177 protein-coding genes, 4 tRNA genes and 4 pseudogenes (2 of these 185 cut by a window edge) are annotated in these 230,686 nt (G+C 71.0%); 63 read left to right on the plus strand and 122 right to left on the minus strand.

What is annotated here, in order from left to right; all coding sequences use genetic code 11:
- Positions 1 to 768 carry the 3' portion of an ABC transporter ATP-binding protein gene (locus HUT18_RS07955; protein WP_176099072.1) on the plus strand. It extends 1,167 nt beyond the left edge of the window, so only the last 768 of its 1,935 coding nucleotides appear in the window; its start codon lies beyond the left edge, outside the window; its stop codon occupies positions 766 to 768.
- 134 nt (positions 769 to 902) lie between these two features.
- Here HUT18_RS07955 and HUT18_RS07960 read toward each other — a convergent pair whose 3' ends face one another.
- Positions 903 to 1,772: an alpha/beta fold hydrolase gene (locus tag HUT18_RS07960; RefSeq protein WP_176099074.1), complete on the minus strand. Its 870-nt coding sequence runs from the start codon at positions 1,770 to 1,772 to the stop codon at positions 903 to 905.
- Between the two features lie 188 nt (positions 1,773 to 1,960).
- Between HUT18_RS07960 and HUT18_RS07965 the strand changes: the two are divergent.
- Positions 1,961 to 2,245: pseudogene (locus tag HUT18_RS07965) on the plus strand (dTDP-4-dehydrorhamnose reductase); the annotation flags it as partial.
- A 116-nt stretch (positions 2,246 to 2,361) separates the two neighbouring features.
- Here the strand turns inward: HUT18_RS07965 and HUT18_RS07970 are convergent.
- From HUT18_RS07970 to HUT18_RS08000, 7 genes and pseudogenes are all read right to left on the minus strand, one after another.
- Positions 2,362 to 3,744 carry a lipase family protein gene (locus HUT18_RS07970; protein WP_368661509.1) on the minus strand — a complete coding sequence of 461 codons (1,383 nt, stop codon included), beginning with the start codon at positions 3,742 to 3,744 and terminating at the stop codon, positions 2,362 to 2,364.
- Between the two features lie 172 nt (positions 3,745 to 3,916).
- Complete coding sequence (locus HUT18_RS07975) at positions 3,917 to 4,342, minus strand: hypothetical protein (RefSeq protein ID WP_254878945.1); 426 nt, start codon at positions 4,340 to 4,342, stop codon at positions 3,917 to 3,919.
- Positions 4,343 to 4,639: 297 nt separating this feature from the next.
- Positions 4,640 to 5,922: pseudogene (locus HUT18_RS07980) on the minus strand (RNA polymerase sigma factor).
- Positions 5,923 to 6,070: 148 nt separating this feature from the next.
- Entirely contained in the window at positions 6,071 to 7,975 is a 1,905-nt protein-coding gene (dnaG, locus tag HUT18_RS07985; protein WP_176099076.1) for a DNA primase, read from the minus strand.
- A 69-nt stretch (positions 7,976 to 8,044) separates the two neighbouring features.
- Complete coding sequence (locus HUT18_RS07990; protein ID WP_176099078.1) at positions 8,045 to 9,307, minus strand: NAD(P)/FAD-dependent oxidoreductase; 1,263 nt, start codon at positions 9,305 to 9,307, stop codon at positions 8,045 to 8,047.
- 204 nt (positions 9,308 to 9,511) lie between these two features.
- Complete coding sequence (locus HUT18_RS07995; RefSeq protein WP_176099080.1) at positions 9,512 to 10,873, minus strand: deoxyguanosinetriphosphate triphosphohydrolase; 1,362 nt, start codon at positions 10,871 to 10,873, stop codon at positions 9,512 to 9,514.
- 112 nt (positions 10,874 to 10,985) lie between these two features.
- Positions 10,986 to 11,795, minus strand: coding sequence for a sirohydrochlorin chelatase (locus HUT18_RS08000; RefSeq protein WP_176104360.1), 810 nt, complete (start codon positions 11,793 to 11,795; stop codon positions 10,986 to 10,988).
- Between the two features lie 526 nt (positions 11,796 to 12,321).
- Here HUT18_RS08000 and HUT18_RS08005 point away from each other — a divergent pair.
- Both HUT18_RS08005 and HUT18_RS08010 read left to right on the plus strand, forming a co-directional pair.
- A pseudogene (locus HUT18_RS08005) lies at positions 12,322 to 12,943 on the plus strand (vancomycin high temperature exclusion protein).
- Positions 12,944 to 13,098: 155 nt separating this feature from the next.
- Complete coding sequence (locus HUT18_RS08010) at positions 13,099 to 15,381, plus strand: molybdopterin oxidoreductase family protein (protein WP_176099082.1); 2,283 nt, start codon at positions 13,099 to 13,101, stop codon at positions 15,379 to 15,381.
- A 48-nt stretch (positions 15,382 to 15,429) separates the two neighbouring features.
- On the opposite strand, the gene HUT18_RS08015 is transcribed toward HUT18_RS08010, so the two are convergent.
- From HUT18_RS08015 to HUT18_RS08030, 4 genes are all read right to left on the minus strand, one after another.
- Positions 15,430 to 15,942, minus strand: a complete 513-nt coding sequence (locus HUT18_RS08015) for a hypothetical protein (RefSeq protein WP_176099084.1) — start codon at positions 15,940 to 15,942, stop codon at positions 15,430 to 15,432.
- Between the two features lie 196 nt (positions 15,943 to 16,138).
- The gene (locus HUT18_RS08020) at positions 16,139 to 16,600 is read right to left on the minus strand and encodes a gamma-glutamylcyclotransferase family protein (protein WP_176099086.1); all 462 of its coding nucleotides are present in this window, start codon (positions 16,598 to 16,600) and stop codon (positions 16,139 to 16,141) included.
- A gap of 23 nt (positions 16,601 to 16,623) precedes the next feature.
- Entirely contained in the window at positions 16,624 to 17,034 is a 411-nt protein-coding gene (gene cutA, locus HUT18_RS34150; protein WP_176099088.1) for a divalent-cation tolerance protein CutA, read from the minus strand.
- Positions 17,035 to 17,233: 199 nt separating this feature from the next.
- Positions 17,234 to 17,896: an NADPH-dependent FMN reductase gene (locus HUT18_RS08030; RefSeq protein WP_176099090.1), complete on the minus strand. Its 663-nt coding sequence runs from the start codon at positions 17,894 to 17,896 to the stop codon at positions 17,234 to 17,236.
- Between the two features lie 347 nt (positions 17,897 to 18,243).
- Here HUT18_RS08030 and HUT18_RS08035 point away from each other — a divergent pair, with 347 nt between their 5' ends.
- From HUT18_RS08035 to HUT18_RS08065, 7 genes are all read left to right on the plus strand, one after another.
- The gene (locus HUT18_RS08035; protein WP_176099092.1) at positions 18,244 to 18,759 is read left to right on the plus strand and encodes a hypothetical protein; all 516 of its coding nucleotides are present in this window, start codon (positions 18,244 to 18,246) and stop codon (positions 18,757 to 18,759) included.
- Positions 18,760 to 18,827: 68 nt separating this feature from the next.
- Positions 18,828 to 19,493, plus strand: a complete 666-nt coding sequence (locus HUT18_RS08040; RefSeq protein WP_176099094.1) for a class F sortase — start codon at positions 18,828 to 18,830, stop codon at positions 19,491 to 19,493.
- Positions 19,494 to 19,866: 373 nt separating this feature from the next.
- Positions 19,867 to 21,108: an NAD(P)/FAD-dependent oxidoreductase gene (locus HUT18_RS08045; protein WP_176099096.1), complete on the plus strand. Its 1,242-nt coding sequence runs from the start codon at positions 19,867 to 19,869 to the stop codon at positions 21,106 to 21,108.
- 1 nt (position 21,109) lies between these two features.
- Complete coding sequence (gene nirB, locus HUT18_RS08050) at positions 21,110 to 23,755, plus strand: nitrite reductase large subunit NirB (protein ID WP_176099098.1); 2,646 nt, start codon at positions 21,110 to 21,112, stop codon at positions 23,753 to 23,755.
- Positions 23,756 to 23,784: 29 nt separating this feature from the next.
- On the plus strand, positions 23,785 to 24,123 hold the full coding sequence (gene nirD / locus HUT18_RS08055; protein WP_254878947.1) for a nitrite reductase small subunit NirD: 339 nt from the start codon (positions 23,785 to 23,787) through the stop codon (positions 24,121 to 24,123).
- 300 nt (positions 24,124 to 24,423) lie between these two features.
- Positions 24,424 to 25,581, plus strand: coding sequence for an alkaline phosphatase PhoX (locus HUT18_RS08060; RefSeq protein WP_176104361.1), 1,158 nt, complete (start codon positions 24,424 to 24,426; stop codon positions 25,579 to 25,581).
- A gap of 239 nt (positions 25,582 to 25,820) precedes the next feature.
- A complete protein-coding gene (locus HUT18_RS08065) occupies positions 25,821 to 26,078 on the plus strand; it encodes a hypothetical protein (RefSeq protein WP_176099102.1) in 258 nt (85 codons plus the stop codon).
- A gap of 72 nt (positions 26,079 to 26,150) precedes the next feature.
- Here HUT18_RS08065 and HUT18_RS08070 read toward each other — a convergent pair whose 3' ends face one another.
- The 4 genes from HUT18_RS08070 to HUT18_RS08085 form a co-directional block, all read right to left on the minus strand.
- Positions 26,151 to 26,747 (minus strand): hypothetical protein, encoded by a 597-nt coding sequence (locus tag HUT18_RS08070; RefSeq protein ID WP_176099103.1) that lies wholly within the window; start codon positions 26,745 to 26,747, stop codon positions 26,151 to 26,153.
- A gap of 73 nt (positions 26,748 to 26,820) precedes the next feature.
- Positions 26,821 to 27,753: an oxidoreductase gene (locus HUT18_RS08075; protein WP_176099105.1), complete on the minus strand. Its 933-nt coding sequence runs from the start codon at positions 27,751 to 27,753 to the stop codon at positions 26,821 to 26,823.
- A 419-nt stretch (positions 27,754 to 28,172) separates the two neighbouring features.
- A complete protein-coding gene (gene ppdK, locus HUT18_RS08080) occupies positions 28,173 to 30,881 on the minus strand; it encodes a pyruvate, phosphate dikinase (RefSeq protein WP_176099107.1) in 2,709 nt (902 codons plus the stop codon).
- Positions 30,882 to 31,451: 570 nt separating this feature from the next.
- A complete protein-coding gene (locus HUT18_RS08085; RefSeq protein WP_176099108.1) occupies positions 31,452 to 32,684 on the minus strand; it encodes an ROK family transcriptional regulator in 1,233 nt (410 codons plus the stop codon).
- A gap of 127 nt (positions 32,685 to 32,811) precedes the next feature.
- On the opposite strand from HUT18_RS08085, the gene HUT18_RS08090 reads away from it, so the two are divergent.
- From HUT18_RS08090 to HUT18_RS08105, 4 genes are all read left to right on the plus strand, one after another.
- Positions 32,812 to 34,371, plus strand: coding sequence for a hypothetical protein (locus tag HUT18_RS08090; RefSeq protein ID WP_254878477.1), 1,560 nt, complete (start codon positions 32,812 to 32,814; stop codon positions 34,369 to 34,371).
- The gene (locus HUT18_RS08095; RefSeq protein ID WP_176099110.1) at positions 34,368 to 36,308 is read left to right on the plus strand and encodes a glycogen debranching N-terminal domain-containing protein; all 1,941 of its coding nucleotides are present in this window, start codon (positions 34,368 to 34,370) and stop codon (positions 36,306 to 36,308) included. The genes HUT18_RS08090 and HUT18_RS08095 overlap by 4 nt, the downstream gene beginning before the upstream one ends.
- 329 nt (positions 36,309 to 36,637) lie before the next feature.
- Entirely contained in the window at positions 36,638 to 36,955 is a 318-nt protein-coding gene (locus HUT18_RS08100) for a hypothetical protein (RefSeq protein WP_176099112.1), read from the plus strand.
- A gap of 97 nt (positions 36,956 to 37,052) precedes the next feature.
- Positions 37,053 to 38,030, plus strand: coding sequence for an aldo/keto reductase (locus HUT18_RS08105; RefSeq protein ID WP_176099113.1), 978 nt, complete (start codon positions 37,053 to 37,055; stop codon positions 38,028 to 38,030).
- 73 nt (positions 38,031 to 38,103) lie between these two features.
- On the opposite strand, the gene dusB is transcribed toward HUT18_RS08105, so the two are convergent.
- From dusB to HUT18_RS08130, 5 genes are all read right to left on the minus strand, one after another.
- The gene (gene dusB, locus HUT18_RS08110) at positions 38,104 to 39,318 is read right to left on the minus strand and encodes a tRNA dihydrouridine synthase DusB (protein WP_176104362.1); all 1,215 of its coding nucleotides are present in this window, start codon (positions 39,316 to 39,318) and stop codon (positions 38,104 to 38,106) included.
- A 151-nt stretch (positions 39,319 to 39,469) separates the two neighbouring features.
- Positions 39,470 to 39,679: a DUF397 domain-containing protein gene (locus HUT18_RS08115; RefSeq protein WP_176099115.1), complete on the minus strand. Its 210-nt coding sequence runs from the start codon at positions 39,677 to 39,679 to the stop codon at positions 39,470 to 39,472.
- Positions 39,661 to 40,500 (minus strand): helix-turn-helix transcriptional regulator, encoded by an 840-nt coding sequence (locus tag HUT18_RS08120; RefSeq protein ID WP_176099117.1) that lies wholly within the window; start codon positions 40,498 to 40,500, stop codon positions 39,661 to 39,663. The genes HUT18_RS08115 and HUT18_RS08120 overlap by 19 nt, the downstream gene beginning before the upstream one ends.
- Positions 40,501 to 40,758: 258 nt before the next feature.
- The gene (locus HUT18_RS08125) at positions 40,759 to 41,577 is read right to left on the minus strand and encodes an endonuclease I family protein (protein WP_176099119.1); all 819 of its coding nucleotides are present in this window, start codon (positions 41,575 to 41,577) and stop codon (positions 40,759 to 40,761) included.
- A 326-nt stretch (positions 41,578 to 41,903) separates the two neighbouring features.
- Entirely contained in the window at positions 41,904 to 42,110 is a 207-nt protein-coding gene (locus HUT18_RS08130) for a hypothetical protein (protein WP_176099121.1), read from the minus strand.
- Between the two features lie 274 nt (positions 42,111 to 42,384).
- On the opposite strand from HUT18_RS08130, the gene HUT18_RS08135 reads away from it, so the two are divergent.
- Positions 42,385 to 43,962 (plus strand): YncE family protein, encoded by a 1,578-nt coding sequence (locus HUT18_RS08135; RefSeq protein WP_254878478.1) that lies wholly within the window; start codon positions 42,385 to 42,387, stop codon positions 43,960 to 43,962.
- 208 nt (positions 43,963 to 44,170) lie between these two features.
- On the opposite strand, the gene HUT18_RS08140 is transcribed toward HUT18_RS08135, so the two are convergent.
- A complete protein-coding gene (locus tag HUT18_RS08140; RefSeq protein WP_176099122.1) occupies positions 44,171 to 45,553 on the minus strand; it encodes a glycine--tRNA ligase in 1,383 nt (460 codons plus the stop codon).
- A gap of 298 nt (positions 45,554 to 45,851) precedes the next feature.
- On the opposite strand from HUT18_RS08140, the gene HUT18_RS08145 reads away from it, so the two are divergent.
- The 4 genes from HUT18_RS08145 (at position 45,852) to HUT18_RS08160 (ending at position 49,167) form a co-directional block, all read left to right on the plus strand.
- Positions 45,852 to 46,865, plus strand: a complete 1,014-nt coding sequence (locus HUT18_RS08145; protein WP_176099124.1) for a metal ABC transporter substrate-binding protein — start codon at positions 45,852 to 45,854, stop codon at positions 46,863 to 46,865.
- A 59-nt stretch (positions 46,866 to 46,924) separates the two neighbouring features.
- Positions 46,925 to 47,725, plus strand: coding sequence for a metal ABC transporter ATP-binding protein (locus tag HUT18_RS08150; RefSeq protein WP_176099126.1), 801 nt, complete (start codon positions 46,925 to 46,927; stop codon positions 47,723 to 47,725).
- A gap of 16 nt (positions 47,726 to 47,741) precedes the next feature.
- Positions 47,742 to 48,689, plus strand: coding sequence for a metal ABC transporter permease (locus HUT18_RS08155; protein ID WP_176104364.1), 948 nt, complete (start codon positions 47,742 to 47,744; stop codon positions 48,687 to 48,689).
- 64 nt (positions 48,690 to 48,753) lie between these two features.
- On the plus strand, positions 48,754 to 49,167 hold the full coding sequence (locus tag HUT18_RS08160; protein WP_176104365.1) for a Fur family transcriptional regulator: 414 nt from the start codon (positions 48,754 to 48,756) through the stop codon (positions 49,165 to 49,167).
- Positions 49,168 to 49,331: 164 nt separating this feature from the next.
- On the opposite strand, the gene HUT18_RS08165 is transcribed toward HUT18_RS08160, so the two are convergent.
- From HUT18_RS08165 to HUT18_RS08180, 4 genes are all read right to left on the minus strand, one after another.
- Positions 49,332 to 50,168, minus strand: coding sequence for an isoprenyl transferase (locus tag HUT18_RS08165; protein WP_176099128.1), 837 nt, complete (start codon positions 50,166 to 50,168; stop codon positions 49,332 to 49,334).
- Between the two features lie 176 nt (positions 50,169 to 50,344).
- Complete coding sequence (gene recO, locus HUT18_RS08170; protein ID WP_176099130.1) at positions 50,345 to 51,094, minus strand: DNA repair protein RecO; 750 nt, start codon at positions 51,092 to 51,094, stop codon at positions 50,345 to 50,347.
- 177 nt (positions 51,095 to 51,271) lie between these two features.
- A complete protein-coding gene (locus tag HUT18_RS08175; RefSeq protein WP_254878479.1) occupies positions 51,272 to 51,520 on the minus strand; it encodes a hypothetical protein in 249 nt (82 codons plus the stop codon).
- A 221-nt stretch (positions 51,521 to 51,741) separates the two neighbouring features.
- Positions 51,742 to 52,482, minus strand: coding sequence for a FadR/GntR family transcriptional regulator (locus tag HUT18_RS08180; protein WP_176099132.1), 741 nt, complete (start codon positions 52,480 to 52,482; stop codon positions 51,742 to 51,744).
- A gap of 151 nt (positions 52,483 to 52,633) precedes the next feature.
- Between HUT18_RS08180 and HUT18_RS08185 the strand changes: the two genes are divergently transcribed.
- The 5 genes from HUT18_RS08185 to HUT18_RS08205 all read left to right on the plus strand — a co-directional run bounded on the left by HUT18_RS08185 (position 52,634) and on the right by HUT18_RS08205 (position 59,347).
- On the plus strand, positions 52,634 to 54,259 hold the full coding sequence (locus HUT18_RS08185; RefSeq protein WP_176099134.1) for an ABC transporter substrate-binding protein: 1,626 nt from the start codon (positions 52,634 to 52,636) through the stop codon (positions 54,257 to 54,259).
- 105 nt (positions 54,260 to 54,364) lie between these two features.
- On the plus strand, positions 54,365 to 55,324 hold the full coding sequence (locus HUT18_RS08190) for an ABC transporter permease (RefSeq protein WP_176099136.1): 960 nt from the start codon (positions 54,365 to 54,367) through the stop codon (positions 55,322 to 55,324).
- The gene (locus HUT18_RS08195) at positions 55,324 to 57,405 is read left to right on the plus strand and encodes a dipeptide/oligopeptide/nickel ABC transporter permease/ATP-binding protein (protein ID WP_176099138.1); all 2,082 of its coding nucleotides are present in this window, start codon (positions 55,324 to 55,326) and stop codon (positions 57,403 to 57,405) included. Before HUT18_RS08190 ends, HUT18_RS08195 begins: the two co-directional genes overlap by 1 nt.
- Positions 57,402 to 58,415 carry an ABC transporter ATP-binding protein gene (locus tag HUT18_RS08200; RefSeq protein ID WP_176099140.1) on the plus strand — a complete coding sequence of 338 codons (1,014 nt, stop codon included), beginning with the start codon at positions 57,402 to 57,404 and terminating at the stop codon, positions 58,413 to 58,415. Before HUT18_RS08195 ends, HUT18_RS08200 begins: the two co-directional genes overlap by 4 nt.
- Entirely contained in the window at positions 58,415 to 59,347 is a 933-nt protein-coding gene (locus HUT18_RS08205) for a dihydrodipicolinate synthase family protein (protein ID WP_176099141.1), read from the plus strand. The genes HUT18_RS08200 and HUT18_RS08205 overlap by 1 nt, the downstream gene beginning before the upstream one ends.
- 77 nt (positions 59,348 to 59,424) lie before the next feature.
- Here the strand turns inward: HUT18_RS08205 and HUT18_RS08210 are convergent, their stop codons facing one another.
- The 6 genes from HUT18_RS08210 to leuA all read right to left on the minus strand — a co-directional run bounded on the left by HUT18_RS08210 (position 59,425) and on the right by leuA (position 68,339).
- Positions 59,425 to 60,642 (minus strand): exo-alpha-sialidase, encoded by a 1,218-nt coding sequence (locus tag HUT18_RS08210; RefSeq protein ID WP_176099143.1) that lies wholly within the window; start codon positions 60,640 to 60,642, stop codon positions 59,425 to 59,427.
- 175 nt (positions 60,643 to 60,817) lie between these two features.
- Entirely contained in the window at positions 60,818 to 61,495 is a 678-nt protein-coding gene (locus HUT18_RS08215) for a response regulator transcription factor (RefSeq protein WP_176099144.1), read from the minus strand.
- A gap of 88 nt (positions 61,496 to 61,583) precedes the next feature.
- Entirely contained in the window at positions 61,584 to 62,825 is a 1,242-nt protein-coding gene (locus tag HUT18_RS08220) for a sensor histidine kinase (protein WP_254878480.1), read from the minus strand.
- Positions 62,826 to 63,212: 387 nt separating this feature from the next.
- Entirely contained in the window at positions 63,213 to 65,297 is a 2,085-nt protein-coding gene (locus HUT18_RS08225; protein WP_176099148.1) for an MMPL family transporter, read from the minus strand.
- Positions 65,298 to 65,653: 356 nt separating this feature from the next.
- Positions 65,654 to 66,349, minus strand: coding sequence for a TerB family tellurite resistance protein (locus HUT18_RS08230; RefSeq protein WP_176099150.1), 696 nt, complete (start codon positions 66,347 to 66,349; stop codon positions 65,654 to 65,656).
- Positions 66,350 to 66,560: 211 nt separating this feature from the next.
- Positions 66,561 to 68,339 (minus strand): 2-isopropylmalate synthase, encoded by a 1,779-nt coding sequence (leuA, locus tag HUT18_RS08235; RefSeq protein WP_254878481.1) that lies wholly within the window; start codon positions 68,337 to 68,339, stop codon positions 66,561 to 66,563.
- A 292-nt stretch (positions 68,340 to 68,631) separates the two neighbouring features.
- Between leuA and HUT18_RS08240 the strand changes: the two genes are divergently transcribed.
- Positions 68,632 to 69,708, plus strand: a complete 1,077-nt coding sequence (locus tag HUT18_RS08240) for a M4 family metallopeptidase (RefSeq protein WP_176099154.1) — start codon at positions 68,632 to 68,634, stop codon at positions 69,706 to 69,708.
- A 416-nt stretch (positions 69,709 to 70,124) separates the two neighbouring features.
- A complete protein-coding gene (locus HUT18_RS08245; protein ID WP_176099156.1) occupies positions 70,125 to 70,391 on the plus strand; it encodes a protealysin inhibitor emfourin in 267 nt (88 codons plus the stop codon).
- Positions 70,392 to 70,449: 58 nt separating this feature from the next.
- Here HUT18_RS08245 and HUT18_RS08250 read toward each other — a convergent pair whose 3' ends face one another.
- Positions 70,450 to 71,304 (minus strand): NAD(P)-dependent oxidoreductase, encoded by an 855-nt coding sequence (locus HUT18_RS08250; protein ID WP_176099158.1) that lies wholly within the window; start codon positions 71,302 to 71,304, stop codon positions 70,450 to 70,452.
- Positions 71,305 to 71,538: 234 nt separating this feature from the next.
- Here HUT18_RS08250 and HUT18_RS08255 point away from each other — a divergent pair, with 234 nt between their 5' ends.
- The gene (locus HUT18_RS08255; RefSeq protein WP_176099160.1) at positions 71,539 to 72,441 is read left to right on the plus strand and encodes a helix-turn-helix transcriptional regulator; all 903 of its coding nucleotides are present in this window, start codon (positions 71,539 to 71,541) and stop codon (positions 72,439 to 72,441) included.
- A 324-nt stretch (positions 72,442 to 72,765) separates the two neighbouring features.
- Here HUT18_RS08255 and era read toward each other — a convergent pair whose 3' ends face one another.
- Complete coding sequence (era, locus tag HUT18_RS08260) at positions 72,766 to 73,725, minus strand: GTPase Era (protein ID WP_176099162.1); 960 nt, start codon at positions 73,723 to 73,725, stop codon at positions 72,766 to 72,768.
- 145 nt (positions 73,726 to 73,870) lie between these two features.
- Here era and HUT18_RS08265 point away from each other — a divergent pair, with 145 nt between their 5' ends.
- Together HUT18_RS08265 and HUT18_RS08270 are read left to right on the plus strand one after the other, a co-directional pair.
- Positions 73,871 to 75,181 carry an ammonium transporter gene (locus HUT18_RS08265; RefSeq protein ID WP_176099164.1) on the plus strand — a complete coding sequence of 437 codons (1,311 nt, stop codon included), beginning with the start codon at positions 73,871 to 73,873 and terminating at the stop codon, positions 75,179 to 75,181.
- Positions 75,178 to 75,516, plus strand: a complete 339-nt coding sequence (locus HUT18_RS08270) for a P-II family nitrogen regulator (protein ID WP_176099166.1) — start codon at positions 75,178 to 75,180, stop codon at positions 75,514 to 75,516. Before HUT18_RS08265 ends, HUT18_RS08270 begins: the two co-directional genes overlap by 4 nt.
- Before the next feature lie 165 nt (positions 75,517 to 75,681).
- Here HUT18_RS08270 and HUT18_RS08275 read toward each other — a convergent pair whose 3' ends face one another.
- The 8 genes from HUT18_RS08275 to HUT18_RS08310 form a co-directional block, all read right to left on the minus strand.
- The gene (locus tag HUT18_RS08275; protein ID WP_176099167.1) at positions 75,682 to 76,035 is read right to left on the minus strand and encodes a cytidine deaminase; all 354 of its coding nucleotides are present in this window, start codon (positions 76,033 to 76,035) and stop codon (positions 75,682 to 75,684) included.
- A gap of 465 nt (positions 76,036 to 76,500) precedes the next feature.
- A complete protein-coding gene (locus HUT18_RS08280; protein WP_176099169.1) occupies positions 76,501 to 76,878 on the minus strand; it encodes a nuclear transport factor 2 family protein in 378 nt (125 codons plus the stop codon).
- Between the two features lie 111 nt (positions 76,879 to 76,989).
- Complete coding sequence (locus tag HUT18_RS08285; RefSeq protein ID WP_254878949.1) at positions 76,990 to 77,814, minus strand: helix-turn-helix transcriptional regulator; 825 nt, start codon at positions 77,812 to 77,814, stop codon at positions 76,990 to 76,992.
- A 203-nt stretch (positions 77,815 to 78,017) separates the two neighbouring features.
- On the minus strand, positions 78,018 to 78,371 hold the full coding sequence (locus tag HUT18_RS08290; RefSeq protein WP_176099172.1) for an MmcQ/YjbR family DNA-binding protein: 354 nt from the start codon (positions 78,369 to 78,371) through the stop codon (positions 78,018 to 78,020).
- A 31-nt stretch (positions 78,372 to 78,402) separates the two neighbouring features.
- Complete coding sequence (locus HUT18_RS08295; protein WP_176099174.1) at positions 78,403 to 79,704, minus strand: hemolysin family protein; 1,302 nt, start codon at positions 79,702 to 79,704, stop codon at positions 78,403 to 78,405.
- A gap of 4 nt (positions 79,705 to 79,708) precedes the next feature.
- Positions 79,709 to 80,206 (minus strand): rRNA maturation RNase YbeY, encoded by a 498-nt coding sequence (gene ybeY / locus HUT18_RS08300; protein ID WP_176099176.1) that lies wholly within the window; start codon positions 80,204 to 80,206, stop codon positions 79,709 to 79,711.
- An 11-nt stretch (positions 80,207 to 80,217) separates the two neighbouring features.
- Positions 80,218 to 81,273: a PhoH family protein gene (locus HUT18_RS08305; RefSeq protein ID WP_176099177.1), complete on the minus strand. Its 1,056-nt coding sequence runs from the start codon at positions 81,271 to 81,273 to the stop codon at positions 80,218 to 80,220.
- A 228-nt stretch (positions 81,274 to 81,501) separates the two neighbouring features.
- Positions 81,502 to 82,548 (minus strand): carbohydrate kinase family protein, encoded by a 1,047-nt coding sequence (locus HUT18_RS08310; RefSeq protein WP_176104367.1) that lies wholly within the window; start codon positions 82,546 to 82,548, stop codon positions 81,502 to 81,504.
- Positions 82,549 to 82,704: 156 nt separating this feature from the next.
- Here HUT18_RS08310 and HUT18_RS08315 point away from each other — a divergent pair, with 156 nt between their 5' ends.
- Complete coding sequence (locus tag HUT18_RS08315) at positions 82,705 to 84,015, plus strand: 6-phospho-beta-glucosidase (protein WP_176099179.1); 1,311 nt, start codon at positions 82,705 to 82,707, stop codon at positions 84,013 to 84,015.
- A 739-nt stretch (positions 84,016 to 84,754) separates the two neighbouring features.
- The gene (locus HUT18_RS08320; protein WP_176099181.1) at positions 84,755 to 86,095 is read left to right on the plus strand and encodes an MFS transporter; all 1,341 of its coding nucleotides are present in this window, start codon (positions 84,755 to 84,757) and stop codon (positions 86,093 to 86,095) included.
- Positions 86,096 to 86,213: 118 nt separating this feature from the next.
- Here the strand turns inward: HUT18_RS08320 and HUT18_RS08325 are convergent, their stop codons facing one another.
- The 8 genes from HUT18_RS08325 to hrcA form a co-directional block, all read right to left on the minus strand.
- Positions 86,214 to 87,119 carry a ribonuclease Z gene (locus tag HUT18_RS08325; RefSeq protein ID WP_176099183.1) on the minus strand — a complete coding sequence of 302 codons (906 nt, stop codon included), beginning with the start codon at positions 87,117 to 87,119 and terminating at the stop codon, positions 86,214 to 86,216.
- 47 nt (positions 87,120 to 87,166) lie between these two features.
- Positions 87,167 to 87,526 (minus strand): histidine triad nucleotide-binding protein, encoded by a 360-nt coding sequence (locus HUT18_RS08330; RefSeq protein WP_176099185.1) that lies wholly within the window; start codon positions 87,524 to 87,526, stop codon positions 87,167 to 87,169.
- A 114-nt stretch (positions 87,527 to 87,640) separates the two neighbouring features.
- A complete protein-coding gene (locus HUT18_RS08335) occupies positions 87,641 to 90,865 on the minus strand; it encodes a S41 family peptidase (protein WP_176099187.1) in 3,225 nt (1,074 codons plus the stop codon).
- Positions 90,866 to 90,990: 125 nt separating this feature from the next.
- Complete coding sequence (locus HUT18_RS08340) at positions 90,991 to 91,383, minus strand: VOC family protein (protein ID WP_176099188.1); 393 nt, start codon at positions 91,381 to 91,383, stop codon at positions 90,991 to 90,993.
- 22 nt (positions 91,384 to 91,405) lie between these two features.
- Positions 91,406 to 92,155 (minus strand): 16S rRNA (uracil(1498)-N(3))-methyltransferase, encoded by a 750-nt coding sequence (locus HUT18_RS08345; RefSeq protein ID WP_176099189.1) that lies wholly within the window; start codon positions 92,153 to 92,155, stop codon positions 91,406 to 91,408.
- On the minus strand, positions 92,155 to 93,219 hold the full coding sequence (locus tag HUT18_RS08350) for a nitronate monooxygenase (RefSeq protein WP_176099190.1): 1,065 nt from the start codon (positions 93,217 to 93,219) through the stop codon (positions 92,155 to 92,157). Before HUT18_RS08350 ends, HUT18_RS08345 begins: the two co-directional genes overlap by 1 nt.
- Before the next feature lie 100 nt (positions 93,220 to 93,319).
- A complete protein-coding gene (dnaJ, locus tag HUT18_RS08355; protein WP_176099191.1) occupies positions 93,320 to 94,453 on the minus strand; it encodes a molecular chaperone DnaJ in 1,134 nt (377 codons plus the stop codon).
- A complete protein-coding gene (hrcA, locus tag HUT18_RS08360; protein ID WP_176099192.1) occupies positions 94,454 to 95,470 on the minus strand; it encodes a heat-inducible transcriptional repressor HrcA in 1,017 nt (338 codons plus the stop codon). It abuts the gene before it with no gap.
- Between the two features lie 306 nt (positions 95,471 to 95,776).
- Between hrcA and HUT18_RS08365 the strand changes: the two genes are divergently transcribed.
- From HUT18_RS08365 to HUT18_RS08375, 3 genes are all read left to right on the plus strand, one after another.
- Positions 95,777 to 96,514, plus strand: coding sequence for an SDR family NAD(P)-dependent oxidoreductase (locus HUT18_RS08365; RefSeq protein ID WP_176099193.1), 738 nt, complete (start codon positions 95,777 to 95,779; stop codon positions 96,512 to 96,514).
- Complete coding sequence (locus HUT18_RS08370; protein ID WP_176099194.1) at positions 96,514 to 97,371, plus strand: MBL fold metallo-hydrolase; 858 nt, start codon at positions 96,514 to 96,516, stop codon at positions 97,369 to 97,371. Before HUT18_RS08365 ends, HUT18_RS08370 begins: the two co-directional genes overlap by 1 nt.
- 116 nt (positions 97,372 to 97,487) lie before the next feature.
- Positions 97,488 to 98,297, plus strand: a complete 810-nt coding sequence (locus tag HUT18_RS08375; protein WP_176099195.1) for a DUF3097 domain-containing protein — start codon at positions 97,488 to 97,490, stop codon at positions 98,295 to 98,297.
- Positions 98,298 to 98,339: 42 nt separating this feature from the next.
- On the opposite strand, the gene hemW is transcribed toward HUT18_RS08375, so the two are convergent.
- The 3 genes from hemW to lepA form a co-directional block, all read right to left on the minus strand.
- The gene (gene hemW, locus HUT18_RS08380) at positions 98,340 to 99,572 is read right to left on the minus strand and encodes a radical SAM family heme chaperone HemW (RefSeq protein ID WP_176099196.1); all 1,233 of its coding nucleotides are present in this window, start codon (positions 99,570 to 99,572) and stop codon (positions 98,340 to 98,342) included.
- 147 nt (positions 99,573 to 99,719) lie between these two features.
- Positions 99,720 to 101,609 (minus strand): long-chain fatty acid--CoA ligase, encoded by a 1,890-nt coding sequence (locus tag HUT18_RS08385; protein WP_176099197.1) that lies wholly within the window; start codon positions 101,607 to 101,609, stop codon positions 99,720 to 99,722.
- 277 nt (positions 101,610 to 101,886) lie between these two features.
- Positions 101,887 to 103,761 (minus strand): translation elongation factor 4, encoded by a 1,875-nt coding sequence (lepA, locus tag HUT18_RS08390; protein WP_176099198.1) that lies wholly within the window; start codon positions 103,759 to 103,761, stop codon positions 101,887 to 101,889.
- 307 nt (positions 103,762 to 104,068) lie between these two features.
- Here lepA and rpsT point away from each other — a divergent pair, with 307 nt between their 5' ends.
- Positions 104,069 to 104,335 carry a 30S ribosomal protein S20 gene (rpsT, locus tag HUT18_RS08395; protein WP_176099199.1) on the plus strand — a complete coding sequence of 89 codons (267 nt, stop codon included), beginning with the start codon at positions 104,069 to 104,071 and terminating at the stop codon, positions 104,333 to 104,335.
- Between the two features lie 299 nt (positions 104,336 to 104,634).
- On the opposite strand, the gene HUT18_RS34290 is transcribed toward rpsT, so the two are convergent.
- The 14 genes from HUT18_RS34290 to HUT18_RS08465 form a co-directional block, all read right to left on the minus strand.
- The gene (locus HUT18_RS34290; protein ID WP_176099200.1) at positions 104,635 to 106,155 is read right to left on the minus strand and encodes a hypothetical protein; all 1,521 of its coding nucleotides are present in this window, start codon (positions 106,153 to 106,155) and stop codon (positions 104,635 to 104,637) included.
- A 416-nt stretch (positions 106,156 to 106,571) separates the two neighbouring features.
- Positions 106,572 to 107,561, minus strand: coding sequence for a DNA polymerase III subunit delta (gene holA / locus HUT18_RS08405; protein ID WP_176099201.1), 990 nt, complete (start codon positions 107,559 to 107,561; stop codon positions 106,572 to 106,574).
- A gap of 209 nt (positions 107,562 to 107,770) precedes the next feature.
- Positions 107,771 to 108,016, minus strand: a complete 246-nt coding sequence (locus HUT18_RS08410; RefSeq protein WP_176099202.1) for a hypothetical protein — start codon at positions 108,014 to 108,016, stop codon at positions 107,771 to 107,773.
- Positions 108,017 to 108,190: 174 nt separating this feature from the next.
- Positions 108,191 to 109,087 carry a YceI family protein gene (locus HUT18_RS08415; RefSeq protein ID WP_176099203.1) on the minus strand — a complete coding sequence of 299 codons (897 nt, stop codon included), beginning with the start codon at positions 109,085 to 109,087 and terminating at the stop codon, positions 108,191 to 108,193.
- A gap of 461 nt (positions 109,088 to 109,548) precedes the next feature.
- Positions 109,549 to 112,110: a ComEC/Rec2 family competence protein gene (locus HUT18_RS08420; RefSeq protein ID WP_368661510.1), complete on the minus strand. Its 2,562-nt coding sequence runs from the start codon at positions 112,108 to 112,110 to the stop codon at positions 109,549 to 109,551.
- Positions 112,111 to 112,301: 191 nt separating this feature from the next.
- Positions 112,302 to 113,066, minus strand: a complete 765-nt coding sequence (locus HUT18_RS08425) for a helix-hairpin-helix domain-containing protein (protein ID WP_254878483.1) — start codon at positions 113,064 to 113,066, stop codon at positions 112,302 to 112,304.
- Positions 113,067 to 114,078: 1,012 nt separating this feature from the next.
- Complete coding sequence (locus tag HUT18_RS08430; RefSeq protein WP_176099206.1) at positions 114,079 to 114,744, minus strand: hypothetical protein; 666 nt, start codon at positions 114,742 to 114,744, stop codon at positions 114,079 to 114,081.
- Between the two features lie 169 nt (positions 114,745 to 114,913).
- Positions 114,914 to 115,759, minus strand: a complete 846-nt coding sequence (locus HUT18_RS08435; protein WP_176099207.1) for a DegV family protein — start codon at positions 115,757 to 115,759, stop codon at positions 114,914 to 114,916.
- 63 nt (positions 115,760 to 115,822) lie between these two features.
- Complete coding sequence (locus HUT18_RS08440) at positions 115,823 to 116,578, minus strand: hypothetical protein (protein WP_176099208.1); 756 nt, start codon at positions 116,576 to 116,578, stop codon at positions 115,823 to 115,825.
- Between the two features lie 187 nt (positions 116,579 to 116,765).
- Complete coding sequence (leuS, locus tag HUT18_RS08445; RefSeq protein WP_176099210.1) at positions 116,766 to 119,699, minus strand: leucine--tRNA ligase; 2,934 nt, start codon at positions 119,697 to 119,699, stop codon at positions 116,766 to 116,768.
- Between the two features lie 460 nt (positions 119,700 to 120,159).
- Positions 120,160 to 120,232: transfer RNA gene (locus HUT18_RS08450), tRNA-Ala, on the minus strand.
- 203 nt (positions 120,233 to 120,435) lie between these two features.
- Positions 120,436 to 120,669: a hypothetical protein gene (locus HUT18_RS08455; RefSeq protein WP_003958744.1), complete on the minus strand. Its 234-nt coding sequence runs from the start codon at positions 120,667 to 120,669 to the stop codon at positions 120,436 to 120,438.
- A 3-nt stretch (positions 120,670 to 120,672) separates the two neighbouring features.
- Positions 120,673 to 120,852 (minus strand): hypothetical protein, encoded by a 180-nt coding sequence (locus HUT18_RS08460; protein WP_176099211.1) that lies wholly within the window; start codon positions 120,850 to 120,852, stop codon positions 120,673 to 120,675.
- Between the two features lie 68 nt (positions 120,853 to 120,920).
- Positions 120,921 to 122,366, minus strand: coding sequence for an MFS transporter (locus HUT18_RS08465; protein WP_176099212.1), 1,446 nt, complete (start codon positions 122,364 to 122,366; stop codon positions 120,921 to 120,923).
- Between the two features lie 111 nt (positions 122,367 to 122,477).
- On the opposite strand from HUT18_RS08465, the gene HUT18_RS08470 reads away from it, so the two are divergent.
- Positions 122,478 to 123,371 (plus strand): helix-turn-helix transcriptional regulator, encoded by an 894-nt coding sequence (locus HUT18_RS08470; protein WP_176104368.1) that lies wholly within the window; start codon positions 122,478 to 122,480, stop codon positions 123,369 to 123,371.
- A gap of 214 nt (positions 123,372 to 123,585) precedes the next feature.
- On the opposite strand, the gene HUT18_RS08475 is transcribed toward HUT18_RS08470, so the two are convergent.
- From HUT18_RS08475 to HUT18_RS08500, 6 genes are all read right to left on the minus strand, one after another.
- Positions 123,586 to 123,658: transfer RNA gene (locus HUT18_RS08475), tRNA-Ala, on the minus strand.
- A gap of 160 nt (positions 123,659 to 123,818) precedes the next feature.
- On the minus strand, positions 123,819 to 124,493 hold the full coding sequence (locus tag HUT18_RS08480) for a histidine phosphatase family protein (protein ID WP_176104369.1): 675 nt from the start codon (positions 124,491 to 124,493) through the stop codon (positions 123,819 to 123,821).
- 53 nt (positions 124,494 to 124,546) lie between these two features.
- Complete coding sequence (rsfS, locus tag HUT18_RS08485) at positions 124,547 to 125,005, minus strand: ribosome silencing factor (protein ID WP_176099218.1); 459 nt, start codon at positions 125,003 to 125,005, stop codon at positions 124,547 to 124,549.
- Between the two features lie 167 nt (positions 125,006 to 125,172).
- Positions 125,173 to 127,053, minus strand: a complete 1,881-nt coding sequence (locus tag HUT18_RS08490) for a LytR C-terminal domain-containing protein (RefSeq protein ID WP_176099220.1) — start codon at positions 127,051 to 127,053, stop codon at positions 125,173 to 125,175.
- Positions 127,054 to 127,075: 22 nt separating this feature from the next.
- Complete coding sequence (gene nadD, locus HUT18_RS08495; RefSeq protein ID WP_176099222.1) at positions 127,076 to 127,711, minus strand: nicotinate-nucleotide adenylyltransferase; 636 nt, start codon at positions 127,709 to 127,711, stop codon at positions 127,076 to 127,078.
- 61 nt (positions 127,712 to 127,772) lie between these two features.
- Positions 127,773 to 127,937 (minus strand): hypothetical protein, encoded by a 165-nt coding sequence (locus tag HUT18_RS08500; protein ID WP_176099223.1) that lies wholly within the window; start codon positions 127,935 to 127,937, stop codon positions 127,773 to 127,775.
- A 355-nt stretch (positions 127,938 to 128,292) separates the two neighbouring features.
- Between HUT18_RS08500 and HUT18_RS08505 the strand changes: the two genes are divergently transcribed.
- Positions 128,293 to 129,414, plus strand: coding sequence for a M48 family metallopeptidase (locus tag HUT18_RS08505; RefSeq protein WP_176099225.1), 1,122 nt, complete (start codon positions 128,293 to 128,295; stop codon positions 129,412 to 129,414).
- Here the strand turns inward: HUT18_RS08505 and HUT18_RS08510 are convergent.
- The 5 genes from HUT18_RS08510 to proB form a co-directional block, all read right to left on the minus strand.
- Positions 129,411 to 130,556, minus strand: a complete 1,146-nt coding sequence (locus tag HUT18_RS08510; RefSeq protein WP_254878484.1) for a hypothetical protein — start codon at positions 130,554 to 130,556, stop codon at positions 129,411 to 129,413. The genes HUT18_RS08505 and HUT18_RS08510 overlap by 4 nt on opposite strands.
- Before the next feature lie 124 nt (positions 130,557 to 130,680).
- Positions 130,681 to 131,244 (minus strand): hypothetical protein, encoded by a 564-nt coding sequence (locus tag HUT18_RS08515; RefSeq protein WP_176099227.1) that lies wholly within the window; start codon positions 131,242 to 131,244, stop codon positions 130,681 to 130,683.
- Positions 131,245 to 131,287: 43 nt separating this feature from the next.
- Positions 131,288 to 132,574, minus strand: coding sequence for a glutamate-5-semialdehyde dehydrogenase (locus HUT18_RS08520; RefSeq protein WP_176104370.1), 1,287 nt, complete (start codon positions 132,572 to 132,574; stop codon positions 131,288 to 131,290).
- Positions 132,575 to 132,734: 160 nt separating this feature from the next.
- Positions 132,735 to 133,190, minus strand: a complete 456-nt coding sequence (locus HUT18_RS08525; protein ID WP_176104371.1) for a hypothetical protein — start codon at positions 133,188 to 133,190, stop codon at positions 132,735 to 132,737.
- A gap of 181 nt (positions 133,191 to 133,371) precedes the next feature.
- Complete coding sequence (proB, locus tag HUT18_RS08530) at positions 133,372 to 134,499, minus strand: glutamate 5-kinase (protein ID WP_176099228.1); 1,128 nt, start codon at positions 134,497 to 134,499, stop codon at positions 133,372 to 133,374.
- Between the two features lie 314 nt (positions 134,500 to 134,813).
- Between proB and HUT18_RS08535 the strand changes: the two genes are divergently transcribed.
- On the plus strand, positions 134,814 to 136,907 hold the full coding sequence (locus tag HUT18_RS08535; protein WP_254878485.1) for a hypothetical protein: 2,094 nt from the start codon (positions 134,814 to 134,816) through the stop codon (positions 136,905 to 136,907).
- Between the two features lie 258 nt (positions 136,908 to 137,165).
- Here HUT18_RS08535 and HUT18_RS08540 read toward each other — a convergent pair whose 3' ends face one another.
- On the minus strand, positions 137,166 to 139,058 hold the full coding sequence (locus HUT18_RS08540; protein ID WP_176099230.1) for an alpha-L-fucosidase: 1,893 nt from the start codon (positions 139,056 to 139,058) through the stop codon (positions 137,166 to 137,168).
- A 271-nt stretch (positions 139,059 to 139,329) separates the two neighbouring features.
- Between HUT18_RS08540 and HUT18_RS08545 the strand changes: the two genes are divergently transcribed.
- Entirely contained in the window at positions 139,330 to 139,818 is a 489-nt protein-coding gene (locus HUT18_RS08545; RefSeq protein WP_176099231.1) for a GNAT family N-acetyltransferase, read from the plus strand.
- Positions 139,819 to 140,052: 234 nt separating this feature from the next.
- Here the strand turns inward: HUT18_RS08545 and obgE are convergent, their stop codons facing one another.
- The 20 genes from obgE to HUT18_RS08645 form a co-directional block, all read right to left on the minus strand.
- Positions 140,053 to 141,489 (minus strand): GTPase ObgE, encoded by a 1,437-nt coding sequence (gene obgE / locus HUT18_RS08550; protein WP_176099233.1) that lies wholly within the window; start codon positions 141,487 to 141,489, stop codon positions 140,053 to 140,055.
- Positions 141,490 to 141,722: 233 nt separating this feature from the next.
- Positions 141,723 to 141,977, minus strand: coding sequence for a 50S ribosomal protein L27 (gene rpmA / locus HUT18_RS08555; protein WP_040253648.1), 255 nt, complete (start codon positions 141,975 to 141,977; stop codon positions 141,723 to 141,725).
- Positions 141,978 to 141,998: 21 nt separating this feature from the next.
- The gene (gene rplU, locus HUT18_RS08560) at positions 141,999 to 142,319 is read right to left on the minus strand and encodes a 50S ribosomal protein L21 (RefSeq protein WP_176099235.1); all 321 of its coding nucleotides are present in this window, start codon (positions 142,317 to 142,319) and stop codon (positions 141,999 to 142,001) included.
- A 506-nt stretch (positions 142,320 to 142,825) separates the two neighbouring features.
- The gene (locus HUT18_RS08565; protein ID WP_176099237.1) at positions 142,826 to 146,776 is read right to left on the minus strand and encodes an Rne/Rng family ribonuclease; all 3,951 of its coding nucleotides are present in this window, start codon (positions 146,774 to 146,776) and stop codon (positions 142,826 to 142,828) included.
- A 236-nt stretch (positions 146,777 to 147,012) separates the two neighbouring features.
- Positions 147,013 to 147,846 (minus strand): TIGR03936 family radical SAM-associated protein, encoded by an 834-nt coding sequence (locus HUT18_RS08570; protein ID WP_176099238.1) that lies wholly within the window; start codon positions 147,844 to 147,846, stop codon positions 147,013 to 147,015.
- A gap of 336 nt (positions 147,847 to 148,182) precedes the next feature.
- Positions 148,183 to 149,682 (minus strand): hypothetical protein, encoded by a 1,500-nt coding sequence (locus HUT18_RS08575; RefSeq protein ID WP_176099239.1) that lies wholly within the window; start codon positions 149,680 to 149,682, stop codon positions 148,183 to 148,185.
- A complete protein-coding gene (locus HUT18_RS08580) occupies positions 149,679 to 150,269 on the minus strand; it encodes a GNAT family N-acetyltransferase (protein ID WP_176099241.1) in 591 nt (196 codons plus the stop codon). Before HUT18_RS08580 ends, HUT18_RS08575 begins: the two co-directional genes overlap by 4 nt.
- Positions 150,270 to 150,409: 140 nt before the next feature.
- Positions 150,410 to 150,892 carry a hypothetical protein gene (locus HUT18_RS08585; RefSeq protein WP_176099242.1) on the minus strand — a complete coding sequence of 161 codons (483 nt, stop codon included), beginning with the start codon at positions 150,890 to 150,892 and terminating at the stop codon, positions 150,410 to 150,412.
- A gap of 113 nt (positions 150,893 to 151,005) precedes the next feature.
- Positions 151,006 to 152,889: an alpha/beta hydrolase gene (locus HUT18_RS08590; protein ID WP_176099244.1), complete on the minus strand. Its 1,884-nt coding sequence runs from the start codon at positions 152,887 to 152,889 to the stop codon at positions 151,006 to 151,008.
- A gap of 697 nt (positions 152,890 to 153,586) precedes the next feature.
- Complete coding sequence (locus HUT18_RS08595) at positions 153,587 to 155,572, minus strand: TIGR03960 family B12-binding radical SAM protein (RefSeq protein WP_176099246.1); 1,986 nt, start codon at positions 155,570 to 155,572, stop codon at positions 153,587 to 153,589.
- 147 nt (positions 155,573 to 155,719) lie between these two features.
- Positions 155,720 to 157,273: a CYTH and CHAD domain-containing protein gene (locus HUT18_RS08600; RefSeq protein WP_176099247.1), complete on the minus strand. Its 1,554-nt coding sequence runs from the start codon at positions 157,271 to 157,273 to the stop codon at positions 155,720 to 155,722.
- Between the two features lie 372 nt (positions 157,274 to 157,645).
- Entirely contained in the window at positions 157,646 to 158,845 is a 1,200-nt protein-coding gene (gene rodA / locus HUT18_RS08605) for a rod shape-determining protein RodA (RefSeq protein ID WP_176099249.1), read from the minus strand.
- Complete coding sequence (gene mrdA, locus HUT18_RS08610; RefSeq protein ID WP_176099251.1) at positions 158,845 to 161,013, minus strand: penicillin-binding protein 2; 2,169 nt, start codon at positions 161,011 to 161,013, stop codon at positions 158,845 to 158,847. The genes rodA and mrdA overlap by 1 nt, the downstream gene beginning before the upstream one ends.
- A 124-nt stretch (positions 161,014 to 161,137) precedes the next feature.
- The gene (gene mreD / locus HUT18_RS08615; RefSeq protein ID WP_176099253.1) at positions 161,138 to 161,815 is read right to left on the minus strand and encodes a rod shape-determining protein MreD; all 678 of its coding nucleotides are present in this window, start codon (positions 161,813 to 161,815) and stop codon (positions 161,138 to 161,140) included.
- Between the two features lie 11 nt (positions 161,816 to 161,826).
- A complete protein-coding gene (gene mreC, locus HUT18_RS08620; protein ID WP_176099255.1) occupies positions 161,827 to 162,861 on the minus strand; it encodes a rod shape-determining protein MreC in 1,035 nt (344 codons plus the stop codon).
- Between the two features lie 146 nt (positions 162,862 to 163,007).
- Entirely contained in the window at positions 163,008 to 164,027 is a 1,020-nt protein-coding gene (locus HUT18_RS08625) for a rod shape-determining protein (RefSeq protein WP_176104372.1), read from the minus strand.
- 436 nt (positions 164,028 to 164,463) lie between these two features.
- A complete protein-coding gene (gene ndk / locus HUT18_RS08630) occupies positions 164,464 to 164,877 on the minus strand; it encodes a nucleoside-diphosphate kinase (RefSeq protein ID WP_176099257.1) in 414 nt (137 codons plus the stop codon).
- Between the two features lie 83 nt (positions 164,878 to 164,960).
- Complete coding sequence (locus HUT18_RS08635; protein WP_176099258.1) at positions 164,961 to 165,329, minus strand: DUF4233 domain-containing protein; 369 nt, start codon at positions 165,327 to 165,329, stop codon at positions 164,961 to 164,963.
- A 2-nt stretch (positions 165,330 to 165,331) separates the two neighbouring features.
- The gene (locus HUT18_RS08640; RefSeq protein WP_254878951.1) at positions 165,332 to 166,792 is read right to left on the minus strand and encodes a folylpolyglutamate synthase/dihydrofolate synthase family protein; all 1,461 of its coding nucleotides are present in this window, start codon (positions 166,790 to 166,792) and stop codon (positions 165,332 to 165,334) included.
- A 244-nt stretch (positions 166,793 to 167,036) separates the two neighbouring features.
- Entirely contained in the window at positions 167,037 to 169,661 is a 2,625-nt protein-coding gene (locus HUT18_RS08645; RefSeq protein WP_176099267.1) for a valine--tRNA ligase, read from the minus strand.
- Positions 169,662 to 169,799: 138 nt separating this feature from the next.
- Here HUT18_RS08645 and HUT18_RS08650 point away from each other — a divergent pair, with 138 nt between their 5' ends.
- Together HUT18_RS08650 and HUT18_RS08655 are read left to right on the plus strand one after the other, a co-directional pair.
- Positions 169,800 to 170,804, plus strand: coding sequence for a hypothetical protein (locus tag HUT18_RS08650; RefSeq protein ID WP_176099268.1), 1,005 nt, complete (start codon positions 169,800 to 169,802; stop codon positions 170,802 to 170,804).
- Between the two features lie 174 nt (positions 170,805 to 170,978).
- On the plus strand, positions 170,979 to 171,587 hold the full coding sequence (locus tag HUT18_RS08655; protein ID WP_176099270.1) for a Uma2 family endonuclease: 609 nt from the start codon (positions 170,979 to 170,981) through the stop codon (positions 171,585 to 171,587).
- An 87-nt stretch (positions 171,588 to 171,674) separates the two neighbouring features.
- Here the strand turns inward: HUT18_RS08655 and clpX are convergent, their stop codons facing one another.
- The 5 genes from clpX to HUT18_RS08680 form a co-directional block, all read right to left on the minus strand.
- Positions 171,675 to 172,964 (minus strand): ATP-dependent Clp protease ATP-binding subunit ClpX, encoded by a 1,290-nt coding sequence (gene clpX / locus HUT18_RS08660; RefSeq protein WP_176099272.1) that lies wholly within the window; start codon positions 172,962 to 172,964, stop codon positions 171,675 to 171,677.
- A 157-nt stretch (positions 172,965 to 173,121) separates the two neighbouring features.
- Positions 173,122 to 173,802, minus strand: coding sequence for an ATP-dependent Clp protease proteolytic subunit (locus HUT18_RS08665; RefSeq protein ID WP_303246534.1), 681 nt, complete (start codon positions 173,800 to 173,802; stop codon positions 173,122 to 173,124).
- Between the two features lie 47 nt (positions 173,803 to 173,849).
- Positions 173,850 to 174,455: an ATP-dependent Clp protease proteolytic subunit gene (locus HUT18_RS08670; protein ID WP_176104374.1), complete on the minus strand. Its 606-nt coding sequence runs from the start codon at positions 174,453 to 174,455 to the stop codon at positions 173,850 to 173,852.
- A 390-nt stretch (positions 174,456 to 174,845) separates the two neighbouring features.
- The gene (tig, locus tag HUT18_RS08675; protein ID WP_176099274.1) at positions 174,846 to 176,282 is read right to left on the minus strand and encodes a trigger factor; all 1,437 of its coding nucleotides are present in this window, start codon (positions 176,280 to 176,282) and stop codon (positions 174,846 to 174,848) included.
- Positions 176,283 to 176,663: 381 nt separating this feature from the next.
- Positions 176,664 to 176,740: transfer RNA gene (locus HUT18_RS08680), tRNA-Pro, on the minus strand.
- Between the two features lie 368 nt (positions 176,741 to 177,108).
- Between HUT18_RS08680 and HUT18_RS08685 the strand changes: the two genes are divergently transcribed.
- Positions 177,109 to 177,179 (plus strand) — tRNA-Gly (locus HUT18_RS08685).
- Positions 177,180 to 177,303: 124 nt separating this feature from the next.
- Here HUT18_RS08685 and HUT18_RS08690 read toward each other — a convergent pair.
- Positions 177,304 to 177,498: a hypothetical protein gene (locus HUT18_RS08690; protein WP_176099276.1), complete on the minus strand. Its 195-nt coding sequence runs from the start codon at positions 177,496 to 177,498 to the stop codon at positions 177,304 to 177,306.
- 711 nt (positions 177,499 to 178,209) lie between these two features.
- Here HUT18_RS08690 and HUT18_RS08695 point away from each other — a divergent pair.
- Complete coding sequence (locus tag HUT18_RS08695; RefSeq protein ID WP_176099278.1) at positions 178,210 to 179,442, plus strand: acyltransferase family protein; 1,233 nt, start codon at positions 178,210 to 178,212, stop codon at positions 179,440 to 179,442.
- Between the two features lie 10 nt (positions 179,443 to 179,452).
- Here the strand turns inward: HUT18_RS08695 and HUT18_RS08700 are convergent, their stop codons facing one another.
- The 4 genes and pseudogenes from HUT18_RS08700 to HUT18_RS08715 all read right to left on the minus strand — a co-directional run bounded on the left by HUT18_RS08700 (position 179,453) and on the right by HUT18_RS08715 (position 185,541).
- Entirely contained in the window at positions 179,453 to 182,152 is a 2,700-nt protein-coding gene (locus HUT18_RS08700; RefSeq protein WP_176099280.1) for an FtsX-like permease family protein, read from the minus strand.
- Positions 182,153 to 182,511: 359 nt separating this feature from the next.
- A pseudogene (locus HUT18_RS08705) lies at positions 182,512 to 183,213 on the minus strand (ABC transporter ATP-binding protein); the annotation flags it as partial.
- A gap of 604 nt (positions 183,214 to 183,817) precedes the next feature.
- Entirely contained in the window at positions 183,818 to 184,252 is a 435-nt protein-coding gene (locus tag HUT18_RS08710; protein WP_254878952.1) for an HD domain-containing protein, read from the minus strand.
- 125 nt (positions 184,253 to 184,377) lie between these two features.
- The gene (locus HUT18_RS08715; RefSeq protein ID WP_176099284.1) at positions 184,378 to 185,541 is read right to left on the minus strand and encodes a PP2C family protein-serine/threonine phosphatase; all 1,164 of its coding nucleotides are present in this window, start codon (positions 185,539 to 185,541) and stop codon (positions 184,378 to 184,380) included.
- Between the two features lie 139 nt (positions 185,542 to 185,680).
- Between HUT18_RS08715 and HUT18_RS08720 the strand changes: the two genes are divergently transcribed.
- Entirely contained in the window at positions 185,681 to 186,910 is a 1,230-nt protein-coding gene (locus tag HUT18_RS08720) for a GNAT family N-acetyltransferase (RefSeq protein WP_176099286.1), read from the plus strand.
- Here the strand turns inward: HUT18_RS08720 and HUT18_RS08725 are convergent.
- Positions 186,798 to 187,727, minus strand: coding sequence for an Fpg/Nei family DNA glycosylase (locus HUT18_RS08725; RefSeq protein ID WP_176099288.1), 930 nt, complete (start codon positions 187,725 to 187,727; stop codon positions 186,798 to 186,800). The two genes, HUT18_RS08720 and HUT18_RS08725, sit on opposite strands and share 113 nt — an antisense overlap.
- Before the next feature lie 161 nt (positions 187,728 to 187,888).
- Positions 187,889 to 188,374 carry a ribose-5-phosphate isomerase gene (locus HUT18_RS08730; protein WP_176099290.1) on the minus strand — a complete coding sequence of 162 codons (486 nt, stop codon included), beginning with the start codon at positions 188,372 to 188,374 and terminating at the stop codon, positions 187,889 to 187,891.
- A 389-nt stretch (positions 188,375 to 188,763) separates the two neighbouring features.
- On the opposite strand from HUT18_RS08730, the gene HUT18_RS08735 reads away from it, so the two are divergent.
- Entirely contained in the window at positions 188,764 to 190,074 is a 1,311-nt protein-coding gene (locus HUT18_RS08735; protein ID WP_176104375.1) for an FAD-binding oxidoreductase, read from the plus strand.
- Positions 190,075 to 190,154: 80 nt separating this feature from the next.
- Here HUT18_RS08735 and HUT18_RS08740 read toward each other — a convergent pair whose 3' ends face one another.
- Positions 190,155 to 190,754, minus strand: coding sequence for a biotin transporter BioY (locus HUT18_RS08740; RefSeq protein ID WP_176099292.1), 600 nt, complete (start codon positions 190,752 to 190,754; stop codon positions 190,155 to 190,157).
- A 628-nt stretch (positions 190,755 to 191,382) separates the two neighbouring features.
- Between HUT18_RS08740 and HUT18_RS08745 the strand changes: the two genes are divergently transcribed.
- From HUT18_RS08745 to HUT18_RS08765, 5 genes are all read left to right on the plus strand, one after another.
- Positions 191,383 to 192,876, plus strand: coding sequence for an amino acid permease (locus HUT18_RS08745; RefSeq protein WP_254878486.1), 1,494 nt, complete (start codon positions 191,383 to 191,385; stop codon positions 192,874 to 192,876).
- A gap of 183 nt (positions 192,877 to 193,059) precedes the next feature.
- Positions 193,060 to 193,737: a response regulator transcription factor gene (locus HUT18_RS08750; protein WP_176099294.1), complete on the plus strand. Its 678-nt coding sequence runs from the start codon at positions 193,060 to 193,062 to the stop codon at positions 193,735 to 193,737.
- Complete coding sequence (locus tag HUT18_RS08755; protein ID WP_176099296.1) at positions 193,727 to 195,082, plus strand: HAMP domain-containing sensor histidine kinase; 1,356 nt, start codon at positions 193,727 to 193,729, stop codon at positions 195,080 to 195,082. The genes HUT18_RS08750 and HUT18_RS08755 overlap by 11 nt, the downstream gene beginning before the upstream one ends.
- A gap of 231 nt (positions 195,083 to 195,313) precedes the next feature.
- Positions 195,314 to 196,741 carry a hypothetical protein gene (locus HUT18_RS08760; protein WP_176099298.1) on the plus strand — a complete coding sequence of 476 codons (1,428 nt, stop codon included), beginning with the start codon at positions 195,314 to 195,316 and terminating at the stop codon, positions 196,739 to 196,741.
- Between the two features lie 161 nt (positions 196,742 to 196,902).
- Positions 196,903 to 197,550, plus strand: a complete 648-nt coding sequence (locus tag HUT18_RS08765; protein WP_176099300.1) for a superoxide dismutase — start codon at positions 196,903 to 196,905, stop codon at positions 197,548 to 197,550.
- 174 nt (positions 197,551 to 197,724) lie between these two features.
- On the opposite strand, the gene HUT18_RS08770 is transcribed toward HUT18_RS08765, so the two are convergent.
- On the minus strand, positions 197,725 to 198,381 hold the full coding sequence (locus HUT18_RS08770; protein ID WP_176099302.1) for a DsbA family protein: 657 nt from the start codon (positions 198,379 to 198,381) through the stop codon (positions 197,725 to 197,727).
- Between the two features lie 254 nt (positions 198,382 to 198,635).
- Between HUT18_RS08770 and pepN (HUT18_RS08775) the strand changes: the two genes are divergently transcribed.
- Positions 198,636 to 201,257: an aminopeptidase N gene (gene pepN, locus HUT18_RS08775; RefSeq protein ID WP_176099304.1), complete on the plus strand. Its 2,622-nt coding sequence runs from the start codon at positions 198,636 to 198,638 to the stop codon at positions 201,255 to 201,257.
- Between the two features lie 329 nt (positions 201,258 to 201,586).
- Entirely contained in the window at positions 201,587 to 202,660 is a 1,074-nt protein-coding gene (locus HUT18_RS08780) for a hypothetical protein (RefSeq protein ID WP_254878487.1), read from the plus strand.
- Between the two features lie 124 nt (positions 202,661 to 202,784).
- Here the strand turns inward: HUT18_RS08780 and HUT18_RS08785 are convergent, their stop codons facing one another.
- Positions 202,785 to 203,972, minus strand: coding sequence for a serine hydrolase (locus HUT18_RS08785; protein WP_176099307.1), 1,188 nt, complete (start codon positions 203,970 to 203,972; stop codon positions 202,785 to 202,787).
- Positions 203,973 to 204,124: 152 nt separating this feature from the next.
- Complete coding sequence (locus tag HUT18_RS08790) at positions 204,125 to 205,840, minus strand: TIGR03767 family metallophosphoesterase (RefSeq protein ID WP_176099309.1); 1,716 nt, start codon at positions 205,838 to 205,840, stop codon at positions 204,125 to 204,127.
- A 568-nt stretch (positions 205,841 to 206,408) separates the two neighbouring features.
- Here HUT18_RS08790 and HUT18_RS08795 point away from each other — a divergent pair.
- Complete coding sequence (locus HUT18_RS08795; protein ID WP_176099311.1) at positions 206,409 to 209,717, plus strand: S8 family serine peptidase; 3,309 nt, start codon at positions 206,409 to 206,411, stop codon at positions 209,715 to 209,717.
- A gap of 221 nt (positions 209,718 to 209,938) precedes the next feature.
- Here the strand turns inward: HUT18_RS08795 and HUT18_RS34155 are convergent, their stop codons facing one another.
- Together HUT18_RS34155 and HUT18_RS08805 are read right to left on the minus strand one after the other, a co-directional pair.
- Positions 209,939 to 210,946 (minus strand): hypothetical protein, encoded by a 1,008-nt coding sequence (locus tag HUT18_RS34155; RefSeq protein ID WP_176099313.1) that lies wholly within the window; start codon positions 210,944 to 210,946, stop codon positions 209,939 to 209,941.
- A 1-nt stretch (position 210,947) separates the two neighbouring features.
- Positions 210,948 to 211,466, minus strand: coding sequence for an RNA polymerase sigma factor (locus HUT18_RS08805; RefSeq protein ID WP_176099315.1), 519 nt, complete (start codon positions 211,464 to 211,466; stop codon positions 210,948 to 210,950).
- A gap of 380 nt (positions 211,467 to 211,846) precedes the next feature.
- Between HUT18_RS08805 and HUT18_RS08810 the strand changes: the two genes are divergently transcribed.
- The 3 genes from HUT18_RS08810 to pepN (HUT18_RS08820) all read left to right on the plus strand — a co-directional run bounded on the left by HUT18_RS08810 (position 211,847) and on the right by pepN (HUT18_RS08820) (position 216,562).
- Positions 211,847 to 212,875 carry an aspartate-semialdehyde dehydrogenase gene (locus tag HUT18_RS08810; RefSeq protein WP_176099322.1) on the plus strand — a complete coding sequence of 343 codons (1,029 nt, stop codon included), beginning with the start codon at positions 211,847 to 211,849 and terminating at the stop codon, positions 212,873 to 212,875.
- 348 nt (positions 212,876 to 213,223) lie between these two features.
- On the plus strand, positions 213,224 to 213,610 hold the full coding sequence (locus tag HUT18_RS33615; protein WP_254878488.1) for a hypothetical protein: 387 nt from the start codon (positions 213,224 to 213,226) through the stop codon (positions 213,608 to 213,610).
- Between the two features lie 336 nt (positions 213,611 to 213,946).
- A complete protein-coding gene (gene pepN, locus HUT18_RS08820) occupies positions 213,947 to 216,562 on the plus strand; it encodes an aminopeptidase N (protein WP_176099324.1) in 2,616 nt (871 codons plus the stop codon).
- Between the two features lie 65 nt (positions 216,563 to 216,627).
- On the opposite strand, the gene HUT18_RS08825 is transcribed toward pepN (HUT18_RS08820), so the two are convergent.
- Positions 216,628 to 218,139, minus strand: a complete 1,512-nt coding sequence (locus tag HUT18_RS08825; protein WP_176099326.1) for an FAD-dependent monooxygenase — start codon at positions 218,137 to 218,139, stop codon at positions 216,628 to 216,630.
- 128 nt (positions 218,140 to 218,267) lie between these two features.
- On the opposite strand from HUT18_RS08825, the gene HUT18_RS08830 reads away from it, so the two are divergent.
- Positions 218,268 to 218,909, plus strand: a complete 642-nt coding sequence (locus tag HUT18_RS08830) for a TetR family transcriptional regulator (protein ID WP_176099327.1) — start codon at positions 218,268 to 218,270, stop codon at positions 218,907 to 218,909.
- A gap of 207 nt (positions 218,910 to 219,116) precedes the next feature.
- Here the strand turns inward: HUT18_RS08830 and HUT18_RS08835 are convergent, their stop codons facing one another.
- Genes HUT18_RS08835 through HUT18_RS08845 form a run of 3 tightly spaced genes read right to left on the minus strand, consistent with a single transcriptional unit; the run spans position 219,117 to position 221,801 of the window.
- A complete protein-coding gene (locus HUT18_RS08835) occupies positions 219,117 to 219,353 on the minus strand; it encodes a hypothetical protein (RefSeq protein WP_176099329.1) in 237 nt (78 codons plus the stop codon).
- 21 nt (positions 219,354 to 219,374) lie between these two features.
- Positions 219,375 to 221,528 carry a 4-alpha-glucanotransferase gene (gene malQ, locus HUT18_RS08840; protein ID WP_176099331.1) on the minus strand — a complete coding sequence of 718 codons (2,154 nt, stop codon included), beginning with the start codon at positions 221,526 to 221,528 and terminating at the stop codon, positions 219,375 to 219,377.
- Complete coding sequence (locus HUT18_RS08845; RefSeq protein ID WP_176099333.1) at positions 221,529 to 221,801, minus strand: hypothetical protein; 273 nt, start codon at positions 221,799 to 221,801, stop codon at positions 221,529 to 221,531.
- A gap of 472 nt (positions 221,802 to 222,273) precedes the next feature.
- On the opposite strand from HUT18_RS08845, the gene HUT18_RS08850 reads away from it, so the two are divergent.
- Positions 222,274 to 225,483, plus strand: coding sequence for a beta-N-acetylglucosaminidase domain-containing protein (locus tag HUT18_RS08850; protein ID WP_176099335.1), 3,210 nt, complete (start codon positions 222,274 to 222,276; stop codon positions 225,481 to 225,483).
- A 140-nt stretch (positions 225,484 to 225,623) separates the two neighbouring features.
- Here the strand turns inward: HUT18_RS08850 and HUT18_RS08855 are convergent, their stop codons facing one another.
- Positions 225,624 to 226,160, minus strand: a complete 537-nt coding sequence (locus HUT18_RS08855) for an HNH endonuclease (RefSeq protein ID WP_176099337.1) — start codon at positions 226,158 to 226,160, stop codon at positions 225,624 to 225,626.
- A gap of 308 nt (positions 226,161 to 226,468) precedes the next feature.
- Here HUT18_RS08855 and HUT18_RS08860 point away from each other — a divergent pair, with 308 nt between their 5' ends.
- The 4 genes from HUT18_RS08860 to HUT18_RS08875 form a co-directional block, all read left to right on the plus strand.
- Positions 226,469 to 227,533: a mechanosensitive ion channel family protein gene (locus HUT18_RS08860; protein ID WP_176099339.1), complete on the plus strand. Its 1,065-nt coding sequence runs from the start codon at positions 226,469 to 226,471 to the stop codon at positions 227,531 to 227,533.
- Between the two features lie 474 nt (positions 227,534 to 228,007).
- Positions 228,008 to 229,462, plus strand: a complete 1,455-nt coding sequence (locus HUT18_RS08865) for a hypothetical protein (protein WP_176099341.1) — start codon at positions 228,008 to 228,010, stop codon at positions 229,460 to 229,462.
- 80 nt (positions 229,463 to 229,542) lie between these two features.
- On the plus strand, positions 229,543 to 230,538 hold the full coding sequence (locus tag HUT18_RS08870) for a glutamate ABC transporter substrate-binding protein (protein WP_254878489.1): 996 nt from the start codon (positions 229,543 to 229,545) through the stop codon (positions 230,536 to 230,538).
- Positions 230,539 to 230,665: 127 nt separating this feature from the next.
- Positions 230,666 to 230,686 carry the beginning of a hypothetical protein gene (locus HUT18_RS08875; RefSeq protein WP_176099343.1) on the plus strand. It continues 1,296 nt past the right edge of the window, so only the first 21 of its 1,317 coding nucleotides appear in the window; it begins with the start codon at positions 230,666 to 230,668; its stop codon lies off the right edge, out of view.

Below are 230,686 nucleotides of genomic sequence, written 5' to 3' on the forward strand. Positions count from 1 at the left end.
GTGCGCCCCGAAGTACCGCTCGGCAAGGTGGAGTTCGCGAGTGTCCGGTTCCGTTACGAGCCGGACAGGCCGCTGATCGAGGACCTGTCGCTGACCGTGGAGCCGGGCCACACCGTGGCCATCGTCGGCCCCACGGGCGCGGGCAAGACCACCCTGGTCAACCTGCTCATGCGCTTCTACGAGGTGACCGGCGGCCGGATAACCCTGGACGGCGCCGACATCGCCCGGATGAGCCGCGACGAGCTGCGCTCCGGCATCGGCATGGTGCTCCAGGACACCTGGCTGTTCGGCGGCACCATCGCCGAGAACATCGCCTACGGTGCCCAGCGCGAGGTGAGCCGCGAGGAGATCGAGGCGGCCGCGCGGGCGGCACACGCGGACCGCTTCATCCGCACCCTACCCGAGGGCTACGACACCGTCATCGACGACGAGGGCACCGGAGTCAGCGCGGGCGAGAAGCAACTCCTCACCATCGCACGGGCGTTCCTGTCGGATCCGGTGATCCTCGTCCTGGACGAGGCCACCAGCTCCGTGGACACCCGTACCGAGGTGCTGATCCAGAAGGCGATGGCCCGCCTCTCGGACGGGCGCACCTCCTTCGTGATCGCCCACCGGCTCTCCACGATCCGCGACGCCGACACCATCCTGGTGATGGAGGACGGCGACATCGTGGAACAGGGCACCCACACCGAACTCCTCGCCGCCGACGGCGCCTACGCGCGCCTGTACGCGGCACAGTTCGCGCAGGCGGTGGCCGAGGTGGACTAGCAAATCGAGTCCGGCGAGGGCCCGTTGTGGGCCTGCCGGTCAACGGGGCCGCTGCGGACGGGAGTTCGCGGCGGCCCCGTCGTATGCGCACGTATCGATGTCTGCGGACGTATCGATGTATACGTGCGTATCGATTACGAACCCGCGAGCGGCCCCTGGAGCGTGGCGAGTTCGGCCAGGACCCGGGCCGCCGGTGCCGGGTGGACGAGCCACTTCAGGTGGCTGCCCTCCAGCGTGCGGACGTCGTACGGGTTGTCCGGGGTCAGTGCGTCGCCCTCGCGGATCAGCCGGTCCTGGAGGGCGAGCGGCAGGCTGGTGTCGTCGGCCAGGCGTACGTAGGTCCTGGGGACGCGGCCCCAGGTCGCGGCCTGCGCGCGGTCGGCGGAGGTGCCGACGTCCAGGTTCTCGTCGGGCTGGAAGGTGTTCAGGAAGGTCAGGAACTCCTCGTCGGTGCCGTCGGCCAGGAAGGCCGCCTTGAACGCGGCGAGGGCGGCCGGGTCGGCGGTACGGAAGTTGACGCGCAGCAGGCCGAGTTCGGCCGGGTTTCCGGCCAGCGCGAGGGCGAGGGAGGCGGCGTCGACCGTGGCCATCTCCGGCTCGGCGTAGTAGTCGTTGACGTCGAGGTCGACCGGGCACCAGGCCGAGACGTAGACGAGGCGGTCGATCAGGTCCGGCCGGGCGTTGGCGGCCGCGGTGGCCGTGACGCCGCCCCGGCTGTGCGAGACGAGGATCACCGGCCCGTTCGCCTTGGCCCGCTCCAGAACCCCGATCAGGTGCGCGGCGTTGTCGGCGAGCGTGACGCCCTTGATGGAGCCGGGCACCGCGGCCAGCTCCTCGGGGTTCTGCGGCGCCTGGTAGCCGTACGCGTAGGTCGCGGCGAACCCGTGCCCCGGCAGGTCGACGGCGACCGAACGGTGCCCGAGAAGCCCGAGTTCGGCCTGGAGCGGCGCGAACGAGAAGGAGTTCGCGAAGGCTCCGTGAACCAGTACGAAGGTCGGCTGCATCTGTTCCTCTTCACTTTCCCGCGCCGGAGTTCCGGGCGCGGTGCACGAGCACGGCGGCAAGTTCCGTGCGCGTACGGGGAGTTCCACGGGCGGCACAGGGCCGTTGTCCGCTATCGAACGTTCACCCTACTCAACGAAGATCATCCGAACTGGGCGGGCGGGCTCTCGCCCGGTTGGCCCCCGCGCAGCGCCCGGTGCATGTGGCCGACTTGGCCGCGGCTCTCCTGGAACTTGCCTCGGGTGAGGCGAGCGGAATCCGTCATCTCGGGGGAACCGACGCCTTGAGCCGTCACGAACTCGGCATCCTCATCGCCCGGCGCGACGGGCTCGACAGCTCCCGTCTGCCCGCGGGCCTGCGGGCGGACAGCGCACTGCCGGGAGCACTCGACGTACGCCTCGACAGCCGCGCGACCCAGCGCACCCTGCGCACCGCACTGCGCGGCGGCCGCCAGTTCCTCGCCCCTGCGGCCTGAACGCCACGCCCGGACCCAGGCGGCTTACGGCCTGCCCCGCCCCTCCCGCCCGTCACACGGGCGGGAAAGCGGGGCGGAGCAGGAACAGGTGTCGGTCGCCGATCGCCGGTCGCCCGTCAGGCCCCCGGAGTCGTCGGCTTCTCCGGTTCCAGGGAGTTGCCCGCCGGGATGCGGCCGCAGTCGGAGGGGGCGGGCTTGCCCGCGAAGCGGTCGTTGAGCCAGTTGAGGGTGGTGGGCAGCCAGGGCAGCGTGGCGCCGAAGTGGCTCAGCAGATTGTGCTGGTCGTAGGAGATCGCGTTGTTGCCGGTGGCGCAGTACTGGCGGGCCAGCGCACGGACGTCGCCCGCGACCATGACGCCGTCGCCGGTGCCGACGCCGGGCGGGTTGTTGAAGGTGCCCTCCAGGACTCCGGCGTTGCCCTGGGCGATGTAGCCGGGGATCGTCGGGGTGCCCGCCGAGCCGAGGTTGACCTTGTTGACCGCGGTGAGGAACTCCGGGATCGAGTTGGGGTCGGCGTACTCGGGCTTGGTCATCTTCTTCCAGGTCAGCCCGGGGTACTGACCGAGGACGTTGATGATCGAGGCGCGCTCCAGCTTCTTGTACACCTCCAGGCCGTACGCGTTCAGGTAGGGCTTGAGGTCGATCTCGTAGGAGCGGGCGACGCCGATGACGGCCATCGGGATGATGCCGGCCCAGACCTTGCTGCCGTCCACGTACTTGAGGTTGTGCGCCGGGGCGACGAGCACACCGCCCTCGGCGAAGCCGACCAGCTTCTTGTTGACGTCGGGGGCGTACTCGGGGGCCATCGCCGCCGCCCAGTTGGTGGCGATGGCGCCACCGGAGTAGCCCGCGAGACCGAAGCGCGTGTCGGAGTTCATGCCGGTCGCCGAGGACCGGGTGACGGCGCGGATCGAGTCGAGGGTGTTGGTCCCGTACTCGGGTCCGGCCGCGAAGTGGGCGTCCTGCCCTTCGGTGTCCGGGATGACGAGGTTGTAGCCCTGGAGCAGGGCGGGCGTCAGGAGCAGGGACTCGACGTCGGCGATCAGGCCGCCGAGGCTGACGTCTCCGGCGATCGAGCGGGAGGGCCCGTGCTCGGGGTCCAGGGAGTCGTAGAAGGACTGGTACGACAGGGCCTTGCTGCTGTCGCCCTTGATACTGCGCACGACCGAGGTCACGTTGGCGGCCGGGCGGCCCTTGGCGTCCGTGGTCCGGTACAGCAGCTGGACCGCCTTCACCGGCGTGGGGATGCCGATGACGTGGTAGGTCAGCGTCCGCGTCTTCAGTACGTCGCCGGGCGCGTACGAGGACAGCGGCTTGGCGCCGTCGTAGGTGTAGAACGGGTCCTTCGCCGCGACCGCGGAGGGCGCGGAGCCCGGTGCCGCCGCGGTGGGCGCGGCCAGGGCGGCCGGGGCGGCGGCCAGGGTCAGCGAGGCGACGACCGCCGTCGCCAGCAGGCGCACGGACCCCTTGGGCAGGGCTTTGGGCATGGGTGTGGACACAACTCCCCCTGGGCTCGTGAAATCAATCACAGAAGCAAGCGCCAGCGAAGTTACCCCTAGGTAACACCCCCGTACAGAGGCTTGACAGAAGTTCACGGCATGCGTGCACACGACTGCACTCGGTCACGGCAGGGCTGTAACCAGGTACAACGAGGCGCCGGGAAGTTGTGGGTCAGGCACGATGAGGCGCCGGAACGCCTTCGCTCTCGCCCTCGCCCCTGTCGCGGCCATCGCCGCCGTCGGTGTCGCTGACGCCGTCGCTGTCACCGTCGCCGTCGCCGTCGCCGTCGCCGTCGCCGAGGAGGCCGAGCAGAACCGCGGCCTCGGCGCGCAGCCGCTCCGCGCGATCGGCGTGTGCGGGCGCGGTCAACTGCGCGGCGGCGTCCAGCCGTTCGGCCGCCTCGGCGCGCACGATGCCGACGACGTCCCGCTCGCTCAACTCCCGCCGCACCGCCTCGGTGGCACCGGCCCCGACCGGCGACGCCTCCAGCGCCGAGGCTCCAGGCCCGGCCTCACCCACGGGCACCGCCTCCGCGTTGTCCAGGGCGCCGAGCGTCGCCCGCAGGGCACTCACCGCGGCCTTGTCGCGGGCACGCATCGCTTCGGGCAGGGCTTGACGGAGACGCTCACGCAGGGACATGCGGGGACTTTATCGGCACATCGAAAAGCTCCCAACTCGGCCCGGATCATGGCAACTTCACCGACGGGCTCGGCGGTGAAGACGGTCTGTCGTACTGCGGATCTTCTACGGCGAACTGCCCCAATGAGGCGTATATGGGTTCGAGTGGCGGTTGGTGCGGGAGCGCTTTCGCTGCTGTCGAGTGCGGCATGTACGAGCAGAAGGGCGAGGCGGACGAGAGCTGGTTCGCCTCCGAGTGCCCTCGGCCGACCGCGCTCAGTCCAGATAGCCGCGCAGTTGCTCCGCGAAGGCATGGTCCCGCAGCCTGCTCAAGGTCTTCGACTCGATCTGGCGGATGCGTTCGCGGGTCACCCCGAAGAGACGGCCGATCTCCTCCAGGGTGCGGGGTCTTCCGTCGTCGAGTCCGTAGCGGAGCTGGACGACCTTGCGTTCGCGTTCGCCGAGGGTGGACAGGACCGCGTCGAGGTGTTCGCGCAGCAGCAGGAAGGCGGCCGACTCGACCGGGGAGGCGGCGTCGCCGTCCTCGATGAGATCGCCGAGGGCGACGTCGTCCTCCTCGCCGACCGGGGCGTGCAGCGAGACCGGTTCCTGGGCGAGGCGCAGCACCTCGCTCACCCGCTCGGGCGGGAGGCCGAGCTGGTCGCCGACCTCCTGCGGGGTGGGCTCGTAGCCACGCTCCTGGAGCAGGCGGCGCTGGGCGCGGATGACACGGTTGATGAGTTCGACGACGTGCACCGGGACCCGGATGGTGCGGGCCTGGTCGGCGAGGGCGCGGGACATCGCCTGGCGGATCCACCAGGTCGCGTACGTGGAGAACTTGTAGCCGCGCGCGTAGTCGAACTTCTCCACCGCCCTGATCAGGCCGAGGTTGCCCTCCTGGACCAGGTCGAGCATGGTCAGGCCGCGTCCTACGTAGCGCTTTGCCACCGAGACGACCAGCCGCAGATTCGCCTCGATCAGCCTCCGCTTGGCCATCCGGCCCATCACGACGAGGCGGTCCAGGTCATGCGCGAGCGAGGAGTCGAGGTCCTTGGCGCCCAGGAGTTTCTCCTCGGCGAACAGGCCCGCCTCGACCCGGCGGGCGAGTTCCACTTCCTCGGCCGCCGTGAGCAGCGGTATCCGCCCTATCTCGCGCAGGTACTGGCGGAACAGGTCCGAGGAGGGCCCGGCGCTCTCGGTGCGGGAGCGTGCGGGTGGTTCCGGTTCGGGTGCCTCCGGCTGCTCCTCCTCCACGGACGTCTCGGGGGCCGGCGGGTTCTCGGGGTGGCCCACCGCGTGCCGCTGCACCGGTACCGAGGGCAGCGCCCCGGTCTCCGGATCGACGAGCGCGGCAGGCGCGATGGGTTCCGACTGGCTCAGCATCCGGGTCTGCACGAGGGCGACCTCCAGGAAAATCGCGGCAGGGGCGGGCGGTGGGCCACGCCGGTCTCGGAACGCCCTGCGGCCTCGCCGCTGGTCGTTCCGGACGCGATGAGCGGATTCGCGGGTGTTACCGGCCCCTTGGGACCGGCCCGGCCGCGCTCCGAGGACTCAGGCACCGCCCCCCAGTGTGGGGTACGACACATATCCGCCACGAGGGGCGTGCGGTGACTTTTTGAATCCGTCCCGTGACAGCGCGCTCATACGTGCGAAGTTTTCGGCCCCAGGAGTGGGGGAAACCGGCCGCCGAGCGTCGCGTGGCGCGCCTCAGAGCGCGTCGGCGCCGCGTTCCCTGAGCGCCTGGGCGTACTGCTGCATGACCCACAACTCGTTCTGTACGGCGGCGAGTTGGGCGGGGTCACCGCCGCTGCTGAGCCGGGCGAGGGTGCTCTGGATGTCGCCGATACGGCGGTCCACGGCGCGCAGCCGGACATGGACGAGCTGTATCCCGGCGTAGAGCTCGTCGACGGTCTTGCGCAGGATCTGTTCCACCGCGAGCTCGGTGACCATGGCGCGGATCGTGTCGTCCGGGGCGGCCTCGCGCACCCGCGCCAGGTAGTCCGGGCCGTCCTGCGTACCGGCCTCCGCTCCCCCGGCCTCCTCGATGGCGATCCGCACGGCGGCGTACGGGGGCGCGGTGAACTCGTCCGCCCCGTAGGCGTCGAACGCGGGTGAGACCAACTCGGGCCGCTGGAGGGCGAGTTTGAGCAGCTCGCGTTCGGTGCGGTGGGCGGGGCTGCGAAGGTTGAGCGCGGGCCCCGAGGGGACCGCGGGCGCGGCGTACTGCGGACCGCCCGGCCGCCCGGCCGCGGGGCCGTTCGGCGGGCGGCCGCCCTTGTCCCGTGCCCAGCGGGCGAGTTGGGCGATCCGCTTGACCACGAACTGGGTGTCCAGGATGCCGAGCATGCCCGCGAGCTGGACGGCCACCTCGTGCTGGGCGCCGGTGTTCTTGATACGGGCGACGACCGGGCCCGCCTCGTCGAGGGCGGCGGCGCGGCCCCCGGGGGTGTCCAGGTCGTAGCGCCGCACGATCTGCCGCAACGCGAACTCGAAGAGCGGGGTACGCGGCTGGACCAGGTCGCGCACCGCGTCCTCGCCCTTGGCCAGGCGCAGTTCGCAGGGGTCCATGCCGTCGGGCGCGATGGCGATGTAGGTCTCGGCGGCGAACTTCTGGTCGTCCTCGAAGGCGCGCAGTGCGGCCTTCTGTCCGGCCGCGTCGCCGTCGAAGGTGAAGATGACCCGGGCCGAGCCGTTGTCCATCAGCAGGCGGCGCAGGATCTTGATGTGGTCGCCGCCGAAGGCGGTGCCGCAGGTGGCGATCGCGGTGGGCACCCCGGCGAGGTGGCAGGCCATCACGTCGGTGTAGCCCTCGACCACGACCGCGCGGCTGGCCTTCGCGATCTCCTTCTTGGCGAGGTCGATCCCGTACAGGACCTGCGATTTCCGATAGATCGCCGTATCGGGGGTGTTGAGGTATTTGGGACCGTTGTCGCTCTCGTACAGCTTGCGTGCGCCGAAGCCCACGACGTCCCCGCCGATGTCGCGGATGGGCCACATCAGGCGGCCCCGGAAGCGGTCCATGGGGCCGCGGCGGCCCTCCTGCGCGAGGCCGGACAGGAGCATTTCCTTGTCGCTGAACCCCTTGCCGCGCAGGAAACGGACCAGGTTCTCGAAGCCCTGCGGGCTGTAGCCGACGCCGAAGTGGGCGGCGGCGGCCTGGTCGAAGCCGCGTTCGGCGAGGAAGAGGCGGCCGGTCTCGGCCTCCGCGGAGGTGTCGAGCTGCTCGGTGTAGAACTGCGCGGCCAGCTTGTGCGCCTCGACCAGGCGGATGCGCTCGCCGCGCTGGTGGCCCGGGTTGTAGCCGCCCTCCTCGTAGCGCAGGGTGATCCCGGCGCCGGCGGCGAGGCGTTCGACGGACTCGGAGAAGGAGAGGTGGTCCACCTTCATCACGAAGGTGAGGACGTCGCCGCCCTCCTGGCAGCCGAAGCAGTGGAACAGGCCCTTGCTAGGGGAGACCTGGAAGGAGGGCGACTTCTCGTCGTGGAAGGGGCACAGCCCCTTGAGGTTGCCGCCGCCCGCGTTGCGGAGCTGAAGGTACTCGGACACCACGGCGTCGATCGGGACAGCGTCCCGGACCGCCTTCACGTCCTCGTCGTTGATCCTCCCAGCCACCCCTGGATTCTACGGTCCCCCGCCGACAGCTCCGGCCGTCAGGGGACCGTACGCCCCAAGGTCCCAAGGTCAGGGCAGCAGCGACTCCAGCGAGGTACCGGGGTCGGCCAAGGCCTGGACGTCCACCTGGTGCCGCGAGCGGATGAGCTGCTGGACGGTGTCCGTGACGTCCCACACGTTGACGTTCATCCCGGCCAGGACCCGCCCCTCGGACAGCCAGAACGCGATGAACTCCCGGCGGGCCGCGTCACCGCGCAGCACCACCTGGTCGTAACTGCCGGGCGGCGCCCAGCCCGAGTACTCCATGCCCAGGTCGTACTGGTCGGAGAAGAAGTACGGGACCCGGTCGTAGCTGACCTCCTGGCCGAGCATGGCGCGGGCGGCGGCCGGTCCGCCGTTGAGGGCGTTGGCCCAGTGCTCCACCCGCAGCCGGGTGCCGTACAGCGGGTGCGCGAGCGAGGCGACGTCGCCCGCGGCGTGGATGTCGGGGTCCGAGGTGCGCAGCGAGGCGTCGACCGCGATGCCGCCGCCGTGCGCGCGGTCGGCGAGGTCGAGCCCGGCCGCCTCGGCGAGCGAGACGCGCGGGGCGGCGCCGATCGCGGCGAGGACGTCGTGCGCGGGGTGCTCCTCGCCGTCGTCGGTCCGGGCGGCGAGCACCATCCCGTCCTTGCCGACGATCTCGGTCAGCCGGGCGCCGAAGTGGAACCGGACGCCGTGCTCGGCGTGCAGGTCGGCGAAGACCTGGCCGAGTTCGGGGCCGAGCACCGAGTGCAGCGGGGTGGGCTCGGGTTCGACGACGGTGACCTCGGCGCCGTAGTGGCGGGCGGCGGCGGCCACTTCGAGTCCGATCCAGCCCGCGCCCGCGATCACCAGATGGCCGTTGTCCCGGCCGAGGGCGGCGAGCACGCCGCGCAGCCGCTCCGCGTGCGCGAGCCTGCGCAGGTGGTGCACGCCCGCCAGACCGGTACCGGGGATGTCGAGGCGGCGCGGCTCGGCACCGGTGGCGAGCAGCAGCTTGTCGTAGCGGATCAGCGTGCCGTCGCCGAAGCGGACGGTGTGCGCGGCGCGGTCGATCGCCACGACGGTCTGGCCGAGGTGCAGTTCGATGTCGTGCTGCGCGTACCAGTGCAGGTCGTGCACGAAGGTGCTGTCGCGGTCGTCCTTGCCGAGCAGATAGCCCTTGGACAGCGGCGGGCGCTCGTAGGGGTGGTCGCGTTCGTCGCCGACCAGGATGACGCGGCCCTTGAATCCCTCCGTCCGCAGGGTCTCGGCGGCCTTGGCTCCCGCCAGACCCCCTCCGACGACGAGATACGTCTGATCCGCGTCCACCACTTGAAGCCTCCTCATCACCGAACGGCCATCTCCGAGCCTGACTCACCGGGACCCGGGCGGGAAGAGGGAGTGGCCCGATCAGGCCATTTGCCTTACCGGTACGCACCCGCACGGGGCGGCCACTTCGGGCGTAGGCGCGGATGCCGGGGCGGGTGTCGGACGGCTGTCAGGGCTGGTGCCGGATGTGGGGCGGGCCGTCGGTTGTCACGGGCGCTCGGTGAGGCGTGCGTGCAGGGAGCGTGCGCTGGCGTCGGTGAGGGAGGCGATCTGGTCGATGACGACGCGCTTGCGGGCCCGGTCGTCGGGGGCGGTGTCGAACAGGGCGCGGAACTGCGGGTCCAGGCCGTGGGGTGCGCGGGCGGTGAGGGCCTCGGCCAGTTCCGCGACCACGATCCGCTGGTCGGCGCGGAGTCGCTCCTGGTCGGCGCGCTGCATCACATAGCGGTCGGCGACGGCCTTGAGGACCGCGCACTCCATCCGGGTCTCGCGCGGGACCACGAGTTCGGCGCCGTAGCGGGCGAGCGGCCGGGCGGCGGAGCCGGGGCCGAAGCGGGCCCGGGTGGCGGACTCGGCGGCCAGGCAGAAGCGGCCGATGAGCTGGCTGGTGGCGTCCTTGAGACGGCCCTGGGCGAGCGCGGTGCCGTCATAGCCGTGCGGCCACCACTCCTGTTCGAGCAGCCGGTCGAGGGCCGCGTCGAGTTCGGCGGGGTCGGTGTCGGCGGGTACGTAGCGGCCGATCGCCACCCCGCACAGGTCCCGCCGCTCGGGTTCGGCGTACAGGACCCGGGGGTCGATGTGCCCGGCGTGCAGGCCGTCCTCGACATCGTGCACGGAGTAGGCGACATCGTCCGACCAGTCCATGACCTGCGCTTCGAAGCAGGTGCGGTGGTGCGGGGCGCCCTGACGGATCCAGTCGAAGACGGGGCGGTCGTCCTCGTACACGCCGAACTTCGGCGAGGCCGCGTCGGTGGGGTGACCGCCGCGCGGCCAGGGGTACTTGGTGGCGGCGTCCAGGGCGGCACGGGTGAGGTTGAGGCCGACGCTGAACAGGCCCGGCGGCTCGTCCTCGTGCGCCCCGGCGCCGGGCGGGAGGCGGGCCGCCTCGGTGAAGTGCTTCGGCTCGATACGGGTGAGCAGGCGCAGCGACTGCGCGTTGCCCTCGAACCCGCCGCAGTCGGCGGCCACTTCGTTGAGCGCCTGCTCGCCGTTGTGACCGAACGGCGGGTGACCGAGGTCGTGCGAGAGGCAGGCGGTCTCCACCAGGTCCGGGTCGCAGCCCAGCGCGGCACCGAGTTCACGGCCGACCTGGGCGCACTCCAGGGAGTGGGTGAGCCGGGTGCGCGGGCTCGGGTCCCAGGCGGGCGAGACCGTTCCGGGCGTGACGACCTGGGTCTTCCCGGCGAGCCTGCGCAGCGCCGAGGAGTGCAGGACACGGGCCCGGTCGCGCTGGAAGGCGGTACGCCCCGGCCGTTTGTCGGGCTCGGCCGCCCAGCGCTCCACGTCGGCGGGGCCGTAGTGCGCCGCTGGGTAGGGGTGGTCGTCCGGGTCCGGCGTGGTGCCTGTCATGCACCGACAGTACGGGCAGTGGGTGACGAACGGGGTGTGTGGGGGAAGCCTGGGCCGGACCGGTGGAGGGCGGGCGGGTGCGGGGTCCGGCCCGGCGGCCGGTGTACGCGGTTCAGGCGGTGGCGAGTTGGCGCGGGGCGGCGAGGTGGTTCAGCGCCAGCGCGTGCTCGTAGCGGCGCAGTACGAGTTCGGCCAGGGCCGGGTGGGCGCCCAGCGGTTCGGCGGCGATCCAGGGCGAGGCCTCGGCGCACTGGCCCGAGAAGCGGCCGGGCGCGGTGAAGTACGAGGCCACCGCGATCCGGTGGCGGCCGCGCTCCTGGAGGGCCCGGACGGCGGCGGGCACCGAGGGCTCGCTGGTGGCGTAGCCGGGCAGTACGGGGACTCCGAGCCGGTCGGCGAGCCGGGCCGCGGTCTGCTGGGTGTCACGTGCGGAGTCGGGGTCGCGGGATCCGGCCGCGGCCAGCACGATCCCGGCCGAGCGGCGGTCGGCCGCGGTCATCCGGGTCGGCCAGCCCGCCTCCACCAGCCGGGCGTGCAGCGCGTCGACGAGCAGACGGTGCGGGCCGAGCGGCGGGGCGACCCGGGTGTCCAGGGGGCCCGCGCCCGCGGTGACCGACGGGATGTCCTGCTTGATGTGGTAGCCGCGGCCGAGCAGCAGCGGTACCAGGACGGCGGGGCCGTGCTCCAGTTCGGCGAGGGTGTCGGTCAGCAGCGGGGCGTTGAGTTCTATGTGACCGAGCCGTACGTCGAGGCCCGGGCGGTGCTCGCGGACCCGTTCCCGCAGCGCGTGGACGGTGGCCAGGGCGCGCGGGTCCCGGCTGCCGTGGGCGACCAGGATGAGGGCGGGCCGCGAGTTCCGGCGGCGCCCGTCGCGCAGGACACCACTGAGCTGACTGCCGAGCTGACTGCCGATACGGGTCATGAGCTGCGCCGTACTGTCGAGGTCCGCGCCACCGAACGGCGGCGGGTCGACGGCTTCCGGACAGGCCCTGGGGGCCTCGCCCTCGCGGGCGGCCCGATTGTCACCGAATGGATTCGACGCCGTCATGAACCGATCCTCACCGGGTCGGATTGCCGCCCCGTTGCCTGATGATGACGACTGCTTTCCCGCCTGCTCACCGTCGGCGGGACGGCGTTGTCAGTGGCCCCGTCTACGGTGGGCAACAAGCTTGGACCGGGTCGGGGCGGCGGGTCCAGAGGGCCTGTGCACACGGGGGTGTCGGGTGGGACGGAGCAGGTGGGGCGGTGGCCCGGGCAGCGGATTCCGGTTCGCTCGCGGGCGGGCCGGAGCGGGTACGGACGGTGGTCGTGGCACTCCGGTGCACAAGGACGCACCTGAGCATACGGCCGCTCCGGCGCGGTGGTGTACGCCGAGGTGGCGGGGTGGATCGTGGCGGCCGGGGCTGCCGCGTACACGGACCGGGCAGCGGCGGCTGCTGCAGAGCGTGATGGGGCTGTGTGTCCTGCTGCTGCTTCCGCCTGCGTGGCTGTGTCACCACCGGGGACCGGCTGCGTTCAACTGCGGACGTGCCGCGCACCGATGTCGCGGTCGTCTTCGGCGCCGGACTGTGGGACGGCAAGCCCTCCCCGTATCTGGCCCGCCGCCTCGACACCGCCGCCCGGCTCTACCACGCGGGCCGGGTCAAAGTGGTCCTGGTCACCGGCGACAACAGCCGTACCTCCTACGACGAACCGAGCGCCATGCGCGCCCATCTGGTCCGCGGCGGGGTCCCGGACGGGCGGATCGTGAGCGACTACGCCGGGTTCGACACCTGGGACTCCTGTGTCCGCGCGCACCGGATCTTCGGAGTGGACCGGGCCGTGCTGATCAGTCAGGCCTTCCACATACGCAGGGCCGTCGCCCTGTGCGAGTCGGCGGGGATGACGGCCTACGGCGTGGGCGTGCCGGACCGGCACGACGCGACCTGGTACTACGGCGCGGGCCGCGAGGTCCTCGCCGCGAGCAAGGCGGCCCTGGAGGCGGTGTTCCGGCCCGAGCCCCGCTTCCTCGGGCCCCGGGAGGACGGGGTGGCCCTGGCGCTGGAGCCCGGCGGCGAGCCGGGACGGTGAGCGAGCTGTGGCGGACGTCGTATACCGGCGTTTGCCGTGGTGAGGGCGGTGCGAGCGGCACCTCACGGTCACCCGGTGTCCGCCGAGAGGCTGGATTACCTGGCGCGTAACAGGGCGGGCCGGGGGGTGTAACACCGGCGACGCATGCTGGCCGCATGCACTCCACGACTGCCCCGGCCCCTGACTCCGGCACCGCCCAGGCCACGCCGACCCACTGCCCGTACTGCGCGCTGCAATGCGGCATGGGGCTGAGCGCGGGTCCGGGCGGGGTGCGGGTGGTGGAGCGGACCGAGTTCCCGGTGAACAAGGGCGCGCTGTGCGGCAAGGGGCAGACGGCGCCCGAGCTGCTGTCCTCCGGGCTGCGGCTGACCGAGCCGCTGGTCCGGGACGCCCAGTCGGGTGCGCTGGTCCCGGCGAGCTGGGAGGTCGCCCTGGACCGGATCGCGGAGGGGCTCTCGCGCACCCGCGCCTCGCACGGCGCCGACGCCTGCGGAGTGTTCGGCGGCGGCGGTCTCACCAACGAGAAGGCGTACACGCTCGGCAAGTTCGCGCGGGTCGTCCTCGGCACCTCGCAGATCGACTACAACGGCCGGTTCTGCATGTCCTCGGCCGCGGCCGCGCATCAGAAGGCCTTCGGCCTGGACCGCGGGCTGCCCTTCCCGCTCGCGGACGTGTCCCGAACCGGCTGTGTGATCCTCGTCGGCTCCAACCTCGCCGAGACCATGCCGCCCGCGCTGCGGTACCTCACCGAGCTCAAGGAGAACGGCGGAAAACTGATCGTCGTGGACCCGCGGCGCACCCGCACCGCACAGCAGGCCGACCTGCACCTGGCCCCGAGGCCCGGCACCGATCTGGCGCTCGCGCTCGGACTGCTGCACCTGGTGGTGACCGAGGGCCGCACCGACGAGGACTTCATCGCGGAGCGCACCGACGGCTGGTCCGAGGCGCGGGCCGGGGCGATGGCGCACTGGCCGGAGTACGTGGAGCGGATCACCGGCGTTCCGGTGCCGACGCTGCGCGAGGCGGTGGCGATGTTCTGCGACGCGGAGAACGCGATGGTGCTCACCGCCCGCGGCCCCGAGCAGCAGTCCAAGGGCACCGACACCGTCGGCGCGTGGATCAACCTGTGTCTGGCCACCGGCAACGCGGGGCGGCCGCTGGCCGGGTACGGCTGTCTGACCGGTCAGGGCAACGGCCAGGGCGGACGCGAACACGGCCAGAAGGCCGACCAGTTGCCGGGCTACCGCAAGCTCACCGATCCCGACGCGCGCCGCCATGTGGCACAGGTCTGGGACGTCGACCCGGACAGCCTGCCGGGCCCCGGACGCAGCGCCTACGAACTCCTCGAAGCCCTCGGCGACGACATCCGCTCGCTGCTGCTCATGGGCTCGAACCCGGTGGTCTCGGCACCGCGCGCCGGGCACATCGAGGAACGCCTGCGCGCGCTCGACTTCCTCGCCGTCGCCGATGTGGTGCTCTCCGAGACCGCCGAACTCGCCGATGTGGTGCTGCCGGTGACCCAGTGGGCCGAGGAGACCGGCACGATCACCAACCTGGAGGGCAGGGTGCTCCTGCGGCGGCAGGCCGTCGAGCCGCCGCCCGGGGTGCACAGCGATCTGTACGTACTCGCCGAACTCGCCGCCCGGCTCGGCGTGGACAAGGGCTTCTCGACCGACGCCGAGGAGGTCTTCGAGGAACTCCGCCGCGCCAGCGCGGGCGGCCCCGCCGACTACTCCGGCATCTCCTACCGCCGCCTGATCGAGGAGCAGGGCGTGTACTGGCCCTGCCCGGCGGGCGAGGAGGACGGCCCGGGGGCAGAGGCCGCAGAAGGTGCAGAGGGTACGGAGCAGGCCGGGACGGACGGCAGGGGCGCGCCCACCGCCGATGTGCCCGCCACCGAAGTGCCCGTCACCGATGCGCCCACCGCCACCGACGTGCGCGCCCCGGCGCGGGGGGCCGGGGCGGGTGCGCACCACCCGGGCACGCCGCGACTCTTCCTGGACCGGTTCGCCACCGAGGACGGGCGGGCCCGCTTCGTGGCCGTCTCGCACCGGCCGGTCGCCGAGGAGCCCGACGAGGAGTACCCGCTGTACCTGACCACGGGGCGGGTGCTCGCGCAGTACCAGTCGGGCGCGCAGACCCGGCGGATCGGCGAACTGAACGCGGCGGCGCCGGGAGCCTTCGTACAGCTGCATCCCCGGCTCGCCGAACGGCTCGGCGTGCGCGAGGGCGACGAGGTCGCCGTGGTCTCCCGGCGCGGCCGGGCCCAGGCGCCCGCCCGGGTCACCACCGACATCCGGCAGGACACGGTCTTCATGCCCTTCCACTGGCCGGGCGCGGGCCGCGCCAACACGGTCACCAACCCGGCGCTGGACCCGACCTCGCGGATGCCCGAGTTCAAGGTGTGCGCGGTCCGGCTGGAACGGGGCGGTTCCTAGGGCGAGTTGGGCAGGAGGCGGGGTGGGCGAGCAGCGTCGTAGCTCACGTCACGGCTTGCCGAAGACCACTCCGCGCCAGGTCCAGCCCGACGCGAGCGCGGCCTCGCGGAGCAGGTGACGCAGTTCCCCGCTGTCGAAACGGAAGGTCTCCGTCACTCCGAGGCCGCCGCTGTCCTCGCGCTGGATCGTCCACTGGACGGTGACCGTCCTGCCCGGCCCGCGTTCGTACTTCGAGGAGATCGCGAGTCTCGGCGGGTTCCCGACGTGGTTGACCTCCCAGTGCTCCTCAAGGGCGCGTACCTCATGGCCCTCCGCGGCCAGACGCATCCGGATCCGGAGGGCGTGCGAGAGCCGGGACTCGAGGAACAGGGTCTGCCAGGCGGGCTCCGCCGTCCGCCATTCCGCCACCAAGTCGACGTTCTCCGCGGCACCGTCACGGATGACGTACGGGACGTCGGGCCCGTTGAGGGCGAGCAGGGCGGTCCGCACGTCCTCGGCCGGGGCCGGGGCGACTCCGTCCTCGGGGCGCCGGGTTCCGGTCAACTTGTCGAAGAGTCCCATACGGCCAACCTAGAGGGACCGGGTTTCCCGGTACAGCGCCCGTCACAGCGGGACGGGCGGGAGTACCGCGTCGCCGCGCCGGTGGTCGGGCAGACCGTACGTACGCGATCCCGGAAGTCACCGGGGTCCCCGAAGTCGTGCGGGACTGCGGAGTGTTGACACATCGGACCAGAGCGCGGGCCCGCCCGTCAGCCCGTCACGGAGTGTCCGAAGTCCTCCCCCGGCCCCGCCAGTCCCCCTCCGCGACGAGGGTGCCCCCGCTGCGCAGTGGCCCGGCGAGCCGCTCGGCGATGACGTACACCCAGGCGCGGACCCGGCTGCCGTCGGGGCGCAGGGTCTCGCGCGGGACGCGGTCGTAGAGGTTGCCCGGGTCGCCGGGTACGCAGTGCTCCAGTACGTCGAGGTCGCGCAGTACCGCGGCGTAGTGGGCGGGCAGCGGGGTGAGGAGTTCGCCGTGGACCCGCCGGTCGTCGCCGGTCTCCACGAGGCAGGGGTAGCCCGGGCCCTCGTAGAGCACCGCGCCGCCGAGCAGGGCCGGTTCCGCGGCGGCCAGTCTGCCGCGGAAGTGGGCGTCGTGGTTGCGCTCGCCGGGGCGCAGGGTTCCGTAGACGAAGAAGGGCAGGGGCGGTTCGGGCTCGGGCGGCGTCGGTTTCGGCACGGGCGGCGGTGGTCCGGACACGGTCAGGGCCTGGTCTCGCGGGTGACCCAGTCCAGGTAGGCGGCGCTGCCGTGGACCACCGGGGTGGCGATGATCTCCGGGTTGTCGTAGTCGTGTGCCTCGGTCAGCCAGGATTCCAGGGCGGGGTACCGGTCCCGGCTGGTCTTGAAGAGCACCTGCCACTCGGCACTGCGCTCCAGGACACCATCCCAGTGGTAGACCGAGGTGACGGGGCCGTTGATCTGGGCGCAGGCGGCGAGCCGGTGCTCCACCGCGCCGTCGGCGAGCAGCCCGGCCTTCTCCGCGGCGTCGGTGGTGGTGAGCACGGTCAGCCAGGCGCCCGGTCCCGCCGGTGCGTGCGGCCGGGCGTTCCCGGTGGCCTCGTCGGCGCTCGCCCGCACGGGCGTGGGCGTGGGCTCGTCGGCCGTGGTCATGGGCGGTTCCCTTCGGGAGGTCGGCTGTACACGATCCGCCGTACGGGATCCCGTACGAGATCGGCTGTACGAGATCCGTACGAGATCGGCTGTACAAGGTCGTCCGCACAGGAGCATGGCACGGCGTACCCCTGACGGGGCCGCAGCCGGGCGGGTATCGGCCCACCCGGCCCCTCGGCCCGCCCGACCCTCCCTGTGCTCAACTCCCGTACGGCCGCACCTTCTTGGCCTCCCGCAGGGCCAGGGCCCACCACACGAGCTGGTCGAGCATCCGGTTCAGCGCGGCCTCGGGGGCCTGTGGGTCGAGGTGGTTGCCGTCCTGGTCGAACTGGCCGTGGACGTGGTGGAAGGAGACGGTGTCCCGGACGGTCACGGCGTGCAGTTCCGCGAAGACCTGCCGCAGATGCTCGACGGCGCGCAGCCCGCCGCTGATCCCGCCGTAGGAGACGAAGCCGACCGGCTTGGCCTGCCATTCCTGGAAGTGCCGGTCGATCAGGCCCTTCAGGCCGGCCGGGTAGGAGTGGTTGTACTCGGGCGTGAGGACGAGGAAGGCGTCCGCGCCGGACAGCCTGGGCGTGACGCGGGACAGCGACCGGCTCACCTCGGGCGTGGGGGAACCGAGCACGGTGGGCAGCTTGGCATCGGCGACATCGATCAACTCGACCTGGACATCGGTCCGTTCGTCCATCCGGTCCAGCAGCCAGGCGGCGAGAGTCGGGCCGAACCGGCCCTCCCGGTCGCTGCCGAGCACGAGCGCCACGCGTACGGGCGCCGGGGTGGCGGAATCGGGGGCCGCGGCGGCAGCCGGGTCGGTGGTGACGTCGGTGGACAGAGTGGCCTCTGGGGCAACGGTGTTGTTCATGGCCCTCACCTTGGCACCTCAATCTAACTTGAGGTCAAGCGCCAATTTTCGGGAGTCCGGAAGGTGCTGATTCATCACCCTTCGCCCTTCCGGACGGAGTACTGGATCACCCGTTCACAGGCCCGGCCCCGCCCGGGTCCCCGCTCGCGGGACACTCGCGACCGCAACCTGATGACCAGCCAGAACGAATCCTTCACCGTGTCAGAAGGCCAGTGGCGCGGGGGCTGGTGACGGCGGCTCAGGAGGCGTGGCCGGGGTGGCGCCGGTTTCCTCGTAGCGCGGGGCGCGACCGACGCAGTGGCACAGCACCGTGCCGCCGGTCGGGCCCGCTCGGAGGAGCACACACCATGCGCACAGTCCGCATGCTGGCACCCGTCGCCCTTGCGCTCGCCGCGGTCGGCCCGGCGGCCGCCGATGCCCTCGCCGCCGACGGTCCCGCGCTGCGGGTCTACCCGGCGAGCGCCGAGCCGGGGGCCACCGTCACCGTGAACACCGCCGCCTGCGCCGCCGACGGCACCGCGCACGGGGACGCGAGCACCGTCGGGGCCGAGGCCTTCACCCTCGCCCCGAGCGCGCACGAGAGCGAGGTGATCGGCCAGTTCCGGGTGCCGGTCTCCGCGCAGCCGGGTACGTACGAGATCCGCGCGAACTGCCCCGGCGGCGGCGTGGCGAGCGGGGATCTGGTGCTCACACTGGCCGGTGCGGGGCGGCAGGTGTCCCCGCGCGGGCCGGTCCACACCGGGGTCGGCGGCGCGCTCGGCCCCGATCCGCTGCGGACCGGGGCCGGGGTGGCGGCGCTGGCCGTCGCGGCGGCGGGCGGCACCTGGCTCCTGCACCGCAAGGCGAGGGGCGACGGGTTCTGACCGGGCCCACCCCTCCCTCCCACTCCCTTCACCTCCAGGAAACCGACTCCCCACCTTCCGAGGACCCCGTGCGCAGAATCAGCGACACCTGCATAGCCCTGGTCAGTGCGCTCGCCCTGGGGTGCGGCGGCTGGCTCGTGTACAGCGGTACGCAGCGGCCGGGCCCGCCGCAGCCGGGCGCCGCGCAGGCGGCCGTGGCCACCGGGGACGGCGGCAGCGACACCGGCACTCGCGACGGTGCGCGGGCTGCCGCGGCCCCGCTCGCACCCTCGGCCCCGCGACGGATCCGGGTGCCCGCGATCCGGGTGGACGCCCCGCTCACCGGCCTCGGCCTGAACGCGCGGGGCGGACTCGACGTACCGCCGCCCGGCCGCGCCAATCTGGCGGGCTGGTACCGGGGCGGCGTCAGCCCCGGCGAGCGGGGCACGGCCCTGGTGGCCGGGCATGTGGACACCGCGCATGGACCCGCCGCCTTCTACCGGCTCGGCGCGCTGCGGCGCGGTGACCGGGTCGAGGTGGACCGGGCGGACGGCGGTGCGGCCCTGTTCGCCGTGGACGCCGTCGAGTTGTACACGGGCCGCGACTTCCCCGACGAGAAGGTGTACGGGCCCGCCCGCAGGCCGGAGCTCCGGCTGATCACCTGCGGCGGCGGCTGGTCGAAACACACGGGCTACCGCGGGAACGTCGTGGTCTTCGCGCACCTCACCGGGAGCAGGAGCACCGGCTCGCACTGAGGCCGCCGGGGACTGACGACGGTGCGCTGACGACGGCCGCGTGCCCGCGCACCCGGGGGAAGTACGGCCCGCCCCCTCCTTCTTCCTCCGGCCCTCGCCGTCCCCTCGTATCCGGGACGCTCGCCCCGATGTTTCCGTGACACGTGGCCGAATGTTTCGGGGACGTTCCGCCGTCGCGCGTCACCAAGACCGCCTCCGGGCTCCGATTCGGGCCGTCCGCGTGTGGCCCGTGTCACCTCCGGGGGCGGGGAAAGCCCAGTTCACCGGGGTCGTGGGGCCTCACAGCGGGTGGGTCGCCGTGCTGAGCGCAGCGTTCCGCACGGGAAACAGGAGAGATGTCACCGGGTAACACCGGCGGCGCAATCTTCTCGGCATGACCTCGAAAATGCGTGTGGTGGTGATCGGCGCCGGGCTCGCGGGTGCCCGGTTCGCCCACCGGCTCGGCGAACTCGGCGGCCCGTCCGTCGAGGTGACGCTGATCGGCGAGGAGGAGCACCCGCCGTACAACAGGGTGCTGCTCGCCGAGGTGCTCGCCGGGCGGCTCGCGCCCGAGGTGGTGGCGCTTCCCACGCCCACCGGACGGTACCTGCGAGCCCGTGTCGAACGTATCGACCGGGCGGCGCGGACGGTGCACTGCGCGGACGGCACCGCCGTCGCGTACGACACCCTCGTTCTCGCCACCGGTGCCAACCCCGTACTTCCGCCACTGCGCGGTCTGCTCACCCCCGGAGCGTTCGCGCTCCCGGCGGGTGTGCACGCCTTCCGCACCATGGACGACTGTCTGGCCCTGTCCTCAGCGGTCCGTCCCGGGCTGCGGACGGTGATCGTCGGTGGCGGATTGCTCGGCGTCTCGGCGGCTCGTGCCCTGGCCCGCCGGGACGCTTCGGTCGTCCTCGTCCAGCAGTCCGAGCGGCTGATGGAACGCCAGCTCGACCCGGTCGCCTCCGGCCTGGTGCACCGGCATCTGACCGACCTGGGCGTCGAGGTGCACACCGAGTGCCGGGTACGCGGCATCGGCACCGACCAGGGCGCGGTCACCCGGATCGAGCTGGCCGACGGCTACCGCCTGGACACCGATCTGCTGGTCCTGGCCTGCGGGGCGCGGCCCCGTATCGGCCTGGCGGCGGGCGCCGGACTCGACGTCCGTGTGGGCATCGTGGTCGATGCCGCGCTGCGCACCAGCGACCCGCACATCCGGGCGATCGGCGACTGCGCGGAACACGAGGGCCGGGTGTACGGACTCGCCGCGCCCGCGCTGGAACAGGCCGAGGCCCTCGCCGGGTCGCTGGCCGAGGGGGACGCTCCGGTGCGCTATCGCGGCACCCGGGCGCTGACCCGCCTCACCCTGGCCTCGGACGGCCCGGGCCCGCTGGACCTCGCGGTCTTCGGCGAGACCGAACCGCTGCCCGGCGACGACGTCGTGCAGCTGCGCGACGCCACCCGCGGCACCTACCGCAAGGTCGTCGTCCGTGGCGACCAGCTCGTCGGGGGCGTACTGCTCGGCGAACTCACCACCGTCGGCGCACTGGCGCGCCTGTGGGAGGGCCAAGAGCCGCTCCCGGACGAGACGGACGCTCCACTGCTCCACCTGCTCACCCATGACGGAGGTTCCTGACATGCCGGCGAACACTGCGAAGACGACGCAGCCCACACTGGTGCTCGTGGGCCACGGAATGGTCGGCCAGCGGTTCCTGGAGGCGCTCGCCGAGCGCGGCCTGACCGAGAGCCACCGGGTGGTGGTCCTCTGCGAGGAGCCGCGGGCCGCCTACGACCGGGTGCAGCTCACCTCCTACTTCAGCGGCCGCACGCCCGAGGACCTGTCCATGGTCGAGGACGGGTTCATGGCCAAGTACGGCATCGAACTCCACCTCGGCGACCCGGCCGTGAGCATCGACCGCGAGGCCCGCACCGTGGTCGCGCGGTCCGGTCTCAGCCTCGACTACGACGTGCTCGTGCTCGCCACCGGCTCGTACCCGTTCGTCCCGCCGGTGCCCGGCAAGGACGCCACCGGCTGCTTCGTGTACCGGACCATCGAGGACCTCCTGGAGATCGAGGAGTACGCGAAGTCGCACGCCACCACCGGCGCCGTGGTCGGCGGCGGGCTGCTCGGCCTGGAGGCCGCGGGCGCGCTCAAGGGGCTCGGACTGACCTCGCACATCGTGGAGTTCGCGCCCCGCCTGATGCCGGTACAGGTCGACGACGGCGGCGGCGCGGCGCTGCTGCGCACCATCGAGGAGATGGGCCTGTCCGTCCACACCGGCGTCGGCACCCAGGAGATCCTCACCCACGAGGACGGCCGGGTGCGCGGCATGAAGCTGTCCGACGGCGGCGAACTCGACGCCGATCTCGTGGTGTTCTCCGCCGGTGTGCGCCCCCGCGACCAGCTCGCCCGCGAGTGCGGTCTGCCGGTCGGCGAGCGCGGCGGCATCGCGGTGGACGAGCAGTGCCGCACCAAGGACCCGCACGTCTTCGCCATCGGCGAGTGCGCGCTCGCCGTCGACGGCCGGGTCTACGGCCTGGTCGCACCCGGCTACGAGATGGCCGAGACGGTCGCCGCCGCCATCGCCGCGGACGACGCGGCGGCCGGGTTCACCGGCGCCGACACCTCCACCAAGCTCAAGCTGCTCGGCGTGGACGTGGCCTCCTTCGGCGACGCGCACGGCTCCGCCGAGGGCTGCCTGGAGGTCGTCTACGCCAACTCCCGTGCGGGCGTGTACAAGAAGCTCGTCCTCGCCTCGGACGGCACCCTCCTCGGCGGCATCCTGGTCGGCGACGCCGAGCAGTACGGGACGCTGCGCCCCCTGACCGGATCGGTACCGCCCATCGACCCCGAGCAGCTCGTGCTGCCCGCGGGCTCGGGCGCGCCGGTCCAGCTCGGACCGACCGCGCTGCCGGATTCCGCGGTGATCTGTTCCTGCCACAACGTCACCAAGGGCACGATCCGCGGCGCGGTCACCGAGCACTCCTGCACCACGGTGCCGGAGGTCAAGAAGTGCACCAAGGCCGGTACCGGCTGCGGCAGTTGTGTGAAGGTGCTCGGCCAGCTGGTCACCGCCGAACTGGAGGCGGGCGGCATCGAGGTCGACAAGGGCCTGTGCCGCGACTTCGCCCAGACCCGCCAGGAGCTGTACGAGATCGTGCTCGCGCTGCACATCACCTCGTACCGCGAACTGCTCGACAACCACGGCCGCGAGGAGGCCCGGGGCGGCGAGGGCTGCGAGATCTGCAAGCCCGCCGTCGCCTCGATCATCGCCTCGCTCGCCCCGGCCCTCGGCGCCAGCGGCTACGTCCTGGACGGTGAGCAGGCCGCCCTCCAGGACACCAACGACCACTTCCTGGCGAACCTGCAGAAGAACGGCTCGTACTCGATCGTGCCCCGGATCCCCGGCGGCGAGATCACCCCCGAGAAGCTGATCGTGATCGGCGAGGTCGCCCGCGACTACGGCCTCTACACCAAGATCACCGGCGGCCAGCGGATCGACCTGTTCGGCGCCCGGGTGGAACAACTCCCGCAGATCTGGGGCCGGTTGGTCGACGCCGGTTTCGAGTCCGGGCACGCGTACGGCAAGTCGCTGCGCACCGTGAAGTCCTGCGTCGGCTCGACCTGGTGCCGCTACGGCGTCCAGGACTCGGTACGGATGGCCATCGACCTGGAGCTGCGCTACCGGGGTCTGCGCTCCCCGCACAAGCTGAAGTCGGCGGTCTCCGGCTGCCAGCGCGAGTGCGCCGAGGCCCAGTCCAAGGACTTCGGCGTCATCGCCACCGCCAACGGCTGGAACCTGTACGTGGGCGGCAACGGCGGCGCCACCCCGCGCCACGCCGACCTGCTCGGACAGGACCTCTCGGATGCCGAACTGGTGCGCCTGATCGACCGGTTCCTGATGTTCTACATCCGCACCGCCGAACCGCTGGAGCGCACCGCCGCGTGGCTGGAGCGCATCGAGGGCGGCCTGGACCACGTCAAGGACGTGGTGGTGCACGACTCCCTCGGGATCTGTGACCAGCTGGAGTCCCTGATGGCCGAGCACGTCGCGCACTACCGCGACGAGTGGGCCGAAACCCTGAACGACCCGGAGCGCCTGGCCCGGTTCGTCTCCTTCGTCAACGCGCCCGACACCCCGGACCCGCTGGTGCAGTTCGTGGCCGAGCGCGACCAGATCAAGCCCGACCTGCCGCTGCTCACGCTCGGCACCCGCCCCGAGAACTTCGATCTCGCCGCGGCGGGAGGGGCCCCGACCCTGGAAGGAAGTGCGTCCGCATGACCCTCGCCCCCGTCGCTCCCGCGACCACCATGGTCCAGCTCAAGACCGAGGAGGCCGGAGCGGAATCCGCTCAGTGGATCACCGTCTGCGGCCTCGACCGGCTGCTGCCCGGCCGCGGCGTCGCCGCCCTGCTGCCGGACGGCAGGCAGGTGGCCCTGTTCCTGGACAGCGGCGGCCGTGTGCACGCCATCGACAACCGCGACCCGTTCACCGGCGCCGCCGTGCTCTCCCGGGGCCTGCTCGGCTCCGCCGACGGCCGCCCGTACGTGGCCTCGCCCCTGCTCAAGCAGCGCTTCGACCTGATCGACGGCCGCTGCCTGGACGAGGAGACGGTCCGGGTTCCGGTGCACCGGGTGCGGATGCTCTGACCCGAGAAGCCGTACGGCGGTACGCGGACCGCCACGAGGGCCGGGGAGGCACCACGCCTCCCCGGCCCTTCGGCCGTTCCGGCCCCACCCCCTCGGCAGCGCGTCTCCGCGATGCCTCTCCGGCCCCCTGACCTGTGCAACTGCGCCTGCACACGACACGCACCCCAGGCGCCCCGGATCAACTCCCTCCGCTTCACCGGATGTTGGGAGCGCGTCAAGCCAGCCCTCCTACTGTGCGGCGCGCACCACCTCGCGTCCGACCGGGTGCGAGGCGTGACGACCCATGGAGAGACCGTGACCGTGGACCGTAGAGCCCTCCTTCGTGGCACCGTGATCGGCGCCGGCGCAGCCGTATTCGGCGGCTCCCTGATGCGCGGCGCCGCCTACGCCGCCCCCGCGCAGAAGGGCCCCGGCCCCTACGGGGCGCTGCAGGCCGCCGACGCCAACGGCATCATGCTGCCCAGCGGCTTCACCAGCCGTATCGTCGCCCGCTCCGGCCAGCAGGTCGGCAGCACCGGCTACACCTGGCACCCGGCCCCGGACGGCGGCGCCTGTTTCGCCGACGGCTCCGGCTGGATCTACGTCTCCAACTCGGAGACCACGCCGGGAGGCGCGGGTTCGATCACCTTCAACTCCTCCGGCCAGATCACCGGAGCCCGCCGCATCCTGTCCAACACCCGGAACAACTGCGCGGGCGGCAGCACCCCGTGGAACACCTGGCTGTCCTGTGAGGAGGTCAGCGGCGGCTACGTCTTCGAGACCGACCCGAAGGGCGTCAACGCCGCCGTCCGCCGCGACGCCATGGGCCGCTTCAAGCACGAGGCCGCCGCGGCCGACCCGGTCCGCAAGGTCGTCTACCTCACCGAGGACGAGAGCGACGGCTGCCTGTACCGCTTCATCCCGAACACCTGGGGCAACCTGTCCGCGGGCACCCTCCAGGTCCTCAAGGCCGGTACGGCCACCTCCGGTTCCTTCACCTGGGCCAACGTCCCGGACCCGGACGGCTCCCCGACCACGACCCGCAGCCAGGTCTCCGGTGCCAAGCGCTTCAGCGGCGGCGAGGGCTGCCACTACGCCAACGACACCGTCTGGTTCACCACCAAGGGCGACAACCGCCTGTGGCAGCTCAACCTCTCCAACAACACCTACGAACTCGCCTACGACGACTCGCTGGTGAGCGGCGGCGGCGCCCCGCTGACCGGCGTGGACAACGTCACCGGCGCCTCCTCCGGTGACCTGTTCGTCGCCGAGGACGGCGGCAACATGGAGATCTGCATCATCACGCCCGACGACGTGGTGGCGCCGTTCCTGCGCATCACCGGCCAGTCCTCCTCCGAGGTCACCGGCCCGGCCTTCTCCCCCGACGGCAAGCGCCTGTACTTCTCCAGCCAGCGCGGCACCACCGGCAGCTCCTCCGGTGGCATCACCTACGAGGTGACCGGGCCGTTCCGCGCCTGAGTCCGCCCGCCGGGCCCGGTTCGCCGGGCCCGGTGCCCCCCACCGCGCCGCGCTTCGCGCACCTGCACGAAAGCGTCACAGTGCGGATCGCAACCGGCCACCACAACGCGGCGTCCCGACTTCAGGATGCGGACAGCAAGTCCGCCCGATGTCCTCAACCGGCGTGCGGGACACAAGGGTTGATACTCCGTTGAAACCCCTTGCCGCTGCGCCGACCGCCCCTCGTGACCCTCGTGATCATGGAGTCCCCAGTGAAGACCCGCCTGCGCACCGCCGCCGTGACGCTGTGCCTGTCCCTCGCCGCGCTCGGCACCACCACCGCCTGCGGCAACGAAGACGACGAATGCGACGAGGCGGCGGGGACCACCTCGGTGGCCGTGGCCCAGAACCACCTCACCGACGCCAAGGCCGCCAAGGGCAAGGGCGGCAAGCACCGGCACAGCTCGGACGATGACGACGACTGCGACGACGACGATGAGGACGGGGACGACGACTGAGCCCTTGAGGTCCCAGCCGACCGAGCCCTACGGGGCCTCGGACCCGCCGTAGTGCCCGACGGGGCTGAACGGTCACTGCTCCAGCAGTGCCTTCAGCCCCGTCAGCCGTTCCCGCCAGAACTCCTTGTACGTGGCCACCGCCGCGGCGTCCGGCAGCTTGGTGTGGCCGACGCCCAGGCGGGTCTTGTCGGCGTTGACCACGGTGAGGCGTACGTCGATCCGGCTCACGCCGCCGAAAACGTCCGCGAAGTCGGCGGTCACCGACGTCGCGGGGCGGTGGGTGCGTACGGTGAAGCCGTCCTCGGGCAGCCAGGCGCGGCGGATGCCCGCGTCGGCGAAGGCCTCGATGACCCGGGCCGCCGAGGCCTCGATCGTCTTGCTGACACTGGCCGACCACGAGCCGTCCCGGCCCTGGCCCACCGCCCGCAGGCCGCGCTCCTGCTCGTATCCCACGGTGACGGTCTGCGCGTACCAGCCGCCGACCCCGTGCCGCTCGCGGAGGTGGCGGGCGATCTCGACATGACTGCGCTCGGTGGCGTCCCAGTCGTCGAGGACGGCGAACCAGTCCGTCCAGCCGCGCCCGGTGCCGGTGCGCAGGGCGTCGTCCGACACGGCGGCGGTGAGGGGCCTGGGCCCCGCGGGCTTCGACTTCGGCTCCTGCTCACTCATGGCGCCGACGCTAGAAGCCCGCCCGGCGTGACGCAATGCGGAACATCACGCCCCCCCGGGGCAGCGGCCGCGCTCAGACCTTGAGCGAGGTGTAGCGCACCCCGGTCAGCTGCTCCGAGGCCTCCCACAGGCGTTCGCCCGCCGCGTCGTTGAGGGTCCACGGGGCGCGCCAGGAGCGGGCCGGGGCGCCGCGCCACATCAGGAAACGCGGGCCGGTGAACGAGTCGGGGGTGACGCCCGGCGCGGTCGCGGCGAACAGGAGCGGCAGGGCGCCGTCCTCGGCGGACTGCGCGACGAGCCGGTTGGCGAACTCGCTCGCCCGCTCCATGCCCTTGCGGCCCTCCATCCGGGGCCCGGCGCTCTGCAGGTTGGTGGCGGCGTAGCCCGGGTGGGCGGCGGCCGCGATCACGTCGGTGCCCGCGGCGGACAGACGGCGGGCCAGCTCGTGGATGAAGAGCAGGTTGGCGGTCTTGGAGCGGCCGTAGGCGATCCAGCGCCGGTAGCCGCGTTCGCTGTTGAGGTCGGCGATGTCGATGTTGGACAGCGCGTGGAGTCCGCTGGAGACGCTGATCACGCGGGCGCCGGGGGTGTCGAGGAGCAGCGGCATCAGCTCGCCCGTCAGGGCGAAGTGGCCGAGGTGGTTGACCCCGAACTGGGTCTCGAAGCCGTCCTTGGTCAGCGTGTGCGGCAGCGCCATCACACCCGCGTTGTTGACCAGCAGGTCGAGCCGCTGGTGGTCGCGGGCGAAGCCGGTGACGAAATCGCGGACGGATTCCAGCGAGCCGAGATCCAGCGGCCGGAACTCGACTTCGGCCGCGGGCGCCACGGCGCGGATCTCGTCGCGCGCGGCGAGCCCGCGCTCCTCGCTGCGGCAGGCCAGGACCACACGGGCGCCTCTGCGGGCCAGCTCCCTGGCCGTGGTCAGTCCGAGGCCGCCGTTGGCTCCGGTGACGACGGCGGTGCGGCCGCTCTGGTCGGGGATGTCGTGCACGGTCCAGCCGGTCATGGAGGTGCTCCTCGGGGAATGTCCGCGTACCTGGCAGGTGCGTTTTTCAGCCTACCGGCGGCCGATCCTCGACTGTCAGAGGGGCACTCGGTGCCACAGGAACGCGGAGAAACCGCGAACGCCCAGTTCAGGGGCGGTAATTGAGGTCGTACGGGGCGTCCGCGCCGGGCCGGAGCGAGGGGCGCCGGGGAGTGCGCGCCCGGCGTGCGGGCGCGCGGGCGCCGCGGCAGACGGCCGGAGCGCGGTGCGATCGCGAAGGAGAGCGAACGTGCAAAGTGGCCGGGGGAAGCCATCGAGGGAACGCGGACATGAGCGAAGGGCGGCACCCCCGCACAGGGTGCCGCCCTTCAGTCACCGAGGCCGCCGCCGCGCCGGTGAGGGTGGTGTACGACCGGCGGCGGCTCCGGTGGCGAATGTGCTCAGCGGCTGTCGCTGCCCTGCGAGGCGGCGGCGGCGCGACCGGCCTCCAGGCGGGCGACCGGGATACGGAACGGCGAGCAGGAGACGTAGTCCAGGCCCACCTCGTGGAAGAAGTGCACCGACTCCGGGTCACCGCCGTGCTCGCCGCAGACGCCGAGCTTCAGGTCGGGACGCGTCTCGCGGCCGGCCTTGGCGGCGTCGCGGACCAGCTTGCCCACGCCGTCCTTGTCGATGGTCTCGAAGGGCGAGACCCCGAAGATGCCCTTCTCCAGGTACGCGGTGAAGAAGCTCGCCTCCACGTCGTCCCGGGAGAAGCCCCAGACCGTCTGGGTGAGGTCGTTGGTGCCGAAGGAGAAGAACTCGGCGGCCTCGGCGATCTGGCCCGCGGTCAGGGCGGCACGCGGCAGCTCGATCATGGTGCCGAGCGCCAGCTTCAGGTCCTGGCCGGTGGCCTGCTCGATCTCGGCGATGACCTGCTCGGCCTCGTCGCGGACCAGCTCCAGCTCCTGGACGGTGCCCACCAGCGGGATCATGATCTCGGCGCGCGGGTCGCCCTTGGCGTCGCGGCGCTCGGCCGCGGCCTCGGCGATGGCCCGTACCTGCATGGTGAACAGGCCCGGGATGACCAGACCGAGGCGGACACCGCGCAGACCCAGCATCGGGTTCTGCTCGTGCAGCCGGTGCACGGCCTGGAGCAGGCGCAGGTCGTTCTCGTTGGCGTCCTTGCGGGACTCGGCGAGCGCGACGCGGACCGACAGCTCGGTGATGTCGGGCAGGAACTCGTGCAGCGGCGGGTCGAGCAGACGCACCGTGACGGGCAGTCCGTCCATCGCCTCGAAGAGCTCGACGAAGTCCTTCTTCTGCAGCGGCAGGAGTTCGGCGAGCGCCCGCTCGCGCTCCTCGTCGGTGTCGGCCAGGATCAGCGACTCGACCAGCTCACGGCGCTCACCGAGGAACATGTGCTCGGTGCGGCACAGGCCGATGCCCTGGGCGCCGAAGCGGCGGGCGCGCGAGGCGTCCTCGGCGTTGTCGGCGTTGGCGCGCACCCGCAGGCGGCGCACCCGGTCCGCGTAGGCCATGATCCGGTGCACGGCGCCGACGAGCTCGTCCGCGTCGTCGGCGCCGGCGTGCATGCGGCCCTCGAAGTACTCGACGACCGGGGAGGGTACGACCGGTACCTCACCGAGGTAGACCTTGCCGGTGGAGCCGTCGATCGAGACGATGTCGCCCTCCTCGACGACCACGTCGCCCACCGTCAGACGGCGGCGCTTGGTGTCGACCTCGATCTCCTCGGCGCCGCAGACACAGGTCTTGCCCATGCCGCGGGCGACGACGGCGGCGTGCGAGGTCTTGCCGCCGCGCGAGGTCAGGATGCCCTCGGCGGCGATCATGCCGTTGAGGTCGTCGGGGTTGGTCTCACGGCGGATGAGGATGACCTTCTCGCCGGAGCGCGACCACTTGACGGCCGTGTAGGAGTCGAAGACGGCCTTGCCGACCGCGGCACCCGGCGAGGCGGCGATGCCGCGGCCGAGCAGCTCCGTCTTCGCCTGGTCGTCGAAGCGCGGGAACATCAGCTGCGCGAGCTGGGCGCCGTTCACCCGCTGGAGGGCCTCGGCCTCGTCGATCAGGCCCTGGTCCACCAGCTGGGTGGCGATCCGGAAGGCGGCACCGGCGGTGCGCTTGCCGACGCGGGTCTGGAGCATCCACAGGGTGCCGCGCTCGATGGTGAACTCGATGTCGCACAGGTCCTTGTAGTGCGTCTCGAGCGTCTCCATGATCCGCATCAGCTCGTCGTACGACTTCTTGTCGATCTGCTCGAGATCGGCGAGCGGCACGGTGTTGCGGATACCGGCGACGACGTCCTCGCCCTGCGCGTTCTGCAGGTAGTCGCCGTACACGCCCTGGTGGCCCGAGGCGGGGTCACGGGTGAAGGCGACGCCGGTGCCGGAGTCGGGGCCGAGGTTGCCGAAGACCATGGAGCAGACGTTGACGGCGGTGCCGAGGTCGCCGGGGATGCGCTCCTGGCGGCGGTAGAGGATGGCCCGCTCGGTGTTCCACGAGTCGAAGACCGCCTTTATGGCGAGGTCCATCTGCTCGCGCGGGTCCTGCGGGAACTCGCGTCCGGCCCGGTCCGCGACGATCTGCTTGAACTGGCCGACCAGCTTCTTGAGGTCGTCCGCGTCCAGCTCGATGTCGGTCTTGACCTGCTTGGCTTCCTTCGCCGCGTCGATGGCCTCCTCGAAGAGTTCGCCGTCGACGTCGAGCACGGTCTTGCCGAACATCTGGATGAGGCGGCGGTAGGAGTCCCACGCGAAGCGCTCGTCACCGGCCTGCTGGACAAGCCCGGTCACCGAGGCGTCCGAGAGGCCGATGTTGAGGACGGTGTCCATCATGCCGGGCATGGAGAACTTGGCGCCCGAACGGACCGACACGAGGAGGGGGTTGTCCGCCTGGCCGAGCTTCTTGCCCATCTTCTTCTCGAGGGCGTCGAGGTGCGCACTCACCTCGTCGCGGAGCTCGACGGGCTCGGAGCCGCTCTCCAGGTAGACCTTGCAGGCCTCGGTGGTGATGGTGAACCCGGGTGGCACCGGGAGACCAAGATTGGTCATCTCGGCGAGGTTCGCACCCTTCCCGCCGAGCAGGTCCTTGAGGTCGCGATTGCCCTCGGTGAAGTCGTAAACGAACTTCTGCTCTTTGTTTTCCGACACGGGTCTCGACTCCTCGAGGACTCGGTGGCTGCCCTGACGGCGAGGAACATACCCAGATCGAAGGCCCATGGGTACGTCCACTCCAACGTCATACCGCTGTAACCAGGCGTCCGCCAGTGGATCCAAACCGGCGCAGGACGTCCTACGTGGCCGGAACCACTCTTCACATGCCGAACGCATCTATTCGCGTAGACCAGGTTTAGAAGCTCAGATGAGCTTAGTGGATCACAAGTGTGTTCACTTCTTAAATGATCGAGCGGTGGCACTCCGTGCCATGGTCTTTGAGTCTTGCAGGCAGCCTCAAAGCGCTCATCTGAGCGGACCCCCGATCAAGGTGGCGAGAATCACGCCACACAAGCCGCCCCGGAGTTCATCATGCGGACCTCGGTGTTCCCGTTTCGGACGGTCGGTCGGCGAGTGCGGTCATGGAGCGGATGGAGGGGCGAGGCGCATACGGGAGCGGATGCGGAGCGAATGGGAGGGCGGACCCGGGAGGGGCCGGGCACGTTCGTGCCGAGAGCTCATGTGAGGGCGGGCGAGTGGGCGTTCACCGTGCGGCGTGCCGACGCCTCAGAAGCCCAGCGCCGCCAACCGCTCCTCCACCCGGGCCGGAGCGTAGAGGTGCTCCACCACCAGCGCGGCCCCGCCCACCAGCCCCGCCTCCTCGCCGAGCGCGGGCGGGACGATCTGCAGCCGCGCCGTGGACCGCGGCAGGGCCCGTTCGTACAGCAGCTCGCGCACCCCGGTCAGGAACGGCGTCCCCGCGAGGTCGCCGCCGACCATCAGGACGCCTGGGTTCAGGAGTGTGACCACGGTGGCGAGGACCTCGCCCACCCGGCGGCCCGCCTCCCGGGCCAGCCGTATCGCCGCCGGGTTGCCCGCGGCGAGCAGTGCCCGTACGTCCGCGCCGCCCGCCGCCGGGACGCCCGCTCGGGTGAGCCGCCGGGCCAGCGCGCGTCCGCTGGCCACCGCGGCCAGGCAACCGTGGGCGCCGCAGGTGCAGGGCTCGTCGGCGCCCTCGGGTACCCGGACGTGGCCGATGTCCCCGGCGCCGCCGTCCACCCCCCGGTAGAGCTCGCCGCCGACCACCACGCCCGCGCCTATCCCGGTGGAGACCTTGATCAGGGCGAAGGCCGCGCAGTCGGGATAGGCGGTGCGCTGTTCGCCGTACGCCATCAGATTGGCGTCGTTGTCGACCAGGACCGGGGTGCCGAGGGCGTCCCCGCGGTCCGGGTCGGGGCCGCCCGCCTGTGCGGCGAAGGCCCGGCGCATCAGGGCGGGTACGTCGACGCCGTCCCAGCCGGGCATGATCGGCGGCTGTACGACGATCCCGCTCGCCGGGTCGACCGGCCCCGGCACCGCGAGACCGATCCCGCACACCGCCCCGGCCGGATGCCCGGTCTCCTTCAGCAGCACGGCGAACCAGCGGGCGAGGGTGGTCAGTACGGCGTCCGGGCCCGCGTCGACGGCGAGTTCGCCCTCGTACCGGGCGAGGATCGAGCCGCGCAGATCGAGCAGTGCGGCGCGGGCGCGGTGGGTGTCGAGGTCGGCGGCGAGCACGACCGCGTGGGAGTCGTCGAACTCCAGGTGCACCGAGGGCCGTCCGCCGAGCGGCGACTCGACCCGGCCCACCGCGCCCTCGCGCAGCCAGCCCGCCCGGAACAGCCGGTCAAGGCGCTGCCCGACAGTCGCCCGGGAGAGTCCGGTGACCTCCTGGAGCGCGCCGCGGGTGGTGGCCCGGCCGCTGCGTACGAGATGGAGCAGGTCGCCCGCGCTCGTCGCACCGCTGTGAATCCTCGGCATCCTCACCCCTTGCCCCCACCGAACACGCATTACATAGTGAGTTCTGCGTGTTAAATGAGCGTAACTCTACGGTAGTTGCTGCCGAACCGGTTCGGCAGACAGCAGACGTCCTGGGGAGCGAACCCGCGTGGACCCTTCGACCCGGCTGGCCGCCAGGCCCAGCGCCTCGCCCACCGCTCATCCTCCCCCGTCCGCCGAGCGATGCCGCGAACAGCCGGGCCCGGCACGGCACTTCGCATACGACCGGACCGGCGACGCCGGGTCGCTGCACGTCACGGCGGCCCGCGTGCTGGAAGGAAACTGGACCGGAACATCGACGGTGCCCTCCCGGAGCCTGTATCCCCACCAGTGGTCCTGGGACTCGGCGTTCATCGCGGTGGGGCTGCGCCACCTCTCGCCCGCCCGGGCGCAGACGGAACTGCGCACCCTCCTCGACGCCCAGTGGGGCGACGGACGCCTGCCGCACATCGTGTTCAATCCGGCCGTCCCACTGGACTCCTACTTCCCGAGCCCCGACTTCTGGCGCTCCTCGCGCGCGGGCCGTGCACGGGGAGCGCCGATCGCGGTGGAGACCTCCGGCCTGGTGCAGCCGCCGGTGCACGCGCTCGCCGCCTGGCTGGTGCACTGCGCCGACCCGGAGCTCTCCCGGGCCCGCGGCTTCCTGCCCGCCCTGCGGCCCCGGCTCACCGCCTGGCACCGCTACCTGCGCGGGGCGCGCGACGCGGGCGGCCACGGCCTCGCCGCCGTGCTGCACCCCTGGGAACAGGGCATGGACAACAGCCCCTGCTGGGACGCGGCGCTGGCCCGGGTCGAGCCGGTCGACGCCGCCGCCTTCCGCCGCGCGGACCTCGACCACGGCGCCGCCCGGTCCCGGCCCACGGACCTGGACTACGGCCGCTACGTCCGGCTCGCCGCCGACTACCGCGACGGCCAATACGCCGACACCGCACGGGACTTCGGGGCCTTCGCCCTGGAGGACCCGGCCTTCAACGCCCTGCTGCTCGCCTCCGAACACGCCCTCGCGCGGATCGCCCACGCACTGGGCGACCTCGACGAGGCACGGGCCTGCGAAGAACGCGCGCGGCAGGGCACCCGGGCCCTGGTGGCGCGGTTGTGGTCCCCTCGGGCGGGCATCTTCCTCTGCCGCGACCTCGTCTCCGGCACCCTGGTCGGACAGCGCTCCGTCGCCGGTCTGGTCCCGCTGATCCTCCCCGGACTGCCGGAGCAGGTGACCGACGCGCTCGTAGGCACCCTCGGCGGACCGCACTTCGCACTCGGCGGGGCCGCCCGCCTGGTCCCCAGCTACGACCTGACCGGGCCCGCCTTCGACGCCCGCCGCTACTGGCGCGGACCGGCCTGGTTCAACACCGCCTGGCTGCTGGAGCGCGGACTGCGGGTCCAGGCCGCCCGCCGCCCAAGTGACGGCGGCTTCACGGCACTCGCGGACACCCTCGGCCACGCGGTGCGCACCCTCGCGCCCGCGACCGGCTTCGCGGAGTACGTGGACCCGTACACCGGCGAGGGGCTCGGGGCACGCGGCTTCGGCTGGACGGCGGCCCTGGCACTGGATCTTCTGCACGACGCCTCGGGCGACCGGGGCGGGGGCTTGTGCGGCGTCCCCCCGCACGGGGACGCCGCCGACGACGACAAAGACAAGAAGGACAAGGACGGGGACGAGGACACATGAGCAGAGGACTACGGCAGCAACTCCTGGTGCACAGCGGGACGTTCGCGGCGCTCGACGACAGCGGCGACATCGGCGGGAGCCACCCGCACGGCAGCCCGCCGGACGGGCTCTTCGTACGCGACGCGCGGCATCTGAGCCGCTGGCAGCTGACCGTGGACGGCGCCGTGCCGGAGGTGCTGAGCCCGCTGACCGGGGCCGCCCCGGCGCGGGCCGTCCTGGTGCCGCGCGGCGGCCGCCAGGAGCCGCCCGCGTACACCCTCTTCCGTGAACAGGCGGTCTGCGAGGGCGGGTTCACCGAACGACTGCGGGTCGTCTCCAACCGTCCCGTGCCGCTCGGCCTGCGCATCGAGCTGACCGTGGACGCCGACTTCACCGACCAGTTCGAGCTGCGCGCCGATCTGCGGACGTACGCCAAGCCGGGCGCGGTACGCAGCCGCGAAGTCCTCGACGACGGCGTGGAGTTCGGCTACCGGCGCGGCGACTGGCACTCCGCCACCGTGGTCCACTGCGCCCCCGCCCCCGACGCCGTGACCCACACCGGCACCGGCGCCCGCCGCCTGCTCTGGCAGCTCGACCTCGCACCGCACGGCGAGCAGGAACTGCTGCTGCGCGTACTGGCCCGGCCACACGGCGGCCAGACCCCCGCCGTCCCCGCCACACCCGACCTCGCCGCAGCCCAACTCGCCGACGTCGAAGGCGAGTTCACCGAGGGCGTCGAACTGCCCGCCTGGCCGGACCTGGCCGCCGCCTGCACCCGGGGCCTCGCCGACCTGGCGGTGCTCCGGGTCCCGGCGCTCGGCCCCGACGGCGAGACCTTACGCGTACCCGCCGCCGGAGTTCCCTGGTTCTTCGCCCTGCTCGGCCGCGACGCCCTGCTGACCTCGCTGTTCGCACTGCCCTACCGGCCCGCCCTGGCCGCCGCCACGCTGCCCGCCCTCGCCGCGGCCCAGGCCACCCGCAGCGAGAGGGCCGCCGTGGCACAGCCCGGCAAGATCGTGCACGAGGTACGGCACGGCGAACTCGCCCACTTCGGCCAGGTCCCGTACGGCCGTTACTACGGCAGCGTCGACGCCACCCCGCTCTTCCTGGTCCTGCTCGGCACCTACACCGAACTGACCGGCGACACCGCGCTCGCCCGCCGCCTGGAGCCGCACGCCCGCGCCGCCGTGACCTGGATGCTCGACCACGGCGGCCTCACCTCCCGCGGCTATCTCGTCTACCGCGCCGACGAGGGCGGCCTGGCCAACCAGAACTGGAAGGACTCCCCCGGCGCTATCTGTTCCGCCGACGGCGAGCGCCCCACCGGCCCGGTCACCGCGGCCGCCGCACAGGGCTACGCGTACGACGCCCTCTGCCGCACCGCGGGACTCGCCCGCACCGTGTGGCAGGACCCCGTCTACAGTGCCCAACTCGCCCGCAGTGCAACCGACTTGCGCGAGCGCTTCCAGCGCGACTTCTGGATGGAGGAGAGCGGCTTCCCGGCGCTGGCACTGGACGCCGACGGCCGCCAGTACGACGCGCTCGCCTCGGACGCGGGCCATCTGCTGTGGTCGGGGCTGCTCGACAAGGAATACGGCGAGACCGTGGGCCGCCGACTCCTGGAAGAGGACTTCTTCTCCGGCTGGGGCGTGCGCACACTCGCCGCGGGCCAGGGCGCCTACCACCCGCTCTCCTACCACCGCGGCTCCGTCTGGCCGCACGACAACGCCGTGATCGCGCTCGGCCTGGCCCGCTACGGGCTGCACGACGAGGCCACGGCCGTCGCCACGGCCCTCGTCGAGGCGGCGGCGACCAACGACCGCCGCCTGCCCGAGGTCATCGCCGGCTACTCCCGGGCGAGTCACTCGGTACCCGTGCCCTATCCGCACGCCTGCGTACGCGAGTCCTGCTCGGCGGCCGCTCCGCTGGCGCTGCTCAGCGCCGTGGGAGGTGTGTGACTTCCCTGCCCGCTCAGGGAGTTGGCGGGGATACGGGCGTGCCGGGTGCACGGGGCGAGAGTTCGCCTGCCGCGCCCGGACGGCAGGCGAACCGGGGACCTGAGTAGGTACCCGGCCGCCCGCTGAGTATCCGCACCGATGCCGGTGGCGCGGCGCCCTCGGAGACTGGCAGCACCGCCCCGGACGGGGGCCGAAGCCGGAGGGCGTACGCGATGTTCGGACCACCGCAACACCCGTACAACGGGCCGCAGTTCGTCACCGGGCCGGTACCGCCGCACTCGCCCGGGCCGGGCCCGGGGCCCGCGCCGCACCGGCCCTGGACGCCGCCCGTGGCACGGCCCCACAGCACGGCATCCGCACTCGCCGTCGCGTTCTGGCTCCTGACCGCGCTCTCGCTCGGCTGGCTGATCTTCTGCGCCCTGAACATCGCCTTCTGGGCGGTCATCGCGGGCGGCAACCCGCTGCCGCTCTTCCTGCTGCCGGGCGGTGCGCTGGCCGCCGTGGTGGCGGTCGTCGCCGCACTCAACGCCTTTCTCGTGGCCACGGACCTGCCGAAGCCGATCCGGCTCGCGGTCCTCGGCGCGGTGGCCTTCCCGGCGCCGATGGCCGGTGCGCTCTACACGCTGTACTGGATCGGCGGCATCTGAGGCGGCGGACAGCTCACCCGCGCACGGCCGCGCGTAGCCTGCCAGCCTGAGGAACGCGCGAAGCCGGACGAGGTACGCACAGGAGGAACCGTCCACCATGGTCGAACGACAGTTGTCCGGAGCCAGGGTGCCGAAGGGGATCGGGTTCGGGCTGGCCGCGGTGGGGCGGCCCGGGTACATCAACCTCGGCCGGGAGCGGGATCTGCCCGCCGACCGCGGGGTGGACGCGATGCGCGCACGGGCGCACGAACTGCTCGACCACGCCTACGACCACGGCGTGCGCTATTTCGACGCGGCACGCTCCTACGGCCGGGCCGAGGAGTTCCTGGCGCAGTGGCTGCACGCGGGCCCGCGGCGGCCGGACGTCGTGGTCGGCAGCAAGTGGGGCTACACCTACACCGCCGACTGGCAGGTCCGAGCCGAGGTCCATGAGGTCAAGGACCATGGTGTGGCCGCCTTCGACCGTCAGCTCCCGCAGACCCGGCAACTGCTCGGCGACCACCTGGACCTCTACCAGGTGCACTCGGTCACCCCGGACAGTCCCGCCCTCCTCGACACGACCTTGCACCGGCGCCTCGCCGCACTGGCCGCCGAAGGCGTCGTGATCGGGCTGTCCACCAGCGGTCCACGGCAGCACGAGGCGATCCGCGCGGCCCTTGCCATCACCGTCGACGGCGAGCCCCTCTTCCGGACGGTTCAGGCCACCTGGAACCTCCTGGAGCCGTCCGCCGGACCGGCCCTCGCCGAGGCCCACGCCGCCGGCCGCGACGTCATCGTGAAGGAAGCCCTGGCCAACGGCCGCCTCGCGCACCCCGCTCCGGCCGTCGAGGCCCGACTCGCGCCCCTCGCCGAGCGAACGGGCTCCTCGTACGACGCCCTCGCCCTCGCCGCCGCCCTCCACCAGCCCTGGGCCCGGTCCGTGCTCTCCGGTGCGGCCACCACCGCCCAGCTCGCCGCCAACCTCCGTGCCGCCGAGGTCCGTCTCTCGTCCGACGAACTCGCCGATCTCGTCGCGGAGTTGGCTGTGCTCCCGGAGACGTACTGGTCCGAGCGCTCCGGGCTGGCCTGGAGTTAGGCCGTGTCCGCAAAGTCCCGCCTGGCACGCACTCTCGCCGCACCGGCCGAACTCCCGGCCCCCGCAGAGCGGTTCAGCCGCCGGAGGTGTCCAGCTCCGCGTCCTCGCCCACCCCGGCGCAGTCGTACGGGTCCTTCAGCCAGCCCTCGGGCAGGACCACCCGGTTGTTGCCGGAGGTGCGGCCGCGCGGGCCGTCCGCGCCGACGGGCCAGGGCTGGTCGAGGTTCAACTCGTCCAGTCCGGCCCGGAGTTCGTCCAGCGAGGAGGTGACGGCGAGACGGCGCCGCAGCTCGGAGCCGACCGCGAAGCCCTTGAGGTACCAGGCGACGTGCTTGCGGAAGTCGATCACGCCACGCGCCTCGTCACCGATCCACTCGCCGAGCAGCGCGGCGTGCCGCAGCATCACGCCGCGCACCTGCCGCAGCGTCGGCGCCGCCGGACGGCCGCCCCCGTCGAGTACCGCGACCAGGTCGGCGAAGAGCCACGGCCTGCCGAGGCAGCCGCGGCCCACCACCACACCGTCGCAGCCGGTCTCGCGCATCATGCGCACGGCGTCCTCGGCGGACCAGATGTCGCCGTTGCCGAGCACCGGAACCTCCGGCACATGCTCCTTGAGCCGGGCGATCGCCTCCCAGTCGGCGGTGCCGCCGTAGTGCTGGGCGGCGGTGCGGCCGTGCAGGGCGATCGCGGTCACCCCCTCCTCGACGGCGATACGGCCCGCGTCCAGATAGGTCAGGTGGTCGTCGTCGATGCCCTTGCGCATCTTCATCGTGACCGGCAGCTCCCCCGCGCCCGAGACGGCCTCGCGCAGGATCGAGCGCAGCAGATTGCGCTTGTACGGCAGCGCGGAGCCACCGCCCTTGCGGGTCACCTTGGGCACCGGGCACCCGAAGTTGAGGTCGATGTGGTCGGCGAGACCCTCTTCCGCGATCATGCGGACGGCCTTGCCGACGGTGACCGGGTCCACTCCGTACAGCTGAATGGAGCGGGGCTGCTCCTCGGCGTCGAAGTGGATGAGCTGCATCGTCTTCTCGTTGCGCTCCACCAGCGCCCGCGTCGTGATCATCTCGCTCACGAAAAGACCCTTGTGCGCCGTGCCCGCCGGGACGGGCGTGGCCGGGACCGGCGCGGCCTCGGTGGCCTCGTCCGGCCATCCGCGCCCCTGCGCGAAGGAACGGCACAGCGTCCTGAAGGGTGCGTTGGTGATGCCCGCCATGGGGGCGAGCACGACCGGCGGCGTGACCAGGTGCGGACCGATCGTGAGCGGCTTCAGGGCGGTGGAGGACATGGGCATTGCCCTATTTTCACGCATGAGGGCGCGTGGGCCAAAGTCGTCGGGGGCCTCCCGCTATCGCTGCGCTGCGTAGCGGCCCGGACACACCGAGGCCCCGCCGTTCTCCGCTGCGGCGGCGGACGGCGGGGCTCCTGGGTGTGCGGAGTCAGGCGGAGAATTCGCCGGACCGGACGGCGCCTACGAACGTCGACCACGGAGCGGAACCGAAGATCAGCGCAGGACCGTCGGCCGCCTTCGAGTCACGTACGGGAACGGCACCGGGGAAGTCGGCGGCGACCTCAACACACTGCCCGCCGTCCGCGTTGCTATAGGAGCTCTTGCGCCATGCGGCGACGCTCAGGTCGATGGTTCGCACCGTGCTTCCTCCAACGTCTGCAAGATGACCTTCTTCGACTCCGCCGGGGACAGAGTCATGTCGCGCACCGCATCATACGCGCGCTGCAATCGCTCAACTCGGCTGGTTTCCTCGATGAGTTCGTTGTGAGCGTAGTCCTCCACGTACGCCACCGTACGGCCGTCTACGAGCCGCAGGAACATCACATCGGTGTTCATCAGGCGGTGCAACCCCGCCCCCTGCGGGAGCACTTGGAGCGCGACATTCGGGCGCTCCGCCGAATCGGCCAGAAATTCAAGCTGCGCCTGCCACGCCTCGGCGTCACGCAACGGAGTTCGTAGCACCGCCTCGGACAGGATCGCGCGGAAGTGAGCGGCATCCGTCCCACTCAAGATCGCTTGTCGGCTGAGGCGCGCTTCCACCTGCTGCTGTAGCTCCTCGCCGGCCAGGCCGCCCGCCGCTAGATACTCCTCGGCGTACCCACCCGTCTGGAGCAAACCCGATGGAGCACTCACCGCGTAATGCCACAGGGTCAGCGCGTTGGCTTCCATCGACATGTACCGCTGGTAGCGCTCCCGGAACTGGCTGGGGTCGCGCTTGGCCAGATCCCAGAGGATCAAGAGGTGTGTGGCGCCGTAGTAGTTGTCGAGCGCTCGGGCGAGTTCGGGGCCTCCCACCGTCTTACCGTGTTCCATATGGCCGAGGTGGCTGTGATCGGTGTGCACGATCTCGCCCAGCGCCCGGAGGGTAATACCTTTTCGCTCTCTGAGCGTCCTCAACTCCTCGGCGTAGCGCTCCCTCGGAGTCTGGCTCTCGCCGGACAGCGGCTTCCGTGGTGGCATGTCGCCTCCCTCTGGGCTTCGCTGGGCAGACGCGCCCCGCCCGTGGCGCTCGGGCAGCCCACGGCACGGAACAGCCGCCGGGGACTGCGTTTCCGTAACCATAACCACACGGAAAGTAGTCACGTGGGTGAACTCCGTTACTGGGGAGGAGAGATGACGGATCACAGCCCGGCACTGCCGGAGAGACACGGAGAGGTCCGGCACCGACGCTGATCGGTACCGGACCCCATCCGTCTCACGCATCCCGCACAGCGGGTCCTACCAGATCGACTCGACCCACTCCGGGTGGTCGATGAACGGGTTCCGGTTGTGCTGGAACTGGTCGAAGATGACCTCGTTGCGGTTCTTCTCGAAGTCGCTCGGCGGGTCCTCCTGGCTCCACTGCTTCAGCACCGAGAGCTTGCCGATGTACGGGGCGGAGCCGTTGTCGACCTGCTCGTTGGGCTCCAGGTCGGCGAAGCCGTCGTCGCCGTCGTAGCGGACGGCCATGTAGAGGATCATGCGGGCGACGTCGCCCTTGTCCTCGTCACGCGGCTCGAAGGAGTCGCCGTCCGTGAGGCTGCCGGGCGCCTGGTCGACCGGGCTGCCGCCGTTGTCGAAGTCCTTGTTGCCGCGGGTGCTGTTGACCGTGACATCGGTCGGGCGCAGGTGGTGGATGTCGGTGCCGGGACCGGTGGAGGTGCCGAAGTCGCCGTGGCTCTTGGCCCAGACGTGCTCGCGGTTCCAGTCGTCGGCGTCTCCGCCGTTGGAGTCCTTGCTCTGCGAGGCGCCGCTGTAGAGAAGGATCACGTTGGAGGAGTTCTGCGGGTCCTCGTCGGTGGCCTTGAGCGCGTCCCAGACCTGGTCGTAGGAGAGCTTGCTCTGCTCGCTGATGATGCCGTGCAGGGCGCTCTTGAGCTCCTGGCCCGTCTTGCCGATCGCGCCCTCGTAGTACGTGTCGTCGTAGGCGGTGACGGCGGTGTGGGGGACGGCGCGGTCGGCGGGCGTGACCGCGACGGAGGGCAGCGAACCGGCGGCCGCCGCGGCGAGGGCGACGGCGGAGACCAGCGCGGCGCGCGATATTCGGGACTTGTCCACGGAAGATTCCTCTCCCCGGAAGAGATGACACCTGCCGCTGGGAAGTGGGGGGCGGCATGTGTGGACCGGCCGACTGCCGGGCCTCAACGAGCGTGACACCACCCGCCGTTGGACTCAAGGGCAAAGTCGCAGGTGGCCGCGCGTAGACCCGTTATTTCCCACTGAAGCCGGGCAACCGTCGGCACCCGTCCGGCTGTTGTACACCTGGCGGCCCGACTCCGGCCGGAGCAAGGCCAGTCGGTGAAGTAAGGGCCGGACGCTCGTCAACGGACAGTGGTTCGGGGTCAGTTGTCCGGAGTCAGTCGTCCGGAGTCACTTGTCCGGGGTCAGCTGTCCGTGGGGTCGACGGTCGCCTGGTGCTCCTCGGCGAGATGTTCCTCGGCCTTCAGCCAGGGCAGGAACTGGGCCTTCTTCTGCCAGCCGCAGGTCGCGCAGCGCAGCGTCCGCTGCACCCCCGACTTACTGACGTGCACGGTGTGTTCACGTCCGTGCTGGTCCCATCTGCTGACCTTGCTGGTGGTCATGGACGGCATCTGCTGCCTCCTGGTTCGGGATGGGCCCAGTGTGCAACGCGGCACCCGGTTCCGGATACGGGACGCGGATGGCCAATGCGGGTCGAGGGTGTGGCGCCGGGCGCCGGACCGCTTCGACGGACCGGTTCGGACAAGAATTCACGGATCATTCGAAAACGCGGCTTCACAGGAATTCCCGATTTGAAATCTCCGTGACCCGCGGTGAAGGATCTGATCCTCAACTCGCCCGCCATGTATGGGATTTGGCGGGCGTACCGCATTGAGGAGACGTTTCGTGTCGCAACCTCCGTACGAGCAGCAGCCCCCGCAGCAGCCTCCCTACCCCCAGCACTCCCAGCAGCCCCAGCACTCCCAGTACCCCCAGCAGCACCAGGCACCGCAGCAGCCTCCGCTGCCGCCGCAGCCCCAGCCGCCGGGGGACTACGGCGGAGGCGGGGGCCATGGACGGCGGGGCGGGCCCAAGTCCCGTATGCCGATGGTGATCGGCGGGGTCGTCGTGGTGGCGCTCCTTGCCACGGGTGGATTAGTGCTGGCCATGAGCGGGGACGACGACGGCGGTGACGGCAAGGGCGGCGGGCCGGGGGCCTCCGGCGAGCAGGCGAAGGTGCTCGCCAAGATTCCCACGCCGAAGGTCGGGACGGAGACCGTCACCATGGGCATGTGGGTCACGGAGAAGAACTTCGTGAAGGGCGACGTCAACAAGCTCGTCGGGTACACGCCGAACGGCGGCAGCAAGCAGTGGGAGATACCCTTCGGCGGCCAGATCTGCTGGTCGTCACCGCACATGACCGAGGACGGCAAGACCGCGGTGCTGTTCAAGGAGGGCGCCTCCGAGGACTCCGACTGCAACCAGGTCGGCCTGGTCGACCTGAACAAGGGCGAGCTCGTCTGGAAGAAGACGGCCGCGGACCCCGACGGCGAGACGATCGAGTTCGACGAGGTCACCATCGGCGGCGGCACCGTCGCGGCCGGGGGCACCTACGGTGACGCGGCCTGGTCCCTGGACGGCAAGCCGCTGTGGAAGCCGAAGGCGTACGACGCCGAGTGCACCGACGCGGGCTACGGGGGCGGCGGCAAGAAGCTCGTCGCGCTGAAGACGTGCGAGAGCGGCGACTCCAGTTCCGACAGCACGTGGACGGTGGAGACGGTCGATCCCACGACGCGGCAGGTGACGTCGTCCTACGCGGTGCCGGGTACCCCCGAACACGTCCATGTGCTCGCCACCGACCCCCTGGTCCTCGGCGTGGACACCGGTGACGCGGCGGCGGGCACCAATGTGACCGACATCGTGACCGTCGACGACAGCGCCGCGCGGGGCAAGGTGCTCAGCGAGATCGACGTGGTCGCCGCGGGCTACGAACCCGAGTGCCCCGGCGTCAACGTGGAGGGCTGCCGGGAACTGGCCATCGACAAGGACAAGGGCCTCATCTACCTCGCCTCCGGCGTCTCGGGCTCGTACTCGGGCCAGATCGTCACCGCTCTCGACCTGAAGACCGGCAAGAAGGTCGGCGCGACCCAGGGAACGGAGGAGGAGGCCAAGAAGATGGAGCTGACCGACCTCGCCCCGGTGCACGTCGACAAGGACGGCAGCGTGATCGTCTACCAGGAGAGCAAGGCCAGCGAGGGCGGCGCGGTGCTGCGGCTGGACCCCAAGTCGTTCGCCACCGAGGAGCTCATGCGCAGCCCCGACGCGGTGAAGGAGATCGAGGGCGACATGTTCGTCTACGCGGACCGGCGGATCATCTTCACCGGCGACCGGCTCTACCTCGGCGACGACCAGGCGGACCGGCCCTCCGCCGACACCGACGCGAAGGAGGGGCGCCAGCTCGCCCTCGTACTCGGCACCGGCTGAGCCCACTCCCCCGGCGCGGCCGACGCGGCCGCGGGCGCTACGCGCGTGGCACCGTAGTTGGGCGCCCAGCGGGCTCGCCCCCACACATGACACGACGTCGGCCGCCAGGACCAGGTGATGGTCCTGACGGCCGACGTCGTTACCGCGTCAGGCGGACGAGCGACGCGCGCCGCCCGTCAACTCCCTTTGGTTCATGTGGTCATGTGGTTCAGCAGCCGATGAGGCGTCCCGCGAGGTAACCCTCGATCTGGTCGAGGGAGACCCGCTCCTGCTTCATCGAGTCACGCTCGCGGACGGTCACGGCGTTGTCGTCGAGGGTGTCGAAGTCGACGGTGACGCAGTACGGCGTACCGATCTCGTCCTGGCGGCGGTAGCGGCGGCCGATGGCGCCCGCGTCGTCGAACTCGATGTTGCAGTGCTGGCGCAGCGCGGAGGCCAGACCCTTGGCCTTCGGGGAGAGCTCGGGGTTGCGCGACAGCGGGAGGACGGCGACCTTCACCGGCGCCAGGCGCGCGTCGAGGCGCAGCACGGTGCGCTTCTCCATCTTGCCCTTGGCGTTGGGGGCCTCGTCCTCGACGAAGGAGTCGAGCAGGAAGGCGAGCATGGTGCGGCCGACACCGGCGGCGGGCTCGATGACGTACGGCGTCCAGCGCTCCTGGGCCTCCTGGTCGAAGTAGGAGAGGTCCTGGCCGGAGGCCTTGGAGTGGGCCGACAGGTCGTAGTCGGTGCGGTTGGCCACGCCCTCCAGCTCACCCCACTCGTTGCCGCCGAAGCGGAAGCGGTACTCGATGTCCGCGGTGCGCTTGGAGTAGTGGGAGAGCTTCTCCGCCGGGTGCTCGTACCACCGCATGTTCTCCTCGGACAGACCGAGGCCGGTGTACCAGTTCCAGCGCTGCTCCATCCAGTACTCCTGCCACGTCTCGTCCTCGCCCGGCTTGACGAAGAACTCCATCTCCATCTGCTCGAACTCGCGGGTGCGGAAGATGAAGTTGCCGGGCGTGATCTCGTTGCGGAAGGACTTGCCCATCTGGGCGATGCCGAACGGGGGCTTGCGGCGCGAAGTCTGCTGCACCTGGGCGAAGTTGGTGAAGATGCCCTGGGCGGTCTCGGGGCGCAGGTACGCGACCGAGCCGCTGTCCTGGGTCGGGCCGAGGTGGGTGGAGAGCAGGCCGGAGAACTGCTTGGGCTCGGTGAAGGTGCCCTTGTTGCCGCAGTTGGGGCAGTTGAGGTCGGCCAGGCCGTTCGCGGGCGCCTTGCCGTGCTTCGCCTCGTAGGCCTCTTCGAGGTGGTCGGCGCGGAAGCGCTTGTGGCAGGAGGTGCACTCGGTCAGCGGGTCGGTGAAGGTCGCGACGTGACCGGAAGCCTGCCAGACCTCGGTGGCCAGGATCACCGAGGAGTCGATACCGACGACGTCCTCACGGGAGGTGACCATGTAGCGCCACCACTGACGCTTGATGTTCTCCTTGAGTTCGACGCCGAGCGGTCCGTAGTCCCAGGCGGCCCTCTGACCGCCGTAGATCTCACTGCACGGATAGACGAAGCCACGGCGCTTGCTCAGGCTGACGATGGTGTCGATCTTGTCGGCGGCCACGGTGCTCTCTTCATTACGGCTTGACGGGACGGGTGGGAAATTCGCGGCGGGCGCGCGGGGCGACCGGCGGCGCGGGCGTCGGCGGCGCGAGGCGCCCCGACGAAGTGGTGGGTCGGGTGACGGGCGTAACGGCAATGGTTCAGGTTACCGGCGCCCGGGGTGCCCGGATCAAATCGGATCGGCCTCGGATCGGACGCCGCCGGGCACGGAAAACCCGTGCGGGTGCGGGGCCGGAGGGGGCGGGGGCGGACGGCCGCCGTATTTGACAACCGTTTCCATTTAATTGAAAATGACTGTCATGAACGTACGACGCCACCGGCAGGGTGCCCGGTCCTCCTCCATATCCCGCTCCCGCGGCTCCCGCCGCACGACCGCGCTCGCCGTCGCCACCGTCACCGCGCTGGGCGCCGGGGCGCTCACCTCGTGCTCCGACGACAACGGCGTGGCCGACGGGAAGCTCGACGTGGTGGCGTCGTTCTATCCGATGCAGTACCTGGCCGAGCAGATCGGCGGCCCGCACGTGGAGGTCAGCACCCTGACCGAACCCGGCACCGAGCCGCACGACCTGACCCTGAGCGCCCGGCAGACCGCGCACCTCCAGGAGGCCGACGCGGTCCTCTACGTCAAGGGAATCCAGCCCGCCGTCGACGAGTCCGTCGATCAGTCCGCCGCCAAGACCAAGATCGAGGCGGGCGCGCTGACCACCAAGGAGAAGCTCGCCTCCGAACCGGCCGAGCACGAGGAAGAGGGCGGCCACGAGGGCCACGGTCACGACGACCACGACCACGGCGGCAAGGACCCGCACGTCTGGCTGGACCCGGTGAAGTACGCCGAGGTCGCCAAGGGCGTCGGCAAGGCGCTGGAGAAGGCCGACCCCCAGCACGCCGCGGACTACCGCAAGAACACCGACGCCCTGGTCGGCAGGCTCGACGCGCTCTCCGGGCGCTTCGAGAAGGGCCTCGCCGACACCCGTACGAAGGTCTTCATCAGCTCGCACTCCGCCTTCGGCTACCTCGCCGAGCGCTACGGGCTGACCCAGGAGTCCATCTCCGGCCTCGACCCGGACAGCGAGCCGAGCGCCGGGCGGATCAAGGACCTTCAGCACATCGCCGAGGAGGACGGGGTCACCACCGTCTTCTACGAGACGCTCGTCTCCGACAAGACGGCGAAGACCCTGGCCGACGACGCGGGCCTCAAGACCGATGTGCTCGACCCCGTCGAGGGAATCACGGACAAGTCCCGCGGCAAGGACTACATCCAGGTGATGGACGCGAACCTGACGGCGCTGAAGAAGGCACTCGGCGCCAAGTGACCGCAGCCCGGCGGCGGGACGCCGCACGCCGGGCAGGAGCAGGACGGAAGGCGCGAGCCATGGACACCAGCAAGGACAGCGGCAGCAAAAGCGACAGCGGTGAGAGCCCCGTACTCGAACTGCGGCGCGTGACGGCCGAGCTCGGCGCGCGCCCCGTGCTGCGCGGAATCGATCTGCGGGTGGGACGCCGCGAGGTCGTGGCGCTGCTCGGCGCCAACGGCTCCGGCAAGTCCACCGCGATCCGCGCGATCGTCGGCCAAGTGCCGCTGACCGGCGGGGAGATCGAGCTGTTCGGCACCCCGCGCCGCCGGTTCCGTGACTGGGCCAGGGTCGGCTACGTCCCGCAGCGCACCACCGCGGCCTCGGGCGTGCCCGCCACCGTCCGCGAGGTCGTCGCCTCCGGGCGCCTCTCGCGCACCCGTTTCGGGCTCACCCGCCACACCGACCGCGAGGCGGTGCACCGGGCGCTGGCACAGGTCGGCATGAGCGACCGGGCCAAGGACCCGGTGGAGGCGCTCTCCGGCGGCCAGCACCAGCGGGTCCTGATCGCCCGCGCGCTGGCGAGCGAGCCGGAGCTGCTGATCATGGACGAGCCGATGGCCGGGGTGGACCTCGCCAGCCAGGAGATCCTGGCCAAGACGCTGCGGGCGCAGGTCGGCGCGGGCTCCTCGGTCCTGCTCGTCCTGCACGAACTCGGCCCCCTGGAGCCCCTGATCGACCGTGCCGTGGTGCTCCGCGACGGCTGTGTGCTGCACGACGGGCCGCCCCCTCAGGCCGTCGGCCAGCACGCTCTGCCCGGTCACGACCACGTCCACCCGCACTCCCACGCCGAGCCGCTGCGCTCCGGACTGCTGAGCTGAGGAGCCGAAACCCATGCTGGAACTCCTCGACTACCCGTTCATGCAGCGGGCGCTGCTCGCGGCCGTCCTGGTCGGCGTCACCGCACCGGCGATCGGCATCTATCTCGTACAGCGCCGCCAGGCCCTGATGGGCGACGGCATCGGGCACGTGGCGATGACCGGCGTCGGCCTCGGCTTTCTGCTGTCGACCTCGCCGGTGTGGATGGCCACCGCCGTCGCCGTGCTCGGCGCGGTCGCGATGGAACTCATCCGCTGGTACGGCCGCACCCGCGGCGACCTCGCCCTCGCGATGCTCTTCTACGGCGGTATGTCGGGCGGTGTGCTGTTCATCAACCTGGCGCCGGGCGGCTCCAACGCGAACCTCGGCTCCTATCTGTTCGGCTCGCTGACCACGGTCTCCGAGGACGACATCGTCACCATCTGCCTGCTCGCCGCGTTCGCGCTGCTCGTCACGCTCGGCCTGCGCAAGCAGCTGTTCGCGGTGAGCCAGGACGAGGAGTTCGCGCGGGTGACCGGTCTTCCGGTGCGGCTGCTCAACCTGCTGATGGCGATCACCGCGGCGGTCACCGTGACGGTCGCGATGCGGGTGGTGGGCCTGCTCCTGGTGAGCGCCCTGATGGTGGTGCCGGTCGCCGCCGCGCAGCAGATCACCCGCAGCTTCTGGGCCACGTATCTGCTCGCGATGGGGATCGGGGTGGCCGTCTCGCTGGGCGGCACCGTCACCTCGTACTACGAGGACGTGCCGCCCGGGGCGACGATCGTGCTGCTGACCATCGGCGTCTTCATCGTGCTCAGCGTGGCGGCGACGCCGCTCGCCCGGCGGCGGGCCCGCGCCTTCCGGCTGGCGCAGGCGGACGAGCCGTCCGGCGCGGGGCGGCCGGAGCCCTCCGAGTGCGCGGTGCCCGCCCCGGTGGGCGCGACCGCGCTCGGCGCGCCCAGGGCGGGAGCCCACGACGAGTTCTGAAGGCACCCGTCGGAGGGCGGGCCCGGACCTGACACAATGGCCGTACAGCAGACGTCAGGAGGCAATCGTGGCAGCCCCGGTACGAGGCAGGTCGACCCGCCAGCGCGCGGCAGTAGCGGCAGCTCTCGACGAGGTGGACGAGTTCCGCAGTGCGCAGGAGCTGCACGACATGCTCAAGCACAAGGGCGACTCGGTCGGCCTGACCACGGTGTACCGCACCCTCCAGTCCCTCGCCGACGCGGGCGAGGTCGATGTCCTGCGCACCCATGACGGCGAGTCCGTCTACCGCCGCTGCTCCACCGGGGAGCACCACCACCATCTGGTCTGCCGCTCCTGCGGGCGCGCGGTCGAGGTCGAGGGCCCCGCCGTGGAGAAGTGGGCGGACGCGATCGCGGCCGAGCACGGCTTCGTGAACGTGGCCCACACCGTGGAGATCTTCGGCACCTGCGCGGACTGCGCGAAGAAGACCGAGGACTGAGCGAGGACCGACTACCCGGCCGACCACCGACCGGCCGACGACCCGGCCGCCGACGGCGCCGGGAACGGACGACTAGCGACGAACGACGAGGACGGCCGCCGGGGCTCCGGACGGCCGTCCCTACCGTTTCGACGACCGCCCGCTCCCTTCGCGGGCGGCGCCGCTCACTTTTCGATGCGGCCCTCCATCGCGAGCAGTTCCTCGTTGGGGATGGCCCCGCCGAAGCGCCGGTCGCGGGAGGCGTACTCCAGGCAGGCGCGCCACAGGTCACGCCGGTCGAAGTCCGGCCAGAGCACGTCCTGGAACACCATCTCGGCGTAACTCGACTGCCAGATCAGGTAGTTGGACGTACGCTGCTCGCCGCTCGGCCGCAGGAACAGATCCACGTCCGGCATGTCCGGGTAGTAGAGGTACTTCTGGATCGTCTTCTCGTTGACCTTGTTCGCGTCCAGGCGCCCGGCGGCCACGTCCTGGGCCATCCGGCGCGCGGCGTCGGCGAGTTCGGCACGGCCGCCGTAGTTGACGCAGAAGTAGAGCGTCATGGCGTCGTTCTTGGTGGTCTGCTCCTGGGCGACCTGGAGCTCCTGGACCACCGACTTCCACAGCTTGGGCATCCGGCCCACCCAGCGGATACGGATGCCCAGTTCGTCCATCTCGTCCCGGCGGCGGCGGATCACGTCCCGGTTGAAGTTCATCAGGAAGCGCACCTCCTCGGGCGAGCGCTTCCAGTTCTCGGTGGAGAAGGCGTACAGGGAGAGGTTCTTGACGCCGATCTCCAGGCAGCCCTTGAGCACGTCCATCACGACGCCCTCGCCGACCCGGTGCCCCTCGGTGCGCGGCAGCCCGTGCTCCTTGGCCCAGCGTCCGTTGCCGTCCATGACGACCGCCACATGGCCCGGGACCAGTTCGCCGGGGAGCTTCGGCGGACGGGCGCCGGACGGGTGCGGCTCGGGCACCTTGTACTCCCTGCGCGAGCGCCCCAGAATCCCGCGTACTGCCATGACGGTCTCACTCCGATCGTTGCTCCGCGCACCCTCCGTACGCGGTCTTCCTCGCGGCCCCTCGGTCCGGTTCGTGCCGTACCGCCGGGCCCTTTACTTCCCGTACTCGACGGCCGCCCGGCCGCCGTCCTTCGCGGGCCGCCCGGACCACCGGTGGCGTACGGCCCGTACGTATCTCACGTCTTCTCGACGTACCGCAGCGATCTGAGGCCGCGCTCCATGTGCCAGTGCAGATAGGCGGACACCAGGCCGCTGCCCTCGCGGACGTGGCGCGGCTCGCAGGAGTCGGCGGTGTCCCAGTCGCCGGTGAGCAGCGCGGCGAGCAGGAGCAGGGCCTGCGGCGAGGGTACGACGCTGCCCGGGACCCGGCAGTCGGCGCATATCGAGCCGCCCGCGGCCACCGAGAAGAACCGGTTGGGGCCCGGCAGGCCGCACTTCGCGCAGTCGCTGAAGCTGGGCGCGTAGCCGCCGACGGCGAGCGAGCGCAGCAGGAAGGCGTCCAGGACCAGGTGCGGGGCGTGCTCGCCGCGGGCGAGGGTGCGCAGCCCGCCGACGAGCAGCAGGTACTGCTGCACCGCGGGCTCGCCCTCGTTGTCGGTGAAGCGCTCGGCGGTCTCCAGCATCGCGGTGCCCGCGGTGTAGCGGGCGTAGTCGGTGACGATGGCCCCGCCGTAGGGGGCGATGGTCTCGCTCTGGGTGCACAGCGGCAGCCCGCGGCCGACCAGTTCGCTGCCCCGCGCGAAGAACTGCACGTCGACGTGCGAGAAGGGCTCCAGGCGCGCCCCGAACTTCGACTTGGTGCGGCGCACGCCCCGCGCCACCGCCCGGACCCGCCCGTGCCCGCGGGTGAGCAGCGTGATGATGCGGTCGGCCTCGCCCAGCTTCTGGGTGCGCAGCACGATCCCGTCGTCGCGGAACAGGCTCATCGGGCACCGCCCGCCCGGTACACGTCCACACCGGGACCGACGGCGGCCGCGGGGGCCTCGGTTCCATGGACGCGGCAGGGGTTCATGAGCCCATTCTCGCGTACGTCCGCACCGCTCCCGGGCCGGGTGTCCGAAGCCGACCGGGACCGATCACGGCGATCACGGTGCGGGCCGCCGTCAGGCCTCGGACCTGGCCGCCCTCCCCGCCGCCCGTTCCCGTTCGTCGCTGGTCGCCCTGCGCACGGCCTCCGGCCGGCAGTCCCACTCCCGGCCGCCGCCCACCGGCCGCAGTTGCACATACGGTCCCTCGTGGCCCATGACCTTGCCGAGCTGTCCGGTCCTGGTGTCCACCGCGTACGAACCGACCGGCAGGGGCCCGCGTCCCTCGTACTCGCCGTCGTGCTCCCGCGATACGCCCCGTTTCACGCTGTGTGCCCCTCCGCATGCGTCTCGCAGTCGTTACGGGACAACGGTGCCCCATTTCGCGTCCCGGCTACCCCCGCACCGTCGGTTTGTGGACGGATCCTGACGGGGGTGTGACGCGCGGGGCGGTACGGAGACAAGGGGGACAAGGTGTCCGCACGCGGGGTGCGGGGCGGTGGTGCGCGTTGGGGCGTGCGAGGCCGCGCACGGGGTCGCGCCGGGCGTCAGCCCACGCCCCGGGTCTCCGTCACGGCGCGGGCCTCGATGCCGCGGAAGTGGTCGGTCATGGCGCGCTGTGCGGCCTCGACGTCGCGGGCCCTGAGCGCGGTGACGATGTCGCGGTGGCGGCGCACGGTGAGGGCGGGCGAGGGGTCGTCGGTCCAGCCCTGGGCCTCGGCGACCCGGTGGAAGACGTTCCAGAAGGCGCCGAGGAGCTGGGCGACCAGGGTGTTGCCGAGCGGCCGGTAGAGGAGTTCGTGGAACTCGCGGTCGAGTTCCGGGAAGGGCTCGCCCGCCTTGCCCGCCTCCTCCATCCGGGCCACCAGGTCCTCCAGAGCGCGTAGTTCCCGCTCCCCGATCGCATCGGCGACGCGGCGTACGAGGCCCTCCTCCAGCACCTCTCTGATCTGCAGGATCTCGCCGAGCGGGGGCGCGCCCGGCTGGTGGCGGGCCAGCGAGCGGAAGGTCAGCCCGTCCACCAGAGGTGTGAGCGAGGCCTGACCGACGTAGGTTCCGTAACCGTGACGGATCTCCACGATGTCCAGTGCCTGGAGCGCCTTCAACGCCTCGCGCACCGAGTTGCGGCTGACGCCGAGCCGGTCCATCAGCTCGGCCTCGGTGGGCAGGGGTTCGCCCGGGCCGAGTCTTCGATCGAGGATCAGCTGCATGATCTCGCCCTGGATCTGGCCGCTCACCCGACGGTCTCGGGCTGGCCGGCCCGCGGGAAACCTCGGCTCCTCGGACATGCCGGAAAGGGTACGCCCGGTGGACGTCCTACGTCCCACGTCTGGCCCAACCGGGATTCCTGCGCGTGCTCTTGACCGCTACTGCGGGCGCTCTTATGGTCACGCTACCCACGACGTAGGACGTGGTATCTCCTATTTTCATGGAGGCACAGTGCGCGACGTGACCGACGGACCGGGCCTCAACCGCCGGTCCTTTCTGCAGTACTCGGGCGCGCTCGGCGCGGCCGCCGCGATCACCACAAGCCTCTCGGCCTGTTCCTCCGGCCCGGAGTCCACGAACGAGACGGGCGGCGGTGGCAGCAGCGGCACCCTGACCGTCGTCATCGGCTACGGAAACGACCAGAGCTGGGACCCGACGCAGACCGCCTCGGCCTTCTGCATGGCCGCCAACCACCACATCTACGAGGGCCTCCTCGACACCGACCCGATCACCCGGGAGCCGTACGCCGCGCTGGCGACCGAGATCCCCGCCGACTTGCAGGCCACGACCTGGCGCTTCACACTGCGCGAGGGCGCCACCTGGCACGACGGCAAGCCGGTCACCACCGACGACGTGGTCTTCACCTTCGAGCGGATCCTCGATCCCAAGGTGACCTCGCTCGCCAAGGGCTTCTTCGTGTCGTGGCTGAAGGAAGTCCGCAAGGTCGACGCGAAGACCGTCGAGCTGGTATTGAAGTTCCCCTTCCCCGAGGGGGCACCCCGGCTCACGCTGGCGAAGATCATGCCCAAGCACGTCTTCTCCAAGCCGGGCGCCTGGGACGAGGCGATGCGCGGCAAGGCGATCGGCTCCGGCCCGTACCGCCAGACCGCGCACCACCCGAAGTCGAACACCACCTTCGCCGCCTTCGCGAAGTACAACGGTCCGCGCAAGGCGACGTTCAAGAAGATGAACTGGCTGTCCATCGTGGACGCCGCGCCCCGGGTCGCGAAGATCTCCGGCGGCAGCGCGGGCGCGCAGATCTCCGACAACATCCCGTACGCCAACATCAAGCAGCTCCAGGGCGACGGCCTCACCGTGCAGGGCGGCGCGGGCATGAACCATCTGTTCCTGCTCTTCAACACCGGGCACGAGCCCTTCGGGGACGTCCGGGTACGCCAGGCGCTGCACTACGCCATCGACACCGACAAGATGATCGAGGCGGCGCTGCGCGGCCACGGCAAGGCGGCCAGCTCCTTCCTCAACGAGGACAACCCGACCTACCGCCAGGCCAGGACGGTCTACGGATACGACCCGGACAAGGCGAAGAAGCTGCTCGCCGAGGCGGGCGTGAAGAAGCTGAAGATCGATCTCACCGCGGTCAACGTCAGCTGGCTGGTCGACTGTCTGCCGACCATCAAGGCCTCCTGGGACGCGATCGGCGTGGAGACCACGCTGCAACCGCAGGAGACCGCGGCCGTGTTCGGCAAGCTCGACCAGAACAAGGACTTCCAGGTCGTCGCGGCGGCCTCGAACCCCAACCAGTTCGGTGTCGACGCCGACCTGATCATGCACTACAACTACGGCCCCGAGAACCTCTGGATGCGCTACGCGCGCTGGAAGGACAGCCCGGAGGCCAAACGCCTGTTCACGATGATGGACAAGGCGACCCGCGAGCCGGATCCGGCGAAGAAGAAAGAGATGACGCAGGATTACATCGACGTCGTCGCGGAGAACGCCGTCATCTATCCGGTCGTCCACAACGAACTCATGACGGCCTGGGACCCCGACCGCCTCAGCGGAATCCGGCCCCAGCCCTATCCCGGCATAAACCTGCTCCAGGCCAAACCGGTCCTCTGAGCCCCGGGGAAGCCGTCGGCGCACGCAGGCATCGGCAAACACCGGAAGACACCGGCCAACACCGGCAGACACAGCACACCAGCACCACCGCACTAAGGAGCGTTCGTGGCCGCGGTCGCCAGAATCCTGGCTCGTCGCATTGTCCTGCTCGTCCCGCTGATGCTCGGCATCGTGCTGTTCGTGTTCCTCGTGATGCGGTTCTCGGACAACGATCCCGCCTCGGCGTACTACCAGGGGGCCAACCCCACCCAGGAACAGCTGCACGAGTTCCGGGAGAAGAACGGCCTCCTCGACCCGCTGCCGGTGCGCTACGTCGACTTCGTCGGTGACCTGCTCCGCGGCGACATGGGCTTCAGCGTGCTGAACCGGCAGCCCGTGGTGGACCAGGTCTCCACGGCGCTGCCGCTCACCGTGCAGCTGACCTTCCTCGGCCTCGCGATCGCGGTCGTGCTCGCTCTCACCCTGGGCGTCACGGCCGCGATCTACCGGGACCGCTTCCCCGACCAGCTGATCCGGGTGATCTCGCTGGTCGGGGTGGCGGCACCGGGCTTCTGGCTGGCGCTGCTGATGATCCAGTACCTCGCCGTCGACCTGGGCTGGTTCCCGACCGGCGGCTATGTGAACCCCGGCGACTCGTTCACCGGCTGGCTCAAGACGATGACCCTGCCCGCGCTCGCGCTGTCGCTGCCGGTGGCCGCGCAGCTCATCCGTATCGTGCGCACCGCGGTGGTGGAGGAACTCGACAAGGACTACGTGCGCACCGCGATCGGCAGTGGACTGCCGCCGGTCGTCGTGGTCGGCCGCAACGTCCTGCGCAACGCACTGATCAACCCGCTGACCGTGCTCGGCCTGAGGGTCGGCTATCTGCTCGGCGGCGCCGTGGTCATCGAGACGATCTTCAACCTGCCCGGCATGGGCAAGCTGATGATCGACGCGGTCAAGAACGGCGACCCGGCGGTGGTGCAGGGCGTCGTCCTGACCACGGCCTTCGGCTTCGTGATCGTCAACCTCGTCATCGACATCCTCTATCTGCTCGTCAATCCGCGACTGCGGGGTGCCGCCTGATGACCACCGACAAGCGCTCCCCCCTCACCAAGAGCCCCCGGCGCCTGGCACACGAGCTCGCCCGCCCCGGCATCAAGCTGCGCGGCCTCTCCCGGCTGCCGCTGCTGTCCAAGATCTCCCTGGTCGTGCTCACCGTGGTGGTCGGGATGGCGGTGTTCGCACCGTTCCTCGCCCCGCACGACCCGCTCGACCAGGCCACGATGATCGGCGACGGCGCCCCCTCCGGCGACCACTGGCTCGGCCAGGACTCGCTCGGCCGCGACATCCTCTCCCGGCTGATGTACGGCGCCCGCTGGTCGCTGGCCATCGGCCTGGGCGCCACCTCGCTCGCCCTGGTCGCGGGCGCGATCCTCGGCGCGATCGCCGCCACCAGCGGCAAGGTCGTCGACGAGACCCTGATGCGCTGCCTCGACGTGGTGATGGCCTTCCCCGGTATCGCGCTCGCCGCGGTGCTCGTGACGGTCTTCGGCGGCGGCATCCCGGTACTGATCTGCGCCATCGCCTTCCTGTTCACCCCGCCGATCGCGCGCGTGGTGCGGGCCAACGTGATGGCGCAGTACGGCGAGGACTATGTGGTCGCCGAGCGGCTGATCGGCGCGCGGACCTGGCACATCGTGGTCCGGCACGTGGCCGTCAACTGTGCCGCCCCGGTGCTCGTCTTCTGCACCGTGCAGGTCGCCGAGGCCATCGTCTTCGAGGCTTCGCTGTCCTTCATCGGCGCGGGTGTGCGCCCGCCCGACCCGTCCTGGGGCAGCGTCATCGCCGACGGCAAGAACCTGGTCCAGATCGGCGGCTGGTGGGCGACGGTCTTCCCGGGTCTGCTGATCCTGATCACCGTGCTGGCCCTGAACATCCTGTCCGAGGGGGTCTCCGACGCCTGGGCGGCGCCCGCCGGACGCGGGGTGCCCAGCTCCCGGGCGCGCCACGAGGACGCCCTGGAGGCGCCCGAGCCGGGCAGCGGAAAGATCCTGGAACTGCCGGGACTCACCGCGGCCGCGGCCCGGCTCCGAAGCCGCGCCCGGCCGCTGCCCGAGGGCAAACCCGTGCTGCGGGTGAAGGACCTCGCGATCGGCTTCGAGGGCAGGCACGAGGGCGTCGACATCGTCGACGGCATCAGTTTCGAGGTACGTCCCGGTGAAGTGCTCGGCCTGGTGGGCGAGTCGGGCTGCGGCAAGTCGCTGACCGCGCTGACCGTGATGGGCCTCGCCCCGAAGGGCGCCCGGATCCGCGGCGAGGTCGTCTTCGACGGCCAGGAGCTGACCGGGATGCGGATAAGCGCGCGGCGCCGTCTGCTCGGCCACGACATGGCGATGATCTACCAGGACGCGCTGTCCTCGCTGAACCCCGCGATGAGCATCCGCGCCCAGCTCAAGCAGGTGGTACGGCGCGGTGGCACCCACACCTCGCGCGAACTCCTGGAGATGGTCGGCCTCGACCCCGAACGCACCCTGCGCAGCTACCCGCACGAGCTGTCCGGCGGCCAGCGCCAGCGCGTCCTCATCGCGATCGCGCTGTCGCGCAGCCCGAAGCTGATCGTCGCCGACGAACCGACCACGGCGCTCGACGTCACCGTCCAGGCCCAGATCATCGAGCTGCTGCTGAGGCTCCGCGCCGAACTCGGCTTCTCGCTGATCCTGGTCTCGCACGACCTGGCCCTGGTCGCCGACGTCACCGACCGGGTGGTGGTCATGTACGGCGGTCAGATCGTGGAGACCGGCGTGACCGCCGACCTCGTCGAGGCGCCCACCCACCACTACACCCGCGGACTGCTCGGTTCGGTGCTCTCGCTGGAGTCCGCGGCCGAGCGCATGACGCAGATCAAGGGCGTGGTGCCCTCGCCCGCCGACTTCCCCGCGGGCTGCCGCTTCGCGGACCGCTGCCCGCTGGCCAGCGAGCTGTGCCGGACCACCGCGCCCGAACTGCTCGGCCGCGGACGGCTGCACTCGGCGGCCTGCCACCACCCGGCGCTCGACCTGCTCGGCGCGGGTGCGCCGGGCGGCCGCCGGTTGGTGGACGGCACCGACCCGGAGGACCCCGACGGCCGCGAGAGCGACGGCCGGGAAAGCGAGCCCGTGACATGAGCCTGATCTCCGTCGCCGATGCCCACGTCGTCCACAAGGCGCGTACCGGCGGGCTGCTGTCCCGCGACCGTGTGTACGCGCTGACCGGCGCCGACCTCGACATCACCGCGGGCGAGACGGTCGGCGTGGTCGGCGAGTCGGGCTGCGGGAAGTCCACCCTGGCCCGGGTGCTCGTGGGCGCGCAGCGGCCGACCTCGGGCACCGTCTCCTTCCGCGGCAAGGACCTGTGGGCGATGAGCGCGCGGGAGCGGCGCCTGGCCATCGGCCGCCACACCGGGATGATCTTCCAGGACCCCTCCACCGCCCTGAACCGCCGGCTGACCATCCGGCAGATCCTGCGCGACCCGCTGGACGTGCACCGGCGCGGCACCCCGGCTCAGCGGGAGGAGCGGGTAAGGGAGTTGATGGAGCTGGTGGGCCTGCCGAAGGTGCTCGCCCAGGGGCTGCCCGGACAGCTCTCGGGCGGTCAGCGCCAGCGTGTCGCCATCGCCCGCGCGCTCGCCCTGCAGCCCGAGCTCATCATCGCCGACGAGCCCACCAGCGCCCTCGACGTCTCGGTACGCGCCCAGATCCTCAATCTGCTGCTCGACCTCAAGGACCGGCTCGGCATCGCCCTCGTCTTCGTCTCGCACGACATCCAGACCGTGCGGCGGATGAGCGACCGTGTGATCACCATGTACCTCGGCCGGATCGTGGAGGAGTCACCCGCCACCGAGGTGACCGCGCACGCCCGCCACCCCTACACCCGCGCCCTCTTCTCGGCGACCCCCGGCCTGCTCGCCCCGATCGACCCGATCCCGCTGGCCGGTCCGGTGCCCTCGGCGACCCGTCCGCCGAGCGGCTGCCCCTTCCGCACCCGCTGCTGGAAGGCCGACGACGAGTGCGCGACGATCATGCCGGAGTTCTCCGGCACCGGGCAGGCCCACCGCTTCCGCTGCCACCACCCGGTAGGCGGCGGGGAATCCATTCACGACCTCGTCCTCCAGGCGACGGCACCGAAGGAGCCCTGATGTCACTGCCCACCCCGTTGACCGGTGTCGTACCACCCGTCTGCACGCCCCTGACCCCGGACAACGAGGTGGACACAGCCTCCCTCGCACGTCTCGTGGACCATCTCGTCGAAGGCGGTGTGGACGGCCTGTTCGTGCTCGGCTCCTCCTCCGAGGCCGCCTATCTGCCCGACCGGCACCGAAGGACCGTCGTGGACACGGTCGTACGGCATGTGGCGGGCCAACTGCCCGTACTCGCCGGAGCCATCGACATGACCGCGCTGCGGGTACTGGACCACGCGACGGCGGCCCGTGCCGCCGGCGCCGATGGCATCGTTGTCACCGCCCCGTTCTACACCCGCACGCACCCCGCCGAGATCGCCCGCCACTACCAAGTGGTCGCCGAGCGGGCCGGGTTGCCCCTCTTCGCCTACGACCTGCCGGTCTCCGTGCACTCCAAACTGGGCGCCGACCTCGTCCTGGAGCTGGCCGAACGCTCCGTCCTCGCGGGCCTGAAGGACTCCAGCGGCGACGAGGGCGGCCTGCGCAAGGTGCTGCTCGGCCGGACCCGCGAGGGGCTCGACTCCTTCACCGTCCTCACCGGCTCGGAGCTCACCGTCGACTCGGCGTTCGCCATGGGCGCCGACGGCGTGGTGCCCGGCCTCGGCAACGTGGACCCGCACGGCTACGTACGGCTCGCCCGCCTGTGCCGGGCGGGCGACTGGCAGGGCGCCCGCGCCGAACAGGACCGTCTCACCGCCCTGTTCGGCATCGTGGACGTCGGCGACCCGACCCGCATCGGCCCCAGCTCGTCCGGCCTCGGCGCGTTCAAGGCGGCCCTGCACCTGCGCGGCGTGATCGACTGCCCGGTCACCGCGGATCCTCAACTCCCGCTCACCGAGGACGAGGTACTGCGGATCGGCAAGCACCTGGCGGCGGCCGGGCTGCTGTGAATCGGCTGAACGGGACGCTGTGACCGGGCAGTTGTGAGGGGGCGGCAGGTGCCGCCCCCTCCGTCACCCGGTCCGGTTCAGCCCAGGTCCCGCAGCGGGATGCGGCGGAACTCCACGGTCTCGTACGTGCCGCGTACGCCGGTCTCGTAGAGGATGCCGACGGTCGCCCGGTCGGTCTGCACCAAGTCCGAGTAGGCGGCGGGCTGTTCGGAGAGCAGCAGCTTGCGGCGGAAGGTCGCGCCCTGGTCCGTGGAGGCCCAGATCGCCATCGAGCGGCGGGCGGTGGGCACCGAGGGGCCGGAGAACAACAACGGCGCCCGGTGGCCCGCCGCCTGGAGCACACTGGCCTGGACGATCGGCACGTCGTTCAGCGTCGGCTGGACCCGGTAGGGCCGCTCCAGCGTGCGCCCGCCGTCGCCGGAGTACGCGTCGAGCCGGTTGCCGGTGGAGGTGCCGTGCTGGTCGCGTGAGCTGAAGTACAGCCTTCCGCCCGGGAGTTGGGCCGCCGTCGACTCGTTGGCGTTGTCGACGCCCTCGTAGGAATCCTCGACGAAGCCGAGCCGCCAGGTGCGCCCACCGTTGTCGCTGAGCAGCGCGTGGGCCCCGTAGTACTTGGGCTCCTGGCCGGTGTCGGCGGAACCGGCGGGCGGGGCGACGGAGTGGTTGGCGGGCACCACCAGCCGGCCCCGGTGCGGCCCCTCGGTCAGCGCCACGGCGTGCCCCGGGCCGGTGGCGTACCAGCGCCAGCCCGGCCGTTTGACGTCGGCGGTGATCTCGCGCGGCGACGAGAAGTGCCGTCCGTCGTCCCGGCTGCTCTGCACGAACACCCGGCGGCTCTGCTCCGCGGTGACCTCGCCGCGCATTATCTGCGCCTCCGTCACCTTGCCGCTGTTGTACGAGGTCAGCAGCACCACCCGGCCACTGCGCGGGTCGACGACCGGCGCCGGGTTCCCCCGGGTGTCGCCGCCGCCCGCGGCCACCACGCTCATCGGGCCCCAGGTGCAGCCGCCGTCCCGCGAACGCCGCAGCACTACATCGATGTTGCCGGTGTCCCCCGCCCCGCCGACCCGGCCCTCGGCGAAGGCGAGCACGGTACCGGCCCGGGTCCGTACGGCGGCCGGGATGCGATAGGTGTCGTAGCCGCCCTGCCCCGACACGAAGGGGACGGACGAGGTGCAACGGGCCTGCCCGGAGGCCGAGTTGGCATGCGCGGCGGGAGTGGCGAGGGTTGCCGCGGCCAGTGCGGTGAGTCCGGCGGCAAGGCAGGTGAGGGTGCGGCGTCTCGTGGCAGGCATCGCTCTCCTAGCGGGGCGGGACATGCGGGACATGGGACGTGGGATGTTCCCCGCGCGGAAAGTATCGACGGCCGGTGGGGACGGCAAGAGGCGCGGGGCCGGAGGAGTGAGAAGTGGGGCGCGCCCGGCCGTTCGGCCCAGGGCACGCCCCACCTTGCTCACCGCATCGCGCGCCTCACCGCTGCCCGGGCGTCACCAGCCCCGACTCGTAGGCCACGATGACCAGTTGGGCGCGGTCGCGGGCGCCGAGTTTGCCCATGATGCGGCTGACGTGGGTCTTGGCGGTGAGCGGGCTGAGGCCCAGCGCGTTGGCGATCTCGGCGTTGTTGAGTCCGCGGGCGACCAGGGTGAGCACCTGCCGCTCCCGCTCGGAGAGCCCCTCCGGACCGCCGACCAGGTCGACCTTGGTGACCGGCGTCGACAGGAAACGGGCGATCAGCCGGGAGGTCGGCCCGGGCGAGAGCAGCGCGTCACCGGCGGCCACCGTGCGGATGGCGTCCAGGAGTTCGGCGGGACGGGTGTCCTTGACCAGGAACCCGGAGGCCCCGGCGCGCAGGGCGTCGACGATGTGCTCGTCGGTGGCGTACGTGGTCAGGACGAGCACCTTGACGTCCGCGAGGCTCGCGTCGTCCGCGATGATCCGGGTCGCCTCGATCCCGTCGAGCCCGGGCATCCGGATGTCCATGACGACGAGGTCGGCACGCGCGCTGTGCAACAGCTCCACCGCCTCGTTGCCGGTCCCGGCCTGCCCCACGACCTCCATGTCGGGGGCGGACTCGACGAGCATGGCGAAGGCGGCACGCACCAGGTGCTGGTCGTCGGCGAGCAGCACACGGATAGGAGTGGTGGTCACGGGGTCCTCCGCATCACAGGGCCTCGGCAGGATACGGCCTCGGCGAAACAGGACGGCCGCCGCGCGGGCGGGCCGGGCAGTGCGGGTATCACAAGGCCTCGGCGGGCAGCGGAAGTTGGGCCCGTACGGCGAAACCGCCCTCGCGGCGGGGGCCGACGGTGAGCGCGCCGCCGACGCTGCGCGCACGCTCGCGCATACCGGTGAGGCCAAAGCCCGGACCGTGCGCGGGGATCTCCCCGCCGCGCCCGTCGTCGGTGATCTCCACGTGCAGCGCCGCGTCTTCGGCGCGCAGCCCGACGCACACGGCGGGGTTCGGGCCGGCGTGCCGTACCGCGTTGGTGAGCGCCTCCTGCACGATCCGGTACGCGGCGGCGCCGACGGCGGGCGGCACTTCGGGGGTCTCGATCGACAAGTCGACCTTGGCGCCCGCCGTGCGGGCCGCGCGCACCAGGTCGGGCACCCCGTCGAGTCCGGGCACCGGTCCGCGGCCACCGCCGGGCTCGGCTCCGGCGTCGGAGCCGCGCAGCACTTCGAGTGTGGTGCGCAGCTCGCCGCGCGCGGTACGGCAGGTCTCGGCGATGTCCTCCAGGGCGGCGCCGACCGCGGCACGGTCCAGGCGCCCCGGGTCGGTCTGCAGCACATGGGCGGCGACCGAGGTGCGCACCCCGATCAGCGTGATGCTGTGCGCGAGCAGGTCGTGCAGGTCCCGCGCGATGCGCAGCCGCTCCTCGGCGACCCTGCGGCGCGCCTCCTCCTCCCGGGTCCGTTCGGCCCGTTCGGCGCGTTGCACGATGGAGTCCACGTACTGCCGATAGATGCGCACATTCGTGCCGAGGAACAGCATCACCAGGATCCAGCCCGAGATCTGCAGAAGCTCGATGCCGTTCTGGGAGTCGTTCACCATCACGATCGTGATGGTGATGGTCAGCACGACGGCGGCCACGAAGATCATCCGCAGCGGGCGCCCGGTGGCCGCGACCGTGTACAGGACCAGGAAGGTCTGTACGAGAGGTGCCCACAGCGCGTGGTCGAGCGCGTGGTACGGGGTGATCAGCGCGATGAACGCGAGCAGCGCGAGGACCGGCCGGATCCGCCGCCCGGCGACGACCAGGGAGCTCGCCATGAGCAGCACCCAGCCGACGGCGTCGGGCCTGTTCGAGGGGTCGCCGTACAGGCCGATGGCCACCGAGACGACGCAGGCGACCACGGCCAGTATGGCGTCGTTGCGCACCTTGTTCGGGGCCGTCAGAGGATCCCGGTTGGCCACCGCGAGGATCCGCTCGGCAACGCCCGGCACAGCCGCGGGGGTTCGGGGGGAAACGTCGTCCACGGGGCCCATCCTCTTCCAGGCGTGCGCCCCCGGCCCAGCCGGGGGCACTGTGCAGCGGCGGCCGGGGCCGCCGGAAGTGCGCTTCCCTCTCCCGGCCGCGGAGGAGGCCGGGAGAGGGAGATGAGTCCCCCTCCCGGCCACGGGGGAGAGACCGGGAGGGGGAGGTCTTTCCCTCTCTCGGCCACGGGGGAGAGACCGAGAGAGGGAAGCTGTCCCCCCTCTTGGCCACGGGGGAGAGACCAAGAGGGGGAAGTCGTCCCCTCTCTCGGCCACGGGGGAGAGACCGAGAGAGGGAGGTGGTTCCTCCTCCCGACGACGGGGGAGGCCGGGGAGGAGGAATGGGGTCCCCTCCCCCGACGACGGGGGAAGGCCGGGGGAGGGGAGCTTTCAGGAGGAGGCCGCGCCCACCGGTTCGGGCTTGGGGGCTTCCTCGGGGGAGGGCGCCTTCGACAGCGCGCCCGGCCACCAGACCCTGCGGCCGAGCAGCACGCTCGCCGAGGTGACCAGGTAGGTGCGCACCAGGAAGGTGTCGAGCAGGACACCGACCGCGATGATGAAGCCCATCTCGACCAGGAGCACCAGCGGCATGCTGGTGAGCACCGCGAAGGTCGCGGCCAGGACGAGTCCGGCCGAGGCGATCACCGTTCCCGTGGTGCGCAGCGAGGTCAGTGCGGCGGCCGCGGGTTCGGCTCCCGCGAGTGCCTCCTCGCGCATCCGGTGCATCAGGAAGATGCCGTAGTCGACGCCGAGGGCCACCAGGAAGACGAAGGTCAGCAGTCCGATTCCGGGGTCGGTGCCGTCGAAGCCGAACACCGGGCCGAAGACGAGGCCTGCGATGCCGAGCGAGGCTCCCCAGACCGCCACCACGACGACGGTCAGCAGCAGCGAGGCCACCACCGAGCGCAGTAGCGCCATCAGGATGAGCATCACGCAGACCAGCACCAGCGGGACGATGATCTTCGTGTCCCTCGCGTTGGTGTCCTTCAGGTCGATCTGCTCGGCGCTGGGCCCGCCGACGTACGAGCCGTCGAGCGAGTCACGCAGCGTCTTGATGGTCCTGGTCTCCCCCGCGGACTGCGGCCGGTCCTCGGCGACGACCGAGATCTCCGTCCAGCCGGTACCGACCCGGCCGGTGTCCGCGCTGGACACGCCCTCGGTGGCACGGATCCGCTCCAGGGACTGCGCGGAGCCCTGGGTCGGCGTCAGCACGGTGATGGGCTGGGTGCTGTGCTCGGGGTAGGCGTCGGCCAGCGTCTGCATCGCGGTGACCGCGTCGGGCTTCTCGGTGAAGGAGTCCTCCTGCTTGAGGGCTCCCGGCAGGTTGAAGGCACCGAGCGCGAGCGCACCGAGCAGCACGCCACCACCGACCAGTACGGCGAGCGGCCTGCGTTCGGCCGAACCGCCCATGGCGGCGAAGATGCTGCGGCGGCCTTCCTTGGGCTGGCTGCCGAAGGTCGGCACGATCGGCCAGAACACACGCCGTCCGAGCAGTACGAGGATCGCGGGCAGCAGGGTGAGCATCGCGGCCAGCGCGCACAGCACACCGACGGTGCCCAGCGGGCCCATACCGCGGCTGCTGTTGAGGTCGGCCGCCAGGAGGCACAGGAGTCCGGCCGCCACGGTTCCGGAGGAGGCCAGTACGGCCGGTCCGCAGCCGCGCAGCGCGGTCGTCATCGCCTCGTACGGGCTCTCGATGCGCCGCAGTTCCTCGCGGTACCGGGCGACGAGCAGCAGTGCGTAGTCGGTGCCCGCTCCGAACACGAGGATCGTCATGACCGCCGTGCCCTGACCGCTGACCGGGGTGTCGAAGCCCTTGTTGAGACCGTAGGCGACGGCCATCGACAGGAAGTCCGCGATACCGGCGACGACCAGCGGCACCAGCCACAGGAACGGGCTGCGGTAGATGAGGATCAGCAGGATCGCGACGACGGCGACCGTGGTGTAGAGCAGGGGGCCGTCGACCGAGGTGTAGACCTCGGCGGCGTCGGTGGCCAGTGCGCCCGGACCGCCGACGTCGACGTTCAGACCGCCCTCGCTCTTGACGACGTCCCGGACATCGTTGACGAATTCGTCGCGCGCCTTCTCGTCCGTGCCGGGCTCGGTGCTGCCCACCGGGAACATCAGCGTCGTGCCGTCCTTGGACGGAGCTCCCTGCGGCTCCTTGACCAGCTTGACGGAGTCCGCGAGGCGCTCCACCTGCTCGGTGGCCTTCGCCTTGTCCGCGGTGGTCAGTCCGCCGTCACGGTGGTAGACGAGCACCAGCCGGGTCGTCTCGCCACCCGGCAACTCGTCCTGCATCTCCGCGACCTGCGTGGAGTCCGCGCTGGCGGGCAGGTAGTCGACCGCGCGGTCGCGCTGCACATCGGCCAGCTTGTTGCCGAAGGGGCCGAGCACGGCGAGCGCCGCCACCCACAGTCCGAGCACAATCCAGGGAACTGTTCTGAGCTTCCCTGAAATCTTTCCTGCCCCCATGAGTTCCAGCCTCCTACGGCGCGGGGTTCTCCAGCGCTTCCAGCCTCTCGCCCCCAGAACAGCGATTCGTCAAGCCTGAGAGCGAACCCGTCGGTACTGCGAGGGTCGGCTGCACTGGTGTGTTACTCCCGGGGGAGTAATCGCCTGGAGTACGCGGAGGGGCCGGCGGGCTTCCGGAGAGGCTGCCGGGCGGGGCCGTGTGGGGCGGTGTGGGGCAGTGTTGGGTGGTGTGAGTGTGCCGGGGCGTCAGGTGTGGCTGGAGGTGGGGAGTTGCCCACATCGGGCTTCAACTGCGGTCATCGGTACAGGACTTCGGGTGGAAGCTTCGGACCGGGACTCCTGGGCGGGCGGGGGCCTCAGGACGGCGTACGTGCCGCCGTGAGGAGTCGCTCCACGTCCTCGACATCGATGGTGAGCGCCTGTCCGACGGCGCACAGCACCGCGCGCTCCGCCGGGGTGTACGGGCCGTCGGCGAGTGCGACGCGCGCTCCGTGCAGGAGGATCGCCTCCCGGCCCGCTCCCGCGAGATAGGGCGCCAGCGGCGCGAGGGCCTCGTGCAGCTCCACGGCGAGGCCCGCCTCGCAGGAGTCGCTGCCGCCCCGTACCGAGGTGACCTCGTCGTTGAGGGCCTCGGCCAGTTCGCGCAGCCGGGCGCCCGGACAGTCGTTGACCCCGGCGCCCCGCAGCACACGCACCGCGGTGTCCAGAGCCGGGGCCGTGGTCCCACCGGCGACGAGCGAGGCGAGCGTCACGGCCTGTACGGCGTCCCGCAGCATCGCGGTCAGCCGGTGCGTGGTCGGGTGGTCGAGCACATCGGTGCTGAACCGCTCCTGGCAGGCGACACATTCGATGACCGGCGCGGCCGTACCGCGCGGCAGCATCGGAATACCGAACAGCGCGAGAAAGCGACGGCCGTTGCGACGCTGGTAGTTGCGGTCCCCGCCGCAACCCGGACAGAAGAACTCGCCGTCGCCCACCGTGCTCCAGACGGTGTGGGTGCCGACGAGACGCGAGAGCAGCACAGCGGGGGCTCGTCCTCGTCCTGGCAGCACCGTTCACCTCCGTAACGACACGGATACGCTCCATCGCGCTCCGTTGGCCCCGCCGCGATCCCCAAGAGGGAGATCCCGGTTCCGGGCCGACGCATGGGCGTGATGTTAGCCACATCCCCCGGGTGCCGTCAGCAGTACGGACAAGAGGTGGCCGGGAGACGACCCGGCCCCCGCGGACCGGAAAACTCCGCGGGGGCCGGGAAGGTGCGGGTCAGACCTCGTTTCGCGAGGCCCGGTTCACCGCCGAGACAACCGCCTTCAGCGAGGCGCGTGTCGTATTCGCGTCGATGCCGATGCCCCACAGAACCTTGCCGTCGATCGCGCACTCGATATACGAGGCCGCGACGGCGGAGGCGCCCTCGCTCATCGTGTGCTCCTGGTAGTCGAGCAGCCGCACATCGATACCCACCGACTGCAGCGCGTCGAAGAACGCCGAGATCGGACCGTTGCCGGTACCCGTCAGCTCGGTCGCCCCGCCGTCCACCGTGGCCTCGACGGTGAGGGTGTCGATGCCGTCCTTGTCCGTGGTCGTCTGACCGGTACGCACCTGGATCCGGCCCCAGGGGTTGTCCGGGTTGGGCAGGTACTCGTCCTGGAACACGTCCCAGATCGCCTTCGGCGTGACCTCGCCGCCCTCGGCGTCGGTCTTGGCCTGGATGATCTTCGAGAACTCGATCTGCATACGGCGCGGCAGGTCCAGCTTGTGCTCGTTCTTCAGCACATAGGCCACACCGCCCTTGCCGGACTGCGAGTTGACCCGGATCACGGCCTCGTAGCTCCGGCCCACGTCCTTGGGGTCGATGGGCAGATAGGGCACCGCCCACTCAATGTCGTCGACCGTGACACCCGCGCCCTTCGCCCGGGTCTCCATCGACTCGAAGCCCTTCTTGATGGCGTCCTGGTGGGAGCCGGAGAAGGCCGTGTAGACCAGGTCCCCCGCGTAGGGGTGCCGCGCGTGGACGTCCATCTGCGTGCAGTACTCGGCCGTACGACGGAGCTCGTCGATGTCCGAGAAGTCGATCTGCGGGTCGACACCCTGCGAGAACAGGTTCATGCCGAGGGTGACCAGGTCGACGTTGCCGGTCCGCTCCCCCTGACCGAACAGGCAGCCCTCGATCCGGTCGGCGCCCGCCATCAGCGCCAGCTCGGCGGCGGCGACCGCGGTGCCCCGGTCGTTGTGCGGGTGCACGGACAGACACACGAACTCGCGACGGCTCAGGTTCCGCGACATCCACTCGAACCGGTCCGCGTGCGTGGAGGGCGTCGAACGCTCCACCGTGGCAGGCAGGTTGAGGATGATCTCGCGCCCGTCCTCCGGCTGCCAGACATCCATCACCGACTCACAGACCTCCAGCGCGAAGTCCAGCTCGGTGTCGGTGAAGATCTCCGGGCTGTACTGGTACCCGAAGGTCGTACGGTCGTCGAGCAGCTTGTCCGCGTACTCCATCACCAGCCGCGTACCGTCGACCGCGATCTGCCGGACCTGCTCCCGCGACCCCCGGAAGACGACGTCGCGCCAGACCGGAGCGGTCGCGTTGTACAGGTGGACGGTCGCCCGGTGCGCACCCTTGAGGGACTCCACCGTGCGCTCGATGAGTTCCTCACGGGCCTGCGTCAGCACCGAGATGGTCACGTCCTCGGGGATCGCGCCGTCCTCGATGATCGACCGTACGAAGTCGAAGTCGGTCTGCCCGGAGGAGGGGAACCCGACCTCGATCTCCTTGTATCCCATACGTACGAGCAGGTCGAACATCTCCCGCTTGCGCGCGGGGGACATCGGGTCGATCAGCGCCTGGTTGCCGTCACGCAGATCGGTGGACAGCCAGCGCGGGGCCTTGGTGATGCGCCGCTCCGGCCAGGTGCGGTCCGCGATGTCCACCGCGTCGTAGCCGCGGTACTTGTGGATCGGCATCGACGTGGGCTGCTGGAGGTGGGTCGCGTTCGTCAGCGGGGTACGGCGACCGACGGGCCGTTCAGCGGGGTTCGACATGATGCGTGGGCTCCTCATAGGTCCGCAGGGGGACGGCCGACGGTCGTAGCGCAACACCGAACTCCGCGGGGAGGGGGTCGGCCTCGACTACAGGCCCTCACCGCGGCAGCTAAGGAGAAGCAGCCCGAAACGCATGATGCGTGCACCTTACCGAGCCGCACCGCCGCGCGCGGATCCGTATCAGTATGCGGGACCGGCGCCCTGTAAAGACCATTCGGTGATCTATCACCCAATTTCGCCAACCTCCATCGCGTGTAGTGACTGTCCGGGCACCCGCTGTCACAGTGCCTTTATGAGCACTGACACCCACATCACCCCCGTCACCCCTGTCTTCTGCACCATCGTCCCGCCGCACCTCCTCGACGCCCTGTCCCGCCACGGCAACCCCACCGTCTCGGACTGCGCCCGCCGCACCCTCGAACGCGACACCCTCGAACGCACCCGGCGCAGCCTCACCGCCGCTGCCGGTCCGCGCCCGGCCGCCGCTCCCGCCGGTGAACCCGACGAACCCAACCGCTCCATCCACGACGCGGGCCACGCCACCGCCCTCCCGGGCCGCAGGGTGCGCGCCGAGGGCGACCAGCCCGGCAAGGACGCCACCGTCAACCGGGCGTACTCCGGTCTCGGTGCGACGTTCGAGCTGTTCTTCAAGGCCTACCGCCGCTCCTCCATCGACGGCCGGGGCATGCCCCTCATCGCCACGGTCCACTACGACCGCGAGTACAACAACGCCTTCTGGAACGGCGACCAGATGGTCTTCGGCGACGGTGACGGCGAGATCTTCCTGGACTTCACCCTCCCTCTCGACGTCATCGGGCACGAACTCACCCACGGCGTCACCCAGCACACCGCGAACCTCAACTACGCCGACCAGTCCGGCGCCCTCAACGAGTCCGTCTCCGACGTCTTCGGCTCCCTGATCAAGCAGTACGCGCTCGGCCAGACCGCGGCCGAGGCCGACTGGCTCATCGGCGCCGGCCTGCTCGCCCCCGAGGTGACGGGCAAGGCTCTGCGCTCCATGAAGGCCCCCGGCACCGCCTACGACGACGATGTCCTCGGCAAGGACCCCCAGCCCGCCAACATGAAGGACTACGTCCGCACCGACAGCGACAACGGCGGCGTCCACATCAACTCCGGCATCCCCAACCGCGCCTTCTACCTCTTCGCCGACGCCCTCGGCGGTCACGCCTGGGAGCGTGCCGGACAGATCTGGTACGACGTCCTCACCGGCGGCCACCTCGGCTCCGACGCGGACTTCGCCACCTTCGCCCGCCTGACGCTGAAGGCCGCCAAGGACCGCTACGGCGACGGAGCGGAACAGGAAGCGGTCACCAAGGCGTGGACTCAGGTCGGCGTGACGACGGAGTGAGAGTGAGGGGAGAGGGGGGAGGGTGAGACAGGCCGGGAGTTGGCGCTTGGAGGGCGCGCTGGGAGTGGATGGTGAACGGCGGGGCTTCGCCTGATCGACCCTCCCGGCCTCGCTCCCTCTCCTTCAGTCGCCTTCTCCCCTCCTGCCTCCTGCAATCGCCATCTCTGTCCGGTCTCAATCGCCCTCTCCGTCTCTGGGTCTAGCCCGTCTCCTCCGGGTTCGTTGCACTTCTCCTCTCTGTTGGCGGCTGGCGACTGGCGGCTGGTGTGAGGTCTTCGGGTTCGGCCGATGGATTCGGCCGAACCCGGCCGCCCGGCTACGGCTTTACGGGAGGGAGGATTGGGTCGAGCAGTCGGGCCACGGTCGGATCCTCCGGTCCGGGCCTGCACATCCCTCACTACACGGGTCGGGAGTCCATGCTTATCCGGGTGAAACGCACAGGAGGCTTCGCCGCCATCGAGCGCGAGGCCGAGATCGACACCGCCGACCGTGCCGACGCTCGGGACTGGCAGGCCCTGGCCGAGGAGGCACTGACAGCGGCCGACGCCTCCCCGCCCACCGGAGTGCCCGACGGTTTCAGCTATCTGCTCACCGTGGACGGCCACACCGCGTACTGCGCGGACCCCGGCCTGACCGAGCCCCAACGCAAGCTCATCTCACGGGTGTTGAAGGAAGGGGCTTGAGTCCCTCCTGCTCCCCGTACCTCCCGACCTGGCCTCCTCCTCCCGGCCCTCCGCATGGTCACAGTGCGCCCGCGTCCTGGGCCCGGAAGACCGTGGGGAACACCGGACGGAATCCCAGTTCCCTGCGGAGGCGATGCGTGGACATCAGCCCGAACCAGGGGTCCGGGTCGGTGCGTTCGTAGAGCTGGGACGGCAGCGGGGAGCCGTTGAGTTGATGCAGTTCCACGGCTGTCACCGGTGCGTCGTCGGCGATGTTGTAGACGCGTCCGGCGATTCCGGGGGCCTGCAGCAGACGCAGGAGCGCCTGCGCCACATCCACGTGATGCACCATGTGCAGCCGCTTCGTCGCCGACCACTCCCCCGCCCAGCGCAGGGACTGGGCGAGGTGCGGATCGCCCTCGCCGTACACAAAGGCGAGACGCCCCACGCGGACGTCGAGTCCCGGCATCGAGAGCAACTCCCGTTCCGCAGCGATCTTCGACTCGGGATAGTCGCCCCACATCGGTCCGCCGGGCAGTGATTCGTCGGTCTCGGTAAGAGGGCGGTCCCTGCCCGATCCGTACACCAGGCCGGTGCTCACCTGGACGAAGCGCCGCACGCCCACGGCGGCCGCGGCCCGGCCAAGGGCCACTGCCGCATCGCAGTTGACCTCCCACACCTCCTCTCCCCCGACGCCGCGGAAAGCGGCGGCCACATTGACCACGGCATCAACACCCTCGACCGCTTCTTTGAGGGCGTGGCTGTCGCGCAGATCCCCTCGCACGACCTCCGCGCCCATCCGCGCGAAGGGCTCGGCCTGCGCTTCGTCGCGCACGAGCACGCGGACCCCTTCACCGTCCTCAAGCTGTCGCATCAGCCGGGGGACAAAGCGCTTTCCCACCTGGCCCGTGGCACCAGTTACCAACGTGAGCATGAGGTGTTCCTCTCCGTGAGTCTTCTTCTCCGGCGGCGCACAGCGGCGGGTCTCCTTGCCTGCTGCGCCGGGAAGTTCAGGGTTCGTCTCAGGCCGTGGCATCGGGCTCTTCGAGCGGTCTGCCGCGGTCGCAATTGCAAGACTCAGGGGTCCGAGTGCGAAGTGGGAGAGGACTGCCGATCCAGGGATCAGCAGTCCCTGGATAACGGCCGAGGCACGGGTAATGCTGAATCCGTGAATCGACTCGACCGACCTCAGCTCGCCGATTTCCTACGTCGCGGACGTGCCCGCCTCGCCCCCTCCGACGTGGGTCTGGAGGCAGGCGGACGCCGCCGGACGCCAGGGCTGCGCCGCGAAGAAGTGGCACAGCTCGCCGGAATGTCCGTCGACTACTACACACGCTTGGAACAGCGGCGCGGACCGCGGCCGTCGCGGCAACTGCTCGCCTCGCTGGCCCGCGCATTACGGCTGACCGACGACGAGCGCGATCACCTGTTCCATCTGGCGGGCGAGGAGCCGCCTCGTTCCGGGCCCGCGGGGCGACACGTGCGGCCCGGGCTGCTCCTCATACTCGACCGACTGCACGACACCCCGGCCCAAATCGTCACCGACTACGGCGAGTTGCTGGCGCAGAACTGCATGGCCGCAGCGCTCACCGGCGAGGCCCCTCCCGGCCAGAACAATCTGATCCGCCGATTCTTCACCGACCCCGATGCCCGCACTCTGTTTCCCGAGGAGGACCATGCGGCACTAGCCCGTTCACACGTAGCCAATCTGCGCGCCGTGACAGCGGCCAGGCCCGACGACCCCGAGCCGGCGCAGCTCGTCGCCGAACTCCGTAAGAAGAGCGAAGAGTTCCGCGGACTGTGGAAGTCGCACGACGTCGCCATACGGCGCGCTGAGACCAAGCGCTTCCAGCACCCGCTCGTAGGACTGCTGGAACTGGACTGCGAGGTCCTGCTCAGTCAGGGCGGGGACCAGCTCCTCATCGTCCATACCGCGCGCCCCGGAACGGAGTCCTACGAAAAGCTCGAACTGCTCCGGGTCGTGGGCTTCCAGGACATGGACACGGAAACCCTCGAATCCTTGGCCCCGTCCGATGAGGAGTGGGAGTGGGCCGACGAGAACGAATTCTAGAAACGGGGCGGCTCAAGGCAGCGAAAAGGGCTCGGCGCCGACGATCTGTGCAACGTCCCGTGCTCGGACATCGCCGCAAATCAGCCGACGATCAGAATCAGAAGGGAGCCGGAGCAGCCGAATTTCGTAGAGCGCGCCCCAAGAAAGCCAGCCGGAGCGCAGAAGGGACAAGGCCCGGAAAGACCCAGTCAACTGACGGAACCAGGAGGCTCCTTACGAGAATGAGCTGGACGAAGCTCCGGGGCATGGCTGCCGAGTCATGTGGGCGAGACAGGGAAAGGGACCAGCCCGCCGTTCCCGACAACCGGCCCTTCGCCCGCTGTCTCAGAAGCCGAGGCGGCGCAACTGCTTGGGGTCGCGCTGCCAGTCCTTCGCGACCTTCACATGAAGGTCGAGGAAGACAGGGGTGCCGAGGAGTGCCTCGATCTGCTTGCGGGACTTCACACCGACGTCCTTGAGGCGCTTGCCCTTGGGGCCGATCACGATGCCCTTCTGGCTGGGGCGCTCGATGAACAGGTTGGCGTGAATGTCCAACAGGGGCTTGTCCGCGGGCCGGTCCTCACGAGGGAGCATCTCCTCGACCACCACGGCGATCGAGTGGGGAAGTTCGTCCCGCACACCTTCGAGTGCCGCCTCGCGAATGAGCTCGGCGACCATGATCTGCTCGGGCTCGTCGGTGAGGTCGCCCTCGGGGTAGAGGGTCGGGCCTTCGGGCAGCAGCGGCACCAGGAGGTCCGCGAGGAGCGAGACCTGCTTGCCGCCCACCGCCGAGACGGGAACGATCTCCGCCCACTCGAAGCCCAGCTCCTTGCCGAGCTGGTCGACGGCGATCAACTGCTCGGCGAGGGCCTTCGGGTCGGCGAGGTCGGTCTTGGTGACGATGGCGACCTTGGGGGTTCGCTTGATCGTCGCGAGTTCCTTGGCGATGAAGCGGTCGCCGGGACCGATCTTCTGGTCGGCGGGCAGACAGAAACCGATGACGTCGACCTCGGCCCAGGTGGTGCGCACCACGTCGTTCAGGCGCTCACCGAGCAGAGTGCGCGGCTTGTGCAGGCCCGGGGTGTCGACAAGGACGAGCTGGGCGTCGGGACGGTGCACGATCCCGCGCACCGTGTGACGGGTGGTCTGAGGACGATTGGAGGTAATCGCGACTTTCTGACCCACGAGAGCGTTCGTCAGGGTGGACTTGCCCGCATTGGGGCGGCCCACAAAGCAGGCAAAGCCGGACCGGTGAGGAGATTCGGAAGGCTTGGTGGGATCGCTGTGAACGCTCATGGCGACCATTGTCCCTGATCGCGGGAGCGCGGCCGCACTGTGAGATTTCCGAAACGCTCGGGCAACGCGAAACACAGAGGAAACACCGACGTGCACGGGCCGAAACGAACCACCGTGACGCTCTCAGTCTCCCCCGACCCTCAGGAGACTGACCGTGCAGACCGTGACCCTGGCGGCCGGCATCGACAGCGGCGACACCGCCTGGCTGCTCGCTGCCACCGCACTAGTCCTGCTCATGACCCCGGGCCTCGCGCTCTTCTACGGCGGCATGGTGCGCACGAAGAGCGTGCTCAACATGCTCATGATGAGCTTCGTCTCGATCGCGCTCGTCACCGTGGTCTGGCTGATCGCGGGCTACTCGCTGGCCTTCGGTGACGACGCCTTCGGCGGGCTGATCGGCAATCTCGACCATGTCGGGATGGCGGACATCGGACCGGACGACGTGTCCGGGAGCGTGCCGACTCTGCTGTTCAGCACCTTCCAGCTGACCTTCGCCGTCATCACGGCGGCGCTGATCAGCGGTGCGGTGGCCGACCGTACGAAGTTCGCGGCCTGGCTGGTGTTCGTGCCGGTGTGGACGCTGCTCGTATACGTTCCGGTGGCGCACTGGGTCTGGGGGCCGGACGGCTGGATCTCCCAGAGCCTGGGAGCCATGGACTTCGCGGGCGGCCTGGTGGTGGAAATCGCCTCCGGCGCCTCGGGGCTGGCGCTCGCGCTGGTGATCGGTCCGCGTCTCGGGTTCAAGAAGGACGCGATGCGTCCGCACAACCTGCCGCTGGTGATGCTCGGTGCGGGTCTGCTGTGGTTCGGCTGGCTCGGCTTCAACGGCGGTTCCGCCCTCGGCGCCAACGGACTTGCCGCCGCATCGCTGCTGAACACTCTGGTCGCCGGATGTACGGGACTGCTCGGCTGGCTGGTCGTGGAGCAGGTCCGCGACGGTCACCCGACGACCTTCGGTGCTGCCTCGGGTGCGGTGGCCGGGCTGGTGGCGATCACCCCGGCCTGCGGGACCGTGGGAGTCGTGGGCGGTGCGGCGGTCGGGCTGACCGCAGGAGTGGTCTGCTCGTACGCCGTGGCGTGGAAGTTCCGGCTGGGCTATGACGATTCGCTGGACGTGGTGGGGGTGCACTTCGTCGGCGGTGTCGTGGGCACCTTGCTGATTGGCCTGTTCGCCACCGAGGCGATGACGGGAGGAAAGGAGGGCCTGTTCTACGGAGGTGGGCTGGGCCAGCTCGGCAAGCAGGCCGTCGCCGTGGCAGTGGTGGCCGCGTACACCTTCGCGGTGACCTGGGTGATCGGCAAGGCGATCGACCGTGCCATGGGCTTCAGGGCCTCCGCCGAGGAGGAGATGACGGGGCTCGACCAGACCGTGCACGCGGAAACCGCCTACGATCACGGCGTGCTGGGGCATGGCGCTCCGCACAACTCCCCCGCGGTCACGAAGGACAGGAGCCCGTCCGCATGAAGCTCATCACGGCGATCGTCAAGCCGTTCCGCCTCGACGAGGTGAAGAGCGCCCTGCAGGAACTCGGGGTGAACGGTCTGACCGTCACCGAGGCCAGCGGTTACGGGCGCCAGGGCGGGCACACCGAGGTGTATCGGGGTGCGGAGTACAAGGTCGACCTCGTGCCGAAGGTGCGCATCGAGATCGTCGTCGAGGACGCCGACGCGGACGATGCCGTGGACGCGATCGTGCGTGCGGCGCAGACCGGGCGCATCGGTGACGGCAAGGTCTGGGTGGTCCCGGTCGACTCGGTGGTACGCGTGCGTACCGGCGAGCGGGGACCTGACGCGTTGTGACGTGCGGCTGCGGGCTGCGGGGCGGCGGGCTGTGACCGGCACGGCGCGACGTGCGGGCTGCGGCCTGCGGGGCTGTGACCTGCGCACCTCGGCTCTGAAGCCACGGCGAGTGGGGCACAGCCCGTAGCGCGTAGGAACCCGGTCCGTAACCCGGTCCGTAGGAACTCAGTCCGTGGAGAGCACGGTGTGGACTTCGCCGTCGGGTCCGGCGACGAGTACCGGAGTGCCGCTGCCGCCGAGGTCGCGTACCGCCGCGCGGTCGGGCTCGGCGGCGTTCTCGGCCTCGGTGACCACGGCCGCCGCTTCCAGGGACTTGGCGCCCGAGGCGACCGCCATCGCGACGGCGGTCTGCAGCGCGCTCAGCTTGAGGGAGTCGAGGGCGACCGTCCCGGCGACGTAGGTGCGGCCGGTCTCGTCACGCACTGCGGCGCCCTCGGGCACACCGTTGCGGGCACGAGCCGCACGGGCCAGGGTGACGATCTTGCGGTCCTCGGGGCTGATCGCGTTGCTCTCGGTCATGTTCCGAGCATACGGAGCCTTGTCGGGGCGTCTGCAGTGGGCTTGCCCAGCAGAGAGACTCGTTCACGCCGCCCACTGACGTCGGCTGTTCTTTGAGCGACCGCGCTGCACGCGAAGCCATCTCGCAGCGGCCCGACCGGCAACCGGCTCCCCCTGCGCCAATGCCAGCACCCAGCACCCAGCACCCAGCACCCAGCACCCAGCACCCAGCACCCAGCACCCAGCACCCAGCACCCAGCCTCAACTGCCAACCCGCGCCACACGGTTCCGGCGCTGAACCACCAACTCCTGACCACCTTCACGTCGCATGACGGCGAATGTGCCTCGTTTGGCGGTAGTTGACGGTCTCCAGCGGCCGAGTGCTCACGACTCGGGCACTCACCCGCTGAAGGGAGGGAAGACGAAGGATGACGGCACGTGGCCCGCTGCTGGCCCGCATCGGCATCCTGCCGTGCCCGGCAATGCTCAGATGCGCTCGACGTACGGGGCCCGCCATGCCGGGCAAGGGTCTGCTCCCAACTCCGTCCAGTACTCGCGACCGCTGATGACCAGGCCGTTGTGGACGGTCCAGAAGGACGCCACCCGGTGGACGCCCATCGTGACGTGCGGGACCTCGACCTCGGAAACGACATCGTTTCCGGACGCCAGGATGCGGAGGACCTTGATCGACCAGCCCTCCGGGTACTCCGCGTTGACGCGTACGTAGTTCTCCCGGCCGCGGATGCGTTCGCCGCTGACGGGCCATTCCACTACTACGTCGTCCGCCAGCAGCTCGCCGACGCCTGCCCAGTCCCGGGCCTGCATTCGGGTCCACAGCAGCTCAATGGCCTGGGAAGGTTCCATGACCGACATCATGCACGTCACCACTGACAGTGGCTTCGGGGAGTCGCGACGCATTGCCTCGCGATCAGGCCATCGGCGGCACCCCGCTCAGCGCACCAGCGCCGGCACCCGCTACCCCACCGCCACCGGATACCTCGCCCCGCGACGTCCCTCCGGTGAGGCGAGCCACTCCAGTTTCCGGGCGGTGTCGGTGTGCGGTTGGGGGTTGTGCAGGACGATGCTCAGGTCCGGGCGGGCGGGGACCTTGAGCTGGGTTGATTCGACGTGCAGGGCGCCGACCACGGGATGGGCGAGTTCCTTGGCCATCATCCCTCCGGTGACGACGTCGCGACGGTTCCACAACTCCACGAACTCCTCGCTCAGTTCGCCGAGTTCGGCGACCAGTTCGGCGAAGCCCTCGTCCTCGGGGTGGTCCGAGTAGGCGGCCCGGAAGTGGGCGACGACCTGTGGGGCGTTGGTCTCCCAGCTCTTGGCACGCTCTCGGTAGAGCGGGTCGGTGAAGTAGGCGACGAGGCAGTTCTGCGGGGACTCGGCACGCATGCCCAGTACGGTCGCGGCGGCGTCGTTGAAGGTGACGCAGTTCCAGTGGATGTCCATGATGTGCGCCGGGTAGGGCATCCAGGTGTCGATCAGGCGGTGGAGGCCCTCGCTCACGTCGAGGGCGGCCCGGTCGACCTCGGGGCGGGGCGGGTTCAGTCCGGCGAGCGCGTAGAGGTGGCGGCGTTCGGCGCCGGTGAGCCTCAGTACCCGGGCAACGGCGTCCAGGACTTGCGGCGACACCGTGATGGCGCGGCCCTGTTCCAGCCACTGGTACCAGGAGGCGCCGACCCCGGCCAGTACCGCGACCTCCTCGCGCCGCAGACCCGGCGTACGGCGCCGGGCGCCTCCGCCGGGAAGCCCGGCCTCGGCGGGCGAGATGCGGGCGCGGCGGCTCATGAGGAATTCACGCAGTTCGTTCCGGCGGCTTCGCTGCCCGTCCGCCTTGGTGCTCGCGTCGGCCACCGCTTCCCCTGTCATCCGTTCCCCCGCTGCCTCTACCCGCCGCCTGCTGCCCGGCGCTTGTTCTCCCCGCGTCCCACTGTCACCCCGCTGGTCACCGAGCCCCGACCCTCCGGGTCCCGATCCGCGGCCCTTGCCTCTCAAGCCCGGTCGAGCCGGAGCCGCTCGGCCTTCGGCAGCCCGGCCACCACCAAGTCGTAGGAGTCCTCGATCAGTTCACGGACCTGGCGGACGGGCAGCGGCCCGACGGTCACGGTGTTCCAGTGGCGCTTGTTGAGGTGGTAGCCGGGGACGATTTCGGGGTGATCGGCGCGCAGCCGCACCGCCTCGTCCGGGTCGCACTTGAGGGAGACGGTCAGCGGTTCGGCGTCGAGACGAGTGATCGCGAAGACCTTGCCGAGGACCTTGAAGACAGAGGTGTCCGGATTGAACGGGAACTCCTCGACGGAGGCGTTGAACGAGAGGCAGAACGCGCGCAGTTGCTCGGGAGTCATCCGCTGACCCTCCTCCAGTCTCTCCTCGGCCCTACTCTTCCTCGGCCGCGGTTTCCGTGTCGGCGCCGACGGGCTCCACCACGACCGTCGCGATCTTGTTGCGGCGTCCGGCCGCGGCCTCGGCGGTCAGGCGCAGTGCGCGTCCGTCGGGCAGGTCGACGACCGCGCTCGCGCCCGCGATCGGCACCCGGCCGAGCGCCTTGGCGAGCAGGCCGCCGACGGTTTCCACGTCCTCGTCGTCGTAGGCCTCCAGGCCGTACAGCTCGCCGAGGTCGCCGATGTCGAGGCGGGCGGTGACACGGTGCCGCTGCTCGCCGAGGTCCTCCACGGGCGGGAGTTCACGGTCGTACTCGTCGGTGATCTCGCCGACGATCTCCTCGAGGATGTCCTCGATGGTGACGATGCCCGCGGTGCCGCCGTACTCGTCGATGACGACGGCGACGTGGTTGCGTTCCTGCTGCATCTCGCGCAGCAGGTCACCGGCGTTCTTGGTGTCGGGGACGAAGGAGGCCGGGCGCATGGCGGTGGAGACCAGCTCGGACTCCGCGTCGCGGCTGATGTGGGTCTTGCGGGCCAGGTCCTTGAGGTAGACGACGCCGACGATGTCGTCCTCGTTCTCCCCGGTCACCGGCATCCGGGAGAAGCCGGAGCGCAGCGCCAGGGTGAGTGCCTGCCGGATCGTCCGGTACCGCTCGACCACGACGAGGTCGGTGCGCGGCACCATCACCTCGCGTACCAGGGTGTCGCCGAGTTCGAAGACGGAGTGCACCATGCGGCGCTCCTCGTCCTCGATGAGCGACTCCTTCTCGGCGAGGTCGACCATGGCGCGCAGTTCGGCCTCGGAGGCGAACGGGCCGCGCCTGAAGCCCTTTCCGGGGGTCAGGGCGTTGCCGATGAGGATGAGCAGCGGCGGGATCGGGCCCATGACGCGGGCCAGCGGCAGCAGTACGTAGGACGCCGCGGTGGCCGTGTTCAGCGGGTGCTGGCGGCCGATGGTGCGCGGTGAGACGCCGACGGCGACATAGCTGACGAGCACCATCACGCCGATGGCGACCAGCAGGGCCTCCCAGGTCCGGTCGAACTCCTCCAGGCAGGCGTAGGTGACCAGAGCGGCGGCGGCCATCTCGCAGGCCACCCGGACGAGCAGGGCGACGTTGAGATAGCGGGTGGGGTCGGCGGCGACCTGGGCGAGTTTGGCGCTGCCGCGGCGGCCGCTGCGCAGGGCCTCCTCGGCGCGGAAGCTGGAGGTCCTGGCGAGACCGGCCTCCGCACAGGCGGCGAGCCAGGCCACGACCACCAGCGCGACCGCGCCGAGGATCAGCTGGGTGTTCACGGGGTCAGGAGACCGTGGGCGCCGGAGAGGGGCCGGTCAGCCCCTTCTCGGCACGCCAGCCGTCGACGATGGCCGCCTGCAGCGAGAACATCTCCGCCTTCTCGTCGGGTGCTTCGTGGTCGTAGCCGAGCAGGTGCAGCACTCCGTGGACGGTCAGGAGCTGGAGCTCCTCGTCCATGGAGTGCTGCGTCGGCGCTTCCTTGCCCTGCCGTTCGGCGACCTCGGGACACAGGACGATGTCGCCGAGGAGACCCTGCGGCGGCTCGTCCTCGTCCTTGGCGGGCGGCCTGAGTTCGTCCATCGGGAAGGACATGACGTCGGTCGGACCCGGCAGGTCCATCCACTGCATGTGCAGTTGCTCCATGGCCTCGGTGTCGACCACGATCACCGAGAGCTCGGAGAGCGGGTGGATACGCATCCGGGCCAGGGCGTAACGGGCGATGTCGAGCACCGCCTGTTCGTCCAGTTCGGTACCGGATTCGTTGTTGACGTCGATCGACATGTCCGCCTGGTCTACTTCCCGTTGCGCCGGGACTGGGTGCCGCCCGGCGTGCCGTTCTCGTTGTCGTACCTCTCGTAGGCGTCGACGATACGGCCCACCAGACGGTGGCGTACGACGTCGTGGGAGGTGAGACGTGAGAAGTGGACGTCGTCCACGCCTTCGAGGATGTCCTGGACCTGGCGCAGACCGCTCTTGGTGCCGCTCGGCAGGTCGATCTGCGTCACGTCACCGGTGATCACGATCTTGGACTCGAAACCGAGCCGGGTCAGGAACATCTTCATCTGCTCGGGATTGGTGTTCTGCGCCTCGTCGAGAATGATGAAGGCGTCGTTGAGCGTGCGTCCGCGCATGTACGCCAGCGGTGCCACCTCGATGGTGCCCGCCGCCATGAGCCGGGGGATGGAGTCCGGGTCGAGCATGTCGTGCAGCGCGTCGTAGAGCGGGCGCAGGTAGGGGTCGATCTTCTCGTAGAGCGTGCCGGGCAGGAAGCCGAGGCGCTCACCGGCCTCCACCGCGGGGCGGGTCAGGATGATCCGGTTGACCTGCTTGGACTGCAGGGCCTGGACCGCCTTGGCCATGGCGAGATAGGTCTTGCCGGTGCCCGCGGGGCCGATGCCGAAGACGACGGTGTGCTTGTCGATGGCGTCGACATAGCGCTTCTGGTTGAGGGTCTTGGGGCGGATGGTGCGCCCGCGCGAGGAGAGGATGTTCTGCGTGAGCACCTCGGCGGGGGTCTCCTCCGGAGCGCCCTGTTCGCCGTTCTCGCTCGCCCTGAGCATGGCGATGGAGCGTTCCACCGCGTCCTCCGTCATCGGCTGCCCGGTGCGGAGCACCAGCATCATCTCGTCGAACAGGCGCTGCACCAAGGCGACTTCGTGGGCATCGCCGACGGCGCTGATCTCGTTCCCGCGGACGTGGATGTCCGTGCCGGGAAAGGACTTCTCGATCACGCGCAGAAGGGAGTCGCCGGATCCGAGCACCGTGACCATCGGGTGCTTGGCCGGAACGGTGAACTGGGCTCGCGCCGGTCCCTGCGCGGGGTCGTGAGCTGTGGGTGATTGGGTCATGGGCCGGCTCTGTAGGCCTGCTCATCCTCCTCATTGCGGGGCTCTCGCCGCCTGGCCGTGCCCCTCGTCGGGGCGCCTTGCTGCAGTTCCCAGACTACGACGGGCAGGTGACAACGCAGAGGGCTTTTCGTTCGCGCGCACAGAGGTCGCACTGGTGTGCGATCCGGCAGCCATCCCGGGTACGGATTGCCCGCATGAGCAGCGCCCCGGGACACGTTCCGCGCCCGCTCAGTCGCCCCCGCCGAAGCCGATGGTCGGCACCGCGCGGCGCAGCGGCCAGGGGCGGCCGCACCGGGTCGGCAGCAGGTCGTCCAGGAAGGCGTAGCGGTCCAGGGCGGCCGGGTGCTGACCGGAGACCGAGCGGACGCGCCGCCACCAGGCGGCCACCTCCTCCCAGCCGGGCGCGGACAGCGAGCCGCCGAATTCCTGCACGGACAGCGCGGCCGTGAGCCCGGCGAAGGCGAGCCGGTCGGCGAGCGGCCAGTCGGCGAGGGTGCCGGTGAGGAATCCGGCCACGAACACGTCGCCCGCGCCGGTCGGGTCCAGGGCCTCCACGGCGATCGCGGGGACCCTGGCGGTCTCGCCGGTGCCCGCGTCGACGGCGTACGCGCCTTCGGAGCCGAGAGTCACGACGGCCAGCCGGACGCGTTCGGCGAGGCGGTGCGCGGCCTGTTCGGGGCTGTCCGCGCGGGTGTAGCGCATGGCCTCCTCGGCGTTGGGGAGGAAGGCCTCGCAGTGTTCGAGTCCGGTGAGCGCGGCCAGATCCCAGCGGCCGGTGTCGTCCCAGCCGACGTCCCCGAAGACGCGGGTGCCGTGGCGGGCGGCCTCGGCGATCCATGGTGCCGGTTCGCCGCCGGGCAGTGAGGCGACGGCGGCGCGGGCGCGCGGCGGGCAGTGCGGGGCGGGTTCCTCCGGCGGCGGTTCGTGGCCGTGGGACACCATGGTGCGTTCGCCCTCGTAGGCCATGGAGACGGTGACCGGGGAGTGCCAGCCGCGCACCCGCCGTGAGGGGGCGAGGTCGATGCCCTCGCCGTCGGCGAGCGCGTCCCAGCAGTAGTCGCCGTAGTGGTCGTCGCCGAAGGCGGCGGCCAGGGTGGTGTGCAGGCCGAGGCGGGCCAGGGCGGTGGCCATGTTGGCCACGCCGCCGGGGCTCGAGCCCATGCCGCGCGCCCAGGACTCGGTGCCGCGTACGGGGGCGCTGTCCAGGCCGGTGAAGATGATGTCGAGAAAGACCGTGCCGGTCAGGTACACGTCGCAGGACGGGTCCTCGGGCATACGCAGACCGGCCAGCGGATCCAGCCGGCCCGGCTCGGCCGACGGGCCCTTGTCCTGCGTGCTCACGGTGCGCTCCCCTGGTGGTCCGGGTCAGGTCAGTGTGCCTGATGGGCCGCGGCGCGGGGGTGTGCCGCCGCCGGGGGTATGTTCCGCGGCATGAGGCTGACGATTCTCGGCGGTGGCGGATTCCGTGTGCCCCTGGTCTACCGGGCGCTGGCGGGCAGCGAGGTGTCCCGGGTGACGCTGTACGACACCGATCCGCGCCGGATCGGTGTGATCCGCTCGGTGCTCGGCGGGCTGCCGCCGGGGCCGGAGGTACGGGTGGCGAACGACCTCGACGAGGCCGTGCGGGACGCCGACTTCGTGTTCTCCGCGATCCGGGTGGGCGGCACCGCGGGGCGGGTGCGCGACGAGTCGGTTCCGCTCGCGGAGGGGGTGCTCGGCCAGGAGACGGTCGGGGCGGGCGGGGTGCTGTACGGGCTGCGCACGATTCCGGTGGCGCTGCGGATCGCCGAGCGGGTGGCCGCGCTCGCGCCCCGGGCCTGGGTCATCAACTTCACCAATCCGGCGGGGATGGTGACGCAGGCGATGGCCTCGGTGCTCGGCGACCGTGTGATCGGCATCTGCGATTCGCCGGTGGGCCTGGTGCGCAGGGCGGCGCGCGCCGCGGGGGCGGATCCGGCCACGGTCTCGTACGACTATGTCGGGCTCAACCACCTCGGCTGGCTGCGGTCGTTGCGCGACGAACGGGGGCGGGAGCTGCTGCCCGGGCTGCTGGCCGACGAGGGCGCGCTCGGCTCCTTCGAGGAGGGCAGGCTGTTCGGCGCCCCGTGGCTACGCGCGCTCGGTTCGCTGCCCAACGAGTACCTGCACTACTACTACTTCCGCCGCGAGACGCTGGCCGCGGTGCGCACGGTCGAGGAGACGCGCGGAGCCTTCCTCGACCATCAGCAGGGGGACTTCTTCGCGCGCGCCGAGCGTGAGCCGGAGCGTGCGTACGAGCTGTGGGAGGCCACCCGGCTCGGCCGGGAGGAGACGTACATGGCCGAGAGCCGGGCGGCCACCGGCGGCTGGCAGCGCGACAGTTGCGACCTCGACGGGGGCGGCTACGACCAGGTCGCGCTCGCCCTGATGCGGGCCATCGCCGAGGACCGACGGACGCGGCTGATCCTCAATGTGCGCAACGGCGCGACGGACCCGGTGCTGCCCGCGCTCGACGCGGAGGCGATCGTCGAGACCGTGTGCGAGGTGGGGGCGGACGGCGTGCGGACGCTGCCCGCAGCGCCGTTGGGGCCCGCCGAGCTGGGTCTCGTGCTCCAGCTGAAGGCGGTCGAGACGGCGACCGTGGAGGCCGCCCTGTTCAAGGAGCGCGAGGCGGCGCTGCGCGCGCTGGCCCTGCATCCGCTGGTGGACTCACCCGCCGTGGCCGCGCGGATCCTGGAGCGGGCGGCAGCCGCGCACGCCTGAGACCCACGCGCTCACGCCCGCGCCGCGCACAGGCGTGAGCGCCGGGGCGGGGCGCGTGTCCGAACGCCCGGCGCACGCCCCGCGTAGGGGCGTGCGCCCAGGCGCAGAGCGAGCGCGCCCCGCCGGGCATCGGGCGGCCACGTGCACGGATTTACGGTGGATGCGGCCCGGACTGCTGCCGCGCCGCGCTCCCGGGGGCGGGTCGGGCAGCTCCGTCGGCCCGCAGCCGACTGGCCGAATATCAACGATCAAGGTGCGGCACGACGGCGCCGGGGAGCCGGGGAGTTTCGTAGCGAACCAGCCCGCACAGACACATCCTGACCTGCGCATACTCCCGGTTTACGAGCGAACCGAGAAGTCGAGTTACCCGGCAAACGCGACACCAAACCAAGTGTGACCCAGATCACATAACCCTGGCTTCTTTCCGGCAGTGCGTGCTTGATACAAATTGCCGCGCGGCCCCGTCGAACGGCGTCCGGCCGCAGTCCCGGCAACACCCCTTCCCCGGCCACCGGTCCCCGGTTTCCGGCCCCTCGGGTTCGTCCTGATCCCTGGCCCCGCCCGGCTCCTCCGGCCTGCTCGCCCTGCGTTCCTCGCCCTGCCCTTCCTCGCTCCGCCCCGCCCTTCCTCGCCCCGCCCTGCCCTGGTTCCGTGCGCCCGAACGCGCGCGGCTCCTCCCCCTCGTACCGCCCCCGCCCCACCCTCCCCTGCCCCTTTTCCGCACGCCTTGGGAACGCCCGTGTCCTCCCGCCGCACCTCCTGGTCGCTCGTAGCCCTGTTCACGGCCGGCTATCTCGCCACCTATCTCCTGCCCACGGTCGTCAGCCGCCTCGACGCAGGGCTGCATCTGCGGCCCGCCGCGGCCGGGTTGATCGGCAGCGCGCTGCTCCTGGGCTCGGCCTCCGCCGGGTTCCTGCTGGCCGGACGCGTCGACCGGCTGGGCCCGGCGGCGGTCGCCCGGGCCGGACTCCTGCTCGCCGCCGTCGGCTACGGGACCGCCGCGCTCTGGCCTCATCTCGCGACGGTCGTGGCGGGCGTGATGGTCGGCGGGTTCGGTTCGGGGACGGCGACGACCGTGGCGGCGGCGAGGATCGCGGGCGAGGACGACCCGCACCGTACGTCGACGGCGGGCCTGTTCGGTGTCTCCGCGCTCGCGGGGCTCCTGTATCTGACGATCCCTCGGTTCGGGGGCGGGCACGCGCTGCCGTTCGCCGCCCTGGCCGTCACCGCGCTGCTCACACTGCCCGCCGCAGGCCGTCTGCGCGCGGCGGACGGCGCCGCCGCCGAGGCGCGCGCGTCGGAGCCCGGTCCGCTCCCGTTCCGGCGTGCGGGCCTGGTCCTCGCCGGGGGAATGCTCCTCTGGTCGATGGCGCAGAACTCGCTGTGGGGTGTGAGCGGCCGGATCGGCCTGGACCAGGCGGGCATGAGCGAGGTCGCCGTCGGCGCGGTCTTCGCCGCGGCTCTCGGCGCCGGACTGCTCGGTGTCGTGGGCGCCGGAGCCCTCGGTTCCCGGCTCGGACGGGCGGTGCCGACCGCGGCGGGCACGGCACTGATCGGCTGCTGCATAGTGGTCACCGCCTGCGCCACCACGCCCGTCGTCTTCGCCTCCGGGCAGATCACGTGGAACACCCTGTACCCGGTGGTGCTGTCCTATCTGATCGGTCTCGCCGCCTCCCTCGACCCGCGCGGGCGCTGGGCCGCTCTGGTCGGCTCGGCCTCGGCGCTGGGCACCGCGTGCGGCCCCGTCGTGGGCAGCGTCCTGTCCTCGCTCGCCGGTTACCGGGGCATGGGGCTGCTGCTGTGCGCCGGGCTCATGCTGCTCGTGGTGCCGCTGACCGGTGTCACCCTGCACACCGCGGGACGGCCCCTGCTGCCGGGCGCGATCCGCCGCCGCGGCGGTCTGGCCGGCGCCTTCGTGGCCGGAGCCACCGGCGCGCCCGCCCCCTCGGTCCCGCAAGTGGGCGCCCCCGAACAGGAGGTCGTGGAGATCGCGGTACCGGTCCCTCGCCTGGGCCAGCGGGCCTACGGCCCCGCCGGACCGCACGGAGCGCGCGGCGGCACCTCGTCCGCCGGAGGCTGAGGCCCGCACGCCCCGCCGCTCCCGCCCCGGCGCACACACCCCCGCACCCTTCGCGCCGGGGCTCCCGCGCCCGAGCCCGCGCGCACCCCTGCGCGCACCCAGGAGTACGCGCCCGCGCTCAGCGCCGCTTCGGCAACGGCACCCGCATCAGGTCGGCCGCCACCGTGAGTTCACCCTCGAACCCGGCCTCCCGCGCCTGCCGGGCGAACAACGCGGGGTCGGTGTACCGCTGGCTGAAGTGGGTCAGCACCAGATGCCGTACGCCCGCCTCGTGTGCCGTGCGCCCCGCCTGACCTGCGGTCAAGTGGCCGTACTCCTCGGCGAGTTCGGTGTCCTCGTCGAGGAAGGTCGACTCGATGACGAGCATGTCGCAGCCCTCGGCCAGGACCTGCACGGCAGGGCACATCCGGGTGTCCATCACAAAGGCGAAGCGCTGCCCGCGCCGCGGCTCGCTCACCTCGTCCAGGCGTACGCCCCGCAGTTCGCCCTCGCGCTGGAGCAGCCCCACATCGGGGCCCCGGATCCCGCGCTCGGCCAGCGCCTCCGGCAGCATGCGGCGCCCGTCGGGCTCCACCAGGAGGTAGCCGTAGGACTCGACCGGGTGCGAAAGCCGGTACGCGTGGAGGGAGTACGAGTCGGTGGCGGCGAGTTGGCCGTCGGCGGCGACCGGGGCCTCGGTGAGGGCGACGGTCTCGCGGTAGGCGGTCGCGTACCGGAGCCGGTCGAAGAAGCGCTGACCGCTCTTCGGGTAGTGCGCGGTGACCGGGTGCGGGACCCGGTCCAGGTTGATGCGCTGGATCACCCCGGCGAGCCCGAGCGAGTGGTCGCCGTGGAAGTGCGTCACGCACAGCCGGTGCAGGTCGTGCGCGGCCAGCGAGGCCCGCACCATCTGGCGCTGGGTGCCCTCCCCCGGGTCGAAGAGGATGCCCTCACCGTCCCAGAGGAGGACGTAGCCGTTGTGGTTGCGGTGCCGCGTCGGGACCTGGGACGCGGTGCCGAGGACCACCAATTCACGTACGGACAACGGAGAACGGTCCCCTCAGCAGGTCAGCGGGACAACAGGTCGGCGGGTCAGCCGGGCGGCCACTGCAGACCGCGGCCGCCGAGTACGTGCGCGTGGGTGTGGAAGACGGTCTGGCCCGCGCCCGCGCCGGTGTTGAAGACGATGCGGTAGCCGGTGGCGTCGACCTGGTCGTGCTCGGCCACCTTCGCCGCCTCGGCCAGTATGTCGGCGGCGACCTGCGGCTCGGCGGCGGCCAGCGAGGCGGCGTCGGGGTAGTGGACCTTGGGGATGACGAGGACGTGGGTCGGCGCCTGCGGGTTGATGTCGCGGAAGGCGACCGTGGTCCCGGTCTCCCGTACGACCGTCGCCGGGACCTCGCCCGCGACGATCTTGCAGAACAGGCAGTCGGCCTGCGGTTCGCCCGGCATGCGGGTTCTCCCTCACCTCAGCTGATCGTTTGCCCGCATCGTAGCGGCCGGGCCGCCGACCGCCGCGGTGGGTACCGCGGCGGTCAACTGGGAAGAAACCCCAACCGGTTCGGTTCAGTCCAGCGGCGGCAGCGCGGGCGGGGTCTTGGCCGGGGTCTCTTCCAGGGCGGCCAGGGCGACACGGATCGCCTCGTCGAGCTGCGGGTCGCGGCCGGTCACATGGTCCTGCGGGGTCATGACGACCTCGATGTCCGGGTCGACGCCGTAGTTCTCCACCTGCCAGCCCGAACCCTCCACCCAGAAGGCGTACTTGGGCTGGGTGACCAGGGTGCCGTCGACGAGCCGGTAGCGGCTGTCGATGCCGATCACGCCGCCCCAGGTGCGGGTGCCGACGACCGGGCCGATACCGAGCGCCTTGATCGCGGCGTTGACGATGTCGCCGTCCGAACCCGAGTGCTGGTCGGCGACGGCGACCACCGGCCCGCGCGGCGCGTCGGCCGGGTAGCTGTGCGCGCGCTGCCCGCGCGGCAGGTCCCAGCCGACCACGCGGCGGGCGATCTTCTCCACCACCAGCTGCGAGGTGTGCCCGCCGCGGTTCTCGCGCACGTCGAGCACCAGGCCCTCGCGCGCCACCTCGACCCGCAGGTCACGGTGGATCTGCGCCCAGCCCGGCGCCTGCATGTCGGGGACGTGCAGATAGCCGAGCCTGCCGCCGGAGTGTTCGTGGACATACGCGCGCCGGTTCGCGACCCAGTCGTGGTAGCGCAGCGGCTCCTCGTCGTCGAGCGGGACGACCACGGCGTGCCGCGGATCGCCGCCGCCCGCGGGCGAGATGGTCAGTTCGACGGGCTTGCCCGCCGTACCGACGAGCAGCGGTCCGGGGCCGGTGACCGGGTCGACCGGGCGGCCCGCCACGGCGAGGAGGGTGTCGCCGGGCCGCACGGCCACCCCGGGCGCGGCCAGCGGCGCGCGGGCGCGCGGATCGGAGCTCTCCGAGGGCAGGATCCGGTCGACCCGCCAACTGCCGTCCTCGTGACGGGAGATGTCCGCGCCGAGCAGGCCCAGCTTGCGGTCGCCGCCACCGCCGCCCGAGGTGGGGACGATGTAGGCGTGCGAGGTACCGAACTCGCCGTGCACCTCGTACAGCAGGTCCACCAGGTCGTCGTGGGTGGCCACCCGGTCGAGCAGCGGCAGGTAGCGCTCGCGCACCGCCGCGAAATCGACGCCGCCGAGGTCCGCGCGCCAGAAGTGGTCCCGCATCAGCCGCAGGGTCTCCTCGTACATCTGCCGCCATTCGGCGGCCGGTTCGACCTGCTGCCGGACGCGGGAGAGGTCGACGGTGATGTTGGAGTCGCTGTCGTCGTCGTGGGAGGCGCGGCGGTCGCTGGGCACCACCTTGAGCTTGCCGTCCGTCCACAGCAGGATCCGCTTGCCGTCGCCGGTGACCGCGAAGTGGTCGACGTCCAGGGCGAGATGCTCCGAGCGCAGCTGCTGGAGGTCGTAGCGCTCCAGCTCGTTCTTGGGCTCGGGGTCGTCGGGGGTGGCGCGGGAGGCGCCGAGCACGCCCTCGACGGGGTGGCGCAGCCACAGGAGTCCGTCCTTGGCCGCCCGCAGGGTGGAGTAGCGGGCCGCCTCGACCGGGAAGGGCACGATGCGGTCGGCGAGGCCGTCGAGGTCGATACGGGTCGCCGGGGCGCCCTCGCTCTCGGGGGTCTCGTCCTTGTCGGGCGACTCGAAGGGCCTGCCGTGCCGCTGCGGTCCGAACGGGGAGGGCGTGGTCGCCGACAGCGTGATCAGGTGCGGGCGGCTGCCGCCGACGAAGGCCAGGTCGAAGACGTGCTCGTCGTAGACCGGGTCGAAGGAGCGCGCGGACAGGAAGGCCAGGTGCTTACCGTCGGTGGTGAAGGCGGGCGAGTAGTCGCGGAACCGCAGCGGGGTCGCCTCGGTGACCGACAGGTCGCCGGTGTTGGCCAGTTTGAGCTGGCGCAGCGGCTCGGGTCCGGGGTGGGACCAGGCCAGCCAGGCCGAGTCCGGCGAGAAGACGAGCCCGCTCGGCTCGCCGTCCTCGCTGCGGTCCACCTCGCGCACCTCACCGCTCTCCCGCTCGACGAGCAGCACCCGTCCGTCGTGCGAGGCGACGGCGGCGCGGCTGCCGTCGGGCGCCATCGCGAGCTGGAGTACGCGGCCGAGACGGCCGGTGGCCAGGCGGCGCGGGGTGGCGCCGGGGGCGAGTCCGGTGGCGGGCGCGAACTCCAGGGCGTCCTCGCCCTCGGCGTCGGTGACCCAGACGACGTGCTCCTCGCCGTCGGCCCTGAAGGCCCGCGGCAGCCGGGCGCGGACGCCGGGCGTGGCGGCCAGGACGCGGGTGGGGCCCGCGCGGTGGGTGACCCAGTGGACCGTGCCGCGTACCGCGAGGGCGCTGCCGCGGCCGGTGTGGTCGGGGGCACCCGCGCCGAACCAGCGGGCGGCGCTCACCGGGTACGGCTGCATGTCGACCCGCTGTCCGCCGAGCCGCAGGTCCAGCCGCCGGGGTTCGGCGCCGTCGAGGTCGTCGAGCAGCCACAGTTCGCCCGCGCTCGCGTACACGACGCGGCTGCCGTCGGTGGCGGCGTGCCGGGCGTAGAACCCGATCCCGGACTCGGCGTCCACGGGGGTGTGCCGCCGCAGGTCGGTGCCGTCGGGCAGCGAGGAGTACAGCGCGCCGACGCCCTCGTGGTCACAGAGGAAGGCGATCCGCTCCCCCACCCACAGCGGGTACTCGATGTTGCCGTCGAGGTCGGCGTGCAGGCGCGCGAAGTCGCCGGGTGCGTCCTCACCGGCGATCCACAGCTTGCCCGCGGTGCCGCCGCGGTACCGCTTCCACCAGGCCGCCTCGCGGCTCATCGTCACCGAGAGCAGCAGCGCACGGCCGCCCGGGCCGTGGGCGAGGTCGCCGACCGGTCCGTACGGAAGCGTTTCGGCGGGGCCGCCGTCCAGCGGCACGGCATGCGCCCAGGAGCGGCGCAGCGACGCCTGCCCCTTCGTGGAGAGGGCGAGCACCCGCCCGTCGGCCGCCCAGCCGCGCACGCTCGTACGCGCACTGCCCCAGTGCGTGAGCCGCCGCGAGGGACCGCCTTCGAGGGGCGCCACGAACACCTCTGGTACCCCGTCGCGCGTGGAGGTCCAGGCGACCTGGGTGCCGTCCGGGGATATCCGCGGATGGTTCACGGGCATGTTGTCGGCGCTGACCCGCCAGGCACGGCCGCCGTCGAGGGGCGCGGCCCAGACGTCGTCCTCGGCCGTGAAGACGAGGAACTCTCCGTGCAGATGCGGGAACCGAAGGTAGGCAGGCTGAGTCACAACAGCACCCTAAGCAGCATCAGCCGCAATTGGTGACCGTTTTCGATCACTTGACCTGCCGGGCCGGTGCACGTCAGGGCGCATGGAGCAGAGGGGTCGCTCGGGCACGCGGGCACGCACCGGGCTCAGCCCTGGAGCAGCAGCCACTCCTGGAGTTCCACCAAGTTGCCTTCGGGGTCCTTGAGATGGGCCACCCGCATCCGGTCGGTCATCGGTGCGGGGCCCTGGAAGACCGCGGCGCCGCGGGCGGTGATCTGCTCGCAGTAGACGTCGAGGTCGTCCACGCGCAGCACGACCAGCGACCGGTGCCCGTTGACCGCGTCCCCGAGTTCCCCGATGATCTCGCTCATCACGCCGCGGTCCTGGAGGGCGATGCCCGCCGATCCGGTGGCCGGACTGAACTTCTCGTACGGGCCCTGCGGCGAGCCCGACTGCGGCTTGAGGCCGAGGACTTCGGCGTAGAAGCGGTAGCAGGCGGGGAAGTCGTCGACGAGCAGCCTGACCTGGGCGAGTTCCAAGGTTCCTCCTGGTGGCGGCGGTTCAGGACCAGCGGCCGGTGCGGCCGAGCACCACTGCCGCGGCGGCGGTGCCCGCGGTGGATGTACGCAGCACGCTACGCCCGAGCCGGTAGGGGTGGCCGCCCGCCTCGGCGAAGACGGCCAGTTCCTCCGGGGAGACTCCTCCCTCCGGCCCCACGACCAGCACGATGTCCCCGTCGGTGGGGAGTTCGGCGGTGGCCAGCGGCGTACTCGCCAGGTCGCGGTCCTCGTGCAGTACGGCCGCCAGGCGCGCCCCGGCGAGCAGCGCGGCGACCTGTTTGGTGGTCATCGGCTCGGTGACCTCCGGGAAGCGCACCCGCCGGGACTGCTTGCCCGCCTCGCGGGCCGTCGCCCGCCATTTGGCAAGGGACTTGAGGGCGCGCTCGCCCTTCCACTGGGTCACGCAGCGCGCGGCGGACCAGGGGACGATGACGTCGACGCCGGTCTCCGTCATGGTCTCCACGGCCAGTTCGCCGCGGTCGCCCTTGGGCAGGGCCTGGACCACGGTCAGCCGGGGCGACTCGGGCGGCTCCTCGTGCACCGCCTCGGCGCGTACGGTCAGCCGGTCCTTGCCCTCGGCGGCGAGCACCTCGCAGTCGGCCCAGCGGCCGGCGCCGTCGGTGAGGACGATCCGCTCGCCGGGGCGCAGCCGCTTCACCGAGACGGCGTGCCGCCCCTCGGTCCCGGTGAGGACGAGCCGCCCCTGGGCATCGGCCTGAAGCGTGTCCGTGACGAATACCGCCGCCGTCATCAGGCCCGGCCTCCCTTTGCTGTGGCCACGGCCAGTTCGGCCGCGAGTACCTCGACGAGTTGTCCGGCGGGCAGTGCGCGTGCGAGCCGGTGGCCCTGGCCCGCCCACAGGCTCATGCCCTGCGGGTCGCCCGCCTCGGCCGCGGCGCCGCGCAGCGGGGCGGTCAGGCTGTGCACCTGCGGATAGGCGGCCGGGGCGTACGGGCCGTGCTCGCGCAGGAAGCGGTTGACCAGGCCGCGGGCCGGGCGGCCGGAGAACGCCCGGGTGAGTTCGGTGCGCGGGAACCGCGGGTCGGTCAGGGCGTGTTTGTGCAGCGGGTGGGCCCCGGACTCGTGGGTGGCCAGGAAGGCGGTGCCGAGTTGGGCGCTGTGCGCTCCGGCGGCGAGGACGGCGGCGATCTGGGAGCCGCGCATGATGCCTCCGGCGGCGACCAGGGGCAGCCCCACGCTCTCGCGGACCTGGGCGAGGAGGGTGAGCAACCCGGTCCCGGTGCCGTCGAGTTCGGGGTCGTCGCGGTGGGTGCCCTGGTGTCCGCCGGCCTCGATGCCCTGGACGCAGACCCCGTCGGCGCCCGCGTCCTGGGCGGCCCTGGCCTCCTCGGGGCTGGTGACGGTGACCAGGGTGCGGGTGCCGACCCGGGCGAACGCCTCCACCACCTGCGCGCTGGGACAGCCGAAGGTGAAGGACACCAGCGGCACCGGATCGTCGAGGAGTACGGCGAGTTTGGTCTCGTAGCCGTCGTCGGTGGGGACGTCGGTGTCGCCGAGCGGGGTCCGGTACCAGGCGGACTCGCCGCCGAGCTGGCTGCGGTAGACGTCGACGGCCGCGCCGTCGGTGCGGCCGGGCTGCGGCAGGAAGAGGTTGACGCCGAAGAACCGGCCGGTCAGCCCGCGCAGTTGCTTGATCTCCTGGTACATGCCGTCGGCGGTCTTGTAGCCGGCGGCCAGGCAGCCGAGTCCTCCGGCCTCACTGACGGCGGCGGCGAGGCGGGGCGTTGAGCCGCCCCCGGCCATCGGGGCCTGCACGATCGGGTACGCCGAAAGATCGCTCAGTGCCAAGGACATGCACGCATCGTGCCACGTTCCCGCTACCGGTCAGAAACCCGCGCCCGAGTGGGTACGGCCCACCGGCACGCCCGTTTCGGCGTGCCGGTGGACCGGTGGCTCAGCGGCCGTTGAAGGCGTCCTTCAGCCGGGAGAACAGGCCCTGCTGACCGGGCTGGAACTGTCCCGTGGGGCGCTCCTCGCCGCGCAGCTTGGCCAGCTCGCGCAACAGTCGCTCCTGCTCCACGTCGAGCTTGCCCGGGGTGGTCACCTCGACGTGGACGACGAGGTCACCACGGCCGCCGCCCCGCAGATGCGTGACACCGCGGCCGTGCAGCGGGATGGACTGGCCGGACTGGGTGCCGGGCCGGATGTCGATCTCCTCGAGACCGTCGAGGGTCTCCAGGGGCACCTTGGTGCCGAGCGCCGCGGCCGTCATCGGGATGGTGACCGTGCAGTGCAGGTCGTCGCCGCGGCGCTGGAAGACCGGGTGCGGCAGTTCGTGGATCTCCACGTAGAGGTCACCGGCCGGGCCGCCGCCGGGGCCGACCTCGCCCTCACCGGCGAGCTGGATCCGGGTGCCGTTGTCCACACCGGCCGGAATCTTCACGGTGAGCGTGCGCCGTGAACGGATGCGGCCGTCGCCGGCGCACTCGGGGCAGGGGGTGGGGACCACGGTGCCGAAGCCCTGGCACTGCGGGCAGGGGCGCGAGGTCATGACCTGGCCCAGGAAGGAGCGGGTCACCTGGGAGACCTCGCCCCGGCCGCGGCACATGTCGCAGGTCTGCGCGCTGGTGCCGGGGGCCGCGCCCTCGCCGCTGCAGGTGGTGCACACCACGGCGGTGTCGACCTGGAGGTCCTTGGTGGTACCGAACGCCGCCTCGTCCAGCTCGATCTCGAGCCGGATCATGGCGTCCTGGCCGCGCCGGGTGCGCGAGCGCGGGCCGCGCTGGGACGCCGTTCCGAAGAAGGCGTCCATGATGTCCGAGAAGTTGCCGAAGCCGCCGCCCGCGCCGAAGCCACCGGCGCCCGCCTGCTGCGACAGCGGGTCGCCGCCGAGGTCGTAGACCTGCTTCTTCTGCGGGTCCGAGAGCACCTCGTAGGCGGCGTTGATCTCCTTGAACCGCTCTTGGGTCTTCGGATCGGGGTTGACGTCCGGGTGCAGCTCGCGGGCGAGCCGCCGGAAGGCCTTTTTGATCTCGTCCTGGGAGGCGTCTCGGCGCACGCCGAGCACGGCGTAGTAGTCCGTGGCCACTTACGACTCCGCCAGGATCTGTCCGACGTAACGTGCCACTGCGCGTACTGCTCCCATCGTTCCCGGATAGTCCATGCGTGTCGGTCCGACCACGCCGAGTTTGGCGACAGCTTCGCCGCCCGAACCGTAGCCGACCGAGACCACGGAGGTGGAGTTGAGTCCCTCGTGGGCGTTCTCGTGCCCGATGCGTACGGTCATGCCCGAATCGGTCGCCTCACCGAGGAGTTTGAGGAGGACGACCTGTTCCTCGAGGGCTTCGAGGACCGGGCGGATGGTGAGAGGAAAGTCATGCCCGAAGCGGGTGAGATTGGCGGTGCCGCCGATCATCAGACGTTCCTCGGTCTCCTCGACGAGGGTTTCGAGGAGGGTGGACAGGACGGTCGAGACGGTGCCGCGGTCCTCGTTCTCGAACGCTTCCGGCAGATCCTGCACGAGCTGCGGCACATCGGCGAAACGGCGGCCCGCGACACGGCTGTTGAGGCGCGCCCGCAGATCGGCCAGTGAGCTCTCGCCGAACGGCGCGGGGCAGTCGATCATGCGCTGTTCGACCCGGCCGGTGTCCGTGATGAGGACGAGCATCAGCCGGGCCGGTGCCAGTGCGAGCAGTTCCACGTGCCGCACCGTGGAGCGGGTCAGCGAGGGGTACTGCACGACCGCGACCTGCCGGGTGAGCTGGGCGAGCAGGCGCACGGTGCGCCCGACCACGTCGTCGAGGTCGACGGCGCCGTCGAGGAAGTTCTGGATGGCGCGCCGCTCGGGCGCGGTCATCGGCTTCACCCCGGCGAGCTTGTCGACGAAGAGCCGGTAGCCCTTGTCGGTGGGGATGCGGCCCGCGCTGGTGTGCGGCTGGGCGATGTAGCCCTCGTCCTCCAGGGCGGCCATGTCGTTGCGGACGGTGGCCGGGGAGACACCGAGGCTGTGCCGCTCGGTGAGCGCCTTGGAGCCGACCGGCTCCTCGGTGCCCACATAGTCCTGGACGATGGCGCGCAGCACTTCGAGCCTGCGTTCGTTCAGCACCCGCGCTCACCTCCAGCTTCCCTCGCACGGCCCGGCCCAGCCGTCGCCCCCTTGGCACTCACGACAGTCGAGTGCCAGCGTTCCGGCCCAGTGTACGGCCGGTGGGTACGGCGGCGGCAAGAGCACCTACGACCGTCCCGCCGCGGTTTTCCCCAGTTGTTCGGGGCCGCGGCATCCGGTGTCCGCTTCCGGTGTCCTCATTCCGGCGACCGCCGGGTGCGGACGGCCCGGACCCCTGTACTTTCGCATGCGGGCGGCGCCCGTTGGGCGCCTGTGGAAAACCGTCACCGAGCTGTGGGAGGGACCGTGCCGGAGGGCAGGACAGCGGTGGTCACCGGAGGTTCGCGGGGTATCGGCCGGGCCGTAGTGCAGCGGCTGGCCCGCGACGGTGTCGAGGTGGTCTTCAACTACGCGCGCAGCGAACAGGCCGCCGCCGAGGTGCTCGCCGCGGTGCGTGCCGAGGGCGGCACCGCCCACGCGCTACCGCTCGATCTGGCCACGGCCGGGGCGGCCGAGGAGCTCATGCAGCGCGCCACGGAGCTGACCGGCGGCCTGGACGTCCTGGTCAACAACGCCGCGCAGGCCTTCCGGACCGCACCGCTGGCCGAGACCGACGAAGCGGTCTTCGATGAGATCATGACGGTCAACGCACGCACGGTCTTCCTCACCCTGCGCCATGCCGCCCGGCACATGCGCGACGACGGACGCATCGTGAACATCTCCAGCCTCAACACCCGGCGGCCCGCGAAGAACAGCGCCCCGTACGCGGCCAGCAAGGGCGCGATGGAGCAGCTCACCCTGGTCGCCGCCCAGGAGCTCGGGGCGCGCGGCATCACCGTCAACACGGTCTCCCCCGGGGCGACCGACACCGAGTTGCTGCGTGGCGCGAATCCGCCCGAGAGCCTGGAGAAGGTCGCGGGCATGACACCGCTCGGACGGCTCGGCCAGCCCTCCGACGTCGCCGATGTGGTGGCCTTCCTCTGCGGCCCCGACGCCCGCTGGATCACCGGGCAGAACATCCTCGCCACGGGCGGCCTCAGCTGATGACGGCGCCTGCCGAGGGACCGGACAGGCCGGGCGGATCTGCCCGGCTGGGCGGATCTCCTCGGCCGGGCGCATCGATCAGGCCAGGCGGACCGCAGGCATCGGCCGCACCGCAGGCATCGGGCGGACCGGCGCCCGCGCCCGACTGGGCGGCCGGCGGCTGGGAGCGGCTCGCCCGCCGTACCGGCCGGATCCGGCTGCCCGGCTGGGACTGCACCACGGGTCTGGTGGCCGGGGACGACGCCGCCCTGCTCATCGACGCGGGGTCCTGCCTGTCCGAGGGTGCCGCCCTGCGCCGGGACGCGCAGCGGTTGCTCGGCGGGCGCCGGGTGACCCATCTCGCCCTGACCCACCCGCACTTCGACCATGTGCTCGGCGCCCCCGCCTTCGCCGGGGCCGAGGTGTTCACCGCCGTGGGCGCGGGCGCGGCCCTGGTCTCGGGGCACGAGCAGCTCGCCGCGGACGCGGTACGGCACGGCCTGGGCCGGGAGGCGGCGGAGCGGGCGAGCGAGTTGCTGCGCCCGCCCCATCACGAGGTCTGCGGCGAGTGGACGCTGGAACTCGGCGGCGTACAGGTGCTCCTCGCCGCGCTGGGCCCGGCGCACAGTCCGTACGATCTCGTGGTCCTGGTGCCCGGTGAGGTCGAGGTCGTGTTCTGCGGGGATCTGGTGGAGGAGTCCGGGCCGCCGCAGGCCGGGCCGGACGCGGTGCCGGGGCGCTGGCCCGCGGCCCTGGACCGGCTGCTTCAACTCGGCGGCGAGGACGCCGTGTACGTACCCGGGCACGGGGCCGTGGTGGACGCGGCCTTCGTTCGCCGTCAGCGTGATCGACTGGCCGGAGAATTCGGCGTGCCGTGACCGCAGGTCGGGCTGTTCTTCCTCGCGTCGGGCGACCATCATCCTTCTCGGCGAGACCCTCGGGCCCGCCTCCGCCCTCACCCCCCGTCCCACCCCGATTTCCGAAGGACCCGCAGTTGCGCAGCTACTCACCGGATCTGACTCCGCCCTGGAAGAAGCAGCAGCCCGCGCCCGAGGTGGCCGCCGAGCCGGGCCTCGTGGTGGAGGAGGCCGCGACCGGTTTCTGTGGTGCGGTGATCCGCTGCGAGGCGGGCACGGTCACCCTGGAGGACCGCTTCGGCAAGCACCGGGTGTTTCCGCTCGAACCGCGTGGCTTCCTCCTGGAGGGCCAGGTGGTGACCCTGGTCCGGGCCACCGCGGCACCGGCGCGGCCCAGCCGTACGGCCTCCGGCTCCCTCGCCGTGCCGGGCGCGCGGGCGCGGGTCGCACGCGCCGGGCGCATCTATGTGGAGGGGCGCCACGACGCGGAACTCGTGGAGCGGGTCTGGGGTGACGACCTGCGCATCGAGGGCGTGGTGGTGGAGTACCTGGAGGGCGTCGACGATCTGCCGTCCATCGTGGCCGAATTCGCCCCCGGCCCGGACGCCCGCCTCGGCGTCCTCGTCGACCATCTGGTGCCGGGCTCCAAGGAGTCCCGTATCGCCCAGGCGGTCACCAGCGAGCACGCGCTCGTGGTCGGGCACCCCTATATCGATGTCTGGGAAGCGGTGAAGCCCTCTTCGGTGGGCATCGCCGCCTGGCCGAAGGTGCCGCGCGGCCAGGACTGGAAGACCGGCGTGTGCCGGGCGCTCGGCTGGCCCGAGAACACCGGGGCGGCCTGGCAGCGGATCCTCGGCTCGGTACACAGCTACAAGGATCTGGAGCCCCAACTCCTCGGCAGGGTCGAGGAGTTGATCGACTTTGTCACGGTGGGCAGCGCTGCCTGAGCCCTGCCGTCCCGCCTCAGCGGGCGGCCGGGCCCGCCCCGGTCAGTCCACCAGGTCCCGGACCACGGCGTCGGCCAGCAGCCGCCCCCGCAGGGTGAGTACGGCCCGGCCGCCCGCGTAGGGCTCCGCTTCGAGCAGGCCGTCCGCCAGTGCCCGCGCGGCCGCCTCGGCGCCGGCCGGCCGCAGCAGGTCGAGGGGGCAGCCCTCGCGCAGCCGCAGTTCCAGCAGGATGCGCTCGACCCGGCGGTCCTCGGCCGTGAGCAGTTCGCGGCCCGCGCCGGGTGAGCGGCCCGCGGCCAGGGCGGCAGCGTAGGCGCCGGGGTGTTTGACGTTCCACCAGCGCACCCCGCCGACGTGGCTGTGCGCGCCGGGGCCCGCGCCCCACCAGTCGGCGCCGCGCCAGTACAGCTCGTTGTGCAGGCAGCGCGCGGCCTCGCCGGTGGCCCAGTTGGAGACCTCGTACCACTGGTGGCCCGCGGCCGAGAGCGCCTCCTCGGCGATCAGATAGCGGTCGGCGTGCACGTCGTCGTCGGTCGGCGGGACCTCGCCGCGGCGGATCCGGCGGGCGAGCTGGGTGCCCTCCTCGACGATCAGCGCGTAGGCGGAGACGTGGTCGGGGCCCGCGCCGAGCGCCGCGTCCAGGGAGGCGCGCCAGTCGTCGTCGCTCTCGCCGGGGGTGCCGTAGATCAGGTCCAGGTTGACGTGGCCGAAGCCCGCCGCGCGTGCCTCGGCGACACAGGCCTCGGGGCGGCCGGGGGTGTGCGTACGGTCCAGGACGTCCAGGACGTGGCGGCGGGCGCTCTGCATTCCGAAGGAGATCCGGTTGAAGCCGCCCGCGCGCAGGGTCTCCAGGTAGCCGGGGTCCACCGACTCCGGGTTCGCCTCGGTGGTCACCTCGGCGTCCGGTGCCAGGCCGAACTCCTGCCGGATCACCGTGAGCATCCGCACCAGGTCGTCGGCGGCGAGCAGGGTGGGGGTGCCGCCGCCCACGAAGACCGTACGGACCTCACGGGGGTCGTCGCCGAGGACCTTGCGGGCGAGGCGGACCTCGTCGGCGAGGGTCTCGGCGTAGTTGTCGCGGGAGGCGAGCACGCCGCCGGTGCCGCGCAGCTCGGTGGCGGTGTAGGTGTTGAAGTCGCAGTAGCCGCACCGCGTGGCGCAGTACGGCACGTGCAGATAGAACCCGAGGGGCCGCTCGGCCGCGCCGCGCAGGGCACTGTCGGGCAGCGAGCCGTCCTCGGGGACGGGCTCACCGTCGGGAAGTGCGGAAGGCATGTCCCCCATTGTCCCGTACCGCGGCGGCTGCCCCGCCAGCCTGTGGATAACCCCTCAGAAGAGCGGCCCACGACGGGACACCGCGGGAACGCCGCAGGGGCGGACCGTTCCCGGCCCGCCCCTGTGATCAGGTACTCCGCCGAGGCCTCAGGCCTCGCGCGCGCCCGCGTACATCTCGTCGATGAGGCCCTTGTAGGCACGCTCGACCACCGGGCGCTTCAGCTTGAGGCTCGGGGTCAGCTCGCCGTGCTCCACGTCGAGGTCGCGCGGCAGCAGCTTGAACTTCTTGATCGTCTGCCAGCGCTGGAGGCCCTCGTTGAGCTCCTTGACGTAGCCCTCGATCATCTCGACGGTGGCGGGTGCGGCCACCACCTCGGCGTAGGACTTGCCGCCCAGGCCGTTCTCCGCGGCCCATTCGAGGATCGCGGGCTCCTCCAGGGCGATCAGGGCGGTGCAGTAGTTCCGGTCGGCGCCGTGCACCAGGATGTTGGAGACGTACGGACAGACCGCCTTGAACTGGCCCTCCACCTCGGCCGGGGCCACGTACTTGCCGCCCGAGGTCTTGATGAGGTCCTTCTTGCGGTCGGTGATCCGCAGGTAGCCGTCGGCCGAGAGCTCGCCGATGTCACCGGTGTGGAACCAGCCGTCGGACTCCAGGACCTCGGCGGTCTTTTCCTGGAGGCCGTGGTAGCCCTGCATGTTGTTCGGGCCGCGCAGCAGGATCTCGCCGTCGTCGGCGATACGGACCTCGACCCCGGCCAGGGGCTTGCCGACCGTGCCGGTCCGCAGTGCCTCGCCCGGGTTGAGGAAGGCGGGCCCCGAGGTCTCGGTCAGGCCGTAGCCCTCCAGGATCTGCACACCGGCACCCGCGAAGAAGTAGCCGATCTCGGGCGCGAGCGCCGCACCGCCGGAGACACAGGCACGCAGCCTGCCGCCGAACGCCGCGCGGAGCTTCTTGAAGACGAGCGCGTCGGCGACCTTGTACTTGAGGCGCAGACCGAGCGGCGCGCTCGCCTTGCCGGTGCGGCGGAAGTTGTCCTGGGTGACCTTGGCCCACTCGCGGGCCACGTCGGCCGACCAGAGGAAGATCTTGTACTTGGTGTCACCACCGGCCCGCGCCTTGGCCGCGACACCGTTGTAGACCTTCTCGAAGATGCGCGGCACGGAGCACATGTACGTGGGCTGCACGACCGGCAGGTTCTCGATGATCTTGTCCACCCGGCCGTCGACGGCGGTGACATGGCCGACCTCGATCTGGCCGGACAGCAGCGCCTTGCCGAAGACGTGGGCGAGCGGCAGCCACAGGTACTGCACGTCCTCCTGACCGACCAGGCCGGTGGCGGCGATCGCCTTGGCCATGTAGGACCAGCAGTCCTGCGGCAGCCGGACGCCCTTGGGGCGGCCGGTGGTGCCGGAGGTGTAGATCAGGGTGGCGAGCTGGTCGCTGGTGATCGCGGAGACGCGCTCCTTGATCAGCTCGGGCTCCTTCTCCAGGAGCGCCGTACCGCGCGCCTCCAGGTCCGCGAGGCTGAGCACCCAGCCCTCGGGGTCGCCCGGCTCGGCACTCACGCCCTCGGGGTCGATCACCACGACGTGCGCCAGGGCGGGCAGTTCCGCGCGGCGCTCCCGAGCCTTGGCCAGCTGCTCCGCGTCCTCCGCGATCAGCACCCGGCTGCCGGAGTCGGACAGGATGTAGGCGGCCTCGTCCGCGTTGGTCTGCGGGTACAGCGTCGTGGTGGCGGCGCCCGCGCAGAGGATGCCGAAGTCCGCGAGGACCCAGTCCAGGCGGGTGGCGGAGCCGAGGGCGACCCGCTCCTCGGGCTGCACGCCGAGGTCGACCAGGCCGGCGGCGATCCGGAAGATCCGCTCGGCGGACTGTGCCCAGCTCAGCGACTTCCAGTCGTCCGGGCCCTGCCCCGAGGCGGCCGGCACCGGATATCGGAACGCCTCGATGTCGGGCGTCGCCGCCACGCGCTCCAGGAGAAGGTGCGCCACGGAGGGCGGCCGGTTTTCGATCTGGGTCTGTGTGTCGCTCACGACATCCTCCGAGGCCCGCGCCAAGTGCGCACGAAGACAGTGCGGCTGACGGGTTCACTGGCTGGTTGCGGCTGCTTGCTTAACTCGCGAGTAACTATCGAGCAGTGATCAGGGTATTCCGCGTTCGGCCGCCATGTAAGAGGCCACGAGGTGTCACTTCCTACAGACGGAGGCATCTGAGCGTGGCACGGCTCACACCGCTACGGGCCCGCCGCACTCGTGTGCGGCGGGCCCGTACGGGTGTGCCGGAAGATGTCACGTCTGATCGATTTCCGGCCTATTTCTTGCTCTTGGCCTGGCCTCCGCTGTCATCGCTGGAGAGGACCGCGATGAACGCTTCCTGGGGCACCTCGACGGATCCGACCATCTTCATCCGCTTCTTGCCCTCCTTCTGCTTCTCGAGCAGCTTGCGCTTACGGGAGATGTCACCGCCGTAGCACTTGGCGAGCACGTCCTTGCGGATGGCACGGATGGTCTCGCGCGCGATCACCCGCGAACCGATGGCCGCCTGCACGGGCACCTCGAAGCTCTGCCGCGGGATGAGCTCCCTCAGCTTGGCGACGAGCCGCACCCCGTAGGCGTACGCCGCGTCCTTGTGCGTGATCGCGGAGAACGCGTCGACCTTGTCGCCGTGCAGCAGGATGTCGACCTTGACCAGGCTGGAGGACTGCTCGCCGGTGGGCTCGTAGTCGAGCGAGGCGTAGCCGCGGGTCTTGGACTTCAGCTGGTCGAAGAAGTCGAAGACGATCTCCGCGAGCGGCAGCGTGTAGCGGATCTCGACCCGGTCCTCGGAGAGGTAGTCCATGCCGAGCAGCACACCGCGGCGGGTCTGGCACAGCTCCATGATCGCGCCGATGAACTCGCTCGGCGCGAGGATCGTGGCCCGCACCACCGGCTCGTACACCTCGGAGAGCTTGCCCTCGGGGAACTCGCTCGGGTTGGTGACCGTGTGCTCGGCGCCGTCCTCCATCACCACGCGGTAGACCACGTTGGGCGCGGTGGCGATCAGGTCGAGGCCGAACTCGCGCTCCAGGCGCTCGCGCACCACGTCCAGGTGCAGCAGACCGAGGAAGCCGACCCGGAACCCGAAGCCGAGAGCGGCCGAGGTCTCCGGCTCGTAGACCAGCGCGGCGTCGTTGAGCTGGAGCTTGTCCAGGGCCTCGCGCAGCTCGGGGTAGTCGGAGCCGTCCAGCGGATACAGGCCCGAGAAGACCATCGGCTTGGGGTCCTTGTAGCCGCCGAGCGCTTCCTCGGCCCCCTTGCTCAGGGAGGTGATCGTGTCACCGACCTTGGACTGGCGGACGTCCTTCACACCGGTGATCAGATAGCCGACCTCGCCGACGCCGAGCCCGTCCGCCGGAAGCATCTCCGGCGAGTTGGTCCCGATCTCAAGGAGCTCGTGGGTCGCGTTGGTGGACATCATCCGGATCCGCTCACGCTTGTTGAGCTGACCGTCCACCACACGTACATAGGTCACGACGCCCCGGTAGGAGTCGTACACCGAGTCGAAGATCATCGCGCGGGCGGGCGCGTCGGCGACACCGACCGGATGCGGGATCTCCGCCACCACCCTGTCGAGCAGGTCCTCCACACCGAGGCCGGTCTTCGCGGAGACCTTCAGGACCTCGTCGGGGTCGCAGCCCACCAGGTTCGCGAGCTCCTCGGAGAACTTCTCCGGCTGCGCGGCAGGCAGGTCGATCTTGTTCAGGACAGGAATGATCCTGAGGTCGTTCTCCATCGCGAGATAGAGGTTGGCCAGGGTCTGCGCCTCGATGCCCTGCGCCGCGTCCACCAGCAGGACAGTGCCCTCGCAGGCGGCGAGCGAGCGGGAGACCTCGTAGGTGAAGTCGACGTGGCCCGGGGTGTCGATCATGTTCAGGATGTGGGTACGGCCCTGCCCCTCGCCCGCGGTGGGCGCCCAGGGCAGGCGTACGGCCTGCGACTTGATCGTGATGCCGCGCTCGCGCTCGATGTCCATCCGGTCGAGGTACTGGGCGCGCATCTGCCGCTGGTCGACCACGCCGGTGAGCTGGAGCATGCGGTCGGCCAGCGTGGACTTGCCGTGGTCGATGTGCGCGATGATGCAGAAATTGCGGATCAGAGCCGGGTCGGTACGGCTCGGCTCGGGCACATTAATAGGTGTCGCGGGCACGCAGGGTCCTGATTCTCGAGGCGCCGGGCGTCTGGCTCGGTACAGCCGCGCACCGCCCGTGCCACCCTTGCGGGCCGGTCCGGATCCGGTACGAAGCGCTGATACGTAGGGTCCATGCTCCCACGGGTCGGGGACTGCGCACGGTTTGGGCCACTCGGAGCCCGACTGCTAGCCTGGGCAGCTGTGTCTCGTGTCCTGTCCGTACTGGTGACAGCACCGGACACAGCGAGCAGTACCAGCAGTACCCGCAAGCGGTTCCGCGGCTTCTCCGCGGTACCAGACATTCTGAACCTGAAAAGGCTCTTTCGTGGCGAACATCAAGTCCCAGATCAAGCGGATCAAGACCAACGAGAAGGCCCGCCAGCGCAACAAGGCGGTCAAGTCCTCTCTGAAGACCTCGATCCGCAAGACCCGTGAGGCAGTTGCCGCGGGTGACGTCGAGAAGGCCAACGAGAACCAGCGCGCCGCTGCGCGTCTGCTCGACAAGGCCGTCTCGAAGGGCGTCATCCACAAGAACCAGGCCGCCAACAAGAAGTCGGCCCTGGCTTCCCAGGTCGCTGCCCTCAAGGGCTGAATTTCTCGGTCCGGGTCCACGCGACCCGGTTCGGACGACTTGACCGTCGACCGGGGCTGAAAGCGGGCCCTCTCATCCGCTTCCCGGCCGACACCAAGGATTCGCACGCGGCCTGCGTTCGCCACGCGGGTGCGAATCCAACGGATTCACCAGTTTCGTCGAAGGACCCCGTCTCCACCCTTTCCCCAGGGCGGTGACGGGGTCCTTCGGTTTTCTGTGCCTGTGCCTGTGCCTGGCTCCGGGTGCCGATCCGCGCCTGGCTCCGGGTTTCCGACCTACGCCGGACTCCGGGCTCCCGGCTACGGCCGCGGGGGCTCGGGGTGCTGCGGAGGCAGGGGCTGTGACTGGGGCTGGGACTCTTGCCGCGACTCAGGGTACGGCTGCTGGCCCTCCTGCGGAGGCTCGGCGTGCGGGTGCTCGGCGTGCGGCGGGTTCGTGCCGGGCTGCGGGCCGAGGCCGCCGGAGATGTTCAGCATCATGGTCTCGCCGGGCGAGGCGGGAGCTGCGGGGGATTCGGGGGCAGGGGGCGCGCGGAAGGCCATGGTCTGCGCGGGCGGGGCGGGCTGCGCAGGTGCCTCAGGGGCGGGGTGCGCGCGGAACGCCATGGTCTGCGCGGGCGGGGCGGGCTGCGCCGGGGTCTCAGGGGACTCGGGAGCAGGTTGTACGCGGAAGGCCATCGTCTGCGCGGGCGGGGCGGGCGTCTCCGACTGAGGCTGGGACGGAGTCTGGGCCGGGGGCTGGGGTTGCGGCTGAGCCGGGGACTGCGGGTTGGCCAGGGGCTGCGGCTGGGACTGAGGCGCGGGCTGAGCCTGGGGCTGGGCGCGGAACGCCATGGTCGGGGCGCTGCCCGTCGGGGCGGCGCCCGGCTGCGCGGGCCCGCCCGTCGGTCCCGGGTCGGGCACCGCGCCGAAGGCCATGGTCCGCTCGGCGGGCGGGATCCCCTGCCCCTGCGAGACGCCCGGGGCCGCGGGCTGGGCGTACGGCTGCGCGGGGGCGCCCGGCTGGGCGGCGCCGGGCGCGGGAGCCTGCTGGGCGTAGGGGCCGGTGCCGGGCGGGGGCGTGTGTCCGCCGTGACCGTACTGCTGCTGTGCCTGAGCCGCGAACGGATTGCCCGACGCCTGGCCGCCCCCGGCGAAGGGGTTGCCGGTCGCCTGCTGCGGCGCTGCGGCGGCGAAGGGATTGCCGTCGGGCTCTCCCATGCCGGGCCCGAAAGGATTGCCGTGGCCGGGGAGTTGGCCGCCCGGCGGAAGGTAGCGCGTACGCCCCGACTCGTCGGTCACCGCGGTGTACCCCGCCTGCTGAAGGCGCGCCGCGAACTTCGCGTTGCGCTTCCTGGTGACGAAGAAGCCTACGCCGAGGATGGCCATGAGGAGCGCCCACAGGCCCGCCGAGTACGGCGCCAGGTCCGACCCGGCCTGCACCGCGGCGATACCGCAGCCCAAGGTGACACCCACGCCGCCCATCACCATGCGCTTCTCGGCGCTCTTGCCGGTCAGGTCGAAGTTGATGCGGGCCTTGAGGAGTTCGAGCGCGGCGGGCTCGAAGGGCGGCAGTTCGCCGCCCGCGGCCGCCTGCGGGTACTGCGCCCAGGACCGGCCCGCCCGTTCCCGCGCCTGCGGTGTGAGGTCGGGCACGATCAGCATCTTGAGCGCGGAGTTCTGCGATCCGGCCTGCCGGACATCCGCGTACTGGTAGCCGAACTGTTCGGCGAGAAAGGCGAGTCGGGCGAGCTTCTTCACCGAGGCCATCCTGCTGGTGAGTTCGACGATCTCCCCGCTCGCCATCAGCTCGAACATCTTGCTTATCTGGCGCTTGCTCACGTGCTGTCTCCCGCCGGCCTGTCTCTCGTAGGGCGTTGGTCGGCCGCCCCCAAAGCCCTCAGCAAACGCGCAAGCGCTGCGTCGCGTCAACACCGGGCATCGGATCACCCCGTCCCGCGCGGTCGAGGGGTAGGTCCGGTTGCCCTCATTTCCACTGTTCAGCAGGGGAGTTGCCGAACTCGGTGGCGGATGACGGACGTTTCGAACCAGCTCGGTTGCCGTACCGGATCCGGGTGGCCGGGAGAAGAACGAGCTGTGTGTGGCTGTGTGCGTACGGGAAGAACTCGCATTGCTCACACGCAGGCGTCTCCTGCGCTTGGGTGCGGTGCATGGGCGTGTGCGGTGCGGTGCGGTGCAGTGCAGTGCAGTGCAGTGCAGTGCAGTGCAGTGCGAGAACGGGCCCGGCCGGGCAGAGGTTACGGGCGGCCGCTGCGGGCGGCTCGCGCGATCGTGACGACGGCCTTCTCCAAGGCGTACTCGGGATCGTCGCCACCGCCCTTGACGCCCGCGTCGGCCTCGGCGACCGCACGCAGGGCCACGGCCACGGCGTCCGGGGTCCAGCCGCGCATCTGCTGCCGGACCCGGTCGATCTTCCAGGGCGGCATGCCCAGTTCACGGGCCAGGTCGGCGGGCCGGCCACCGCGGGCGGAGGACAGCTTGCCGATGGCGCGTACGCCCTGGGCGAGCGCACTGGTGATGAGGACGGGAGCCACTCCCGTCGACAGGGACCAGCGCAGCGCTTCGAGCGCCTCGGCCGCGCGGCCCTCCACGGCACGGTCCGCCACGGTGAAGCTGGACGCCTCCGCCCGCCCCGTGTAGTACCGGCCCACCACCGCCTCGTCGATGGCCCCCTCCACGTCCGCCGCCAACTGTGCGACGGCGGAGGCCAGTTCACGCAGATCGCTGCCGATCGCGTCCACCAGCGCCTGGCACGCCTCCGGACTGGCGGACCGCGCGAGCGCACGGAACTCCGCACGGACAAAGGCCAACCTGTCCGCGGGCTTGGTCATCTTCGGACAGGCGACCTCACGCGCACCCGCCTTGCGTGCCGCGTCGAGCAGACCCTTGCCCTTGGCTCCGCCCGCGTGCAGCAGTACCAGGGTGATCTCCTCGACCGGAGCGCCGAGATACGCCTTGACGTCCTTGACCGTGTCCGCCGAGAGATCCTGCGCGTTGCGCACGACCACGACCTTGCGCTCGGCGAACAGCGAAGGGCTGGTCAGCTCCGCCAGCGTCCCCGGCTGCACCTGGTCGGGCGTGAGGTCCCGGACATCGGTGTCCGCATCCGCGGCACGCGCGGCCGCCACCACCTGCTGCACCGCACGGTCGAGCAGCAGGTCCTCCTGCCCCACCGCGAGTGTGACGGGAGCCAGCGGATCATCGTCGTTCTGATTCTTCCTGGCCATCGCGCCAAGCATCGCACGGGGCACTGACAGCCGGGGACCGGCCGAGGGGCGAGGGGGCTCGTCCGGCAGGGAGAGGCCTGGCGGGTGGGGGAGATCCGGAGGGAAGTCCGGTGGGGCGGCCCGTGAGGCAGCTCGGTGGGGCGGAGGAGTTTGGGGGCGATGGCCGGGAGCGGCTTGTGCGCCGGACCGGGCGCGCGTATGCAGGGCTGCTACGGCTCTTCGCGCCAGCCGTCCCACTCGGCGGCGAAAGCGTTCAGCTGCTCCACCTCGAGTCGCTCCTCCGCGTCTTCGACGGGGACGAGCCACTGGGCGTCCTCGGCGTCGTCCTCACCGGCGAGCGCGTCCCGCACCGGCCGCGGCGACTCATGGAGCCCGAACCTCTCGACCAACTCCGCGGCCGCTTCCTCCGCGGACTCACGGTCGGGCAGTACCAGCACATGTCGTACGTCGTTCACCGGCCCATACTCCTGCACCGCAGGGCCGGGGTTCCATCCGGGCGAGCTCTACTGGGCGAGGGGAGGAGACCAGAGAAGTTGGGCGGCGGCACCTTCGGGCCTGAAGCGCGCCACCGGGCCTGAGCGGCGGCCATCAAGGCCAAGGTTCCGCGCGCTCTGCCGTGCCGCGCGCCGTCAGGCTTGCGAGATGAGCGCCTTCGGCACCATCTGCACGTCCAGGTTCACGGTGATGCTCCGGCCCACCGCAGCGATGCCACGGGCCAGCATGGTCTGCCAGTTGACGGTGAAATCGTCCCGGTGCAGTTCCGTGGTGGCGCGACAGGCGGCGCGCGGCTCACCCTCCATGCCGGTGCCCAGACCGAGGTACTCCGTCTCGAGCGTGACCGTACGCGTCACTCCGTGCAGCGACAGTGCTCCCGTCACCGCCCATCGGTCGCCACCGCGGTGCGCGACCCGGTCGCTGTAGAACTCAAGCGTCGGAAAGGCCTCCACATCCAGGAAGTCGGGGCTGCGCAGGTGGTCGTCACGCATCGGCATATTCGTATCGATCGACGCCGCGTCGATCACGACATGCATCGCCGATTCCTCAATTCTTTCGGCTATCCGTATCGCTCCGGCGAACCTGTTGAACCTGCCGTGAATGCGCGCCAGCCCGATGTGCCGCACCGTGAAGGAGATGGCCGAGTGCGCGGGATCGACCTCCCAGTCGCCCGCCTCGGGCAGCCGGGGAAGCTGCCCGATCTGCAGCGTGACGTCGCCGAGTGCGGCGTGCCCGTTCTCCACCACGGAGGTCGTCGCACGGTACGGCGCGAAGCCCTCCGCCGCGACCGAGACCCGGTACTCACCCGGCGGCAACGTCACCACGAACGAGCCGTACGGGTCCACCGCACCACGCACCACGACCTCGCCCGCCGCATCGCTGACCCCGAACTCCGCCGCCGACACCGCCCGTTGCCCGGGGTCGACCACGCGGCAGCTGAGCATCCCTGCCCGCGCGGGCAACGGAATCGTGGCGAGCGCACCCGAGCCCTCCGTGCGATCCCTGCGCTTTCTCGACCAGCGGGCAGCCATTGGCGAGCACCTCAGCCCATTCGACTCGACTCGACTTCAACTCGAACGCGAACCAGACCCTCGACACCGATCGGAGGCATTCGACCACTGTTGCCGTATTCGAGGCAACAGAGCGGCATGACACAGATAAATCACTTACTTCGATCTCGTGAAGAGAGACGGGAATTAACCATTGCGGATTCAACTATCAGTGGTGGCCGGAAATGGGGGCTTCGGGCCGTTCGCACTTCCTGGGGCCCTCCCCCCTCCCCCTCCCCTCCCGCCCACCTCCACCACCTCCACCCGCCCGGCCTCTGCCCGACCCCTCCGCCACCCCCACCCGCTACCTCTGCCCGGGCTCTCCCCTCCCGTCTCCTCGCCCTCCTCCCGCCCTACCCGCCCCTCCGCATGGCCGCCTCTCCGCACGGCCATCTCTCCACTCGCCCCCTCCCTCAGTGCCGCCGCCCCTCACCCGCCCCCGCTCACCACCCGCCGTCAGCCACCCGCAGCCCCGCACCTCCGCTCCCCGCCACCGCCAAGGCCCCGCTCTCGTCGGTGCGCCTCACCTCGGCGCCGCCCGCCCGCAGGGCCTGAACCGTGCGCGGGGACGGGTGACCGTACGGGTTGTCCTCGCCCACGGAGATCAGTGCCAGCCGCGGCCTGGCCCGCCGCAAGAGCAACGGGTCCTGGTACGCGGATCCGTGATGGGCCACCTTCAACACGTCAACCCCGGCGAGCGCGCCGCCGTACCGGCTCGCCAACAGGGCCCGCTGGCCGGGTGGTTCGAGGTCGCCGAGGAGGAGCATCCGGATCCCGTGGGTCCGGACCAGCAGGGCAACGCTCGCGTCGTTGGGCCCTTCCGGCAGGAACTCCGGTGGCGGCCACAGCACTTGCCATTCCAGGTCCCCGGTACGGCGGCGCTCCCCGGCCACGGCCTGTCGTACGGGGATCCGCCGCGCTGCCGCCTCACGGTGTACGAACTCCGCCTGCTCCAGCGGCTCCGGAAGGCGCGTCGTCTCGATCACGCCAACCGAGCGGCCGCGCAGGAGCCCCGGGAGACCGGCCACGTGGTCGGCGTGGAAGTGGGTCAGCAGCACCAGACGGATCCGGCTGATGCCGAGCCTGCGCAGGCACCGGTCCGCGAGGACGGGGTCCGGGCCCGCGTCGATGACCACGCCCGAGCCGTCGCCCACCGCGAGCACGGTCGCGTCCCCTTGGCCCACGTCGCACATCGCGAAGCGCCATCCGGGCGGGGGCCAGCCGGTGATCACGCGGGTCAGAGGTGCGGGCTGGATCACGACGAGCGCCAGGCCGAACGCGCACAGGACGCATATCCACGGGTGCCGGACGAGTCTGCGGCCCAGGACGACCAAGGCCACGGTGAGCAGCGTGAGCAGCAGTGCCCCGCTCCAGCCGCCGGGCCAGTGCAGGCCGCTGCCGGGCAGTCCGGCCCCGCTACGCGCGACCCGTACGATCCACAGCACCGGCCAACTCCCGCACCACGCGAAGAACTCGGCGAGTGGCATCGCGACCGGCGCCGTCAGGAGCGCGCCGAATCCCAGGATCGTCGCCGGTGCCACCGCCGCCTCAACGAGCAGGTTGCAGGGCACCGCCACGAGGCTGACCCGTGCCGCCATCACCACAACGACCGGGGCACACACCGCCTGCGCCGCCAGGGCGGCGGCCAGGGCCTCGGCCGGACGCGGAGGCATGCCTCTGTCGCGCAGTGCCTGGCTCCATCGTGGTGCGAGGACCAGGAGTGCACCGGTCGCCAGGACCGAGAGGACGAATCCGTAACTGCGTGCCAGCCACGGGTCGTACAGGACCAGCAGGATCACGGCGGCGGCCAGCGCGGGCAGCAGTGATCTGCGGCGGCCCGTGGCCAGCGCCAGCAGGGCGATGGACCCGCAGGCGGCTGCCCGCAGCACGCTCGGTTCGGGTCTGCACACCAGGACGAATCCGAGTGTCAGTGCCTCTCCGAGGAGGGCTGTCGTGCGCAGGCCGAGGCCGATTTGTGGCGCGAGGCCGCGCCGTTCGGCGCGGTGGGCGGTTCCCGGCGGCCCGGTCAACAGGGCAAGCAGAATGGTGAAGTTGGCACCGCTGACCGCCAGTACATGGGTGAGGTCGGTGGCCCGGAAGGAGTCCTGCAGTTCCGGAGTCATCCTGGAGGTGTCACCGACCACGAGCCCCGGCAATACGGCCGCCGCGTCCGTCGGCAGCGACCGCGTCGCCTCCCGCAGCCCCACCCGCATCCGCCCCGCGAACCTCTGCGGCGCAGACGGCCCCCGGATCACCTCGGGCCCCTCCCCCGCAGGCACCCTGACGACAGCGGCGACCCGGTCGCCCGTCTTGAACGACGGCGCAAGCCGCGCCCTCACCCGCACCTCGGTGGAGGGGAGCAGCTCCAACCAGGGCGACTGCTGCCTGGCATCGGATCCGGTCGCCTCTGGTTCCGATCCGAGCGCCCTCGATTCCGCTGCCGAACCCAGCCCCGCTCCGGGTCCCAGCGCTGGCACTGGCACTGGCACTGGCACTGGCACTGGCACTGGCACCGAGTGCGATGCCGCCGATGCCGAGTCGGATGCCGATCCGGGCCCTGTCCCGGACTCGGACTTGGACTTGGACTTGGACTTGGACTTGGACTTGGACACCGCGTCGGCGAGGACCAGAACCGGCGCTCGGGTACGGGTTGCCGATCCGTCCGGTGCCACGATCCGTCGCACTTCGGCGTCCAGCACGATTGCCGCCGGGAGGGAACGGTCGCCTTCGATACGTGGCCGACTGCGCCGAGGGTCGGTGGTGATTCTCAGGTCGAGTGTCGTCTCGGCGTAGCGACGGGCGAGTTCGGGGACGGGTCCGCGTCGTACCTCGGCACTGTGCAGCGTGGCCGAAGCCGCCGAGGCGGCCACGCTCAGGAACACGGCTCCGGCCGTGTACCTGCCCCACAGCGCGCCCGCCGTTCCCGTCGCCGCTTCTCGCCCGGAGGCCCACAGCTTCGTCGACGCGAGTACGAGCGCTCCCAGCGCACCGGCGACCACCGCCATCGTCGAACCCGTGCGAAGGGACGCCGCGGTCGTCAGGGCCGCGGTTGCCCAGACCGCGAGAGCCGGGAGCAGGAGCCGCAGATCCGTCGGCCCCTCTTGGCGTGGGTGGGAAGCACCGAGCGGGCTGGCTGCCTCCGCGTGAACGTCGGGACGTGACCCGCGACGCTGTACGTTCCGCTCCTCCGGTGGGGTCATGGGCTGACCAGAGTTCGCAAGTCGGCGAAGCGACGGTCGCCGATGCCGTTCACCTGACGCAGCTCGTCCACGGAGCGGAAGCCGCCGTGCTGGGTGCGGTAGTCGACGATGTGCTGGGCCAGTACAGGCCCCACGCCGGGCAGGGCGTCCAGTTGTTCCACCGTGGCGGTACTGAGGGCCACAGGCGTACCGGCCGCCCCACCGGCTCCTGGTACACCGCCCGTTGCCGTCGGCGTCCGCGCGGACGCGGCCCCCGGGCCGGTCACCGCTACGCCACCGCCTCCGGTACCACCCGACGGCACTGGGCCCCCGACCACCACCTGTTCCCCGTCGATCAACACCCGAGCCCGGTTGAGGCCGACGGTGTCCGTGCCGGGGCGCACACCTCCCGCGGCTCGCAGGGCGTCCTCGACGCGTGCCCCGGCCGGGAGGCGCCGCAGCCCGGGCCGGCGTACCTTTCCGCTGATGTCCACGTAGATCTGGCCACCGGGCACACCGGCCGAAGGTCCCGCCGGGCTGCCCGAGGGTCCGGTACTCGCCCTCTCGGCCCCGTCGACCGGCGCCTCCGACACGGCTCGTACGACATCCGGGGGTCCGACCGCCTCCGTACGGCCCGACCAGAAGTAGTGCGCCGCGAACGCCGCTGCCAACGCCAGCACCGCTACGAGCGCGATGACGCTCCGCCGCTCCAGCCCGCACCGCGGTTGCATCCAGAGCGGCAGCCGGTCCCGAACCGCCGGAAGAATGCGCTCACGCCACAATCCGGCGCGTGTGGCGGGGAGTTCGTCGGCGGGTAGTGCCCTGCCGGATCGCCCCTCACGGGAAGGTTCCTCGGCAGCAGGTGCACCGGTAATGAACTCTTCGTTGGATTGGTGGCGCTGCTTTTGCCCTACCGCCGAACATTCGCGCGTCGAATCAGCCGAGAGGCCGGGGACCAACGCGTCTCCGACTTCGCACGCCGTACTCGCACCGGCACTGGCACTGGCACTGGCACCGACACCGGCACGGATCGGAGCGCCTTCGACCTGCCACCCCTTGCGGCTCCTCGCCACCTCCCCGGGCGGCTCCCCACTCAGGACCGCTGAACTACTTTTCTCTTTCTGTCCGTTCGGCTCTGAGTGCAGGCCCCTCGGTGTCCGCACCCATGCGGACACCGGCCACTCGACGCGCTCGTCTTCCCTGGCACTCGCATGCACCCCACCGCCGCCCTCGCCCTCCCTGCTGTTCTCCCCACCGCCCTCCCCACTCCCTTCCGCGAACAACGCGCGTGCTCGCAGGTGGAGTTCTTCCTGGGACTGGCGTCCGCGACGGCCCCGTGCGCGGTGGCGGGCTCGTGACCGTACGTCGGAGGAAGGACCTCGCCCCGGCCCGCTGCCCGCCCTGCCAGTGGCAGTTGAGACAACTCGCGGGACAGAGACCGATGTCAGGGTGAGAACGGAAGAGGAAGAGGAAGAGAAAGAGGGAGAGGACGTGGAAGTGGGAGATTGCGCGGTGAGCGCTTCGCCTGGGGGCTCGGGATACGTGTGGAATGCCATGCCCGGGACGCTAAAGCAGCGAGCCCAGAAATGATGATCTTGGTCAAATGCGGTGGGTAACCCCGCGGTTGTGGATAACTCCGTCACTCACAAAGGTGAATTCACCCTCGCCGACTCCACCTTCACCAAGCAAACACCACGCGCCGCACAGCACCACGAACCACGCACCGCGAACCACGCACCATGCAGCACCACACACCGCCCACCCCAGAGAGTCCCCACAACCGCAAGCCCCTCCCTACTCCCCCCGCACAGTCCCATCCCACCGCCAGTCCTCCAACCGCTCCCGCCCCGCCAACTCCCCACGCCCCGTGGCCCACAGCAGCGTGGCCCAGGGGTCGCCGTCCGCAGGTGCCTGCGGGAACAGTCGGTCAAGGACGCGTCGGCACAGGTCCGGCGGCGCCGTCCACGTGAGCGACAGGGCCTCGGCCAGGTCGTGCAGGTGGACCAGGGTTTCCACCACGCCCATGGCGGCGAACCCTTCCGGGTCCGAGAGGCCGTAGGCGTGGTGGCCGCGGGCCGTCGAAGGCGTGGTGCGGACGACGGCGCTCAGCATGACGGCGCTGGCCTCAAGTACGCGCAGCAGGCCCGTCGTTCCGGCGGCGCGGTCGGCTCGGACCAGGTTCGCGGGATCGCCTGGGCGGTCGTTCTCCCAGCGGAAGGGCACATGGCCGTCCTGGCTCCCGGTGCCGATCTGTGCGGCGTAGAAGAACAGGTCGTCGCAGATGTGTTCCACCGTCTCCCAGCAGGTCCACTCCAGGGTCCCCGCCATGGCCTCCCAGACCTCGGGCGCGGCCGGGGCGGTGCGCAGCGTGGTCACGGCGAGTCCGACGGCCAGGTCCACGTCGTCGGCGGTGACGGGAGAGCGGCGGGATGATGCTTCGTGTTCCGGGTTGGCAAGCATCCGTGGACCCTAACTCGCGCCCCACCGACGGGTCCCCGCAATTTCCGGGTGGCGAAACTCCCCTGGTCAACGACCCCTCCGCTGCCTCTCCACAGCCTTGGCCCCGCCGCCCCCTCTCCACGGCCTCGGCCTTGGCCCGGCCGCACCCGCTCCACGACCCTGGCCGTCCTCACCGGGACGAGACCACGACCCCCAACAACCCGGGTCCGGTGTGTGCCCCGATCACCGCGCCGATCTCGCTGACGTGCAACTCGCCGAGCCCGGGGACGCGTTCGCGCAGGCGTTCCGCGAGGGCGGCGGCGCGTTCGGGGGCGGCGAGGTGGTGCACCGCGATGTCGACGGGGGCGCTACCGGTGCGTTCCGCGACGATCTCTTCGAGACGGGCGATGGCGCGTGAGGCGGTGCGTACCTTTTCGAGGCTTTCGATGCGGCCTTCGTGCAGTTGCAGAAGGGGTTTGACGGCGAGTGCCGAGCCGAAGAGGGCCTGTGCGGCGCCGATGCGGCCGCCGCGGCGCAGATAGTCGAGGGTGTCGACATAGAAATACGCGGAGGTGGCCTCGGCGCGCTTCTGGGCGGCGAGGACCGCGTCCTCCATGCTTCCGCCGCTCTCCGCGGTCTCGGCGGCGGCCAGGGCGCAGAAGCCGAGGGCCATGGCGACCATGCCGGTGTCGACGACGCGTACCGGGACCGGGGCCTCGCGGGCGGCCAGTACGGCGGCGTCGTAGGTGCCGGAGAACTCCGAGGACAGGTGCAGGGAGACGATCGCTTCGGCGCCGGTGGCGGCGAGTTCGCGGTAGGTGGCCGCGAACTGTTCGGGGCTGGGCCGGGAGGTGGTGACCGAGGTCCGCTTCTGCAGGGCCTGGGCCAGGGAGCGGGCCGAGATCTCGGTTCCCTCTTCGTAGGCCTGGTCACCGAGGACGACGGTCAGGGGTACCGCCGTGATGCCATGGCGCCGCATCGCCGGTTGCGGCAGGTAGGCCGTGGAATCCGTAACGATCGCGACATGGCGGGACATGGCCTGGACATTACCTGGGGTATGAGGGTGGTGGCAGCCGGGGCTCGGAGCTGCCGCCGGGGGTCACGTGGTGTTCTCGGGGCGGGTGTTCTTCTGCCACGGGTACGGGGCCTGCGGCAATGTGGGTTCGGTGAGGGCGGGGCGCGGCGGGGGCGTGGGGTCCGCCTCGCGCGGGCCGGGTGCCGACGGGGGATTCGGCGGTGCGGCGGGCGCCTCGGCCGGGGCCGGATCCGGCCACTGCACGGGCTGCTCCGCCGGCTGTTCGGCATGCGGGGAGGTCTTCCAGTGCCGCAGTGCGCCGGTCTCGACGTCGATCTGGGCGCTCAGCATGTCGAGGTCGTCGTCGGCGAAGTGGCGGGCGCGGTCGCGGGCCGCCCACCGCAGGGAGTCGGCGGAGGCGGTGATCCGTTCGGTGCGCTCACGCAGTTCGGGCATGCGCCGGGCGAGCAGGGCACGGTCGGGTTCCGACTCCAGGTGCCGCAGTTCGGTGTCGAGTTCGCGGCCGTGGACGCTCAGCCGTTCGAAGAGCGCCAGGGACTCGCCGAGGGTGGTGTCCTCGCCGACCATGCCGTGCAGGGCGTCCTGTGTGGCGCGCATCGAGGCGCGCAGCCGCAGTCGGAGCTGCGCGAGTTCGGCGACGGGGCCGATCTGCGTGTACGACTTGGCGCGCAGCGTGGTGTCCTCGACGGTGCGGCGGGCCTGCTCGATGGTGCGGTCGACGCCCCGCTTGGCGGCGCGTACGGCCTTGACCGTCGCATACGCGCCGAGCGTCACGAAGAGCAGGAACAGCAGCGCCACGACGGCGACCACGACCTCCATGACACTCCTTCCGACGCCCGGCACTCGTTGGTGTGCACGCGCTCCCGTGCTTTGGCCCCCGTACTTCTACCACCGTAAACGCAACGGGCGGCCCGGAGGTTCCTGTCGGATTTCCTCCGGGCCGCCCGGCGGTGATCGCTTCACTGCCGGGCCGGCGCCGTCACGCACCGGGCGGCCCGGCGGCCGGTCAGGCGGGCACGATGTTGACCAGCTTCGGCGCCCTGACGATGACCTTGCGGATACCGGCGCCGTCCAGTGCCGCGACGACCTTCTCGTCGTTCAGCGCCGTCCGCTCCAGTTCCTCGTCGGAGATCGCCGGGGAGACCTCCAGGCGGGCCTTGACCTTGCCCTTGATCTGGACGACACAGGTGACCGTCTCGTCGACGACGTACGCGGGGTCGGCGACGGGGAAGTCCCGGTGCACCACCGAGTCGGTGTGGCCCAGCTTGCGCCACAGTTCCTCGGCGATGTGCGGGGCCAGCGGCGCGATCAGCAGCACCAGGTGCTCGGCGACGGTGCGGGGCACGGCGCCGGAGTTCTTGGTCACATGGTTGTTCAGCTCGGTGATCTTGGCGATGGCGGTGTTGAAGCGCATGCCCTCCAGGTCCTGGCGGACCCCGTCGACGGCCTTGTGCAGCGCCCGCAGCGTGTCGCCGTCGGCCTGCGGGTCCAGCTCGCTCTCGACGACCGTGACCTCACCGGTGACCTCGTCGACGATGTTGCGCCACAGCCGCTGCAGCAGCCGGTACTGCCCGATCACCGCGCGGGTGTCCCAGGGCCGGGACACGTCCAGCGGGCCCATCGCCATCTCGTACAGGCGCAGGGTGTCGGCGCCGTACTCGGCGCAGATCTCGTCGGGAGTGACCGCGTTCTTCAGGGACTTGCCCATCTTGCCCAGCAGCCGGGAGACCTTTTCGCCCTGGTAGTAGTAGGCGCCGTCCCGCTCCTCGACCTCGGCCGCGGGCACCGCGATGCCACGGCTGTCGCGGTAGACGTAGGCCTGGATCATGCCCTGGTTGAACAGCTTGTGGAACGGCTCGGCCGAGGAGATGTGGCCCAGGTCGAACAGGACCTTGGACCAGAACCTCGCGTACAGCAGGTGCAGTACGGCGTGCTCGGCGCCGCCCACGTACAGGTCGACGCCGCCGGTCGGCATGCCCTCGCGCGGGCCCATCCAGTACTGCTCGATGGCCGGGTCGACCAGCTTGTCGGCGTTGTGCGGGTCCAGGTAGCGCAGCTCGTACCAGCAGGAACCGGCCCAGTTGGGCATGGTGTTGGTCTCGCGGCGGAAGCGGCGCGGGCCTTGGCCGTCGCCCAGGTCCAGGGTGACGTTGACCCAGTCCTCGTTGCGGGACAGCGGGGTCTCGGGCTGGGTGTCGGCGTCGTCGGGGTCGAAGGTGCGCGGGGAGTAGTCCTCGACCTCGGGCAGTTCCAGCGGCAGCATCGACTCGGGCAGCGCGTGTGCGACGCCGTCCTCGTCGTAGACGATCGGGAAGGGCTCGCCCCAGTACCGCTGGCGGCTGAACAGCCAGTCGCGCAGCCGGAAGTTGACGGTGCCGCTGCCGATGCCGCGGCGCTCCAGCCATTCGGTGGTGCGGGCCTTGCCCTCGGTGACGCCCAGGCCGTTCAGGTCGATGTCGTCGTTGACGGAGTTGACCAGCTTCGCCTCGTAGGAGGAGAAGGCGTCGTCCCAGGCGGCCGGGTCGGTGCCGCGGCTGTCGGTGGGCTCGACCACGCAGCGCATGGGCAGTTCGAAGGCGCGCGCGAAGGCGAAGTCACGGGTGTCGTGCGCCGGGACCGCCATGATCGCGCCGGTGCCGTAGCCCATCAGGACGTAGTCGGCGATGAAGACGGGCACCTTGTCGCCGCTGACCGGGTTGACGGCGAAGGCGCCGGTGAACACACCGGTCTTTTCCTTGGCGTCGGCCTGCCGCTCCACGTCCGACTTGGCGGCCGCCTGCTTGCGGTAGGCGGTGACCGCCTCGCCGGGGGTGGCGTGGCCGCCGGTCCACACTTCGTGGGTGCCCTCGGGCCAGGCGCCCGGGACGATCGTGTCCACCAGCTCGTGCTCGGGCGCCAGCACCATGTACGTGGCGCCGAACAGGGTGTCCTGACGGGTCGTGAACACGGTGACGACGTCGTCGCCGACCGGGAAGTCGACCCGGGCGCCCTCGGAACGGCCGATCCAGTTGCGCTGCTGCAGCTTGATCGCCTCGGGCCAGTCCAGGCCGTCCAGATCGTTCAGCAGCCGGTCCGCGTAGGCGGTGATGCGCATGTTCCACTGGCGCAGCTTGGCCTTGAACACGGGGTAGTTGCCGCGCTCGGACCGGCCCTCGGAGGTGACTTCCTCGTTGGCCAGGACGGTGCCCAGGCCCGGACACCAGTTGACGGGGGCGTCGGAGGCGTAGGCCAGGCGGTACTCGCCCAGGACGCCCGCGCGCTCGGCGGCGCTCAGCTCACTCCAGGAGCGCCCGGAAGGCACCGCGCGCTCCCCGCTCGCGAACTGGGCGACCAGTTCGTCGATGGGCCGGGCCCGCTTCGCCTCGTCGTCGTACCAGGAGTTGAAGATCCGCAGGAAGATCCACTGGGTCCACTTGTAGTACTCGGGGTCGATCGTCGCGAACGACCGCCGCTTGTCGTGGCCCAGGCCCAGCCCGCGCAGCTGGGCCTTCATGTTCTCCATGTTGGCCTCGGTGGAGACCCGCGGGTGCGTGCCGGTCTGCACCGCGTACTGCTCGGCGGGCAGGCCGAACGCGTCGAAGCCCAGCGTGTGCAGGACGTTGTGGCCGGTCATCCGCTGGAAGCGGGCGAAGACGTCGGTGGCGATGTAGCCCAGCGGGTGGCCGACGTGCAGACCCGCGCCCGAGGGGTACGGGAACATGTCCATGATGAACCTCTTGGGACGCGCGGCCACCGCGGCGTCCCCGGACAGGTCGCCCGACGGATTCGGCGCCTCGTACGTGCCGTGCTCGTCCCAGAAGTCCTGCCAGCGCGCTTCGATACCGGCTGCCATGGCGGCCGTGTAGCGGTACGGTGCCGTGTTCGCCGCGTCGTCGGCGGTTGCCGTGTTCTCAGCGGCCTCCGCCGTTGCCTCGGCGGCGGAGGGATTCGTCTCGCTCATGATCCTCAAAGCTCCAGGGGTCGTCTCTGCCTGCGGTCCGGAAACGAAAAATCCCCTCGCACAGGAGGGGACGCCGCGCCGATTCCGACCGCTGTTCCCAGCCGGTCGGGACTGATCAGCGCGGCCCGCTAAGCAGAAGGCGTACGGCACGCATGGCGTCAGGGTACCGCAGCGCCTCAGCCGTGGGCGACGGAGTTCACCCCTCGGCCCACAGCGCACACAAGCGACCTGTCACCCCACCCACCGATCGCACAGCGGAGCCCGGCAACCACTCCCGCAGACGAGCCCGGCGACCAATCGGACACACAGGCCCGGCAACCCGACTCCCACAGCCCGCCGTCCGACCTCATGGGGGGTGTGGGTGGCGCAGCCCCCACAACGCGAGGGCGAAGCCCGAGCAAAAACAACGAAAGCGACCCGGCTCGCGCTTACCGCGAGCACAGATCGCCTATCGCTTTCGTGGAGCTAAGGAGAATTGAACTCCTGACCTCCTGCATGCCATGCAGGCGCTCTACCAACTGAGCTATAGCCCCGGGAGGTCTCCGCCCGGTTTCCCCGGCGGCGACGCCAACATTACACGGTCCTGGCGGGTGACCACCAAATCGGTTTCCGCGTCCCGGGCTCGCACGGAGCACGAAGGCGCACGTCATCGGCGCGCGCGGGGCAGGGGCGCCCGGAAATGACCGGGGCCCGGCTCCAAGTCCCGTTTGGTGAACGGTGGTTGGGCCGGGCCGGTTCAGGCGGTGGCGAAGGAGTAGAACCGCTTGAGCGTGCAGTGCTCGTCGAGGAGGCGTCCGTAGATCGGTTCGCCCTCGAGTTCGCGGTAGGTCTCTATGGGGTCGCCCTTGATGATCAGGGCGCGGGCGCATTCCTCGCACCAGTACTGGTACTCGGGGTTCAGCGGCTCCATGTCGCGGACGATGGGCGTACCGCTGCCGCACCAGTCGCACTTCCTCCTGTGTGCACCCATCGCTCAGCTCCAGCTGTGGCCGCAGGCCGTACACACGTAGGAGACGCCGCCGTTGTCGCCGAGAACCTGGGCGACATGGGCGGAGCCGCAGGTGGGGCAGTTCAGCAGGGTCCTCGCGGAGGCTGACTCGGGTGATACCGCTGCGCCGAGGAGTGAGGTCTCCCCGGGGTTGCGCGCAGGCATCGCTCTCCCTCCCGTCGGACCACTTCCCCACCGGCCGTCCCGATTCTGCCACGAGGGGCCCGTCACGGTCAGCGGCGGATCCGTACCAGACCGCTCACAGCCCCCATGACCGCCAGTGCGGCCAGCGCGAAGGCGCACCACAGGAGCGCGTCCGCACTGTGGTGCGCTCCCGGGCCGCCCGGGGTGTCCAGACGGTTCAGGTACAGGGCCCCGAAGGCGGCGACACCTATGAGCTGGCCGAGCTGGGTGACCGTGGCGAGCAGTCCGCTGGCGTCGGCCGCGTCCTCGGGCCGCACAGTTGACAGTGCCCCGGTCATGGCGGGGCCGAAACCCAGGGCGAGGCCCGCGCCGACCAAGGCGAAGGCCGGGTACAGCGCCAAGCCGCCATCGCCTCCTTCGCGCAGGATGAGCGCGGTCGCCAAAATCGCGGCCGCGGTGAGGGCGAACCCGGCCGGGATCAGGGCGGGTTGGCATCGCCGTGGCCAGTTGCGCCAGGTCAGTCCGACCAGGCCGAAGACGACCGCGGTCGGCGCGAAGGTGAGCCCGGCCCGCAGCGGGCTGTGGCCGAGGCCGCCCTGGACGTGCAGGGTCAGCGCGAACAGCAGTCCGGCGTTGACGGCCATGACCGCAGCGATCCTGAACACCGCGAGCCCCATCCCCGGGCCGCGCAGGACGCGAGGGGTGATCAGGGGCTGCCCGCCGCGCCGGGCGAGACGGGCCTCGTGGCCGCCGAAGGCGAGGAAGAGGACGGCCGAGGCGGCCAGGGAGAGCCAGGACCACAGTGGCCAGCCCTGTTCCTGGCCCAGGACCAGCGGCAGGGTCAGGGCACAGACACCGGCGGCGAGCAGGACCAGGCCCGGCAGATCGAGGGGCCTGCGGGCCCGCCCCGTCACGTCGTCGCGGGGCAGCACCCGGCGGCCTACGAGGAGCAGGGCGAGGCCGACGGGCACATTGACCAGGAACACCGGCCGCCAGCTCGTGCCGAAGAGGTCGGCGCTGACCAGGACTCCGCCGAGCACCTGGCCCGCGGCGGCTCCGACGGCGAGCACCGCGGCGTAGGCGCCGAGCGCCCGTACCCGTGCCTCACCGGTGAAAGTGCGCTGGATGAGGCTGAGGACCTGCGGGATCATCACGGCGGAGCCCGCGCCCTGGGCGAGCCGGAAGGCGATCAACTGCTCGGCGCCCTGGCCGAGTCCGCAGGCCAGCGAGGCGAGTGTGAAGACGGCGAGACCGGCCAGGTGCACCCTGCGGTGCCCGTAGCGGTCGCCGAGGCGTGCGCCGGTGATCAGCAGGACCGCGTACGTGATCGTGTATCCGGCGATCACCAGTTGCAGCTGGGAGCCGGAGGCGTGCAGTTCGGTGCCGATGGTGGGTGCGGCGACGTTGACGATGAACGTGTCGAGCAGTGCCATGAACTGGGCGGCGAGTACGACGAGAAGCAGCCGCCCGGGGCGGCCCGCGCCCTCGCCCCGGGCGGAGGCGGCCGGGGCCGGTCCCGCGGATGTGGTGGTCATGCCACCGAGCCTTCGCCAGTACGGGTACGGGTACCGAGAGCCCGGCGATGCTGGTACTGGCAGTACCTGGCACGGGCCGCACACGGCGGGGACGATGGGGGCGTGACGACGATGACCACCGCACAGCGGCGCCGTCCGGAGCTGGCGGCATTCCTGCGCAGCAGACGGGCCCGGGTGAGCCCGGCCGACGTCGGCATGCCGCCGGGGCTGCGGCGCCGGACGCCGGGGCTGCGCCGCGAGGAGGTCGCGCAGCTCTCCGGGGTGGGGGTCACCTGGTACACGTGGCTGGAGCAGGGCCGTCCGATCAACGCCTCCCCGCAGGTCCTCAACGCGATCGCGCGCACCCTGCGCCTGGGCCATCCCGAGCGGGAGCACCTCTACCACCTGGCCGAGGTGCCCTTCGAGGCCGCGCCGCAGGCACCGGTCCGGCAGGTGGACAGGGAACTCCAGGGCATCCTCGACGCCCTGGACCCGCACCCTGCGGTGATCTACAACTCGCGCTACGACATCCTCGCCACCAACACCGGATACCGCGACCTGTTCGTCGTGGACGAGCAACACCCCGCACTACGCGGCGAGATGACACCGAACGCCCTGTGGGAACTGTTCACGGCGCGCGAGGCCGACTGCCCGGTGGTGTTCCGGGAGTCCGAGCTGCCGGTGATGGTGGCGACCCTGCGCTCGGCGTACGGCAGACATGTCGGCGAGCCGGACTGGGAGTGCTTCCTGGCGAGGATGGCGGCGGTGAGCCCGTACTTCTCGCAGCTGTGGGAGAAGGCCGACGTCGTCCCCTCGGGCCGCCGGGTGAAGACCTTCCGGCATCGTGCGGTGGGCGAGCTGCGGATGACGTCGGTGTCGCTGTCGATCGACGGGATGCCGGAGTGCCGGATCGTGACGTACACGCCCGCCGACGCCGAAAGCGCCGCACGGGCCGCCCAACTCCGCGCGCTGCAGGGCGAGGAGAGCCACAGCCACAGGGACGTCAGCCCGGCCGAGGTGAGGTGACGGGCAGCCCCGGGCACTCGGGACCGCGACCACCCCCGCCCCGACCGCCTCAACGCTCCGGGCAACCAGCAACAGGAATCCCACAGCCAGCCGTCCGACCTGATGGGGGGCGTGGGTGGCGCAGCCCCCACAACGCGAGGGCGAAGCCCGAGCAAAAACAACGAAAGCGACCCGGCCCACGCATTCCGTGAGCACAGATCGCTTATCGCTTTCGTGGAGCTAAGGAGAATTGAACTCCTGACCTCCTGCATGCCATGCAGGCGCTCTACCAACTGAGCTATAGCCCCGTGTTCTTCCCGCTCTGCGGGCGAACAAGAAGAACTTTAGCCTGCGACCGGCCGGAAAGTGAAATCCGCTCTTCGGGCACCCGTCCGGCCCGCGCGGGCGGCGCATGCGCCCTCGGCCGCCCGGTGGCGGAGCCGTCGGTGCGGCTCCCGCCGGGCGGGGTCAGTCGTCGTCGCCGAGCACCGGTTCGGGCAGGGTGCCCGCGTTGTGTTCCAGCAGCCGCCAGCCCCGGGCGCCCTCGCCGAGCACCGACCAGCAGCAGTTGGACAGGCCGCCGAGGCTCTCCCAGGAACCGGAGTCCAGGCCGAGGAGACGGCCGATGGTGGTGCGGATGGTGCCGCCGTGGCTGACGACCACGAGAGTGCCGTCCTCGGGCAGCTTCTGCGCATGGCCGAGGACGACCGGCGCGGCGCGGTCGGCGACCTCGGTCTCCAGCTCGCCGCCGCCGCGGCGCACCGGCTCACCGCGCTTCCAGGCGGCGTACTGCTCGCCGTACCGCTCGATGATCTCGTCGTGCGTCAGGCCCTGCCAGACACCGGCGTAGGTCTCGCGCAGCGCCTCGTCGTGCGTGATGTGCAGACCGGTGAGCGAGGCGAGCTCGGCGGCGGTGGTCGCCGCGCGGCTGAGGTCGGAGGCGATGATCGCGTCCGGCTTCAAGGAGGCGAGCAGACGGGCGGCGCGGCGGGCCTGGGCGATCCCGGTCTCGGTGAGCGCGATGTCGGTGGAGCCCTGGAAGCGCCGCTCCAGGTTCCACGCCGTCTGGCCGTGCCGCCACAGGATGATGCGGCGGCCGCTCTTGCGGGCGCGCTCGCGGGCGCCCGCGTACTGCGCCGCGATGGTGGCCTCGTGGCCGGCGGAGACGGTGTGCTCCGCCGGCTCGCGTGGGCCGGTCACCTGATCTCACCGCCGAGCTCGCGCAGGCCCTCGGCGGCGTCGGCGGCCTGCTGGCGCTCCGCGTACTCGGCGCCCTTGCCCCGGGTCGCCGCGGCGTCCTCGGGCAGGTCCAGTTCGGGGCAGTCCTTCCACAGCCGCTCCAGGGCGTAGAAGACCCGCTCCTCGCTGTGCTGGACGTGCACCACGATGTCGACGTAGTCGAGCAGGATCCAGCGGGCGTCGCGGTCGCCCTCGCGGCGGACCGGCTTGGCGCCGAGGTCCTTGTTCAGGCGCTCCTCGATCTCGTCCACGATCGACTTGACCTGCCGGTCGTTCGGGGCGGAGGCGAGCAGGAAGGCGTCCGTGATCGACAGCACATCGCTCACGTCGTAGGCGATGACGTCGTGCGCGAGCTTGTCGGCCGCGGCCTGGGCGGCGGTGTTGATGAGCTGGATGGCGCGGTCCGTGGCGGTCATTCCTGGCTTTCGTTCGGCGTTGCTGGGCGCGACGCCGGGTCCGGGAGGGCCCGATTCTCGGCGACGTCCCAAGGATCTCATGTACCGCCGACAACGCCCGGGCCGCGCCGCTGCCGGTACCCGCCCGTGATGGTCCCGTGCCCGCCGGGCGGCGGGCACGGGGGTGGTCAGTCGCTCTTCGGCGGTGTGTAGTCGCCGCCGAGGACCACCAGGACGTCCGCGTTCGCCGGGACCTCGCCCTTGCGTACGGACCTGCCGGGCAGGCCGAGCGTCTTGGCGACCTCGGCCGCCTCCTGCTTGTGGGCCTCGTTGGCGTACAGGACCTGCGAGGTGCTGCCCGCGTCGGGACCGCGTCCGCCGCCGACGAAGGTGTAGCCGCCGTTGACCAGGCTGACCCGGGCGCTGTCGATGTCGCCGCGGCCGTCGCCGTCGCTGTCCTCGTCCCCGCCGCGGACGCCGACCCGCAGCGCCTCGCCCTTCTCGGGGGCGCTGACCTTGCCGCCGAGGACCTGTTTGACCACCGAGTCGGTGGTCTGCCGGGAGAGGGTGCCGTCGCGTTCGACGGGCAGCAGCTGGGTGCGGTAGTCGCCGCTCTTGGCGCGCTCGGCGAGCTTGGCGAGGAAGGCGCCGAGTTCGCGTTCGGGCAGCGAGGGGTCGAGGATCTGCGCCAGGGACTGCACGGTGACGGTGGCGCCCTGGGTGTCCGAGGACAGCTTGCGCAGTACGGCCTGCATGACCTGGCCGAAGCGGGTGAGCTGGGCGGTCTCCTTCTCGCCGGGCGCGCTGTAGGTGGCGTAGGCGACGGCCATCGGGCCGCTCAGGGTCTGGGCCTCGCCCTTGTGCACCAGCGGGTCGTCGCCCTTCTTGGCCTTCTCGGCGGGCACGTCGACGTCGGTGTCGACCTCGATGTCGCCGACCAGTTCCACGAGGTTGTTCAGGTACGGGGTGTCCAGCCGCCAGGTGCCCTCGATGCGGGTGCCGAGCAGGCTGTCCACGGCCTCGCTGGTTCCGCTCGAACCGTCCTCGTCCACCGACTTGGCCAGCGTGGTGGCGCTGCCGTCCTCACCGGAGACGGACAGCGAGTTGGGCAGCAGTACGGTGCTGCCGCGGCCGGTGGTGGTGTTGTTGACCAGGAGCGCCGTCGAGGTGCCGCGCTTCTTGGTGTTGTGCAGGTGGACCACGATCATGTCGCGGTTCTGCGGGCCCGCCGCGGCGGTCTCCTCACTGTCCTTGTCGGCGGACAGCCCCGGGATCTTCCCCGCGTACCAGAGGTAGCCGCTGCCGCCGAGGAGGGCGAGGACGAGGACGCATATCAGGGCGACCCTGCGGTTGCGGCCCCGGCGCTTGGCCTCCTCGCGCCGCTCGGTGCGGCTCTCGGTGAACTTCAGCCAGTCGATGACGTCTTCGGACTCCTCGTCAGGGTCCTCGACGAAGGCGAACTGTTCCGTGCGGTACTCCCCCGCACCCTCCTCGGGGCCGCGCCGCGACTGCCCCGGCACCTTCGGCTCCCGCTCGTCCGCCCTGACGCCGGGCCCCGCCGGGTCCACGGGCTCCTGCCGCCCGGTGTCCGCGAGTTCGGCGTACGGGTCGTGGGCGGGCACCGCCGCCTGGGTTCCCGTGTCGTGGCCGTACGGGTCGTGCGCGGGCACCGTCGGCTGGGTGCCGGTGCTCTGGGCGTACGGGTCGTAGCCGTAGCCCTGGGCGGACTGGTCGTAGGACTGCTGGTCGTAGGACCGCTGGTCGTAGGACTGCTGACCGCTGCCGTAGGGCTGCCGGCCGTACGGCTGGTCGCCCGCGTAGGACTGGGGCTCCTGGTGCGGCGGCTGGGCGCCGTAGGGCTGCTGCTGTCCGTACTGCTGTTGCCCGTACTGCTGTTGTTGTCCGTAGTGCTGCGGGGGCTGCTGCTGGTACGGGGGCTGTGGGGAGTGGCCCTGGGCGGGCGGGGACGGGGGCAGGCGGCGGTAGACCGGGCCGCCCGACTCGTCGTAGCCGACGAGTTCGTAGCGGTCGTCCGCCTGGCCGTCGTATCCGTCGTATCCGTCGTTCACGGTGCCCCTCCGGTCGCCTCGGCTACCTCGGCCGGTCGCCGCGGTACAGCGCCCGCTTGTCGATGTAACGCACCACGCCGTCCGGCACCAGATACCAGACCGGGTCCCCGGCCGCGACCCTCGCACGGCAGTCCGTCGAGGAGATGGCCAGCGCGGGAACCTCCACCAGGGAGACGCCGCCGTCGGGGAAACCGGGGTCGGCGAGGGCGTGGCCGGGTCGGGTGACCCCGATGAAGTGGGCCAGGGAGAAGAGTTCCTCGGCGTTCTTCCAGGTCAGGATCTGCGCGAGCGCGTCCGCCCCGGTGATGAAGAACAGGTCGGTGTCGGGGTTGAGTTGCCTCAGTTCCCGCAGGGTGTCGGTGGTGTAGGTGGTGCCGCCGCGGTCGATGTCGATACGGCTCACCGAGAACTGCGGGTTCTCGGCGGTGGCGATGACCGTCATCAGATAGCGGTCCTCGGCCGGGGAGACCTCTTTGTGGGTCTTCTGCCAGGGCTCCCCGGTCGGTACGAACACCACCTCGTCGAGGTGGAACTGGGAGGCGACCTCGCTGGCCGCCACCAGGTGCCCGTGGTGGATCGGGTCGAAGGTGCCGCCCATGACGCCGAGACGGCGCTTGGCCGTACTCGCCGGGCCGGTCGGCCTGTCCTGTGCTCCCATGCGTTCAGACACTACCGGCCCGGCCGCGGCGAGCTGTGGCCAAGGGTGGCCCGGGCCCGGATCAGCGGTCCCGGTTGAAGAGGGTGGTGATCCACAGGAGCAGGAGGAGGGCGCCGAGAGCGCCGAAGCCGGTGAGGTAGGGGTTGAGGCTGTCGTGGTTGCCGCCGTGCTTGCCGCCCTCGGAGGCGAGGGTGGCCAACTGGGCGGCGGTGCTGTGGAGGCTCATCTTCGGCAGGACCTATCCGGATGCGGGGGCGGGCGGGAATACGAACTGGCCACATCGTAAGCGGGGCTGTGCCCGGGGGACACGCCGACTCGGTTCTTCGGCACCCCGCGGGCGGCCGTCGCCGGTTACGCCCCGGTTCGGCACCCCTCGCGGGCGGCCACCCGCACGGTCGGCGCCGACTTCCCGAAGTTGTCCACAGGAACCCTGGCACCCGGCTCGTGCGTCTTAAGGTGGGGCGGCATCGAGGTCCCGGCACCCGTCGCACCGGTCGGCCGGGGCGGGACGACCGCTCGACCGGCGGCGTCGCACACCGCTTTGTTCACGTTGTTTCACTTCCGGACACCCTGGGGGATTCATGGCCGACGGCTTCGAGAAGGTACCGAGCAGGCAGCGCAGGCGCTTCCCCGACATCTCCTCACGGGCGTACGAGCACCCGGCCGACCGCTCCGCGCTGGTCGCCCTGCGCAAACTGAGCGGTTTCGACACGGCGTTCAAGGCACTGAGCGGACTGCTGCCCGAGCGAAGCCTGCGGCTGCTGTTCCTCTCCGACTCGGTGCGGGTGTCCGACGCCCAGTTCGCCCACCTCAACGACATGCTGCGGGACGCCTGTTACATCCTGGACGTCAAAAAGGTCCCGCCGATGTACGTCACGCAGAACCCGGTGCCCAACGCGATGTGCATCGGGCTCGACGAGCCGATCATCGTCCTCAACACGGGCCTGGTGGAACTCCTCGACGAGGAGGAGATGCGCACCGTCATCGGCCACGAGGTCGGGCACGCCCTGTCGGGCCACTCCGTGTACCGCACGGTGCTGCTGTTCCTGACCAACCTCGCCGTCAAGGTGTCCTGGATCCCGCTGGGCAGCGTCGCGATCTACGCCATCGTCACCGCGCTGCGCGAGTGGTTCCGCAAGTCGGAGCTGTCGGCCGACCGGGCGGGGCTGCTGGTCGGACAGGACCTGAGGGCGTCGATGCGTGCCCTGATGAAACTCGCGGGCGGCAACCACCTGCACGAGATGAACGTCGACGCCTTCCTGGCCCAGGCCGAGGAGTACGAACAGGGCGGCGACCTGCGCGACTCCGTACTGAAGATTCTCAATGTGCTGCCGCGTTCGCACCCGTTCACCACGGTGCGGGCCGCCGAGCTGAAGCGGTGGGCCGAGTCCCGCGACTACCAGCGGATCATGGACGGGCACTACCCGAAGCGGCACGAGGACAAGGACACCTCGGTCTCCGACTCCTTCCGGGAGTCCGCCGCGCACTACGCCCAGGACATAAAGGGCTCCAAGGACCCGCTGATGAAGCTGGTCGCCGATCTCGCGGGTGGCGCGAGCGACCTGGGCGGCAAGGTGCGCGACAGGTTCACCGGGGGCGGCCGCGGGGGCACCGACGACCGTACGGGGTCCGGTTCGGAGGACCCCGAAAACCCCGAGAACCCCGAGAACCCCGAAAATCCTGACAACCGCCAGAACCCTTAAGAACCCTGGGAACTGCGACTCGTAGGCCCGTTCGCGGGTCCCGCGCTCGATCCGCCGCCGGAGGGCTCGCCCTTCGGCGCGGCGGGCGGCGAGGCCAGCGAGCCGCACAGGCCGGACGGTGAGGCGGTGGCGAAGGGATCGGTGCCCACGGCCGGTCCCGAGCCGCTCACCCGCCCGCCCGCGAGCACCGGGCTGAAGCCGCCCGCCCACTCCCGCGCGCAGTCCAGCGGGCCCGCCTGCAGCGCGGAGGACAGGACCTCGGCACGGCGGGCGCTCAGGTCCTGGCGGTCGAAGCGGAAGTGCAGTTCACGGTGGACGGTGAACAGCGAGAGCCGGGTACCGCCGGAGTTGCCCGCGGGCCGCACCGCGTAGGCGAAGGTGTGCTCCGAGGTGACCTCGACGGTGTCGGTGTCGATCTCGGCGGCGTGCAGGGTGCCGCGGACCCGGATCTCGGGGTCGGCCAGGCGGACGGTGCCGGAGTTGAGCCGTACCACCCAGCCGGTGGCGGCCTGCCACCCGTTGGGCAGCGGACGGAAGAAGCTCTCGTCGAACTGGCTGTACTGGCCCGGGTCGACCAGGTCGCGCACCGGCTGCACGGTGCCGCCGCCGACCACGTCGGGGTCCAGCGAGGACTCGACGAGGTAGTCCTTGGCTGTGGTGAGGGCGGCCATGATCTGTGCCGCGGAGAAGTGCGGGGTGCGTTTGGCGACGGGCAGCGGGATGCCGTCGGCGCCGATCCGGTAGTCCGCGGCGGGGCTCTTGGCGAACAGTTCGCGCACCGTGGCCGCGCCCTCCACCTTGCCCCGGGGGGCGAGCGGAACGACGGTCATCCGCATCCGGTCGGTGGGCCGCGACTCGGGCGGGGACTCGTAGGGGTGACGCACCCCCAGATAGACGGCCGTGGCGAAGGCGACCGCCAACAGCAGTACGAGCACCATCAGTTGACGTGTCAGCCCGCGCTGCAGTTTCGGGGTCCGCCGCACGGCCGGGGTGTGGTCGGCGATGCGTTCCTCGGCCGAGAACTCCTGCAGCCGGGCAGCACGGACGAACGACTCGTCGAAGACGACGGATCGGTACTCGTCCTCACCCCCGCCGGAGGCACCCGTGGGTGTTCCCTCCGGAGGGTCTCCAGGCCCGCGCATACCTTCAGGTTAGGTCCTGGCGCACTCGCCTAAACGCGGGGTTACGCGACAACTTGCGGCTGCTTTCGGTCTGGACGTCCCGGCCCGCACCGGCCGAGGTCCCGCCGGGCCCCCGCGGACGCTCTCACGGCCTGCCGGGCACGCCGCTCAGCTGGGCCTCGGGACGGCCGATTCCGGCGCCCGGCGCGGCGGGCATGCCCTTGTCGACCTCGCTGGACGTGGTGGGGCGCCCGGGTTCCTGACGGCTCGGTGAGGAGGCGCCCCGGGTCACGGCGGTGAAGGCGAGCGCGACCATGCCGACGCCCATCACCAGGGCCAGCATCCAGGCCACCGGGCGGTGCCAGCGGGCGTATCCGTGGCCGTAGTCCTCGTCCGGCTCGCCGTCGTAGAACTCGTCCAGGTCGGAGTGGTACCCGAACTCGCCGTCCGCGCCTTCGTGGTGGGGCCCGAAGTCCTCACCGGGGCCCGGGCGTCCGAAGAGGTGGCCCTCCGCTTCGGAGGCCTGGGCGCGCGCTTCCGCGGCGGCGAGCAGGCGCTCGACGGCGCTGGGTTCATGGACGGCGGCCGACCGGACGAAGTCCTCGTCGAAGACCACGGTCGCGAACTCCTCGTCCGCGCCCCCGTGGTCGTGACTGTCGTCGGGGTCCGGGCCGTCGTACGGCGGCGTGCCCCCCACGTCCTCCGGCACGCTGTCCAGAGTAGACCCGGGGGGCCGCTTTGTGCAGGGCGCCTCAGCCGCGGGTGTGACCGTCGCCGGTGACGATGTACTTGGTGCTCGTCAGCTCGGGCAGGCCCATGGGGCCGCGGGCGTGCAGCTTCTGGGTGGAGATGCCGATCTCGGCGCCGAAGCCGAACTGGCCGCCGTCGGTGAAGCGGGTGGAGGCGTTCACGGCCACCGTGGTGGAGTCGACCAGTTGGGTGAACCTGCGGGCCGCGCGCTGCGAAGTGGTGACGATGGCCTCGGTGTGCCCGGAGGACCACAGCCGGATGTGCTCGACGGCCTGCTCGAGCGAGTCGACGACGCCCGCGGCGATGTCGTACGAGAGGTACTCGGTCTCCCAGTCCTCCATGGTCGCCTCGACCACGGTGGCCTTGGTGTCCGCGGCGTGCGCGAGGACGCGCGGGTCGGCGTGGACGGTGACCCCGGCCTCGGCGAGGGCGTCCAGGGCACGCGGCAGGAAGGCGGCGGCGATGTCCTGGTGGACCAGGAGGGTCTCGGCGGCGTTGCAGACGCTGGGCCGCTGGGCCTTGGAGTTGACGAGGATCTCGACGGCCATGTCGAGGTCGGCCTCGGCGTCCACGTACACATGGCAGTTGCCGGTGCCGGTCTCGATGACGGGCACCGTCGACTCCTCGACCACGGTGCGGATCAGCGAGGCGCCGCCGCGCGGAATCAGGACGTCCACCAGGCCGCGGGCGCGCATGAGTTCGCGTACCGACTCACGGCTCTCGCCGGGCACGAGCTGCACGGAGTCGGCGGGCAGACCCGCGCCGCCGACGGCGTCGCGCAGGACGCGGACGAGGGCGGTGTTGGACTGGTAGGCGGAGGAAGAGCCGCGTAGCAGAACGGCGTTGCCCGACTTCAGGCAGAGCGCGGCGGCGTCGACGGTGACGTTGGGCCGGGCCTCGTAGATGATGCCGACGACTCCGAGCGGCACGCGCACCTGGCGCAGGTCGATGCCGTTGGGCAGGGTCGAGCCGCGCACCACCTCGCCGACCGGGTCGGGCAGCGCCACCACGTCGCGTACGTCGGAGGCGATCGCGCGTACGCGCTCGGGGGTGAGCGTGAGGCGGTCGACGATGGACTCGCTGGTGCCCGCCTCGCGGGCGGCGGCGATGTCCTTGGCGTTGGCCTCGACGATCTCACGGGTGCGGACCTCCAGGGCGTCCGCGACGGCAAGCAGCGCGTCGTCCTTGGCCGCCCGTGGCAGCGGCGCGATGTCGGCCGCGGCGGAGCGGGCGCGGTAGGCGGCCTCGACGACCGGCGTCATGTTGTCGTACGGCGAAACCGGGGGCAGCGAGCTCATGCACCGAGGGTAGGCGAAGCGGCCCGGTGACCGGCGGGCTTCCACGGGCTGAGACGGACCGGAGCAGGGGGCGCGCGGCGAGGCGTCCGCGCCATGACGCGCGCCGGACCAATCGGCCCGGACCGGTTCACAACGACCGCTGCGGGCCGGTTCAGAAGGGGTGGACGCCCACCGGTGAGGCGGGCAGCGGGCCGTGCCCCTCGGCCACCCGATGGTGATAGGTGTCACGGTCGATGACTTCGAGGCCCACGATCTCCCAGGGCGGGAGCTGCGCGGTCTGCCGGTGCTCGCCCCACAGGCGCAGGGCGACCGCGGCGGCGTCGTGCAGGTCCCTGGCCTCTTCCCAGTACCGGATCTCGGCATGGTCCCCGGCGTAGCGGCTGGTGAGCAGGAAGGGGTGGTCGTGGGCGAGCTGTTCCAGGGCGCGGCGGATCTCGTCGACGGGTCTGCTGGCGCCCGAGACGCTCAGCGTGACGTGCCACAGCCGGGGGCCGGGATCCTCCTCGCCGGTGCGCCGGTCACCCGTGGCGACGCTGGCGAGCTTGCGCTCTCTGACCGGTCCGCGGCCGCGTGCGGGGCCGGAACCGGACGGGGGGTGCGGGCGCACTCCTCTCACGGCGACCTCCCTCACGCAATGACCGTGCCGCGCGTTCCTGCAACAAAGTGGAGCAGGCGGGGCGCCTTCGCGGGAGCGTTTTCGCCAAGCTCCCTCAGCAAGGGGCAGGACGTTCCATCATGAGCGGTGCAAAAGCACCAGCCCCGCCGGAGGGCAGGGGCGGGGCAGGCGGTCAGTCGTGCAGCAGCACCAGGTCGTCGCGGTGTACGACCTCGCGTTCGTAGGCGGGGCCGAGCTCGCGGGCGAGATCGCGGGTCGAGCGGCCGATGAGCTGCGGGATCTCCCGGGCGTCGAAGCTGACCAGACCGCGGGCGACGGCCCGGCCCGCGGGATCGCGCAGTTCGACAGGGTCGCCCGCGGCGAAGTCGCCCTCCACCGCGGCGATGCCCGCCGGGAGCAGGGACTTGCGGCCCTCCACCACGGCGCGTACGGCGCCCTCGTCGAGCAGCAGCGCGCCCCGCGGGGTGGAGGCGTGCTGGAGCCAGAGCAGCCGGTCGGCGCTGCGGCGCCCGGTGGCGTGGAAGTACGTACCGGTGTCGCGCCCGGCGAGCGCGTCGGCGGCGTGCACCGCCGAGGTGAGCACGACGGGGATGCCCGCGGCGGCGGCGATCCGGGCGGCCTCGACCTTGGTGACCATGCCGCCGGTGCCCACACCCGCCTTGCCCGCACTGCCGATCTCGACACCGTCCAGGTCGGCGGGCGACTTCACCTCCGCGATCCGCGCGGAGGCGGGCAGCGCCGGGTCGCCGTCGTAGACCCCGTCGATGTCGGACAGGAGGACCAGCAGATCGGCACGGACCAGATGGGCGACCAGGGCGGCGAGGCGGTCGTTGTCGCCGAAGCGGATCTCGTCGGTGGCGACCGTGTCGTTCTCGTTGACGACCGGCAGCGCGCCCATCGCGAGCAGCTTGTCCAGGGTCCGCGAGGCGTTGCGGTGATGGGCCCGGCGGCTGGTGTCGTCCGTGGTGAGCAGCACCTGCCCGACGCGGACGCCGTAGCGCGCGAAGGAGGCGGTGTAGCGGGCGACCAGCAGGCCCTGTCCGACGCTGGCGGCGGCCTGCTGCCGGGCCAGGTCGCGGGGGCGGCGGCGCAGCCCGAGCGGGGCGAGGCCCGCGGCGATGGCACCGGAGGAGACCAGGACCATCTCCCGCTCGCCGCCGCTGCGCGTCTTGGCCAGGACGTCGACCAGCGCGTCCACCCGGTCGGCGTCGAGCCCGCCGGAGGCGGTCGTCAGCGACGACGAACCGACCTTGACGACCACCCGGTGGGCCCGGGCCACCAGCTCTCTCGCCCCTGACACGCGCCACTCCGTCTGCTCGGCCGGCGCACGCGCGCCAGGTCGTTCCCACTGCCACCGGCAATCTACGTGAGCGCGCGCGGCACGCGCCCGCCCGTTTCGAGGGGCGGACTCGGGAGCCGTCAGAGTTATCCACAGGCCCGTCGAGCCCTTTCCGCACCTTTGCGATGATTGGGATCTCGCAAGATTGCTAGCAGGCCAACAGAAGTCATACGGTCGGTTGTCCGTCTGCGACATCCGGGGACCCGCCGTCCCCGGGTGCGACGGGCACCCCCACATCTCCCCGCCCCCTCCGAACCCCCGCAGGAGCCCAGCCCGTGTCCCTTGCCGGACTCGCCCCCCGCCGCATCGTGCAGCTGTGCGCACTGCTGTCGATGTCCGTGCTCTTCCTCGTACAGCTCGCCGGTGCGCTGCTGCCGAACGCCGCGCTGCTCGCTGTCGGCACGGCGGGCGGCCTCGCGCTCGACACCTATCTCCGGTACAAGCAGCCCGGTCTCGTCTCGGTCCTCGCGAAGGTCCGGTTCGACATCACGGTGCGCCAGTTGCTGCGCGACAGCCTGGTGCTCCTCGGACTGCTGCGGCTCGACGAGGTGGGTACGGGCACGCAGGCGGTGCTCACGCTGCTGCTCCTGGGTGTGTACCTGCTGCACTTCGCCTGCCAGGCGGCCGCCGTTCTGGTCCGCCGCAGCCGGAGCCTGCCGATCGTCACCCGCAACATCGACGCCTCCGCACTGCGCCTGACCCAGGCCCCGCCGCGCATCCTGTCCCGCCGCCCCGGCCACCGGCTGCTCGCCTACTCCGCTCCGGCCACGGCGGGCCTCGTCCTGTCGGCGCTGTCCGGCAGGGCCCTCTGGGCCGCCGTCGGCATCGGCGTCTCGCTGGCCCTGATGGCGGGCGGTGTGGTGTTCCTCGCCACCTGGCTGCTGCCGAAGAAGCGTGCCGCGCGGGCGCAGGAGGTCACCAACTGGCTGGACAAGTGGCTCGCCGCCTACCAGCCGAACGTCGCCATGTACTTCTCCGGCGGTGCCTCCTCCGCCTACCAGGCGAACATGTGGCTCTCCACGCTCTCCCAGCTCGACCGGCCGCTGATCGTGCTGCGCGAGCGGTTCATGGTGCAGAAGATCGACGCCACCGATGTGCCCGTCATCTGCTTCCCCCGGGTGTCCACCCTGTTCTCCCTGGAGAGCTCCACGCTGCGGATGATGCTGCACCCCGCGAACTCCGGGAAGACCTCGCAGGTGCTGCGGATCCCCACCATCAAGCACGCCTTCATCAACCACGGCGAGAGCGACAAGCTCTCCTCCTGCAACCCGTACGCCAAGGCCTACGACGAGGTCTGGGTCGCCGGACCCGCCGCCCGTGACCGGTACGCGCTGGCCGACGTCGGTGTGGAGGACAAGGACGTCGTCGAGGTGGGCCGCCCGCAGCTGGCGCCCATCCGCCCGTACACGGGTCCGCCCACCGGGCCGTTCACCACGGTGCTGTACGCCCCCACCTGGGAGGGCTGGGACGGAAACCCGGGCAACACCTCGGTGGTGCTCGCGGGCGAGAGCATCGTGCGCGAGCTGCTCGCCGACGACTCGGTGCGCCTGCTCTACAAGCCGCACCCGATGACCGGCTCCGTCGACCCGCGCGCGGGCGCCGCCGACGAGCGCATCAAGGCGATGATCCGCGAGGCCAACACCCGGCGCACCGGCGAGCGCCCCGGCGCCGAAGCCGCGGCCGAACTGGCCCGCCGCACCGCCGAACTCGACGAACTCACCAGCTCCTCCTTCCGCAAGAGCGCCGACGAGATGGAGCGGATGCTGCTCCAGGGCGCCCCGGACGGCTCCCGCGAGGCGGCGATCCGCGAGGCGACCGCGGCCTGGGAGCGGGCCTACTGGGCGTCCTTCCCGGAGTGGGAGCACCAGATCGTCACCGGCCCCCGCCCGGCGATCTTCGCCTGCTTCAATGTCGCGGACCTGCTGATCAGCGATGTCTCCAGCGTGATCTCCGACTGGCTGAGCAGCGAGAAGCCGTACGCCGTCGCCAACACCTCGGGCCTGTCCGAGCGCGAGTTCCGCAGCACCTTCCCGACCGTCGGGGCGGCGGCGGTGCTCAGCGAGGACGCGCACGAACTCCCGGCCGTACTGCACTCGGTGCGGGTGCCCGCCGAGGATGTGCACGCCCAGGACCGCGCGGCACTCAAGGAGCGGCTGCTCGGCCCCTCGGACCCGCCGTCCATGGTGCGGTTCGCCGACGCGGTACGGGCCCTGTCCACCAAGGCCGACGAGCGCCGGGAACGTATGGCCGCCCGTACGGACGACGGCGGGGCGCGACCGCAGGGCGACCCCGAACTCGTCGACGAACCGGCCGAGTCGGACTCCGCCGCCCCCGACCAGGGCGACGCGGAGGACGCGGTCAACGCCTGAGCTACAGCCGTCGGGCGTCGACACCCGGGAGCAACTGTTGTCCCGCGAGATCGGCACATGAGTCCGCCCCGGTCGACTGACCGGGGCGGACGCATGTGCTGATGCGGGTTCGTTCCTGACGCGGGTTCGTTCCTGACGCGGACTCATCCTTGGTGCGGACCCACGCCTGGTCCGGGCCCACGCCTGCTACGGATTCATGCCTGGTACGGATTCACCCTGCCGCGGACTCACGCCTGTTGACGGTGCGGTGCCATGCCCTCAGGGCGTGTAGAGGCGGGTGGCCGGTACGACCTGCTGTGACTGGTGCGGGCTGGACCAGATCAGCTTCATGTGGGCCTCGCCGCCGCCCTCGGTGTGCTCGACCTTGATGGTGTGCTTCTGGCCCGCCTTGAGGGTGACCTTGCCCTGGTCGACGCGGGGTCCGTGCGGGGTGCCCGCGTCGATGACCAGCTTGCCGTCGATCCAGACCCGGGCCGTGTCGTCGGAGACCGTGGTCAGCGTGTACTCCTCGCTGTAGCGGGGCTCCAGACGGCCGGTCCAGCGGGTGCTGAAGTGGTCCGCGGGAATGGACGCGGCGGGTGAACCGTCAAAGCGGTAGGACTCGTTGACGGTGGCGTCGGTCGAGGTGACGGCGGGCGGACCGGAGAAGGTCTCGTTGGCGAAGCTCTCCGCCCTCAGGCCCGTGCCCTTGTCCTCACCGGCGGCGGGCGTGGGCTTCAGGCTCAGCTCGATGACGGAGGACGAGGCGTCCGGGGCGGACCCGCTCGGGGTGAGGTCGATGCCGTCACCGGAGGCCGTCACGCGGACCGCGTCTTCGCTGCCGAGCACCCGCGCCTTGGTGACCTCCAGCGGCGTACGGCCCGTCAGGTGCAGGGACTTGCCCGCCGCGGGCCACTCGTGGACGGCGGCGTACAGCTTGTCGCCCTTGCGGCTGACCGAACCCCAGGAGGGTTCGACGACCTGGTCCGCGGCCTCGCTCCCGTACACCGACTCGCCCTGGCCTGCCGAACGCAGCCAGTCCCCCATCGCCGCCAGCCGGTCGACCGAGGGCTGGGGGATCCGGCCGAGCCGGTCCGGGCCGATGTTCAGCAGGAAGTTGCCGCCGCGGCCCGCGATGTCGTTCAGGTGCCGGATCAGCGTGGTGGGCGACTTCCAGTTCTCGTCGTGCTTGGCATAGCCCCAGCTGTTGTTGATGGTCATGCAGGACTCCCAGAGCTGACCGGGCACGGTCTCGCCGGGGATCTCCTGCTCCGGGGTGCCGAAGTCGCCCTCGACGACGCCGCGTTTGCCGACCCGGTTGTTGATGACGAGATCCGGGTCGAGTCCGCGCAGATAGGTCTCCAGCTCCGCGCCGTCCCGGCGGGACCAGCGGTTGCGCGGGTTGTCGGCGTCCCACTCGCCGTCGAACCAGAACAGCGCCGGGTCGTAGCCCTCGACCAGTTCCTTGAGCTGGGCGTACATCCGCTTCTTGTACTGCGGGAAGGTCGCCGGGTCGGCGAAGTCGGGGTCGTGCCAGTCCCAGATCGAGTAGTAGAAGCCGAGCTTGATCCCGGCCGCGTCCGACTCGCGCTTCAGCTCGGCGAGGATGTCACGGTTCTTGTCGAAGGCGGAGTGGTCGCGCAGGTTCCACGTGTTCTGTTTGGTCGGCCACATCGCATAGCCGTCGTGGTGCTTGGTGGTGATGACGATGTAGCGCTGCCCCGCGGCCTTGGCCGCCTTGACGACCGCCTTGGCGTCGAACTGCGCCGGATTGAACCCGGCGGCCTGCTTCTCGTACGCGTCCTTCGGGATCGCGCACTGCCGCATGATCCACTCCGCGTTCCGGCAGACGCTGCCGTCGGGCCGGGTGTACTCGCCCTCCAGGTTCGAGTAGGCGCCGAAGTGGATGAACATCCCGAACTTGTCCTGGCGGTACCAGCTCGTCCGGGAGGAGGTGAACGGGTCGTCGGTGGCGTAATTGGTGCCGGGTCCGGTCGCAGGCGCCTCGGCCCGCGCGGCTGCCGAGGGTGCCGACACCGATGCCGGTGCGGCCTGGACTGCGGGGGCGACGGTCGCGAGCAGAGCGGCACCCAGGAGGGGCACAACCGCCTTGCGGAATCGGGGGGTTCTGCGTGTGCGGGGCTCGCGCACGTGCGGATCTCCGAGGGACATGGACGCTCCTGTCGGGGAGTTGGGGGCTCGTCGAACAGCGGGCCGGCCGGCGCCATGTACCGGGAACCTACGGACAACAAACATCGGACGTCAATGGAGCGGTCGGACTGATTTTCCCCGTGAGAGCCGGAGTTGATCCCCAAATAGCACTTGAGACATCCAATCTGTCGCCGAAAGGGCAGGCACAACCACCCCCCACCGGGCGCCCGGCAGACGCCCCGCCGAGAAAGCCACTTGGCCCGGCGGCGGACAACAGGCAGGCTCTGTGTCCATGCACATCAGAGTTGCCACCGCCGAGGACTGGCCCGCCATCTGGCCCTTCTTCCACCGGATCGTCGCCGCGGGCGAGACCTTCACCTTCCCCACCGACCTGAACGAGGAGGACGGCGCTGGCTGGTGGATGCTGGCCCCGCCGAACCGCACCGTCGTCGCGGTCGACGAGCAGGGCACGGTGCTCGGCTCCGCCAAGATGAACCGCAACCAGGCGGGCAACGGCTCCCATGTGGCCAGCGCGAGCTACATGGTCGACCCCGAGCACGGCGGCCGCGGCGTGGGCCGTGCGCTGTGCCAGTACTCGATCGACTGGGCGCGCGAACAGGGCTACGCCGCCGTGCAGTTCAACGCGGTCGTCGAGACCAACGTCCACGCCGTACGCCTGTACCGCCGGCTCGGCTTCGAGATCGTCGGCACGGTACCGGGCGCCTTCCGGCACCCCTCCGAGGGCGACGTGGGCCTGCACGTAATGCACCTGGCCCTCTGAACGACCGCGCGACGCAACGGAAGCCGGGAACCGCAAGGGCTCCCGGCTTCCGGCGTACCGGAGGCGGGGAGCCCGTAAGCGAGGAGCCTGAAGACCGGGAGCCCGGATCCAAGGATCGCGAAGCCCGGGATCGCGAAACCCAGGACCACGAAGCCCAGGATCACCAAACCCGGGACCGCGAAACCCAGGACAGCGAATCCCAGGACCCCAAAGCCCTGGAACGAACCCCGAGGTCTAGAAGGGATCGAAGTCGTCGAACTCCCGCTCGGCCTCGTCCCGTTCGGCCTGGCGGTCCTTGCGGCGCTGGGCGGCGGGGCGGGGCGCCTCCATGCGGTGGTCCTCGCCGCGGCGGCCGAGCATCTCGGCGCCGGACATCATGGTGGGCTCCCAGTCAAAGACGACCGCGTTCTCCTCGGGGCCGATGGCGACGCCGTCCCCGGCGCGGGCACCGGCCTTGAGCAGTTCGTCCTCGACACCGAGGCGGTTCAGCCGGTCGGCGAGGTAGCCGACGGCCTCGTCGTTGTTGAAGTCGGTCTGGCGCACCCAGCGTTCGGGCTTCTCGCCGCGCACCCGGTACATCTCGTCCGCCTCGCGGGTCACCGTGAAGCCCGCGTCGTCGACCGCCTTGGGCCGGATGACGATCCGGGTCGACTCCTCCTGCGGCCTGGCCGCACGGGCCTGGGCCACCAGCTCGGCGAGCGCGAACGACAGCTCCTTGAGGCCGGTACGGGCGACCGCGGAGACCTCGAAGACCCGGTAGCCACGCGACTCCAGGTCGGGCCGCACCATCTCGGCGAGGTCCTTGCCGTCCGGTACGTCGATCTTGTTGAGGACGACCACCCGGGGCCGGTTGCCGAGGCCGCCGTACTGGGCGAGCTCCTCCTCGATGATGTCGAGGTCGGAGACCGGGTCGCGGTCGGACTCCAGGGTCGCCGTGTCGAGTACGTGGACCAGTACGCTGCACCGCTCCACGTGCCGCAGGAACTCCAGGCCGAGGCCGCGGCCCTGGCTCGCGCCGGGGATGAGGCCCGGCACGTCGGCGACGGTGTAGACGGTCGAACCGGCCGTCACGACACCGAGGTTGGGCACCAGCGTGGTGAACGGGTAGTCGGCGATCTTCGGCTTCGCCGCGGACAGCACCGAGATCAGCGAGGACTTGCCCGCGCTCGGGTATCCGACGAGCGCGACATCGGCGACCGTCTTCAGTTCGAGTACCAGGTCACGCATGTCCCCCGGCTCGCCGAGCAGCGCGAAGCCGGGCGCCTTGCGGCGGGCGGAGGCGAGCGCGGCGTTGCCCAGACCGCCCCGGCCGCCCTGGGCCGCGACGAACGTGGTGCCGTGGCCGACCAGGTCGGCGAGGACGTTGCCCTGCTTGTCGAGGACGACGGTGCCGTCCGGGACCACGAGGACCAGGTCCTGACCGTCCTTGCCGGAGCGGTTGCCGCCCTCCCCCGGCTTACCGTTGGTGGCCTTGCGGTGCGGGCCGTGGTGGTACTCGAGCAGGGTGGTCACGGACTGGTCGACGACGAGGGTGACGTCGCCGCCGCGCCCGCCGTTGCCGCCGTCGGGCCCGCCGAGCGGCTTGAACTTCTCCCGGTGCACGGAGGCACAGCCGTGGCCTCCGTTACCCGCGGCGACATGCAGCTCGACGCGGTCCACGAAGGTGGTCATGGGTGGGTGCCTCCAAAGGGGAGCGGCGTGACGCGGGAGGTGCGTCTGCCGTCAGGTTGTCTACGGTGTCACGATCACGGGGTACCGGTGGCCTGGCCGCCACCCGTGGTCATAACGCGCGAAAGGCGGACCTTCTTCCCGTACGGGATCCGTACGGGAATCAGGTCCGCCTCGCGAAAACGTGCTCCGGCCGGGGCCCGGGTGTCACCCGGGCCACTCGGTGTGCGCCTGGATCAGGCGACCGGAACGATGTTCACGACCTTGCGGCCGCGGAAGGTGCCGAACTCCACCGCACCGGGCTGCAGCGCGAACAGGGTGTCGTCGCCGCCGCGGCCGACGCCGCTGCCGGGGTGGAAGTGCGTGCCGCGCTGGCGGACCAGGATCTCACCGGCGTTCACGACCTGACCGCCGAAGCGCTTCACGCCGAGCCGCTGGGCATTCGAGTCGCGACCGTTCCGGGTGGACGATGCGCCCTTCTTGTGTGCCATGTCGGAGTCTCCCTCTGTCCCTTACTTCGCAGCCGCGGGGATCTCAGTGACCTTGATCGCCGTGTACTGCTGGCGGTGGCCCTGACGACGGCGGTAGCCGGTCTTGTTCTTGTAGCGAAGGATGTCGATCTTCGCGCCCTTGTGGTGGTCCACGACCTCGGCCTGGACCTTCACACCGGCCAGCACCCACGGGTCGCTGGTCACGGTCTCGCCGTCCACGACAAGCAGGGTCGAGAGCTCGACCGTGTCGCCGACCTGGGCGGTGGAAATCTTGTCAACCTCGACGACGTCGCCGACAGCAACCTTGTGCTGGCGACCGCCGCTGCGCACGATGGCGTACACGCGAACTCTCATTTCGCTCGGAACGGAAACCCCTGATGCCAGCCGCTCACACGGGCCGGGGCCCGATGATCCGAGAGGACGAGCGGCCTCCCCCGTCCCCTGCCGGGCTACGGCGGAGGCGGGAGGTACGTGCTCAAAGGTGCGGCGCGTAAACACGCCGAGGGTCAAGATTACGGGGCGCGCGGCGAAAGGGCAAAACGGCTCCCTGCCGACGGAACCCCGCCCACGCCCGGCACGCCCTACGGCACCCCGACGCCCCCGGTGCGACGGTGCTGCACCAGGGGCGTCGGAAGGTCACGGGCCGGACGTACGGCCTTAGGGCCTCTCGTTTGGATCTCGTCGGGGGTCGCAGGGTCTGGCACGCACATCTGCGGCGTTGTCGTCAATCACCATGGCTCCGCCATGCCTCAATCCTCCGCCTTGCAGCTGCACGCACCAGACCCCGCTCGGGTCGAACGCAAAGAACCGTCGACCACACCGACCAGATCCAAACGAAAGACCCTGGTTCAGTCCTCCGTGGAGGCGTTGACCGAACCGGTGGACTGCTCGGCGGCGACGGTCTTCTTCGTCGCCTTCTTGGCAGTCTTGGCCGCCGTCGCCTTCTTGGCGGTGGCCTTCTTCGCCGCGGTCTTCTTGGCCGCCGTCTTCTTGGTGGCGGCCTTCTTCGCGGTGGCCTTCTTGGCGGTCTTGCGCGCCGCCTTCTTGACCGGTGCCTCGGCGCCGTCCTCGGCGGACGGCTCGCCCTCGCCGGTGTCCGGCCCGGCGCCGTTCGCGGTCGGGGCGACCACGGTGACGGCTGCTTCCTCGGACCCGGCGGGCGCACTGGCGGTGCGCACCGCACGACGGCGCGTACGGGCCGGTGCGGGCTCGGCCACCGGCTCGGCGGCGACCGGCTCGGCCTCGGGGGCCGGCTCGGCAGCCTTGGGCTCGACGACGGTGACGGCCGCAGCCGCTCCCTCGTCGGCGCCCTGCGGCGAACCGGCGGGAGCGGTCACCTTGCGGGTGGCCCGGCGACGACCGCGGCCCTTGGGCGCGGCCTCGTCGGCGACCGGTGCGGCGGCCTCCGCGGACGGTGCGTGCACCGTTTGGGCCGGGGCGGCCTCGGCGACGGTCTCCGGCTGCGCGGGGGCAGCCTGCTCCGGTGCCTGTGCGGCGGGGGCCGGCTCGGCGGGCTGCTCGGCCGGGGCGCCGCGCTCCTGCTTGGCCTTCGGGGCTCCGGCGGGTGCGGAGGCCCGGCGGGTCGCGCGACGGCGGCCACGGCCACGGCCCGCCGCGGCCTCCGCCTCGGCGACGCTGCTGTAGAGCTCCTCGTCGGGACGGAACTCCGGCTCGGGCAGGGCCGCGGGCTCGGCACCCTCCGAGGTCACAGCCGCCACCTCGGCAGCGGTCTCCGCCGCCGCCGGGGTCTCGGCGGGCTGCTCGGGCTCGTGGTGGGTGTGCTCCTGCGCGTGGTCGGCGCCGCCGCGGCCGCGCCGCTTGCGCTTGCCGCCGCCACCGCCGGAGGTCGCGGGCTGTTCCATGTGGACGATGACGCCGCGGCCGTTGCAGTGGACGCAGGTCTCGGAGAAGGACTCCAGCAGGCCCTGACCGACCCGCTTACGGGTCATCTGGACCAGGCCGAGCGAGGTCACCTCGGCGACCTGGTGCTTCGTACGGTCCCGTCCGAGGCATTCGAGCAGGCGGCGCAGGACCAGGTCCCGGTTCGACTCCAGGACCATGTCGATGAAGTCGATGACCACGATGCCGCCGAGGTCGCGCAGCCTGAGCTGGCGCACGATCTCCTCGGCCGCCTCCAGGTTGTTCCGGGTGACGGTCTCCTCGAGGTTGCCGCCCTGGCCGGTGAACTTGCCGGTGTTGACGTCGACCACGACCATGGCCTCGGTCTTGTCGATCACCAGCGAACCGCCCGAGGGCAGCCAGACCTTGCGGTCCAGGGCCTTCATGAGCTGCTCGTCGATCCGGTGCGTGGCGAAGACGTCGGTCTCCGAGGTCCACTTGCTCAGCCGGTCCACGAGGTCGGGGGCGACGTGCGAGACGTAGCCGTGGATCGTCTCCCAGGCCTCCTCGCCGCTGACGACGACCTTGGTGAAGTCCTCGTTGAAGATGTCGCGCACCACGCGGACGGTCATGTCCGGCTCGCCGTACAGCAGCGTCGGGGCGCTGGAGGAGCCGCCCTTGGCCTTCTTCTGGATGTCGGCCCACTGCGACTGGAGGCGCTCCACGTCGCGGCGCAGCTCGTCCTCGCTGGCTCCCTCGGCGGCGGTGCGCACGATGACGCCCGCGTCCTCGGGGACGATCTTCTTGAGGATGGTCTTCAGCCGGGCCCGCTCGGTGTCGGGCAGCTTGCGGCTGATACCCGTCATCGAGCCCTCGGGCACGTAGACGAGGTAGCGGCCGGGCAGCGAGACCTGGCTGGTCAGGCGGGCGCCCTTGTGACCGATCGGGTCCTTGGTGACCTGCACGAGCACGGACTGGCCGGACTTCAGGGCGGACTCGATACGGCGCGGTCCGCCGGACAGGCCGAGCGCCTCGAAGTTGACCTCGCCCGCGTACAGGACGGCGTTGCGGCCCTTGCCGATGTCGATGAAGGCGGCCTCCATCGAGGGCAGGACGTTCTGCACCTTGCCGAGGTAGACGTTGCCGACGTACGAGGTCGACTGCTCCTTGTTGACGTAGTGCTCGACGAGCACGTCGTCCTCGAGGATGCCGATCTGGGTGCGCTCGCCGCTCTGGCGTACGACCATCACGCGCTCGACGGCCTCGCGGCGGGCGAGGAACTCCGCCTCGGTGATGATCGGCACCCGGCGGCGGCCCTGCTCGCGTCCCTCGCGGCGGCGCTGCTTCTTGGCCTCCAGACGGGTCGAGCCCTTGATGGACTGAACCTCGTCGGGCCCGGTGCCCGGTTCGTCCTTGGCGCGCCGCTCGCGCGGCTCGCGGACCTTGACCACGGTGCGCTCGGGGTCGCCGTCGCCCGGTGCGGCGGCGTCGGAACCGTCCCCGGCGCGGCGGCGACGACGCCGACGGCGCCGACTGCTGCTGCTTCCGGAGGAGGCGTAGTCGTCGTCGTGCTCGTCCTGCTCGTCCTCGGCGCTCTCGTCCGACTCCGCGCCGGACTCCTCACCGTCGGCGCCGGACTCCTCGCCCTCGCCGTGCTCGCCGTTCTCGGCGGCCTCACCACGACGGCGACGACGTCCACCACGGCGACGGCGACGGCGCGAACCGGCCTCGCCGCCGTCCTCGCCCTCGTCGGCGGACTCGGCGTCCTGTGCTTCCTCGGTCCGCTCCTCGGTCGCCGCCTGTTCGGCAGCGGCCTCGGGCTCGCGGGCGCTCTCGCCCTCCGCGGCCGGGCTCAGACCCGCGGAGACGGCACGGCGACGTCGGCGGCGGCGCGAGGAGGTGCTGTCGGCCTCCAAGGACTCCGGCTCGTGCTCGGCCTCCGGCTCCTGCTCCGGTTCTTCGTCCCCGGCGGCCTCGGCAGCGGCCTGGGCGGCCGCGCGCTCGGGCGTCTGGAACATCGGTTCGGTGAAGACCGGGGCCTGGAAGACGGCGACGGCGGGCCGGGCCGGGCGGCCCTCGGCCTCGTCCGCGCCATCGGCCTCGCGCGCGGCGATCTTACGGGTGGGCTCGGAGAACCCGGCGGCGGCCTTGCGCGTGGCACGACGACGGCGACGCGGCGCGGCCTCCTCGGCCGGGGCCTGCGACTCGTCCGCCTGCGCGGCGGCGGGTGCGGCGGCTTCCTGGGCGACGGTCGCCGAGGCGGCGACAACATCCGGGACCTGGGTGGTCTCGGCGCCGGGCACCTCGCTCGCGGCGGCCAGAGCCTCGGTGTCGAGGGCCGCGACCGGGGCCTCGCCCTCCACCGGGGCCGGGGCGCTGACCTTGCGGGTCGCACGGCGACGGCGGCGCGGCGCGGCCTCCTGGACCGGCTCGGCCTCGGCCGCAGCGGCGGGCTCGGGTTCGGGTTCGGCGGCCGCGGGGGCGACTGCCGCTTCGGCGACGGGCTCGACGGTGACGGCCTCGTCGCTCTTGGCCGATCCGCTCTTCGGCGCTCCGGCCGGGGCGGAAGCGCGGCGCGTGGCACGGCGGCGGCGGGCCGGGGGCGCGGCCTCGGCGGCGGGCTCCTCGGCGGGAGCGGCCTGCTCGTCGGTGGTGGGTGCGGTGGTGGCGGAGGTCACGGCGGCTTCGCCGGTGCCTTCCGTCACGTCGGTCTCTTCGGCCGTCACATCGGTCTCTTCGACCTCGTCGGCCTCGACGTCCGCTGCGGGCGCGGCACCGCCGCGTACGGCGGCGGTACCGGCCGCGGTGTCCGCCGACGCGGTGGCGTCAGCGGTCTCGGCGGCGGGCGGACCCGCGGGCCGGGAGGCCGCGCGGCGCCTACGGCGCGGCGGCAGGGTGTCGCTGGGTGAGTTGTTCTCTGGTCCCTCGGAGGATTCCGTGGGCTCGGTCGGCTCAAGCATCCGGGCAGTTCTCCCGTCAGGCTCCCGGGCGCCGCGCCTGGTCCGGTGACGTCCGCGGCTCGCGCCTCATGCGCGGTGCCGCCGTCCGGGGCGCGTGCGCCGCACGGGAGCTCATCCGTGTCGTTCTCGCCGGTTCCGGTACGCCATGTACGTACGGCCTGGCGAAAGTCTCCTGGTCAGAGCGCTGCCCGACCCAGGTGGCTCCCGAGTACGAGGGCTGCGCCACGACGACTCCCTTACGCGGTACCTTCCGTCGCGGCCGCGGCGGCAGCGTCCCCACGCATAACGGCTGGGGTCGTGTCTGCCTCGCGGTCAGGCGCGAGCGGGTCGGTCACCGTGCCGTTCTCCTCATCGAACAGCCCCTGCGCCAGCCTGGTCACCGCTGCGGGGACCGGCGGCGCCAGGTCGGCCACAGCTCGGAGACCGGACAGGACGTCGTCGGGTCGTACGGCAGGCGTCACGTGCCGAACAACCAGCCGCAGTATCGCACAGGGCTGCTCGGCGGGCCCATCAGCCATGAGGTTTGTGCTGCTGGTGGGGCTCGTGGCGGCCCCGGCCGCCTCCGCACCCTCGAACGGTGCGCTCACCGCGAGGTCCGCCACGGCGGCCCGGGTGTCGAAGGTCCGCATACCGTTCTTCGTCCGGCGCTGCACCTCTACACTCCCGGCCGCGAGGAACGCCTCCACGGCGGTTCGCGCCGCCGACGGCTCGACACCGGCCAGGCGCAGCTCCCATACGGAGGCGGTCAGCCGGTCCGCGAAGGAGGAGGTGTGCGCCTCGACCGCGTCGACGATGTCGAGGCCCGGGGGCAGCGACTCGTCGAGCAGAGTGCGCAAAGTGCCCGGGTCGCGCGGCTTGGTGAGCGCGATCTCCAGGTACTCGGCCTCGCTGCCGGTGCCGGTGGGTGCGGCATTGGCGTACGAGACCTTGGGGTGCGGAGTGAAGCCCGCCGAGTACGCCATGGGCACCTCGGCGCGGCGCAGGGCCCGCTCGAAGGCACGCTGGAAGTCACGGTGGCTGGTGAACCGGAGGCGGCCGCGCTTGGTGTAGCGCAGACGGATGCGCTGCACCGCGGGAGCGGGCGGCGGGCCTACGGGCTGTCGCTTGCCCAGTGGTTCTTCTCCTTGTTCCACAGGCGTACGCCGACGCCTGACCCGCCGGGGCGGGGCTTCCTGCGGACGGCACCCGAAGGGGCACCGCCGTCCGGTTCGGCTCCCTCGCTCCCCCACGGCTCCGCGTGGGCGAGGCGTGCTCCGTTCCGGACAGTGTCTTGAGTCTTCAAGGGTACGCGCCCGATCGGCTCGGGGTCCGGGGGTGTGGACAGTGGCAGTGGGCCAGGGGGCGGGCCCGGCCACTGTTCCCGTCCGGTCCGCTGCGCTGTCCCTATTCCCTGTCCCCTGGCGAACTCAGCGCTTGTGCAGCCGTACCGCTTCGGGCTCCGGCCCCGGCCCCGGCCCTGGCCGCGGATCGCCGTACCCGTTCTCGGCGCCGGACAGGAAGGGCGACGTGACGCGCTGCTCGTGCAGGGGGATGGAGGCGGGCTGCTCCATGGGCGGTGGGCTCGGCTCCGCGCGGTCGCCGAAGAGCATGCGGCGCACCTCGGCCCGGGCCTGGCGCGCGCTCTGCCGGGCGGTGGCCCACGCCTCGCGTACGCCTCCGGCGACCTGGCGGGCCGCACGTGCCGTGGGCCGCCAGACGGCATCGCGTACGACATGGCCCACCGGAGTGAGCACGGAGCGGTACACCCAGCGCACCGGCTCCACGAACACCAGCCGCAGCACCCGCCACAGGAAGCGTCCGACGGCGCGCGAGATATGGCCGGCCACCCGCCAGGCGTGCCCGAAGGCCGCGCCGATCTCCCGGGCGACCACGAGCAGGGCCCGGCCCACGGGACGCAGTACCCAGCGCCACAACGCGACGAACGGCAGCACGAAGATCCAGCGCAGCAGGGTGCCGATGCCGCGCACCAGTCCGGTCACCGCCCAGCCGATGGCACGCCCCACCGGCGCGAGCACGCGCTGCCACAACCAGGCGCCCGCGACGGCCAGTGCCGCACCGACCGGGACCAGGAGGTAGCGCCACAGTCCCACCCACGGCCAGACGAACACGGCCTTCGCCAGCCACACCACGGCGGCGGCAAGTCCGAGGCCGAGCAAGCGGATCGCGTGGCCGAGTGGGGTCAGGACGCGGGCGTACAGCCAGCCGAGCGGGATGACGACGAGGGTGCGGCCGAGCCACGACAGCCCCTGTCCGAGGGCGCGCAGCAGACGGACGGTGCCGTGTCCGAGCGGGGTGAGCAGGCTCCGGTACAGCCAGGTCAGCGGGACCACGATCAGGGTCCGGCCGAGCCATCCGAGCCCCCGGCCGAGCGGAACGACGACGTAGCGCCACAGCCCCACCCAAGGCCACACGAACACCGCCTTCGCCAGCCACACCACGGCGACGGCAACACCGGACGCGGCCTTGCCGAGCAGCATGCCGATCCCCCGTCCGAGCCATCCGAGACCGTGCCCGAACGGGGTGAGCACCCGCGCATACAGCCAGGTCAGCGGAATCACGACGAGCGTACGGCCGAGCCAGCGCAGCGGAACGACGACAAGGGTCCGACCGACCCAGGACAGCGCCCGGCCCGCCGGACGCAGCACATGGTCGCGCACCAGCCGCCCGCCCGCGACGAACAGATCCCAGACCATCCGTACGGGGACGACCAGGACGAGCACCACGATCCGCACGGGAATCCGGATCGCGACCGTGAGACAGCCTTCGCCGCCCGTCGAGGCGGCGTGGGCTCCGCCGTGCCGGGTGTCGGGCAACTGCCCTGCCCCGGTGGGCGGGAAGCGCTCGTCCGCAGCGGTCGACGGCTTCTCGTACGGCCCGGCCGGGTCGTCGGCTCCATGGGTGCTCATGACTGTGAGGACGCCTCAACTCCCGGTGCGGATCCCGTACCTCCGGTCTTTGTGGCATTCGCGGTGCCGATCCAGTACCGCAGGCTGTTGCCCCGCCGGTCCTCCAGAACGCCGCCACACTTCTCTATGACCTTGCGCGAGGCCGTGTTGGACCGGTCGCATGTGAGCAGTGCGGGGTCGACGCCGAGTCGACCGGCGAACGGCAGCGCGGCGCGCAACATGGCCGTCGCGTGCCCGCGCCCACGGGCACCGGCGTTGACCGCTGCGCCGATGTGGCCGCCGAAGTCGAGGAGTTGAGGGGTCAGCCGGTGACGGATGAACAGGGTGCCAAGGTGGGTGTCGCCCTCGGTCCACCACAGCACCGTCGCGGGTACTGGCATCTCCGGCGGCAGTTGGTCGCCGCGCGCCCATGCGCGCATCTCGGCCACGAACCGGGCAAACCCCTCGGACTCCTGCCAGCCGCCCGCGTGCCGGTCCAGCACTCCGGCCATCAGGGGGCCGACGGGCCGGGGGCCGGCGGTCTGTTCGGCCACCGCCGCCAAGTAGGAGCGGTGGAACCGTAGGTGAGGGGGTTCGAGTCGAGGCATGGCTTCATCCTGGCCGGACATGGCGGGGCCCGGCCAGGATGAGCAGCCGACGGGCTCAAGTCGATGGCGGACGAAGGGTGTTCAGGGTTTTCGACCAGCGGCCGGATACACCGGCGACTCGTACGGCTCCGCGCGCTGCCTCAGCCCCCGCTCGGCGGCGATGCGAGGATCGGTTTCTCGGAGGACCAGAAGTCGGAGTGCACGTTGGGCTCCGGGACCGGGTGATCGTAATCGGGCCCCTTCGGAGGGGTGGTCGGGTCGGCCACCGTCGACTTCCTGGCACACGGCGAGTCGACGGAGAGCACCACCTGCCCGGCCTTCACCACGAGGAGGGTGATACCGAATCCGTCCGCCGACTGAGCGAACACGGCAGGAAACTTCTGGCTTTTGTTGACCGATTTGATCCGGTAACCGCTCTTCTCCCAGAACCTCTGCACCACACCGATGAAGCTACCTCGCCTTTCTTGCGAAACGATAGTCATCACCGTGCGCTCCCTGGATATGTCGCATTCACCTTCGGAGGCACCGCTGTGAGTCCAGTTGACTTCCGGCTTGATGGCATTCAGCGTGGCGTCGAGCATAGCGTCCGCTCGTTCTGCCGCCTCTTGCATGGTCAAATTCACGGTGGGCCCTCCGTGCTTACCCGCTGGGGATTCGCGTTGCCCGCCAGAGAATCCGCAACCAGCGAGAAGGCAACCCAGCAGGACAACAGTTCCGGCAAATCGAGAGTGCACGTTCATCGGGGACGATCCGTAGTTATTTCCTCAGGAATTCCGGCAACGATACGTGCGATGTTATCGGCGGACTCCTTGTCTTTTTCCGGATTGAAGTAGTTCGAGTGGGCGGGCGTGGGATCATCTGCGTCCCTGAGCGCTGGCGGGCCATCGTCCACAAGAAACCGGTGAGCTCCGAAATCCTTGCTGGCGGGGTCCGTGCCGAACCATCGTAGGTCAGGGTCACCATTCTGAATGAAGCCGAATGTTCCACCGGTGACACCTCCTATAACGCTCCCCACGAAGCCGCCGACGCTGCCAGGGCCGCCAGAGGCATTTCCGCGACCAATACCCGCATGGAGCGCACCATCCAGCATTCCGGATGCCTGTTCATGACTGGGCAGCTTCGTGACGGGATCATTCTCGGCTGCCCCAACGAAGACATGGTCTTTGCCCACGTTCAAGTCCGCGGCCTTGTCCGCTCCTGTCCCGGGACTACCGACTAGAACAATGTCGTCGACTCCAGGGATACCACCGTCCAGCTGAGCCGCTTGCCCGACAGTGAACGATCCATAGGAGTGCCCGACTGCAGTGATGTGAGGATCGGCGTGTTCATTCGTGGCGGAAATACCGGCCATAAAATCGTTGTAGGAGGCCGCTCCGGCTTTCGCATCGTCCGCAAACATCACGTCAAAGCCCTGCGGTGCATCATAACCGAGCCATACGATGGAGGCACTTGACGCATCGTACTGCTGCGCCCCCTTCGCCGTGTCAGCGGCCCTACGTAAATCCCCCGTGGCAAACGATTCGTCAAGGGCTGTTCCCAGGCCGGGGACATACGCAGACACGTTGGCGGCAGCGTCGGGGTTTCCGTAGCTGACGATAGCCCGGCCGTTACCCTGGTCGCCGATACCCAGAAGATAGGGCTGAGGATACTTCGGATCCGGGTGCTCCAAGCTGCTTTGTATCTTTTCCAGCCCAGCCAACATTGTCTTCGACTTCTCGTCGTCGCGCCCGTCCAACTTCCCGATAAGCACTTGAATGTTTTCTCGGTTCGCCTCATCACGAGCCACAGCAGGGATCCCATCCATATTTCCGATCACTTCAGGAAACGTCGCGATATACTCCTCCTGCTGCTCGCTGCTGAGTTGATCCCACCACTCCTTGCGCTCTGCGGGCGTCTTATCCATCGGAAGCTTCTTGCCTGCCGTATCGCTCACAGCATCGATGTCTGACGCCACGTTCGCCCAGGTTTCGGAGTCGACCCTCAGCCCCGGGGCAGCCTTGAGCTTTTGGAAAGTTTCACTGTAGCGATCATCAATCTCCTGGGCTTCGCGCACAGCGTGGGCGAGGCGGTCTGCGATGCCCTGCGCCTTTGCACGATGCGGGTTTGGGCTCTTCAGGGCTGGAGCACCCGAACTCAGGCTGGGGTCGTACTTGCCATCGGCATCGAGATTCGGCTGATCGAGCATGCCGTTGTTTCCCACTACGGAGCCGCCAGGGATCTCGTCGCCAGTCAGCTCATTCTTACCGCCAGCCGGGTAGTCGATACTGCCGTTGTCACGCACGCTATATCCGAGAGAGGCGGCATCAGCGAGAGCATCGCGTAAGCGACGCTGCGGCGCGCCGAGCTCCGTGGCGAAGGCGTCCAAGGTGCCTCGGATGAGCCCGGTCTCAGTGTGGATGTAGTGGTAGTTCTCGCTTAGTCGCTTCAGTCTCTTGACCGCTGCTCTGGCAGACTCACTGTGCTGGGTCTTGGAGAGCTTGCCGCTCATGTCACCGTCGACGCGCTGACGCGCGTGATCGGCGAACTTGGAGGCGGCGCCCCAACCATCGGCAGCATCGGTCAATTCCAACAGCCTGAGATCACGAAGCTGCTGCCATGTCAGCGCGGACGCTGTGGCCATCGCCTACTCGCCCCTCCTCGTCCCCGGCACCGTAACCGTCTTGGCCTTGTCCCCGACCTGGATATCCACTTCGCCGAGGTCAACAGCCACCTTCCGTAGCTTGGGCTCCAAGGAACTGCATTCCTCACGTACACGTCCGAGTCGGTCATCCCAAGAGGTGAGTACGGACTTGAGTACGCCAAGGCTGGAAAGGCCCCCCAGACCGCCACCAGTGCCTTCGTGAGCGCTGCGCAGCTCAACCTTCGCGGTAATCGTGCTGGTCTGAAGTTCGTCGGCCGTGGTAGCCGCCCTTGTCCACGGGCCACTCTCGTGTTTGAGGGTTCCCACGCCACCCCCGGCAGCCGACGGACTGGCCTCGCTTCCGCCTCCCTGACGGCTGTTGATCTGCGTATGGGTTGTGCGCCGCTCGACAGCCTGTGCCTTGAGCTGTTCCCACTCGTCCCACGCCACGTGTGTCCCCCTGCCCCCGGGGCGTCGCCCGGATAAGCGCACCGGCACGTCCGTTGTACTCGCTGAGGATACCGATGCAGACGCTACAGAACGGAGGCGCTGCCTCACATCCGCGTAATCACTCGGGCAATACGAGTATCCGACCTGGGAACCCGCCGTCCTGCCGGGCACCGGCTGCCCCGGCACATGACGTGCTCCACACTGCGGGAGTCCGCGGTCAGCCACCGCATCTCCCCCGCGCCACCCGCTACTTGACCACCGTCAACGGCAACAACTTCTTCCCCGTAGGCCCGACCTGGATCTCCGTCTGCATCGCCGGGCAGACGCCGCAGTCGAAGCAGGGCGTCCAGCGGCAGTCGTCGACCTCGGTTTCGTCGAGGGAGTCCTGCCAGTCCTCCCAGAGCCAGTCCTTGTCGAGGCCGGAGTCCAGGTGGTCCCAGGGCAGGACCTCTTCGTAGGAGCGCTCGCGGGTGGTGTACCAGTCGACGTCCACGCCGTACTCGGGGAGGGTCTCCTCGGCGCAGCGCATCCAGCGGGCGTACGAGAAGTGTTCGCGCCAGCCGTCGAAGCGGCCGCCGTCCTCGTAGACGGCGCGGATGACGGAGCCGATGCGGCGGTCGCCGCGGGAGAGCAGGCCCTCGACGATGCCGGGCTTGCCGTCGTGGTAGCGGAAGCCGATGGAGCGGCCGTACTTCTTGTCGCCGCGGATCTTGTCGCGGAGCTTCTCCAGGCGGGCGTCGGTCTCCTCGGCGGAGAGCTGGGGCGCCCACTGGAAGGGGGTGTGCGGCTTGGGGACGAAGCCGCCGATGGAGACGGTGCAGCGGATGTCGTTGGAGTTCGAGACCTCGCGGCCCTTGGCGATGACGTTGGCCGCCATGTCGGCGATCTGGAGCACGTCGTCGTCGGTCTCGGTGGGCAGGCCGCACATGAAGTACAGCTTCACCTGGCGCCAGCCGTTGCCGTAGGCGGTGGCGACGGTGCGGATCAGGTCCTCCTCCGAGACCATCTTGTTGATGACCTTGCGCATCCGCTCGGAGCCGCCCTCGGGCGCGAAGGTGAGACCGGAGCGACGGCCGTTGCGGGTCAGCTCGTTGGCCAGGTCGACGTTGAAGGCGTCGACGCGGGTGGAGGGCAGCGAGAGGCCGATCTTGTCCTCGGTGTAGCGGTCCGCGAGGCCCTTGGCGATCTCGCCGATCTCGGTGTGGTCGGCGGAGGACAGCGAGAGCAGGCCGACCTCCTCGAAGCCGGTCGCCTTGAGGCCCTTGTCGACCATCTCGCCGATGCCGGTGATGGAGCGCTCGCGCACCGGGCGGGTGATCATTCCGGCCTGGCAGAACCGGCAGCCGCGGGTGCAGCCGCGGAAGATCTCCACGGACATCCGCTCGTGCACGGTCTCGGCCAGCGGCACCAGCGGCTGCTTCGGGTAGGGCCACTCGTCGAGGTCCATCACGGTGTGCTTGGAAACCCGCCACGGCACACCGGACTTGTTCGGTACGACGCGTCCGATACGGCCGTCCGGCAGGTACTCGACGTCGTAGAAGCCGGGCACGTACACGCCGCCGGTCTTCGCGAGCCGGAACAGGAGTTCCTCGCGGCCGCCGGGGCGGCCCTCGGCCTTCCACGCGCGGACGATGTCGGTGATCTCCAGGACGGCCTGTTCGCCGTCGCCGATGACCGCGCAGTCGATGAAGTCCGCGATCGGCTCCGGGTTGAACGCGGCGTGGCCGCCCGCGACCACCACCGGGTCGTCGATGCCGCGGTCCTTGGCCGCGAGCGGAATGCCCGCGAGGTCGAGCGCGGCGAGCATGTTGGTGTAGCCGAGCTCGGTGGAGAAGGAGAGCCCGAAGACGTCGAAGGCGCGTACCGGGCGGTGGGAGTCCACGGTGAACTGCGGCACGTCGTGCTTGCGCATCAGTTCTTCGAGGTCCGGCCAGACGCTGTAGGTGCGCTCGGCGAGCACGCCCTCGCGCTCGTTGAGGACCTCGTAGAGGATCATGACGCCCTGGTTGGGCAGGCCGACCTCGTAGGCGTCCGGGTACATCAACGCCCAGCGGACGTCGCAGGACTCCCACGGCTTGACCGTGGAGTTGAGTTCGCCGCCGACGTACTGGATCGGCTTCTGCACATGCGGCAGCAGGGCTTCGAGCTGCGGGAACACGGAGGCAGCCGGGACCGCTTCCACCCCGTCTGCTGCCTCGACTGCTGCGACTGCTTCCACTGCTTCGGCGGACATACCGGGAAACCTTCGTGAGCTGGCATGGGACTCCCCGGCGCCTGGCACGGGGACGGGACAACCCGTGGAACCGCCACGGGTGACCCTCAAGACTAGCGCGGCCGCGCGGGCCCCGAGGACGGCCGCCTGTCCGTCACCGGGGCGCCGTCACTTCGCGTGCCTGAACCGTTTCCCACTGTGCGCGACCCGGGAACGGGCTCCCGGGACGGCCGCCTCGCATGCGGCGGCGGCACATTCCTCTCGACCGTAGAGCAGCCCGTATGTGAAGTCGCTCTCGCCCGAGGTGAAGGCCTCCGCGGAGAGTTCCCGCAGGGCTTCGCGGGCGACCACGCCGTCCTGGTGCTCACCGAGGAGCTTCTGGAGCCGCTTGAGATCCTTGACGAGCCGTTTCGCCCGGGAGCCGAGCAGGGGCGCGGAGACCTCCGCCGCGTACCGTGCGCGCTTGGCCTTCTTCCGGGCCTCGTGCAGGGCGGTGTCCCGCTCGGGTCCCGCCTCGGCGACGTCTGCCGCCGCGTCGAGGCGTTTGCTCAGCCGGTCGAGCTCGCCGCGGACCGCCCTGTGGACGGGTTTACGGGCCTTGGCACGGGCGGCGGAGCGCAGCGGGGGTGCGGCGAGAAGCGCGTCGAGCCGGTCGAGGAGTGCCAGGTAGCGGTCGCTGTCCAGGGTTTCGGCGACGATGCCGCGCGAGCCGCCGCGACGCCCGGCCAGCCATCCCTCGATCCGCTGCGACACCGGGCCCTCGACCAGTGCGGGATCCACCTCGCCCAGGTGCGAGCCGAGCCGTTCGCCCAGGACCTCCAGGTCCCGGTCCACACCCAGCTCACCGGCCAGCCACTTCAGCTCGGCGCCCAGCGGATCGGTCACCTCACGGTCAAGGACGTTCGCGTACGAGCGCAGGGCGCTGCGCAGCCGCCGGGTGGCCACCCGCATCCGGTGGACGGAGTCGGGCAGTTCACGGCGGACGGCGGGGTCGAGTCCGAGCAGGGTGTCGCGCTGGGAGCGGAGGTAGTCCAGGACGTACGCGCCTGCCGAACCGGGCGGCACCGCCTCATCCGCAGGCGGCGTCGCCGTCGTCGCGACGGGCCCGGTGCGCTCCAGGGCGGCGGCGAGTTTCGAGGGGGCCGCCGAGCGGCGCAGCCCCGACTTGCGGAGCCGTTTGTCGACCTTGTCGAGGAGGGCGACCGGGGCGCCGTCGGCGAGTTCGACCTCGGCCTCGGTCCAGTCGGCGCCGCGTCCATCGAAGCGTTCGGCATGCACCCGGTCGACGACGGCCTCGGCGAGCAGGGTGCCCTTCTTGTCCAGGAGGTGGTGCACCTCGCGCCGGGACGCCAGCAGAACCCGTGGCTCGAGTACCGACCCGCGCGTGAACGCCCGTACCAGCGCGCTCAGTTCGTCGGGGATCTCGGGCCCGAGCGGGACCCGGATCTCCTCGCGCACGTCCGCGGCCACCGGGATCTTCAGATGCCAGCCCTCGTCCTCGCCCCCGGTTCGGCGGCGCAGGGTGATGCCCGCCGCGTGCAGCCGCTGGTCGACGGTGTCGTAGTAGACGGCGTCGAGTTCCCTCACGCCCCGCTCCAGGACGCTGGCCACCGCGCCGACACCGGTCAGCGCGGGCAGTACGACCTCGTCCGTCCCGGGCGCCGCCTCGTACTTCCGCTCGATCTCCTGCTTCCGCTCGATCTCCTGCTTGGAGTGCGCCATATACCGAATCTAGTCGGAAGGGGCGTATCTCGGCAGACCTCGGCAGACTTCGCCAGGCCTCCGTACACCCCCGGTGAGAACCGAGGGATCTCGCGGCGGTGGCGGTCGCGACCGTCGTGGCGGCGGGCGGGGGCACGGCGGACGGTCAGGGCTCGACGGCATACGGGACCGTGGCACTGGTCCAGGAGGGTCTGTGCCGCACCGAGCGCGGGCGCGCGGCCTTCGGGGGGCTGGGCCCCGGCGGAGGGCGGGCAGAACGCGTCCGGGGCACAGCAGGGTGAGGGGCAGGGCTCTTCGTGGACCAAACGACCGAGGCCCTGCGCGGCACTTGAGAGAAAGCGCCGGGCAGGGCCCACCGAGAGCGGCCGCGATCTAGGCCGACAGAGGCTTCTGCACCCTGATCGACTGCAACAGCCCTATGGCGATCCACACCGCGAACATCGAGGAACCGCCGTAGGAGACGAACGGCAGCGGAAGTCCGGCGACCGGCATGATGCCGAGCGTCATGCCGATGTTCTCGAAGGACTGGAAGGCAAACCAGGCGATGATCCCGGCGGCCACGATGGTCCCGTACAGCTCGGTGGTCTCCCGGGCGATACGGCAGGCCCGCCACAGCACCACACCGAGCAGCAGCAGGATCGCGCCCGCGCCCACGAAGCCGAGTTCCTCACCGGCCACCGTGAACACGAAGTCGGTCTGCTGCTCGGGCACGAACTGCCCGGTGGTCTGCGAACCGTGGAACAGGCCGGTGCCGGTGAGTCCGCCGGAGCCGATCGCGATCCGCGCCTGGTTGGTGTTGTAGCCGACGCCCGCCGGGTCCAGCTCCGGGTTGGCGAAGGCCGCGAAGCGGTTGATCTGGTACTCGTCGAGCACACCGAGCTGCCAGACGAGCAGCGCCCCCGCCGCACCGGCACTGATCAGCCCGAGCACCCACCGGTTGGAAGCGCCGGAGGCGAGCAGCACGCCGAGCACGATCAGGACCATCACCATGACCGAACCGAGGTCCGGCATCAGCATCACGATCAGGATCGGCACCGCGGCGAGCCCCAGCGCCTGGAGCACCGTGCGGTGGTCCGGATGCTCACGGTCGCCCGCGTCGACCCGGGCCGCGAGCAGCATCGCCATGCCGAGGATGATCGTGATCTTGCAGAACTCCGAGGGCTGCAGGGAGAACCCGGCCGGGAACACCAGCCAGGCGTGCGCGCCGTTGATGGTGGCGCCGAGCGGTGTCAGCACCAGCAGGATCAGGAAGAGCGAGATGCCGTACAGGATCGGCACCACCGTGCGCAGCCCCCGGTGGCCGAGCCACACCGTGCCGACCATCAGCGCGAGACCGATCCCGGTGTTCAGCAGGTGCCGGAACAGGAAGTAGTACGGGTCGCCCTGGTTCAGCTCGGTGCGGTTGCGGGTGGCCGAGTAGACCAGCGCCGTGCCGATCATCGAGAGCGCGAGCGCCGCGAGCAGCATTGGCCAGTCCAGCCTGCGCAGCGGCGAGTCACGGGCGAGCAGCCGCGCGACGGTCGAGCGCTCCGGACCGTAGCCGGGTACCGAGAATCCGTTCGCGCCCGCCATCAGTCCCGCCTCCCGAAGCCGGGCCCGCCGAGCACCGCGGCCAGTTCCTGCTGCTCGGCCGGGTCCTTGGGCTTCTTCTTGCCCGGATACGGCGTGATCTTCGGGGCGTCGATGGTGCCGTCGGGCTGGACCTTGGGCAGTCCGGTCTGCGGCTTGGGCAGCAGGGCCTTCTCGCCGCCGAGCCCGTAGAGCGCGTCGTAGATCTTGCGCACCGCGGGGCCGGAGGCGCCGGAGCCGGTACCACCCTGGGAGATGGTCATGACCACCGAGTAGTCCTTGGTGTAGGTCGCGAACCACGAGGTGGTCTGCTTGCCGTAGACCTCGGCGGTACCGGTCTTGGCGTGCATCGGAATCTTGTCCTGCGGCCAGCCGCCGAAGCGCCAGGCGGCCGTACCCCGGGTCGCCACACCCGCCAGTGCTTCGTCTATCTCGTCGCGGGTCTTCTTGGTGAACGGCAGCTTCCCGTGCGCCTTGGGCTCGATCTCCCGCACGGTCTTGCCGTCCGGGCTGACCACGGCCTTGCCGACGCTCGGGTCGTAGAGGGTGCCGCCGTTGGCGATCCCGGCGTAGATGGTCGCCATCTGGATCGGGGTGACGAGGGTGTCGCCCTGGCCGATGGAGTAGTTGACGGAGTCACCGGCGCGCATCTTCATACCTTCGAGGCAGTTCTCGTAGGCGATCTTCTGCGCGTAGCTGCCGTCCTTCTTGCCGGTACGGCACCAGGCGTCCTTGTTGACCTCGTAGTAGTCCTTCTTCCACTGGCGGTCGGGGACCCGGCCGGTGACCTCGTTGGGCAGGTCGATACCGGTCTCCTTGCCGAGGCCGAACTGGTGCGCCGTCTTGTAGAACCAGTCCTTGGCGTTCTTCTTGGGCTTGTTGCCGCCGTCCTTCTTCCACTGGTCGTGGGCCAGCGCGTAGAAGACGGTGTCGCAGGAGACCTCCAGGGCGCGCCCGAGGTCGATGGAGCCGTGGTTCTGCTGCTCGAAGTTCTTGAAGACCTGGCCGCCGATCGAGTACGAACTGGAGCAGTTGTAGCGGTCCTTGAAGCCGTAGCCCGCGTTGACCGCGGCGGCCGTGGGGATCACCTTGAAGATCGAGCCGGGGGCCGCCTGCCCCTGGATGGCGCGGTTGAGCAGCGGGTAGTTGGACTTCTTGCCGGTGAGCTTCGCGTAGTCCTTGGCGTCGATGCCGCCCACCCAGGCGTTGGGGTCGTAGTCCGGGTTGGAGGCCATGGCCACCACGCGGCCGGTCTTGGACTCCATGACGACGACGGCGCCCGCGTCGGCCTTGTAGTTGGTGCCGGTGTTGCGGTCGTGCTGCTTGCGGGCTTCCTTCATCGCCTCGTTGAGCTCGTACTCGGCGACCCGCTGCACCCGGGCGTCGATGCTGGTGACCAGGTTGGCGCCGGGCTCCGCCTTGTCGTTCTGCGCCTCGCCGATGACCCGGCCGAGGTTGTCCACCTCGTAGCGGGTGACGCCGGCCTTGCCGCGCAGCTCCTTGTCGTACTGCCGCTCCAGACCGCTGCGTCCGACCATGTCCGAGCGCAGGAACGGGGAGTCGCTGTCCTCGGCCTTCTTGATCTCCTCGTCGGTGACCGGCGAGAGGTAGCCGAGCACCTGGGACGTGCTGGACTTGCCGGGCGCCGGGTAGCGCCGTACCGCGGTCGGCTCCGCGGTGATGCCGGGGAAGTCCTCGGCGCGCTCACGGATCTGCAGCGCCTGCTTGCTGGTGGCCTCGTCGGTGATCGGGATCGGCTGGTACGGGGAGCCGTTCCAGCACGGCTTGGGCGTCTTCGCGTCGCACAGCCGGACCTTCTCCATGACCGACTTGGTGGGCATGCCGAGGATCTGGGCGAGCTTGGTCAGTACGGCCTCGCCGTCGTCGGGCATCTTCATCAGCTTGGTGCGCGAGGCCGAGACCACGAGCCGGGTCTCGTTGTCGGCGAGCGGCACGCCGCGCGCGTCCAGGATCTCCCCGCGTACGGCGGGCTGCACGACCTGCTGTACGTGGTTGCCGGAGGCCTCGGCGGCGTACTCGTCGCCGTTGCGGACCTGGAGGTACCACAGGCGTCCGCCGAGGGTCAACAGCAGCGAGACGACCAGGATCTGGATGATGACGAGCCGGATCTGCACGCGCGGCGTGCGTCCGGTCTCCGGGATGTTGGTCATGAGCGGGGTCCACTCCCCGGCAGGTTCGTGGACGACGGGCGGTGCGTCACGGCTGCCTCCCCTCAGTCGGTGCGGCGGTTGGTCAGATCACGAGTCCTCGCAGCCTTGTGACCCGGACAGGTCCTCACAGCCTCTTGACCCCCTTGATGCGACCGGCGCGGGCGGCCCTGGAGCGGGCGGCGCGGGCCTTCAGGGCGCCCCGCTGGCTGCCGATGCGCAGCCCGGTGCCCGAGGAGATCCAGCCCGCGGCGACGTCCTTGGTACGGCCGGAGCCGGTGCCGCTGTTCTCGGCGACGGGGTCGTGCTCGGTGCGCCGGGCGAGGGCGATGATCCCGGGCACCGTGAACGGCGCGAGGAGCAGGTCGTACAGCGCGGCCGTGAACAGCAGGCTGCCGAGGTTGACATGGCGGGCGGCGTCGTCGCCGACCAGCGCGCCCACCATCGCGTACAGCAGGGTCGAGCCGATCGCGGCGGCGACGACCACGGCCATCGGGCCGAGGGCGGAGCGCAGTTGGCCCTTGTCGGGCTTGAACAGGCCCGCCACATAGCCGATCACGCACAGCACCAGCGCGTAGCGGCCGGCGGCGTGGTCGGCGGGCGGGGCGATGTCGGAGAGCAGCCCGGCGCCGAAGCCGATCAGGGCACCGGCCGTGTGGCCGTACACCAGGGCGAGGCCGAGGACGGTGAGCAGCACCAGATCGGGTACGGCGCCCGGCAGTTGGAGCCGGGCGAGCACGCTGACCTGGATCATCAGGGCGAGCACGACAAGGACGGTGGACAGGAGCACTCGGTTGACACGCACGGTTGACGCTCCTACTCGTCTTGCTCGGCCGGGTCTGCGGTCTGACCGGCCTGTTGCTCCGGATCCACGGGCAGTCCCTCTTCCTGGCCGGGCTGCGCCTCCTGCCCGTCCTCGCCGCCGGGCCCGTCCGGGTCCTCGGCTCCGGGGGTGGCCGTGACGGTCACCGTCGGCGTGGGCTCGGCCTTGGGCTTGGGCGGCAGCACGGTGTCCCGCGGATCGGTGCGGGGCGCGGTGACGACGACGCCCACGACATCGAGACGGGAGAAACCGGCGAAGGGTTCCACGTACACGGTCCGGGTGAGGTCACCGCCCGAGGGGTCGATACGGGTGATCCTGCCGACCGGCACACCCGGCACGAACGGCTTGTCGCCCTGCGAGCCGAAGGTGACCATCCGGTCGCCCTTCTTCACCTTGGCCTTGGAGTTGAGCAGCTGTACCCGCATCGGGCCGTTGCCGCCGCCGGAGGCGAAGCCGAGCTCGTCGGTCTTCTCCAGGCGGGTGCCGACGGTGAAGTCCGGGTCGGTGGCGAGCAGTACGGTCGCGGTGCCCGGGCCGACGGTGGTGACCCGGCCGACCAGACCGTCCGCGTTGAGTACGGTCATGTCGCGCTTGATGCCGTCGCGTGAACCGGCGTCGATGGTGACGGTCCAGGAGAAGCCCTGGGCCGCGCCGATCGCGATGACCTCGGCGCCCTTGATGCCGTACTGGCCCGCGCCCGCCTTCTTCAGCATGCCGTCGAGCTGGCGCACCCGGCTGCGGTTGCGGTCGTCGCTGCCGAGCCGGGCCTTCAGCGCGGCGTTCTCCCGCTCCAGTTCGGCGATGCGGTCCTCGTGGCCGCTGGAGTCCTTCACGGCGTCCACGGCGCCCGCGACCGGATCGACCGCGGAGGAGACACCGTTCTCGACCGGGCCGAAGACGGCGGCGGCGCCCCGTCGGGCTCCGTCGACCGGTGAGTCCTCGCCACCGCGGATGTCCACCGTGATCAGTGCGAACGCGATGGCGATCAGCAGCACCAGGAGCAGCCGGCTCTCTCGTGTGTCCCTCACGTGCGGCGGCCGTGCCTTCCTCGTCGGAACTTGTTGTGGCTTATGCCTCTATATCAACGATTGGCCGCCGCGTGGGACAGGGCCCCTCCCCCGTGCCCCCGCCCGGATCTCCCCGGACGGGGACGAACCCCCAGCTCGGCCGGTGCTCAGCGACGCGGCTGCGCGTCCAGCACCTGCTGCAGTGCCTCGAACTCCTCGACACACTTGCCGCTGCCGAGCGCCACGCTGTCCAGCGGCTCCTCGGCGATGTGGATCGGCATACCGGTCTCGACGCGCAGCCGCTCGTCGAGGCCGCGCAGCAGGGCGCCGCCACCGGTGAGCACGATGCCACGGTCCATCACGTCGCCGGACAGTTCCGGCGGGCACTTGTCGAGCGTCGTCTTGACCGCGTCCACAATGGCGTTGACCGGTTCCTCCATGGCCTTGCGCACCTCGGCGGCGGAGACCACGACGGTCTTCGGCAGTCCGGAGACGAGGTCACGACCGCGGATCTCGGTGTGCTCCTCTTCCTCCATCTCGTACGCCGAGCCGATCGTGATCTTGATCTGCTCGGCGGTGCGCTCACCGAGGAGGAGGGAGTACTCCTTCTTGATGTGCTGGATGATCGCGTTGTCCAACTCGTCGCCCGCGACCCGGATCGACTGGGCCGTGACGATCCCGCCGAGCGAGATGACCGCGACCTCGGTGGTGCCACCACCGATGTCCACGACCATGTTGCCGGTGGCCTCGTGCACGGGCAGGCCCGAGCCGATCGCCGCCGCCATCGGCTCTTCGATGATGTGCACCTGGCGCGCGCCGGCCTGCGAGGAGGCCTCGATGACGGCACGGCGCTCAACTCCGGTGATACCGGAGGGAACACAGACCACGACGCGCGGGCGGGCGAGATAGCGGCGTTTGTGGATCTTGAGGATGAAGTAGCGCAGCATGCGCTCGGTGATTTCGAAGTCGGCGATGACGCCGTCCTTCAGCGGACGCACGGCGACGATGTTGCCCGGAGTGCGGCCGATCATCTTCTTCGCCTCGGCGCCGACCGCGAGGATGCCACCGGTGTTGGTGTTGATCGCGACGACGGAGGGTTCGTTGAGGACGATCCCGCGGCCCCTGACGTACACCAGCGTGTTGGCGGTCCCGAGGTCGACAGCCATGTCACGGCCGATGAACGACATGTTGTTCCCCATGAGGATGCGACTGGCCTTCCCAAGTGAGCTTGCGGCTTGTCAGGACAGGCGAGGTGGGTGCTGTGAGAGTGAAGGCTTAAGGCTTACATCGTAGGCCCGCCCGCACAATCACAGCGCAAGGGTCTTCGCCATTGTCAGCAGATGCGCGGCCGCTCCGCCCAGGGGAACGAGCCATCAGGGGGACGCGTTCCCCCGATCGGGACGCCTATGCCGTACGGCGAGTGAATTTCTTCTTTGACGCAGGTCACGACCATTACACACCTGACGCGTCGTCAGAAGAAGAGTGGGGTCGCGACACGTTTTCCGGCGCGTCGCACCGCGCCCGTGCGGAAACGGACGCATTCCGGCGGGCGCCGCATTTCGCACGGCGCGCCGCCGGACAATCCGGCCGGAAAAAAACCGGACGGGGGAAATGCGGGGTACCTCAGACGAACGACGGGAAGAAAATCTTCAGCTCGCGCTCGGCCGACTCCTCCGAGTCCGAGGCGTGGATGAGGTTTTCCCGGGTGATGGTGCCGAAGTCACCGCGGATCGAACCCGGAGCGGCGGAAATCGGATCGGTGGGACCGGCCAGTTGACGCACACCCTCGATGACGCGCTCACCCTCCACGACGAGGGCGACCACGGGACCGGAGGACATGAAGTCGACCAGCGGCTCGTAGAAGGGCTTGCCGACGTGCTCCGCGTAGTGCTGCTCCAGCGTCGCCCGCTCCAGGGTGCGCAGCTCCAGTGCGCTGATCGTCCAGCCCGCCTTGCGCTCGATCCGGCCGACGATCTCGCCGACCAGGCCACGACGGACCGCATCGGGCTTGAGCAGGACGAGGGTGCGCTGGCTCACGGTGGTGCTCCTTCACTACAACGGGTGCGGAGGTCAGAGGCTACAGGGCCCCGCGGAACGGCTCGCGCGCGGCTGACCACCCGTCACGCGGACTCGGCCGCGGACTCCGCCGCGAGTTGTGCCTCGTAGGCGGCGCGCTGCTGCTTGGCCTCGTCGACCTTGCGGCCGAAGTGGATTCCGCACCACCACAGGCCACCGAAGAGGGCGCCCAGGAAGAACATCACGGGCACCACGAAGCCGCTCAGGAACAGGCCGATCTGCAGCGCCCAGCCGAGCGCGAGCCCGCCGGGTCTGGTGATCATGCCGCACAGCAGGATGCTCATCGCCATCGCGATCCCGCTGACGATCCAGACCGTCGTCTGGCTGATATCGGGTTCCTTTATCGCCACCAGAGCGGCGAAACCGATGACGAAGAACTCGCCGATCAGCGTGGAAGCACAGAGCGTACGCATTGTCAGCTCCTCCCCAGGAGCAGTCGGGCCTCGCCGACAGTGATCACGGAACCGGTCACGAGCACTCCGCCACCCGCGAACTCGCCCTCTTCCTCGGCGAGCGTGATCGCGGCCTCCAGCGCGTCGTCGAGCCGCGGCTCGACCTGCACCCGGTCCTCGCCGAAGACCTCGACGGCGAGGGCGGCCAGCGCGTCCGCGTCCAGTGCGCGGTGGGTGGAGTTCTGGGTGACGACGACCTCGGTGAGCACGGGCTCGAAGGCCTCCAGGACCCCGCGCACGTCCTTGTCACCGCTGACGCCGATCACCCCGATGAGTCTGCTGAAGTCGAAGACCTCGCCGATGCCCTCGACGGTGGCGCGGGCGCCCGCGGGGTTGTGCGCGGCGTCGAGTACGACGGTCGGCGAGCGGCGCACCACCTCGAGCCGGCCCGGCGCGGTCACCGCGGCGAAGGCGGTGCGCACGGTGTCGATGTCGAGCGGGCGCGCGTGCTGCGAGCCGATGCCGAAGAAGGCCTCCACCGCCGCGAGCGCGACCGCCGCGTTGTGTGCCTGGTACGCGCCGTGCAGCGGCAGGAAGACGTCCTCGTACTCGCCGCCGAGCCCGCGCAGCGTCAGGAGCTGGCCGCCGACCGCGGCGCTCCTGCTCGTCACGCCGAACTCCAGGCCCTCGCGGGCGACCGTGGCGTCCACCTCGACGGCCTTCTTGAGGACGACCTGGGCTGCGTCCACGGGCTGCTGGGCGAGGATGACCGTCGCGTCCTGCTTGATGATCCCGGCCTTCTCCTTGGCGATCTCGCCGGGAGTGCTGCCGAGCCGGTCGGTGTGGTCCAGGTCGATCGGGGTGAGCACCGCGACCGAGCCGTCGATGACGTTGGTGGCGTCCCAGCTGCCGCCCATGCCGACCTCGACGACGGCGACGTCCACCGGGGCGTCCGCGAAGGCCGCGTACGCCATGCCGGTCAGCACCTCGAAGAAGGACAGCCGGAAGTCCTGCTGGGTGTCGACCATTTCGACGTACGGCTGGATGTCGCGGTACGTCTCCACGAAGCGCTCCGCGTCGATGGGCGCACCGTCGAGGCTGATGCGCTCGGTGATCGACTGGACGTGCGGCGAGGTGTAGCGGCCGGTGCGCAGTTCGAAGGCGCCGAGCAGCGACTCGATCATGCGGGCGGTGGAGGTCTTGCCGTTGGTCCCGGTGATGTGGATCGAGGGGTAGCCGCGCTGCGGCTCGCCGAGTACGTCCATCAGCGCCGAGATCCTGCTGACCGAGGGCTCCAGCTTGGTCTCGCCCCAGCGGCTCGCGAGCTCCGTCTCGACCTCGCGCAGCGCCCGGTCCACCTCGGGGTCGGCCGGTCTGGTCGGCAGCCGGTCGCCCTGCGGCGGTCCGGACTGGGTGCGCAGCGTACGGCTCCCGGCCTCGATCACCGCGAGGTCGGGGTCCCTGTCGGTCTCTGCGCCGATGATCTCCTCGAACCTGGCCGAGGAGTCCTCACCGTCGTCGTCGCGGGCGCTGTCGTGCGGGGGGAGGTCACTCACGCGGACAGTCTACGGAGCGCGGATGACACTCCAGGACAGGGCGGTCCGCTACGGGGCCTCGGAGGGGCGGCGACGGGGCCGGCGGCGGAACGGCGACGGGTCCGGTGGTGCGTACGCGCGTACGCACCACCGGACCCGGCCGGACGGATGTGCGGGCCGGGGCCCGCTCCCCTCACGCCTTCGGCAGCCGCTCCAGCTGGGCCGTCAGGCGGGCGATGTCCTCCTCCGCCTTGGCCAGGCGGGTGCGGATCTTGTCCACGACGTGGTCGGGCGCCTTGGCGAGGAAGGCCTCGTTGCCCAGCTTGCCGGTGGCCTGGGCCTTCTCCTTCTCGGCCGCCGCGAGGTCCTTGGCGAGCCGCTTGCGCTCCGCCTCCACGTCGATCACTCCCGACAGGTCCAGCGCGACCTCGGCCCCGGAGACCGGCAGGGTCGCGGTGGCCGCGAAGCCCTCGCCCTCCGGCTGGAGACGCAGCAACTGCCGGATGGCGGGCTCGTGCGGGGCGAGCGCGGTGCCGTCCAGGGTCAGGCGGGCGGGCACCCGCTGACCGGGCTGCAGCCCCTGGTCGGCACGGAAGCGGCGGACCTCGGTGATGACCTCCTGGAGGACCTCGATCTCCCGCTCGGCGGCCGCGTCACGGAACCCGGAGTCGGCGGGCCAGTTCGCGATCACCACGGACTCACCGCCGGTCAGCGTGGTCCACAAGGTCTCGGTCACGAACGGCACGATCGGGTGCAGCAGCCGCAGCGTGACGTCGAGCACCTCGCCGAGCACCCGACGCGAGACGGCGGCCGCCTCGCCGCCCGCCTGGAAGGTCGTCTTGGACAGCTCGACGTACCAGTCGAAGACCTCGTCCCAGGCGAAGTGGTAGAGGGCGTCGGAGAGTTTGGCGAACTGGTAGTCCTCGTAGAGGGCGTCCACTTCGGCGACGGTCTCGTTCAGCCGCGACAGGATCCAGCGGTCGGTCGAGGAGAGCTTCTCGGCGGGCGGGAGTTCGCCCTCGACCGTCGCGCCGTTCATCAGTGCGAAGCGGGTCGCGTTCCAGATCTTGTTGGCGAAGTTGCGCGAGGCCTGGACCCAGTCCTCGCCGATCGGGACGTCCGCGCCCGGGTTGGCCCCGCGGGCCAGGGTGAACCGGACGGCGTCCGAGCCGTAGGCGTCCATCCAGTCCAGCGGGTCGACCGCGTTGGGGTTCGACTTCGACATCTTCTTGCCGAACTCGTCACGGACCAGACCGGTGAGCGCGATCGTGTGGAACGGCACCTCGCCGTCCATCGCGTACAGGCCGAACATCATCATCCGGGCGACCCAGAAGAAGATGATGTCGTGACCGGTGAGCAGGACGTCGGTCGGATAGAACTTCTCGAGGTCCGGGGTGCGCTCGGGCCAGCCCAGGGTGGAGAAGGGCCACAGGCCCGAGGAGAACCAGGTGTCGAGGACGTCCTCCTCCTGGTACCAGCCCTCGCCGCTCGGCGCCTGGTCGTCGGGGCCGACGCAGACGACCTCGCCGTCGGGGCCGTACCAGACCGGGATGCGGTGTCCCCACCACAACTGCCGCGAGATGCACCAGTCGTTGAGGTTGTCGACCCAGTCGAAGTAGCGCCGCTCCATCTCCTTGGGGTGGATGGCGACCCGGCCGTCGCGCACCGCGTCGCCCGCGGCCTTGGCCAGCGTCTCGACCTTGACCCACCACTGCAGGGACAGCCGAGGCTCGACGGTGGTCTTGCAGCGCGAGCAGTGCCCGACGGAGTGGACGTAGGGCCGCTTCTCGGAGACGACGCGGCCCTGTTCGCGCAGCGCGGCCACGATCGCCGAGCGCGCCTCGAAGCGGTCCAGACCCTGGTACGGGCCGTGCGCGGTGATGACCCCGCGCTCGTCCATGATGGTCAGCGACTCCAGGTCGTGCCGCTGGCCGATGGCGAAGTCGTTCGGGTCGTGGGCGGGCGTCACCTTGACGGCGCCGGTGCCGAACTCCGGGTCCACGTGGGTGTCCGCGACGACCGGGATGCTGCGGTTGGTCAGCGGCAGCTTGATGCGCTTGCCGATGAGGTGCGCGTAGCGCTCGTCGTCCGGGTGGACCGCGACGGCGGTGTCACCGAGCATCGTCTCGACGCGGGTGGTGGCGACGACGACCGTCTCGTCCCCCTCGCCGTACTTCAGCGAGACCAACTCGCCGTCGTCGTCCTGGTAGTCGACCTCGATGTCGGAGATCGCGGTCAGACAGCGGGGGCACCAGTTGATGATGCGCTCGGCCCGGTAGATCAGCTCGTCGTCGTAGAGCTTCTTGAAGATCGTCTGGACGGCACGGGACAGGCCCTCGTCCATGGTGAACCGCTCACGGGACCAGTCGACGCCGTCGCCGAGGCGGCGCATCTGGCCGAGGATCCGGCCGCCGTACTCCTCCTTCCACTGCCAGACGCGCTCGGTGAACTCCTCGCGCCCCAGGTCGTGGCGGGACTTGCCCTCCTCGGCGAGCTGCTGCTCGACCTTGTTCTGGGTCGCGATTCCGGCGTGGTCCATACCCGGCAGCCACAGGGACTCGTACCCCTGCATGCGCTTGCGGCGGGTCAGCGCGTCCATCAGCGTGTGCTGGAAGGCATGCCCCAGGTGCAGGCTGCCCGTGACGTTCGGCGGCGGAATGACGATCGTGTACGGAGGCTTCTCGCTCTTGGCGTCCGCCTCGAAGTAACCGCGCTCCACCCAGGTCTCGTACAGCGGCCCCTCTACCTCGGCCGGTGCGTACTGCGTCGGCAGTTCTGTGGTGGGCGCTGGCGTCTGCTGCTGAGTGTTGTCGGTCACGAGAGCCAGTTTAAAGGCGTACCCAACCAGGTTTGAAACGGGAATCTTTGGTGTGGGTCGGGCCTCCCGCTTGTCGCGCACACCTGTGTCTGCGCAAGGATGTGCGCATTGCACTGAGCACTTGGAGGGGGACCCCTGATGAGCTACAACCAGCCCGGCCCGTACGGCGGGCAGCCACAGCAGCCCGGACCGTACGGCCAGGGCGGCGGACAGCCCCCGCAGCAGCCGGGCCAGGGCCCGTACGGCCAGCCCGCCCAGCCGCCGCAGCAGCCCGGCTACGGCTACCCCCAGCAGCCCCCGCAGCAGGCCGGCGGCTACGGCTACCCCCAGCAGACCCCACCCCCGCAGCAGGGCTACGGCTACCCGCAGCAGGGCCAGGGCTTCCCGCAGCAACAGGGCTACAGCCAGCCGCCCACCTTCACGGGCGCCCCGCAGCCCGGCGGCGGCAAGAAGAAGACGGGCGTCATCATCGCCGCGGTGGCGGTGGTCGCGGCCCTGGGCGTGGGTGCGTACTTCGTGTTCGGGTCGTCGGACAGCGGCGGTGGCGAAGCGAAGGACGACGGGCCGCACAAGCTGGTGACTCCGGCCACCGTGCTCGACGGGTACCAGAAGGAGGAGGGCAGCAGCGACGACGGCCTCGACTCCGACGATACGTCCGACCTCGAGAAGGCCGGGTTCAAGGACCCCGAGAACGTGAACGCCGCCTACGAGAAGGAGGACACGGCCAACCCGCTGGCCAGCAAGTACCTCCAGTTCATCGGCGCGTACGGCAAGAGCGAGGACCCCGCGGCCGTCCTCGACGCGATGTTCGCGAAGATGAACGAGGAGGCCAAGAAGGAAGAGGGCAAGGAGAAGGTCGGCGAACTCGTCGGCAGTCCCCAGGAGTTCACCCCCGAGGGCCTGGACGGCGCACTGATGAAGTGCCAGGAGTCCAAGTTCAAGAACAACAACCCGTCGTCGAGCGACTCCCCCGGTGCGCCCAAGGAGATCAGCATGCCGATCTGCATCTGGTCCGACTACAGCACCGTGGGCATCGTGATCGCTCCCGACCTCGGCGCCGCGCTCACCGGCAAGTCCGCCGACCTCGGCGACGCCGCCGAGACCGCGGCCAAGCTGCGCAAGGAAGTCCGCGTGAAGCTGTAATCGCACCAGCAGCGGCCGAAGGGGGCGCTCCCGCGTTGTGCGAGGGCGCCCCCTTCGGCATGACCGACGCCCGGCACGACGATCACCTCAGCCCCTGACGATTACGTTGAGTGCACAACCACTCACACATCCCTATGATCGCCGCACTGGCCCATCCTGCGAGGGAGACGCATCATGTCCTTGATGCTTGAGCGACCGACGACAGACGGCACTGCCCCCCGCGAGTTCGAGGCGCTGTGCGCAGCCCTTGATGAGCTGAACGTGCCCGACGGCTACAAGGCCGAAGTCATCAGGGGGAACATCGTCATGTCGCCGTGGTCGAGGGCGTACTACCTGACCGTCATGGATCTCGTGTGCGACCGGCTACGCCCGCATCTTCCGGACGGGCACCGCATCAGTTCGTCACCCGCGCTGTACACCTTCCCCGACGTCGAGCGAGCGTACGGACCCGACATCCATGTCGCCCACGAGCGCACGCGGCGCAGCACGAGCCACCTGCTGGACGGTGAAGGCCTGTCGCTGGTCGGGGAGTTGACGTCGACCTCGACCCGGGACACCGACTGGACCGACAAGGCCGAGCACTACAGCAAGGCCGGAGTCCCGGTGTACCTCCTGCTCGACATGCAGGAGGAGAGCGCCACCGTCCTCTGGTCACCCTCGGCGAAGGGCTACGCCGCGCACTTCACGGTGCCCTTCGGCGACAAGCTCCACATCCCCGCCCCCTTCGACTGCATCCTCGACACCACCGGCTTCGAAGCACCGGCGGACAGGGAAATCGACTGACGGCCGCCAGGAACAGAGAAGGGGCGCCCGGCCAACAACCGGACGCCCCTTCACACTTCAACGCGCCTACGCGCAACTCCCGCGCACTCAGGCCGACTTCTGCTCCCCGTTCCCACGCCCGCCCCGCGCGTCCCGCGGAATCAGCGTCGGGTTGACGTTGGAGCGGACCACCTCGGCGGTGATGACGACGCGGGCGACGTCCTTGCGGGAGGGGACCTCGTACATGACCGCCTGGAGGACTTCCTCCATGATGGCGCGCAGGCCGCGGGCGCCGGTCTGGCGGAGGATGGCCTGGTCGGCGATGGCTTCGAGGGCCTCGCGTTCGAAGTCGAGCTCCACGCCGTCGAGTTCGAAGAGGCGCTGGTACTGCTTGACCAGGGCGTTGCGCGGCTCGACGAGGATCTGGAGCAGGGCCTCGCGGTCGAGGTTGTGGACCGAGGTCATGACCGGCAGACGGCCGATGAACTCGGGGATCATCCCGAACTTCACCAGGTCCTCGGGCATGACGTCCTCGAACTGGTCCTTGGACTCCAGCTCGCGCTTGGAGCGGATCGTCGCGCCGAAGCCGATGCCCTTGGCCCCGGCCCGCGCCTCGATGATCTTCTCCAGACCGGCGAAGGCGCCGCCCACGATGAACAGGACGTTCGTCGTGTCGATCTGGATGAACTCCTGGTGCGGGTGCTTGCGGCCGCCCTGCGGGGGCACCGAGGCCGTGGTGCCCTCGAGGATCTTGAGCAGAGCCTGCTGGACGCCCTCGCCGCTGACGTCGCGCGTGATCGACGGGTTCTCGCTCTTACGGGCGACCTTGTCGATCTCGTCGATGTAGATGATGCCCGTCTCGGCCTTCTTGACGTCGTAGTCGGCGGCCTGGATGAGCTTCAGCAGGATGTTCTCGACGTCCTCGCCGACGTAACCCGCCTCGGTGAGGGCGGTGGCGTCCGCGATCGCGAAGGGGACGTTGAGCATCCGCGCGAGGGTCTGGGCGAGCAGGGTCTTGCCGGAGCCGGTGGGGCCGAGCAGCAGGATGTTGGACTTGGCCAGCTCGATGGCGTCCTCGCGGCCCTGTGCGCCGCCGTTCTCGCCCGCCTGAACGCGCTTGTAGTGGTTGTAGACCGCGACGGAGAGCGCCTTCTTCGCGGGCTCCTGGCCCACGACGTAGCCCTCCAGGAACTCGTAGATCTCGCGGGGCTTGGGAAGTTCCTCCCAGCGCACCTCGCTCGTCTCGGCGAGCTCCTCCTCGATGATCTCGTTGCAGAGATCGATGCACTCGTCGCAGATGTACACACCGGGGCCTGCGATGAGCTTCTTCACCTGCTTCTGGCTCTTTCCGCAGAAAGAGCACTTGAGCAGATCGCCGCCGTCACCGATGCGTGCCACGAGGTGAATCCCCTTCGCCTGGGAGACGCGTGCTTCAGCGGCTCCTGGTGCCTGACGTCCGACGGTACCTTGCCGGGCCCGGTGTTCGGGCCCCCCTTGGCGCGGTTCGCTTGGGCCGAGCTCCGCGCCAAGGGGACGGGTGTATACCCGCGAGGGCTCAGACCACCGACGTGTTGTTCATCTTGCGGGTGGAGACGATCTGGTCGACCAGGCCGTAGGCCAGTGCGTCCTCCGCCGTGAGGATCTTGTCGCGCTCGATGTCCTCGCGGATCTGCTCGATCGGCGTGGAGGAGTGCTTGGCCAGCATCTCTTCCAGCTGCGAGCGCATCCGGAGAATCTCGTTCGCGGCGATCTCCAGGTCCGAGACCTGACCACGCCCCGTCTCACTGTAGGGCTGGTGGATGAGGACCCGTGCATTGGGCAGGGCCATCCGCTTGCCGGGGGTGCCCGCGGCGAGCAGGATCGCGGCCGCGGAGGCGGCCTGGCCCATGCACACCGTCTGGATGTCGGGCTTCACGAACTGCATCGTGTCGTAGATCGCGGTGAGCGCCGTGAAGGAGCCGCCGGGGCTGTTGATGTAGACCGAGATGTCGCGGTCGGGGTCCATCGACTCCAGGCAGAGCAGCTGGGCCATCACGTCGTTGGCCGAGGCGTCGTCGATCTGCACGCCGAGGAAGATCACCCGCTCCTCGAAGAGCTTCGCGTACGGGTCGTACTCGCGCACGCCCTGCGAGGTGCGCTCCACGAAGCGCGGGATGACGTAGCGGGACTCGGCGCGGGGCCCCGTGTACTCGGCCTGCATGCGGTCGTTCAGGCCGCTGCCGGGGAAGTCGTTCACTGTATGTCTCCTCAAGAAGGCGAAGGCGATCGGCGGGGGTGCGGGGCTCAGGCCCCGGTACCGCCGCCGCCCGGCATTCCGGCAGCCGTGGGCATGATGTCGTCGATGAGGCCGTACTCCTTGGCCTCGATCGGGTCGAACCAGCGGTCGCGGTCGGAGTCGCGGGTGATCTGCTCGACGGTCTGCCCCGTGTGCTGGGACGTGAGCTCGGCCATGCGCCGCTTGGTGTGCAGCAGCCGCTCCGCGTGGATCTTGATGTCCGAGGCGGAGCCGGCCAGGCCCGCGGACGGCTGGTGGATGAGGATCTCGGCGTTCGGCAGCGCGAAGCGCTTGCCCGGAGTGCCCGCGCTCAGCAGGAACTGACCCATCGAAGCGGCCATGCCCATGGCAATGGTGACCACATCGTTCTTGATGTACTGCATCGTGTCGTAGATCGCCATGCCCGCGGTGATCGAGCCACCGGGGCTGTTGATGTACAGGAAGATGTCCTTGTCGGGGTCGGCGGCAAGGAGCAGCAGCTGCGCGGTGATCTTGTTCGCGATGTCGTCGTCGACAGGCTGTCCGAGGAAGATGATCCGCTCGTTGAGCAGCCGGTTGTAGACCTGGTCGCCGAGGCCACCACCGATGGAAGGCTCGCCGGCGGCGGAAGGCATCAGATTCGTCACGTGTCCACCTGCTCGTCTTACGACGGCGCCGGGCCGTCTCGCGTCACTCTGCTGGGGCCGGGCCCCTCCGACGTACCGCCGCGCGGGCGGCACAGGAGACTCCCCTGCCCTCGTAGTTATGGACCCTAACGCGCAGGCAGGCGGGTGCACTCCCGCACTGGGGACTGTTCGCTGTGAGCGCAGGGTGCGACCCCGGTCGCAGGGGCGTGACGGGTCCGGTACGCGGCGGTACGGGCGCCGTGGGCGGATGCGGCAGGAGACGCCCCGTACGGACGCCTCCTACGGACGCCGTGGGACGCCGAACGGCCGAGGGGCCCCGTACCCAGCCGTGGCTGCGTACGGGGCCCCTCGTCGGCTTGCGGGCCGGGACGGCGGGACTCAGCCCTCGTTCTTGTCCTCGGCCTTGTCCTCGGCGGACTCGGTGCCCTCGGCGGCGGCCTCGGCCGGGGCCTGCTCGCCCTCGGCGGCGGCGACGGTGGCGTCGGCGATCTCCGCCTCTTCCTCCTCGTCGCTGAGGTCGACGACCTCGCCGTTGGTGTCCTTGACCGTGGCGGCCTCGACGACGACGGCCAGCGCCTTGCCGCGCGCGACCTCGCCGACCAGCATCTGCACCTGGCCGCCCTCGACGACCGCCTGGGCGAACTGGTCGGGGGACATGCCGGAGGAGGCGGCGCGACGCATGAGGTGCTCGGTGAGCTCCTCCTGGCTGACGCTCAGCTTCTCCTTGTTGACCAGCTCGTCGAGGACGAACTGGGTCTTGATGCCCTTGACCGCGGCGTCCTTGGTCTCGGTGTCGAACTCCTCGGCGGACTTGCCCTGGATCTCCAGGTACTTCGCGAGGTCCAGGCCCATCTGGCCGAGCTGGTGGTGCTCGAGGTTGTGCTTACGGGTGTTGATCTCGTCCTCGAGCAGCTTCTCGGGGACGGGCACCTCGACCAGCTCGAGCAGCTTCTCCAGGACGCGCTCCTGGGCCTGCGTGGCCTGGTCGTACTCCTTCATGTTCGCCAGTCGGGAGCGGCTGTCGGCGCGCAGCTCCTCGAGGGTGTCGAACTCGGAGGCGAGCTGCGCGAACTCGTCGTCCAGCTCGGGCAGTTCACGCTTGGCGACCTGGGTGACCTTGACGGTGACCTCGGCCTCCTTGCCCGCCGCGGAGCCGCCCTTGAGCTCGGAGGTGAAGGTGGCCTCGCCACCGGCCTCGACGCCCTTGACCGCGTCGTCGATGCCCTCGAGCAGCTCACCGGAGCCGATCGTGTAGGAGACACCGTCCGCGACGCCGTCGGCGAGGACCTCGCCGTCGACCTTGGCCTCGAGGTCCAGGGTGAGCACGTCGCCGTCCTCGGCGGCGCGCTCGACCGGGGTGGTGGAGGCGAAACGGCCGCGCAGTTCCTCGACGGCCTTGTCCACGTCCTCGTCGCTGACCTCGATCGCGTCGACCTCGACCTCGATGCCGGAGTAGTCCGGGATCTCGATGGTCGGGCGGATGTCGACCTCGGCGGTGAAGGCCAGCAGCTCGCCGTCCTTCAGCTCGGTGATGTCGACCTCGGGCTGGCCGAGGACGTTCAGCTCACCCTCGTTGACGGCCTCGGTGTAGAACTTCGGGAGGGCGTCGTTGACGGCCTCCTCCAGCACCGCACCGCGTCCGAACCGCTGGTCGATGACGCGCGCCGGAATCTTGCCCTTCCGGAAGCCCTTCACCGTGACCTGCTGATTGATCTTCTTGTACGCCGCGTCGAGGCTGTCCTTGAGCTCCTCGAAGGGCACCTCGACAGTGAGCCGAACCCGGGTCGGGTTCAGGTTCTCAACGGCGCTCTTCACGGTTCGGTCTCCTTGTGGCTGACATCTTGGGTTCTGCTGAGCCGGAGAGCTTCAGCGGATCGCGCCATCCGATCCCCCGGCCCGGCCCTTTTGGAGGTTGCGGACGCGGGCACATGGGCACGCAGCTTGCATAGTAACCGCAGGCGGGACACGCCCCAAAAGGCGATCAACGAAGAGGTGCCCGGAGCGGGAGCCGCGACCGGTGAAAGCGGCGCGGGAAACAGGAAAGACGAAGCGAAGCGACGAAGCGAAGCAGAGACGGCACAGGCAGGGGAACGGGGAATGGGGGAGAGCGGCGACCCGGGCGGCGCGGGCGATGACACCAGGGCCGCCTGCGCTCACGAGGCCCGCACGACGTGCGGTGCACTGCCGTGCAGAACGTGGTCGGGGTGGCGGGATTTGAACCCACGGCCTTCCGCTCCCAAAGCGGACGCGCTACCAAGCTGCGCCACACCCCGTGCTGGTGCGAGACGTAGGGTACATGCCCACACCCGGTGCGGACTTCCGCATTTCGAGAGGCCTCCACCTGGCGTGATTCCGCTCGGGGGAGCCTCGTGATGCTCGCGCGGAGAAGCTGTGTACTGCGCACGGCCGCCGGGGCGGACCGGCGCGGGGACGGGTTCGGCGCACACACACCGCACCGGAGCCGGTGAACGCGTAGGAAAAGCGCCGCACTGGCGAGGAATCGGCGAGGAAAACAAGCCCTGTAGCGGAGGCGTTGGACGGTGTCGCGCGGCTCCACTCGCGGAAGCGGTGTGCGGCGAACGCCCGCGAGACGCTACGATGCTTTTCGTGCCGCGGTCACCTGACCTGCGGCGCAAGCTGTGCGGGCGTAGCTCAATGGTAGAGCCCTAGTCTTCCAAACTAGCTACGCGGGTTCGATTCCCGTCGCCCGCTCTCATGCCTCAGGGCCAGGTCACAGGAGGACTCCTCCGACCTGGCCCTGAGGCGTTCTCCGGTCCGGCGCCCCTCACTGCGGGGCCTTCGCCGAGCGCCGCCACAGCGGGTCAAGGCCGGTGGGTCAGAACTGTATGTCGCCGATCGCGTCCCGTACGGACGTGAGGAACTCGTTGATGTTCGGCGCGGCATCGGTCGAGGCGAGGAAGAAGCCGAAGAGGACCGCGACGACGGCGGGGCCCGGCTTGATCGATCCTCCACGCAGCAGCACCACGAGGACGATTCCCAGAAGCAGCACCACGGACAGCGAAATGGCCACGTCGTTCACACACCCTCGGTCGGTCCGCACTCCCGGCCGGGGTCGCGTCACTCGGGCGGCCGACCCCCACCAGAACCATGGTGCCACCAACGGGCCCGGCCCATACCTCAGGTGACGCACCGTCGGACAGCGCGGGACGACCCGGACCCCGGGACCTCACCTCACGTACACCGATCGGATATGGGGTCGAGCGTGAACGCCGGGCGCGGACAAGGAAATTGGGGCCGCCCGCGATCGAAATTCCGGAACGATCACCGCGGATGATTTCCATGGCCACACAACTCGCTTGCACAAAGGGAGAATTGCTGACCGGGAGTGAGCAACGAACTCACGGGAGCTGGTCGAACAAATCGCTCATTTATTGATGAGTACGGACATAACTTCAGTGTCGCCCGGAGTCACTATGACCAACATGGGCGACTATGTCGGATGTGACGGTCACGACGGAAATTGCGTTGGTAATGGGTTCGACCGGCTCCCGGGGACGCGCAGTTGATGTATTTCAGGGAAATCCAACGCGTCATGAAGAAGTCGTGCCGATGGTTTTACGAAGCCGTTCCTCGCGGCTAGGGTGCGTCAGATGTTCCACGCTGCCATCACCCCCGAGCGCGCGGTGAGATCACGGTCCGTGTCCGTGGAGGCCTCCGAGTCCCCAGGGACCGGTGGGGCCGTCGGGTCCTCAGGGGACTCCGGTCACCGGTGGGAGGGATCGTGACGAGTTCGCTGCGGCCGCAGGGCCAGGAGAGCAGGTTCCCGCTGCCGCCGGCCGTGGAACCCGTCCCGGTGACGGCTTCCGGTGGTGTGCCGGGAGCGGGCGTGGAAACCGATGCACCCGCTCATACGCCGGGCGTGAGCGAGAAGACCCGTAGCACCGACAAGGCGGGCGGCGCGGCCCCGGCAGCACCCGCGGGGCGCGACTCCTTCTTCGACAACGCGAAGTATCTGGCGATCGTCTTCGTCGCGATGGGGCACTCGTGGGAGCCGCTGACCGACGGCAGTCGCGCCGCCGAGGCGTTGTACATGCTCGTCTACACCTTCCACATGCCGGCGTTCATCCTGATCTCCGGCTACTTCTCGCGCAGCTTCGACATGCGTCCGGACCGGCTGAAGCGGCTGGTCACCGGGATCGCGGTGCCGTACATCCTGTTCGAGATCGCGTACACCTTCTTCAAGCGCTGGGCGGACGACGACCCGGCCCATCCGATCTCGCTGCTCGATCCCTGGTATCTGACGTGGTTCCTGGCGGCGCTGTTCGTCTGGCGGATGAGCACCCCGCTGTGGAAGCTGGTGCGCTGGCCGCTGCCGCTCGCGCTCGGCATCGCCGTACTCGCCTCGATCTCCCCGGACATCGGTGACGACCTCGATTTCCAGCGGGTGTTGCAGTTCCTGCCGTTCTTCGTGGCCGGGCTGCTGATGAAGCCGGAGTACTTCCGGATGGTGCGGAGCCGGAAGGTGCGGCTGCTCTCGCTGCCGGTCGGGGCCTGTGCGCTGCTGCTCGCCTACTGGGCCGCGCCGCGGATGACCTCGGCGTGGTTCTACCACCGCGACAGTGCCCAGGAACTCGGGGCGCCGTGGTGGGCGGGCGTGGTGATGACGCTGGCGCTGTTCGGCTGCTCCGTGGTGCTCACCGCCTGCTTCCTGGCCTGGGTGCCGGGCCGCCGGACGTGGTTCACGGTGCTCGGCGCGGGCACCCTGTACGGCTACCTCCTGCACGGTTTCCTCGCCAAGGGCTCGCGGTTCTGGGGCTGGTTCGACGACTACGAGTGGCTGCACAAACCGGCCGGTGAGGTCTTCGTGTCCCTGGTCGCCGCGGCCGTGGTGACCGCCCTGTGCACACCGCCCGTCCAGCGCGCCTTCCGGTTCGCGATGGAGCCGAAGCTGGAGTGGGCCTTCCGCGAGGACCCGGCCGCACAGGCACGCGAGCGCGCCGCCGCCTCCCGGTGATCCGTCACCGTCACCCCCGTACCCCGTCGTCCAGGGGCCCGGTCCGCAGCACCGCGCGGGCGGGCAGCGCCGTGGCGGCCAGGCCGAGGGTGAGGATCGTGCCCGCGAACGCGGCGTAGAGCGGGAGCGGGATGTGCGGGACCTCGCCGGTGATGCCCCGTGTCATCGGGTGCAGGGTCACCAGGGCGATGACGGTGCCGAGGACGGTGCCCGCGACGGTCACCAGGAGTGCCTCCCAGCGCAGCATGTGCATGATCTGGCGGCGGGTGGTGCCGACCAGGCGCAGGGTGCCCAGTTCGCGGCGGCGGTCCAGGACCGTCATCACCAGGGTGTTGGCGGCGGTGACGGCGGCGAATCCGCCGAGTACGGCGGCCATCGTGGTGTTGGCCCAGGCGTTGAGTTCGAGGTCGGTGTTGCGGGCGGCGCGGTAGCCGTCCCGGTCGGTGACCTCACCGAGGGCGGACAGGTGTGCGGTGAGTGCCGCCCGGTCGTCCTCGCTGACGGACCGCCTTTCGCGGACGAGGAGTTCGGTGTCCAGGGGCGCGGTCAGGTGCGGGCGGAGCGCCGCGCCGTCCAGGGTGACCTGGGCGACGCCGAGCCCTCGGGCGTACACCGCGACCACCTCGGGCCGGTGCCGGGTGCCGTCCGGAAGGCGCAGGTCGAGCCGGTCGCCGAGACGGGCGTGGGCGGCGTCGGCGAGCCGTTCGTCGACGGCCACCGTGCCGGGGCGCAGGTCGGCAAGGCGGCCCGCGCGTACGTCGAGGTCCTGTACGGCGCCGAGGGCACGGCCGCCGTCCGAGACGCCCTGTGCGGGGGTGCTCTGCAGGTAGGCGCCCGCGGAGTCGACCCGGACCAGGACGTCGGTGCGGGTCACTCCGACCGCGGCCGCCACGCCGGGCACCTCGGCGGCGCGGCGGGTGCTGCCGGGTGCGAGGCCGTCCGGGTCCGTGACGACGTGGTCCGCCACGATGGCCGCGTCGCGTTCGCCGCGGGCCACGTGGTCCTGGCTGGTCTGCAGGAAGACCAGGGTCGAGCCGAAGGCCATGGCGAGCACGAGCGGCGTGATCGCGGAGGCCATTCGGCGGGCGTTGGCACGGGAGTTGGCGGCGGCCAGGTGTGCGGCGGCCGGGCCCCCGCGCAGCGGCAGGCCGAGCAGCCAGGCGCACAGCCGCGCGAGCAGCGGTCCGAGGAAGGCGACCGCGAGCATGAAGAGCATGACCACGCCGAGCGCCGCCGAGGCCGCGTCCTCGCCCGCCTCGCCCGCCGCCACCTTGGTCATCAGCACGCCGCCGACCAGGGCGCCGAGGCCGAGCACGGTACGGATGACGCCGGGCCGCAGCCGCTCCACCGCGGCCTCGCCGAGCGCCTGGCCCGGTTTGATCCTGGCCGGGCGGCGGGCCGCCATCAGTCCGGAGAGCAGTGCGGTGACGACGACGGCGCCCACGGCCGTCACGAGCGGGATCCAGGAGTACTCCAGGGTCACCGGTTCGGGGATCGCGCCGCGCTCCTTCAGTTCGCCGAACCACCAGTGGGCCAGGGCGATTCCGGGTAGCAGGCCGAGTGCTCCGGCCACCGGCGCGACGAGGAGGGTCTCGGTGGCGATGGAGCGGCGGATCTGCCGGGGCGTCGCGCCGATGGCACGCAACAGCGCGAATTCGCGGGCGCGTTGGGCCACGCAGAGCGCGACCGTGGCGGCGGCCGTGAAGACGGCGACCATGGTGGCGACGCCGCCGAAGGATCCGCCGAGGGCGATGAGTACCTCCTTGGCTCCGGCCAGCCCCGGCTCCTCGACCCCGCCGCGACCACCTCCGGTGTACGCCTCCAAACGCTTGGTGGTGGCCGCGGACTTCCCGCCGTCGGTGGCGGACCGCAGGTTCTTCTCCACCCGGTCGGCGAGCTGCTCGGGGCTGGTGCCCGGCGCGGGCCGCAGCAGGAGAGCGTCGACCGCGTCGGGGTGCCCGGACAACCGCCGCGCCTGGGCGTCGTCGAACCAGATCCGGCCCGGCTCCCCCGAGGCGGCGGTGACGAGACCCGAGATCCGCACCTGCCGCTCCCCCACGGCCGTGGTGAGGGCGATCGTCCGCCCCGGCCGCGCGCCCACCGCCTCGGCCGCCGCCGCGTCGAGCACCGCCTCGCCCTCGCGTGGCGCGGTGCCCGAGCGCAGCGCGGCGCCGGTGAACGGGGCCGAGCCCCAGCCGTGCGCGGTCAGCGGCGCCTTGGCGGGGTGGCTGGTGCGCCCGGTTTCCGTCGTACGGCCGGGACCGGACTCGGACTCGGACTCGGTTTGTGAACCGGACCGGGAACCGGACTCTGATCGGGGCCCGGACCCGGACCGGGACCCGTTCCCGGTCGGCGGCCCGGCCTGGACGGGGAAGGTCAAGTCCAGTGCGGCATCGGCGACTTGGGGTGTACGGGCGGCCTTGGCGAGGAGTCCGGCGTCCAGCCGGGCGCGGTCGGGTACCGGAACGGGGTCGTCCTCGCGGTCCTCCCCGTGGCCGGTGACGAAGTGGGCGCGCTGGTCGGCGGCGACCACGACCGGGGTCTCGCTGTAGCGGGTGGGCGGCACGTCTGCGCGTATCCCGCCCTCCAGGAGGATGCCGCAGGCCGAGACGATCAGCGCGGCGAGGGCGAGCGCGACACAGGTACCCGCGAAGGCGGAGGGCTTGAACCGGACCGCGGCCCGGGCCAGTCCGTTGCTGAACGACCTCACGACGACCGGCCCCCGCCCGGGACGAAGGGGGCGGTGGTGGGCAGCGGCGGTACGGGGGTGGTGGTGCGCGGCGGGTCTGCCGGACGAGGGGGCCGGTGAACGGACGCGGGGGTGTGCGGATTCGCCGCCGCGGCGCGATCGGTGGTGCCGGGGGCGGTGGTGCCCGGGGCGGTGGTGCCCGGGGCGGTGGTGCGCGGCTCGGCAATCCCGTGGAGGCTCGGGGTGCTGTGCGGCTTCGCCGGGGGCTCGTGGGTGGCGGCCTCACGAGTAGTGGCCTCGTGAGCGTCGTGAGCGTTGGCCTCGTGAGCGTTGGCGTCGGAAGCGGTGGCCCATGGCTGCCCCAACGGCGCGTGCCCCGTGGTGAGTTCGGCGAGGCGGGCGGCGATCCGGTCGGGCGCGCTGCGTGGGATGCTGCCCGCGAAGGCGCCGTCGGCGAGGAACAGGACGCGGTCGGCGTACGCGGCGGCCGTCGGGTCGTGCGTGACCATGGCGACGGTGGCGCCGAGGCCGTCGACGGCGCCGCGCAGCAGGCCGAGCACCTCGGCGGCGGTTCCGGTGTCCAGGGCGCCGGTCGGCTCGTCCGCGAAGATCACGTCGGGGCTCGTGACCAGGGCGCGGGCGAGCGCGACGCGCTGCTGCTGGCCGCCGGAGAGCTGGCCGGGACGCCTGCCGCCGTGCCGGTCGAGGCCGACCTGGGCGAGCACCTCGCGGGCGCGGGCGCGGTCGGGGCGGACGCCCGCGAGCCGCATCGGGAGCAGGACGTTCTGTTCGACGGTGAGCGAGGGCAGCAGGTTGAAGGACTGGAAGACGAAGCCGAGCCTGCTGCGGCGCAGGGCGGTCAGCTTGTTCTCCTTCATCCCCGTGATGTCGGTTCCGCCGAGGAGGACCTTGCCGCCGCTCGGCCGGTCCAGCCCTGCGGCGCACTGCAGGAAGGTCGACTTGCCCGAGCCGGAGGGCCCCATCACCGCCGTGAAACTCCCCCGTGGCAGCGCGAGATCGATCCCGCGCAGGGCGTGCACGGCGCGCGAACCCCGCCCGTACTGACGGCGCACGCCGCGCAATTCGACGGCCCAGTCAACGGCGGGTGTGCCGTGTCCAAGGAGTACGCCGTGTCCAACGGGTACGCCGTGTCCAGTGGGTACACCGCCTCCAGCGGGTACGCCGTCCGCGACGGGTGCCGTGAACCCGGCGGGTGCTGTCGGGTCGGTCGGCGCTGCCGGGTCGGCAGGCACCGCTTGCCCGGCGAGCGTGCCGAGCCCTCCGCCCGCGCCCCGCCGCCGCAGCTCCCGCTCGGCCTCCCGCCGTCGTTCCGTCCGCCGCGTGCTCCGCAGCCCCATGACGTCCTCAGCCTTCCGACCCATCGGTCCGCCTGCTCACCTGTTCGTTCGGCACCGCTGGCGCGTCGCCTCACTGCGAACGTACGGACCAGGGGGGCACCGAAACCATGGCGGCTGCCACCGGAACCGGGGTGGGGAGAACCCGAGGAAGGGCCTCTGAACTGGGAAAAGAGGGGAGTCCTGGCGGAGGGGGTTCGGGCCGCCGACGCGGTTCGGGCCGCCGTGGTGGTTCGGGCAAGGCGGGAAGCCACACGCTCAACGCGGACTTCGCCGAATGAACCTCCGCGAGAGCTCAGCCAGGCCATGAAGCGGAGAGGAGCGGACCGGCTCAGCCGAGCCCGAGCAGCCCACGCATCCGCGCGTACTTCTCCGTCAGCCGCCGCCGGGTCGGCTCGTCGAGTACGGCGAGGCGGCGCGGGTCGGCGTTGTGCGCGAGGTCGGATTCCTTGATTAGGAGCGCGCCGTCGGTGGTGAGGATGCGCCGGGCGTACGCCTCCGGCTCCTCCCCCGCGCGCTTGGTGACCGCCAGGACGATGGCCTTGGTGCGCGCGCTGAGCGTGGCCTCGTGCAGCCACCGCTCGGTGAGGCGGTCGTCCTCGACGGCGTCGTGCAGCCAGGCGGCGGCGATCTGTTCCTCGTCGCCGCCGCGCGCCCGGACGCCGTTCGCGACCGCGCGCAGATGCTCGCTGTACGGGCGTCCCGCCTTGTCCCGCTGCCCTTCGTGCGCGGCGCACGCCAGCGCTTCGACCTCGGCGAGGCTCAACCGGGCGTCACCCCCCGAGGCGTCACCCCCCGTGGCATCACCGTCCGAGGCTCCACCGGACCAGGTCGCACCAACCGACGCGTCACGGGCCGACGCGTCACCGGCCGAGGTGCCGTCATCCGCCGTCATCCCTGTACCTCCCGGCAGATGAGCAGCAGCGCCCGGTCGTCCTTCACGTCCTTGGCCACGGCCTCGATGAGGTGCCAGGCCGCGCCGTGGAATCCACCGGCGACGTAGCGGTCGGCCTCGCCGCTGAGGCGGTCGATGCCCTCGGAGATGTCGCGTTCGGCGGTCTCCACCAGGCCGTCCGTGAAGAGCATCAGGACGTCGCCGGGGGCGAGGCTGCCCTTGACGGGGTCGAACTCGGCGCCGTCGTACACCCCGAGCAGCGGGCCCTGGCCGCTGATCTCCTCCCACTGGCCGGTGGCCGCGCACAGTTGGAGCCCGGGCGGGTGGCCCGCGGAGAGGAGTTCGTAGTCGCCGCTGTCGAGGTCGAGTACGAGATGGACGGAGGTGGCGAAACCTTCGTCCCAGTCCTGGCGGAGCAGATAGGCGTTGGCGGCGGGCAGGAAGCCGTCCGGGGGCAGCGAGCCGAGCAGACCGCCGAAGGCGCCGGAGAGCAGCAGTGCGCGGGAGGCCGCGTCCATGCCCTTGCCGGAGACGTCGGTGAGGACGACCTCCAGGGTGCGGCCGCCCTGGGTGCGGGCCGCGACAACGAAGTCGCCGGAGAAGGACTGGCCGCCCGCGGGCCGCAGGGCCATCTCGCGGTGCCAGCCGCGGGGCAGACGCGGCAGCTTGCTCTGGACGCGGATGCGTTCGCGGAGGTCGAAGAGCATGGTGCCGCCGCGCCGCCAGGGCACGCCGACCCGGGTACGGAACTGTGCGAGCAGCAGGCCGAAGAGACCGCAGGCCGCGACGACCAGGACGACCCCGGGGGTGACCCGGCCGGGGCCCTCGTCGTAGGGGCCGAGCCGGACGGATTCGATGATCAGCGCCCCGGCGGCGGCGCCGTACAGCGCGAGGAGGCTGGCGGGCCGCAGCAGCAGGCCGCCGACGACGATGGGCAGGACCAGGGTGGCCGGGGCGCACCAGACCGAGTCCATCAACGTCAGCCCGGCTATGACGGGGACGGTGAGCAGCAGTCCGGCGAGTGCGATCCAGTCCGAGCCGTCGCCGCGGAAGTAGTCGACTCCGGATCGGCGCAGCGCGATGCGTGCCCGGTGCACCCGTCTTCTGATGCGGTGCCGGGCCGAGTCGGCTTCCACCGGTGCTACTCGTCGCGCTGCCATTGCTCGTGGACCATATCCAGCGTTGCCCTTCCTGCGCACGGGTGGGCCGAGATCTCGCTCGTAGGAGCTGGCCGGGCCCGGCCGTACCTGGGCGGAAATTGTCTCGCGGCCGGGCGTTCGCGCTGGTAACGATGAGGTTATGACGACCGACATGCGTGTGCTGCGTGAGCAGGATTTCGACGACTGGTTCGACCGCCTGGAACTGGCCTTCGGCGGCGTCGCCGATGCCCCTGAGGAGCGTGCACTATGGCGTGAACTGACCGCGTACGAAAGGTCGTTGGTCGTCCGGGACGACGGAGAGACGGTCGGCTCGGCGGGCGCCTTCTCGTTCCGGATGACCGTGCCGGGCGGCCAGGCGGTGCCGGCGGCCGGGGTCACCATGGTGAGCGTCGCCGCCACCCACCGCCGGCGCGGGCTGCTCACCGCGATGATGCGGCGCCAGCTCGACGACGTCCGCGCCCTCGGCGAACCGCTCGCCGTGCTCATGGCCTCGGAACCGGTGATCTACGGCCGCTTCGGCTACGGCTGCGCCACCCGTCAGCTCGCGGTCGAGATCGACACCGACCGGGTCGGGCTCGCGCTGCCCGAGGGCACGGACCGGGTGCGGGTGCGTTACGCCGACCCCGAGGCCTCTCTCGCGCGCTGCGAGGAGCTGTACGCACGACTGCTGCCGACCCGGCCCGGCCGGGTGGCGCGCGGCCCGGGCTGGGAGCGGCTTGGCTTGCTCGACCCGCCCGGCGAGCGCGAGGGCGCCTCGCCCCTGCAGTGCGTACTGGCCGAGGTGGACGGCGAGTTGGTCGGCTACGCCCGCTACGCCATCAAGCCGGAGTGGAACCCGTCCGGGCCCGAGGGCAAGGTCGTACTGCGCCAGCTGGAGGCCGTGGACCCGGCGGCGCACGCCGCGCTGTGGCGGTTCCTCTTCGGCATCGACCTGACGTCCTCGGTGAGCGCGCGCAATCTGCCGCTGGACGAGCCCGTCCAGTTCCTGGCCTCCGACCCGCGGCGGTGCGGGCTGAGCGCACGGGACGGGCTGTACGTACGGCTCGTGGATGTGCCCGCCGCGCTGGCGGCCCGTACCTACGCGGCGCCGGTGGACGTCGTCCTGGAAGTGGCCGACGACTTCTGCCAGTGGAACGCGGGGCGCTGGCTGCTGCGCGGCGACAGCGCGGGCGCGAGTTGTGAGCGCACCGAGCGGGATCCGCAACTCGCCCTGTCGGCCAGGGACTTGGGCGCCGTCTACCTGGGCGACACGCGGCTCAGTTCGCTGGCCGCCGCCGGGCGCGTACGGGAGCTTTCGCCGGGGGCGGTGGCGCGGACGTCTCCGGGCTTCGCCTCGGACGTGGCGCCCTGGATGCCGCACGGTTTCTGATACCTCCGGCGGGAGGCTGGCAGGTCGGGCACCAGAAGAGGTTGCGGGCGGCGAGCGAGGCGGTCCGCACCTCGGTGCCGCAGAGGTGACAGGGCTGTGCGGCCCTGCGGTACACGTACACCTCGCCGCCGTGGTCGTCGACGCGCGGCGGGCGGCCCATGGCCTCGGGGGTGTGCTCGGGCCGCACGGTGTCGATGCGGTTGGTACGCACACCCTCGCGCATCAGCACGACCAGGTCGTCCCAGAGCGCCCGCCACTGCTCGACGCCGATCTCACGGCCGGTCGTATACGGGTCGATACCGTGCCGGAACAGCACTTCGGCGCGGTACACATTGCCGACTCCGGCGATGACCTTCTGGTCCATGAGCAGGGCGGCGATGGTGGTGCGGCTGCGGGAGACGCGGCGGTGGGCGGCCTCGGGGTCGTCGCCGGGACGCAGCGGATCGGGGCCGAGGCGCTCGTGCACCGCCCGCTTCTCGTCGTCGGTGATCAGGGCGCAGGTGGTGGGCCCGCGCAGGTCCATCGCGTGCCGCTCGCCGAGGAGGCGCAGCCGGACGGTGTCCGTGGGCGGCGGCGCCGGGGCCTTCGAGAAGGCCACCTTGCCGAACAGGCCGAGGTGGACATGGACGTGTCCGGCGCCCTCGAAGTGCAGGAAGAGGTGCTTGCCGTGCGCCTCGGCGTCGGTGAACTCACGCCCGTCGAGCAGTGCGGCGCTGCCCGCGAAGGTGCCCTGCGGGCTGAGCACACGCACGCGCTCGCCGAGGAAGCGCTCACGGTGATCGGCGGCGAGCCGGTGGATGGTGTGCCCCTCGGGCACGGGGCCTCCCCTGCTGGGCTGCGGTGCTGCTGAGCTGCGGTATTGCTGAGCTGCGGTTCTGCTGAGCTGCGGTTCTGCTGAGCTGTGGTGCGGCGGTTTCGGCCGTGTGCGACGGCTTCGGCCGGTGGCGCGGGCGTGGGCCCTGGCCACCGGCCGACCGGTTACGGCTGGGGGTGGTGCGCCGGGATGGCGGGCAGGTCGCCGGAGGTCTCGTAGGCGGAGAGCATGTCGATACGGCGGATGTGGCGCTCGTCGCCGGAGAACGGGGTGTTCAGGAAGATCTCGACGAAGCGGGTGGCCTCCTCGGCGCTGTGCATCCGGGCGCCGACCGCGACGACGTTGGCGTCGTTGTGCTCCCGGCCGAGAGCGGCGGTCTGCTCGCTCCAGGCCAGTGCGGCACGCACGCCCTTCACCTTGTTCGCGGCGATCTGCTCGCCGTTGCCGGAGCCGCCGATGACGACGCCGAGCGAGCCCTCCTCCCGCGCGGTGCCTTCGGCGGCGCGCAGGCAGAACGGCGGGTAGTCGTCCTGGGCGTCATAGATGTGGGGCCCGCAGTCGACGGGCTCGTGGCCGTTGGCCTTCAGCCATTCGACCAGGTGGTTCTTGAGTTCGTAGCCGGCATGATCGGAGCCGAGGTACACGCGCATGGACCGAGTCTGACATGGCACCGGAGCCCCTTCGGACCCAGGCCCGCCCGGGACCGCCCCGCGAGGTGTCCGAAAGTCCGCCCCCGACCTGGCGGCCCGGGGAAAGTCTTCGAAAACCTGACGGCGGATGACAGGTTTCGCTGGCATCGTCCGTGCCGTCGGACCCGGCGGGGCTCACCACACGACCCTCTGCGCCGCGTCCGGCACGGCACGGACCACGTACGTACGGCAACGACCACGTACGTACGGACGCACTTCTGAACTTCCGACTTCTGTACTTCTGTACTTCTGTACTTCTGTACTTCGGCAAAGGGGCTTGAGCGGTGGACACGACACAGTCCGGCGGCACGGCGGCGGGCGACGGGGCAGCGGCGGCCGGGGGCCGGGTGCTGACTCCCGCGGACGAGGACTACGCCACGGAACTGGCGGGATTCCAGGTGGGGTTGGCGCTGCGGCCGGAGCAGGTGTGGCAGGCGCGGACGGCCGAGGACGTGGTCGCGGCGGTGGCGTACGCGGCCCGCGAGGGGCTGCCGGTCGGCGTGCAGGCGACCGGGCACGGGCTGCCGGACGCGGCCGAGGGCGGGGTGCTCATCAGCACCCGCCGGATGAACGGCGTGGAGATCGACGCGGAGGCGGCGACGGCCGTGGTCCGCGCGGGCACCCTGTGGGGTGAGGTCGTCGAGGCGGCGGCACCGCACGGGCTCGCCCCGCTCAACGGCTCCTCGCCCGGCGTCGGCGCCGTCTCCTACACCCTCGCGGGCGGACTCGGCATCCTGGCCCGGGAGTTCGGCTACGCGGCCGACCATGTGCACTGGCTCGACGTGGTGACCGCCGACGCGAAGCTGCGCCGGGTGACCCCGGACGACGACCCCGACCTGTACTGGGCGCTGCTCGGCGGCGGCCACAACTTCGGTGTGGTGACCGCGCTGAAGATCTCCCTGCTGCCGGTCGCCCGGCTGTACGGCGGCTCGCTCACCTTCGACGGGACGCGGACCGACCCGGCGGCGGCGGTGGCCGCGTACGAGGCGTGGACCCGGGACCTGCCGGAGACGGTGACCTCGTCGTTCGCCGCGGTCGCCTATCCGGACATGCCGGAGCTGCCGCCCCATCTGCGCGGGGCCTACCACCTGGCGGTCCGGGTCGCGTTCACCGGCAGCACCGAGGAGGGCGAGCGGCTGGTGGCTCCGCTGCGGGAGATCGGGCCCGCGGTTTCGGACACCTTGCGGGAGCTGCCGTACCTGGAGAACGCGTCGATCCACAGCGACCCGGACACCCCGCACCCCTATTACGGGGACAGCGCGGTGCTGACCGGACTCGACACCGGGGCGGCCGGGCAGCTGCTGGCCGCGACCGGGCCTTCGGCGCCGATGATGTGCGTGGTCAACATCAACCACCTCGGCGGCGCCCTGGCCCGTGAGCCGAAGGCCGCCAACTCGGTGCCGCACCGCCAGGGGCGGTTCGCGCTGCGGGTGATCACGGTGGTCGACGGCGCCGGGCGGGAGGCGGCGCGGGAGTTCTTCGCCGGGATCTTCGCGCCGTTCGCCGATGCCACGACGGGCCGGGTACTCAACTTCTCCTTCGCTGGCGGCGACCGTACCGAGGGGCTCTACCCGCAGCCCACGCTGGAGCGGCTGACCGAGCTGAAGGAGCGGTTCGACCCGGCGAACCTGTTCCGGAGGAACCACAACCTGGCGCGCTGAGCCGGGCGGTCACGGGTTCGCGCCGGCCGGGGCGGGCGCACCGCCCCGGCCCGCCGCCCGCGCGAACCGGCCGCGCGCGCTCAGCCCTTGGGGCCCGCGAGCTTCCAGGCGCTCGGCAGCAGCCCCATCGCGAGGGCGGCCTTCAGGGCGTCACCGAGGAGGAACGGGGTCAGCCCGGCGGCGATCGCCTCGCTCGCGCTCATTCCGGTGGCGAGGGCGAGATAGGGGACGCCCACCGCGTAGATGACGGCGGAGCCGAGCACCATGGTGGCCGCGGTGCGCACCGCCGAACGGTCGCCGCCCCGGCGGGCCAGGGCCCCGGCCAGCGTGGCGGCGAGCAGCATGCCGAGCACATAGCCGAACGAGGGCGCCGAGACACCCGAGCCGCCCTCGGCGAACCAGGGCATGCCCGCCATGCCGACCAGCGTGTACAGCACGAGCGACAGCAGACCGCGCCCGGCACCGAGTGCGGTGCCCACGAGGAGCGCGGCGAAGGTCTGCCCGGTCACCGGCACCGGCGAGCCGGGCACCGGCACCGCGATCTGCGCGGCGAGCCCGGTCAGCACAGCACCGGAGACGACGAGCACGGCGTCGCGGACCCTGGCCCGTGCCTCGGAGGAGGCGGGCAGCAGATCGGCGAGGACCGCACCCGGGCGGACGGAGGAAGCGGCAAGGCTCATCGGGGACTCCAGGGGACGGAAGGGCACCGGGACCGTGCACGGCGAGGCCGTGAACGGCGGGCTACGAGGGGATGTTGCGACGCTAACCCGGTCCCCGCCCCGAGCTCACCGTCAGCCGCCGACAAGAAGCCGTGACGGAGATTGGTGGGCACTACACAAGAATCGGCCGCCACGCGTCGCAGGGCGGTGAGAAGGGTCACGCACACCCCTCGGCGACCGCCCGGATCGGGTCCTGACGGCGGGCCCAACCGCCTGCGCGCGCCGCACAGTTGACCACCCCGAGCGTCCTTTATGCGAACATCGCGAGCTGATAGCCGGTGACCCGGCGGAGGCACGAACGGCGACGGACACCCTGCGTAATGTCCGACAAATCTGCCCTGCGTCCGCTATACGGACACGACTTCACGCCAACCGGGGAACGGAACCGGACACCGCGACTCCGAACTCCGCGCCAACTCCCCGTAACCGTGCGCTGACCTTGTGATCTCTCAGACACCATCCCGTAAAAGCCCGGTCACGATCCGAGGTCGATGCGTCCACATGACGGTCGATCTATTGGCCCGGACATTCATGGTGCCCACACTGTGAGTTCTTCCCAACGTCTCACGTTATGGACAGTCGTTCGCCCATGTCTCGGACAACCCCCGGTGCCGAGTCGGTCAAGACCGACGCCACCTCAAGAGATCAGACCGCTGCCCCGGCCCAGCCGGGGCTGACCCACGGGCTCAAGCAACGTCACCTCTCGATGATCGCCCTCGGCGGCGTCATCGGCGCGGGACTCTTCGTCGGCTCGGGTGCGGGCATCGCCAGCGCCGGGCCCGCGATCGTCCTCGCCTTCGCCGCCTCCGGCCTCCTCGTGATGCTGGTCATGCGGATGCTCGGTGAGATGTCCGCCGCCAACCCCGCCTCCGGCTCGTTCTCGGTGCACGCCGAACGGGCGATCGGCCCCTGGGCGGGCTTCACCGCGGGCTGGATGTACTGGGCCCTGCTCTGTGTCGGTATCGCGGTGGAGGCCATCGGCGCCGCGGACATCATGACGAGCTGGCTGCCGGACACCCCGGGCTGGATGTGGGTGGCCGTCTTCATGGCCATCTTCTGCGGCGCGAACCTGCTGGCCGTGAAGAACTTCGGTGAGTACGAGTTCTGGTTCGCCCTGCTCAAGGTCGTGGCCATCGTGGCGTTCCTGGTGCTGGGCGTGCTCGCCATCGCGGGCCTGCTGCCCGGCACCGACTCCCCCGGCTCCTCGCACCTGACCGGCGACGGCGGCTTCCTGCCCAACGGCACCGACGGCCTGATCACCGGTCTGCTCGCGTCGGTGTTCGCCTACGGCGGCCTGGAGACGGTCACCATCGCGGCGGCCGAGTCCGAGGACCCGGTGCGCGGCGTGGCGAAGGCCGTGCGTACCGCGGTGTGGCGCATCGCTCTCTTCTACGTCGGCTCGATGCTGGTGATCGTCACGCTGATCGACTGGCGGGACGAGTCGATCCTGGCCGGTCCCTACGCGGCGGTCCTGGACGAGATCGGCATCTCCCAGGCGGGCGAGATCATGAAGGTGATCGTGCTGGCCGCGCTGATGTCCGCGATGAACGCCAACATCTACGGCGCCTCACGCATGTCGTACTCCCTGGTGGCACGCGGCGAGGGCCCGCGCTTCCTCGGCAAGATCACCGGCGGCGTCCCGCGCCGCACGGTGATCCTGTCCTCGGTCTTCGGATTCACCGCGGTGGAGCTGAAGTACCTGTGGCCGGACACCGTGTTCGTCTGGCTGCTCAACTGCGTGGGCGCGGCCACCCTGGTGGTCTGGGGCTTCATCGCGGTCTCGCAGCTGCTGACCCGCCGTCGGCTGGAGCGCGAGGACCCGGGCAGGCTCGTGGTGCGCATGTGGTTCTTCCCGGTGCTGACCTACATCTCCCTCGCGGGCATCGCGACCGTGCTGCTCCTGATGCTCCGCGAGGACGACACCCGCACCCAGCTCTGGTACACCGCCGGAATGGCCGTCGTCCTGGCGGTCATCGGCTACCTGAAGCAGCGCGGCTGGCTGCGCCACCTCAGGTTCAGGTTCACCGGCGGCTTCGGCACCGGCGCCTCCGGCGGGTCCGACTCCTCCGGCGGCTCGAACTGACCGGACCGCACCGGATCGAAGTGCTCCCGCCCGGGGCCCCGTTCGCTGTCGCGAGCGGGGCCCCGGGCCTTTTGCGACGCGGGCGCGCGTACGCATGACCGGGCGCGGCGATTGCGATGCCCGGCCGGACACTCCGGACGTCCTTCAGCCTCCGTTCAGGCCGCCGGGGCGAGAATCACGCACATGCGGATTCTGGTCGTCGAGGACGAGGAGGGGCTCGCCCACGGGCTGCGGTCCGGTCTGGAGGCGGAGGGCTTCGCCGTGGATGTGGCGCTCGACGGGACGGACGGTCTGTGGCGCGCCCGCGAGACTGCGTACGACGCGATCGTCCTCGACATCATGCTTCCCGGCCTGAACGGTTACCGCGTGTGCGCCGCGCTGCGCGCCGAGGAGAACTGGACGCCGGTCCTGATGCTCACCGCCAAGGAGGGCGAGTGGGACGAGGTCGAGGGCCTGGACACCGGCGCCGACGACTACCTCACCAAACCGTTCTCGTACGCGGTGCTCCTCGCCAGGCTCCGCGCACTGCTGCGCCGCGATCCGCACCGGCGGCCCGCCGTGCTGACCGCCGGTGACCTGCGGCTGGACCCGGCCGCCAAGGAGGTCACCCGGGGCGGGGAGCGGGTGGCGCTGACCGCGCGTGAGCTGGCGCTGCTGGAGTTCCTGCTGCGCCGCCGCGGCGAGACCGTCTCCAAGCGGGAGATCCTCGCGCATGTGTGGGACGACGACTTCGAGGGCGACCCCAACATCGTCGAGGTCTACGTCAACCATCTGCGGGCCAAGCTCGACCGCCCCTTCGGGCGGGCGGCGATCGAGACGGTCCGCGGCTCGGGATACCGGCTGGCGTCCGATGGGGGTTAGGTTCCGTTCCGCGCTGGTCGCCGTCCTGGTGGTGGCGGTGGGGCTGCTCGCCGGTGCGCTGGCCCTGGTCGCCCTGCTGCGCGCCGAACTGACCGACGACGTCAGGGATTCGGCCCGCACCCGGGCGCGGCAGGTCGCCTCGGTGATCGACTCCGGCCGCGGAGTGCCCTCGCTCACCGTGGCTCAGAGCGAGGAGGAATTCGTCCAGGTGCTCGACGCCGGCGGTGCCGTCGTGGCCGCCAGCCCCAATGCCGCCGGTCTGCCCGCCCTCGCGCGCCCGGGGACGGAGGGCGAGAGCAGGGTCCGTACGCCCCTGGACGAGGACGAGTTCCTGGTGGTCGCCGAGCGGGCACAGGGACCCGGTACGCACGACGCGCGGCGGACGGTCGTGGCGGGCCGTGCCCTCAACGCCGTCGCGGAGACCACATCGATCGTCACCGGACTGCTCGCGGTGGGGCTGCCGTTGCTGCTGCTGCTCGCCTTCGGCGCCACCTGGGCGGCACTGGGCCGGGTACTCGCACCGGTGGCGAGGATCCAGGCGGAGGTGGAGGCCATCTCCTCGGCCGCGCTGCACCGCCGGGTGCCGTTGCCGCGCGGCCGGGACGAGATCGCGCGGCTGGCCGCCACCATGAACCGCATGCTGGAGCGGCTGGAGTCGGCCCAGAAGGCGCAGCGGCGCTTCGTCTCCGACGCCTCGCACGAACTGCGCTCACCGGTGACCGCCGTGCGCCAGCACGCCGAAGTGGCCCTGGCGCACCCGGGCCGTACCACCGCCGAGGAGCTCGCCGCCACGGTGCTCACGGAGGATCTGCGACTGCAACGGCTCGTCGAGGACCTGCTGTTGCTCGCCCGCGCCGACGAGGACGCGCTGCGGCCGCGGCTGCGCGAGACCGACCTCGACGACCTCGTCCTCGAAGAGGTCCGGCGCCTGCGCGACGCGCACCCTGCTCTCGGCATCCGCGCCGCGGAGGTGACCCCGGTGCGTCTGACGGCCGACGCCCAGGCGCTGCGCCGGGTACTGCGCAACCTCGGCGACAACGCGGCCCGGTACGCCCGTTCACGGGTGGAGTTCGCGCTGGGCACCGACGAGGCGGGGCGCGCCGTCGTGCGGGTGGAGGACGACGGCCCCGGTGTGCCGGAGGCCGAACGCGAGCGGATCTTCGCGCGGTTCGTCCGTCTCGACGATGCTCGCGTCCGGCCCGGCGAACCCGGCGGCGGCAGCGGCCTCGGCCTGGCCATCGTCGCCGAACTGGTCACGGCGCACGGCGGCATCGCGACGGTCTCGGCCAGTCCCCTCGGCGGGGCGTGCTTCGAGGTCGCGCTGCCCCGCACGGCTGCCATGTAGGGGAGCCTCGGACGCTGCCCGACCCGCCCCGACGGTCACCCGAGGCGGTGTCTCGGACTTCCGCGTGACCTTGCCCTGACCGACCGTCGTGTGCGGCTGCCCCAACGGCCGCCACCTGAAAGCACGTTCAGGTCTGTTCAGGCTCTCTTCAGCGCCCCGGTGGCAGCGTGGTGGTGACCGACAGGAAGTCGTGACGGCGTGTTCGTGACCCGTACCTCCGAGGAGGCAGTCATGACGTATCCGAGGAATCACGCGAGAGGGGCCCGCACGGGGAGCGTCCGGCGTCGGCGGCGGGCGGCCGCTCTCGGTGTCGGCCTCGCCGCCGTGGTGACCGCGGGCGCCTGCGGCTCCGGCGGCAACGGAGACAGCGGCGGCGGGACGGCGCCCGGGCGGGACCGGGCCGCGACGAGCGGCGGCGACTGCGTCCGCGTCATCGACGAGGCCACCGGCCGCAGGACCGCGAAATGCCTGCCGCTCGCACCGCGCGAGGACCGCGTCGACCTGGAGAAACCGGTCTTCACCCACCCGACCCGCATCACCAACCCGCTCCACCCCACCGCGAAGGTGAAGCAGGTCGTGTACGGCGGACAGGTCGACAGCAAGCCCTTCCGTACCGAGTTCACCCTGCTGCCCACCAAGCGCACCATCGAGGTGAACGGCGAGCGGGTCGCGGTGCGCACGATGCAGTACATGGCGCTGTCCGACGGCCGTATCAAGGAGCTCGCACTGGACTGGTTCGCCCAGGCCGACGACGGTGCCGTCTGGTACCTCGGCGAGGACGTCTACAACTACCGCGGCGGCGTGGTCGCGGACACCGAGGGCACCTGGAAGGCGGGGAAGTCCGGACCGGCCGCGATGATCATGCCCGCACACCCGCAACGCGGTGACGTGTACCGCCCGGAGAACGCCCCCGAGGTGGTCTTCGAGGAGGTCACCGTGAAGTCCGTGAACCGGACGGTGCCCGGCCCCCACGGCCCGGTCGAGGGCGCGGTCACGGTCAACGAGCTGCACATGGACGGCAGCCGTGAGGACAAGACCTTCGCCCCGGGCTACGGCGAGTTCTCGACCTCGTCCGGTGGTGACGTGGAGGCGGTCTCGGTGGCCGTGCCGACCGACGCCCGGCCGGGTCCGGTGCCCGCCGAGCTGACCGCGCTGACCGAGGCGGCGCGTGCGGTGCAGGGCCGGGTCACCGAGTCCACCGCGCGGCAGGCGCACTCGGCCTGGGACGACTACCGCGGCTCCGACCGGGCCCCCCGGCGGCTGGTCACCCAGATGAACCGGGACATCGACACGCTCGACCGCACGGCGCGCGGCCAGGACCGGACGGCGGCCACCGCGGCGGCGCTGCGGGTCGCACAGAACGCCCTCGATCTGCGGCTGCCGTACGAACCGCTGGCCCGGATCGAGTCGGACCGGATGGACCTGTGGGCGCGTCAGCTGACCGTCGACGCCGCCGCACGCGACGCGGGCGCGGTCGCCGGGGACGTCACGAGCCTCGAGCTCACCTGGGAGCGGGTGCGCCCCGCCGTCGACGGCCCCGACGCTTCACGCGTGGACAGGCTGCTGCACGAGCTGCGCGAGGCGGTCGACCACAAGGACACCGGCAGCGCGGTGAAGATCGCCCCCGAGCTCAACTCCGTTCTGGGAGGAATCGGTTGAACCAAGGCAGGACCAAGGTCGCACCGGACCCAAAGTCGCAGGACCTCGGTCCGGTGCCGTCTGCGCCGATCGGCGGACAGTGCCCGGCCAGCGCCGGAAACCGTCCTTGCTGTTGCTATGGTGCACTTGCAAGGAGCTTGCAATAAGCCGAGGGGACCGTCATGGCTTTGTACACGCTTCCGGAACTGCCTTACGACTACGCGGCGTTGGCGCCCGTGATCAGTCCGGAGATCATCGAGCTGCACCACGACAAGCACCACGCCGCGTACGTCAAGGGCGCGAACGACACGCTGGAGCAGCTCGCGGAGGCGCGCGACAAGGAGCAGTGGGGCTCGGTCAACGGGCTGCAGAAGAACCTCGCCTTCCACCTGAGCGGGCACATCCTGCACTCGATCTACTGGCAGAACATGACGGGCGACGGCGGCGGCGAGCCGCTGGCGGCCGACGGCGTGGGCGAGCTGGCGGACGCGATCACCGAGTCCTTCGGTTCCTTCGCCGGATTCCGGGCGCAGCTGTCCAAGGCCGCCGCGACCACCCAGGGCTCGGGCTGGGGCGTCCTCGCGTACGAGCCGGTGACCGGCCGTCTGATCGTCGAGCAGGTCTACGACCACCAGGGCAACGTCGGCCAGGGCTCCACGCCGATCCTGGTCTTCGACGCCTGGGAGCACGCCTTCTACCTCCAGTACAAGAACCAGAAGGTCGACTTCGTCGAGGCCATGTGGCGGGTCGTCAACTGGCAGGACGTGGCGAGGCGTTACGCGAGCGCCAAGCAGCAGACCGACCGTCTGCTGCTGACGCCCGCACAGTGAGGCCGGCCGCCCGCGGCCGCACCACCGACAGCCTGCTCGTGATCGTCTTCTCACCGTTCATGGGGCAGGCGGTATGAAGGAAGGCCCCCGCCAGGACGTGACTGGCGGGGGCCTTCCCGTTGCGCACCGGTACGGAGCGAGACCTACTGCTGCGTACCGACCTCAGTAGCGTTCTCAGTCGAAGATCGGGCCGACGTCGCGGGTGCGCTTGATCTCGAAGAAGCCGGGCGTGCTCGCCACGAGCAGGGTTCCGTCCCACAGCCGGGCCGCCGCCTCGCCCTTGGGGGCGGGCGTCACGACCGGTCCGAAGAACGCGACCTCGCCCTGGCCGTCGGGGCCGGGCACCGCGATGACCGGGGTGCCGACCTCCTGGCCGACCTTGTCGATACCGGTCTTGTGCGAGGCGCGCAGCTGGGTGTCGTAGGTGTCCTTGTCCGCGTACTCGGCGAGCTCGACCGGCAGGCCCGCGTCCTGGAGGGCGCCGACGATCGCCTCCTGGGTGGCACCCTCGGCGCGGTTGTGGAAACGGGTGCCGAGCGCCTCGTAGAGCGGGCCGAGCACCTGCGCGCCGTGCTGCTCGGCGGCGGCGATCGCGACGCGGACCGGGCCCCAGGCGGTCTTCATCAACTCGCGGTACTTCTCCGGCATTTCATCCAGCTTGTTCTCATTCAGGACAGCCAGGCTCATCACGTGCCAGCGCACCTCGATGTCGCGCAGCTTCTCGACCTCCAGGACCCAGCGGGAGGTCATCCACGCCCACGGGCACAGCGGGTCGAACCAGAAGTCGACGGGCGTCCTGCCGGTGGTCGTCGCCTGAGTGGTGTCGGTCATCTCTCTCCTCGGAAGTACGGGCGCCTCGCCCGGAGCGCGCTGAACCGCTGGTGTGCGCACACGGACGCGAGCCGCCCTCGGGCGGCCCCATCCGCCCTGCCTACCCTGGCCAACCCTTCGCAAGTCCGGGCCATTCCCGGTCCGCGCCTTCGTTCCTGCTGTTCGCCAGCCGGTGAACCCTGTCCTGTCAGAGGACCGCGTGCGAGGATCGGTCCGATCAGCCCCCCACATGACGAGACCGAGGAGTACCCGCCGTGCCCGGTGAGAATCTGACCCGCGACGAGGCCCAGGAGCGCGCCGCGCTGCTGACCGTGGACGGCTACGAGATCGCCCTCGATCTGCGTTCCGCCACCGGCGAGGGCCCCGAGGCGCACACCTTCCGCTCGGTGACCACCCTCCGCTTCCGCTGCGCCGAGCCCGGCGCCGCCAGCTTCGCGGACCTGATCGCCCCGCAGGTCACCGCCGTCTCGCTGAACGGCGAGGACCTCGACCCGCTGGCGGTGTTCGACGGTACGCGGATCCTCCTGGAGGACCTGGCCGCCGAGAACGAGCTGGTCGTCGACGCCCAGTGCGCGTACAGCCGTACCGGCGAGGGCATGCACCGCTTCGTCGACCCGGAGGACGGCGAGGTCTACCTCTACACGCAGTACGAACCGGCCGACGCGCGCCGGGTGTTCGCCAACTTCGAGCAGCCCGACCTGAAGGCGCCCTACCGCTTCGAGGTCACCGCGCCCGAGGGCTGGAAGGTGTGGAGCAACGGCACGGGCGAACTCATCGAGGGCGAACTCGACGCCCCGGCGACGCGCGGCGGCGGCGGACGGGCGGTGTGGCGCTTCGCGGAGACCCAGCCGATCTCGACGTACATCACCTGCGTGGTGGCCGGTCCCTACCACGAGGTGCGCGACCACTACAGCCGGGCGCTCGACGACGGCTCCACCCTGGAGATCCCGCTCGGCCTGCTCTGCCGCAAGTCGCTCGCCCGGCACTTCGACACCGACGAGGTCTTCGAGGTCACCAAGCAGGGTCTGGACTTCTTCCACGAGCAGTTCGACTACCCGTACCCGTTCGGCAAGTACGACCAGGCCTTCGTGCCGGAGTACAACCTGGGCGCGATGGAGAACCCGGGTCTGGTCACCTTCCGCGAGGAGTTCATCTTCCGCGGCAAGGTCACCCAGGCCGCGTACGAGCGGCGCGCCAATGTCGTCCTGCACGAGATGGCGCACATGTGGTTCGGCGACCTGGTCACCATGCGCTGGTGGGACGACCTGTGGCTGAAGGAGTCCTTCGCGGACTACATGGGCTCCTACGCGCTGATCGGCGCCACTCGCTACCAGAACGCCTGGGTCACCTTCGCCAACAACCGCAAGGCATGGGCCTACCGGGCCGACCAGCTGCCGTCCACCCACCCGATCACCGCGGACATCCGTGACCTGGAGGACGCCAAGCTCAACTTCGACGGGATCACCTACGCCAAGGGCGCGGCGGTCCTGAAGGAGCTGGGCGCCTATGTCGGGCAGGAGGCCTTCCTGGAGGGCGCCCGGCGTTACTTCAAGCGGCACGCGTACGGCAACACCGAGCTGGGCGATCTGCTGTCGGTCCTGGAGGAGACCTCGGGCCGGGACATGGCGGCCTGGTCGCGGGCCTGGCTGCAGACGGCGGGCGTCAACTCGCTGACCCCGCAGGTGGTACTGGACGCCGAGGGCCGTATCGCCGAGCTGGCGGTGCTCCAGGAGGCGCCCGAGTCCCACCCCGAGCTGCGTCCGCACCGCGTCGCGATCGGCCTGTACCGGCGCGACGCCGAGGGTGTGCTCGCCCGCTACGCCGCCGTGGAGGCCGACGTCGACGGCCCGCGCACGGTGATCGCGGAACTGGCCGGCGCCGAGGAGCCGGAGCTGGTCCTGGTCAACGACGAGGACCTCACGTACTGCAAGATCCGCTTCGACGAGGGCTCGCTCGCCACGCTGCGCGCACACCTCGGCGCGCTCGCGGACCCCCTGGCGCGCGCCCTGTGCTGGTCGGCGCTGTGGAACCTGACCCGTGACGCGCTCATGCCCGCGCGGGAGTTCGTGGATCTGGTCCTGCGCTTCGCCGGGCGCGAGTCGGACATCGGCGTGCTGCAGATGCTGCACGCCTGGGCCGAGTCGGCGCTGGTGCACTACGCGGTGCCCGAGTGGCGCGAGGAGTGCGGGCGGCTGCTCGCCGAGGGCGCGCTCACCGAGCTGCGGTCGGCCGAGCCGGGCAGCCAGCACCAGCTGACCTGGGCCCGGTTCTTCGCCTCGGTCGCCTCCGGGGAGCCGGAGCTGACGCTGCTGCGCGAACTGCTCGACGGCGCCGCCAAGATCGACGGGCTCGATGTCGACCAGGAACTGCGCTGGGTCTTCCTCCAGCCGCTGGCCGTGCACGGGGCCGCCGACGAGGGGCTGCTCGCCGCCGAACTCGCCCGTGACGACACGGCCTCGGGCAAGCGCCACCACGTCCGGCTGCTCGCGGCCCGCCCTTCCGAGGACGTCAAGGCGCAGGCCTGGACCCAGCTCGTGGAGTCGGAGGCACTCTCCAACGCCCTGGTGGAGTCGACCATCGCGGGCTTCGGCCAGCCCAGCCAGCGCGCGCTGACGGCCCCGTACGCGCCCCGCTACTTCGAGATCATCGAGCGGATCTGGGCCGAGCGCTCGATCCAGATCGGTATGCACGTGGTGCGCGGGCTCTACCCCTCGCACCAGGACAGCCAGGAGACCCTGGACGCCACGGACGCCTGGCTCGACGCGCACAAGGACGCCGCGCCCGCCCTGCGCCGTCTGGTCCTGGAGGCCCGCGACGACCTCGCCCGCGCCCTGCGCGGCCAGGCCTGCGACCGGGCGGCGGCACGGCGGGGCTGAGCGGGAAGCCGCAGCGGGTCTGAGCGGGAACGGCCGCAGCGGATCCGAGCGGGAACGGCCGCCGGGGGGAACTCCCCGGCGGCCGTCAACCCGCCTCCCGCCAGGCCCTGTTACGGAGCTGTCGCCAAGGGCGGCCCGGATGGCCGGAGGGACTGGCGCGGATCACCTCCGCACCGGCCCTGCCGCGCAGGTCATCGCAGGGCCACGCCCCGTCGGGGAACCCTTGTTCCCCTCCCGAACACCCTCCCTTTCGTACGCTGATGTCCCGGTTTGCCGACGGGCGTGTAACACCGGTTCACGCACCGCCGGGGCCCGGGAACCTGCCGTGCATGACACACAACCCCCAGGCATTCGGCGAGATGTACCTGTCCCCCCACCCGCGCCCCCTGCACCACCTCAGCGAGAGCGGACGGCGCGTGCTGCACACCGCCGAGCTACGGGCCCACGGCGTCCCTGCGTCCCTGGCCGCCGAACGGTCGGGGCCCGGCGGGCCCTGGCAGCAACTCCTGCCCGGCGTACACCTGTTGCACCCCGGAGCGCCCACCGGCGAGGAACGTCTGCAGGCCGCGCTGCTCTACGCGGGACGGTCCCGGCGGGCCGCCGAGGACACCGTGCCGTCCCAGCCAGGGGCCCGCGACCGGCACTACGGCGAGGCCGTCGTCACCGGCCTCGCGGCGCTCGCCCACCACCGGTTCGCCTCGGTGCCCCCACTCACCTCGCTGAGCCACATCGACGTCCTGGTGCCACGCTCCCGCAGGCTGCGCTCGGCCGGTTTCGCCCGGGTGGTGCGCACCCACCGGATGCCCGCCGGTCAGCAGGCGCACGGGATCCCGGTGGCGCCGGTGCCCCGAGCGGTCGCGGACGCGGTGGCGCGGCTGTCCGAGCCCGCCGAGGTGAGCGTGCTGCTGACCGAGGCGGTACGGGAGGCTCACTGCGAACCCTCGGCGCTGGTAAGGGAGTTGACCCGGTCCCGGCTGATGGGGCGCCCCTATGTGGCGGAGGCCGTCGACACCCTGCTCGCCGAGGGCCGGGCGCTGGCCGAGCAGGGGCTGTACCGCATGGTGCGCGAACAGGCACTGCCCGACCCGCTGTGGAACGTCGACCTGCGACTGCCGGGCGGGCCGCACCTCGGCGGCGTCGACGCCTACTGGCCGGACCACTCGGTGGCCCTCGAACTCGACACCGGCGCCCCCGCCCGGCACGCGCCCCGGCCCGAAGGCACCGTCTGGTCCGAACCCGCCCTCAAACGCGAGCACTTGGAACGGCTCGGCATCGCGGTCGTACGCACCGTCGCGGCGGACCTGCGCGCACACCCCGAGCAGCAGGCGGCCGTCGTCCGTACCGCCCTGCTCGCCGCGGCCGACCGGGAGCCCGCGCCGTATCTCATCGTCCTGCCGCGGTGAGCGCCGGAGGGTCGTCCCGCTCGTCATCAGGCCCGCCCCCTCCGCGGGCCGGACGACGAGCGGGACGGCAGGCCGGACGACAGGCCCGGACGACGGGCCCCGGACCACTGCCCGCGCCCGCCGGTCAGTCGCCGCAGTACTCCGCCTCGATCACGCTGCCCGCGTCACCCGCCCAGTCGCCGTTGAAGTTGAAGGCCAGCGCGTGCCTGCCGTCGCCCATGACGGAGGCGCTGGAACTGGAGCCGTGAATGCCGCCGCTGTGGCCCCAGATCGTGACGCCGCAGCTCAGTTCGGAGGAGATCAGGCCGAGCCCGTACCGTGATTCGGGGGACTCGGGATCGGTCTCAACCGTCGTCCGCATCTGCTTCAACTGCGCCTTCGGCAGCAGCTTTCCGCCGAGCAGGGCGGAGTAGAAGCGGTTCAGGTCCGCGGAGTTGGAGATCATGTCGCCCGACGCGCCCGCGAGCGAGGGGTTCATCCGGGTCACGTCGTAGGTCTTCTTCGCCGCCGGGTCCTCGGAGAGCTTGGAGTAGGCGCGGCTGTGCGGCCCGGGCAGGGACGGGTCGGTGCCGGGCGAGCGGGTGCCGTGCAGGCCGAGCGGCTCGATGATCCGGGACCGGATCTCCTCGGCGTACGTCCGGCCGGTGACCTTCTCCACGATCATTCCGGCGAGGTTGTAGTTGGTGTTGGAGTAGTGCCAGCCCTTGCCGGGCGCGAAGTAGGGCTTGTGCTTCATCGCGACGGCGACGAGTTCCCCGGCGGTCTTCGTCTCGTACCGGTGCTTCAGGAACTCCTCGGAGAAGGCGATCCGCTGGAACTCGGGGTCCTCGGTCACGTTGAAGACGCCGCTGGTGTGGTTGAGGAGCTGACGCACCGTGATCCGGCGGCCGTCGTGCCCGTTGCCGTCGACGACGCCGGGGAGCCACTTGTCGACCGAGTCGTCCAGGTCGATCTCCCCCTCGGCCTGCAACTGGAGCAGCACCGTGGCCAGGAAGGTCTTGCTGATGCTGCCGACGCGGTAGTGGTCGTCGGTGCCGCGCGGCTCTCCCGTCCGCAGATCGCCGGTGCCCAGGCCCGCCTTCCAGACCCGGCCGCGGTCGCGCACGCCCACCGTCGCGCCGGGCACGCCCGCCTCGATCGAGGCGCGCAGTGCCTCGCGTGTCCCCTCGTGGTCGTGCCCCTGCGCCGCGCTCGCCGGTGCTGCCAGCACGCCCGCGGTGACCGCGGCCGCGAGCACCGCGCCCGCCACCACCGTCGTGCGCCTGATGGCCGTACGCCTCGTCGCCGTACGCCTCGTCGTCCGTCCCGCCATGCCGTTGCCGTCCTCCCCGTTGTTCCCCGCTGGTCGGGGTGTTCGGCGGGGAGGACCTGGCGGAGGGACGCCGGGTTGAGGGGCCGTGTGCCGGTTGAGTCATATCCCGCCATTTGGCGGGAACTTGGGCACACCCGGGGTCGGCGCCCGGCTCAGCGCTTGCGCAGGACCAGTTCGGTGTTGCGGTCGCCCGGGTCGCCGGAGAGCGTGGTGCGGGCGCCGGGGGCGTTGAAGGCGAGCTCGCGGTAGAGGGCGGCGAGGCCGGTCTGGGAGAGGTCGGCGAAGTCCGTCTCGTGCGGGGCCGCGGACTCGATCAGCGTGGTGAACAGCGAGAGCGTGCCGTCCCGGTTGTCCACGATCTCGATGACCCGGGCGAGCTGCGGGAAGTCCACGTGCGAGGCGGTGGAGATCTCCCAGAAGGTGCCGTGCGCGGTGATCGCGTTCTTGTGGCTGTGGCCGTTCACCCAGGCGATGACATTGCGGTGGCTCTTGAGGAGTTCGAGCACCTCGTCGCCGCCGTGCCGCTGCTCGCGGGGCCTGTTCGGGTCCGGGTGCAGATTGCGCATCGACTTGCTGGTGTGGTGGCTGAAGACGACCACGTGCTCGCCGCGGTGCGCCTTCAACTGCCTCTCCAGCCAGGCGAACTGGGCATCGCCGAGGGAACCCTCGTAGTGGCCGCCCGGGTCGGTGGAGTCGAGGCTGATGCCCAGGACGTCGTCGGCGATACGGAAGGTGTAGTACTGGGTGCCCGCGGCGAGGTTGGCCGAGGTGTAACCGTGTCCGTGCGGGCCGGGGCCGGTGTGCTCGTCGGCGAGGTGCGCCGTCAGGTACTCGGCGGGGGTGAAGGGCGCGCGCGAGGGGTCGGGCGTGACGCGGCGCATCCGGCGCTTCTCGGTCGTGAGCAGCTCGCGGAAGAGATCGCCCTTGGGGTCGTGGCCCTTCTTGACCGTCTTCCACAGGGCGGCGCCCTGGGCCTCGGGCAGTGTCATGAGCTTGCGGTCGCCGACCGCGAAGTCGGCGAAGAAGGAGTCCTGGGCGTAACAGCCGCCGGGCAGGGCGTCGTGGTTGCCGACCGTGGAGTACCAGGGCAGGTTGAGGCCGGGGCTGTTGACCTCGCGGACCGCCGCGGCCAGGAAGCCGTCGAGGTGCGGGAAGCCGTGCTTCTTGTCGGCGTCGTGCAGCGCGTCGTCGGGCTGCCAGTACAGCTTCAGGCCCGAGTTCTGCACGCCCTCGTAGCGGCGCGGGTCGCCGGTGTTGGGGGTGATCCGGCCGCCGCTCATCGTCTTGAGGAACCAGTCGAGTTCGCTCTTGGCGTTGTTGTCGGTGTTGTCGCCGGTGGTCATCACGAAGTGCAGCGGGGAGCCGGTGACCGGCGCGCCGCGCAGCGCGTTGACCCGCTCCACCAGCGAGATCGCGCCCGCCACCGACAGCGACTCCTGCGGACGCCAGGCGCTGGCGGTCTGTGCGCGCAGGTACTCGTACCGCAGCGGGTGCTGCACATCGACGATGTGCAGGTCGGTGAACTGCACGAAGGAGGCGAGTGCGGTGCGGCGCTCGGCGCGGCGCGCGGTGGGCTCGGCCAGTTCGGTGCGCACGACGCGCTGCCAGGCCGGGCCCGCGCCCAGGCGCCGGTAGCCGGCGTTGCCGGTGCGCGGTGCGGCCACGGTGTTCAGCGTGGTGCCGCGGCGGTACGGGGCCAGCGGGGCGGCGGGCGCCTTGCGGGAGGCGCCGGGAGGCGGGCCCGCGGTGGCGCTGGAGCTGCCGGGGCCGAGCGTCGAGTAACCGACACCCGCCGCGGTGAGCCCCGCCGCGCCGGCCGAGACGAGCAGGGTGCGACGGTCGAGTCCTGGGAAACCTTGGCGCGGCATGCGCTCTCCCGAGTGCGAAGGCATCAGCGGTGGTCGCGGAGCCGCGAAGCCCCGCTTCACCAGCGATGGTTCGCACCGCCAGTAGCGCGTGCGTGAACGCGGCGGCAACGCCCGGCGCCCATCTGCGTACGTGGATCTCGGCGTCCGCCGGGCGGCCACCCACCCCTTGTGAGCCGGAGGTGAGCCGGTCACCGGGCGTTCATCCGGCGGGGAAGAAGGGCCCTTTCACGCACCCCTCGACATGGCGGTCCGTCGGCCGCCACGAGCCGGAATGTTCAGTTCCGTACGCGGGCGAAACGTGGGCATGAGATGCGGGCGAGGTGGGGACGACGTCAGGAAGTCGTGCGGGAGTCGTGCACACTCCGCGCAGAACCCCTGGGAAAAGCCCCTGTTTGCACCAATTTCTCCCTCATGGCGCATGGCGGAAGTACGCCACACGGCAACCCTGAGACGGCAATTCCCCCCAAAGTCCGGTCGCGTCCAGCAAGCTGAGCGGTCATCCGAGCCCGAATTCCGGGCAGGTCCGATCTCTTTTGATCGTCACGATCCTTACCTCACAGGGATGATGATGACCTCCGATCCTCAGCCCGCACCGAGATCCGGTGCGCGACGGGCGGCACGCCTGGCCATGGCCGCCGGTCTCACCGCGGCTCTGGCCGCAGCGGGCCCGGTCCCGCTCGCCTTCTCCGACGAGGCCCCCGGCCCCGCCACCAGCTCCGCCGCCAAGTCGGCCGACGACAAGCTCGGTGCGGCGGACGCCGCCCTGCTCGCCGAGGCGCAGACCTCCGGCACCAAGAACGTCACGATGATGATCGCGACGGCGCCCGGCGCCACCGAGCAGGTCGCGAAGACGCTCGACGCCGTCGAGGGCGGCTCGGTCGGCCGCAGCCACGACAAGCTCGGCTATGTGCGGGCGACGGTGCCCACCGCGCGGGCCAAGGCCGCGATCGCGGCCGCCGGGAAGCTCTCCTCGGTGCACGGGATCGACCTGCGCCAGGAGATCGAGCTGGACGACCCGACCCCGGCGGCGGACCGCGCCAAGGGCGCACCGGCCGCACCGACCGGGACCTACCCGGCACCGGGCAAGGGCACCCCCGCGAAGAACCCGTACAACCCGGCGCACGAGACGGGCGCCGTGGACTTCGTCGAGGACCACCCGAAGTACGACGGCCGCGGCGTGACGATCGGCATCCTCGACTCCGGTGTGGACCTCGGCCACCCGGCCCTGCAGAAGACCACCACCGGCGAGCGCAAGATCACCGACTGGGTCACCGCGACCGACCCGATAGTGGACGCCGACGGAACCTGGCGCCGGATGACCAACGAGGTCAGCGGCCCCGCGTTCACCTGGAACGGCCGGGACTGGAAGGCCCCCGCGGGCGCGTACCGGGTCAGCCTGTTCAGCGAGGCGGCCACCCGGGGCGGCGACGCCAAGGGCGACCTCAACCGCGACGGCGACACCACCGACACCTGGGGCGTCCTGTACGACCCGGCGGCCGGCACGGTCCGCGTCGACCTGAACAACAACGGCGACTTCGCCGACGACACCGCGCTCAAGCCCTACCGCGACGGCTTCCAGGTCTCCTACTTCGGCAAGGACGACCCGGCGACGGACGTCGCCGAGCGGGTGCCCTTCGTGGTCGAGATCCGCAAGGACGTCCCCACCGACCCGTACGGCGGCGACTGGGTCGGCAAGAAGGCCGACTTCGTCAACATCGGCGTCATCGAGTCGGAGCACGGCACCCACGTCGCGGGCATCACCGCGGCCAAGGGCCTGTTCGGCGGCAAGATGAACGGTGCCGCGCCCGGCGCCAAGCTGGTCTCCTCGCGCGCCTGCACCTGGACCGGCGGCTGCACCAACGTGGCGCTCACCGAGGGCATGATCGACCTCGTCACCAAGCGGGGCGTCGACATCGTCAACATGTCGATCGGCGGACTGCCCGCGCTCAACGACGGCAACAACGCCCGCGCCGAGCTCTACAAGCGCCTCATCGACACCTACGACGTCCAGCTCGTGATCTCCGCGGGCAACGAGGGCCCCGGTGCCAACACCATCGGCGACCCCGGCCTCGCCGACAAGGTCATCTCGGTCGGCGCCGCCGCCTCCAAGGAGACCTGGGCCGCCAACTACGGCTCCGTGGTGGAGAAGAAGTACGCGATGCAGCCCTACTCCTCGCGCGGCCCGCGCGAGGACGGCGGCTTCACGCCCACGATCAGCGCCCCCGGCGCCGCGATCAACACCACCCAGACCTGGCTGCCCGGCAGCCCGGTCAAGGAGGCCGGTTACCCGCTGCCCGCGGGCTACTCCATGCTCCAGGGCACCTCGATGGCCTCGCCGCAGGCCGCGGGCGCCTCGGCGCTGCTCCTGTCCGGCGCCAAGCAGCAGCACATCGAGCTGACCCCGGCCAAGCTCCGCACGGCGCTGACCTCCTCCGCCCGGCACATCGCGGGCGAGCAGGCCTACTCCGAGGGCTCCGGTCTGATCGACATCGTCGGCGCCTGGAAGCAGATCAAGCGCGGTGTCGCGGCCCACGACTTCACGGTCAAGGCCCCGGTCGACACGGCGATCGACCAGTTCCTGAAGGACCCGGGCTTCGGCACCGGCGTCTACGACCGCGAGGGCGGCCTCAAGACCGGGCAGCAGAAGACCTACGAGGTCAAGCTCACCCGCACCTCCGGGCCCGACCGCGTGGTCCGCCACGACCTGAAGCTGCGCAACAACGACGGCACCTTCCGTCTCGCGAGCCCGGACACCGTCCGGCTCCCGCTGAACAAGACCGTCACCGTGAAGATCACGGCCAAGCCGAAGTCGGCGGGCGTGCACAGCGCCATCCTCGACGTGAACGACGCCCGCACCCCGGGCATCGACCGGCAGATCCTGTCCACGGTCGTCGTCTCCGCGAAGCTCGCCAAGCCCTCGTACGCCTTCGGTGCCTCGGGCTCGGTGCAGCGCAACAGCCACCGCTCGTACTACGTGACCGTGCCCGAGGGCGCGAAGAACCTCGAAGTCACGCTCGGCGGCCTGAAGGACAAGAGCCAGACCCGCTTCATCGCGATCCACCCCTACGGCGTCCCGTCCGACGACAACGCCACCACGATGTGCTACCCGAACTACGAGAACCCGGCCAACGCCTGCCGCCCGGACCTGCGTGCCTACGCGGACCCGCAGCCCGGCGTCTGGGAGATCGAGGTCGAGTCGCGCCGTACCTCGCCCCTGCTCGACAACCCGTACAAGCTCGGTGTGACGGTGCTCGGCGCCACCTTCGACCCGGATGTGCAGAAGGTCGAGGAGGCCAAGGCGGGTACGCCCACCCCGGTCTCCTGGAAGGTGACCAACGGCTTCGCCGCGGTCCAGGGCAAGCTCCAGGGCGGCCCGCTGGGTTCGGCGAAGACGCAGCGTCCGACGATCAAGAACGGTGAGACGGTGACCACCGAGGTCGTCGTACCCGAGGGCGCGGACCGCCTCGACGTGGCCATCGGCGGCGTCTCGGACACCGCCGCCGACCTCGACCTCACCGTGCTCAGGGACGGCGAGGAGGTCGGCTCCTCCGCCGACGGCGACTCCGAGGAGTCGGTCAGCCTGAGCAAGCCCGCCGCCGGTACCTACACCATCCAGGTCGTCGGCTACGCGGTTCCCTCGGGCAGCACGGAGTACGACTACAACGACGTCTTCTACTCCTCCGCGCTCGGCAAGGTGACCGTCGGCACCGACCCGGTCGAGCTGCCCAACGGCGCCTCGACCGACGTCAAGGCCGAGGTCGTCGCCAACTCCGCCGCCCCCGAGGGCCGCACCTTCTTCGGCGAGGTCCAGCTCCTCAACGCCCGGGGCACGGTTGCCGGGGTGGGCAGTGTGGAGATCGAGAAGGTCACTCAGTGAGCGGTGCGCAGTAAGCAGCGTAAAGTTGCGGTAAGTACTAGGCAGTAAACGGCTGTTGGTTCTCCTTCGTCTGCGGGTGGGGGAGGACCGGCGGTTGAGAGCGGGACGGGTTCCGGGCCATGTGGGTTGTGGCGGGGGCCCGTCCCGTTGTTTGGGGGCCTTCCGTTGTTCTGGGGGCGTCCGTTGTTCTGGCGGTCCGTTGTTCTGGGAGCGGTCCGTGGTCATTCCGCCGGTGCGAGACCTCCGCACGAGTCGGGGTCGATACGGCTCGCCCCGGGAAGCGCCTCCTCGATCCAGGCCCGGTCCTTGGCCACTTGGTCGCCGGTGGACCAGACGTCCGGGGACGCCGAACCCCGCGGGATACCGACCAGCACGTGATCACCGACCCGCAGACGCGGGCTGACGTTCACCTCCATGACGAAGCTGACCTGGTCCCGTCCGCTCGACGGCCGGTAGTAGCGCGTCACGTCGAGCACGATCCGCTCCTCGATACCGCCGGGCACGGGCACCACTCTCGCTACGTCTCCCTCGACGACGAGCCGCGCGCAGGCCACGTACGACTCGGCGTTCCGGCTCCCGTCCGCCCTCGGAGGCACCTCCCCCGGCGGCGACTCGGACGGTGCCCCGGCCGAGGGGCTTGCTGCCTCGCCCGGTTCCTGACCTCCCGCCGGTGGCGCCTGGGAGGCGTGGTCCCCGGCCGACTCCTTCTGAGCGGTGTCCGCGACGTGCCCCTGCCCGCCGATCTCCACGGCGAGCCCCAGCCCACCTAGCAGCAGTACCGCCCCCGCTGCCGCGAGCCCGAACACCAGTCGGCGTCGTGAGCGATGGGCGGGGTGGCCAACTACCGGGTTCGCCACGGGAGTTCCCGCCGAGCTTCCGAGGACGGAACCGAGTTCCGGCGTACGAGGAGTGCCGGGCGCCTGCGTCGGCGTCCGGTCCGGTTCGGGGGCGGGGGCGTCGCCCGGAGCCGGGGCGAGGGCGTCGCCCGGGGCCGGGGTTGGGGCCGTGGCCGGGGCTGGGGCGAGCGCACCCCCGGGAGCGGCGGTGAGCTCGTCGCCGAGTGAGTGCAGCGCCGCGCGCAGCAGGTCGATGTCGGCGGCCGCCCGCTCGTGGGCGGCCATGAACCGGTCGTCCTCGAGGGCGGACGGGGGCAGCGGTTCGTCGAGGAGGGCGGCCATCAGGGGGTCCAGGTCCCCGTGGGTACCGTCGTGGTCCGGGGTACCGGTCATGTCACACCACCTCGTCCTCGTGGAGCCGTACGCGCAGTGTCTGTACGGCGGAGTGCAGACGGCTCTTGACCGTCCCCTCGGGCACACCGAGTTCCTCGGCGATGCTGCGTACCGGCAGATCCGCGTAGAAGCGCAGCACCACGACCTGCCGCTGGGGGTCGGGCAGGGCATCCAGTCCCCGGGCCACGGCCAGGGACAGCACGCTGCTGTCCTCCGCTCCCGGCTGCTGCTCCTGGCGCAGCGCGGCGAGGCGCTCGCCGAGCCCCGTCTGCCGTTTGCGTGCCCGGTGCCAGTCCATCGCCAGGTTGGAGGCGACCACCGCCGCCCAGGCGGAGACATCACGCGGCGCTTCGAGTCCACGCGCCGCGCGCTCCAGAAGGCGCAGCCTGACCTGCTGCACCCCGTCGGGCACATCGGCCTGCGGGACGCCGCCCAGCGCGAGGACCGCGCACACCCTGCGCTCCTGGGACGCGTCGAGCGGATCCCCGCCCGGGTCCCCGGGGCCCCTCCCCCACCGCAATACGTCACCCTCCCTACGCGCGCCTTGGGCGCACTCCCCTGGCGGCTCCCCGACCGCCGTGTTCTCCGCCTGCCGGACCGCAGCCCGCCACGACGTGCCGTCCGGCTCCTCCTACGACGCGGAAGGGCCCCGGAACGTTCGCCCGGCCGCGAAAGAAATTCGCCGGGGTGCCGCACCCGCCGCTCCGGCCCTGCCGGGCCCCTGTCCCGCACCCTCGCCGCCTGCGGCGCTGTGACCTGGGGCACCGTGCGCACAGTGCGGAAGGTCACGCGTCCCAGAAGCCGGACAATGGATTGGACAAGTCGCATCCGGACATACGCATCATGGACACGTACGAAGGCCCATTTCACGGGCCGGAACCGCTGCAGCAAGGAGTTCCCGTGAGGGTCGGAATCGTCGGAGCCACTGGTCAGGTCGGCACTGTCATGCGCAGGATCCTCGCCGAGCGGGACTTCCCGGTCGCCGAACTGCGTCTGTTCGCCTCGGCGCGCTCGGCCGGTTCCACCATCGACTGGAAGGGCCTCCCGGTCACCGTCGAGGACGCGTCCACGGCCGACTACTCCGGCCTCGACATCGTGCTGTTCTCCGCCGGCGGAGCGACCTCCCGTGCGCTTGCCGAGAAGGTCGCCGCGCAGGGTCCCGTCGTCATCGACAACTCCTCGGCCTGGCGCCGTCACCCCGAGGTCCCGCTGGTCGTCTCCGAGGTGAACCCGCACGCCGTGGCGGACCGCCCCAAGGGCATCATCGCGAACCCGAACTGCACCACCATGGCCGCGATGCCGGTACTGCGCCCGCTGCACGACGAGGCCGGTCTCGAGTCCCTGGTCGTCGCCACGTACCAGGCCGTCTCCGGCTCCGGTCTGTCCGGCGTCGCCGAACTGCACGGCCAGGCCCAGAAGGTCGTCGCGGACGCCGACAAGCTCACCCACGACGGCGAGGCCCTGGACTTCCCAGCGCCGGAGGTCTACAAGCGCCCCATCGCCTTCAACGTGCTGCCGCTGGCGGGCAGCATCGTGGACGACGGTTCCTTCGAGACCGACGAGGAGCAGAAGCTCCGCCACGAGTCCCGCAAGATCCTGGAGATCCCCGAGCTGAAGGTCTCCGGCACCTGCGTACGCGTGCCCGTGTTCTCCGGCCACTCGCTCCAGGTGAACGCCCGCTTCGCGCGCCCGATCAGCGTCGAGCGCGCCCACGAACTGCTCGCCGGCGCTCCCGGGGTGGCACTCTCCGAGATCCCGACGCCGCTCGAGGCCGCGGGCAAGGACCCCTCCTACGTGGGCCGCATCCGCGTCGACGAGACGGTCGAGCACGGCCTGGCCCTCTTCGTCTCCAACGACAACCTCCGCAAGGGCGCCGCGCTGAACGCGGTGCAGATCGCGGAACTGGTCGCGGCCGAGCTCAAGAGCTGACCGCACCCGAATCTCCCCAAGGGCCCGGACCGCCGGACGCGTGGACGGCTTCACCGCCTCCCACCCGACCTCACGGCCGGGCCCTCGGCCTGTCCGAGGCCGGTCGCCGCGGGCTGGTCGCGGCGCGGTCGGAGGACCGGTGGAACCGGTACCTCGCGGGCCCGCGTCCGTGCCCATGACCTGTCGCTGAACAACCGGCCAACTCTGGCCGGGGAACCGGCCCGGAAGGGAATCGTCCGCGCCCGCCTGCGGTATCAAGCGGGCAGTCCGCACACCGCGCGACAGGTCACCAGGTGACCGCCCCGCAGCGTGGCCGCCGCGGGGCCAGGGGCTACAGGGGGGACTCGCATGACCATGCAGCACATCGGCGACGGCACGGACGACAGCCGTAGCGGTACGGGCCACACGGGCGACAACGGCCGCATCGGCGGCGACAACGGCCGTCCCGGCAGCGCCAAGTCCGGCACCGGCGCGCTCCGCGGCCGACGGTCCCGGCTTCGCCGACTCGGTCCGCTCACGGGTGCGGTGGCCGCGGTGCTGCTCCTCGTCGGCTGTACGCAGTCCGACCGGAGCGAGATCGTCACCTGGACCGACGAGCACGGCCGTGCCTGCACCGGCGTCGCCGTCATCGACTCCGAGGACAACGACCGCGAGGTCAACAGCATCGACTGCGACTACCCGCCGGAGGGCAGGACCCCGGGCCGCACCACCTCCACTCCCCTGCCGCGGAAGTAGCGAGCGGCCGCCGGAGACGTCCGAGCCGGGACGGACCCGTACCGAACCGGCCCGTACCGAACCGGCCCGTACCGAACAGGCTCGTACTGAACCGGCCCGTACCGAACGGATCCGTACCGGACAAGCCCTGGAAGGTCGTCCCTTGGGGGCTTCGCGTGGTGGTGGCAGCGGCGATGCAGTGGGTTGCCGCCACCACCGCCGAAGGCGCACCCGGTCAGCGGCGGAAAGCGGACATCGCGTTATGCGTACCCCCCATGGAAGGATGGCCGGAACGTCACCAACTGACGGAACTGATTCAGCGACGCATCGAAGAAGACGCATCGAGGAGATGACCGCGTGCCCGGCACCAATCTGACCCGTGAAGAGGCGCAGCAGCGGGCGAAGCTGCTCACCATTGACTCGTACGAGATCGATCTCGACCTCTCGGGTGCGCAGGGTGGGGGGACCACCCCCTCGAACGAAGCCGAGAGCGGTGGAGGCACGTACCGGTCGGTGACCACCGTGCGCTTCGACAGTGCCGAGAGCGGCGCGGAGACCTTTGTCGACCTGGTGGCGCCCACCGTTCACGAAGTGGTGCTCAACGGCGAGGCCCTGGACCCCGCCGCGGTCTTCGCCGACTCGCGCATCGGCCTGTCGAACCTGCTCCAGGGCCGAAACGAACTGCGGGTCGTCGCCGACTGCGCCTACACCAACACCGGTGAGGGACTGCACCGCTTCGTCGACCCGGTCGACGAACAGGTCTATCTCTACACGCAGTTCGAGGTACCCGACGCCCGCCGGGTGTTCGCCTCCTTCGAGCAGCCCGATCTGAAGGCCACCTTCCAGTTCACCGTGCGGGCCCCCGAGGGCTGGACCGTCGTCTCCAACTCGCCGACGCCCGAACCGGTGGACAACGTCTGGACGTTCGCCCCGACGCCGCGTATCTCCTCGTACATCACCGCTCTGATCGTGGGCCCCTACCACTCGGTGCACAGCTCCTACGAGAAGGACGGCCAGTCCGTCCCGCTGGGTGTGTACTGTCGCCCCTCGCTCGCCGAGTACCTGGACTCCGACGCGATCTTCGAGGTCACCCGGCAGGGCTTCGAGTGGTTCCAGGAGAAGTTCGACTACGCGTACCCCTTCGAGAAGTACGACCAGCTCTTCGTGCCGGAGTTCAACGCCGGGGCGATGGAGAACGCCGGTGCGGTGACCATCCGCGACCAGTACGTCTTCCGTTCCAAGGTCACCGACGCCGCGTACGAGGTGCGGGCCGAGACCATCCTGCACGAGCTGGCGCACATGTGGTTCGGCGACCTGGTCACCATGGAGTGGTGGAACGACCTGTGGCTGAACGAGTCGTTCGCCACCTACACCTCCATCGCCTGCCAGGCCCACGCCCCGGGCAGCCGCTGGCCGCATGCCTGGACGACCTTCGCCAACTCGATGAAGACCTGGGCCTACCGTCAGGACCAGTTGCCGTCCACGCACCCGATCATGGCGGAGATCAACGACCTCGACGACGTCCTGGTCAACTTCGACGGCATCACCTACGCCAAGGGCGCCTCGGTCCTCAAGCAGCTCGTCGCCTACGTCGGCATGGACGAGTTCTTCCGCGGTGTGCAGGGCTACTTCAAGCGGCACGCCTTCGGCAACACGCGCCTGTCCGACCTGCTCGGCGCGCTGGAGGAGACCTCCGGCCGTGACCTGGCCACCTGGTCGCAGAAGTGGCTGCAGACCGCGGGCATCAACGTGCTGCGCCCCGAGATCGCCACCGACGAGAACGGTGTGGTGACCGCCTTCGCGGTGCGCCAGGAGGCTCCGGCCCTGCCCGCGGGTGCCAAGGGCGAGCCGGTCCTGCGGCCGCACCGGATCGCGATCGGCCTGTACGAACTCGACGAGGCGAACGTCCGGCTGCACCGCGTCGACCGGATCGAACTCGACGTCGACGGTGAACTCACCGAGGTGCCGCAGCTCGTGGGCCGTGCGCGCCCCGCGGTCGTCCTGCTCAACGACGACGACCTCTCGTACGCCAAGGTCCGGCTGGACGAGCAGTCCCTCGCCGTGGTGACCGAGCACCTCGGCGACTTCGAGGACTCCCTGCCGCGCGCCCTGTGCTGGGCCTCCGCCTGGGACATGACGCGCGACGGCGAACTGCCGACGCGTGAGTACCTGGACCTCGTGCTCGCGGGCGTGGCCAAGGAGTCCGACATCGGTGTGGTGCAGACGCTGCACCGGCAGGTGAAGCTGGCCCTGGACCTGTACGCCGACCCGACCTGGCGGGAGGCCGGACTGGCCCGCTGGACCGAGGCGACCCTGGCCCACCTGCGGTCCGCGGCGCCGGGCAGCGACCACCAGCTCGCCTGGGCGCGTTCCTTCGCCGCCACCGCCCGTACGCCCGAACAGCTCGACATCCTGGAGCAGTTGCTCGACGGCACGCAGACCATCGAGGGACTGGTCGTGGACACCGAGCTGCGCTGGGCCTTCGTGCAGCGCCTGGCCACGGTCGGCCGCTTCGACGAGCCCGAGATCGGCGCGGAGTACGAGCAGGACCGTACCGCCGCCGGTGAGCGGCACGCGGCGACCGCCCGTGCCTCGCGTCCCACCGACGAGGCCAAGGCGGAGGCCTGGGCCTCGGTCGTGGAGTCGGACAAGCTCCCGAACGCCCTTCAGGAAGCGGTGATCTCGGGCTTCGTGCAGACCGACCAGCGGGAGCTGCTGGCGCCGTACGGGGACCGGTTCTTCTCGGTGGTCGGGGACGTGTGGAACGCGCGCTCGCACGAGATGGCGCAGCAGATCGCGATCGGGCTCTACCCGGCCATCCAGGTGGAGCAGTCGACGCTGGAGGCGACGGACGCCTGGCTGGAGTCGGCGCAGCCGAACGCCGCCCTGCGCCGTCTGATCTCCGAGTCGCGTTCCGGTATCGAGCGCGCCCTGAAGGCCCAGGCGGCCGACGCGGCGGCTGCCGCGAGCTGAGGCAACCGCGGTGAACACGGGCGGCTTCCCGCTGGGGAGCCGCCCGTTGCCGTCGGCGGACACGTTCATCCGAGGCCTCCCCGCGAACCGCGCACGGGCGCCGGGCCGAACGCCGCCGGGCACATCCACCGGTTCACCGCGTCCCGGATCCGTGACACGTCCGCCTCGTCGTCCGCCCAGGCCACGTATCCGTCGGGGCGTACGAGCACGGTGTCGCTCCGTGCGTCCGCCCAGTGCGCGAGGGTCAGCGCCTCGGGCAGACCCGTGAGGCCCGGCGCGGTCCCCTTCGGTGTGACGAGCACGAACTGCCCTGCGCGCAGGGCCTCGTAGAGCCGCCCCTCGGTCAGCGCGTGGTCGGGGGCGCGCCGTCCGGTGAGCCGGTGCGAGCCGCGCGGCGCCCGGTAGGCGTAGGCGATTCCGGAGAGCCGTGCGACGGCCTGTGCGCGGGCGAACGGGGAGATGCCGAGAACGGCGGTCAGCGCGGCGCGTGCCGCGCGGGTCCAGGGGCGGGCGGCCACGGCCAGCCGGACGATGGCCCCACTGCTGCGCAGCACCGCACGGCCCACCGGGTGCCGTTCCTCCTGATAGGTGTCGAGCAGTTCGTCCCTGGCCCGGCCCCGCAGCACGGCGGCCAGCTTCCAGCCGAGGTTGGCGGCGTCCTGCAGACCGGTGTTCATCCCCTGCCCGCCCGCCGGGGTGTGCACATGGGCGGCGTCCCCCGCGAGGAAGACGCGGCCCACACGGTAGGCGGGCGCCTGGCGTTCGTCGCTGTGGAAGCGGGACAGCCAGCGGGCGTCGTGCATGCCGAAGTCCCGCCCGAGAGCGAGCCGGGTGGTCTCCCTGACCTCGTCCAGCGTGACCGGCTCGTCGGTGGCCGCCGCACGCCCGCGGCGCCAGCCGATGACGCGGTAATAGCCGTCGCCGAACGGGGCCAGGAAGACGAAAGCGCCGCCCACCGCGCCGAGTGTCAGTGGATCCGTGGGCTCTTCCCGCAGCCGCACATCGGCAAGCACCACCGAGCGGATCACCGAACGGCCGGGGAAGGAAAGGCCGATGGACTCGCGCACGGTACTGCGCAGCCCGTCCGCGCCGACGGCGTAGGCGGCGCGCAGCGTGCGGCTTGCCCCGTCCCTGTCCAGGAGATGGAGGGTGACGCCGTCCACGTCCTGGTCGAGGCCGACCAGTTCGGTCTCGTGGAGGAACCTGACGCCCGCCTTCTCGGCCCGGGCGAGCAGCGGCTTCTCCACCTCGTACTGCGGCAGCATCAGGACGTGGTTGAAGCGCGAGGGCAGGGCGTCGAACCGGACCGTGAGCCTGCCGAACAGCTTCATCCGGTCCAGCCTGCGTCCCTTCTCCTCCAGTGCTTCGGCGAGGCCGCGTGCGTCGAGCTGTTCGAGGGTGCGCGCGTGCAGCACGAAGGCGCGGGAGAGGTTGCCGATCCGGCGCGGGCGCTTCTCCACCACCGTGACCGATATCCCCGCCGCCGCGAGGTCTCCGGCCAGCAGCAGTCCCGTAGGTCCGCTGCCCACCACGACGACCTCGACGCTCTCGTCGCCCTGCCGCTCGATGCCGCTCATGACGTCCTCCCCGAGTCGCGATCCCCACACCAACACCTGTTGGCCAACGCCTGTTGACCAACGCTCGTTGGCAACGTTAGAAGAGGATCCACTGGACTGTCAACACCTGTTGGCCTACGCTCGTTGGCATGGCTCAGGTTGATGAATCGGCAGACTCCGGCACGGCGGCGGCGCCCGCGGCTCCCCTCGACGGGAAGAGCGGGGGCACCTCCGGGCCGCGACGCAGGTCCGACGCCACGCGGGAGGCGATCCTGGCCGCGGCACGGGAGCGGTTCGCGGCCGACGGCTACGAGCGCGCGACCATCCGCGCCATCGCGCGCGACGCGCGGATCGATCCGTCGATGGTGATGCGCTACTACGGGAACAAGGAGGGCCTGTTCGCCGCGGCCTGCGCCTTCGACCTGCGCCTTCCGCAGGTGCCCACGGAGGCGGAGAAGGGCGTGGGCCGACTCCTCGTACGCCACTTCCTGGAGGTCTGGAACAAGGACGAGGGGTTCACGGCGCTGATGCGCGTCGGCGTGACCAATCCCGCGGCCGCCGACCGGATGCAGCAGGTGCTGCGCGAGCAATTGCTGCCGCTCGCCGAGCAGTTGAGCCCCGATCCGGCCCAGGCGCCACTGCGGGCGACGCTCAGCGCCTCACAGATCCTCGGCATGGCGCTGACGCGGTACGTGCTGCGGTTCCCCGGGGCCGTCGCGATGGACGAGGAGGAGGTGATCGACTGGCTCGCCCCGACGATCGAGCGCTACCTCACGGCCGAAGGGCCCTGAGACGAACGCGCCCGGGCAGAAGCACGGGCAGGCACAGGCACGGGCAGAAGCACGGGCCCGAGCACACGGGCCTCGGGCAGGAACGCGGGCATGCGGAAGGAGCCGTTCATGCCGAGCCCGCTCGCGCCCATCGCGGGAAACACACCGAGGGCGCCGTCGACGCAGATGTCTGCGGACGGCACCCTCGGTACGAAGAGAGCGGTGGGCTCAGCCCTGCTTCGGCTGCTTGCGGGACTTGTCGCCCAGGATCACCAGACCGGCGATCACCGCGAAGATCAGGATCGGGGCGGCCACGAAGAGGCCGAGCGTCTCGGCGACGCTCAGGCCGGGGCCCGGGTCGTCACCGTCGTCGCGGGCCGCGAGCGCGGGGGACGTCATGAGGATCATCATCAGCGTCGTACCGGCTGCCAGGGCTCCGGCGCGCAGGGCGTTCTTGTTGTCCACAGACCCCAAAGTAGCGAACGGTCAAACGGGCCGCGCGTCCGGGGGTACCGATCGGGGTCCCGGCGAGGGTTCCGGCGACCGGAAGACGTCGATGAGCGCGTACAGACGGGCGGAGGCGGCGAGGTCCTCCAGGGTGACCGGCCGACCCTGGTCGTCGGCCATGGGCAGGCGCCAGTTGGGGTATTCGTCGGTGGTGCCCGGGACGTTCTGCGGGCGCCGGTCCCCCGTGCCGTCGGGCAGCCAGACACCGATCAGCCGGGACGGCGTGCCGCGCAGGTACCGGTAGACCGCGCGGACCTCGTCCTCCTCGTGCCCCGCTCCCGCCGGGAGCAGACCGAGCCGGGCGAACGTGGCGAGCCACTGCGCGGTCTCGGTGGCGTCCTCCGCCTCGGCCCCCTCGAACTCCGGCCCCTCGAACTCCGGCCCCTGCGCCTCGGGTTCCGCCGACTCCACCGCGCTCCCCGCTCCCGACAGCCCGAGCTCCTCACGCAGCCGCACATGATCCCCGCTCAGCCGTGCGGCGGTCGGCGGCAGGTCGTGGGTGGTCGCGGCGGCCAGGCAGTCCGCGCGCCACTGGTCCGGCGGCAGCGGGTGGCCCGAGGCGGAGCCCTCGTAGTCGCGCTCGAACCAGAGCACCGAGGTGCCGAGGATCCCGCGTCGGCGCAGGGTCTCGCGCACCCCGTCCCCGACGGTGCCGAGGTCCTCGCCGATCACGAGTGCTCCGGCGCGGTGGGCCTCCAGGACCAGTACGGCGAGCATGGCCTCGGAGTCGTAGTGCACATAGGTGCCCTCGGTGGGCGGGCGGCCCTCGGGCACCCACCACAGCCGGAAGAGCCCCATGACGTGGTCGATCCGCAGCGCCCCCGCGTGCCGCAGCAGGGCGCGCAGGAGCCGCCGGAAGGGGGCGTAGCCGGATGCGGCGAGACGGTCCGGGCGCCAGGGCGGCAGGCCCCAGTCCTGGCCGCGCGCGTTGAAGGCGTCCGGGGGCGCGCCGACCGACATGCCGGCGGCGTGGAACTCCTGCTGCGCCCAACTGTCCGAGCCGCGGGGATGCACGCCGACGGCGAGGTCGTGCACCAGGCCCACCCGCATGCCCGCATCGAGGGCGCTGCGCTGGGCGCGGGCGAGCTGATCGTCGGTCAGCCAGGCCAGCAGGGAGTGGAAGTCGATCCGGTCCATGAGTTCGCCGCGGGCGCGGGCCGTCTCGGCGGAGGCCGGATCGTGCAGTCCGGCGGGCCAGGAGCGCCAGTCGTTGCCGTGCCGCTCGGCGAGGGCACAGAAGGTCGCGTGGTCGTCCAGGGCGCGGCCCTCGACGGCCAGGTAGTCGCAGTACGCGGCCCTCCTGCCGGGGCCGAGCGGAACGGTGGCCACCAACTCCAGGGCGCGCCGCTTGAGTTCACCGACGGCGTCCCGGTCGATCAGCTCCTTGCCGCTGAGCACCCCTTCGCGCAGGGCCTCGGCGCGGGCCACCAGCCGTTCCGCCTCGGCGCGTTCCTCGCCGCGCAGATAGGCGTACTCGGGAATGTCCTCGACGCGCAGGTGCACCGGGTCGGGGAAGCGGCGGGAGGAGGGCCGGTACGGCGAGGGGTCGCCGGTACCGACCAGACCGGCGTGCAGCGGGTTGACCTGGACGAAGTCGGCGCCGAGGTCACGGCCCGCCCAGGAGACGAGTTGGCTGAGGTCGCCGAGGTCGCCCATGCCCCAGGAGCGCGCCGACAGCAGCGAGTACAGCTGGACGAGGAGCCCGTAGGAGCGGCCCGCCGGTGCGGGGGCCCGTTCGGGCGCCACGATCAGATGCGCCTCGGCCCGGCGCCCGTCGGCGGCCTCGGCCCGCAGCCGGTGCACGCCCCAGGGCAGTCCCGTCGTCTCGCCGCGGGTCTCGCCCTGCTCGGTGGTCACCGTCAGCCGGGTGCCCCGCGGCAGCCCGGTCAGCGACGCGGGCTGCCCGCCTTGTCCCGTGCCCCAGCACACCACGGTCGGCGGCAGCAGCCGCTCCCGTTCCTCCGCCTCCCGCACCGCGAGCGCCCGGCGGACGGCCTCGGGACTGCTCGCGTCCACGTCCAGCGCCGCGAGCGCGGCGACGACGGCGTCGTCCGTGGCGGGCACGGTCTGCCCGGGCGAGGGGGAGTACGAACTGGCGACGCCGTGCAGCGCGGCGAGCCGGGACAGTGGCATTCAGGCTCCAGTCGACTCCGGTCCCGCGGCGGTGGCGAGGGCGGTGGGCTCGCTGGTCAGCGGAAGTACGTCGGCGAGCGGCGGCTCGCTGGTGAGGGGGGCGGCGTCCGCGAGCGGCGGCTCGCTGGTCAGCGGCGGCTCGGCGAAGGATCCCTCGGCGCAGTAGAAGGCGGCGTCGTCCAGGGCGGGCGTGGGTTCGGGAACCACGGTGAGGGGGGTTGCCCCGCAGCGTTTGGACAGTGCGGTGGGCAGTACGTGCGCTTTGGCGGCCATGTCGTGCTCCTTGTCGGTGAGCGTCCGGTATGCGGTCGGTTGAGTCCTGATGGGACCAAGCCCTACCCAGTGAACGCGAACGCAGACGTATTCGCTCGGCCAACGTGACCCTGGACACAGTGTGAGCGCGCCGACACGCCGTCACGCCGCTGTCGGCCCGGTCCCGCAACGGCCCGCCGACAGCACCCATCGAGGTCCGAAGCACCGTCCGGGCAGGCGGCGTTGACACTCCGGCCACGCGGGTGATGGGCTCCCGTTGACCGGACGCCACGTACGCACGGTGGCCGGATCAACCCGGAACGCTCCGGTGCGTCGGCCGCACGACTCGCGCGGTTTTCCGGCCACCGACGGGGACCGGGCGATTGCGTAGGGTGCCGGTGTTTCTGTCGGTTGCGGTACGGGTTCGGCCGAGCACGGTGAACTTCGGCCCGGAAACCGACGCTTCGAACGGACGGGACGACGAGGAGTGGCTGTGCGACTGCGGCGCAGCAAGAGTGCGGTCGCCGTGACCGCGGCCGTCATCGCGGGCGCGCTCGGCGGCGCGCAGGGCGCCTTCGCGGCGCCGACCGCGCCGGGCGTCCTCGCGGACGACGCGGGCGACAAGGCGGGGCAGCGCGGCAAGGACCGCGAGGACCGTGACAGGCGCGGCGAGGCGGGAGTGCCCGCCGTGTACCCGCGCCCTCAGACGATGCGCGCCAAGGGCGCGGGCGTCGCACTCGGCGACGAGGTGGTCCTGGTCACCGGGCCGGGTGCGGACACCTACGCCGTCGAGGCACTGCGCACCGAGCTGCGCGCCGCCGGGGTCCGCCGGATCCTCACCGTCGCCGAGGACGCCCCGCTGCCGCGCGGGCGCGCGCTCGTGGTGCGGATGGGCAAGGACGCGGCCGCCGGTGGCTCTCCGGCCACTCATCGCGGCCCGGCCTCCGCGCTCGACGACGCCCTGCGCGAGCTCGGTGCTCCGGACCGCGGCGATCTGCCCTCCGGCGGTTACCGGCTCGCGGTCGGCAGCGTCGGCGGACGGGACACGGTGGCGCTCGCGGGAGTCGGCGAGGACGGTCTCTTCCACGCGGTGCAGACCCTGCGGCAGTTGACCGAGGGCCGCCGGATCGCCGGTGTCCTGGTGCGCGACTGGCCCGGGACACCCGTACGCGGCCTGACGGAGGGTTTCTACGGAACGCCGTGGAGCTCGCAGCAGCGGCTCGCGCAGCTCGACTTCCTGGGGCGCACCAAGCAGAACCGCTATCTGTACGCGCCCGGCGACGACCCGTACCGCCTCGCCCAGTGGCGTGAGCCCTACCCCGCCGGGCAGCGCGCGGACTTCCGGGCGCTGGCCGAACGGGCGCGGCGCAACCATGTGACGCTGGCCTGGGCGGTGGCGCCCGGACAGAGCATGTGTCTGTCCTCGGACCAGGACCTGCGGGCGCTGAACCGCAAGATCGACGCGATGTGGGCGCTCGGGGTGCGCGCCTTCCAGTTGCAGTTCCAGGACGTGAGTTACAGCGAGTGGCACTGCGGCAGGGACTCCGACGCCTTCGGGTCGGGGCCCGAGGCGGCGGCGCGTGCGCAGGCGCACGTGGCGAACGCGGTCGCGCGGCATCTCGCCGAGCGCCACCCGCAGGCGGAGCCGCTCTCCCTGATGCCCACCGAGTACTACCAGGAGGGCACCACCGAGTACCGCACGGCGCTCGGCCGGGAGCTCTCGCCCACCGTCCAGGTCGCCTGGACCGGCGTCGGTGTGGTGCCGCGCACGATCACCGGCCGGGAACTGCGCACGGCCCGCGAGGCCTTCGGCGCGCAGCACCCGCTGATCACCATGGACAACTACCCCGTCAACGACTTCGCCGAGGACCGTATCCACCTCGGCCCCTACACCGGCCGCGAGCCCGCCGTGGCCGCCGGGTCCTCGGCGCTGCTGGCCAACGCGATGGAACAGCCCGCGGCCTCCCGCATTCCGCTGTTCACGGCGGCCGACTTCGCGTGGAACCCGCGCGACTACCGTCCCGCCGCGTCCTGGCAGGCGGCGATCGACGCCCTCGCGGGCCGGGACCCCAAGGTCCGCGCGGCGGTACGGGCACTGGCCGGCAACGACGCCTCCTCCGTGCTCGGCACCGAGGAGTCCGCCTATCTGAAACCGTTGACCGAGGCCTTCTGGCAGGGGCGCCGCAGCAACGACGTCAAGCGCTCCGACCGGGCCGCCGACGCGCTGCGGGACGCCTTCGCGGTGATGCGCGAGGCACCCGAGAACCTCCGGGACAGCGAGCTGAGCGGCGAAGTGGCGCCCTGGATCGAACAGTTGGCGGCGTACGGCAGAGCGGGCGAGGCAGCGGTCGACATGTTGCGTGCGCAGTCGCACTCCGACGGCGCGCGCGCCTGGCAGGCCCGGCGCGCACTGAAGGACGCACGCCGTGACGTCGCCGCGGGCACCGTCACGGTGGGCAAGGGCGCACTCGACGCCTTCCTCGACCGGACCGAGGCCGCGTACGACAACTGGACCGGCACCTCCGGCGGCCAGGACGGGCGGAGCGACGCGGCCAAGGAGGACCAGGACTCCGGCGGCGACGACCGCACCCTGCGCGTGACCCAGTCGCGGCCGCTCGCGGCGGTCACCGTGCAGAGCGAACCCGGCGCCGAGGGCCGCGTCGAGGCCCGCGCGCCCGGCGGGGGCTGGCAGCGCCTCGGCGACCTCGACCCCAGTGGCTGGACCCAACTCGACGCCCGCCGCCTGCGAGCCGACGCCCTCCGCGTACGGGCCACCGACTCCGGCACCGGAAACGGCCCTGGAAACGGCACCGGGAACGAGAACGTCGTACAGGATCTCGGCGCCTGGTACGCGGACTCCCCCGCTGCCGAACTCCGGCTCGACCGGCAGGCCACCGACCTCCAACCCGGCGGCCGGGCCTCGGCCCGGCTCACGCTGACCTCGCGGCGCCCCGGCGACGTGCGCGACGAGATCGCCGCGAAGGCCCCGCGCGGCCTGACGGTACGGGTCCCGGAGCGCACCGTGCTGCCGCGCGGCCGGGAGATCGACGTACCGCTGGAGATCACAGCGGCGAAGAACGCGAAGCCGGGGCGGTACGAGATCCCGGTCACCTTCGCGGGGCAGAGCACGCGGCTGACGGTGACCGTCTTCCGCACCCCGTCCGGTGAGGACCTCGCCCGCGGCGCCAGGGCCACCGCCTCCGGCGAGGAGAGCGCCGACTTCCCCGCCTCGGCCGCGCTGGACGGCGACGCGGGCTCGCGCTGGTCCTCGCCCGCCAAGGACGGCGTCTGGTGGCAGATGAAGCTGCGGCGGCCCGCCCGGATCGACGAGTTGGTACTGCGCTGGGAGGACGCCTACGCCTCCGCGTACCGGATACAGGTCTCCCCCGACGGCCGGGACTGGCGCACGGCGGCACGGATAGAGGACGGCCGGGGCGGGCGCGAGAGCGTGCGCGTGGACGCGGCCGACGTCCGTTTCGTACGGGTCGTGGCCGACGAACGCGCGGGCGGGACCGCAGCCGCCGCGTACGGAGTCTCGCTGTGGTCGGTGGAGGCGTACGGCTCCCGTGCGGACGAGCCGGATGAGGCAGACGAGCCGGACGAGAGAGACGAGACGGACGAGCCTGGCAGCGACAAGAAGGAGAAGGGCCACGGGGCGGGCGAGGCCGACCGGAACGACAGCGACGACCGGCGACAGCGCTAGCGCGCCCGCTTCTTGCGGGGCACGCACAGGCCGCCTCACTCACAGGCGGCCGTACGCACTGGCGGCCGGACGCACAGGTGGGGCGCGCACATCGATCGTGCGCGCCCATGGCCCGTGCGGACACACGAAGGCCCGGATGCTCAGGCGGAGATGCCGTCGATCCGGGCCAGGGCGTCCTCTGCGCCGTATGGCTGCAGATAGGGCAGCCAGCGTGGGTCGCGATGACCCGTGCCGATGATTCTCCAGGCCAGACCGGTCGGCGGGGCGGGCGCATGGCGCAGGCGCCAGCCGAGTTCCCGCAGGTGCCGGTCGGCCTTGACGTGGTTGCAGCGGCGGCAGGAGGCGACGACGTTGTCCCAGACGTGTTGTCCGCCACGGCTGCGCGGAATCACGTGGTCGACGCTGGTCGCGACCGAGCCGCAGTACATGCAGCGGCCGCCGTCGCGGGCGAACAGTGCCCGCCGGGTGAGAGGAACGGGCCCCCGGTAGGGGACCCGCACGAAACGCTTGAGCCGGACCACACTGGGTGCGGGCACGGTATGGGTCGCGCTGTGCATAAAGGCGCCGGATTCCTCAAGGCAGATTGCCTTGTTCTCCAGGACGAGGACGAGCGCGCGGCGGAGCGGTACGACGCCGAGGGGCTCGTACGACGCGTTGAGGACCAGGACATGCGGCACGGATGCCTCCTTGTACGCCGGCGGCGCGTGGCTCGCGCCGGGACGATCTGCAGTCAGTCTCTCCTCATGCCTGGTCGGAGCGCCAGCATGCACCGGTAACGGGCCGGGAGTGTTTTGGGCCACACCGCGCGGACGCCATGGGCCGTCCGGACCCGGAGCCACCAGGGCTGAGCACAGTTTCCCCCCGATTTGCGAAGGCGATCCACACAAGCTGCCCCGTTAGTGTGGATGTGCTGCCCGCCCGGCCCACCCCCCATTCGTCACCGCCGGTTCCGTGCGGGCAGGCCCCGACCCTGGAGGTTTTCCTCGTGCTCTCGTCCGTCCTCGCCGCCGCCGGTCCCACCGACCGCAAGGACTCCGTCCAGGACACCCCGGACCGGGTGACCGAGGCGGCAGGCTGGTTCGAGGAGAACTGGTCGAGCTGGCTGGAGGTCGGGCTCCGCATACTCCTGATCGCGGTCATCGCGGTGGTGCTGCGCTTTGTCGTGCGCCGGGCGATCACTCGTCTCATAGACCGGATGAACCGCACCGTGCAGGCCGTCGACGGCACCGCGCTCGGTGGCCTCCTGGTCAATGTGGAGCGGCGCAGACAGCGTTCGCAGGCGATCGGTTCGGTGCTGCGCTCGGTGGCCTCGTTCCTGATCCTCGGCACCGCCGCGCTGATGGTGCTCTCCACCTTCGACATCAACCTGGCGCCGCTGCTCGCCTCGGCCGGAGTCGCGGGCGTCGCGATCGGCTTCGGCGCGCGCAATCTGGTCACCGACTTCCTGTCCGGCGTCTTCATGATCCTCGAGGACCAGTACGGGGTCGGCGACTCCATCGACGCGGGTGTGGCCAGCGGCGAGGTCATCGAGGTGGGCCTGCGGGTCACCAAGCTGCGCGGCGACAACGGCGAGATCTGGTACGTGCGCAACGGCGAGGTCAAGCGGATCGGCAACCTCTCCCAGGGCTGGGCGACGGCCGGTGTGGACGTCACCGTCCGCCCGGACGAGGACCTGGACCGGGTCAAGGCGACGCTCACCGAGGTCGGCGAGGAACTCGCCAAGGCCGAGCCGTGGAACGAGCGCCTGTGGGGTCCCGTCGAGGTGCTCGGCCTGGACAGCGTGCTCATCGACCAGATGACCGTGCGCGTCTCGGCGAAGACCATGCCCGGCAAGGCACTCGGCGTCGAGCGCGAACTGCGCTGGCGCATCAAGCAGACCTTCGACCGGTCCGGGATCCGCATCGTGGGCGGGCTGCCCGTACCCGCCGACGGCGAGGCACCGGCCGACCCCACCGCGGGCATGGCCGCCCCCTCCGCCTACGCCTCCACCACCTCGCCGCAGTCCGCGGCCGCGTCGCCGCTGGCCCCGCCGCAGAACCTGTCGAAGTAGGTCAACGCCGCTCAACTGCCGGTCCGGGCGGGTCGACGCCTGTCCGGGCAGGTCAACTGCCGGTCCCGTCAGGGCAACCGCGAGTCCGGACCGGGTTCGACGGGCGGCGCGCGCCCACTTGGCGACTCCACGGGCGTGTGCGCCGCGGCGCGAACCGGGGCACCACGCGCCGGGCCCCTTCGCTCCCCCGCGCATCGGGCGTTCACGCCCCGTAAAAATACTGACAACTCGCCCTATAACGGCCGCAGTCAGGTCACCGTACGTGCACCGAGAGCCACCCCGGGAACCGTTGCCCCGTGGTTCCCGTGTAAAGGTGCAGGGGCGGTGCGCCGGTGGGAGCCGGAGGCGCCGCTTCCGTACAAGATCGTGGAACGCTGGTGTGGATGTCGGTCCCTGCGGCCATACTTGCGCCCGTGCGTTTTCCGCCCTGGACCGGGCGGAAGCGACCGCGAGACGACCGAGGGGGAGGTCCAGGTGACACACCCGCCGAACGGCAGCACGGCGCCGCCGGCCCCGGCGCGGCCCGCCATGCCCACGGTGCCGCCGCAGCCGACGCCCGCCGGCCCACCGGCCGGCCCGGGCGGAACCGGGCCGCAGCGGCGCACCGCCTGGTCGGAGGGTGTCGAGCAGCTCAAGGCGGTCGCCACCACCGAGCCCGGCCGACTGCGGATCGTCGGAGCCGTACTCGCCCTGTTCGTCGTGGTGTTCGGCGCAGCGACCGCCTGGGAGATGTCGGACCGCTCGGCCGCGGCGGACGACGTACTGACCCGCAGCCAGCCGCTCACCAGTGACGCCGCGGAGATCTACCGCTCACTGGCCGACGCCAACACCGCCGCCTCCAGCGGCTTCCTCGCGGGCGGCAACGAACCGGCCCGGGTGCGCGAGCGCTACGACCGCGACATCGCGCGCGCCTCGGAGAAGCTCGCGCGGGCCGCGGCGAACTCCGGCACCGATTCGGAGTCGGCCGAGGCGATAGCCGACCTCAACCAGCTCCTCCCCCGCTACACCGGCCTCATCGAGCGGGCGCGCGCCAACAACCGCAAGGGGCTGCCGCTGGGCGGCGCGTATCTGCGGTACGCGAACGACCGCATGCAGACCGAGATGCTGCCCGCCGCCGAGAAGCTCTACAAGAACGAGAACGAGCGGCTGCGCGGCGACTACGACCGGGCCACCCCGTACCCCTGGATCGCGATAGGACTCGGTGTGGCGGCCCTCGGCGCGCTGGCCTGGGCCCAGCACCGCAACTACCGCCACACCAACCGGGTGTTCAACCACGGACTGCTCGCCGCGACCGCGACGACGACGGTCGCGTTGCTCTGGCTGGTGGTCGGGCACAGCGTGGCGCGCTCGGGTCTGGACGACTCCCACGACGGCGCGGTGCGCTCCCTGAAGGTACTCAACGACGCCCGGATCGCCGCCCTGAAGGCACGCGGCAACGAGAACCTCACCCTGGTCAGCCGCGGCGCCGAGACGGTGACCGTCGGCAAGGAGTCCAAGGACAAGTTCGACGTCGACTACCAGGGCCAGATCAAGCGGCTCGGCGACAAGGACTCCGGACTGCTCGGCGAGGCCGGTCGTCTCGCCGACGACGGCAGCGGCCGGGAGCCGGTGGCCCGCGCGGTGAGCAGCCTCGGCGAGTGGACCTCGCGGCACACCGCGGCCCGGGCCCTGGACGACAGCGGCGAGTACGAGAAGGCGCTGGACAAGGTCATCGGGCCGCAGGACAAGGACCCCACCGGCGAGTCCTTCGACCAGGTCGACAAGGCGCTCGGCGAGGCCGTGGACCACGAGCAGGAACAGTTCACCGATGCCGCCGAGGACGGGCGGGACGCGATGGGCGGCCTGGTCGTCGGCGCGGTGGCGCTCGCGGTGCTCGGCGCCGCGGCCGCACTGCTCGGCATCGGGCGCAGGCTTTCGGAGTACCGGTGAGAGGGGGCACTGTGGGCAGCGCACATGGGGAGCCCCTGGAGCCGAAGTCCGGCGCCACAGGCGGAGTTGAGGAGCATGCCGTGACCAGTGCCCCGGCAGGCACAAGGGCACGACCGTCCACGCACCGGCTGCGCGGCTGGGGCGGTGTGGCGGCGATGGCGGTGGCGATCGTGCTGACCGCCCTGTTCGTGCTGGTGCCCGTGCTGCACTCGCAGCCCGGCGAGGACCGGCCGCAGAGCGGCGGCCCGGGGGTCGCGGACGCCCGCCCGATCGCGGACACCTGCAAGAACCCCGAGGCGAGCCTGCGGCCCGGGAACAAGAATGGGCCCTCGATCGACAAGATCAAGAAGCGCGGCAAGCTCCTGGTCGGCGTCGACCAGAACAGCTACCACTGGGGCTACCGGGACCCGAACAAGCCCGGTGGTTCGCTGGAGGGCTTCGACATCGACCTGGCGCACGAGATCGCCGAGAAGATCCTGGGCGACCGCGACAAGGTGCTGTTCCGCGCCATCCCCACCAACCAGCGCATCGCCGCGGTCGACAGCGGGCAGGTCGACATGGTGGTACGGACCATGACGATCAACTGCGACCGCATCGAGCAAGTCGCCTTCTCCACCGCCTACTTCGAGACCGGTCAGCAGGTCCTCGCTCCCAAGGACTCGGCGATCACCGGCTACGACGAGTCGCTCAAGGGCAAGAAGCTGTGCGTGGCGAGCGGTTCGACGGCCGAGACCAAGCTGGAGAGCGACGGCTACGGCGAGGACATCGCCGTCAAGGTGCCCAACCAGCTCGACTGCCTGGTGCGGCTCCAGCTCGGCGAGGTGGAGGCGGTGGTCACCGACGGCGCGCTCGGCGCGGGCCAGGCGGCCCAGGACCCGACGATCGAGCTGAAGGGCGAGCCGGTCACCAAGGAGTACTACGGGATCGCGATGGACAAGGAGGCCGCCGACCTGGTGGCCCGCGTCAACCAGATCCTGGTGGACTACCGAAAGAGTGGCTGGAAGACGTCCTACACGAAGTGGCTGGCGGCCGACCTGGGTCCGTCCAGCGGGCCGCCCGCGCCCAAGTACCGCTGAGCACGGGCGGTTTCGGTACCCCTCGGCGTTGAACAGGGGAAGCGGGGCGCAGGGCGGCAGGAACGGCGTCGGTGCAGGCGCGGATACTCGAGCACGGTTTCACTCGACGAAGACCAAGAGGTGATCGATGGGCGTCGCGGGACCCCCC

Source organism: Streptomyces sp. NA04227, assembly GCF_013364195.1.
Lineage (GTDB): Bacteria > Actinomycetota > Actinomycetes > Streptomycetales > Streptomycetaceae > Streptomyces.

Excerpts from the sequence above, each read along its gene's own strand:
- HUT18_RS08315 (WP_176099179.1), top strand. The coding sequence starts at position 82,705 with ATGAGGCTGACGATTCTCGGCGGTGGCGGATTCCGTGTGCCCCTGGTC.
- HUT18_RS08750 (WP_176099294.1), top strand. The coding sequence starts at position 193,060 with ATGCGGATTCTGGTCGTCGAGGACGAGGAGGGGCTCGCCCACGGGCTG.
- nirB (WP_176099098.1), top strand. The coding sequence starts at position 21,110 with ATGCCGGCGAACACTGCGAAGACGACGCAGCCCACACTGGTGCTCGTG.
- HUT18_RS08310 (WP_176104367.1), bottom strand. The coding sequence starts at position 82,548 with ATGCCCGAGGACCCGTCCTGCGACGTGTACCTGACCGGCACGGTCTTT.
- HUT18_RS08010 (WP_176099082.1), top strand. The coding sequence starts at position 13,099 with ATGCACTCCACGACTGCCCCGGCCCCTGACTCCGGCACCGCCCAGGCC.
- HUT18_RS08720 (WP_176099286.1), top strand. The coding sequence starts at position 185,681 with ATGACGACCGACATGCGTGTGCTGCGTGAGCAGGATTTCGACGACTGG.
- nadD (WP_176099222.1), bottom strand. The coding sequence starts at position 127,711 with ATGGGAGCACAGGACAGGCCGACCGGCCCGGCGAGTACGGCCAAGCGC.
- HUT18_RS08120 (WP_176099117.1), bottom strand. The coding sequence starts at position 40,500 with ATGCCACCACGGAAGCCGCTGTCCGGCGAGAGCCAGACTCCGAGGGAG.
- HUT18_RS08000 (WP_176104360.1), bottom strand. The coding sequence starts at position 11,795 with ATGACCCGTATCGGCAGTCAGCTCGGCAGTCAGCTCAGTGGTGTCCTG.
- HUT18_RS08755 (WP_176099296.1), top strand. The coding sequence starts at position 193,727 with ATGGGGGTTAGGTTCCGTTCCGCGCTGGTCGCCGTCCTGGTGGTGGCG.
- HUT18_RS08105 (WP_176099113.1), top strand. The coding sequence starts at position 37,053 with ATGGTCGAACGACAGTTGTCCGGAGCCAGGGTGCCGAAGGGGATCGGG.
- HUT18_RS08635 (WP_176099258.1), bottom strand. The coding sequence starts at position 165,329 with ATGCGTACGCTCTGTGCTTCCACGCTGATCGGCGAGTTCTTCGTCATC.
- HUT18_RS08240 (WP_176099154.1), top strand. The coding sequence starts at position 68,632 with ATGAGCACTGACACCCACATCACCCCCGTCACCCCTGTCTTCTGCACC.
- HUT18_RS08785 (WP_176099307.1), bottom strand. The coding sequence starts at position 203,972 with ATGGCGGGACGGACGACGAGGCGTACGGCGACGAGGCGTACGGCCATC.
- HUT18_RS08715 (WP_176099284.1), bottom strand. The coding sequence starts at position 185,541 with ATGGCAGCGCGACGAGTAGCACCGGTGGAAGCCGACTCGGCCCGGCAC.
- malQ (WP_176099331.1), bottom strand. The coding sequence starts at position 221,528 with ATGCCACTGTCCCGGCTCGCCGCGCTGCACGGCGTCGCCAGTTCGTAC.
- rpmA (WP_040253648.1), bottom strand. The coding sequence starts at position 141,977 with ATGGCACACAAGAAGGGCGCATCGTCCACCCGGAACGGTCGCGACTCG.
- HUT18_RS08285 (WP_254878949.1), bottom strand. The coding sequence starts at position 77,814 with ATGAGCCGCCGCGCCCGCATCTCGCCCGCCGAGGCCGGGCTTCCCGGC.
- HUT18_RS08500 (WP_176099223.1), bottom strand. The coding sequence starts at position 127,937 with ATGAGCCTCCACAGCACCGCCGCCCAGTTGGCCACCCTCGCCTCCGAG.
- HUT18_RS08745 (WP_254878486.1), top strand. The coding sequence starts at position 191,383 with ATGTCTCGGACAACCCCCGGTGCCGAGTCGGTCAAGACCGACGCCACC.
- HUT18_RS08455 (WP_003958744.1), bottom strand. The coding sequence starts at position 120,669 with ATGGGTGCACACAGGAGGAAGTGCGACTGGTGCGGCAGCGGTACGCCC.
- HUT18_RS07995 (WP_176099080.1), bottom strand. The coding sequence starts at position 10,873 with ATGACAGGCACCACGCCGGACCCGGACGACCACCCCTACCCAGCGGCG.
- HUT18_RS08195 (WP_176099138.1), top strand. The coding sequence starts at position 55,324 with ATGACCACCGACAAGCGCTCCCCCCTCACCAAGAGCCCCCGGCGCCTG.
- rsfS (WP_176099218.1), bottom strand. The coding sequence starts at position 125,005 with ATGACCGCCACGGACCGCGCCATCCAGCTCATCAACACCGCCGCCCAG.
- HUT18_RS08015 (WP_176099084.1), bottom strand. The coding sequence starts at position 15,942 with ATGGGACTCTTCGACAAGTTGACCGGAACCCGGCGCCCCGAGGACGGA.
- HUT18_RS08420 (WP_368661510.1), bottom strand. The coding sequence starts at position 112,110 with ATGGCGGTGGTCGCCGGTGCGCTGGGAGCGCTCGTACTCGCGTCGACG.
- HUT18_RS08575 (WP_176099239.1), bottom strand. The coding sequence starts at position 149,682 with ATGAGCACCCATGGAGCCGACGACCCGGCCGGGCCGTACGAGAAGCCG.
- HUT18_RS08290 (WP_176099172.1), bottom strand. The coding sequence starts at position 78,371 with ATGACTCCCGAGCAACTGCGCGCGTTCTGCCTCTCGTTCAACGCCTCC.
- HUT18_RS08070 (WP_176099103.1), bottom strand. The coding sequence starts at position 26,747 with ATGAGTGAGCAGGAGCCGAAGTCGAAGCCCGCGGGGCCCAGGCCCCTC.
- HUT18_RS08250 (WP_176099158.1), bottom strand. The coding sequence starts at position 71,304 with ATGCTCACGTTGGTAACTGGTGCCACGGGCCAGGTGGGAAAGCGCTTT.
- leuA (WP_254878481.1), bottom strand. The coding sequence starts at position 68,339 with ATGTCGAACCCCGCTGAACGGCCCGTCGGTCGCCGTACCCCGCTGACG.
- HUT18_RS08305 (WP_176099177.1), bottom strand. The coding sequence starts at position 81,273 with ATGACCCAATCACCCACAGCTCACGACCCCGCGCAGGGACCGGCGCGA.
- HUT18_RS08430 (WP_176099206.1), bottom strand. The coding sequence starts at position 114,744 with ATGCTTGCCAACCCGGAACACGAAGCATCATCCCGCCGCTCTCCCGTC.
- leuS (WP_176099210.1), bottom strand. The coding sequence starts at position 119,699 with ATGAGCGAGACGAATCCCTCCGCCGCCGAGGCAACGGCGGAGGCCGCT.
- HUT18_RS08740 (WP_176099292.1), bottom strand. The coding sequence starts at position 190,754 with ATGAGCCTTGCCGCTTCCTCCGTCCGCCCGGGTGCGGTCCTCGCCGAT.
- HUT18_RS08130 (WP_176099121.1), bottom strand. The coding sequence starts at position 42,110 with ATGCCGTCCATGACCACCAGCAAGGTCAGCAGATGGGACCAGCACGGA.
- dusB (WP_176104362.1), bottom strand. The coding sequence starts at position 39,318 with ATGTCCTCCACCGCCCTGAAGCCGCTCACGATCGGTCCGCACCTGGTC.
- HUT18_RS08245 (WP_176099156.1), top strand. The coding sequence starts at position 70,125 with ATGCTTATCCGGGTGAAACGCACAGGAGGCTTCGCCGCCATCGAGCGC.
- HUT18_RS08065 (WP_176099102.1), top strand. The coding sequence starts at position 25,821 with ATGGAGTCCCCAGTGAAGACCCGCCTGCGCACCGCCGCCGTGACGCTG.
- HUT18_RS08085 (WP_176099108.1), bottom strand. The coding sequence starts at position 32,684 with ATGCCGAGGATTCACAGCGGTGCGACGAGCGCGGGCGACCTGCTCCAT.
- recO (WP_176099130.1), bottom strand. The coding sequence starts at position 51,094 with ATGAGCCTGTTCCGCGACGACGGGATCGTGCTGCGCACCCAGAAGCTG.
- HUT18_RS08045 (WP_176099096.1), top strand. The coding sequence starts at position 19,867 with ATGACCTCGAAAATGCGTGTGGTGGTGATCGGCGCCGGGCTCGCGGGT.
- HUT18_RS33615 (WP_254878488.1), top strand. The coding sequence starts at position 213,224 with ATGACCATGCAGCACATCGGCGACGGCACGGACGACAGCCGTAGCGGT.
- HUT18_RS08345 (WP_176099189.1), bottom strand. The coding sequence starts at position 92,155 with ATGACGGCGGCGGTATTCGTCACGGACACGCTTCAGGCCGATGCCCAG.
- HUT18_RS08370 (WP_176099194.1), top strand. The coding sequence starts at position 96,514 with ATGACGGCGCCTGCCGAGGGACCGGACAGGCCGGGCGGATCTGCCCGG.
- HUT18_RS08150 (WP_176099126.1), top strand. The coding sequence starts at position 46,925 with ATGGACACCAGCAAGGACAGCGGCAGCAAAAGCGACAGCGGTGAGAGC.
- HUT18_RS08165 (WP_176099128.1), bottom strand. The coding sequence starts at position 50,168 with ATGGCAGTACGCGGGATTCTGGGGCGCTCGCGCAGGGAGTACAAGGTG.
- HUT18_RS08650 (WP_176099268.1), top strand. The coding sequence starts at position 169,800 with ATGAGCTACAACCAGCCCGGCCCGTACGGCGGGCAGCCACAGCAGCCC.
- HUT18_RS08760 (WP_176099298.1), top strand. The coding sequence starts at position 195,314 with ATGACGTATCCGAGGAATCACGCGAGAGGGGCCCGCACGGGGAGCGTC.
- HUT18_RS08540 (WP_176099230.1), bottom strand. The coding sequence starts at position 139,058 with ATGTCCCTCGGAGATCCGCACGTGCGCGAGCCCCGCACACGCAGAACC.
- HUT18_RS08730 (WP_176099290.1), bottom strand. The coding sequence starts at position 188,374 with ATGCGCGTGTACCTCGGCTCCGATCATGCCGGCTACGAACTCAAGAAC.
- HUT18_RS08510 (WP_254878484.1), bottom strand. The coding sequence starts at position 130,556 with ATGCGCGGGCCTGGAGACCCTCCGGAGGGAACACCCACGGGTGCCTCC.
- HUT18_RS08460 (WP_176099211.1), bottom strand. The coding sequence starts at position 120,852 with ATGCCTGCGCGCAACCCCGGGGAGACCTCACTCCTCGGCGCAGCGGTA.
- HUT18_RS08505 (WP_176099225.1), top strand. The coding sequence starts at position 128,293 with ATGGCCGACGGCTTCGAGAAGGTACCGAGCAGGCAGCGCAGGCGCTTC.
- HUT18_RS08280 (WP_176099169.1), bottom strand. The coding sequence starts at position 76,878 with ATGGAACCTTCCCAGGCCATTGAGCTGCTGTGGACCCGAATGCAGGCC.
- HUT18_RS08440 (WP_176099208.1), bottom strand. The coding sequence starts at position 116,578 with ATGGAGGTCGTGGTCGCCGTCGTGGCGCTGCTGTTCCTGCTCTTCGTG.
- HUT18_RS08590 (WP_176099244.1), bottom strand. The coding sequence starts at position 152,889 with ATGGCCACAGCGTCCGCGCTGACATGGCAGCAGCTTCGTGATCTCAGG.
- obgE (WP_176099233.1), bottom strand. The coding sequence starts at position 141,489 with ATGACCACCTTCGTGGACCGCGTCGAGCTGCATGTCGCCGCGGGTAAC.
- HUT18_RS07975 (WP_254878945.1), bottom strand. The coding sequence starts at position 4,342 with ATGCGTGCCCGCGACAAGGCCGCGGTGAGTGCCCTGCGGGCGACGCTC.
- HUT18_RS08780 (WP_254878487.1), top strand. The coding sequence starts at position 201,587 with ATGACACACAACCCCCAGGCATTCGGCGAGATGTACCTGTCCCCCCAC.
- rodA (WP_176099249.1), bottom strand. The coding sequence starts at position 158,845 with ATGGCGGGCGCGAACGGATTCTCGGTACCCGGCTACGGTCCGGAGCGC.
- HUT18_RS08030 (WP_176099090.1), bottom strand. The coding sequence starts at position 17,896 with ATGAACAACACCGTTGCCCCAGAGGCCACTCTGTCCACCGACGTCACC.
- ybeY (WP_176099176.1), bottom strand. The coding sequence starts at position 80,206 with ATGTCGATCGACGTCAACAACGAATCCGGTACCGAACTGGACGAACAG.
- HUT18_RS08145 (WP_176099124.1), top strand. The coding sequence starts at position 45,852 with ATGAACGTACGACGCCACCGGCAGGGTGCCCGGTCCTCCTCCATATCC.
- HUT18_RS08770 (WP_176099302.1), bottom strand. The coding sequence starts at position 198,381 with ATGACCGACACCACTCAGGCGACGACCACCGGCAGGACGCCCGTCGAC.
- HUT18_RS08655 (WP_176099270.1), top strand. The coding sequence starts at position 170,979 with ATGTCCTTGATGCTTGAGCGACCGACGACAGACGGCACTGCCCCCCGC.
- HUT18_RS08565 (WP_176099237.1), bottom strand. The coding sequence starts at position 146,776 with ATGCTTGAGCCGACCGAGCCCACGGAATCCTCCGAGGGACCAGAGAAC.
- era (WP_176099162.1), bottom strand. The coding sequence starts at position 73,725 with ATGGTCGCCATGAGCGTTCACAGCGATCCCACCAAGCCTTCCGAATCT.
- HUT18_RS08465 (WP_176099212.1), bottom strand. The coding sequence starts at position 122,366 with ATGACCACCACATCCGCGGGACCGGCCCCGGCCGCCTCCGCCCGGGGC.
- HUT18_RS08545 (WP_176099231.1), top strand. The coding sequence starts at position 139,330 with ATGCACATCAGAGTTGCCACCGCCGAGGACTGGCCCGCCATCTGGCCC.
- HUT18_RS08200 (WP_176099140.1), top strand. The coding sequence starts at position 57,402 with ATGAGCCTGATCTCCGTCGCCGATGCCCACGTCGTCCACAAGGCGCGT.
- HUT18_RS08625 (WP_176104372.1), bottom strand. The coding sequence starts at position 164,027 with ATGTCGTTCATCGGCCGTGACATGGCTGTCGACCTCGGGACCGCCAAC.
- HUT18_RS08095 (WP_176099110.1), top strand. The coding sequence starts at position 34,368 with ATGAGCAGAGGACTACGGCAGCAACTCCTGGTGCACAGCGGGACGTTC.
- HUT18_RS08180 (WP_176099132.1), bottom strand. The coding sequence starts at position 52,482 with ATGTCCGAGGAGCCGAGGTTTCCCGCGGGCCGGCCAGCCCGAGACCGT.
- HUT18_RS08275 (WP_176099167.1), bottom strand. The coding sequence starts at position 76,035 with ATGACCGAGAGCAACGCGATCAGCCCCGAGGACCGCAAGATCGTCACC.
- HUT18_RS08470 (WP_176104368.1), top strand. The coding sequence starts at position 122,478 with ATGACCACCGCACAGCGGCGCCGTCCGGAGCTGGCGGCATTCCTGCGC.
- HUT18_RS08350 (WP_176099190.1), bottom strand. The coding sequence starts at position 93,219 with ATGTCCTTGGCACTGAGCGATCTTTCGGCGTACCCGATCGTGCAGGCC.
- HUT18_RS08830 (WP_176099327.1), top strand. The coding sequence starts at position 218,268 with ATGGCTCAGGTTGATGAATCGGCAGACTCCGGCACGGCGGCGGCGCCC.
- HUT18_RS08845 (WP_176099333.1), bottom strand. The coding sequence starts at position 221,801 with ATGGCCGCCAAAGCGCACGTACTGCCCACCGCACTGTCCAAACGCTGC.
- HUT18_RS08035 (WP_176099092.1), top strand. The coding sequence starts at position 18,244 with ATGCGCACAGTCCGCATGCTGGCACCCGTCGCCCTTGCGCTCGCCGCG.
- HUT18_RS34155 (WP_176099313.1), bottom strand. The coding sequence starts at position 210,946 with ATGACCGGTACCCCGGACCACGACGGTACCCACGGGGACCTGGACCCC.
- HUT18_RS08210 (WP_176099143.1), bottom strand. The coding sequence starts at position 60,642 with ATGCCTGCCACGAGACGCCGCACCCTCACCTGCCTTGCCGCCGGACTC.
- HUT18_RS07960 (WP_176099074.1), bottom strand. The coding sequence starts at position 1,772 with ATGCAGCCGACCTTCGTACTGGTTCACGGAGCCTTCGCGAACTCCTTC.
- HUT18_RS08415 (WP_176099203.1), bottom strand. The coding sequence starts at position 109,087 with ATGGCTGCCCGCTGGTCGAGAAAGCGCAGGGATCGCACGGAGGGCTCG.
- HUT18_RS08790 (WP_176099309.1), bottom strand. The coding sequence starts at position 205,840 with ATGCCGCGCCAAGGTTTCCCAGGACTCGACCGTCGCACCCTGCTCGTC.
- HUT18_RS08670 (WP_176104374.1), bottom strand. The coding sequence starts at position 174,455 with ATGCCTTCCGCCGCCGGCGAGCCTTCCATCGGTGGTGGCCTCGGCGAC.
- HUT18_RS08595 (WP_176099246.1), bottom strand. The coding sequence starts at position 155,572 with ATGTCCGCCGAAGCAGTGGAAGCAGTCGCAGCAGTCGAGGCAGCAGAC.
- nirD (WP_254878947.1), top strand. The coding sequence starts at position 23,785 with ATGGTCCAGCTCAAGACCGAGGAGGCCGGAGCGGAATCCGCTCAGTGG.
- HUT18_RS08075 (WP_176099105.1), bottom strand. The coding sequence starts at position 27,753 with ATGACCGGCTGGACCGTGCACGACATCCCCGACCAGAGCGGCCGCACC.
- HUT18_RS08330 (WP_176099185.1), bottom strand. The coding sequence starts at position 87,526 with ATGCCGGGCGAACCGCAGGCCGACTGCCTGTTCTGCAAGATCGTCGCG.
- cutA (WP_176099088.1), bottom strand. The coding sequence starts at position 17,034 with ATGACCACGGCCGACGAGCCCACGCCCACGCCCGTGCGGGCGAGCGCC.
- HUT18_RS08795 (WP_176099311.1), top strand. The coding sequence starts at position 206,409 with ATGACCTCCGATCCTCAGCCCGCACCGAGATCCGGTGCGCGACGGGCG.
- HUT18_RS08270 (WP_176099166.1), top strand. The coding sequence starts at position 75,178 with ATGAAGCTCATCACGGCGATCGTCAAGCCGTTCCGCCTCGACGAGGTG.
- mrdA (WP_176099251.1), bottom strand. The coding sequence starts at position 161,013 with ATGACCAACATCCCGGAGACCGGACGCACGCCGCGCGTGCAGATCCGG.
- HUT18_RS08765 (WP_176099300.1), top strand. The coding sequence starts at position 196,903 with ATGGCTTTGTACACGCTTCCGGAACTGCCTTACGACTACGCGGCGTTG.
- HUT18_RS08600 (WP_176099247.1), bottom strand. The coding sequence starts at position 157,273 with ATGGCGCACTCCAAGCAGGAGATCGAGCGGAAGCAGGAGATCGAGCGG.
- HUT18_RS08205 (WP_176099141.1), top strand. The coding sequence starts at position 58,415 with ATGTCACTGCCCACCCCGTTGACCGGTGTCGTACCACCCGTCTGCACG.
- HUT18_RS08580 (WP_176099241.1), bottom strand. The coding sequence starts at position 150,269 with ATGCCTCGACTCGAACCCCCTCACCTACGGTTCCACCGCTCCTACTTG.
- HUT18_RS08435 (WP_176099207.1), bottom strand. The coding sequence starts at position 115,759 with ATGTCCCGCCATGTCGCGATCGTTACGGATTCCACGGCCTACCTGCCG.
- hemW (WP_176099196.1), bottom strand. The coding sequence starts at position 99,572 with ATGCCTTCCGCACTTCCCGACGGTGAGCCCGTCCCCGAGGACGGCTCG.
- HUT18_RS08225 (WP_176099148.1), bottom strand. The coding sequence starts at position 65,297 with ATGGGGGCAGGAAAGATTTCAGGGAAGCTCAGAACAGTTCCCTGGATT.
- holA (WP_176099201.1), bottom strand. The coding sequence starts at position 107,561 with ATGGCCAGGAAGAATCAGAACGACGATGATCCGCTGGCTCCCGTCACA.
- HUT18_RS08825 (WP_176099326.1), bottom strand. The coding sequence starts at position 218,139 with ATGAGCGGCATCGAGCGGCAGGGCGACGAGAGCGTCGAGGTCGTCGTG.